214 protein-coding genes, 1 tRNA gene and 1 riboswitch (2 of these 216 only partly in view) are annotated in these 221,315 nt (G+C 69.8%); of the genes, 102 read left to right on the top strand and 113 right to left on the bottom strand.

Annotation, left to right across the window (positions count from 1 at the left end; translation table 11 throughout):
• From ACQ66R_RS08115 to ACQ66R_RS08130, 4 genes are all read left to right on the top strand, one after another.
• Positions 1-325, top strand: partial view of a YqaA family protein gene (locus tag ACQ66R_RS08115; protein WP_430420861.1) — the 3' portion only. It extends 254 nt beyond the left edge of the window; the window shows 325 of its 579 coding nt (coding positions 255-579); its start codon lies off the left edge, out of view; the stop codon is at positions 323-325.
• A 41-nt stretch (positions 326-366) separates the two neighbouring features.
• Positions 367-879 carry a disulfide bond formation protein B gene (locus ACQ66R_RS08120; RefSeq protein ID WP_430420863.1) on the top strand — a complete coding sequence of 171 codons (513 nt, stop codon included), beginning with the start codon at positions 367-369 and terminating at the stop codon, positions 877-879.
• Between the two features lie 53 nt (positions 880-932).
• The gene (locus ACQ66R_RS08125) at positions 933-1,442 is read left to right on the top strand and encodes a demethoxyubiquinone hydroxylase family protein (RefSeq protein ID WP_430420865.1); all 510 of its coding nucleotides are present in this window, start codon (positions 933-935) and stop codon (positions 1,440-1,442) included.
• A 133-nt stretch (positions 1,443-1,575) separates the two neighbouring features.
• On the top strand, positions 1,576-1,863 hold the full coding sequence (locus tag ACQ66R_RS08130) for a hypothetical protein (protein WP_293363483.1): 288 nt from the start codon (positions 1,576-1,578) through the stop codon (positions 1,861-1,863).
• Between the two features lie 90 nt (positions 1,864-1,953).
• Here the strand turns inward: ACQ66R_RS08130 and ACQ66R_RS08135 are convergent, their stop codons facing one another.
• The gene (locus ACQ66R_RS08135) at positions 1,954-2,772 is read right to left on the bottom strand and encodes a PEPxxWA-CTERM sorting domain-containing protein (RefSeq protein ID WP_430420867.1); all 819 of its coding nucleotides are present in this window, start codon (positions 2,770-2,772) and stop codon (positions 1,954-1,956) included.
• Between the two features lie 611 nt (positions 2,773-3,383).
• On the opposite strand from ACQ66R_RS08135, the gene ACQ66R_RS08140 reads away from it, so the two are divergent.
• The 5 genes from ACQ66R_RS08140 (at position 3,384) to ACQ66R_RS08160 (ending at position 8,451) form a co-directional block, all read left to right on the top strand.
• Entirely contained in the window at positions 3,384-3,950 is a 567-nt protein-coding gene (locus tag ACQ66R_RS08140) for a Spy/CpxP family protein refolding chaperone (protein WP_430420869.1), read from the top strand.
• A 69-nt stretch (positions 3,951-4,019) separates the two neighbouring features.
• On the top strand, positions 4,020-4,751 hold the full coding sequence (locus ACQ66R_RS08145; protein WP_430420871.1) for a response regulator: 732 nt from the start codon (positions 4,020-4,022) through the stop codon (positions 4,749-4,751).
• A gap of 13 nt (positions 4,752-4,764) precedes the next feature.
• Positions 4,765-6,240: a sensor histidine kinase gene (locus tag ACQ66R_RS08150; RefSeq protein ID WP_430420872.1), complete on the top strand. Its 1,476-nt coding sequence runs from the start codon at positions 4,765-4,767 to the stop codon at positions 6,238-6,240.
• A 106-nt stretch (positions 6,241-6,346) separates the two neighbouring features.
• Positions 6,347-8,026 (top strand): sulfatase-like hydrolase/transferase, encoded by a 1,680-nt coding sequence (locus tag ACQ66R_RS08155; protein ID WP_430420873.1) that lies wholly within the window; start codon positions 6,347-6,349, stop codon positions 8,024-8,026.
• A gap of 2 nt (positions 8,027-8,028) precedes the next feature.
• Positions 8,029-8,451 carry a hypothetical protein gene (locus tag ACQ66R_RS08160; protein WP_430420875.1) on the top strand — a complete coding sequence of 141 codons (423 nt, stop codon included), beginning with the start codon at positions 8,029-8,031 and terminating at the stop codon, positions 8,449-8,451.
• 1 nt (position 8,452) lies between these two features.
• Here the strand turns inward: ACQ66R_RS08160 and ACQ66R_RS08165 are convergent, their stop codons facing one another.
• Both ACQ66R_RS08165 and ACQ66R_RS08170 read right to left on the bottom strand, forming a co-directional pair.
• Positions 8,453-8,869 carry a DUF1330 domain-containing protein gene (locus tag ACQ66R_RS08165; RefSeq protein ID WP_430420877.1) on the bottom strand — a complete coding sequence of 139 codons (417 nt, stop codon included), beginning with the start codon at positions 8,867-8,869 and terminating at the stop codon, positions 8,453-8,455.
• Positions 8,859-9,785: a haloalkane dehalogenase gene (locus ACQ66R_RS08170; RefSeq protein WP_430420879.1), complete on the bottom strand. Its 927-nt coding sequence runs from the start codon at positions 9,783-9,785 to the stop codon at positions 8,859-8,861. Before ACQ66R_RS08170 ends, ACQ66R_RS08165 begins: the two co-directional genes overlap by 11 nt.
• Before the next feature lie 101 nt (positions 9,786-9,886).
• Here ACQ66R_RS08170 and ACQ66R_RS08175 point away from each other — a divergent pair, with 101 nt between their 5' ends.
• The 6 genes from ACQ66R_RS08175 to ACQ66R_RS08200 all read left to right on the top strand — a co-directional run bounded on the left by ACQ66R_RS08175 (position 9,887) and on the right by ACQ66R_RS08200 (position 17,166).
• Entirely contained in the window at positions 9,887-10,498 is a 612-nt protein-coding gene (locus ACQ66R_RS08175; protein WP_430420881.1) for a TetR/AcrR family transcriptional regulator, read from the top strand.
• 73 nt (positions 10,499-10,571) lie between these two features.
• A riboswitch (cobalamin riboswitch) is annotated at positions 10,572-10,783 on the top strand.
• Between the two features lie 192 nt (positions 10,784-10,975).
• Complete coding sequence (locus ACQ66R_RS08180) at positions 10,976-12,979, top strand: TonB-dependent receptor plug domain-containing protein (protein WP_430420883.1); 2,004 nt, start codon at positions 10,976-10,978, stop codon at positions 12,977-12,979.
• Between the two features lie 128 nt (positions 12,980-13,107).
• Entirely contained in the window at positions 13,108-13,935 is an 828-nt protein-coding gene (locus ACQ66R_RS08185; protein ID WP_430420884.1) for an ABC transporter substrate-binding protein, read from the top strand.
• Entirely contained in the window at positions 13,932-14,921 is a 990-nt protein-coding gene (locus ACQ66R_RS08190) for a FecCD family ABC transporter permease (protein ID WP_430420886.1), read from the top strand. The genes ACQ66R_RS08185 and ACQ66R_RS08190 overlap by 4 nt, the downstream gene beginning before the upstream one ends.
• On the top strand, positions 14,918-15,694 hold the full coding sequence (locus ACQ66R_RS08195; RefSeq protein WP_430420888.1) for an ABC transporter ATP-binding protein: 777 nt from the start codon (positions 14,918-14,920) through the stop codon (positions 15,692-15,694). Before ACQ66R_RS08190 ends, ACQ66R_RS08195 begins: the two co-directional genes overlap by 4 nt.
• Positions 15,694-17,166 carry a cobyric acid synthase gene (locus ACQ66R_RS08200; RefSeq protein ID WP_430420890.1) on the top strand — a complete coding sequence of 491 codons (1,473 nt, stop codon included), beginning with the start codon at positions 15,694-15,696 and terminating at the stop codon, positions 17,164-17,166. Before ACQ66R_RS08195 ends, ACQ66R_RS08200 begins: the two co-directional genes overlap by 1 nt.
• On the opposite strand, the gene ACQ66R_RS08205 is transcribed toward ACQ66R_RS08200, so the two are convergent.
• The 3 genes from ACQ66R_RS08205 to ACQ66R_RS08215 form a co-directional block, all read right to left on the bottom strand.
• Positions 17,163-17,723: an HNH endonuclease gene (locus ACQ66R_RS08205; RefSeq protein WP_430420892.1), complete on the bottom strand. Its 561-nt coding sequence runs from the start codon at positions 17,721-17,723 to the stop codon at positions 17,163-17,165. The two genes, ACQ66R_RS08200 and ACQ66R_RS08205, sit on opposite strands and share 4 nt — an antisense overlap.
• 802 nt (positions 17,724-18,525) lie before the next feature.
• On the bottom strand, positions 18,526-18,915 hold the full coding sequence (locus ACQ66R_RS08210; protein WP_430420894.1) for a YMGG-like glycine zipper-containing protein: 390 nt from the start codon (positions 18,913-18,915) through the stop codon (positions 18,526-18,528).
• Positions 18,916-19,433: 518 nt separating this feature from the next.
• Positions 19,434-19,787, bottom strand: a complete 354-nt coding sequence (locus tag ACQ66R_RS08215) for a hypothetical protein (protein WP_430420895.1) — start codon at positions 19,785-19,787, stop codon at positions 19,434-19,436.
• Between the two features lie 197 nt (positions 19,788-19,984).
• Here ACQ66R_RS08215 and ACQ66R_RS08220 point away from each other — a divergent pair, with 197 nt between their 5' ends.
• Positions 19,985-20,932 carry a tetratricopeptide repeat protein gene (locus ACQ66R_RS08220; protein ID WP_430420897.1) on the top strand — a complete coding sequence of 316 codons (948 nt, stop codon included), beginning with the start codon at positions 19,985-19,987 and terminating at the stop codon, positions 20,930-20,932.
• Positions 20,933-21,010: 78 nt separating this feature from the next.
• On the top strand, positions 21,011-21,178 hold the full coding sequence (locus tag ACQ66R_RS08225; protein ID WP_430420899.1) for a hypothetical protein: 168 nt from the start codon (positions 21,011-21,013) through the stop codon (positions 21,176-21,178).
• Positions 21,179-21,191: 13 nt separating this feature from the next.
• On the opposite strand, the gene ACQ66R_RS08230 is transcribed toward ACQ66R_RS08225, so the two are convergent.
• Both ACQ66R_RS08230 and ACQ66R_RS08235 read right to left on the bottom strand, forming a co-directional pair.
• Positions 21,192-21,943, bottom strand: a protein-coding gene (locus ACQ66R_RS08230; RefSeq protein WP_430420901.1) for an IS5 family transposase whose coding sequence is annotated in 2 segments (ribosomal slippage) — positions 21,192-21,613 and positions 21,613-21,943 — 753 coding nt in all. Because the reading frame shifts where the segments join, the coding sequence is not laid out codon by codon here.
• A 58-nt stretch (positions 21,944-22,001) separates the two neighbouring features.
• Positions 22,002-22,529 carry a DUF1993 domain-containing protein gene (locus ACQ66R_RS08235; protein WP_430420903.1) on the bottom strand — a complete coding sequence of 176 codons (528 nt, stop codon included), beginning with the start codon at positions 22,527-22,529 and terminating at the stop codon, positions 22,002-22,004.
• A gap of 154 nt (positions 22,530-22,683) precedes the next feature.
• Here ACQ66R_RS08235 and ACQ66R_RS08240 point away from each other — a divergent pair, with 154 nt between their 5' ends.
• Positions 22,684-23,598, top strand: a complete 915-nt coding sequence (locus tag ACQ66R_RS08240; RefSeq protein WP_430420905.1) for a mechanosensitive ion channel family protein — start codon at positions 22,684-22,686, stop codon at positions 23,596-23,598.
• Positions 23,599-23,613: 15 nt separating this feature from the next.
• On the opposite strand, the gene ACQ66R_RS08245 is transcribed toward ACQ66R_RS08240, so the two are convergent.
• Positions 23,614-24,168, bottom strand: coding sequence for a DUF882 domain-containing protein (locus ACQ66R_RS08245; RefSeq protein WP_430420907.1), 555 nt, complete (start codon positions 24,166-24,168; stop codon positions 23,614-23,616).
• A gap of 274 nt (positions 24,169-24,442) precedes the next feature.
• Between ACQ66R_RS08245 and ACQ66R_RS08250 the strand changes: the two genes are divergently transcribed.
• On the top strand, positions 24,443-25,756 hold the full coding sequence (locus ACQ66R_RS08250) for an MFS transporter (protein ID WP_430420909.1): 1,314 nt from the start codon (positions 24,443-24,445) through the stop codon (positions 25,754-25,756).
• Between the two features lie 8 nt (positions 25,757-25,764).
• On the opposite strand, the gene ACQ66R_RS08255 is transcribed toward ACQ66R_RS08250, so the two are convergent.
• Together ACQ66R_RS08255 and ACQ66R_RS08260 are read right to left on the bottom strand one after the other, a co-directional pair.
• Positions 25,765-25,947 (bottom strand): CsbD family protein, encoded by a 183-nt coding sequence (locus ACQ66R_RS08255; protein ID WP_430420911.1) that lies wholly within the window; start codon positions 25,945-25,947, stop codon positions 25,765-25,767.
• Between the two features lie 56 nt (positions 25,948-26,003).
• The gene (locus ACQ66R_RS08260) at positions 26,004-26,606 is read right to left on the bottom strand and encodes a TetR/AcrR family transcriptional regulator (RefSeq protein ID WP_430420913.1); all 603 of its coding nucleotides are present in this window, start codon (positions 26,604-26,606) and stop codon (positions 26,004-26,006) included.
• A gap of 86 nt (positions 26,607-26,692) precedes the next feature.
• Here ACQ66R_RS08260 and ACQ66R_RS08265 point away from each other — a divergent pair, with 86 nt between their 5' ends.
• A complete protein-coding gene (locus ACQ66R_RS08265) occupies positions 26,693-27,040 on the top strand; it encodes a CC_3452 family protein (RefSeq protein WP_430420915.1) in 348 nt (115 codons plus the stop codon).
• A 100-nt stretch (positions 27,041-27,140) separates the two neighbouring features.
• On the opposite strand, the gene ACQ66R_RS08270 is transcribed toward ACQ66R_RS08265, so the two are convergent.
• A complete protein-coding gene (locus tag ACQ66R_RS08270; protein ID WP_430420916.1) occupies positions 27,141-29,537 on the bottom strand; it encodes a PAS domain S-box protein in 2,397 nt (798 codons plus the stop codon).
• Between the two features lie 135 nt (positions 29,538-29,672).
• Between ACQ66R_RS08270 and ettA the strand changes: the two genes are divergently transcribed.
• The 3 genes from ettA (at position 29,673) to ACQ66R_RS08285 (ending at position 34,266) form a co-directional block, all read left to right on the top strand.
• A complete protein-coding gene (gene ettA / locus ACQ66R_RS08275; RefSeq protein WP_430420918.1) occupies positions 29,673-31,337 on the top strand; it encodes an energy-dependent translational throttle protein EttA in 1,665 nt (554 codons plus the stop codon).
• A gap of 204 nt (positions 31,338-31,541) precedes the next feature.
• The gene (locus ACQ66R_RS08280) at positions 31,542-33,002 is read left to right on the top strand and encodes a calcium-binding protein (RefSeq protein ID WP_430420920.1); all 1,461 of its coding nucleotides are present in this window, start codon (positions 31,542-31,544) and stop codon (positions 33,000-33,002) included.
• Between the two features lie 76 nt (positions 33,003-33,078).
• A complete protein-coding gene (locus tag ACQ66R_RS08285) occupies positions 33,079-34,266 on the top strand; it encodes a calcium-binding protein (RefSeq protein ID WP_430420922.1) in 1,188 nt (395 codons plus the stop codon).
• A 10-nt stretch (positions 34,267-34,276) separates the two neighbouring features.
• Here ACQ66R_RS08285 and ACQ66R_RS08290 read toward each other — a convergent pair whose 3' ends face one another.
• Together ACQ66R_RS08290 and ACQ66R_RS08295 are read right to left on the bottom strand one after the other, a co-directional pair.
• Positions 34,277-35,515 (bottom strand): MFS transporter, encoded by a 1,239-nt coding sequence (locus ACQ66R_RS08290; RefSeq protein ID WP_430420924.1) that lies wholly within the window; start codon positions 35,513-35,515, stop codon positions 34,277-34,279.
• Positions 35,516-35,642: 127 nt separating this feature from the next.
• Positions 35,643-36,146, bottom strand: a complete 504-nt coding sequence (locus ACQ66R_RS08295; protein ID WP_430420926.1) for a hypothetical protein — start codon at positions 36,144-36,146, stop codon at positions 35,643-35,645.
• A 91-nt stretch (positions 36,147-36,237) separates the two neighbouring features.
• On the opposite strand from ACQ66R_RS08295, the gene ACQ66R_RS08300 reads away from it, so the two are divergent.
• The 5 genes from ACQ66R_RS08300 to metH are packed head-to-tail and all read left to right on the top strand — an operon-like array spanning position 36,238 to position 42,312.
• Positions 36,238-37,209, top strand: a complete 972-nt coding sequence (locus ACQ66R_RS08300) for an ArsR/SmtB family transcription factor (RefSeq protein ID WP_430420928.1) — start codon at positions 36,238-36,240, stop codon at positions 37,207-37,209.
• Positions 37,206-38,141 carry a methylenetetrahydrofolate reductase [NAD(P)H] gene (metF, locus tag ACQ66R_RS08305; protein WP_430420930.1) on the top strand — a complete coding sequence of 312 codons (936 nt, stop codon included), beginning with the start codon at positions 37,206-37,208 and terminating at the stop codon, positions 38,139-38,141. The genes ACQ66R_RS08300 and metF overlap by 4 nt, the downstream gene beginning before the upstream one ends.
• Positions 38,138-39,199, top strand: a complete 1,062-nt coding sequence (locus tag ACQ66R_RS08310; protein ID WP_430420932.1) for a homocysteine S-methyltransferase family protein — start codon at positions 38,138-38,140, stop codon at positions 39,197-39,199. The genes metF and ACQ66R_RS08310 overlap by 4 nt, the downstream gene beginning before the upstream one ends.
• Positions 39,199-39,663 (top strand): DUF6882 domain-containing protein, encoded by a 465-nt coding sequence (locus tag ACQ66R_RS08315; protein WP_430420934.1) that lies wholly within the window; start codon positions 39,199-39,201, stop codon positions 39,661-39,663. The genes ACQ66R_RS08310 and ACQ66R_RS08315 overlap by 1 nt, the downstream gene beginning before the upstream one ends.
• The gene (metH, locus tag ACQ66R_RS08320) at positions 39,664-42,312 is read left to right on the top strand and encodes a methionine synthase (RefSeq protein ID WP_430420936.1); all 2,649 of its coding nucleotides are present in this window, start codon (positions 39,664-39,666) and stop codon (positions 42,310-42,312) included.
• A gap of 123 nt (positions 42,313-42,435) precedes the next feature.
• Here the strand turns inward: metH and ACQ66R_RS08325 are convergent, their stop codons facing one another.
• Positions 42,436-42,789, bottom strand: coding sequence for a hypothetical protein (locus tag ACQ66R_RS08325; protein ID WP_430420938.1), 354 nt, complete (start codon positions 42,787-42,789; stop codon positions 42,436-42,438).
• A 320-nt stretch (positions 42,790-43,109) separates the two neighbouring features.
• On the opposite strand from ACQ66R_RS08325, the gene ACQ66R_RS08330 reads away from it, so the two are divergent.
• From ACQ66R_RS08330 to ACQ66R_RS08360, 7 genes are all read left to right on the top strand, one after another.
• The gene (locus ACQ66R_RS08330; protein WP_430420940.1) at positions 43,110-43,439 is read left to right on the top strand and encodes a hypothetical protein; all 330 of its coding nucleotides are present in this window, start codon (positions 43,110-43,112) and stop codon (positions 43,437-43,439) included.
• Positions 43,440-43,719: 280 nt separating this feature from the next.
• Positions 43,720-44,664, top strand: coding sequence for a hypothetical protein (locus ACQ66R_RS08335; RefSeq protein ID WP_430420942.1), 945 nt, complete (start codon positions 43,720-43,722; stop codon positions 44,662-44,664).
• A 398-nt stretch (positions 44,665-45,062) separates the two neighbouring features.
• Positions 45,063-47,588, top strand: coding sequence for a TonB-dependent receptor domain-containing protein (locus ACQ66R_RS08340; RefSeq protein ID WP_430420944.1), 2,526 nt, complete (start codon positions 45,063-45,065; stop codon positions 47,586-47,588).
• Between the two features lie 151 nt (positions 47,589-47,739).
• Positions 47,740-48,798: an HlyD family secretion protein gene (locus ACQ66R_RS08345; protein WP_430420945.1), complete on the top strand. Its 1,059-nt coding sequence runs from the start codon at positions 47,740-47,742 to the stop codon at positions 48,796-48,798.
• A gap of 5 nt (positions 48,799-48,803) precedes the next feature.
• On the top strand, positions 48,804-50,312 hold the full coding sequence (locus ACQ66R_RS08350; RefSeq protein ID WP_430420947.1) for an efflux transporter outer membrane subunit: 1,509 nt from the start codon (positions 48,804-48,806) through the stop codon (positions 50,310-50,312).
• Complete coding sequence (locus tag ACQ66R_RS08355) at positions 50,290-51,816, top strand: DHA2 family efflux MFS transporter permease subunit (RefSeq protein WP_430420949.1); 1,527 nt, start codon at positions 50,290-50,292, stop codon at positions 51,814-51,816. The genes ACQ66R_RS08350 and ACQ66R_RS08355 overlap by 23 nt, the downstream gene beginning before the upstream one ends.
• Positions 51,817-51,887: 71 nt before the next feature.
• Positions 51,888-52,811: a phytanoyl-CoA dioxygenase family protein gene (locus ACQ66R_RS08360; RefSeq protein WP_430420951.1), complete on the top strand. Its 924-nt coding sequence runs from the start codon at positions 51,888-51,890 to the stop codon at positions 52,809-52,811.
• Positions 52,812-52,851: 40 nt separating this feature from the next.
• Here the strand turns inward: ACQ66R_RS08360 and ACQ66R_RS08365 are convergent, their stop codons facing one another.
• From ACQ66R_RS08365 to epmA, 11 genes are all read right to left on the bottom strand, one after another.
• Positions 52,852-53,625: an SDR family oxidoreductase gene (locus ACQ66R_RS08365; RefSeq protein ID WP_430420953.1), complete on the bottom strand. Its 774-nt coding sequence runs from the start codon at positions 53,623-53,625 to the stop codon at positions 52,852-52,854.
• A gap of 26 nt (positions 53,626-53,651) precedes the next feature.
• The gene (locus tag ACQ66R_RS08370; protein ID WP_430420955.1) at positions 53,652-54,521 is read right to left on the bottom strand and encodes a VOC family protein; all 870 of its coding nucleotides are present in this window, start codon (positions 54,519-54,521) and stop codon (positions 53,652-53,654) included.
• Positions 54,518-55,501, bottom strand: coding sequence for a helix-turn-helix domain-containing protein (locus tag ACQ66R_RS08375; RefSeq protein ID WP_430420957.1), 984 nt, complete (start codon positions 55,499-55,501; stop codon positions 54,518-54,520). The genes ACQ66R_RS08370 and ACQ66R_RS08375 overlap by 4 nt, the downstream gene beginning before the upstream one ends.
• Positions 55,498-56,319 (bottom strand): 3-(cis-5,6-dihydroxycyclohexa-1,3-dien-1-yl)propanoate dehydrogenase, encoded by an 822-nt coding sequence (hcaB, locus tag ACQ66R_RS08380; protein ID WP_430420958.1) that lies wholly within the window; start codon positions 56,317-56,319, stop codon positions 55,498-55,500. Before hcaB ends, ACQ66R_RS08375 begins: the two co-directional genes overlap by 4 nt.
• A complete protein-coding gene (locus tag ACQ66R_RS08385; protein ID WP_430420960.1) occupies positions 56,320-56,889 on the bottom strand; it encodes an aromatic-ring-hydroxylating dioxygenase subunit beta in 570 nt (189 codons plus the stop codon). It abuts the gene before it with no gap.
• A complete protein-coding gene (locus ACQ66R_RS08390; RefSeq protein WP_430420962.1) occupies positions 56,889-58,253 on the bottom strand; it encodes an aromatic ring-hydroxylating oxygenase subunit alpha in 1,365 nt (454 codons plus the stop codon). Before ACQ66R_RS08390 ends, ACQ66R_RS08385 begins: the two co-directional genes overlap by 1 nt.
• A gap of 117 nt (positions 58,254-58,370) precedes the next feature.
• Positions 58,371-58,784 (bottom strand): YciI family protein, encoded by a 414-nt coding sequence (locus ACQ66R_RS08395; RefSeq protein WP_430420964.1) that lies wholly within the window; start codon positions 58,782-58,784, stop codon positions 58,371-58,373.
• An 8-nt stretch (positions 58,785-58,792) separates the two neighbouring features.
• Positions 58,793-59,074 (bottom strand): hypothetical protein, encoded by a 282-nt coding sequence (locus ACQ66R_RS08400; protein ID WP_430420966.1) that lies wholly within the window; start codon positions 59,072-59,074, stop codon positions 58,793-58,795.
• A 26-nt stretch (positions 59,075-59,100) separates the two neighbouring features.
• Positions 59,101-60,606: a L,D-transpeptidase family protein gene (locus tag ACQ66R_RS08405; protein ID WP_430420968.1), complete on the bottom strand. Its 1,506-nt coding sequence runs from the start codon at positions 60,604-60,606 to the stop codon at positions 59,101-59,103.
• Between the two features lie 200 nt (positions 60,607-60,806).
• On the bottom strand, positions 60,807-61,829 hold the full coding sequence (locus tag ACQ66R_RS08410; RefSeq protein ID WP_430420970.1) for a lysine-2,3-aminomutase-like protein: 1,023 nt from the start codon (positions 61,827-61,829) through the stop codon (positions 60,807-60,809).
• A 250-nt stretch (positions 61,830-62,079) separates the two neighbouring features.
• The gene (epmA, locus tag ACQ66R_RS08415; protein WP_430420972.1) at positions 62,080-63,111 is read right to left on the bottom strand and encodes an EF-P lysine aminoacylase EpmA; all 1,032 of its coding nucleotides are present in this window, start codon (positions 63,109-63,111) and stop codon (positions 62,080-62,082) included.
• 123 nt (positions 63,112-63,234) lie between these two features.
• Here epmA and efp point away from each other — a divergent pair, with 123 nt between their 5' ends.
• From efp to ACQ66R_RS08455, 8 genes are all read left to right on the top strand, one after another.
• Positions 63,235-63,801 (top strand): elongation factor P, encoded by a 567-nt coding sequence (efp, locus tag ACQ66R_RS08420; protein ID WP_430420974.1) that lies wholly within the window; start codon positions 63,235-63,237, stop codon positions 63,799-63,801.
• Between the two features lie 113 nt (positions 63,802-63,914).
• Positions 63,915-64,682, top strand: a complete 768-nt coding sequence (locus ACQ66R_RS08425) for a sulfite exporter TauE/SafE family protein (protein ID WP_430420976.1) — start codon at positions 63,915-63,917, stop codon at positions 64,680-64,682.
• Between the two features lie 85 nt (positions 64,683-64,767).
• Positions 64,768-68,043, top strand: a complete 3,276-nt coding sequence (locus ACQ66R_RS08430; protein WP_430420978.1) for a S41 family peptidase — start codon at positions 64,768-64,770, stop codon at positions 68,041-68,043.
• 2 nt (positions 68,044-68,045) lie between these two features.
• Entirely contained in the window at positions 68,046-69,005 is a 960-nt protein-coding gene (locus ACQ66R_RS08435; RefSeq protein ID WP_430420980.1) for a hypothetical protein, read from the top strand.
• Positions 69,006-69,167: 162 nt separating this feature from the next.
• On the top strand, positions 69,168-69,533 hold the full coding sequence (locus tag ACQ66R_RS08440) for a response regulator (RefSeq protein WP_430420981.1): 366 nt from the start codon (positions 69,168-69,170) through the stop codon (positions 69,531-69,533).
• A gap of 221 nt (positions 69,534-69,754) precedes the next feature.
• On the top strand, positions 69,755-71,347 hold the full coding sequence (locus ACQ66R_RS08445; protein WP_430420983.1) for an amidase: 1,593 nt from the start codon (positions 69,755-69,757) through the stop codon (positions 71,345-71,347).
• Positions 71,348-71,677: 330 nt separating this feature from the next.
• The gene (locus tag ACQ66R_RS08450) at positions 71,678-72,889 is read left to right on the top strand and encodes a glycosyltransferase (protein ID WP_430420985.1); all 1,212 of its coding nucleotides are present in this window, start codon (positions 71,678-71,680) and stop codon (positions 72,887-72,889) included.
• A 152-nt stretch (positions 72,890-73,041) separates the two neighbouring features.
• On the top strand, positions 73,042-73,809 hold the full coding sequence (locus ACQ66R_RS08455; protein ID WP_430420987.1) for a polysaccharide deacetylase family protein: 768 nt from the start codon (positions 73,042-73,044) through the stop codon (positions 73,807-73,809).
• Here ACQ66R_RS08455 and ACQ66R_RS08460 read toward each other — a convergent pair.
• Positions 73,763-74,611 carry an SDR family NAD(P)-dependent oxidoreductase gene (locus ACQ66R_RS08460; protein ID WP_430420989.1) on the bottom strand — a complete coding sequence of 283 codons (849 nt, stop codon included), beginning with the start codon at positions 74,609-74,611 and terminating at the stop codon, positions 73,763-73,765. The genes ACQ66R_RS08455 and ACQ66R_RS08460 overlap by 47 nt on opposite strands.
• A 58-nt stretch (positions 74,612-74,669) precedes the next feature.
• A complete protein-coding gene (locus tag ACQ66R_RS08465; protein ID WP_430420991.1) occupies positions 74,670-75,680 on the bottom strand; it encodes a serine hydrolase domain-containing protein in 1,011 nt (336 codons plus the stop codon).
• Between the two features lie 86 nt (positions 75,681-75,766).
• Here ACQ66R_RS08465 and ACQ66R_RS08470 point away from each other — a divergent pair, with 86 nt between their 5' ends.
• Positions 75,767-76,420, top strand: coding sequence for a TetR/AcrR family transcriptional regulator (locus ACQ66R_RS08470; RefSeq protein WP_430420992.1), 654 nt, complete (start codon positions 75,767-75,769; stop codon positions 76,418-76,420).
• Between the two features lie 74 nt (positions 76,421-76,494).
• On the opposite strand, the gene ACQ66R_RS08475 is transcribed toward ACQ66R_RS08470, so the two are convergent.
• The 4 genes from ACQ66R_RS08475 to ACQ66R_RS08490 form a co-directional block, all read right to left on the bottom strand.
• Positions 76,495-77,730 (bottom strand): acyl-CoA dehydrogenase family protein, encoded by a 1,236-nt coding sequence (locus ACQ66R_RS08475; protein WP_430420993.1) that lies wholly within the window; start codon positions 77,728-77,730, stop codon positions 76,495-76,497.
• Between the two features lie 93 nt (positions 77,731-77,823).
• The gene (locus tag ACQ66R_RS08480) at positions 77,824-78,936 is read right to left on the bottom strand and encodes an acyl-CoA dehydrogenase family protein (RefSeq protein ID WP_430420995.1); all 1,113 of its coding nucleotides are present in this window, start codon (positions 78,934-78,936) and stop codon (positions 77,824-77,826) included.
• Between the two features lie 100 nt (positions 78,937-79,036).
• Positions 79,037-80,860: a flavin-containing monooxygenase gene (locus ACQ66R_RS08485; RefSeq protein WP_430426241.1), complete on the bottom strand. Its 1,824-nt coding sequence runs from the start codon at positions 80,858-80,860 to the stop codon at positions 79,037-79,039.
• 215 nt (positions 80,861-81,075) lie between these two features.
• Positions 81,076-81,285 carry a dodecin gene (locus ACQ66R_RS08490; RefSeq protein ID WP_430420997.1) on the bottom strand — a complete coding sequence of 70 codons (210 nt, stop codon included), beginning with the start codon at positions 81,283-81,285 and terminating at the stop codon, positions 81,076-81,078.
• Positions 81,286-81,972: 687 nt separating this feature from the next.
• Here ACQ66R_RS08490 and ACQ66R_RS08495 point away from each other — a divergent pair.
• From ACQ66R_RS08495 to ACQ66R_RS08515, 5 genes are all read left to right on the top strand, one after another.
• A complete protein-coding gene (locus tag ACQ66R_RS08495; RefSeq protein WP_430420998.1) occupies positions 81,973-82,788 on the top strand; it encodes a hypothetical protein in 816 nt (271 codons plus the stop codon).
• 27 nt (positions 82,789-82,815) lie between these two features.
• Complete coding sequence (locus tag ACQ66R_RS08500) at positions 82,816-85,116, top strand: S8 family serine peptidase (RefSeq protein WP_430421000.1); 2,301 nt, start codon at positions 82,816-82,818, stop codon at positions 85,114-85,116.
• A 145-nt stretch (positions 85,117-85,261) separates the two neighbouring features.
• On the top strand, positions 85,262-85,843 hold the full coding sequence (locus tag ACQ66R_RS08505) for a hypothetical protein (protein WP_430421002.1): 582 nt from the start codon (positions 85,262-85,264) through the stop codon (positions 85,841-85,843).
• Between the two features lie 193 nt (positions 85,844-86,036).
• Positions 86,037-88,652, top strand: a complete 2,616-nt coding sequence (pepN, locus tag ACQ66R_RS08510; protein WP_430421003.1) for an aminopeptidase N — start codon at positions 86,037-86,039, stop codon at positions 88,650-88,652.
• 99 nt (positions 88,653-88,751) lie between these two features.
• Positions 88,752-90,611 (top strand): PAS domain-containing sensor histidine kinase, encoded by a 1,860-nt coding sequence (locus ACQ66R_RS08515; RefSeq protein ID WP_430421005.1) that lies wholly within the window; start codon positions 88,752-88,754, stop codon positions 90,609-90,611.
• Here ACQ66R_RS08515 and ACQ66R_RS08520 read toward each other — a convergent pair.
• The 5 genes from ACQ66R_RS08520 to ACQ66R_RS08540 form a co-directional block, all read right to left on the bottom strand.
• Entirely contained in the window at positions 90,608-91,084 is a 477-nt protein-coding gene (locus tag ACQ66R_RS08520; protein ID WP_430421007.1) for a periplasmic heavy metal sensor, read from the bottom strand. The two genes, ACQ66R_RS08515 and ACQ66R_RS08520, sit on opposite strands and share 4 nt — an antisense overlap.
• Complete coding sequence (locus ACQ66R_RS08525; RefSeq protein ID WP_430421009.1) at positions 91,081-91,518, bottom strand: hypothetical protein; 438 nt, start codon at positions 91,516-91,518, stop codon at positions 91,081-91,083. The genes ACQ66R_RS08520 and ACQ66R_RS08525 overlap by 4 nt, the downstream gene beginning before the upstream one ends.
• A 7-nt stretch (positions 91,519-91,525) precedes the next feature.
• A complete protein-coding gene (locus tag ACQ66R_RS08530) occupies positions 91,526-92,068 on the bottom strand; it encodes an RNA polymerase sigma factor (protein ID WP_430421011.1) in 543 nt (180 codons plus the stop codon).
• A 26-nt stretch (positions 92,069-92,094) separates the two neighbouring features.
• Positions 92,095-92,538 carry an EF-hand domain-containing protein gene (locus ACQ66R_RS08535; protein ID WP_430421013.1) on the bottom strand — a complete coding sequence of 148 codons (444 nt, stop codon included), beginning with the start codon at positions 92,536-92,538 and terminating at the stop codon, positions 92,095-92,097.
• 95 nt (positions 92,539-92,633) lie between these two features.
• Positions 92,634-95,543, bottom strand: coding sequence for a bifunctional [glutamine synthetase] adenylyltransferase/[glutamine synthetase]-adenylyl-L-tyrosine phosphorylase (locus ACQ66R_RS08540; RefSeq protein ID WP_430421015.1), 2,910 nt, complete (start codon positions 95,541-95,543; stop codon positions 92,634-92,636).
• Between the two features lie 36 nt (positions 95,544-95,579).
• Here ACQ66R_RS08540 and ACQ66R_RS08545 point away from each other — a divergent pair, with 36 nt between their 5' ends.
• Positions 95,580-95,999 (top strand): DoxX family protein, encoded by a 420-nt coding sequence (locus ACQ66R_RS08545; protein WP_430421017.1) that lies wholly within the window; start codon positions 95,580-95,582, stop codon positions 95,997-95,999.
• Between the two features lie 24 nt (positions 96,000-96,023).
• Here ACQ66R_RS08545 and ACQ66R_RS08550 read toward each other — a convergent pair whose 3' ends face one another.
• From ACQ66R_RS08550 to ccmI, 7 genes are all read right to left on the bottom strand, one after another.
• Positions 96,024-97,424, bottom strand: coding sequence for a sensor histidine kinase (locus ACQ66R_RS08550; protein WP_430421019.1), 1,401 nt, complete (start codon positions 97,422-97,424; stop codon positions 96,024-96,026).
• A 162-nt stretch (positions 97,425-97,586) separates the two neighbouring features.
• Positions 97,587-98,258 carry a response regulator transcription factor gene (locus ACQ66R_RS08555; protein ID WP_421937549.1) on the bottom strand — a complete coding sequence of 224 codons (672 nt, stop codon included), beginning with the start codon at positions 98,256-98,258 and terminating at the stop codon, positions 97,587-97,589.
• Positions 98,259-98,288: 30 nt separating this feature from the next.
• Complete coding sequence (locus tag ACQ66R_RS08560; RefSeq protein ID WP_430421021.1) at positions 98,289-99,866, bottom strand: Do family serine endopeptidase; 1,578 nt, start codon at positions 99,864-99,866, stop codon at positions 98,289-98,291.
• 149 nt (positions 99,867-100,015) lie between these two features.
• Positions 100,016-100,468, bottom strand: coding sequence for a cytochrome c-type biogenesis protein (locus tag ACQ66R_RS08565; RefSeq protein WP_430421023.1), 453 nt, complete (start codon positions 100,466-100,468; stop codon positions 100,016-100,018).
• Positions 100,465-102,429 carry a heme lyase CcmF/NrfE family subunit gene (locus ACQ66R_RS08570; RefSeq protein WP_430421025.1) on the bottom strand — a complete coding sequence of 655 codons (1,965 nt, stop codon included), beginning with the start codon at positions 102,427-102,429 and terminating at the stop codon, positions 100,465-100,467. The genes ACQ66R_RS08565 and ACQ66R_RS08570 overlap by 4 nt, the downstream gene beginning before the upstream one ends.
• Positions 102,426-102,923: a cytochrome c maturation protein CcmE gene (ccmE, locus tag ACQ66R_RS08575; RefSeq protein WP_430421026.1), complete on the bottom strand. Its 498-nt coding sequence runs from the start codon at positions 102,921-102,923 to the stop codon at positions 102,426-102,428. The genes ACQ66R_RS08570 and ccmE overlap by 4 nt, the downstream gene beginning before the upstream one ends.
• Positions 102,920-103,996 (bottom strand): c-type cytochrome biogenesis protein CcmI, encoded by a 1,077-nt coding sequence (ccmI, locus tag ACQ66R_RS08580; RefSeq protein ID WP_430421028.1) that lies wholly within the window; start codon positions 103,994-103,996, stop codon positions 102,920-102,922. The genes ccmE and ccmI overlap by 4 nt, the downstream gene beginning before the upstream one ends.
• Positions 103,997-104,149: 153 nt before the next feature.
• Between ccmI and ACQ66R_RS08585 the strand changes: the two genes are divergently transcribed.
• Positions 104,150-104,701 (top strand): RcnB family protein, encoded by a 552-nt coding sequence (locus tag ACQ66R_RS08585; RefSeq protein WP_430421030.1) that lies wholly within the window; start codon positions 104,150-104,152, stop codon positions 104,699-104,701.
• A gap of 2 nt (positions 104,702-104,703) precedes the next feature.
• On the opposite strand, the gene ACQ66R_RS08590 is transcribed toward ACQ66R_RS08585, so the two are convergent.
• The gene (locus tag ACQ66R_RS08590) at positions 104,704-105,711 is read right to left on the bottom strand and encodes a DUF4118 domain-containing protein (protein WP_430421032.1); all 1,008 of its coding nucleotides are present in this window, start codon (positions 105,709-105,711) and stop codon (positions 104,704-104,706) included.
• Between the two features lie 60 nt (positions 105,712-105,771).
• Between ACQ66R_RS08590 and ACQ66R_RS08595 the strand changes: the two genes are divergently transcribed.
• The 5 genes from ACQ66R_RS08595 (at position 105,772) to ACQ66R_RS08615 (ending at position 111,704) form a co-directional block, all read left to right on the top strand.
• The gene (locus ACQ66R_RS08595) at positions 105,772-105,945 is read left to right on the top strand and encodes a hypothetical protein (RefSeq protein ID WP_430421034.1); all 174 of its coding nucleotides are present in this window, start codon (positions 105,772-105,774) and stop codon (positions 105,943-105,945) included.
• A 59-nt stretch (positions 105,946-106,004) separates the two neighbouring features.
• The gene (locus tag ACQ66R_RS08600; protein ID WP_430421036.1) at positions 106,005-107,642 is read left to right on the top strand and encodes an amidohydrolase; all 1,638 of its coding nucleotides are present in this window, start codon (positions 106,005-106,007) and stop codon (positions 107,640-107,642) included.
• A gap of 88 nt (positions 107,643-107,730) precedes the next feature.
• Positions 107,731-108,225: a pyridoxamine 5'-phosphate oxidase family protein gene (locus tag ACQ66R_RS08605; protein ID WP_430421038.1), complete on the top strand. Its 495-nt coding sequence runs from the start codon at positions 107,731-107,733 to the stop codon at positions 108,223-108,225.
• A gap of 288 nt (positions 108,226-108,513) precedes the next feature.
• Positions 108,514-109,278, top strand: coding sequence for a Crp/Fnr family transcriptional regulator (locus tag ACQ66R_RS08610; RefSeq protein WP_430421040.1), 765 nt, complete (start codon positions 108,514-108,516; stop codon positions 109,276-109,278).
• Between the two features lie 275 nt (positions 109,279-109,553).
• Positions 109,554-111,704, top strand: coding sequence for a M13 family metallopeptidase (locus ACQ66R_RS08615; protein WP_430421042.1), 2,151 nt, complete (start codon positions 109,554-109,556; stop codon positions 111,702-111,704).
• Between the two features lie 150 nt (positions 111,705-111,854).
• Here the strand turns inward: ACQ66R_RS08615 and ACQ66R_RS08620 are convergent, their stop codons facing one another.
• A complete protein-coding gene (locus ACQ66R_RS08620; protein WP_430421043.1) occupies positions 111,855-113,066 on the bottom strand; it encodes a putative sulfate exporter family transporter in 1,212 nt (403 codons plus the stop codon).
• A gap of 326 nt (positions 113,067-113,392) precedes the next feature.
• Here ACQ66R_RS08620 and ACQ66R_RS08625 point away from each other — a divergent pair, with 326 nt between their 5' ends.
• Both ACQ66R_RS08625 and ACQ66R_RS08630 read left to right on the top strand, forming a co-directional pair.
• Entirely contained in the window at positions 113,393-113,620 is a 228-nt protein-coding gene (locus ACQ66R_RS08625) for a hypothetical protein (protein ID WP_430421045.1), read from the top strand.
• Between the two features lie 188 nt (positions 113,621-113,808).
• A complete protein-coding gene (locus ACQ66R_RS08630; RefSeq protein WP_430421047.1) occupies positions 113,809-114,303 on the top strand; it encodes a YkgJ family cysteine cluster protein in 495 nt (164 codons plus the stop codon).
• Here the strand turns inward: ACQ66R_RS08630 and ACQ66R_RS08635 are convergent.
• Positions 114,300-114,689, bottom strand: a complete 390-nt coding sequence (locus ACQ66R_RS08635; protein WP_430421048.1) for an ArsR/SmtB family transcription factor — start codon at positions 114,687-114,689, stop codon at positions 114,300-114,302. The two genes, ACQ66R_RS08630 and ACQ66R_RS08635, sit on opposite strands and share 4 nt — an antisense overlap.
• A 439-nt stretch (positions 114,690-115,128) precedes the next feature.
• On the opposite strand from ACQ66R_RS08635, the gene ACQ66R_RS08640 reads away from it, so the two are divergent.
• On the top strand, positions 115,129-115,824 hold the full coding sequence (locus ACQ66R_RS08640) for a PEPxxWA-CTERM sorting domain-containing protein (protein ID WP_430421050.1): 696 nt from the start codon (positions 115,129-115,131) through the stop codon (positions 115,822-115,824).
• Positions 115,825-115,908: 84 nt separating this feature from the next.
• Positions 115,909-116,094, top strand: a complete 186-nt coding sequence (locus tag ACQ66R_RS08645) for a hypothetical protein (protein ID WP_430421052.1) — start codon at positions 115,909-115,911, stop codon at positions 116,092-116,094.
• Here the strand turns inward: ACQ66R_RS08645 and ACQ66R_RS08650 are convergent.
• The 11 genes from ACQ66R_RS08650 to ACQ66R_RS08700 form a co-directional block, all read right to left on the bottom strand.
• The gene (locus ACQ66R_RS08650; RefSeq protein WP_430421054.1) at positions 116,091-117,458 is read right to left on the bottom strand and encodes an amidohydrolase family protein; all 1,368 of its coding nucleotides are present in this window, start codon (positions 117,456-117,458) and stop codon (positions 116,091-116,093) included. The genes ACQ66R_RS08645 and ACQ66R_RS08650 overlap by 4 nt on opposite strands.
• Positions 117,455-118,474 carry a CoA transferase gene (locus ACQ66R_RS08655; protein WP_430421056.1) on the bottom strand — a complete coding sequence of 340 codons (1,020 nt, stop codon included), beginning with the start codon at positions 118,472-118,474 and terminating at the stop codon, positions 117,455-117,457. The genes ACQ66R_RS08650 and ACQ66R_RS08655 overlap by 4 nt, the downstream gene beginning before the upstream one ends.
• The gene (locus ACQ66R_RS08660) at positions 118,471-119,451 is read right to left on the bottom strand and encodes an enoyl-CoA hydratase/isomerase family protein (RefSeq protein WP_430421057.1); all 981 of its coding nucleotides are present in this window, start codon (positions 119,449-119,451) and stop codon (positions 118,471-118,473) included. The genes ACQ66R_RS08655 and ACQ66R_RS08660 overlap by 4 nt, the downstream gene beginning before the upstream one ends.
• Before the next feature lie 193 nt (positions 119,452-119,644).
• A complete protein-coding gene (locus tag ACQ66R_RS08665) occupies positions 119,645-120,112 on the bottom strand; it encodes a class I adenylate-forming enzyme family protein (protein WP_430421059.1) in 468 nt (155 codons plus the stop codon).
• Positions 120,034-121,134, bottom strand: coding sequence for an AMP-binding protein (locus tag ACQ66R_RS08670; RefSeq protein ID WP_430421061.1), 1,101 nt, complete (start codon positions 121,132-121,134; stop codon positions 120,034-120,036). Before ACQ66R_RS08670 ends, ACQ66R_RS08665 begins: the two co-directional genes overlap by 79 nt.
• A 239-nt stretch (positions 121,135-121,373) precedes the next feature.
• Positions 121,374-121,682: a hypothetical protein gene (locus ACQ66R_RS08675; protein WP_430421063.1), complete on the bottom strand. Its 309-nt coding sequence runs from the start codon at positions 121,680-121,682 to the stop codon at positions 121,374-121,376.
• Between the two features lie 66 nt (positions 121,683-121,748).
• Positions 121,749-123,200 (bottom strand): alpha/beta hydrolase domain-containing protein, encoded by a 1,452-nt coding sequence (locus ACQ66R_RS08680; RefSeq protein WP_430421065.1) that lies wholly within the window; start codon positions 123,198-123,200, stop codon positions 121,749-121,751.
• 32 nt (positions 123,201-123,232) lie between these two features.
• Positions 123,233-124,006 carry an SDR family NAD(P)-dependent oxidoreductase gene (locus ACQ66R_RS08685; RefSeq protein WP_430421067.1) on the bottom strand — a complete coding sequence of 258 codons (774 nt, stop codon included), beginning with the start codon at positions 124,004-124,006 and terminating at the stop codon, positions 123,233-123,235.
• Complete coding sequence (locus ACQ66R_RS08690) at positions 124,003-125,262, bottom strand: acyl-CoA dehydrogenase (protein WP_430421069.1); 1,260 nt, start codon at positions 125,260-125,262, stop codon at positions 124,003-124,005. The genes ACQ66R_RS08685 and ACQ66R_RS08690 overlap by 4 nt, the downstream gene beginning before the upstream one ends.
• A 12-nt stretch (positions 125,263-125,274) precedes the next feature.
• The gene (locus ACQ66R_RS08695) at positions 125,275-126,408 is read right to left on the bottom strand and encodes an acyl-CoA dehydrogenase family protein (protein ID WP_430421071.1); all 1,134 of its coding nucleotides are present in this window, start codon (positions 126,406-126,408) and stop codon (positions 125,275-125,277) included.
• Between the two features lie 78 nt (positions 126,409-126,486).
• Positions 126,487-127,491: a hypothetical protein gene (locus ACQ66R_RS08700; protein WP_430421073.1), complete on the bottom strand. Its 1,005-nt coding sequence runs from the start codon at positions 127,489-127,491 to the stop codon at positions 126,487-126,489.
• Positions 127,492-127,660: 169 nt separating this feature from the next.
• Between ACQ66R_RS08700 and ACQ66R_RS08705 the strand changes: the two genes are divergently transcribed.
• The 3 genes from ACQ66R_RS08705 to ACQ66R_RS08715 all read left to right on the top strand — a co-directional run bounded on the left by ACQ66R_RS08705 (position 127,661) and on the right by ACQ66R_RS08715 (position 130,617).
• On the top strand, positions 127,661-128,455 hold the full coding sequence (locus ACQ66R_RS08705) for an SDR family NAD(P)-dependent oxidoreductase (protein ID WP_430421074.1): 795 nt from the start codon (positions 127,661-127,663) through the stop codon (positions 128,453-128,455).
• A 9-nt stretch (positions 128,456-128,464) separates the two neighbouring features.
• Complete coding sequence (locus ACQ66R_RS08710) at positions 128,465-129,322, top strand: SDR family NAD(P)-dependent oxidoreductase (RefSeq protein WP_430421076.1); 858 nt, start codon at positions 128,465-128,467, stop codon at positions 129,320-129,322.
• 62 nt (positions 129,323-129,384) lie between these two features.
• Positions 129,385-130,617, top strand: coding sequence for an acyl-CoA dehydrogenase family protein (locus ACQ66R_RS08715; protein ID WP_430421078.1), 1,233 nt, complete (start codon positions 129,385-129,387; stop codon positions 130,615-130,617).
• Here the strand turns inward: ACQ66R_RS08715 and ACQ66R_RS08720 are convergent.
• On the bottom strand, positions 130,614-133,058 hold the full coding sequence (locus ACQ66R_RS08720) for a Plug domain-containing protein (RefSeq protein WP_430421080.1): 2,445 nt from the start codon (positions 133,056-133,058) through the stop codon (positions 130,614-130,616). The two genes, ACQ66R_RS08715 and ACQ66R_RS08720, sit on opposite strands and share 4 nt — an antisense overlap.
• Positions 133,059-133,253: 195 nt before the next feature.
• Between ACQ66R_RS08720 and ACQ66R_RS08725 the strand changes: the two genes are divergently transcribed.
• Complete coding sequence (locus ACQ66R_RS08725) at positions 133,254-133,661, top strand: hypothetical protein (RefSeq protein WP_430421082.1); 408 nt, start codon at positions 133,254-133,256, stop codon at positions 133,659-133,661.
• Positions 133,662-133,666: 5 nt separating this feature from the next.
• On the opposite strand, the gene ACQ66R_RS08730 is transcribed toward ACQ66R_RS08725, so the two are convergent.
• The gene (locus ACQ66R_RS08730; protein ID WP_430421084.1) at positions 133,667-135,073 is read right to left on the bottom strand and encodes a M20/M25/M40 family metallo-hydrolase; all 1,407 of its coding nucleotides are present in this window, start codon (positions 135,071-135,073) and stop codon (positions 133,667-133,669) included.
• A gap of 228 nt (positions 135,074-135,301) precedes the next feature.
• The gene (locus ACQ66R_RS08735; RefSeq protein ID WP_430421086.1) at positions 135,302-136,363 is read right to left on the bottom strand and encodes a phosphotransferase family protein; all 1,062 of its coding nucleotides are present in this window, start codon (positions 136,361-136,363) and stop codon (positions 135,302-135,304) included.
• A gap of 113 nt (positions 136,364-136,476) precedes the next feature.
• Between ACQ66R_RS08735 and ACQ66R_RS08740 the strand changes: the two genes are divergently transcribed.
• The 3 genes from ACQ66R_RS08740 to ACQ66R_RS08750 all read left to right on the top strand — a co-directional run bounded on the left by ACQ66R_RS08740 (position 136,477) and on the right by ACQ66R_RS08750 (position 138,873).
• Positions 136,477-137,634 carry an amidohydrolase family protein gene (locus ACQ66R_RS08740; protein WP_430421088.1) on the top strand — a complete coding sequence of 386 codons (1,158 nt, stop codon included), beginning with the start codon at positions 136,477-136,479 and terminating at the stop codon, positions 137,632-137,634.
• On the top strand, positions 137,631-138,446 hold the full coding sequence (locus ACQ66R_RS08745; RefSeq protein WP_430421090.1) for a phytanoyl-CoA dioxygenase family protein: 816 nt from the start codon (positions 137,631-137,633) through the stop codon (positions 138,444-138,446). The genes ACQ66R_RS08740 and ACQ66R_RS08745 overlap by 4 nt, the downstream gene beginning before the upstream one ends.
• Before the next feature lie 64 nt (positions 138,447-138,510).
• Positions 138,511-138,873, top strand: coding sequence for a c-type cytochrome (locus tag ACQ66R_RS08750; protein ID WP_430421092.1), 363 nt, complete (start codon positions 138,511-138,513; stop codon positions 138,871-138,873).
• 7 nt (positions 138,874-138,880) lie between these two features.
• Here ACQ66R_RS08750 and ACQ66R_RS08755 read toward each other — a convergent pair whose 3' ends face one another.
• The 5 genes from ACQ66R_RS08755 to ACQ66R_RS08775 all read right to left on the bottom strand — a co-directional run bounded on the left by ACQ66R_RS08755 (position 138,881) and on the right by ACQ66R_RS08775 (position 143,066).
• A complete protein-coding gene (locus tag ACQ66R_RS08755) occupies positions 138,881-140,161 on the bottom strand; it encodes a SulP family inorganic anion transporter (protein ID WP_430421094.1) in 1,281 nt (426 codons plus the stop codon).
• A gap of 209 nt (positions 140,162-140,370) precedes the next feature.
• Positions 140,371-140,637 carry a hypothetical protein gene (locus ACQ66R_RS08760; RefSeq protein WP_430421096.1) on the bottom strand — a complete coding sequence of 89 codons (267 nt, stop codon included), beginning with the start codon at positions 140,635-140,637 and terminating at the stop codon, positions 140,371-140,373.
• A gap of 24 nt (positions 140,638-140,661) precedes the next feature.
• On the bottom strand, positions 140,662-140,970 hold the full coding sequence (locus ACQ66R_RS08765) for a hypothetical protein (RefSeq protein WP_430421098.1): 309 nt from the start codon (positions 140,968-140,970) through the stop codon (positions 140,662-140,664).
• Between the two features lie 60 nt (positions 140,971-141,030).
• Positions 141,031-142,653: an MBL fold metallo-hydrolase RNA specificity domain-containing protein gene (locus ACQ66R_RS08770; RefSeq protein WP_430421100.1), complete on the bottom strand. Its 1,623-nt coding sequence runs from the start codon at positions 142,651-142,653 to the stop codon at positions 141,031-141,033.
• Positions 142,650-143,066: a host attachment protein gene (locus ACQ66R_RS08775; protein ID WP_430421102.1), complete on the bottom strand. Its 417-nt coding sequence runs from the start codon at positions 143,064-143,066 to the stop codon at positions 142,650-142,652. Before ACQ66R_RS08775 ends, ACQ66R_RS08770 begins: the two co-directional genes overlap by 4 nt.
• A 175-nt stretch (positions 143,067-143,241) precedes the next feature.
• Here ACQ66R_RS08775 and ACQ66R_RS08780 point away from each other — a divergent pair, with 175 nt between their 5' ends.
• From ACQ66R_RS08780 to ACQ66R_RS08825, 10 genes are all read left to right on the top strand, one after another.
• On the top strand, positions 143,242-143,895 hold the full coding sequence (locus ACQ66R_RS08780) for a helix-turn-helix domain-containing protein (protein ID WP_430421104.1): 654 nt from the start codon (positions 143,242-143,244) through the stop codon (positions 143,893-143,895).
• A gap of 67 nt (positions 143,896-143,962) precedes the next feature.
• A complete protein-coding gene (locus tag ACQ66R_RS08785; protein WP_430421106.1) occupies positions 143,963-144,835 on the top strand; it encodes a universal stress protein in 873 nt (290 codons plus the stop codon).
• A 60-nt stretch (positions 144,836-144,895) separates the two neighbouring features.
• Positions 144,896-145,186: a hypothetical protein gene (locus tag ACQ66R_RS08790; RefSeq protein WP_430421108.1), complete on the top strand. Its 291-nt coding sequence runs from the start codon at positions 144,896-144,898 to the stop codon at positions 145,184-145,186.
• Positions 145,187-145,194: 8 nt separating this feature from the next.
• Positions 145,195-145,581, top strand: a complete 387-nt coding sequence (locus ACQ66R_RS08795) for a c-type cytochrome (protein WP_430421110.1) — start codon at positions 145,195-145,197, stop codon at positions 145,579-145,581.
• Between the two features lie 17 nt (positions 145,582-145,598).
• Entirely contained in the window at positions 145,599-146,447 is an 849-nt protein-coding gene (locus ACQ66R_RS08800) for a universal stress protein (protein ID WP_430421113.1), read from the top strand.
• On the top strand, positions 146,423-147,517 hold the full coding sequence (locus ACQ66R_RS08805; RefSeq protein ID WP_430421115.1) for an AI-2E family transporter: 1,095 nt from the start codon (positions 146,423-146,425) through the stop codon (positions 147,515-147,517). Before ACQ66R_RS08800 ends, ACQ66R_RS08805 begins: the two co-directional genes overlap by 25 nt.
• Positions 147,514-148,092, top strand: coding sequence for a DUF308 domain-containing protein (locus ACQ66R_RS08810; protein WP_430421117.1), 579 nt, complete (start codon positions 147,514-147,516; stop codon positions 148,090-148,092). Before ACQ66R_RS08805 ends, ACQ66R_RS08810 begins: the two co-directional genes overlap by 4 nt.
• Positions 148,093-148,139: 47 nt before the next feature.
• Positions 148,140-149,645, top strand: a complete 1,506-nt coding sequence (locus tag ACQ66R_RS08815; RefSeq protein WP_430421119.1) for a sensor histidine kinase — start codon at positions 148,140-148,142, stop codon at positions 149,643-149,645.
• Positions 149,638-150,246: a response regulator FixJ gene (gene fixJ / locus ACQ66R_RS08820; protein WP_430421121.1), complete on the top strand. Its 609-nt coding sequence runs from the start codon at positions 149,638-149,640 to the stop codon at positions 150,244-150,246. Before ACQ66R_RS08815 ends, fixJ begins: the two co-directional genes overlap by 8 nt.
• 44 nt (positions 150,247-150,290) lie before the next feature.
• A complete protein-coding gene (locus tag ACQ66R_RS08825; RefSeq protein WP_430421124.1) occupies positions 150,291-150,683 on the top strand; it encodes a response regulator transcription factor in 393 nt (130 codons plus the stop codon).
• A 12-nt stretch (positions 150,684-150,695) separates the two neighbouring features.
• Here ACQ66R_RS08825 and ACQ66R_RS08830 read toward each other — a convergent pair.
• The 11 genes from ACQ66R_RS08830 to ccoN all read right to left on the bottom strand — a co-directional run bounded on the left by ACQ66R_RS08830 (position 150,696) and on the right by ccoN (position 161,335).
• A protein-coding gene (locus ACQ66R_RS08830; RefSeq protein ID WP_430419033.1) for an IS630 family transposase occupies positions 150,696-151,638 on the bottom strand; the annotation gives its coding sequence in 2 pieces (ribosomal slippage) (positions 150,696-151,301 and positions 151,303-151,638; 942 coding nt in all).
• 222 nt (positions 151,639-151,860) lie between these two features.
• Positions 151,861-152,223, bottom strand: coding sequence for an STAS/SEC14 domain-containing protein (locus tag ACQ66R_RS08835; protein ID WP_430421126.1), 363 nt, complete (start codon positions 152,221-152,223; stop codon positions 151,861-151,863).
• Positions 152,224-152,240: 17 nt separating this feature from the next.
• Positions 152,241-153,626: an oxygen-independent coproporphyrinogen III oxidase gene (hemN, locus tag ACQ66R_RS08840; RefSeq protein WP_430421128.1), complete on the bottom strand. Its 1,386-nt coding sequence runs from the start codon at positions 153,624-153,626 to the stop codon at positions 152,241-152,243.
• A 55-nt stretch (positions 153,627-153,681) separates the two neighbouring features.
• Positions 153,682-153,840: a cbb3-type cytochrome oxidase assembly protein CcoS gene (ccoS, locus tag ACQ66R_RS08845; protein ID WP_430421130.1), complete on the bottom strand. Its 159-nt coding sequence runs from the start codon at positions 153,838-153,840 to the stop codon at positions 153,682-153,684.
• The gene (locus ACQ66R_RS08850) at positions 153,828-155,960 is read right to left on the bottom strand and encodes a heavy metal translocating P-type ATPase (RefSeq protein WP_430426243.1); all 2,133 of its coding nucleotides are present in this window, start codon (positions 155,958-155,960) and stop codon (positions 153,828-153,830) included. Before ACQ66R_RS08850 ends, ccoS begins: the two co-directional genes overlap by 13 nt.
• A 35-nt stretch (positions 155,961-155,995) precedes the next feature.
• Positions 155,996-156,487: a FixH family protein gene (locus ACQ66R_RS08855; protein ID WP_430421132.1), complete on the bottom strand. Its 492-nt coding sequence runs from the start codon at positions 156,485-156,487 to the stop codon at positions 155,996-155,998.
• Positions 156,484-157,977 (bottom strand): cytochrome c oxidase accessory protein CcoG, encoded by a 1,494-nt coding sequence (gene ccoG / locus ACQ66R_RS08860; RefSeq protein WP_430421134.1) that lies wholly within the window; start codon positions 157,975-157,977, stop codon positions 156,484-156,486. The genes ACQ66R_RS08855 and ccoG overlap by 4 nt, the downstream gene beginning before the upstream one ends.
• The gene (gene ccoP, locus ACQ66R_RS08865; RefSeq protein ID WP_430421136.1) at positions 157,977-158,918 is read right to left on the bottom strand and encodes a cytochrome-c oxidase, cbb3-type subunit III; all 942 of its coding nucleotides are present in this window, start codon (positions 158,916-158,918) and stop codon (positions 157,977-157,979) included. Before ccoP ends, ccoG begins: the two co-directional genes overlap by 1 nt.
• Positions 158,911-159,099: a cbb3-type cytochrome c oxidase subunit 3 gene (locus ACQ66R_RS08870; protein WP_430421139.1), complete on the bottom strand. Its 189-nt coding sequence runs from the start codon at positions 159,097-159,099 to the stop codon at positions 158,911-158,913. The genes ccoP and ACQ66R_RS08870 overlap by 8 nt, the downstream gene beginning before the upstream one ends.
• Entirely contained in the window at positions 159,096-159,833 is a 738-nt protein-coding gene (ccoO, locus tag ACQ66R_RS08875; RefSeq protein WP_430421141.1) for a cytochrome-c oxidase, cbb3-type subunit II, read from the bottom strand. Before ccoO ends, ACQ66R_RS08870 begins: the two co-directional genes overlap by 4 nt.
• An 11-nt stretch (positions 159,834-159,844) precedes the next feature.
• Positions 159,845-161,335 carry a cytochrome-c oxidase, cbb3-type subunit I gene (gene ccoN, locus ACQ66R_RS08880; protein ID WP_430426245.1) on the bottom strand — a complete coding sequence of 497 codons (1,491 nt, stop codon included), beginning with the start codon at positions 161,333-161,335 and terminating at the stop codon, positions 159,845-159,847.
• Between the two features lie 297 nt (positions 161,336-161,632).
• Here ccoN and ACQ66R_RS08885 point away from each other — a divergent pair, with 297 nt between their 5' ends.
• From ACQ66R_RS08885 to ACQ66R_RS08915, 7 genes are all read left to right on the top strand, one after another.
• The gene (locus ACQ66R_RS08885) at positions 161,633-161,887 is read left to right on the top strand and encodes a hypothetical protein (protein WP_430421143.1); all 255 of its coding nucleotides are present in this window, start codon (positions 161,633-161,635) and stop codon (positions 161,885-161,887) included.
• Between the two features lie 210 nt (positions 161,888-162,097).
• Positions 162,098-162,745 carry an OmpW/AlkL family protein gene (locus ACQ66R_RS08890; RefSeq protein WP_430421145.1) on the top strand — a complete coding sequence of 216 codons (648 nt, stop codon included), beginning with the start codon at positions 162,098-162,100 and terminating at the stop codon, positions 162,743-162,745.
• A 79-nt stretch (positions 162,746-162,824) separates the two neighbouring features.
• Positions 162,825-163,592: an SDR family NAD(P)-dependent oxidoreductase gene (locus tag ACQ66R_RS08895; protein WP_430421147.1), complete on the top strand. Its 768-nt coding sequence runs from the start codon at positions 162,825-162,827 to the stop codon at positions 163,590-163,592.
• A 12-nt stretch (positions 163,593-163,604) separates the two neighbouring features.
• A complete protein-coding gene (locus ACQ66R_RS08900; protein WP_430421149.1) occupies positions 163,605-164,030 on the top strand; it encodes a hypothetical protein in 426 nt (141 codons plus the stop codon).
• Complete coding sequence (locus tag ACQ66R_RS08905; RefSeq protein ID WP_430421150.1) at positions 164,027-164,527, top strand: NAD(P)H-dependent oxidoreductase; 501 nt, start codon at positions 164,027-164,029, stop codon at positions 164,525-164,527. The genes ACQ66R_RS08900 and ACQ66R_RS08905 overlap by 4 nt, the downstream gene beginning before the upstream one ends.
• Positions 164,528-164,582: 55 nt before the next feature.
• On the top strand, positions 164,583-166,706 hold the full coding sequence (locus ACQ66R_RS08910; protein WP_430421152.1) for an acetate--CoA ligase family protein: 2,124 nt from the start codon (positions 164,583-164,585) through the stop codon (positions 166,704-166,706).
• A 147-nt stretch (positions 166,707-166,853) separates the two neighbouring features.
• Positions 166,854-167,120: a hypothetical protein gene (locus ACQ66R_RS08915; RefSeq protein WP_430421154.1), complete on the top strand. Its 267-nt coding sequence runs from the start codon at positions 166,854-166,856 to the stop codon at positions 167,118-167,120.
• A gap of 16 nt (positions 167,121-167,136) precedes the next feature.
• Here the strand turns inward: ACQ66R_RS08915 and ACQ66R_RS08920 are convergent, their stop codons facing one another.
• The 13 genes from ACQ66R_RS08920 to ACQ66R_RS08980 all read right to left on the bottom strand — a co-directional run bounded on the left by ACQ66R_RS08920 (position 167,137) and on the right by ACQ66R_RS08980 (position 181,279).
• Positions 167,137-167,502, bottom strand: a complete 366-nt coding sequence (locus tag ACQ66R_RS08920) for a c-type cytochrome (RefSeq protein ID WP_430421156.1) — start codon at positions 167,500-167,502, stop codon at positions 167,137-167,139.
• 83 nt (positions 167,503-167,585) lie between these two features.
• Positions 167,586-168,908 carry a sensor histidine kinase gene (locus ACQ66R_RS08925; RefSeq protein WP_430421158.1) on the bottom strand — a complete coding sequence of 441 codons (1,323 nt, stop codon included), beginning with the start codon at positions 168,906-168,908 and terminating at the stop codon, positions 167,586-167,588.
• A gap of 293 nt (positions 168,909-169,201) precedes the next feature.
• Positions 169,202-169,654 (bottom strand): potassium channel family protein, encoded by a 453-nt coding sequence (locus tag ACQ66R_RS08930; protein WP_430421160.1) that lies wholly within the window; start codon positions 169,652-169,654, stop codon positions 169,202-169,204.
• On the bottom strand, positions 169,651-170,085 hold the full coding sequence (locus ACQ66R_RS08935; RefSeq protein ID WP_430421162.1) for a sensor histidine kinase: 435 nt from the start codon (positions 170,083-170,085) through the stop codon (positions 169,651-169,653). Before ACQ66R_RS08935 ends, ACQ66R_RS08930 begins: the two co-directional genes overlap by 4 nt.
• A 67-nt stretch (positions 170,086-170,152) precedes the next feature.
• Complete coding sequence (qhpE, locus tag ACQ66R_RS08940) at positions 170,153-170,923, bottom strand: subtilisin-like serine protease QhpE (protein WP_430421164.1); 771 nt, start codon at positions 170,921-170,923, stop codon at positions 170,153-170,155.
• Positions 170,916-172,655, bottom strand: a complete 1,740-nt coding sequence (locus ACQ66R_RS08945) for an ABC transporter ATP-binding protein (RefSeq protein ID WP_430421166.1) — start codon at positions 172,653-172,655, stop codon at positions 170,916-170,918. The genes qhpE and ACQ66R_RS08945 overlap by 8 nt, the downstream gene beginning before the upstream one ends.
• Entirely contained in the window at positions 172,652-173,707 is a 1,056-nt protein-coding gene (locus ACQ66R_RS08950) for a hypothetical protein (RefSeq protein WP_430421168.1), read from the bottom strand. Before ACQ66R_RS08950 ends, ACQ66R_RS08945 begins: the two co-directional genes overlap by 4 nt.
• Positions 173,704-174,795, bottom strand: coding sequence for a hypothetical protein (locus ACQ66R_RS08955; protein ID WP_430421170.1), 1,092 nt, complete (start codon positions 174,793-174,795; stop codon positions 173,704-173,706). The genes ACQ66R_RS08950 and ACQ66R_RS08955 overlap by 4 nt, the downstream gene beginning before the upstream one ends.
• A 50-nt stretch (positions 174,796-174,845) precedes the next feature.
• Positions 174,846-175,184 (bottom strand): quinohemoprotein amine dehydrogenase subunit gamma, encoded by a 339-nt coding sequence (qhpC, locus tag ACQ66R_RS08960; RefSeq protein WP_430421172.1) that lies wholly within the window; start codon positions 175,182-175,184, stop codon positions 174,846-174,848.
• Positions 175,181-176,647, bottom strand: coding sequence for a quinohemoprotein amine dehydrogenase maturation protein (gene peaB / locus ACQ66R_RS08965; protein ID WP_430421174.1), 1,467 nt, complete (start codon positions 176,645-176,647; stop codon positions 175,181-175,183). The genes qhpC and peaB overlap by 4 nt, the downstream gene beginning before the upstream one ends.
• A complete protein-coding gene (gene peaA, locus ACQ66R_RS08970) occupies positions 176,644-178,467 on the bottom strand; it encodes a quinohemoprotein amine dehydrogenase subunit alpha (protein ID WP_430421176.1) in 1,824 nt (607 codons plus the stop codon). The genes peaB and peaA overlap by 4 nt, the downstream gene beginning before the upstream one ends.
• Positions 178,468-178,675: 208 nt before the next feature.
• Entirely contained in the window at positions 178,676-180,730 is a 2,055-nt protein-coding gene (locus ACQ66R_RS08975) for a tetratricopeptide repeat-containing sulfotransferase family protein (RefSeq protein WP_430421178.1), read from the bottom strand.
• 297 nt (positions 180,731-181,027) lie between these two features.
• A complete protein-coding gene (locus tag ACQ66R_RS08980) occupies positions 181,028-181,279 on the bottom strand; it encodes a hypothetical protein (protein WP_430421179.1) in 252 nt (83 codons plus the stop codon).
• Between the two features lie 2 nt (positions 181,280-181,281).
• Between ACQ66R_RS08980 and ACQ66R_RS08985 the strand changes: the two genes are divergently transcribed.
• The 3 genes from ACQ66R_RS08985 to ACQ66R_RS08995 all read left to right on the top strand — a co-directional run bounded on the left by ACQ66R_RS08985 (position 181,282) and on the right by ACQ66R_RS08995 (position 185,240).
• A complete protein-coding gene (locus tag ACQ66R_RS08985; RefSeq protein ID WP_430421181.1) occupies positions 181,282-183,927 on the top strand; it encodes a TonB-dependent receptor in 2,646 nt (881 codons plus the stop codon).
• A gap of 157 nt (positions 183,928-184,084) precedes the next feature.
• Entirely contained in the window at positions 184,085-184,546 is a 462-nt protein-coding gene (locus ACQ66R_RS08990) for an RrF2 family transcriptional regulator (RefSeq protein WP_430421183.1), read from the top strand.
• Complete coding sequence (locus tag ACQ66R_RS08995) at positions 184,539-185,240, top strand: methyltransferase domain-containing protein (protein WP_430421185.1); 702 nt, start codon at positions 184,539-184,541, stop codon at positions 185,238-185,240. The genes ACQ66R_RS08990 and ACQ66R_RS08995 overlap by 8 nt, the downstream gene beginning before the upstream one ends.
• Positions 185,241-185,376: 136 nt before the next feature.
• On the opposite strand, the gene ACQ66R_RS09000 is transcribed toward ACQ66R_RS08995, so the two are convergent.
• The 3 genes from ACQ66R_RS09000 to ACQ66R_RS09010 form a co-directional block, all read right to left on the bottom strand.
• Positions 185,377-185,453 (bottom strand) — tRNA-Arg (locus ACQ66R_RS09000).
• An 80-nt stretch (positions 185,454-185,533) separates the two neighbouring features.
• Positions 185,534-186,820, bottom strand: a complete 1,287-nt coding sequence (locus tag ACQ66R_RS09005; protein WP_430421186.1) for a hypothetical protein — start codon at positions 186,818-186,820, stop codon at positions 185,534-185,536.
• 103 nt (positions 186,821-186,923) lie between these two features.
• Positions 186,924-187,940: a P1 family peptidase gene (locus ACQ66R_RS09010; protein ID WP_430421188.1), complete on the bottom strand. Its 1,017-nt coding sequence runs from the start codon at positions 187,938-187,940 to the stop codon at positions 186,924-186,926.
• Between the two features lie 166 nt (positions 187,941-188,106).
• On the opposite strand from ACQ66R_RS09010, the gene ACQ66R_RS09015 reads away from it, so the two are divergent.
• A complete protein-coding gene (locus tag ACQ66R_RS09015) occupies positions 188,107-189,798 on the top strand; it encodes a gamma-glutamyltransferase family protein (protein WP_430421190.1) in 1,692 nt (563 codons plus the stop codon).
• A 163-nt stretch (positions 189,799-189,961) separates the two neighbouring features.
• On the opposite strand, the gene ACQ66R_RS09020 is transcribed toward ACQ66R_RS09015, so the two are convergent.
• From ACQ66R_RS09020 to ACQ66R_RS09035, 4 genes are read right to left on the bottom strand one after another with little or no spacing between them, the layout of a single operon-like run.
• A complete protein-coding gene (locus tag ACQ66R_RS09020) occupies positions 189,962-191,431 on the bottom strand; it encodes a sensor histidine kinase (protein ID WP_430421192.1) in 1,470 nt (489 codons plus the stop codon).
• A 60-nt stretch (positions 191,432-191,491) separates the two neighbouring features.
• The gene (locus ACQ66R_RS09025; RefSeq protein ID WP_430421194.1) at positions 191,492-192,538 is read right to left on the bottom strand and encodes a quinone-dependent dihydroorotate dehydrogenase; all 1,047 of its coding nucleotides are present in this window, start codon (positions 192,536-192,538) and stop codon (positions 191,492-191,494) included.
• On the bottom strand, positions 192,535-192,870 hold the full coding sequence (locus ACQ66R_RS09030; RefSeq protein WP_430421196.1) for a DUF952 domain-containing protein: 336 nt from the start codon (positions 192,868-192,870) through the stop codon (positions 192,535-192,537). The genes ACQ66R_RS09025 and ACQ66R_RS09030 overlap by 4 nt, the downstream gene beginning before the upstream one ends.
• Positions 192,871-192,873: 3 nt before the next feature.
• The gene (locus ACQ66R_RS09035) at positions 192,874-193,365 is read right to left on the bottom strand and encodes a SixA phosphatase family protein (protein ID WP_430421198.1); all 492 of its coding nucleotides are present in this window, start codon (positions 193,363-193,365) and stop codon (positions 192,874-192,876) included.
• 168 nt (positions 193,366-193,533) lie between these two features.
• On the opposite strand from ACQ66R_RS09035, the gene metX reads away from it, so the two are divergent.
• Both metX and metW read left to right on the top strand, forming a co-directional pair.
• A complete protein-coding gene (metX, locus tag ACQ66R_RS09040) occupies positions 193,534-194,703 on the top strand; it encodes a homoserine O-acetyltransferase MetX (protein ID WP_430421200.1) in 1,170 nt (389 codons plus the stop codon).
• Positions 194,700-195,410, top strand: a complete 711-nt coding sequence (metW, locus tag ACQ66R_RS09045; RefSeq protein WP_430421202.1) for a methionine biosynthesis protein MetW — start codon at positions 194,700-194,702, stop codon at positions 195,408-195,410. The genes metX and metW overlap by 4 nt, the downstream gene beginning before the upstream one ends.
• 7 nt (positions 195,411-195,417) lie before the next feature.
• Here metW and ACQ66R_RS09050 read toward each other — a convergent pair whose 3' ends face one another.
• From ACQ66R_RS09050 to ACQ66R_RS09060, 3 genes are read right to left on the bottom strand one after another with little or no spacing between them, the layout of a single operon-like run.
• A complete protein-coding gene (locus ACQ66R_RS09050) occupies positions 195,418-196,158 on the bottom strand; it encodes a hypothetical protein (protein WP_430421204.1) in 741 nt (246 codons plus the stop codon).
• A 59-nt stretch (positions 196,159-196,217) separates the two neighbouring features.
• Positions 196,218-196,562, bottom strand: a complete 345-nt coding sequence (locus ACQ66R_RS09055; RefSeq protein ID WP_293360761.1) for a P-II family nitrogen regulator — start codon at positions 196,560-196,562, stop codon at positions 196,218-196,220.
• Between the two features lie 46 nt (positions 196,563-196,608).
• Complete coding sequence (locus tag ACQ66R_RS09060) at positions 196,609-197,412, bottom strand: class I SAM-dependent methyltransferase (RefSeq protein ID WP_430421206.1); 804 nt, start codon at positions 197,410-197,412, stop codon at positions 196,609-196,611.
• Positions 197,413-197,481: 69 nt separating this feature from the next.
• On the opposite strand from ACQ66R_RS09060, the gene gloB reads away from it, so the two are divergent.
• Complete coding sequence (gene gloB, locus ACQ66R_RS09065; RefSeq protein ID WP_430421208.1) at positions 197,482-198,243, top strand: hydroxyacylglutathione hydrolase; 762 nt, start codon at positions 197,482-197,484, stop codon at positions 198,241-198,243.
• Positions 198,244-198,264: 21 nt separating this feature from the next.
• On the opposite strand, the gene ACQ66R_RS09070 is transcribed toward gloB, so the two are convergent.
• From ACQ66R_RS09070 to ACQ66R_RS09085, 4 genes are all read right to left on the bottom strand, one after another.
• Positions 198,265-198,531 carry a DUF4908 domain-containing protein gene (locus tag ACQ66R_RS09070; RefSeq protein ID WP_430421210.1) on the bottom strand — a complete coding sequence of 89 codons (267 nt, stop codon included), beginning with the start codon at positions 198,529-198,531 and terminating at the stop codon, positions 198,265-198,267.
• Positions 198,489-199,016, bottom strand: a complete 528-nt coding sequence (locus ACQ66R_RS09075) for a DUF4908 domain-containing protein (RefSeq protein WP_430421212.1) — start codon at positions 199,014-199,016, stop codon at positions 198,489-198,491. The genes ACQ66R_RS09070 and ACQ66R_RS09075 overlap by 43 nt, the downstream gene beginning before the upstream one ends.
• Before the next feature lie 129 nt (positions 199,017-199,145).
• A complete protein-coding gene (phbB, locus tag ACQ66R_RS09080) occupies positions 199,146-199,871 on the bottom strand; it encodes an acetoacetyl-CoA reductase (protein WP_430421214.1) in 726 nt (241 codons plus the stop codon).
• A gap of 50 nt (positions 199,872-199,921) precedes the next feature.
• Entirely contained in the window at positions 199,922-201,097 is a 1,176-nt protein-coding gene (locus tag ACQ66R_RS09085) for an acetyl-CoA C-acetyltransferase (RefSeq protein WP_430421216.1), read from the bottom strand.
• 176 nt (positions 201,098-201,273) lie between these two features.
• Between ACQ66R_RS09085 and phaR the strand changes: the two genes are divergently transcribed.
• Positions 201,274-201,912 (top strand): polyhydroxyalkanoate synthesis repressor PhaR, encoded by a 639-nt coding sequence (gene phaR / locus ACQ66R_RS09090; protein ID WP_430421218.1) that lies wholly within the window; start codon positions 201,274-201,276, stop codon positions 201,910-201,912.
• A 40-nt stretch (positions 201,913-201,952) separates the two neighbouring features.
• Complete coding sequence (locus ACQ66R_RS09095) at positions 201,953-202,285, top strand: hypothetical protein (RefSeq protein ID WP_430421220.1); 333 nt, start codon at positions 201,953-201,955, stop codon at positions 202,283-202,285.
• Positions 202,286-202,337: 52 nt separating this feature from the next.
• On the opposite strand, the gene ACQ66R_RS09100 is transcribed toward ACQ66R_RS09095, so the two are convergent.
• Positions 202,338-202,652, bottom strand: coding sequence for a helix-turn-helix domain-containing protein (locus ACQ66R_RS09100; protein WP_430421222.1), 315 nt, complete (start codon positions 202,650-202,652; stop codon positions 202,338-202,340).
• Positions 202,653-202,957: 305 nt separating this feature from the next.
• On the opposite strand from ACQ66R_RS09100, the gene ACQ66R_RS09105 reads away from it, so the two are divergent.
• Entirely contained in the window at positions 202,958-203,341 is a 384-nt protein-coding gene (locus ACQ66R_RS09105) for a response regulator (protein WP_430421224.1), read from the top strand.
• Positions 203,342-203,368: 27 nt separating this feature from the next.
• Here the strand turns inward: ACQ66R_RS09105 and ACQ66R_RS09110 are convergent, their stop codons facing one another.
• Positions 203,369-204,166: an SDR family NAD(P)-dependent oxidoreductase gene (locus tag ACQ66R_RS09110; protein ID WP_430421226.1), complete on the bottom strand. Its 798-nt coding sequence runs from the start codon at positions 204,164-204,166 to the stop codon at positions 203,369-203,371.
• Between the two features lie 214 nt (positions 204,167-204,380).
• Here ACQ66R_RS09110 and ACQ66R_RS09115 point away from each other — a divergent pair, with 214 nt between their 5' ends.
• Positions 204,381-205,169 carry a calcium-binding protein gene (locus ACQ66R_RS09115; protein ID WP_430421228.1) on the top strand — a complete coding sequence of 263 codons (789 nt, stop codon included), beginning with the start codon at positions 204,381-204,383 and terminating at the stop codon, positions 205,167-205,169.
• A 30-nt stretch (positions 205,170-205,199) separates the two neighbouring features.
• Here the strand turns inward: ACQ66R_RS09115 and ACQ66R_RS09120 are convergent, their stop codons facing one another.
• On the bottom strand, positions 205,200-205,919 hold the full coding sequence (locus ACQ66R_RS09120; RefSeq protein ID WP_430421230.1) for an alpha/beta hydrolase family protein: 720 nt from the start codon (positions 205,917-205,919) through the stop codon (positions 205,200-205,202).
• Between ACQ66R_RS09120 and ligD the strand changes: the two genes are divergently transcribed.
• From ligD to ACQ66R_RS09145, 5 genes are all read left to right on the top strand, one after another.
• Positions 205,918-208,389 (top strand): DNA ligase D, encoded by a 2,472-nt coding sequence (gene ligD, locus ACQ66R_RS09125; RefSeq protein WP_430421232.1) that lies wholly within the window; start codon positions 205,918-205,920, stop codon positions 208,387-208,389. The two genes, ACQ66R_RS09120 and ligD, sit on opposite strands and share 2 nt — an antisense overlap.
• An 11-nt stretch (positions 208,390-208,400) precedes the next feature.
• The gene (locus ACQ66R_RS09130; protein WP_430421233.1) at positions 208,401-209,303 is read left to right on the top strand and encodes a Ku protein; all 903 of its coding nucleotides are present in this window, start codon (positions 208,401-208,403) and stop codon (positions 209,301-209,303) included.
• 185 nt (positions 209,304-209,488) lie between these two features.
• Positions 209,489-210,553: a tetratricopeptide repeat protein gene (locus ACQ66R_RS09135; RefSeq protein WP_430421235.1), complete on the top strand. Its 1,065-nt coding sequence runs from the start codon at positions 209,489-209,491 to the stop codon at positions 210,551-210,553.
• A gap of 50 nt (positions 210,554-210,603) precedes the next feature.
• Positions 210,604-211,362 carry a helix-turn-helix domain-containing protein gene (locus ACQ66R_RS09140; RefSeq protein WP_430421237.1) on the top strand — a complete coding sequence of 253 codons (759 nt, stop codon included), beginning with the start codon at positions 210,604-210,606 and terminating at the stop codon, positions 211,360-211,362.
• A complete protein-coding gene (locus ACQ66R_RS09145; RefSeq protein WP_430421239.1) occupies positions 211,362-211,751 on the top strand; it encodes a VOC family protein in 390 nt (129 codons plus the stop codon). The genes ACQ66R_RS09140 and ACQ66R_RS09145 overlap by 1 nt, the downstream gene beginning before the upstream one ends.
• A 16-nt stretch (positions 211,752-211,767) precedes the next feature.
• On the opposite strand, the gene ACQ66R_RS09150 is transcribed toward ACQ66R_RS09145, so the two are convergent.
• Positions 211,768-212,988: an NAD(P)/FAD-dependent oxidoreductase gene (locus ACQ66R_RS09150; RefSeq protein ID WP_430421241.1), complete on the bottom strand. Its 1,221-nt coding sequence runs from the start codon at positions 212,986-212,988 to the stop codon at positions 211,768-211,770.
• Positions 212,989-213,081: 93 nt separating this feature from the next.
• On the opposite strand from ACQ66R_RS09150, the gene ACQ66R_RS09155 reads away from it, so the two are divergent.
• The gene (locus ACQ66R_RS09155; protein ID WP_430421242.1) at positions 213,082-214,314 is read left to right on the top strand and encodes a DUF6880 family protein; all 1,233 of its coding nucleotides are present in this window, start codon (positions 213,082-213,084) and stop codon (positions 214,312-214,314) included.
• 75 nt (positions 214,315-214,389) lie between these two features.
• Positions 214,390-215,025, top strand: coding sequence for a TetR/AcrR family transcriptional regulator (locus tag ACQ66R_RS09160; RefSeq protein ID WP_430421244.1), 636 nt, complete (start codon positions 214,390-214,392; stop codon positions 215,023-215,025).
• 85 nt (positions 215,026-215,110) lie between these two features.
• Here ACQ66R_RS09160 and ACQ66R_RS09165 read toward each other — a convergent pair whose 3' ends face one another.
• From ACQ66R_RS09165 to ACQ66R_RS09185, 5 genes are all read right to left on the bottom strand, one after another.
• Positions 215,111-215,602, bottom strand: a complete 492-nt coding sequence (locus tag ACQ66R_RS09165) for a fasciclin domain-containing protein (RefSeq protein ID WP_430421245.1) — start codon at positions 215,600-215,602, stop codon at positions 215,111-215,113.
• A 106-nt stretch (positions 215,603-215,708) separates the two neighbouring features.
• Complete coding sequence (locus ACQ66R_RS09170; protein WP_430421247.1) at positions 215,709-216,851, bottom strand: hybrid sensor histidine kinase/response regulator; 1,143 nt, start codon at positions 216,849-216,851, stop codon at positions 215,709-215,711.
• The gene (locus tag ACQ66R_RS09175; protein WP_430421248.1) at positions 216,848-217,441 is read right to left on the bottom strand and encodes a chemotaxis protein CheB; all 594 of its coding nucleotides are present in this window, start codon (positions 217,439-217,441) and stop codon (positions 216,848-216,850) included. The genes ACQ66R_RS09170 and ACQ66R_RS09175 overlap by 4 nt, the downstream gene beginning before the upstream one ends.
• The gene (locus ACQ66R_RS09180; RefSeq protein WP_430421250.1) at positions 217,438-218,274 is read right to left on the bottom strand and encodes a CheR family methyltransferase; all 837 of its coding nucleotides are present in this window, start codon (positions 218,272-218,274) and stop codon (positions 217,438-217,440) included. The genes ACQ66R_RS09175 and ACQ66R_RS09180 overlap by 4 nt, the downstream gene beginning before the upstream one ends.
• A protein-coding gene (locus ACQ66R_RS09185) for a response regulator (RefSeq protein ID WP_430421252.1) crosses the window boundary here: on the bottom strand, positions 218,271-221,315 show its 3' portion. Its footprint extends 378 nt past the window's final position; the window shows 3,045 of its 3,423 coding nt (coding positions 379-3,423); its start codon lies off the right edge, out of view; its stop codon occupies positions 218,271-218,273. Before ACQ66R_RS09185 ends, ACQ66R_RS09180 begins: the two co-directional genes overlap by 4 nt.

Genomic DNA, 221,315 nt, shown 5'->3' on the forward strand with positions numbered 1-221,315 from the left:
GAAGATCTTCGGCCATCCCGAAGGCGAGGCCGAGTTCAAGCGCTGGTTCGACCAGTACGGACTGGCGGTGATCCTGATCAAGGGCGCCACGCCGATCCCCTACAAGCTGGTGACCATCACCGCAGGCCTGGCCCGGTTCGACCTTTTCACGTTCGTATGGGCGTCGATCCTGACCCGTGGGTTCCGCTTCTTCGCGGTGGCGGCGATCCTGAAATACTTCGGCGAGGCCATGCTGAAGGAGTTCGAGCGGCGGCTGAACCTCTACAGCGTCATCCTGCTCGTGCTGCTGGTCGGCGGCATTGTCGCCCTCAAGTTCATTTTCTGACGTTTCCCTAAAGGCTCGGGTTGGGCCATAAGGGCGGGCCGATGACGAATGTGCTTCGACCTTTCCTGGACCGCTGGCGCCTTGTCGCCGTCCTGGTCGCCGCCGCGATGCTGGCCACGGCCCACGCGTTCGAGACGTTCGGCGGCTATGCGCCGTGCACGCTTTGCCTGCGCCAGCGCGAGGTCTACTGGACCATCCTTGGCCTGGGCGCGGCGTTCATGATCCTCGTCCGCCTGCCCGGCGGCCCGCGGTGGCGCGAGGCCACCTGCTGGGTTCTGGGACTGGTGTTCCTCGCGGGGTGCGGCCTGGCGGTCTATCACGCCGGCGCCGAGTGGAAATTCTGGCCCGGGCCGCAGGCCTGCGCCTCAGCCAGCGGCGGCCTCGACCTTTCGAACCTGTCTGCGGCGCTGGACGAAAAGATCCGGCCGCCGGCCTGCGATGAGGCGCCCTGGGTGTTCGCCGGACTTTCCATGGCCGGGTGGAACGCGGTCATATCCCTGGGCCTCGCGGGCCTGAGCGCCCTGGCGGCGATCCGTGAGCGAGGCAAGCGATGAGCCACGGCAAGCCCATTCCTCCGCGCCCGGGCCGTGGCGCACAGGCGGCGCGCATGGCCGAGATCCTGCGCGTGGATCACGCGGGCGAGCTGGCCGCGGTGCAGATCTATCGCGGACAGCGCGCTGTCATGGGGGCCTCGTCCGGCCAGACGAAGCTGGCGGGACACTTCGCCGAACTGGAGGCCCAGGAGGCCGAACACCTGGCCCGCTTCGACAAGCTGCTGACCGAGCGTTGCGTGCGGCCGACGGTGCTGACGCCGGTCTGGCGGTTGGCCGGTTTCGCCCTGGGCGCTGGAACCGCGCTGATGGGCGAGAAGGCGGCGCACGCCTGCACCGAGGCTGTCGAGACCGTGATCGAGGGCCACTACGCCGAGCAGATCGCCGAGCTGGCGCAACGCGATCCCGACCTCGCCGCAGAACTATCCCAGTTCCGCGACGAGGAGCTGGCCCACCGCGACCGGGCGGTGGAGGAAGGCGCGCGCGAGGCGCCCGGCTATCGCCTGCTGTCGGCCGTCATCGGCGCCGGCTGCCGCGCGGCGATCAAGATCAGCGAGAAGGTCTAGCCGCCCCAAGGGGCGTGGCCGGCCACAATTCCGGGGACAACTCGGACGGGTTGAGGCGACTCAAAAAAACATCCGCTATGGAGTGGTCACGGCCCAAAAGTTCTGCTTTTGTTCATGTCAAGGAGTCATCAAGATGGCGGACGGAAGCAGACAACAACTGACCCGTGACTGGACGTACGGGGAGGCCCGGCTGGGTTGGGCCACGGCGGCCAGATCCAGCCTCTGGGCGCGCTGCGGCTGCGGACGCGAGGCGGCGGTCGATCCCCGCCCCTGGCTGGCCCAGGGTCTCAGCCGCCAGACGCTGCACGACCTGGAACACCGCCTGCGCTGCGTCTGCGGCGCCCGGCAGGCCAGCCTCGAGATTCGCGGCCTGGCCGAGGCTCCGGGCGGCGGCTCGGGCGGCATCCACGTCTTCCGCTGAGCGCGGCCCCGACACGAGAGCATAAGCCCCCAAACGAAACAGCCCCGGACCAGGGGTCCGGGGCTGCGTCGGCGTTCGTCCGTCAGCCGATCAGTTGTTGATCTTCACGACCACAAATTGCTGTCGGCGGCGGCGCAGCATGGCGCCGGCGAGGCCGAAGCCGCCGATCATCATCACCCACGTGCCGGGCTCCGGCACCGCCTCGCCGATGGCGAACGACTGGGTCAGGTCCTTGTGCGGGTACTGCTTCGGATACTTGCCGTCCTTGAACGGCGTCAGCAGCTTGATGTTCGAGTAGACCGGCCCCTCGGCGTAGGTGAACGCGCTGGTGTAGGTGTTGGCGTTCGACAGCGCCGCGATGCGGCTGGTCAGGATGTTGTTGATGCTGGTGGTGTTGCCCGTCGCCGTCACCGTCAGGCCGCTGACAACCTTCCAGATCGCGCCCTGCACGCTGGCCAGTTCGTTGGTCTTCGCGGTGGTGCTGATGTTGTGGTTGTACCAGACCTCGGTGCCGTAGTTCACCAGCTTGCCGATCTGCACGATCTCGTCGTCCGAGAGATAGTCGCGCTTGTTCGGGTCCCAGTGGGAGTTGTGCTCAAGCTCGATGTCGTCGGTATAGGTCAGGTCGGGCTTGTAGTCCGCCAGCGAGATCGAGTGGTAGACGTCCACACAGAAGGCCACGAGGTTCTCGAACGGCTCGTTCGGCGTGCCCTTGATATAGCCGTCGAACAGAACCGGAGCCGCCTTGACGGTGACCGTCGTGAAGCCGGAGCCCGACAGCCTGAGCGTCCGATAGCTGTACATCTCGCCGTCGTCGAAGACGTAGGTCGCAGCGTGAGCCGCCGGAGCCATCGTCATCGCACCGAAGGCAAGAGCCACCGCCGGAACCACAGCCTTCAGCGTGGCCACGATGGCGCCGCTTCGGACAGAATTTGTAAGCGCTTGAAACACGTTCATATCCCCACACGGACCAGCTTCGCTCACACGTGCAAGACGCATGCCGCGAACCTGTGCCTTTCGGAACCTACTGTTAAGCCATTTGCAGTGCAGCGCAACGCAACTCGCCCGAGCGGCGAGTCATCGGCGAGACATGCCCGTGAAGCTCGCACAGCGGGGGTTAACGTGCCTCCTAGAGCCTGTCTGGCCGTCGTCCGCAAGTCCGCCGCGCAGGCGCCAGGCGTCCCTTGGGGCAGAACGACGATCCTCGTCAGATCGCGCGTCCCGGCGGAAGGGCGGCTCCCCCGCTTGGGGGATAGGGGGAGCCGCGTTCCGAACGCCCTTTGCGGGCGCCGGGGGCAGGAGGCGGACTGGGGGAGGGGATGCCCGCGTCGCTGCAACGACCCCAATCTGGAGGTCCGGTGTGGCGGGGATAGGGCCTCGGCGTGGCCGAAAGGAATCCGGATGCGGTTTTGTGCAGGCGGCTGTTTCGCGAACGTTTCAACGGCGCCGCGCGCGCGGCCATCAGGGGCTTGAACGGCCGTGGCAGAGTGGCGGACATCAAGGAAGAGGAGTTCCGCCCGATGAAGCGACGCATGATCCTGGCGCTGGCGCCCGCGTTGTTCGCGACCGCCGCCGTGGCTCAGCCCCCGGGGCCGCCCGCCCCGCCCCGCGGCCCGCACGGCGCGCCCACCGCCGAGATGAAGGCGCACCACGAGGCGATGGCGAAGCAGCACATGGAAGACCTGAAGATCGTCCTGCGGCTGCGCCCCGATCAGGAGCCGGCTCTGGCCGCCTTCCTGGCCGCGCATGACCCGAAGACGTTCACGCGCCGCCTGCCCGACCCGGCCTCGCAGACCACGCCGCAGCGGCTGGAGGAGATGGCCAGGGTCGAAGCCGACATGGCCGCCCACCAGAAAGCTTCGCGCGACGCCTTGGCCAAGTTCTACGCGGCCCTGTCGCCTGATCAGCAGAAGGTGTTCGACGCCCTGCATCGCCTGAAGGGCCATGGCCCCGGAGGTCCGGGCGGTCGGCGCATGATGATTCACGGCGGTCCCGGCGCCCACGCGATGGGCGGTCCGGGCGGTCCTGGCGTCATGATCATGCGGCGGCATGGCCCGGGCGGTCCGGACGACGATGGCCCGCGCTGAACGGTCGGCCTGCGCGAATGTGGCGAAGTCGCTATGACGGCGCCACAGTTCGCGGCGAGAGGACCCGCCATGACACTTGCGCCTTCGGTTCTGCCCGCGCGCCACATCCTGGTGGTCGACGACGACACCGAGCTGCGGGCGCAGATCGTGACCTACCTCACCGAGCACGGGTTCCAGGTGCACGCCGCCGCCGACGCCAAGGCGATGGACATGGCGCTCAGCGCCGCGCCCATCGACCTGGTGGTGCTGGACGTGATGCTGCCCGGGGAGGACGGCCTGTCGATTTGTCGTCGGCTGTCTGCGGATGGCGGACCGGCGATCATCATGGTCAGCGCCATGGGCGAAGAGATCGATCGGGTGCTGGGGCTGGAGCTCGGCGCCGACGACTATCTGGCCAAGCCCTGCAGTCCGCGCGAACTGCTCGCCCGCGTGCGCGCTGTGTTCCGGAGGCTGGAGGAAGCCCGCGGCGGCGCGCCCAAGCGCGGCAAGGGCTACCAGTTCCAGGGCTTCGTGGTAGATGTCCTGCGCCGTCAGCTGCGGGCGCCCAACGGCACCACGATCCTGCTGACCTCGGGCGAGTTCTCGCTGCTGTCGGCGTTCCTCGACCATCCGCAGCGAATCCTGTCGCGCGACCAGCTGCTGGACATCGCCCGCGGCAACGAGAGCGATGTCTTCGACCGTGCCGTCGACGTGCAGATCAGCCGCCTGCGCCGCAAGCTGCACGCCTGCTCGCAGGGCGAGATCATCAAGACAGTCCGCGGCGCCGGCTACATGTTCGACGTGGCGGTCACCCGCCCATGACCCACTCTCACAGATGAGCCGAGGAACCGGCGGGCCCAGGCTGTCGATCGGCCTGCAGCTCGTCCTGCTCATCCTGGCCTGCCTGGCGGCGACGCACATCGTGGTGTTCGTCGCGATCGCGCTCCTGCCGCCGCCCCAGCCGCCGATCTATCGGCTGAGCGAGATCGCAACCGCGCTGCAAGGCGGCTCGCTGGACAGCCGCTTCGGCCGGCCCATGCAGCGTACGGTGTCCGCCACGCCGCCCGCGCCTCGCGCACCTGAGGGCGGCCCGCCGGGTCGCCGCCGCTCCGGCCGTACGGTCGAGGCGCTGGCGATCACCCTTGGAAAAGCGCGCGAGGACGTCCGCTTCGCCCCGGTGCCGCCCTCGGGGATCGAGCGCCTGTTCCGCCCGGAACGCGGCGTGCGCCAGTTCGTGATCACCCACCGCGAACGGCTCGACCAGCGTCCACCCCAGCCGCCGCCGCCGCCTCCAGGCCCCGACCGGTTCCAGGTTCCGCCACCGCCTGGCCCGCACGCCTTCCGCGATCTGGATCACGCCATCGGCCCGCGGGAGATGGTGCTGGGCGACTTCACCGCCGCGCTGCGCCGGCCAGACGGTCGATGGACGGTGGTGCGCTCGAGCCCCGAGCCGTTTCCCACCGAGTGGCAGAAGCGCGCCTCGCTGATCCTGCTGGCCGGTTTCGTCGTGGTGGCGCCCGCCGGCCTGCTGTTCGCCCGCCGGATCACAGCGCCGCTGAAACGCTTCTCAGAAGCCGCCGAGCGCCTGGGCCGCGATCCGCACGCCCCGCCGGTGGCGCTCACCGGGCCCGCCGAGATCGGGGCCGCGGCCGACGCCTTCAACAACATGCAGGCCCGCCTGCGCCGTTACATCGACGACCGCACCGCGACTCTGGGGGCCATCAGCCACGACCTGCGCACGCCGCTCTCTCGCATCCGCTTCAAGTTGGAGGCGGCCGAGCCCAAGGTGCGCGACAGCGTGCTCTCCGACGTCGCCCAGATGGAACAGATGATCCAGGGCGTGCTGACCTTCATACGGGACGAGTCGACGCCGCGCACACGCGAGAAGCTGGACCTCCTGTCGCTGGTGGAATGCGTGGTGGACGATGCGGCCATGGTCGGCGGCGACGTCGAGATCCTGACCGGCCAGCCGGTCACCGTCGAGGGCGACCCCATCGCGTTGCAGCGGCTGTTCGTGAACCTCGTCGACAATGCCGTGAAGCACGCTGGCCGGGCGCGCCTGCGGGTCAGCGAGAGCGATGGTCATGCCGTGGTCGACGTCATCGACAATGGTCCCGGCCTCTCGGACGAGGAACGTGAGAAGGTCTTCCTGCCGTTCTACCGCGTGGACACCGCGCGCAATCTCGACGACGGCGGCATGGGCCTGGGCTTGCCCATCGCCCGCTCCACCGCCCGCGCCCACGGCGGCGATGTCGTGCTGATCCCCGCGACGATGGGCCTTGTCGCCCGCGTTACGCTGCCGGTCGCCTGAGGTCGCGCGCCGCCCACACACGGTGAGTAACGCCAACTATCGACACGCATAGTGTCACTATATATGGTTCGCCGACCAGACGCCCGACGGCGCGGGGAGGAACCACATGAAGCTGCGCACCTGGCTGGCGGCTGGCGCGATCACCCTGGCGGCGGCCGGGGGTCTGGCCTACGCGAACCGCACCACGCTCCTCTCGATGGCGGCCCGCGCCCAGATGCCGGACATCGCGCCCAACCGGCCCGTCACCTGGGCCAGCGGGCCGACGACCCCGCCGACCGGCGAGCGGCCCCCGAACGTGATCCTGATCCTGGCGGACGACCTGGGCTACAACGACATCAGCCTGAACGGCGGCGGCGTCGCTGGCGGGATGGTGAAGACGCCCGCGATCGATTCCATCGGCCACGACGGTGCGATCTTCGACAACGGCTATACGGCGAACGCCACCTGCGCCCCCTCGCGCGCCTCCCTGCTGACGGGCCGAAACGCCACCCGCTTCGGCTTCGAGTTCACCCCCGCCCCGGTCGCCTTCCAGCGCCTCGTCGGCACCGAAGCCGAGCCTGGCTCGACCGTGAAGCCGAAGTTCTTCAAGGAACGGCTGGCCGACATGCCGCCCGGCAGCACCGAGCGCAGCCCGCAGGCGGTCAATGTGCTGAGCGTGCCCGCCACCGAAATCACCCTGGCCGAGGTGCTCAAGACCCGCGGTTACCACACGGTCCACCTGGGCAAGTGGCACCTGGGCGGAAAGAAGGGCTCGCGGCCCGAGGATCAGGGCTTCGATGAGAGCCTCGGCTTCATCGCCGGCGGCGCGATGTTCCTGCCCGAGAAAGACCCCAACGTCGTCAACGCGAAGCAGGACTGGGACCCGATCGATCGCTTCCTGTGGCCCAACCTGCCCTATGCGGTGCAGTTCAACGGCTCGCCGATGTTCGAGCCCAAGGGCTATATGACCGACTATCTGGCCGACGAGGCCGTGAAGGCGATCAAGGCCAACAGGAACCGGCCCTTCTTCCTCTACTTCGCGCCCAACGCCATCCACACGCCGCTGCAGGCCAAGAAGAGCGACTACGACGCCCTGCCCGGCATCAAGGATCACCGCCTGCGCGTCTATGGCGCTATGGCCAAGAACCTCGACGACAACGTCGCCCGCATCCTGAAGACGCTGAAGGACGAGGGCCTCGATCAGAACACGCTCGTGATCTTCACTACCGACAACGGCGGCGCCGCCTACATCGGCCTGCCCGAGGTGAACCGGCCCTACCGCGGCTTCAAGGCGACGTTCTTCGAGGGCGGCATCCACGCGCCGTTCCTGATGCGCTGGCCGCAGAAGATCGCGGCCGGCACCCGCTATGCCCCGCCCGTGGGACACGTGGACATCTTCTCCACAGCCGCCGGGGCCGCGGGCGCCGCGATCCCCACCGACCGCAAGATCGACGGGGTCGACCTGACGCCCTTCGTCACCGGCAAGGCGCAGGGCCGCCCGCACGAGGCCCTCTACTGGCGCTCGGGCCAGTACAAGGCCGTTCGCGCAGGCGACTGGAAGCTGCAGGTCAGCGAAGCCCAGAACAAGGTGTGGCTGCACGACCTCGCCACCGATCCGCTGGAGAAGAAGGACCTCTCGGCCGCACAGCCCGCGGTCGTGGCGCGTCTCAAGGCGATGCTGAAGGCGCAGGACGTCGAGAGCGCCAAGCCGATCTGGCCGTCCCTGCTGCAGGGGCCGGTCTACATCGACGCGCCCGGCGGGCGCACGCACAGGCCCGGCGACGAATACATCCTCTGGGACAACTGACGATGCTGCTGCCGCCCTCGACGAACGCAGACTATCGCGGCGCCCGCTCGGCCGCCTGGTTCCTGGCGCTGGCGGCGGTGCTCACCATCATCCCGGGGCTGATCCACAGCTTCCTGCCCGACGGCGGGGCCGGGGTGATCGCGGGCCTGGACATGGGCGACAAGCGCGACCTGGTCGTCAGCGTCTTCGCCTGGGAGGGCGCGACCCAGCTGGCGCTGGGCTTCGCCATGCTGGCCGTGGCCCTGCGCTATCGTCCCCTGACGCCGCTGTTCCTGGCGCTGCTGATCCTGGAGCGCGGCCTGATGACCCTGCAGGCCTGGGTGCTGAAGCCCGGCCCGCACCACCCTCCCGAACATTACGCGAGCCCGGTGACGGTGGTGCTGGCGGCCGTATTCCTGGCGCTGTCGCTGCGCCGGCGGGCCTAGGCTAGAACCCGACGCCCGGCTTGGTCCGGATGTTGAGCTGGCCGGCCAGGCCCGCCACGCGGTGATGCTCGATGGCGTGCATCGCGGGCGACATGGCCATCTCGCGGAAGGCCGCCAGCGACGGGTATTCGGCCAGCGCCACCACGTCCCACATGTCTTCGACCTCACCCAGCAGCAGTCCGGCCACCCGGCCCTGATAGCGGATTCTGCCGCCCAGCCCCTCGACCAGCTTGCGCACTTCCTCACCGTAGCGGGCATAGGCCTCGGCCCCCGACAGATGGCTGTCCGAGCCGTCCGCGTACTCGGCCTTCTCCTTGAAGCGCAGCAGGTTGACCATCACGAACGGACCGTCTTCCTCCATCCCGAAAAAGCCCATCGCCTGCTCGGGCGACGGCATCACCGCATTCTCAACCTTCATTCTTGTTCCTCCCCTGGCCCCGTCGGCGGATCAGGGCGTCGACGACGTCCACGATCTGCTGCGGGCTGTCTTCCTGCAGAAAATGTCCGCCGCTCAGCGTCACGTGCGGCTGGCCCTTGGCGCCCGGGATCCGCTCCTGCAGCGGCACGTCCATGCCGCGCGTGACCGCATCGCCATCGCTGAAGGCGGTGACGAACGGCTTGTCGAAGCGCTCCAGCACCTCCCACGCCGCCTTGTTCTCCGCCACCGAGGCGTGCTCGGGCGTCACCGGCACCAGGGCCGGAAACTGCCGGGCGCCTTCCTTGTAGCTCTCGTCCGGGAACGGCGCGTCGTAGGCGGCGACCTCGGCGTCGGTCAGGTTACGCCCCGACCCGCCGTTGACGATGAAGCCCACCGGCAGTTCCGGAACCCGCTGGCTGAAGTCGAGCCAGGCCTTGAAGCCGTCCGTCATGCCTGCGCCCACCGGCAGGAAGGTGTTGCCCGCCACGACGCCCGCGAACCGCTCTGGGAACGCCGCGACGAGCCGCAGGCCGATCAACCCGCCCCAGTCCTGGCAGAAGAGCGTGAGGCCCGTGAGATCCAGCCCCGTCAGCCACTGGCTCATCCAGTCGACGTGCCGCTCATAGGTGTAGTCGGTGCGGCTGGCCGGCTTGTCGGAACGGCCGAAGCCGATCAGGTCGGGCGCGAGCACGCGGTGGCCTTTGGCCACCAGGCCCGCGATGATGTGGCGGTAGAGATAGGCCCACGACGGCTCGCCATGCATCACCAGCACTAGGGCCCCGTCGCGCGGCCCCTCGTCGACGTAGTGCATCCGCAGGCGCGTGCCGTCGGCGTCCGTGATCTCATGATAGCGCGGCGCGTAGGGCCAGTCGGGAAGCCCCTCGAACCGGGCGTCGGGGGTGCGGAGAACGTCCATGGCAGGCTCCTGAATATAGTGACAGTATGCGTGCCACTAAATGCCCGCGTCAACCCAGACCCTCGACAGTTGCGTGGCCGGCGCGCGAGAACTCCGCGACAATGACTCGCCCCATCGACTCCGCCCCTGACCTCGAGATCGCTGATGGCCGCCGTCGTCGCGGGCAGGACAACCGCGCCCGGATCGTGGCAGCGATGATGGAGATCGTGCACGGCGGCGAGATCGCCCCAAGCGCCGAGCAGGTAGCCGCGCGCGCCGACGTCGGCCTGCGCACGGTCTTCCGGCATTTCCAGGACATGGACAGCCTGTACCGCGAGATCGCCGCGGTGGTCGGGGTCGAGGTGCGCGCGGTGTTGGAGCGTCCGCTGGAAGGCGACACCTGGCAGGCGCGACTTCTGGAACGCGCGGGCCGGTTCTCGATCGCCTACGAGAAGATGGCCCCATACAAGCGCGCCGCAGACGCCTTCAAGCACCGTTCGAAGTTCCTGGGCGGCGACTATGCGAGGCTGGTCGAGCAGCAGCGCGAGATTTTGGAACAGGGACTGCCCCCGGCCGTCGCCCGCGACCGCGACCGGGTCGAGGCGCTTGCGCTGCTCCTCAGCTTCGAAGCCTGGGCCCGCCTGCGGAACGAACAGGGCCTGTCCCCCAGCCGCGCCCAGGCTGTCATCGAGTCCGCGGTTCGCGCCCTGATCGCGGGTTCCGCAACGGAATAAGCGACCTGCCGCGCCATGGACTTTGGGAGCGGAGCGGCGCATTAGGCCCGCGTGATGCGGCGGGTTTACCCGCCATGTCGCAATGCGCGCCGATGCCTTCGGGCTTAATCGGGAACGCAGTAGGGGTTCGCCCCGATCTGCGGCTGTCCCTGCAACTGTGAGCGGTGAGCGCATGCGTCGGGCGGGGGTTTCTCCGCCAGCCACTGGACCTTCGGGCCTGGGAAGGCAGGGCGCATGTCGTGATGACCCGCGAGCCAGGAAACCGGTCGATGCGTGTCGCTCGAGCTTTGGGGCAGTGGACCTCCAGGGCGCGGATCTCCGTCTGAGCGACGACGAGAAACGGCGAGGGCCGTTTCGATCGATCGGACGGCCCGCGCATGCGTCCACGTCCGCCGATCCGTCGACCTCAGCGCGGGCCCCGCGCTGAAGGAGGCCCTCCGTCATGTCGCAAGGACGCGGACAGAGAGGGCCCTTCGCATGGCCACAAGATACTTCCTGGGCGCCGCCGCAGCGGCGCTGTTGATCTCCCATCCCGCTGTCGCCTCCGAGGCCGATGACGGCGGCGTCGAAGGCGTCATTGTCACGGGCACGCGCTCGCCCGAGGGCGTCGATGCGGCGAAGGTCGGCGCCTCGGTCACCGTCATCACCCCCGAGCAGATGCAGGACCGCCAGGTGCGCCTGGTCTCGGACGTGCTGCGCGACGTGCCCGGTTTCGCCTGGGATCACTACGATCCGATCGGCGGCCTCACCGCCGTGCGCGTGCGCGGCGCCGAGGGCAACCACGTGCTCACCTTGATCGACGGCATCGAGGCCGCCGACCCGTTCCAGGGTGAATACGATTTCGGCCAACTGCTGAGCGACGACGTCGCCCGGATCGAGATCCTGCGCGGGGCGCAAAGCGCGCTCTACGGCTCGGACGCCATTGCCGGCGTCATCAACTACATCACCCCCACCGCCGCCGAGCAGCCGGGCGGACGCATCCGCGTCGAGGCCGGCTCGCACCGCACATTCGGCGGCGCGGCCCGCTATGGCGTGGTGCTGGGCCCACTGGACCTGGTGCTGAACGCCGACGTCCAGACCACGGACGGCTACGTGATGCAGACCCTGCCGAACGGGCGTCGCAAGGTGGGATCGGAACTGGAGAACTTCAGCGCCAAGGCCGCCTACGACGTCACCGATGCGCTCCGCCTGCGCGGCGTCGTGCGCTACACGAACACCCATGCCGAGACCAACAGCTCCAGCTTTGGTCGCGGCCAGATCGACAGCTTCGGCAGCTATTCCGACGCCACCAGCCTGTTCTGGTTCGCCGGCGCCGACCTGAAGCTGCTGGACGGCGCCTGGACCCACAGTCTGTCGATCCAGGGCCTCGACGCCGAACGGAACGGCTACAGCGCCAATCGTCGGAGCAGCGGCAACGACGGTGTGCGCACCAAGGCCTCGTACGCCACGACCTACAGCCTCACCACCGGCGAGCTCGTCCACAGCCTGACCGGCGCGGTCGACTGGGAGAAGGAGACCTACCAGAACACCTCGCCGCCCAGCGCCGGAGCCGACACGACACGCCGCTCCATCGAGAACACCGGCCTCGTGGCACAGTATGACCTCGAGATCGGCGAGCACGTCACGATCGGCGGCGCCATCCGCCACGACGCCAACGACTTCTTCGCTGACGCCACCACGTGGAAGGTCCACGGCCTCTACGCCGTGAACGAGATGATCTACCTGCGCGCCGCCGCCGGCACGGGCATCAAGAACCCGTCGCAGACCGAGCTGTTCGGCTTCAACGCCACAGGCCCCTTCCCCTTCCGCGGGAACCCCAACCTGAAGCCCGAGAAATCCAGAAGCTGGGAGGCCGGCGTCGATCTGCTCTTCCTCGACGGCCGCGTCTCGCTGGGCGCTACCTACTTCGATGCCCGCCTGGACGACGAGATCTTCACCTACATCGGTGGCGCGATCCCGGCCGCCTGCCCGGCCCCGCCCTCCGGGACCAGCACGTCCTGCAACCGCGAGTTCAAGTCCAAGCAGCATGGCGTCGAGCTGTTCGGCCGCTTCGAGATCGTCGAGAGCCTGACGCTGTCAGGCTCCTACACAGACCTCTCGGCCAAGGAGAACGGGCTGGAGGAGATCCGGCGCGCGCCGCACATCGGCAGCGCCAACCTGACCTGGAAGCCGCTGGACGGCCGCGCCACGCTGAACCTCAACGTCCGCTACAACGGCCGCCAGCTGGACCAGAACTTCTCGGGTATCGCCACGCCGTTCCCGGCTTCGCTGCCGAACGTGAAACCGGCGACCGGCGCCAACGCCGGCAAGGTGGTGCTGCCGTCGTTCACGTTGGTGAACATCGCGGCCAGCTACGACATCGACGATCACGTCGAGGTCTATGCGCGGGTCGAGAACCTTCTCTCGGAAGACTACTATGAGGTCTTCGCCTTCCCGACCGACGGGCGGGCGGCCTACGTCGGCGCGAGGGTGAAGTTCTGAGGACAGGGACACGCCTCTCTCCTCCCCCTTGCGGGGAGGCGTCGGGGGTGGGGGTGCGAGCCTGCAAACGCGGCGCTGACACCCCCGCTCCCAACCCTCTCCCCGCAAGGGGGAGAGGGCTTCTGGCGTTGGGCTCGGCCTTTGCGGCTCTCGTCCTCCTGGCCCTCCCCGCCCACGCCGCTTCGGCCAAGCCGGTCCGCATCCTGTCGATGAACCAGTGCACCGACCTGCTGCTTCTGCAGCTGGTTCCGAAGTCCCGGATCGCGGGCGTGACCTATCTCGCCCGGGACGGTTCGGCGGCGCTTTTCCCGGGCGCCGCCGACGGGATCGCCGTCAACTACGGGACCCCGGAAGACATCATCAGGTTCGGGCCCGACCTGATCCTGACCGGCGACTTCTCGCTCGCGGTGACGCGCCGCCTCGCCCACGAGGTCGGGGCGCCGCTGGTCGAGGTGAAGAGCACGCGCACCTTCGACGATGTGAGGGCCAACCTGCGCCAGGTGGGCGCCGCCGTCGGCGAGCCGGCGCGGGCCGAGGCGCTGGTGCGCGAACTGGACGCCCGCCTCGCGCAGCTCGCCGCGCAGGCTCCCAAGCGCCCGAATCGCGTCGTCGTTTGGGACGGCGGCGCGACCGTGCCGGGTTCCGACACCTTCGCCGACCGTATCATCCGCGCCGCCGGCGCCATCAACATCGCCGCCCAGCCGGGCGGACTCTACACGGGCTTCGATGTCGAGCGGCTGCTGCAGGCCCGGCCCGACGCCCTGGTCTTCGCAGGCGGCGCCAAGCCCCTGCTGCAGAACGACGAGGCCCGCCACCGCGTGGTGCGCCGTGTCTTCGAAGGCCGCCGCCTGGCCTACCCAGAGGTGGCCTTCAACTGTGGCCTGCCCCAGTCGGCCAAGGCCGCCGTGGACCTGCGCCGCCAGCTCGACGGGCTCCCGAAGGGCGCCGTCCGATGACCCCGCGTCCGCTGCCCATGAGCGCCCTGGCGGTCTTGCTGCTGATCGTGGCGGCGGCGGCCTCGCTGTTCCTGGGCCGGGTCAACATCGGGCCCCAGGAGATCCTCCACGCCCTGACCTCCTCCGATCTCAGCCTGACCCGCCTCGTTGTCCTGGAACTGCGGTTGCCCCGCACCGTGCTCGCGATCCTGGTCGGCGCGGCCCTGGGCCTATCGGGGGCGGTGCTGCAGGGACTGCTCCGCAATCCGCTGGCCGAGCCCGGGCTGCTGGGCGTCTCCAGCGGCGCGGCCTTGGGCGCTGTGGTCTCGATCTATTTCAGCCTGGCGACGGCGTTCGCCCTAGCGACGCCGATCCTGGGGCTCGCGGGCGCACTAGGGGCCGGCGCCCTCACCTTCGCGCTGGGCCGCGGCGGCACGCTCAGCCTGATCCTGGCCGGCGCGGCCGTCTCCGGTCTGATGGGGGCCTTCCTGGCGATGGCGCTCAACTTCGCACCCAACCCCTACGCCGCGTTCGAGATGAGCATCTGGATGCTGGGCTCGCTCTCGCAGAAGAGCTGGGACCACATCCTGCTGGCCGGGCCGTTCATCCTGGTAGGCCTCGCGATCCTCGCCACCATGGGCCGCGCCATCGACGCGCTCTCGCTCGGCGAAGCTCAGGCCTCGAGCCTGGGCGTCGACCTCGACCGCACCCGCGCGCTGGCGCTGCTGGGTACGGCACTGGCGGTAGGCGCCGCCACCTCGGTGACCGGCTCGGTGGGCTTCATCGGCCTGATCGCGCCGCACCTCGTGCGGCCGTTCGTGGGTTACCAGCCCAGCCGCACGCTGCTGCCGTCGGCCCTGTTCGGCGCCGCGCTGCTGCTGTTGGCCGACATCCTGACCCGTGTCCTGCACACCAGCTCGGAGCTGCGCCTGGGCGTGGTCACCAGCCTGATCGGCACGCCGTTCTTCTTCTGGCTGGTCGTTCGCCTTAGAAGGCTGGCGCCATGAGCGTGCTGGAGGCCCGCAACGTCAGCGTCCAGCGCGGGGGCCGCGCCATCGTCGATGGCGTGTCGGCCCGTCTTGAGGCCGGCATGTTCGTGGCCCTGATCGGTGCGAACGGGGCCGGCAAGTCGACGCTGCTGAACTGCCTAGCCGGCCTCATGAAGCCCGAACGCGGCGATGTCACCCTCGACGGCAAGCCGGTGCTGACCCTCGACCGCCGCGACCTCGCGCGGCGTCGCGCCCACCTGCCCCAGAGCCTGCGCGCCGAGTGGCCGATCTCGGTGGAGCGGGTCGTGGCCCTGGGCCTGACGCCGCAGTTGCCGGCGTTCGGGGGCCTCGCCGGCGGCTTCGAACCGCGGCTGACCGAGGCCATTGAGACCTTCGACCTTATCCCCCAGCGCTTCCAGCCGGCCACCACGCTCTCGGGCGGCGAGCTGGCCCGCGCCATGCTGGCCCGGGCCCTGGTCGGCGACCCGCAGGTGCTGCTGGCCGACGAGCCGATCTCGGGGCTCGATCCGCGCCATCGCCTGGACACCATCACCCGCCTGCGACGACTGGCCGTGGACGAGGGCCGCCTCGTGGTGACAACCCTGCACGACCTGACCCTGGCGCTGCGCCACGCCACGCACGTCATCGCGCTGCGCGAGGGCCGGCTCGTCGCCTTCGGGCCTATGGCTGAGACTCTCACGCCCGAACTGCTGGCCCAGGTGTTCGACGTCCGTGCGTGCATCTCCGGCGTGGGCCCCGAGGCGCTGGTCGACTACCTCGGGCCCGCCTGATGGCCGCGCTGATGCTACAGGGCTGCGGGTCGGACGTCGGCAAGTCGGTGCTGGTCGCGGGCCTCTGCCGGCTGTTCACAAACCGTGGCCTGACGGTTCGCCCGTTCAAGCCGCAGAACATGTCGAACAACGCCGCGGTCACGGCGCCCAATGGCAAACAGGGCGGCGGCGAGATCGGCCGGGCGCAGGCGCTGCAGGCCATCGCCTGCCGCACCCCGCCCACCGTCGACATGAACCCGGTGCTGCTGAAGCCCCAGTCCGACACCGGCGCCCAGCTCATCGTGCGCGGCCGCATGGAAGGCACATGGCAGGCCGCCGCCTACCAGGACCGCAAGGCCTCCCTCCTTCCGATCGTGGTCGAGAGCTTCAGGCGCCTGGAGGCGCAGGCCGATCTGGTCATCGTCGAAGGCGCCGGCAGCCCGGCCGAGACCAACCTGCGGGCCAACGACATCGCAAACATGGGCTTCGCCCACGCCGCCGACATCCCCGTCGTCCTGATCGGCGACATCGACCGCGGCCACGTGATCGCCAGCCTGGTCGGCGCCCATGAGGTGCTGGACGCCGCCGACCGCGGCCGCATCAAGGGCTTCCTGATCAACAAGTTCCGTGGCGACCCGGCCCTGTTTGACGAGGGCCGCGCCGAGATCGTTCGCCGCACGGGCTGGGCCGACCTCGGCATGGCGCCCTGGCTGCCCGCCGCCGCCCGCCTGCCGGCCGAGGACGCGGTCGTGCTGGAGCGGCCGCTGGGCAGCGCGCCCGCGAAACTGACCATCGCCGTCCCGATGCTGTCGCGCATCGCCAACTTCGACGACTTCGACCCCCTGCGCGCCGAGCCCGACGTAGACTTTCGGTTCACGCCCCCCGGCCAGCCGCTGCCGGTCTGCGACCTCGTCATTCTCCCCGGCACGAAGGCCACCCTCGCCGACCTCGCCTTTCTCCGCGCCCAGGGCTGGGACATCGATCTGGCCGCCCACGTCCGCCGCGGAGGCCGCGTGCTGGGCATCTGCGGCGGCTTCCAGATGCTGGGCCGGCGCATCATCGACCCCGACGGGATCGAGGGCCCGCCCGGCGAGGCTATAGGGCTGGGCCTGCTCGACCTCGAGACGGCGCTGACCGGCGACAAGGTGCTGAAGCCCGTCCGCGGCCAGCTCCTCGGCGGCGCCTTCGAAGGCTACGAGATGCACGTCGGCCGCACCACCGGCCCCGCGCTAAGCCGCCCACTCCTCAGCTCCGGCGGAGCCGTCTCGCCCGACGGCCGCATCGCCGGCTGCTACGTCCACGGCCTGTTCGCGAAGGCCCCGGCCCGTGCGGCGTTCCTGGCGCAGTTCGGCGCGACGACGCACGCCGGCGATCATTCGGCTGTGGTGGACGCCGCCCTGGACGAGATCGCTGATGCGCTGTCGCAGTGCTTCGACGTCGAGGCGCTGCTGGGCATCGCTCGCGTCCGTCTTCACGACTTGGAAGCCCGCTAAGCCTCCAGCTCGATGTCCCAGTAGAGGTAGTCGAGCCAGCTCTCATGCAGGTGGTGCGGCGGGAATCTCCGGCCGCGCTCCTGCAGCTCATGGGCGCTGGGCCGTCGCGGCTTCAGCCGCGGGTGCATGTGGGCCTCGTGCGGCGTGCGGCCGCCCTTGGTCAGGTTGCAGCGCGCGCACGCGGTGACGATGTTCTCCCACGTCGTGCGGCCGCCGCGCGAGCGCGGGATCACGTGGTCGAACGTCAGATCATGGTCGGCCGTGCAGTACTGGCAGGTGAAGCTGTCGCGCAGGAACAGGTTGAACCGCGTGAAGGCCGGCGGACGGTCCTGGGTCACGTACTGCTTGAGCGACACCACGCTGGGCAGCTTCATGGCGAAGGACGGCGAGTGGACTTCCTGGTCGTAGGTGGACACCACGTCCACGCGATCGAGGAAGACGGCCTTGATCACTTCCTGCCAGGGCCAGAGCGAGAGGGGATAGTAGGATAGCGGCCGGAAGTCGGCGTTGAGCACCAGACAGGGCCAGCCAGACGGCGGAGCCTTAAGGACCTGCATGGCCGATCCTCCGGGTTCGCTTCGCGGCGCGTATGACGATCAGAGTGGGACTGAAGACAGCACCCCAATGCAAGAGATCGACGTTACTGGGGAAAACTATAGGCCCGATTCGGAGACAACTCTACGACGGCTCGGACCTGGATCTTGAGCTCGTGGACCCCGCCCAGCGCGTTGCGGGGGCGAGGTCTCTAGTCGAGCGTCATGTCAGGCGCCGAGGATGGCGGTGGCGCCGGCGACGGCCAGGGTCAGACCCAGCACCGCGTACGTCACGACCATGTCGAGCACCCGGTTCATCCGGAACGACATAGCAGTCTCCTTGCTTGCTTCGGGGCCGGCCGATCCGGCCCCCGTCCATCTGGACAATGCTTAGATAGCACAATCTAAGCAGTGTTCAATCGTTTGATTCTAGGTTATGCTATTCGCTTTCGTATGACGCACCTGCGAACGCCCAAAAACGAAAAGGGGCCCGAAAGGGCCCCTCCTCGGTGTCGACCGTGAGGATGGGGAGGGGTTAGACGCCCAGGCCCGCCGTCGAGATCGCGGCGAAGACGCCGAGAGCCAGCAGGTACAGGGGGGCGATCCGGTCGAAATTCTTCATAAGAGACATAACACACACCTAGTTTTTCAGTTCTGGGGACCCCAGGGGAGCGGGGCGTCCGTTTGGGACGATCGATGGATACCAGAATCTGAACGCTGCATAGATCAGCGATTTTGCACGGCACCTCTGCAATTTCGCACATGCGAAAAGAAAGGGGCGCTGCTCGCGCAGCGCCCCAGGCGGCGTGTGTCCCGAAATCAAGGCCTAGCGGCGATAGCCGTAGCCGTAGCCGTTGTCGTAGCGGTCGTACGAGCCGCGGCCGTAGTAGCCGTCCCGGCCATAGTCGCCGCGATCGTAGGTGCGGTTGCGGCTGTCGCTGTAGTAAGGGCGGCTCGTACGATAGGCGTAGCCGTTGCGGTAGCGGCGCTTGTCGTTGTCATTGTCGACCGCCGCGCCCACGGCGGCGCCGGCCACGGCGCCCAGGACGACGCCTTCGGTCTTGCCGTTGCCGATCGCCGCGCCGGCGACACCGCCGATCAGGGCGCCCAGCAGCGCGCTTTCCGTCTTCGAGGCCGCGGCCGCCTGGCTCGCGGGCAGCGCCACCGCGCCGGCGACCGTCAGGGCCAGAACGGCCTTGGTCAGGATCTTGGTCATGGCTCAACTCCTTCGTTCGCCGGGCCTGGGAGACGCCGGCATCTCGAGACGGAAGGTAGAGGGGCGCGTCTGAACGCCCCCGGAGCCGGTCGTTCATGTGGGCGACAGGAAGGTCGGACGGCGCAGCGCCCAAAGAAAAAAGCGCACGCTGGGGACGTGCGCTTTGGGCTGCGGGCTGTGGGGAGCGCCGCGCGCGGGGAGAACGCCTAGACGGCGCCGACGACCCCGATGGTCGCGAAACCGATCACCAGGCCCAGCATCGCCGTCAGCAGGGCCGGAGCGGCCGCCACTTGGATCAGGCTGCGCAGGGACGAGAGGATCATAACGAGGGCTTTCTTCGGTCTGGGGAGGCCCGGGTGGGGAGCCGGGCCGTCCGCGCTTCGGACACCCCCCTGATAGCACTGCTTCGGTTACTTATTGGTCAGCGATTTCGCACTGTCGCTATGCGTTTTCTGCACAGAGGCCGTGCATCCCCCCCTGCACATCGCGGCGTGGGAGTCAGATGGCGCCGCCGGAGCCTACCGGAAGGCCAGGCTGAGCTTGGCGCCGACGAATCGGCCCGACGGATCCACCCCGCGCGCGGCGGCCGCCCCACTACGCTCCGCGCCCGGCTGGATTCCGCAAAGGAAGCCCAGCGCCCCGGTCACGTCGTCATCCAGCCGCCGATCGATGGCCGTGCGGGCGATCCCGGCGCGCTTCAGCGCGTGCGCCTCGGCCGACCGCGGATCCAGCGACAGCTTCACAACCGGCGCGCGGGCCAGCTCCGGCCGCACGGCCTGGGCCAGCGCCCGCGACGGGGAGAGCGCCTCGGCCTGCGCCGCACCGGCGAGGCAGGCGGCCGCGAGCGCCCATCCAACGGTCCTGACCAACATCGATCGCTCCATCGCTGCGCGCGCACTCTACCCCGAGCGCCGCCTGACAGCTACGCACCCAAGGGGGCCGCCGGATGCCTTTCACATGGCGTCGGGCCGCCTAGCCCAAGCTTGGCCATATGGACGAACGCCGCGATCCGCCGGTACGTTCCGCGCGAGCGCGAGCATCGCGCGCGTGCAACTGGGGGGAGATTGCGATGGCGCGGAAAACGCCGAACACGGTCCTGTTCGTGTTCCTGGGACTGAGCGTCCTGGTCGCGGGCGGCCTGGGGCTCTGGATGTTCAGCGACGTCTCGCGCGCCAATCAGGAGGCCGCCGCGGCCGCCGCCAATCCGCCCGCCCTCCCGACCGGGCCGCTGCAGTTCGTAGTGTCGAACTCCACCGACGCCACCTACGTGGCGCTGGACACTGTGAAGCGCGGCGCAGACGGGCTGGTGACCGCGACCGTCGTCAAGGTCGGCCGGACGGTCAGCTCGATCAAAGACGCCGGGCCCCTTGTGAGCCAGGTCGCCACCGTCGACTGTGCCGCCAACCGAATCTTCGATGGCCAGTCCGGCGCCTTCACCTTGGATGGCAAGCTGCTCAGTGCTGTCGCCGGCTACTCCGGCAAGCGTGGCCGGGTGGTCGAAGCGGGCGACTATCAGGTCCCGGCGCTGTGCCAGGGTCAGAAGGGCCAAGTGGTCGAGGGCATCAAGGCCGCGCTACGCCAGTCGCAGGCGCTGCCGGTGGATATCGCCGACAGAGCCGAGGCCAATCCGAAGGACCACCACAACTGGGCCTGGCTGTGCGCCGCCGCCGCACGGGGGACCTGGCGCGCGCAGGCGCCGGGTGACTGCGACAAGGCCGTGGCGCTGCGCCCTGACCACGTCGACGGACGTCTGGACCGCGCCTACCTGTTCCTGAAGATCGGCCGCAATGACCAGGCAGCCTCCGACTTCGCCAAGGTGCTGGCCGACGACCCGCAGAACGCGGTGGCGATCTACGGGCGGAGCCTGATGACGGGCATGCGCACCGGCGGCAACCTGGCCGGCGTGACGGCCAGCAAGGCCGACCGCTGCGCGGCGCTGGCGATCGACAAGGAGGTCGCCGGCTGGGTCGCCCGCACCTACCAGATCCAGATGAGCCAGGAATTCCGCGTCTGCTGAAGCGCGGCCCATTTGACCTGGATCAAGGGCGCGCCACGGCGGGGCGGCTATCCGACGGGTGTTTCAAGGGAGAGCCCTATGCCCGTCGCCACTGTCGTCGTCCTGACCGTCGTCTTCGCCATGTTCGGTCTCTTCATGGTCGTTCTGGGGTCCGTCTGGATCTGGACCAACCTTCCCGCACGCGCGCCCCAGAAGGTGGCGAGCGCCGAAAGGGCGCCCGCGATGGAATACCGCAAAGCCGCCTAGGGCCTGTTGAGATTCAGCGCGAGTGAATGACGGCGGCGGTGAGGTGGATCATGGCTGAGAAGCTGCGGTCGGTCTTGTCGCTGCGCATGGCGATGCGTTTGAACTCCTTGAGCTTGCAGAAGAAGTTTTCGATCAGGTGACGCCATTTGTAGACCTCGGTGTCGATGTCGAGGGGGATGGCGCGGCGAGGATGCTGAGAGATCACGGCCTTGGCGCCGCGCTCATCCAACTCGGCGATGATGGCGTTGCTGTCGAATGCCTTGTCGCCGAGCAAAGCGTCGAACTCGAGGCCCTGGATCAACGGCGCGACGCCCACGGTGTCGAAGCGGTGACCGGGCAGCAGGACGAAACGGACCAGGTTTCCGAGCGCGTCGGTGAGCGCCAGTATTTTGGTGGTCATGCCGCCCTTGGAGCGCCCGATGGCCTGGCTCGAAGTCCCCCTTTTGCGCCCTGCCCGTGGCGATGGACCTTCACGATGGTGGCGTCGACCATGGCGTACTCCATGTCCGGCTCGTCCGAGCAGGCGTCGAAAAGCCGTGTGAAAACATCGGCGTCACGCCAGTCGCGGAAACGCGTGTAGACCGTGTTCCACTTGCCGAACGAGGGCGGAAGATCCCTCCATGGGCTTCCGGTCCGGGCGATCCACAGGACGGCTTCGATGAAGAGCCGGTTGTCCGCGCCGCTACGCCCGGGATCGCTCGGCTTCCCCAGGCAGTGCGGCTCCATCTTCGCCCACTGGGCGTCGGTCAAAACGAATCGTTCCATCCGCAGCTTGAATCACACCACGCCGCCTTCGAGAATCTTGAATCTCAACAGGCCCTAGTCAGGCGGCCAGCGCCTCCGGCCGGCCGCCGGCCAGGTAGTCCATCTTGCCCAGCGGCACGCCGGCGGCCCGGAGCAGGCCGTACGCCGTCACCACGTGGAAGTGGAAGTTCGGCAGTGCGATCGTGAACAGGAAGTCCCGGGCCGTGAACGTCAGCGTCCGGCCGGGGACGGGCATCTCGACCGTGCGCTCGGGATCGTCATTGAACTTGGCCGCATCCAGGGACTCCAGGAACGCGATGGTGTTGGCCACGCGCGCCTTGACCTGATCCCAGGTCGTCTCGGTGTCGGGGAAGCTGGGCGGGGTGACGCCCGCCAGACGGGCCGCGCCGCCCTTCGCCGCATCGCTGGCCAACTGGATCTGGGCCGTGAACGTGCCCATGTCGGGCGCGAGACGCTTGTCGAGATAGGTTTGCGGATCGATGCCGGTCGCCTTCGCGTGCGCCTCGGCCTTGGCCAGGAGCGCGGCCAGATTCTTCAGCATCAGCACAAAGCCGGGGATCGAGGCGTCGTAGAGTGACAGGGCCATCGGGCAGAACTCCAGTTTCAGGATCGAGGCGTCACATATGGGCCTTGTCGGCCCGTCGGCGCCGACCAGACGGATCGAATTTTTCTGACAGCGACGCATCGCTGTGGCGCTTCGCGGGTTCTGGCCTTCGGGGGACGTTGACGCGAGATCCCGCTTGGCCCCGAAGACCGAAGACCCTGTCACGCCCTTCTTCGACATGGTCGGGATGGCGCTGTCCGGCGACCCCGTGATGCTGCGCGGCATGGCCGCGACGCTGGGCTCATTCTCCATCCGCCTGCTGGTCGCCCTCCTGATCCTGGGCGTGACGCTGTGGCTGGCCGGCCGGCTGGGCAAGCTGGCCGAGCGGGCGCTGAGCCGCCTGCCCAGCCATCATCAACAGGCCGACAAGACCCTGGCCACCTTCGTCTCGACGCTGGTGAAGTACGTCGTGATCGCCATCGGTCTGGTGGCGGTGCTGCAGCAGCTGGGCGTGCAGGCGACGTCGGTGCTGGCGGTTCTCGGCGCCGCCTCGCTGGCCATAGGCCTGGCGCTGCAGGGCACCCTGGGCAATGTCGCGGCGGGCGTGATGATCCTGCTCTTGCGCCCCTACCGCGCCGGCGACCGCGTCGAACTGAACGGCCGCCAGGGCAAGGTCGTGGGGATGGACCTCTTCAACACCAAGCTTGTCGATTACGACGGGCTGACCCTGTACCTGCCCAACGGCAAGGTGTTCGGCGACATGATCGTCAACATCAGCCAGGCGGGACGGCGTCGCATCGAGCTGGTGTTCGGTGTCGACTACGAGGACGACCTGGACGTGGCCCTGGCCACCCTGATCGAGTTGGCCGAAGCCGATCCGCGCGTGCTGAAGCAGCCTGCGCCTTGGGCCAAGGTCACCGCCGCGGGCGACTCGTCGGTGAGCGTAACCCTGCGCTGCTGGGCCTCGCCGGACGACTGGATGGACACTCGCTTCGATCTGACCAAACAGGCGAAGGAGACGCTGGAGGCCCGGGGCCTCAGCTTCCCCTACCCGCACCAGGTGGTGGTTGAGCGCGCGGACGTCCGACCGAAGGCGCGAGCCGTCAGCTAGGAGGCCGCCGGCGCCTCAGGCCCCGCGCCACTGGCGGACGCGCCCGGTGTCGACGTGGACGAAGTTGGAGACCGGATAGTAGCCCACGCCGCCGGCGCCGAGGTCGAGCGCCGCGTCGCGCAGGTTGGCGAGGTCCACGCCCGGCACGAGGATATCGACCGCCTTGCCCACCGTGTGCTGGCTGTGCTCGGCCACGCCCTTCGACCGCGAGCGCAGCATCGCATTCGTCTTGGGCGAGCGGTAGCCCGAGACCACCTGGAAGGGCTGGTTCGTCTCAAGCTTCTGCTGGATCGCGTGGAGCGCGTCGAACAGGCCAGGGTCGATGAACGTCTGATCGCCGGTGCGCCAGTCGCGCATCACGCGGTTCGCTTCAGCCAGGGCGTCGGGCAGGTAACTGCCGTTGGCGTAGTAGACCTCGTTGAAGGCCTCGCCGGTATGAAGGTTGTGCAGGACCGCGCGCCGCGGCTCCCAGATGTCGAGCCGCTGGGCCCAGGCGGGGGCGGCGATCGCAGCGAGGCCGGCGGCGGCCCCGAAGGTGAGCAGCTCTCTGCGGCGGATGAGGTTTGGCATGGCGCCTCCCAGCCTTCCGCAGGAAGGCTCTCTTCTGTCAGAGGTCCTGCGCGCAGAGCGCGCGGGGCCGTCGAAACGAAGGCGGCAAGATGGCGGGCCAATCGTTAACGTCAACCCTATCGACGACAGGGTGCGACCGACGGTCGCCAATAGCTTAGCCCTTGAGCGACAGTGAGCATTCGCGGACAGTCCCATCGAGCCGACGCATCAGAGACGCCGGCCGGGAGGGTTCCTCGATGCCTACGCGCCTGTCCGCCGCGACCCGCGGCCGCCGATGACCGTCGCCTCCCCGGTCTCCTCGCCCGCCACCCTGCGCAAGGTGGTCGCCGCCAGCATGATCGGCACCACCATCGAGTGGTACGATTTCTTCCTCTACGGCACCGCCGCGGCGCTGGTGTTCAACAAGCTGTTCTTCCCCGCTTCCGAGCCGCTGGTGGGGACCATGCTGGCCTTCGGCACCTACGCGCTGGGCTTCGTGGCCCGGCCGCTGGGCGGGGTGATCTTCGGCCACTACGGCGACCGGATCGGGCGCAAACGCCTCCTGATGCTGAGCCTGATCCTGATGGGCGCGGCGACCGTGCTCATCGGCTGCCTGCCGACCTTCGATCAGGTCGGCATCCTGGCGCCCATCCTGCTGATCGTCCTTCGGCTGGTGCAAGGCTTCGCGGTCGGTGGCGAGTGGGGCGGCGCGGTCCTGATCGTGGCCGAGCATGGCGACGCCGCGCGCCGCGGCTTCTGGACCAGCTTTCCACAGGCGGGCGTAGCGGCCGGCAGCCTGCTGGCCTCGGGCCTGCTGGCGGTGATGGCGGCGGTGCAGACCGAGGCTGACTTCCTGGCCTGGGGCTGGCGCGTGCCGTTCCTGCTGTCGGCGGTGCTGATCGGGGTGGGCTGGTGGATCCGCGCGACGGTCGACGAGAGCCCGACGTTCAAGGCGGTGGCCGCCGAGGTCCAGGCCCTGCCCAAGGCTCCGGCGCTGGAGGCCATCCAAAAGCGGCCCCTCCGTCTGCTGATCGGCGGCGGGCTCAAGTTCGCCGAGAACATCAGCTACTACATCGTCTCGGTGTTCACGATCACCTACGTGACCCAGGCCGTCGGCCTCTCGCGGCAGGTGGCCCTCAACGCGATCCTGATCGCCTCCGCGCTCCATGTGATCCTGATCCCCGCGTTCGGCTGGCTGTCCGACAGGATCGGACGGCGACCGGTCTACGCGTTCGGCGCGTTCGGGATGATGCTGTGGGCGTTTGCGTTCTTCAGCCTGCTGGACACGGCGAACCCGACGATGATCGTCGCGGCGTGCTGCGGAGCGCTGGTGTTCCACGCGGCGATGTATGGCGGACAGGCGGCGTTACTGGCCGAGATGTTCCCGACGCGATACCGCTATTCGGGAGTTTCGCTGGCCTACCAGGCCACGTCGATCTTCGCGGGCTCACTGGCGCCGCTGATCGCCGCCGCGCTCCTGGCGGCGACGGGTTCGGGCTTCCCGATCGCACTCTACGTTGCGGCAGCCTCGCTGGTGACGGGCATCGCCGCCCTCGCCGCACGGGAGACGCGCGGCAAGAGCTTCGACGAGATCGACGCCGAGGCGTAGATCAGAGACTACCTCTTGAGAACGTCCCGGGCCGCGTCCTTCAGGGCGCCCACGCCCTTCTGAACCTTGCCTTCGACGCGGTCGGCGGCGCCTTGCGCCTGCAGGTCGCGATCGCCCGTGGCCTTGCCGGCGGCTTCCTTGATCGAGCCCGTGATGTCCTTCGCGGCGCCCTTGGCTTCGTCCTTGTGCATGGCTTCGTCCTTCCGATTGATCAGGAAGGCCATACGCGGGGCGAGCGGAAGGGTTCCTAGGCTGCAGCTCGCGACGTGCGATCCAGCAGCGCCTCGAAGGCGGCCTGGGCCGAGCGGCGGGCGTCGGCGTCGCCCATCATCCGCCGCGCATCCGAGTGGCCCAGGACGAAGCTCTTCATCTGAAAGTAGGCGGCCTGGGCCTCGCGCTCCGACAGCGGCGGCTCCCGCAACCAGAGGAACTCGCGCGTCACAGTCTTTCGGAAGCCCTGCAGCTGCTTGTGCAGCAGGTCGCGGGGCGGGCCCGGCTGGTCGTCCAGCTCGACCGACAGCTGCATGAGCGGGCAGCCGCTTTCGGCCCAGTCGTCCTCGCACCATTGCATCCAGCGCTCGAACACCTTTTCCAGTCGCGGGCGGCCCGGCGGCAGCTGCGACGCCGGCAGCCAGATCAGCTCGCTGAAGCGGTCGGTGACCATCTGCACCACGGCCAGGTGCATGTCTTCCTTGGACTCGAAGTGCTTGAAGAGTCCGCTCTTGGACAGGCCGACGGCCTCGGCCACGTCGTTGAGACTGACGCCGGTGAGACCGCGCAGCGCCGCCTGGCGCGTGGCCTCATCGAGGATGCGGGCCTTCGTCGCTTCGCCCTTTTTCAATACGGCCAAGCCTCCCTGCTTGACAAAGTGACCGATCGTGCTCTTTTTAAGCCTTAGCGACCGGTCGTGCTCTTTTCTACCAAAAGGAACACGAAATGCAAAACTTCAGGTGTGTGAGCGCGATCGCGGCGATGGCTGTGTTCGCAGCGGGCGGCGCGTTTGCCCAGACGACGGGATACCGGGGCGAAGCACGGCTGGCGACCCCGTCGACGGCCCCGGTCGCGCAGACGATCGGCGGGGTGGCCTGGCGCTGCGACGGCGACGCCTGCCAGGGCGAGGCGGCGCGCAAGGGCAACGTCGACGGCGTGGTGCGCGAGTGCAAGAAGGTGGTGGCCGTGATCGGCCCCGTCGCCAGCTATCGGTCGGGCGCCCGCGAGCTGACGGACAGCCAGGTCCGCGCCTGCAACAAGGCCGCGATCCAGCTGCAGACCGCCCGCAACTAGTTCGATCCTCCCCTCGGTGCGGCGCTTTCGTTCTCGGCCGGCCAAGGGACACTCGCGGGGGAGGCGCAGGCCGCCTCTCCCGCGGCCTTTTCGCTTTCCGCTACGCTTCGGGTTTCTGACCTCGCGCGCGCCGGGCCTCTTCCAGGCGTACGACGCTGACCCGCGGGCGGGCCAGGAGCTTGGCGATGGCCCGGTTGAGGTCGGCCAGCCTGTAGGGCTTGCGCAGGATCGGGAATTCGGCGCCGATCCGGGCGGCGGCTTCGCTGTACCCCGTGGCCAGCAGCACCGGCGTCGCGGGCGACTGCACGCGGATCGTGCGGGCCATTTCCAGCCCGTCCACCTCGCCCGCCATCACGATGTCGCTCAGCACCAGATCGAACGGGCCGTCGGCCTCCAGCCGGCGCAGGCCCGCGAGCCCGCCCGAGGCGGCGACCACCTCGTGGCCCAGCTCCTCCAGCATCCGCGCCGCCACGTCGGCGACGTCGGGATTGTCCTCGACCAGCAGGATGCGGCCATGGCGGCTCAGTTCGGGCGCCTCGGGTTCGTCCTGCGCCTGCGGGGCGCGGTCTGCGCGAGGGAGATAGAGGGTGAAGGCGGCGCCGGCGCCCAGCTGGCTCGCCACGGTGACCTGTCCGCCCGACTGCTGGGCGAAGCCATAGACCTGGCTCAGGCCAAGGCCGGTGCCCTTGTCGACGTCCTTGGTGGTGAAGAAGGGGTCGAAGATGCGCGGCAGGATGTCGGGCGGGATGCCTGCGCCGGTGTCTTCCACGCTGAGCGCCACGAAGTCGCCCTGCAGCCGGTCCGGCGTCTCGGTTCCCTTAAGGGAACGGTTCTGGGCCCGCAGCTGGATGGACCCGCCCTTGGGCATCGCGTCGCGCGCGTTCACGGTCAGGTTCAGGACCGCCAGTTCAAACTCGCCGATGTCGACCGCGATCGGCCAGAGGTCGGGCGGCAGGTCCATCTCCAGCCGGATGCTGCGCGGCAGGCTGGCCGAAAGCAGCTCGCTCAGTCCCGTCGCCCGGTCGGCCAGCGACACCGGCGCCGGCGATAGGCGCTGGCGGCGCGAGAACGACAACAGATGGCGGGTCAGCTCCTCACCCCGGCGCGCGGACGCCTCCACCGCATCGAGGGCGCGCAACGACCGGGCGTCGTCCTTGAGGTGGCGGCGCAGCAACTGGGCCTGTCCGCTGACCACCATGAGCAGGTTGTTGAAGTCGTGGGCCACCCCGCCGGTCAGCTTGCCCAGCGCCTCGAGCTTCTGGCTCTGCGCCAGCTGCTCGTGGGCCCGCTGCAGCTCCAGCTGGGCGCGTCGCTTGTCGGTGATGTCGCGGGTGATCTTGGCGAAGCCGATCAGGCCGCCGTCCTCGTCGCGGATCGCGTCGATGATCACGGACGCCCAGAACAGGCTGCCGTCCTTGCGCACCCGCCAGCCCTCGGCTTCGTAGCGCCCCTGATCGGTGGCGGTCTTCAAGGCGCGCAGCGGCGTGCCCGCCGCGCGGTCGTCGCGGGTGTAGAAGGTCGAGAAGTGCCGCCCCACGATCTCGTCGGCGGCGTAGCCCTTGATGTGCTGGGCGCCGGTGTTCCAGTTGGCGACCACGCCGTTCGGATCGAGCATATAGATCGCGTAGTCTGTCACGCCGGACACCAGCGTGCGGAACTGCCGCTCGCTCTGGATCAGCGCCTCCTGCGCCGCCTTCTTCTCCGAGACGTCGCGGGTGATCTTGGCGAAGCCGATGAAGCGGTCGTCCTCGTCATAGATCGGGTCGATCACCACCGAAGCCCAGAAGCGCCCACCGTCCTTACGCACGCGCCAGCCTTCGGCGTCGAAGCGTCCGTCACGCAGCGCCGTCTCCAGCGCCCGGGCGGGCATGCCGGCCTGCCGGTCCTTGGGCGTGTAGAAGACACTGAAGTGCAGCCCGACGATCTCGGCGTCGGCGTAGCCCTTGATCTGCTGGGCGCCGCGGTTCCAGTTGGTCACCATGCCGTTTGGGTCGAGCATGCAGATCGCGTAGTCGGTCACCCCCTCCACCAGCAGCCGGTAGCGGCGCTCGCTCTGGGCCAGAGCCAGTTGGGTGTTGCGCTCGCGGGTCATGTCGCGCGTGACCTGAGCGTAGCCGATCAGCTCGCCGTCGTGGGCGCGGACGGCGTGCAGCGTGTCCATGGCCCAGAACCGCGTGCCATCCTTGCGCACCCGCCACCCTTCGGCCTCGACCCGACCGTCGGCCGCGGCGGTGGCCAGGAGTCGCTCCGGCGCGCCGGCGGCGCGGTCCTCGGGCGTGAAGAACAGGGAAATATGGCGGCCTGCGACGTCGGCCTGGCCATAGCCCTTCAGCCGCTCGGCGCCCGTGTTCCAGGTGGTCACGCAGCCATCGCCATCCATCATGTAGATGGCGTGATCGGTGACGGCGTCGACAAGGTATTGCAGCGCGCTGTCGTCGGTTTTGTCGGTCCGCGCGCCGGGCGGATGGCCCTGCGGCGGCTTGTCTTTGGCCCGCACCGGCGAGTTCCCCTCACACCCCTCATGAGCCCAACGCGCGGACCGCGACGGGGTTCCGCCGTTGCGCCGGGGCCTCCCCGCCGCTATCTGCTCGCGCGACTTTCCCGACACACCGACCAGCGAGCAGCACGCCCCATGGCGCAGCAGTACATTTTCCAGATGCAGGGCCTGACCAAGGCCTTCCCCGGCAGCGCCAAGAAGCTCTTCGAGAACATCTGGCTGTCGTTCTATCCGGACGCCAAGATCGGCGTCGTTGGGGTCAACGGCTCGGGCAAGTCGACCCTGCTCAAGATCATGTCGGGCATCGACAAGGACTTCACCGGCGAGGCCTTCGCGGCCGACGGCATCAAGCGCGGCTACCTCGAGCAGGAGCCCAAGCTGGACGAGAAGCTGGACGTCTGGGGCAACGTCATCTCGTGGTGCGAGGAAAAGCAGATATTCGACCGCTACAACGCCGTCGCGGCCCAGATGGGCGAGGAATACACCGACGAGCTGATGGAGGAGATGACCCAGCTCCAGGAGAAGCTGGACGCGGGCGACCTCTGGGACATCGACAGCCGTATCGAGATGGCGATGGACGCGCTGCGCTGCCCGCCCAACGACTGGCCGGTCGACAAGCTGTCGGGCGGTGAGCGCCGCCGCGTGGCCCTGGCCCGGCTGCTGCTGGCCAAGCCCGACATGCTGTTGCTGGACGAGCCTACCAACCACCTCGACGCCGAGAGCGTGGCCTGGTTGCAGCACCACCTGGAAGCCTTCCCAGGCTGCGTGATCCTGGTCACCCACGACCGCTACTTCCTGGACCAGGTCACGAAGTGGACGCTCGAGCTCGATCGCGGCAAGGGCATCCCCTACGAGGGCAACTACTCCTCGTGGCTGGAGCAGAAGACCAAGCGCCTGGCGCAGGAGGAGCGCGAGGAAGCCGGCAAGAAGCGCACGATCGAGCGCGAACTTGAGTGGGTGCGCTCGTCGCCCTCGGCCCGCCGCAGCAAGTCCAAGGCCCGCCTCGCGGCCTTCGAGCAGTTGCAGAACGAGGCCGACCGCCAGAAGCAGACCTTCGCTCAGATTCAGATTCCGCCGGGCCCGCGCCTGGGCAACGTCGTGATCGAAGCCGAGGCCCTTGAGAAGGAATACGGCGACAAGCTGCTGTTCAAGGACCTGTCCTTCAAGTTGCCCCCGGGCGGCATCGTGGGCGTCATCGGTCCGAACGGGGCCGGCAAGACCACGCTGTTCAAGATCATCACCGGCCAGGAGACCCCCGACGCCGGCGCCGTGCGCCTGGGCGAGACGGTCAAGCTGGCCTACGTCGATCAGAGCCGCGACAATCTCGACCCGAACAAGAACGTCTGGGAGGAGATCTCGGGCGGCCTCGACGTCATGAAGGTGGGCAGCCGCGAGATCCCGTCGCGGGCCTACGTCGGCAGCTTCAACTTCAAGGGCGGCGACCAGCAGAAGAAGGTGGGCCTGCTGTCGGGCGGTGAGCGCAACCGCGTCCACCTGGCCAAGACCCTGGCCTCGGGCGGCAACGTCCTGATGCTCGACGAACCGACCAACGACCTGGACGTGGAAACCCTGGGCGCCCTGGAATCGGCCCTCGAGGACTTCCCCGGCTGCGCCGTGGTCATCAGCCACGACCGCTTCTTCCTGGACCGCCTGGCCACCCACATCCTGGCCTTCGAGGGCGACTCCAAGGTCGAGTGGTTCGAGGGCAACTTCGAGGCCTATGAGGAAGACAAGAAGCGCCGCCTGGGCGCCGACAGCCTCATCCCCCACAGGATCAAGTTCCAGAAGTTCACGCGGTAGGCGCGCGGTTGAGCTTTGACGCCTGACCGCCGCTAGGCGGTGGTCAGTGCTGCGGCGGCGCGCCCTGCGTGTTTGGGGCCGCCAGCGCCGAGCCCTTCCACGATCACCGCGACACTTGTCGGCGGCGCCGGGTTGTACGCCCCGGACCAACCTCTACTGTTGGACGCATCGCGCGGCGGCGCGTGATGGCGGGGGATGGGGCGAATGGCGTTTCAATACAGTGTCGTCTTGTCTGATCCGACAAGCTCCCTGACCGCCGAAGAAGTCAGGGGCCTGATCGCGAACGCGCGCGCCGCAATGGACATATTCTCGCGTCACATTGACGGGCTCGGCTCGATCGACATCGAGATCCGGATCGATCCAAGCATCTCGGGAGCCAACGCGACCTCTCCGTACGTTGTACGTAAAGGCGTCAACGCTGCTGGAAGAGACGTCGTCCAACTCGGCGCGACGAACGAACTTCTCACCGGCTCCGACGGTAACGGCGCAACGGCCGATACGATCGTCACCATCAGCCCGGCCTACCTGCGCAGCTTCCTATGGATCGATCCCGATCCGACGGTTCGCTCCACTCCGATCCCAGGGCAGCGGTTCGACGCTGTAAGCTTCTTCCTGCACGAAATATCTCATGGATTTTCGTTTGGAGGATACAAGGACTGGGATTCTGGAATGCTATCTTCCGGTAATACCGTAACCGTATACGACGAGCTTGTCGTAACGGCCCCAGGGAAACTCACAACATTCAATGGGCCGAATGCTATTTCGGTCTATGGCGCCCCGGTACCTCTATCGACCGGCGAGGGTGTGCTCGGCCAGATATACCATCATTATGGGCGCACCAAGGACAGCTCTGACCTTCTGAATATGGGGCTGATGACAGGAGGTAACTTTGCGCCCGGAGGCTATCGCCTGTTCTTGGACAGGATAGACCTCGCCATCTTCAGGGATACAGGCATCAACGCGTTGGCAAGTCCAATCGCCGACGTGGGCGGCGCGCGATTGCAGGGGTTCGCCGCAGACGATGTGATGATGGGCGGAGCAGGTCCCGACACGCTGAACGGGGCCTCTGGGAACAACACCATCAGCGGGGGATCGTCCGCCGACATCATCACCGTCAGCAGTGGCTCGAACTACCTGCGAGGCGATGAGGGCGCTGACTCCATTCTGGGCGGGTCCGGCTTCGACGACATCAATGGCAACATGGGCGACGACGTCGCTTCGGGCGGGGCGGGCGACGACTGGGTCGTCGGCGGCAAGGACAACGATCGTCTGTCCGGAGACGGCGGTAACGACCTCGTCTACGGCAATCTCGGGAACGACACCTGCGACGGCGGAGATGGGAACGACATCGTCCGCGGCGGCCAGGGCGACGACGTGGTGACGGCGGGCGCGGGCGCCGACTTCGTCTCGGGCGATCTGGGCAGCGATACGCTGAGCGGCGGCGCGGGCGCCGACATCTTCAACACCTTCGCCGAGACCGGGCTGGATCGGGTGCTGGACTTCAGGATCGCCGAGGGGGACCGCGTGCAGGTCGCGCCCGGCACGACCTACACCCTGGCTCAGGTCGGCGCCGATACGGTGATCTCCATGACCGGCGGCGGCCAGATGATCCTGGTCGGCGTGCAGCTCAGCTCGCTGACGCCGGGCTGGATCTTCGGGGCATAACCTCAGCTTAACGGCCGGCGATTGACCTTGTGGCGCGCCGGGGTCAGCTTCGGCGCACACCTGAGGGGTCCAGCACATGCCTGCGTTCAACGGCGGCGACAGCGCGGACGTTTTCGTCGGCGACGGTTCGCCCGACACGTTCATCGGGGCGGCGGGCGGCGACACGGTCTCGGGCGACGTCGGCTTCGATCTGTTCGTCATCGACAACGGCCACAGCCCCGCGGCGACAGCCATCAGCACGCCGGCGGCGATCGACGTCATCACCGACTGGAGCAGCAGGGACCGGCTTCTTTTCGTCGGGGCGAACCCGGCGGTGTTCGGATCGGTCGGCCAGGGCGCCGCCGACACCTATGAGGAGGCGTACAATCAGGCGGTCTCGGCCTTCGGCGGCCAGGGCCGCGAGTATTTCGCCGTCAGCGTGGGCGCCGATGTCTTCGTCTTCGCGATCCGCACCGGCCAGGCGGTGAAGCTGCTGAACACCAACCTGATCGACGTGCAGCGCTTCAACTTCGTCACCGGCTCGCTTTCGGGCGGCCTGGTGGAAACCGGCTCCGAAGGCGGCGTGCTGCGTCAGCTGAGCGAGGGCCCGGACCAGTTCGTGGGCGGCTCGGGCGCCGACACCGTCACGGGCGGTGATGGCGCCGACACCCTGGGCGGCGGCGCGGGCGACGACCAGGTGTTCGGCGGCATCGGGGCGGACTCGATCACCGGCGGCGACGGCTCCAACTACCTGCGCGGCGAAGAGGGCGATGACATCGTCACCGGCGGCGCGGGCTTCGACGACATCAACGGCAACATGGGCCGCGACACGCTCAGCGGCGGCGCGGGCAACGACTGGGTCGTGGGCGGCAAGGATGAGGACATCCTGTTCGGGGAGTCCGGCAATGACCTTGTGTACGGCAACCTCGGCAACGACACCGTCGGCGGCGGCGGCGGGGATGACATCGTGCGCGGCGGCCAGGGCGACGATCTGGTCCGCGGCGATGAGGGCCGCGACACCCTGTCGGGCGACCTGGGCAACGACACGCTGGACGGCGGCCTGGGCGCGGACCTGTTCCTGTCGTTTGCGACGACCGGCCTCGACAAGATCATCGGCTTCAACGCCGGCGAAGGCGACCGACTGCAGCTGGAGCCCGGGACGACGTTCACCCTCAGCCAGGAGGGCGCCGACGTGCTCGTGAACCTCGGCTTCACCAACCGCATCATCATCGAGGGCGTTCAGCTCTCGCTGCTGCCCGACGGCTGGATCTACGTCGCGGGCTGATCCGCCGACCCTACGGCATCTCGCGGAGTCGCCGTAGCGAGCTGGGGAACGACAGCAGCGGCGCGGCGGCAAGGCCCGCGACGCCGACCCAGATCGCGCCGCGTACGCCCATGACCTCACCCAGCAGCCCGCCCAGCAGCGCGCCGACCACGACCAGCCCGCCGGTCGCCGCCTTGTAGGCCGCGTTCACGCGTCCCAGCACCTGGACAGGCATCACGGTCTGGATCAGCGTCGTCCCCAGGATCATGGTGGTGACGCCCAGCAGATCGCCCAGGATCTGCGACACCACCAGGAAGCTCATTCCCGCAGCCGGATTGCCCGGCGAGAGCGGAATGATGGCGACCGACAGCGCCACCAGGACCTGGGCGCCGACGAAAGTGGATCCGACGCCTAGGCGCCGTGACGCCGGTCCGGCGACCGCCGCGCCGACCAGCGCGCCCACGCCGCCCGCGGCGATGGTCAGGCCGAGCAGCGCGGGCGTCAGGCCCACCACCTCGACGCAGAACAGGATGTAGAGCGCGCTGAAGATCCCGCCGCCCAGCGACTGCATCCACGAACTCAGGAAGACAGGCCGCACCAGCGGATGGCGCAACGCCACGGCGAAGCCCAGCCGAATGTCATCCGTCCAGCGGGCGTGGGGCTCTGGGCGCGGCGCGGACTCCGGCCTGCGGATGCCGGACAGGAACAGCGCCGAGACCAGGTAGGTGGCGGCGTTGACGGCGATGGCGATAGGCGCGGCCAGGAGCTGGAACAGCACCCCGGCCAGCGCCGGACCGCCGATCTCGGCCACGGACTCGGTCGCCGAGAAACTGGCGTTGGCGCGGGCGATCTGATCGCGCGCCACCAGCGACGGCAGGTAAGCGTGGTCGGCGATTTCGAAGAGCACGCTGGCCGCCCCCACCAGGGCCGCGGCGATATACAGCTGGGGCAGGGTCAGCGCGCCCAGCAGCGCCGCGATCGGGATGGTGGCGAGCACAGCGGCGCGCACGAGGTCGGCGGCCATCATGATCCCGCGCCGACGGCTGCGGTCAACGAAACCGCCGGCTGCGAGCCCGACCAGCAAGGCCGGTCCGTGCGAGATCGCGGCCAGCAGGCCGACCTGCCCGGGCGACGCCCCCAGGCTCAGCACGGCGGCGATGGGCAGGCCTTCGCGCGTGATGCGGGCGCCGAAGGCCGAGATGCTCTGGGCCATCCAGAGGCGGGCAAAATCGCGATCGCGCCACAGGGCGTGCGCAGGAGATTGGGACATGGGAACACAGCGATAGACGGCGGCCATGCGGCCGGAGCCACGCGCGCGGCGTGGGACGAGGTGAGCCGATTTCAGGGCCGCCGCGCGGGCTCACCCCGCGGCTTTAAGGCCAGACAGCCCTTAGACGTCAAGCTCGAGCAAGGAAGTCGGCGATCTCGCGGTCGCTCCGCAGCCGCACGATCCGGGCGTGTCCGCCGTGTTCGGCCAGGGCGCGTTCCAGGCGCGGGCGGACCTTGCGATTGTAGGTGAGGATGAAGTGATAGAACTTAAGGTCGATGGTCTCGCCACAGCCTTCGGCCATGTCGGGCCGGGTCCCGTCGCGGTACTGGACCACGCGCCGGATCGCCCGCGCCAGGCAGAGCCAGGGCGGCAGGTCCAGCCAGATGATCGTGTCGGCAGCCGGCATCCGCAGATGCCATGAGCCGCCGAAATTGCCGTCGCTGATCCAGGCCTCGCCGGCCTGATAGTCCAGGATCAGGGCGTTGAACTCGTCGTCGTCCCGCTCGGTCCAGCCCGGCTTCCAGAACAGCACGTCAAGGTGGACGACCGGCAGGTCCAGCTTCGCGCCCAACCGTCGCGCCAGGGTCGACTTGCCCGCGCCCGAGTTCCCGATGATCAGCACCCGGCGCATGGCGGCCTCCATCGGAACCGGGCTATATTCGTCCGTCGGCGCCGCCGCCATTCACTTGACGTTAGCACATATAAAGATATCTTTATGTGCAATGAAACTGTCCGCCAAACAGACCGTCGATGTGCTGCGCGCCGCGGGCGAGCCGACGCGGCTGCGCATCCTGGCGCTGCTTGAGCGCGAGGAACTGGCGGTGCTCGAGCTGTGCCGCGTGCTGGACCAGAGCCAGCCGCGCGTTTCCCGACATCTGAAGCTCCTGGCCGAGGCAGGCCTGGTCGAGCGGTTCCCAGACGGGGCCTGGGTGTTCTACCGGCTGTCCAGCGCCGGGCGGCAGCGCGAGGTGATCGGCCAGGTCCTTTCGCACATCAACGCCGAAGACCCCGTTCTGGCCCGCGATCGGCGCAAGCTGGACGACGTGCAGGCCGAACGCGCCGACGCCGCCCAGGCCTACTTCGCCGAGAACGCCGCGCAGTGGGACCAGATCCGCTCGCTCTACGTCTCGGACGACCACGTCGAGACCGAGGTTCAGGCGGTCGCCGGCCGTGGACGGGTCGGCAAGCTGGTCGACCTGGGCAGCGGCACCGGCCGGATGCTGACCCTTCTGGGCCCTCAGGCCGATCAGGCCCTGGGTCTCGACCTGTCGCAGCAGATGCTGAACATCGCGCGCCGCAACGTGACCGAAGCCGGGCTGACCAACGTCGAGCTGCGGCACGGCGACATCTTCGACACCCGCCTTCCCGAGGCCTCGGCCGACCTGGTGGTCGTCCACCAGGTGCTGCACTATCTGGGCGACCCCGCCGCCGCCGTCCGCGAGGCAGCCCGCGTGGTCGCGCCCGGCGGCAAGCTGATCATCGTCGACTTCGCCCCGCACAAGCACGAGTTCCTGCGCGAGCAGCACCAGCATCGCCGCCTGGGGTTCTCGGACGAAGAGATGGCCCGCTGGCTTGGCGAGGCCGAACTGCCGTCTGTCCAAATGCACGCCCTGCCGCCCACCCGGGCCGACGGGCTGACCGTGAAGATCTGGGCCGCGCAGCGCGCGCCCACCGCCTTGAGGAGCGCCGCGTGAGTCCGGCTGAAACTGCATTAGGTCCCGTGGCGCGCGCCGGCGCCGGCCAGGGTCCGCGTCCCCGCATCTCGTTCGAGTTTTCGCCGCCCAAGGGCCCGAAGAGCGAGGAGAGCCTGTGGGAGGCGATCCGCCGCCTTGAGCCCCTGAACCCCGAGTTCGTGTCGGTGACCTATGGCGCCGGCGGCTCGACGCGCGAGCGCACCCACCGCACGGTCGTGCGGATCCTCAAGGAAACGACGCTGAAGCCGGCCGCGCACCTGACCTGCGTGGAAGCGAGCCGGGCCGAAGTGGACGAGGTGATCCGGGACTACTGGGACGCCGGCATCCGCCACATCGTGGCCCTGCGCGGCGACCCGCCCGGCTCTCTGGGCGGCGCCTATACGCCGCGCGCCGACGGCTATCAGAACGCGACCGAACTGACGGCCGGAATCAGGGCGATCGCGCCGTTCGAAGTGAGCGTGGGCGTCTATCCGCAGATCCACCCCGAGAGCCCGTCGGTCGACCACGACATCGAGGTCCTGAAGGCCAAGGTGGATGCGGGCGCGACGCGGGCCATCTCGAACTTCTTCTTCGATATCGACGGCTACCTCCGGTTCGTGGACCGCATCCGCAAGGCGGGCGTCGAGGTGCCGATCCTGCCGGGCATCATGCCGGTCTCCAGCTTCGAGGGCCTGCGCAACATGTCGGGCCGCATTGGGGTGGCGATCCCGCCCTGGCTGGCCAACCACTTCGAAGGCCTGGACGCCGATCCCGAGACCCGCAAGCTGGTCGCCGCCTCGGTGGCCGCCGAAATGTGCGCCAAGCTGGCCGAGGAAGGCTTCTCCGACTTCCACTTCTACACGCTGAACCGCGCCGACCTGACCTACGCGATCTGTCGGATCCTGGGCGTGCGTGAAACCCCGACTGCCGAACCGAAGGAAGCCGCCGCATGACCCGGCAAGACCGCATCGCGGCGCTGAAGGCCGCCGCCAAGGAGCGCGTGCTCATCCTGGACGGCTCATGGGGCGTCATGTTCCAGAAGCGCGGCCTGTCCGAAGACGACTACCGCGGCGACCGCTTCAAGGACCATCCCGGCCAGATGAAGGGCAACAACGACATCCTGTGCCTGACCCGGCCGGATATCGTCGCCGACCTGCACGACCAGTACTACGCCGCCGGCGCCGACATCAGCGAGACCAACACCTTCTCGGCCACAAGCATCGGCCAGGGCGAGTACGCTCAGGAAGCCGCCGTGCGCGACATCAATCTGCAGGGCGCCCGCATCGCCCGCGAGGTCGCCGACCGCTGGACGGCGAAGGAGCCGCACAAGCCGCGCTTCGTCGCGGGCTCCATCGGCCCGCTGCCGGTGATGCTGTCGATGAGCTCGGACGTGAACGATCCCGGCGCGCGCAAGGTGACCTTCGACCAGGTCTACGAGGCCTATCGCGAGCAGGTGAAGGCGCTGCATGAGGGCGGCGTCGACATGTTCCTGATCGAGACCATCACCGACACCCTGAACTGCAAGGCGGCGATCAAGGCGGTCCTCGATCTGCAGGACGAGGGCTACGAGCCGCTGCCGATCTGGATCTCGGGCACCATCACCGACCGGTCGGGCCGCACGCTGAGCGGCCAGACGGTGGAGGCGTTCTGGAACTCGGTGCGCCACGCCAAGCCGTTCGCCATCGGCCTGAACTGCGCCCTGGGCGCCGACCTGATGCGGCCGCACATCGCCGAACTGGCGCGCGTAGCCGACACCCTGGTCTCCGCCTATCCCAACGCGGGCCTGCCCAACGCCATGGGCGAGTACGACGAGGAGCCGCACCAGACCGGCCACCAGCTGCACGAGTGGGCCGAGCAGGGCCTGGTCAACATCCTGGGCGGCTGCTGCGGCACCACGCCGGACCACATCCGCCACGTGGCCGACGCCGTGCGCGGCCTGAAGCCACGCCAGCCTCCCCAGCGGCCCCGGGCCATGCGCCTGGCGGGGCTCGAGCCGTTCGAACTCGCCTGATGCAGGCGCCCGAATGGTATGACGCCTGGTGCGAGGAAGCGTTCGAGACCTTTCGCACCAAGCAGAACGCGCTGACCGAGACCTACCGTCTCGCGTCGTGGGAGCGCTACGACTACGACACCGCCGCCGGGACCCTGACCTTCTCCGACCAGGGTCGGCCGAAGGTGCTGGCCGACATCCAGGTCATCGGGACCATCGGCGCCGACGACTGGCTCTGGGGCTGGGCCAACGAGAACTGGCCGGCGCTCAGCACCGCCGGCATGCGCGCCGTCCGCGACTTCGGCGCCGAGCATGGCATCGAAGAGCTGACCACCGAGCGCCTCGAGAGCGACGATCTGCCCGGCCTGGGCTGGATGCTGGCGGCGATCTCGGCTCGCGTTCTCGACGCCGAGGGCGCATATCGCGCGCCGTCCGGCGACGGCGCGGTCTACCTGCTGATCCGATCCATCAAGTCTGTGAGCTGAATGCGCCCCATCTTCATCAACGTCGGCGAACGCACCAACGTCACCGGCTCGGCCAAATTCCGGAAGCTGATCGCCGAGGGCAACTATCCCGAGGCGCTGTCGGTCGCGCGCCAGCAGGTCGAGGCCGGGGCACAGGTCATCGACGTCAACATGGACGAAGGACTGCTCGATTCGGTCGCGGCCATGCGGACCTACCTGAACCTGATCGCGGCGGAGCCCGACATCGCGCGGGTGCCGGTGATGATCGACTCGTCCAAGTGGGAGGTGATCGAGGCCGGGCTGAAGTGCGTTCAGGGCAAGGCGATCGTGAATTCGATCTCCATGAAGGAAGGCGAGGCCAAGTTCCTGGAGCAGGCGCGGGCGTGCCTGCGCTATGGCGCCGCCGTTGTCGTCATGGCGTTCGACGAAGTGGGTCAGGCCGACACCGCCGACCGCAAGGTCGAGATCTGCAAGCGCGCCTACGATCTGCTGGTGAACGAGGTGGGATTCCCGCCCGAAGACATTATCTTCGATCCCAACATCTTCGCCGTGGCGACGGGCATCGAGGAGCACGACAACTACGCCGTCGACTTCATCGAGGCGACGCGGCGGATCAAGGAACTCTGCCCGTACGCGCGTGTCTCGGGCGGTGTCTCGAACGTCAGCTTCTCGTTCCGCGGCAACGAGCCGGTGCGGCGCGCGATCCACTCGGTCTTCCTCTACCACGCGATCGCGGCGGGCATGGACATGGGCATCGTCAACGCCGGCGACCTGCCGGTCTACGACGACATCCCCGAGGAGCTGCGCGAGGCGGTCGAGGACGTGATCCTGAACCGGCCGCAGCGGACCGCCGTCTCCAACACCGAGCGCCTGGTCGACCTGGCGCCGAAGTACAAGGGCGGCAAGTCCGAGGCCAAGGGGCCAAACCTGGCCTGGCGCGACCAGCCGGTCGAAGGCCGCCTCAGCCACGCCCTGGTCCACGGCATCACCGACTTCATCGAGGCCGACACCGAGGAGGCCCGCCTGGCCGCCGAGCGGCCGCTGCACGTCATCGAAGGCCCGCTGATGGACGGGATGAACGTGGTCGGCGACCTGTTCGGCGCGGGCAAGATGTTCCTGCCCCAGGTGGTCAAGTCGGCCCGGGTGATGAAGCAGGCCGTCGCCTACCTGATGCCCTTCATGGAGGCCGAGAAGGACGGCGGCGAGCGCCAGAGCGCCGGCAAGATCCTCATGGCCACGGTCAAGGGCGATGTCCACGACATCGGCAAGAACATCGTGGGCGTGGTCCTGCAGTGCAACAACTACGAGGTCGTCGACCTGGGCGTGATGGTCCCCTGCGACCGCATCCTGGACGAGGCGATCGCGCACAACGTCGACATCGTGGGCCTGTCGGGGCTGATCACCCCCAGCCTGGACGAGATGGTCTATGTGGCCTCCGAGATGGAGCGGCGCGGCATGACGATGCCCCTGCTGATCGGCGGCGCCACCACGTCGAAGACCCACACCGCCGTGAAGATCTCGCAGCGCTATCCGTCCGGCTCGACCACCTATGTGCTGGACGCCAGCCGCGCGGTGGGCGTGGTCTCGAACCTGCTGTCGCCGACCGAAAAGTCGAAGTTCCTGGCCGACACCGAGGCCGACTACGAGAAGGTGCGCGCGCAGTTCGCTCGCGGCCAGGGCAACCGCGCCCGCGCCACCCTGCAGGAGGCGCGCGACAACGCCTTCACGCCCGACTGGACTGCGTACGATCCGCCCAAGCCCACGTTCCTGGGCACGCGCACCTTCGCGCCCTACGACCTGCCGGAGCTGCGCCGCCACATCGACTGGACGCCGTTCTTCGCCAGCTGGGAGCTGGTGGGCCGCTTCCCCGCCATCCTTGAGGACGACGTGGTCGGCAAGGCCGCCACCGACCTCTACAACGACGCCCAGCGCATGCTGGACCGCATCCTCCAGGAGGGCCTGCTCGAGGCCCGCGGGGTGGTGGGCTTCTGGCCGGCCAACGCCGACGGCGACGACGTGATCGTCTACGCCGACGAGACCCGCACCACCGAGCTTGCCCGACTGCACACCCTGCGCCAGCAGATGCTGAAGACCGGCGACGGCGCCAACGTGGCCATGTCCGACTTCGTGGCGCCCGTGGGGACCAAGCCCGACTATATCGGCGGCTTCGCGGTGACCGCCGGGCACGGCGAGCTGGCCCAGGCCAAGGCGTTCAAGGACGCCGGCGACGACTATTCCGCGATCCTGTTCACGGCGCTGGCCGATCGCCTCGCCGAGGCCTTCGCCGAAGCCCTGCACCGCAAGGTCCGCACCGAGCTGTGGGGCTATGCCCCCGACGAAGCGTTCGACATCGACACCCTGGTCGCCGAGCAGTACCGCGGCATCCGCCCGGCCCCCGGCTATCCGATGCAGCCCGACCACACCGAGAAGGCCACGCTCTTCCAGCTGCTGAGCGCCACCGAGGCGGCAGGCATCGAGCTCACCGAAAGCTTCGCCATGAACCCGCCGGCCGCGGTCTCGGGCGTCTACTTCGCCCACCCCGAGGCCCACTACTTCGGGGTCGGCCGCATCGAGAAGGACCAGGTCGCGGACTACGCGAAGCGCAAGGGCTGGGACCTGCGTACCGCCGAACGCTGGCTGGCCCCCATCCTCAACTATGAGCCCGCCTGATGACCCCCGAAGCCCGCAACAAGCTGTTCGGCCGCGCGATGATCGTGCTCATGGGGCTGCTGTTCGCCGCCTACATGGCGGCGACGTTCCTGCGGTAGGGGCGACCTGACCGCGCGGCGCGCGTCAGTCCGTCCGGCGGACCGCGTTCCAGTTGAACAGGAAGTTGCGGTGCTCGGCCCAGGTCTGGCCGCGGGCGACGTCGCCGTCCAGGCAGACGGTGGTGTGGTACGGGCCCGCGCCGTCGGTGGTGCGGAAGCTGGCGCAGGTGCGGCCGCGGTCGGTCTTCCAGCGGCCCGCCTGGATCTCGCTGTCGTAGAAGCTGCCGCTGACCGCGCCGTCCGGGGCGAGCGCGAGGTCCATGGCCTTTGTGTACGGCTGGCCGGGCTGGCTGGAGAGGTCCACCGTCCAGCGGCCCGCGAGCGGCGGCGGGGAGCCGCCCACAGCGGCTGCGGCGAGGAGGGCGGCGACGACGAGCATGGGCGCTCCAGGAACAGGGTGACGGCCGGCCAGGATAGGGTGCCGGGGCGGCTCGGTCAGCGGCTTTTGTTGGGGACCCCGTGTGGCCTCGGCGGGGCGATCGGGCAGTGGCGGCCGGTCTGCGCCATTCAATCCATGGACGGAGTTTGCCTTTGGACCGAGCCGTCTCAAGGACGGCCCGGAGGGCCGCCGCGGCGCGGGCGCGCGGCGCGCGCTCCTTGACACGGCTCGGTCCCAAGGCTCGCATCAACCATGGATTTCAGGGCGGATTTTATCCCCGGTGGGGATGCGTGCTCTGAGGGGTTGAGCCGCTTTCGCTGATGACCGATGTCCCGCTGACGCCCCGCCTTGCCGCAAAGCTCGCCACGATGTTCCCGGCTGGGGATTGTGCGTTCGCCGCGCAATGGCTGGTGTCGGAGTGCGGGCCGAGGATTCCCGGCGGCTTCACGGATCCAACCTGGGTCGAGCGGGTCAGGGCCGCGGCTCTGAGATTGAGCGCCGGATCCCTCGACAAGCTGGCGGTGGCGACGGGGCTGGGGCAGCAGGACTGGCGCGACCTGTTGATGGCGGCAGGTTTCGGTCACCCTGACGCCTACGAGGCCTGGCTGGACGAGGGCCCGCGAGACGAGGCGGACGCGGCGAACGTCTGACCAGCGCCCCCGTGGCTACCCACCGCCCGCCCTCTCCACCATCCGCTCTACGGCCCGCGGCCTCGGCGAGCGGTCCTCCTCCCGCGGCGTCTTTGGGGGAGGTAAGGGCCCTCCGGGTCCAAAGGCGGTGGGGTGGTGGGCGCGGCGCCGCCCTCTCCCGGCCTCTCCCTCGGCGCTGCCGCGCCCGGGAGAGGAGCGCGCCTTTGGTTCTTGTTTTGTTCTCGTTTGTGATGTACCCTGCGCGCTTCGGGTGGCGGTGGCTTTTCGAGGAGATGCGGTGGTGGATGACGCGGCGGGTGGGATGGTTCGGCCCGGGGCGGCGGCGCCGGGGCTGAGCGTCTATTCGGAGGAGATGGGGGCCGAGATCTGTCGGGCGGTGGTGTCCGGGCGCAGCCTGATGGCGGCGTGCGCGGAGCCGGGTCGGCCGCATCGGACGACGGTCCGGAACTGGGCGCGGTCGCATCCCGACTTCGGGGAAGCGTTGCGCGAGGCGTATCGCGAGGCGCGGGTGTCGGTGCGGATGCGCGACCGGCAGAAGGCGGCCGAGGACAAGGCCCGGATGGCGGCCGATCCCCCGCGGCGCGGGGGCAAGGCGTGCGGCTATACCCGGGCGCTGGCCGAGGCGATCTGCGCGCGGCTGGAGGAAGGCGAGAGCCTGACCTCGATCGGGCGCGACCCGGCGATGCCCTGCTATGGCACGATCCTGAAATGGGTGAAGACCTATCCGGAGTTCGAGGAGATGTACGTGGCCGCCCGCGAGACGCAGGGCCACTGGCTTTTCGACGAGGCGCGCGACGTGGCGCTGGCGGCGACGCGGGCGACGTGGCCCGTGGCGCGGCTGCAGTTCGACGTGATCCGCTGGCAGGCGGCGCGGCTGGCGCCGAAGAAGTACCTGGAGCGCCTGTTGGCGGCCGAGGCGATGGCCGGGCGCGGGGGCGACGGCGCCGCGGGTGACGGCGCCGATCGCGAGCCACTGCATATCGTCTTCAGCGCCATGCACTTCGAGGTCGGTCCGAACGGCAAGGTGCTGGCCGCGCCGCCCCGCAACGCGGCCGAGGCGCAGGCCTGGATCGACGCGACGGGGCGGCCCTACGAGGCCGGGGTCGGCCCGAACGGCCAAGTGCGCCCGCCGATGGACAGCCCCGACGCCTGGGCGGGACAGGCGGCGCAGCCGCAGGACAGGCTTCGGCGCAAGACGACGTGGCGACCCGCGGGCGGGCGCTAGCGCGCGCCGGACGAACTTGGAAACGGGTTTCGCCCCGATACGCGCTCTGAGCCAGACAGATCGAGCCTGTTCATCCGGTTCAGATGATTCCATCTGAACCGGACAGCTCCAGGCGGGACAACACCTATCTCCGGTAGTGCGGCGGTGCGGCTCCGCCGCGGCGAGGCGTCGCAGCGGCGGCCGTGAGGACGTTCTGAAGACGCACGATCATCGCGGTCGCAAAGCCAATACAGCTAAGCGATAGCGCATGCCGCCTTCGCACGGAGGACACTGGGCACGATCGATACTCAGAGACACCATCTAGTTGAGCGCAGTATTCAATCCATCGATGTTTACCGACACGAAACATTAACCCTCTCAAATCGACCTCAAATCGATGTATTGGGGACGGGCTCATCATGCGTTCTTTGTATGTATCTGCGGCAATTTGTCCGCTACTATTTGCCGCACCCGCGCTCTGCGCGCCTTCTGAGACAGTAGACAAGCCCATCAATACAGCGCGGGCCGCGACCGGCGACAGCGCAGCGGCGGCGGCCACCACCGCGGCCGCACCAGCCAGCCGGGAGGAGGTCTTCTCCACCGGCGTCGCCAAGGGCCGCGACCGGCTGGACAGCGCCACCTCGACCAGCGCCCTGCGCGAAAAGGAGATCGAGGCCCTGGGCGCCCGTTCGTTGGGCGACCTGCTTCGCAACCTGCCGGGCATCCGGACCGAGTCGTCCACCGGGGACGGCAGCTCGGCCTACACCATCCGCGGCCTGCCGCTGGCGTCGGGCGGGTCGAAGTACATGCAGCTCCAGGAAGACGGCCTGCCGGTCCTGGAGTTCGGCGACTTCTTCAACGGGGCGGTCGACATCTATATCCGCGCCGACCTCAACCTGGCGGCGGTGGAGTCCATTCGCGGCGGATCGTCCTCGACCTTCGCGTCGAACTCGCCGGCCGGCGTGATCAACCTGATCTCCAAGACCGGGGACGTGGCCGGCGGCGCGCTGCAGGTGACCACCGGGCTCGACTACGACACCCAGCGCGTGGACTTCGAATACGGCGCGCCGATCAACGACTCGTGGCGCTTTCACGTGGGCGGCTTCTACCGGCAGGGCGAGGGCCCGCGCGACGTGGGCTTCACGGCCTTCAAGGGCGGCCAGCTCAAGGCCAATCTGACCAAGCAGTTCGCCAACGGCTACGTCCGGTTGTCGGGCAAGTATCTGGACGACCGCTCGCCGCACTATCTTCCGGGGCCGGTGCGTATCACGGGCACGAACGAAGACCCGAAGTATGGAAGCTTCCCGGGTTACGACGTCCGGCGCGACTCGATGCTCTCGGGCAACCTGCCCAACCTGGTCGTTCTGGACGCCAACAACACGCCGGTCGAGATTCCGGTCAGCCAGGGCATGAACGCCCTGGTGAAGTCGATCGGCCTGGAGTCGCAGTTCGAGGTCCAGGGCTGGACGATCACCCAGCGCGGCCGATACGCGGAGATCGAGGGCGGCACGCTGCGCAACCTGGTCGCCAACATCTATGCGGGCGGCGCCCTTCCGGCGTCGCTGGGCGGCGGGACGGGAACCTTCACCTACGCCACCGGCCCGCGGGCGGGCCAGGTCATCACCAACCTCGCCGGCATCAACGGCAACGGCCTGGTGGTGGCGACGTCGCTGAACCGGATCGAGTCCCGGTCGCTGGACAACGCCATCAACGACCTGCGCGCCACCCGCGCCTTCCCGGTCGGCAAGGCCGAACTGACCGTGACGGGGGGAATCTACAAGTCGCTGCAGGACTACACCAGCGACTGGCTCTACAGTAACCACCTGCAGGACGTGGCCGACGACGGCATGTCGTCGCTCATCAACTTCACCAACGCCGCCGGCGTCCCGCAGAGCCAGGACGGCTATCTGGGGTACAACCGGTCGGGCAGCACCGCGTTCTTCCGGCGCAGCTACGACGTGCGGTACAACATCACGGCGCCCTACGGCTCGCTGAACTACCGCCTGGGCAAGGTCGCGGTGGGCGGCAGCCTCCGCTACGACTCGGGCCGGGTGCGCGGCAAGCTGTACGGCGCGGACCTGGGCGGCGGCCGCATCGGCATCCGGCCGGTGGACTTCAACGGCAACGGCGTGATCTCGGTCGCGGAGTCGAAGACGGCGTTCACGCCCTACGACAGCCCGGCGCCCGTCGATTACAACTACAACTACATCAGCTATTCGGTGGGCGTGAACTACCGGGTGGCCGAGCCGTTCGCGGTGTTCGCCCGCTACAGCCGCGGCGCGCGGGCCGGCGCCGACAAGCTGCTGTTCTCCAACAAGGTCAGCACGACCGACGGCAGCCTCCTAAACAAGGGCGACGGCTACGACGTCGTCAAGCAGTTCGAGGGCGGGTTCAAGTATCGCGCCGCGGGCATCACCGTGAACGTCACGGGCTTCCACGCCGACACGGAAGACACCAACGTCCAGGCGGGCGCCATCACCACGGACCGGACCTACAAGGCCTATGGCGTCGAGGCCGAGGGCGGATATCGGCACGGGCCGTTCAGCATCCGGGCCGGCGTGACCTACACCCACGCCGAACTGGTCAACGACAAGCTGAACGCCGCCGTGGCCGGCAAGGTCCCGCGCCGGCAGCCGGACTTCATCTTCCAGGTGACGCCGCAGTTCGAGCTGGAGAAGGTGACGGTCGGCGCCAACGTGATCGGCACGACCAACAGCTGGGTTCAGGACAACAACCTGATGAAGATGCCGGGCTACACGCTGGTCAGCGCCTTCGCCCAGTATCGCCCGACCGAGCGCGTGCAGCTGATGCTCCACGTCGACAACCTGTTCGACAAGACAGCCTTCATCGAGATCACCACGCCGTCGGTCCCGGCGAACGGCATCGGCCTGGGTCGCGCCATCAACGGCCGCACGATCTCCATGTCGGCCCGCCTGGACTTCTAGGACCTGCCGCCGCCCGCCCCTCTCCCAGGGGGGCGGGCGAAGGCCCCGCGAAGGCTCTTGCCGAACGTAGCGTCCCCCTGAATAGGTGGTATGCAACAAGGCCTGCCCGGCTCAGAAGAGGCAGGCCGTTCAGTAGGGCGTCGGGGGGAATTTGAGCCAGTCCGAGGAGCAGCCGTCCGCCGCTGTCGGCGAGCCGCGTCGCCGGTTCCGTCGCCGCTGGATCGTCATGGCGGCGGGCCCGATCCTGATCCTTGCGGGGCTGGCCTATCTGATCCTGACCAGCGGTCGGTTCGAGACCACCGACAACGCCTATGTCCAGGTGGCCAAGACGCCGGTGGCGCCGTCCATCTCGGGCCGGGTCGTCGAGATCTACGTCAAGGAGAACCAGCCCGTCCGGCGCGGGCAGGTGCTTTTCCGGCTGGACCAGCGCGACCTGCAGGCCAGCGTCGACCTGGCCCAGGCCCAGCTCAGCAACGCCCAGCTTTCGGTGAGCCAGGCGCGGATCGCCTATCAGCGCGAGATGGCCAACGTCTCCGCGGCGCGCGAGAACCTGGCGTTCGCCACGCGCGAGGTGACCCGTCAGCGCCAGCTCAACAGCGCCGGCGCCGTCTCGGGCCAGGCGGTGGACCAGGCCGTGCACACCGCCAACCTGGCGCGCGACCAGCTCGCCGTCGCCCAGCAACAGGCCGCCCAGGCCCTGGCGGCGCTGGGCGGAGACCCGAACGTCGCCGATCAGGCGCCCGCTGTGTTGCAGGCCCGCGCCCAGCTGCAGCGCGCGCGGCTGAACCAGGATTTCGCCACCGTGGTCGCCCCCGCCGACGGCGTGGTCGCGCGTGTGGATCAGCTGCCGGTGGGCGCCTACCTCAACGCCTCGCAGACGGCGTTCTGGCTGCTGTCGGGCGCCCCCTGGATCGAGGCGAACTTCAAGGAAGACCAGGTCCGCAACATGGAGGTGGGCCAGGCCGTCGAGATCGATATCGACGCCTATCCCGGCGGCCCGCTGCAGGGCCACGTCGCCAGCTTCGCGCCGGGCACCGGCTCGGCCTTCTCGGTGCTGCCGGCCCAGAACGCCACGGGCAACTGGGTGAAGGTGACCCAGCGCCTGCCGGTGCGCATCGCGTTCGACCGCCCGCCCCCGCCGCGGGCGGCGCGCGCCGGCCTGTCGGCCAAGGTGAAGGTCGATGTGCGCAATGCGCTGAAGCGGAACTAGCGCGGATGGCCCGCGCGTCCGCCGCCCGCCTCTGCGCCGTCCTCGGGGGTCTCAGTCTCGCCCTGTCGGCCTGCACGACCGTGGGCCCCGATTTCGCACCGCCGCCGGTGGACGCCCCCGCCGGCTACGCGATGGTCGGGGATGCGCCGGCGCCCGGCGTCGTCCTCAGCCCCGACGTCCGCCTCGCCGGTCCCTGGTGGCAGGCGTTCGGCTCGCCGGCGCTGGACGAGGTGATGAAACTGGCCCTGGCCGACAGCCCCAGCGTGGCGGCGGCGCGGGCCAAGCTGGAGCGCTACCAGGCCGCCGAGCGCGAGGCGGCCGGCGCGCGCAAGCCGTTGGTCGAGGGGACCGCCTCGGCCCAGCGCCAGAAGTTCAACCCGGCCTCGTTCGGCTTCTCGGGCGCCCCCGCGGGCTCGCAGTTCACCGAGTTCGGACGGGCGCGAACGTACGACGTGTTCTCGCTGGGCGGGCACGTCAGCTACGACCTGGACCTGTTCGGCGGCGCGCGCCGTCGCGAGGAGGCGGCCGCCGCCCGCACCGCCCAGGCTGCGCACGAGGCCGACGCCGCCTATCTGACCCTCACCGCCAACGTGGCCTGGCAGGCCGTGCGCATCGCGGGGCTGAAGGGCGAGATCGCGGCGCTGCAGTCGATCATCGCCGACGACCGCACGCTGCTGGACCTGGCCCGCAAGTCGTTCGCCCTGGGCGGCATTCCGCGCATCACGGTCACCCAGGTCGAGGCCGGGCTGGCCGAGGACGAGGCGCTGATCCCGCCCCTGCTGCGGCAGTACGACGCCGCCCGGCGCCAGCTGGCCCTGCTGGTCGGCAAGTCGCCCGGCGCCTGGAGCCCGCCCGACTTCGACCTGGCGGGCCTGACCGCGCCGGCGACCACGCCCGTCAGCCTGCCGTCGGCCCTGGCGCGGCGCCGGCCCGACATCCTGGCCGCCGAGGCCGAGCTGCACGCAGCCACGGCCAACATCGGCGCCGCGCTGGCCGACCGGTATCCCAACATCCGACTTTCGGCGAACGGCGCGCTGTCGGCGATCAACCCCGAGGACGTGATCTCGACCGACGCCACCGGCTGGACCCTGCTGGGCGGGCTGACCGCGCCGATCTTCGACGGCGGCGCGCGCAAGGCCCGCACGCGGCAGGCCGAAGCCCAGGCTCGGGAGGCGCTCGCGCGCTACCGGCTGACCGTGCTTCGCGCCTTCGTGGAAGTGTCGGACGCCATGGCCGCTTTGGAGACCGACCGGCAGCGGACCGAGGCGCTGACGCGCGCGGTGTCGCTCAGCCGCGAGTCGGCCGACGTGACCCTGCGCGCGGCGCAGCTGGGCGCGCGCACGGCCGCCGAGGTGCTGCAGGCCCGCCGCCAGCTGGACCGCGACCGCCGCGACCTGGCGAACGCCCAGGCCCAGCGGCTCTCCGACCTGGTGAGCCTCTACGCGGCGTCGGCCGCCGACTGGGGCGGGCGCGACGTGTCCGGAGGGGCCAATGGCGTCGGCCCAGGACGTTAGGAACCGGATCCCGATCACCGGCTCGCTGATGCTGGCGACGCTGATGTACACGCTGGACTCGACCATCGCGAACGTGGCGCTGCCGCATATGCAGGGCAGCCTGTCGGCCTCGCAGGACGAGATTACCTGGGTGCTGACCTCGTACATCCTCGCGACCGCGGTGGCGACGCCGCTGGCCGGCTGGCTGGCGCAGAAGATCGGCCGCAAGACCATGCTGCTGTGGTCGATCGTGGGCTTCACCATCGCCTCGATGGCCTGCGGCCTGGCCCAGAACGTGCCCGAGATGGTGCTCTTCCGCGTGCTGCAGGGGCTGGCGGGCGCGGGGCTGATGCCGCTGTCGCAGTCGGTGATGCTCGACATCTTCCCGATGACCATGATCCCCCGGGTGATGAGCATCTGGAGCGCCGCGGTGATCCTGGGCCCGATCGCCGGCCCCACCCTGGGCGGCTGGATCACCGAGGAGCTGGACTGGCGCTGGGTGTTCTTCATCAACCTGCCGATCGGCATCCTGGCGATCGTGGGGGTGCTGCGGTTCATGGCTCACGACCCCGGAGGGCGGGCCAGACCCTTCGACTTCGTGGGCTTCGGCGGGCTGATCGCCTTCATCGTCGGCTTGCAGGCCATGCTGGACCGCGGCCCCGGGCGCGACTGGTTCGACTCCAAGGAGATCTGGGTCGAGACCGCCATCGCGCTGGCCGGCCTGTGGGTGTTCATCGTCCAGACGGCGACCGCCAAGAACCCCTTCTTCCACCGCGACCTGGCCAAGGACCGCAACTTCATCGGCACCACCCTGTTCGGGTTCTTCGTCGGCGTGCTGCTGTTCTCGACGACGGCGCTGTTGCCGTCGTTCATGCAGACCCTGATGGGCTATTCCGCGACCCAGGCCGGCATCGCGAGCGTGACGCGGGGCCTGGGCTCGCTGGTCTCGTTCCTGCTGGTCCCGACGGCCATGGCGCGCCTGGGCCCGCGCATGTGCCTGTTCCTGGGCCTCGTGCTGTGCGTCTGCGGCCTATGGATGATGGGGGGCTTCAGCCTCGAGATGACCTCGGGGCCCATCCTGATCAGCGGCTTCGTCCAGGGCTTCGGCGTGGGCCTCCTGTTCTCGCCGCTCAGCACGCTCGCCTATGTGACCCTGGACCCGCGCCATCGGGTGGAGGGCACGATCGTCTCCACCATGGTCCGCAGCCTGGGCTCCAGCGTCGGCATCTCGATCGTCCTGGCCGCGGTCCTGCGCAATTCGGCGGGCGCCCACAGTGAGCTGGCCGGGCGCGTCGATCCCTCCAGTCCGCTGCTGCACAACCTGCTGCCGGCGTTCATGGATCCCCGCACGGTGATGGGCGCCCAGGTGCTGAACGGCGAGATCACCCGGCAGTCCGCGATGATCGGCTACGTCAACATCTTCATGTGGATGGCGCTGGCCACCTGCATCATCGTGCCGGCGGTCATCCTGCTGCGGCCGGCCCGCGCCGCGCCGTCGGACACTGTCGAAATCCACTCGGAATAAGGCGAAGCCGGCCCGTGACTTCCGCGCACGGAAGTCTGGCACAGTACTGCGACCCATCGGGAGGAGCCGCCATGCCGAGCCTCGTCCACCTGCCGGTCGACGCGCCGGCCGAAGAGATCACCGCCGCCCTGGACCGCGACGGGGCGCTGATCCTCGACAACGCCCTGCCCCCGGACGACGTCGACGCGCTGGTCGCAGAGCTTCGACCCTGGGTCGAGGCGACAACGGCCGGGCGCGACAGCTTCTCCGGCGACCGCACCACCCGCACGGGCGCCCTGGTGGCGCGCTCGCCGCGCATCCGGCCCCTGGTGATGGACCCCCGCATCCTGGCGGTGTGCGACGCGGTGCTGAAGCCCAACTGCCACCGCTATCAGCTGCACCTGGCGCAGCTGATCCGGATCATGCCCGGACAGGGCGCGCAGGCCATCCACCGCGACCGCTGGGCCTGGGGCCGCCAGATGCCGGGGATCGAGCCGCAGGTGAACACCATCTGGGCGCTCACCGACTTCACCGCCGCCAACGGCGCCACCCAGGTGATCCCGGGCTCGCAGGTCTGGGACGACGATCGCAAGGCCCTGCCCCACGAGATCGCGCGGGCCGAGATGAGGAAGGGCTCGGTGCTGGTCTACACCGGCACGGTGTTCCACTCGGGCGGGGCGAACGACGCCGATCACGACAGGTGGGGCCTGAACATCACCTATTCGCTGGGGTGGCTGCGCCAGGAGGAGAACATGTACCTCTCCTGCCCGCCCGACGTGGCCCGCACCCTGGACCCCGAGCTGGCCGCCCTGGTCGGCTACGCCATGAGCAACTACGCCCTCGGCTACTACACCCCGCCCCTGCCCCCCGGCGAAGGCCCCGAGACCGTGCCGCCCGAGTGGGCGCTGGGCGGGATGACTCCGGACGCCGCGGGGAGCCTGGGCGGCGCCGAACTGCTGGACGAAGTGATCGCGCGGGCGAAGCGGAAGGCGGAGGGGGTGGAGATACCCACTTAGCTGCAACCGCCGAGGACTGTCCGGGCCCGGGCCGAGGGCGCTACAGCAGTCCTGGGAACTGGCCGCCGTCGAGCAGGATGTTCTGGCCGGTGATGAAGCCGGCGTTGGCGCCGCAGAGGAAGGCGCACATGTCGCCGAACTCCTGGGGCTCGCCGAACCGGCGCGCCGGGATCTGGCTCTTCGCGCGATCGCGATAGGCCTCGACGTCGCCGCCTTGCGCGAAGCGGGCGTGATTGGACTTCAGGCGGTCGGTGTCGAACTGGCCCGGCAGGACGCTGTTGAGCGTCACGTTGTGACGCGCCACCTCTCGCGAGAGACCGCCCACGAAGCCGGTCAGGCCGGCGCGGGCGCCGTTCGACAGACCCAGAACGTTGGCCGGCGCCTTGACCATATGGCTGGTGATGTTGACTACGCGGCCGAACTTCCGCTCGATCATGCCGTCGATCGTGGCCTGGATCAGGAAGATCGCCGACAGCATGTTGCCGTCGATGGCCTTCAGCCAGTCGTCGCGGGTCCAGTTGCGGAAGTCCCCGGGGGGCGGCCCGCCGGCGTTGTTGATCAGGATGTCCGGGGCGGGACAGGCGGCCAGCACCGCGGCGCGGCCGGCCTCGGTGGTGACGTCGGCGGCGACGACACGGACGTCGGCGCCCGTCTGGGCCGCGATCTCGCCGGCGGCCTTGGCGAGCCGCGCCTCGTCGCGGGCGGCGATGACCACGTCGACGCCCTCGCGCGCCAGCGCGACGGCCGTCGCCCGGCCGAGACCGGCGCTGCCGCCACAGACGATCGCCTTACGGCCCTTGATGCCCAGGTCCACGCGTTTCTCCTTGGTCCGGATTCAGTTCAGTGCGACGGGCGATGGTGGCCCCAGCTGGACGGGCGGTCGTGGCGACTGACCCGCCAGTTGGCGACGTCCACCTCGACGGCCCCCTGGCCGAACTCCACCTCGAAGCCGGCCGGCGTCTGCGAATAGAACGAGACCATCTGGTCGTTGGTGTGTCGTCCCAGGCTGGCGGTGATCGGCGCGCCCGCCGCGGTGGCACGTTCCAGCGCAAAGCCGAGCTCGTCCAGTTCGGCGACCTGGACCATGAAGTGATGCAGGCGCTTCGGGAGCGGCAGGGGCATCAGCGCCAGAGTGTGGTGGCGCGGATTGCAGTGGAAGAACTCCATGTCGAAGCCGAACTCGGGGCTCATCTGCATGCGGATGACGTCCGAGAGCCGGAAGCCCAGCAGGTCCTGGTAGAACCGCCGCGAGGCATCCATGTCCTTCGTGGAAAGCACGACATGGCCCAGTCCCTGGTCGCCCGTCACAAAGCCGCCCACCCCGGCGGGAGAGGCAAACGGGGCCTCGGTGCGCAAGGTCGGTCCGTAGAAGATCTCGACCGGCAGGCCGTCGGGATCCTCGCAGGTCACCATCCCCAGCACCTGCCGGGCGGCCAGGCGCTCCGGATCGCCGTTCCCGACCGCCACGCCGGCCGCGGCCAGGCGCGCGCGCAGGGCCTCCATCTCGGCCGGCCCCGCAACCTCGAAGCCCAGAAAGGCCACGTCATCGGCGTCGCCGGCCTCGACGGCGATGCGCCAGGCCATGTCGTCCAGGCGGTAGCAGCCGGCCGTCTCGCCGGGCATGAGGCCCAGTACGCCGGTGGCGTAGGCGTCGAACGCCGCGGGGTCCTTCACCCGCAGTCCGAGGTAACCGAGCGAGCCGATGGTCATGGCGCTTCCCTTCGCGGATGGGCGGTGGCCGGCGGGCGCGCGGGGCGTCGCCGGGCAAGTGGTTCGTCGCGGCTCTCGCGCCCGCGCCGCCAACGGGCCGGCGTCTCGCCGAACTCCCGCTGGAAGGCGCGGACGAAGGCGGCCGCGGAGCTGTAGCCCGCCTCGGCGGCGGCGGCTTCGACGCTGAGCGCCGTCGAGGCCATCCGCCGCGCGACGCCGGTGAGGCGCAGGCGTGAGATGATGCGAGCTGGGGTCTCGCCGGTGACCAGCTTGAACTGTTCGGCGAAGCGGGTGCGCGACATGCCGGACGCCTTGGCCAGGTCGGCCAGATTCCAGGCCTGCTCGGGCGCATTGAGGAACGCGTTTATCGCCTGGATCAGCCGCGGATGCGGCGGCTCGATGGGCGGGACCGACGGTGTGGCGCGATCCGCGAACGCACGGCGGCTGTAGTTGATCGCCATGGTCTCGGCCAGGCGGCGGATCACCAAGTTGCGGTCGATCTGCGCCTCGTCGGCATACTCGTCTTCCACCATCTCGGCGGCGCGCCACAGGCGGCGCGACAGGTCGGGATGCTGGCCGTGGCCGACGAAGATGGGCCCCCAGACCAGCGAGCCCAGGGCCAGGGCCTCGCTGGGGGCCACGCCCAGGAAGAGGTCCACGGCGCGGCCGGGGTCGGGATCGGACACGCCCCGCAGGTCGAACCCGTTCGCCGGCCGGTCGGACGCCGCGTCCGCCGCCCGGAACGTGTGCGGCGCCAGCCCGCTGATCGCCACCGCGTCGCCCGGTCCCAGGTCGTACGTCCGGGTGAGGGGAAAGTCTGTCTCCAGCCGCAGCCGCCCCCGGCGCACCATGACGCAGTAGGAAAAGGCCCCCGGCGCCAGAGCCTTCACCGATCCGGCGTCGGCGGCGGCGCGTACGAAGTAGACGCCGTCCATCTGCACGTCGTTGCGGACGACGTCCGGGGTGAAGGCCAAGCTCATGCGCGGCCGTACTTCGCGGCCAGCCCCCCGCCGGCAGACGTGCGCCCGATGCCGCGGACGGCGATCCCGGCGTCCAGCTTCAACACCCCGCCGGTGGCCGGGCGGCTGTCGCGGCGCGAGGCCAGAAAGACGTAGCCGCCGGCGTAGTCGACCGTCGCCGGTACGAAGCCGATCGGCATGGCGGCGCCGGCGGAGCCCGGCAGGTCGAGGCTGGCGATGGACGTATCGGCCAGGTCCAGGGCGGCGGGGCCGCGCAGATCGGTATGGATGGGTCCGGGCGCCACGCCATTGACGCGGACGGCGGGCGCGAACTCGAAGGCCAGCTGCCGGATCAGGCCCACGACGGCGTGCTTCGAGGCCGTGTAGAGCGGCCCGCCGCCGGCCGGATCGAACCCGGCGTTGGAGGCCGTGAAGATGAACGATCCGGAGGTGCGCACCAGGGCCGGCAGGGCCGCCTTGGCGAGGTTGAGGTAGCCCTTGACGTTGACGTGGAACAGTTCGTCGAACGCCGCATCGATCCGGTCGGCGGGCAGGTCGTCCAGCGAGGTCGAATAGTCCCAGATGCCGGCGTTGCCGATGGCGCAGTCGAGCCGGCCGAAGCGCGCCACGCAGGCATCCACGGCGCGCTGGTTGTCGGCGATGGAGCGGACGTCGCCGCCGACGACCTCGACCTGCCCGGCCACGTCGGCCAGCCGCTCGGGCGCGCGGTCCAGCACCGCCACCTGGGCGCCCTCGTCCAGGAAGCGATCGACGATGGCCCGGCCGAGCCCAGAGGCGCCGCCGGTGATCAGCACGACCTCGCCGTTCAGCGCGCCCATCTAGAAGATCGTGCTCATGTTGGTGGACGGGATCACGGTGTGGTCCAGGAACAGATGACGCTTGACCAGCCGGAAGCTGTCGCCCGTCCGGCGCAGGACGTCCATGCGGCGGCCGATCCAGCTGTCCTGATCGCGCTCCAGGCGGGTGCGGTGGACGTGAAAGCTGGCCTCGAGCGTGATCTCGTCGACCTGGACGTCCAGGATGCGTACGTTGCTGACGAAATGGCGCGAGCGTGAGGGCGGATCCTCGGACCAGGCGGATCCGGCCTCCAGCTTTTTGACCCGCATCTCCAGGTAGGCCCAGTCGTCGTCGAAGTACGCGACCTCGCCGGGTTTGGTGAACTCGCGCTCGATGTCGGCGGCCGTCACCGTGCGGCGCACAGGCATCCAGTATTCGACATCCTCGGCCATCAGGGCCAGCCAGTCGCGGTAGCGGCGTGCGTCGAGCAACGCCGCCTCGGCGTAGAGAAACTGCTCGACCTCGTACTGCAGCAGCGCGCGCTGGGGCAGCGGAGTCTGGGCCCAGGCGCCATCGCGCGTTTGGGGGCGTGCGTGCTCCTGCGTTTCCATCAGACCGTCCCCACGGGCGGCGCCGAGTGATTGGCCTTGAGTTCGGCCCAGTTGCGGGCGCTCATCCATTCGGTCCAGGCGCGGTAGAGCCAGCGCTGGCCATGCTCGCTGATCAGGCCGTCGATGTAGTGCTCGCCGCCGGCGCCCACCTTCACCTCGTCGTGGCCCAGGCCCATCTGCAGGTTCTGTCCGAGGGCGCGGCTGGCGAAGCCGCGGGCCGAGCGCGTGCTCTGGCTCCAGTTCTCGCCGTCGTCCTGCTCCAGCAGGCCGGCGGGTCCGAACACGTGGTTCATGCTGCGGACGATCTGGCGCTTGGCTTCGGGCGGCGCGGCCTTGGGCACCATCGTGTACCACCACAACTCGGTGTGCGAGGGCCCGCGCGGCAGCCGCAGGCACATCTGCGCGCCGCTGATCGTCACCCACAGATTCGGGAAGATGTTGGGGTGGCCCTGGCTGCGGACCCCCTCGGGGCCCATCAGGTCAGCCGCCGCCTTGGGCCGGATCCGCGGCGAGCCCTGGGGCTGGGCCTGCGTCATCTCGGACCGCTGCTCGTCGGTGAGCTGGTCGATCTGGGCCTGCGCCGCGCGCGGGATGCCGGGACCGCCGATGGCGTGCCCGTACTCGCCCAGCATCACCAGCTGGTCCTTCGGGAACTGGATGGCGGCGATGTCCAGGAAACCCGACGTGTTGGCCGAGGCGTGGCTGTAGGGCACGTGGTACCAGTCGAAGAGATTGTCGACGGCGATCTTCCAGTTGCAGTCGATGACGTTCTTCTGGACTCCCTCGACGACCTCGATCTCGCCATTGGCGCAGATCATCCCCAGCCCGGCGCGGCCGGTAACGCCCAGGTAGTCGTGCAGCGAAGGCGCGTCGTCCGCCAGGGTCGCGAAATAGAAGCCGAGGTGGCTTTCGATGCGCGCCGTGGCGAGGCCCAGCCGGCTCTTGTCGAGATCGCCGTGGTAGAACGTGCTCTGGCCCGGCACGCCGATGAGCCGCCCGTCCAGGGCGTAGTTCCAGCCGTGATAGCTGCACACGAACGATTTGGCCCGGCCCTGCTCGGCGCGGCACAGCGCGTTGCCGCGATGGCGGCAGGTGTTAAGAAGCGCGCGAACCTCGTCCTTCTCGTCGCGGACGACGATGATCTGGTCCTCGCCGATGTAGCTGATGAGGTAGTCGCCGGGTTCCTTGAGCTGGCTCTCATGGCACATGAAGTTCCAGCCGCGGGCGAAGATGCGCTCCAGCTCCAGCTGGTAGAGGCCCGCGTCCGACAGCACGCGACGGTCCAACCAGCCCGTGGCCGGGTCGAACAACGCCGTCAGAGAGGCCTTGTCCCACGCCGCTGTGCGCTGCGTTCCGTCCGCCATAGCGACCTCCCGATCCTGGAAATCTTCGCTTCCGAGTTCCAGGAGGCTAACGCAGGCCGAGGCGAGCGATGAGCCCCGATCGTCCGAGAGAATTGATAATTCGTCCCGCGGCCGACCCTAGCCCTGAGGCTTCGGCCGCACCGTCTCCAGCCCCGCGTCGGTCAGCGGGAATTCGTTGCCAGGAATGTACAGCACGATCGGGCGGACTTCGTAGACGGCGCTGGGGTTGGCGGCCTTGAGGTCGCGGGCGGCTTCGACGGCGGCGTCGCGGGTGGGGACGTCGACGACGTAGAGGCCCAGCAGCTGTTCCTTGGTCTCGGCGAAGGGGCCGTCGATGACGACGCCGCGGCCCGGGCCGCGGATGGTGACGGCCAGCTCGGTGGCGCCCAGGCGGGCGGACGGGCCCATCTTGGACTCGTCGATCAGCCGGTCGTGGACGGCCAACAGGCCGGTCATCAGCTCTCCGTCCTCACCCTCGCTGAGCGACTGGATGACGTGTTCCTCGTGGTAGGCCAGGATGGCGTAGAGCATCGGGACCTCTACTGCGGCGCCGGCTCGGCCGGGGCGTCGGGCTCCATCGTCGTCATGCCGGTGGCGGCCGCGTCGTCCTGGATCTGCTGCTCGTCGGGGGTGAGCGGCGGGGGCGCAGTGGTGACCTCGGGCGGCGGCGGGGGCGGCGCTTCCACGGGCGGCGGCGCCTCGACGGCGGGTGCAGGCTCGGGCGCCTGGGCCGGCTTGTCGAAGTCGAGCGAGCGGCTCACCGCCAGCGCCACCAGGACCGCCGCGCACGCCGCCGCGATCCACAGAACCGTCTTCAACATCCCCACGCCCTCTTACGCTTGTCGTTCTAGACCTTGGTCCCGGCCGCCAGCACGCCTGTTCGCTGGAGCAGCTCCCGGTCCCAGTTATACGGGTCGGAGCGGAAGTTCATCTGGCCGTCGCCCGCCGCGAACGCCGTCCAATAGAGGATGAAGACCGGCACCTGGGTGGTCAGGCGGGCGCGCACCGTCTTGTCGCCCTCGAGCTGCTTGTCGATGGCCTCGGTGGTCCAGGTCGCATCACCCTCCAGCAGCGCCTCGGCGAGGGCGCGGGGCTTCTCCAGGCGCACGCAGCCGTGGCTGGCGTTGCGCGCATAGAGGTCGAAGCCGCCCTTAGACGGGGTGTCGTGCAGGTAGACGGCGAAGGGGTTGTCGAAGTCGAACTTGAAGCGGCCCAGCGCGCTCTGGTCGCCCGAGGCCTGCTGCAGCCGCGGCTGGCCGCCCTCGACGGGGATCACGCGATAGCCGTTGCGGGCGAAGTAGCCGGGGCTGGCCTTTTCCTTCGGCCACAGTTCGCGCGCCGCGATGCCCGACGGCACGTTCCAGGGCGGATTGATCACCACGCTGTGGATCATCGACGTCAGCATGGGCGTCTCGTCGCCCTTCTTGCCCGACACCGCCTTCATCGAGAGAACCGGCTTGTCGTCGCGGAACAGGGTGACGATGGCCGCGCCGGTGTTCACCTGCACGCGGGTGGCCGGCATGGTCGCGGGCAGCCAGCGCCAGCGCTCCATGTTCGCGACGATCTGCAGGATCCGCTGACCGACGGGCTGGTTCAGGTAGGCCAGGGTGCCGTTGCCGACCACGCCGTCGGGCTTCAGGCCATAGCGGCGCTGGGCGCGCTGGACGGCCTCCTGAAGGGACTTGTCGAAGGTGGCCGAGCCGGTGGCGGCGACCTGCGGATCCTCCACCGCCAGGCGGGCGCGCAGGGCCGCGACGCGTGGACCGGTGGAGCCCAGCTCCAGCTTGTCGCCCTCGGCCACCGTCTTCCAGCCGCCGGCGGCGGCGATCTCGCGGTAGCGCGCGAGACCCCGCCGCAGGGCATGATAGCCGGAGTATCGGGGCGGCAGGCTGTCGAGCCAGACCTGCAGGCGGCCCTCGGCCAGGGCCTGCACCAAGTCGGGCGCGGGATCCCAGGCGGCGGGGCGCACGCGCCAGAGATCGGGGAACTCCTCAGGGTCCATCCGGCCGATGCGGACGTCGTGGGCGTAGCGGACGAGGCCGTCGGCCAGCGCAGTCTGCTGGGCGGCGGTCAGCACGCCGCTGTCGGCGACGCCTTCGGGGAGATAGGCCTTGGGCTGCAGCCCGTGCAGGTCGGCGGCGCGCAGCACCTTGAGGGCGACCTGGGCCTGGGCCGGCGTCAGCGCGGGAATCTCGACCGGCGGCGCGGGCGGCGGGGGCACGGGCTGGGCCGCGGGCGGGATCGCCAGGACGGGCGGGGCTGTGGCCGGGCGGCCCTGCTGCGGCTGCTGGGCCAGCGCCAGGTCGCCGAGCAGCATCGGCGCGACAGCGGCCAAGGTCAGGCAGCGCCTCATGCGTCCGCCCCGCAACCCATGCCCGCTCATGCCCGTATCCCGTCCTCTGTCGCCCGAGCCCGACTATCCGGCTCACGCCGTTCATCTACGTGAACCGATGTACGGTGGATGAACGCATATCTGGGCCGACCCGTGCCCTGTGTCGACGGCGCCGCATACGGTGACAGCGCCACTGTCACCGGCGGGCCACAGCCCGTGTGCTACGCGGTGGGGTACGGATGCGCGACCCCGCCCGGATCGGTCACCTCGTCGTCGCCGACGTAACAGGGCCCGACCGGCGACTTGCCGTGGCCGCCGGGGATGTCGAGCACATAGGTGGGCTGGCAGAGGCCCGAGACCGCGCCGCGCAGCTGCCGCATCAGACCCTGGCCCTCGGCGAGGGTGGTGCGGAAGTGGCCGGTGCCGGGCGCGAGGTCGGCGTGGTGCAGGTAGTAGGGCTTGATCCGCAGCTCGACGAAGCGGCGCATCAGCGCCTCCAGCGTCGCGGCGTCGTCGTTGACGCCTTTCAGAAGCACCGTCTGGCTGACTACGGGAAGGCCCGCGTCGACCAGGCGGGCGATGGCCGCCCTGGCGGCCGGGGTCAGCTCGTCGGCGTGATTGGCGTGCAGCGCGACCCAGACGGTCTTGCCGCCGGACTTCAGCGCCCGGACCAGCGCCGGGGTGATCCGCGCGGGATCGACCGCGGGCACGCGGGTGTGGAAGCGGACCACCTTCACGTGGTCGATCTTCGCCAGCCGCGCCATCAGGTCGGCCAGGCGGCGCGGCGACAGGATCAGCGGGTCGCCGCCGGTGACGATCACCTCCCAGATTTCCGGACGGCCCGCGATGTAGGCCATGGCGGCGTCCAGCTGGGCCGGCGACAGCGGGCGGATGCCGTCCGGCCCGACCATCTCGCGCCGGAAGCAGAACCGGCAGTAGACGGCGCAGGCGTGGTTGGCCTTCAGCAGCACGCGGTCGGGATAGCGGTGGACGATCCCCTCCACCGGGCTGTGGGCGTCGTCGCCGATGGGGTCGGCCCGCTCCTCCGGCGCATGGACCAGCTCGGCGGGGGTCGGGACGAACTGGGCGGCCATGGCGCCGTTGCCGGGGATCAGCTCGGCCATCGCGGGCGTGATCGCCACCGCATAGCGCGCCGCCACGGCCTCGAGGGGCGGCAGGGCCTCGGGCGCCACAAGGTCGGCCTGGGCCAGGTCTTCGAGGGTGCGGAGGGTGCGCGCGTCCATGGGGCGCGCCGTCTACGCCCTTCAGGGCCTCGGGGCAACGCGGCGGGGCGTCGCCTGTCCTCAAACCTCTGAACGTCATGGCCGGCCTTGTGCCTGCCACCCAGACACGCAGGCGCATCATGGCAGACAGTGGCGTCGCCGCAGCGAACCTGCTGCGGTCAGTGTTTATGGGTGGCCGGCACAAGGCCGGCCATGACGTTCTAATTAAGGTGGAAGGCGCCTCGTGGGCGGCGATGACCGACGTATCCGCTCACGCCACCGGCGTCCACAGCACCTGGTCGACGCGGCTCGCGTCCGTGGCCAGCATCACCAGGCGGTCGAAGCCCAGGGCGCCGCCGCTGGCGGGCGGCATGTGGGCCAGGGCCGCCAGGAAGTCCTCGTCCACGGGATAGCGCTCGCCGTAGACCTGTTCCTTCTCGTCCATCTCGATCTCGAAGCGGCGGCGCTGCTCGACGGCGTCGGTGAGCTCGCCGAAGCAGTTGGCCAGCTCGACCCCGCAGGCATAGAGCTCGAACCGCTCGGCCACCCGCCCGTCGGCCGCCTTGGGCCGGGCCAGGGCGGCCTCGGAGCTGGGGTATTCGTAGAGGATCGTCGCGCGGCCGTGGCCCAGGTTGGGCTCGACCTTCTCGACGATCACCCGGCTGAAGACGTCGGCCCAGCCGTCGTCGTCCGCCACCCGCACGCCCGCGCCGCGCGCCTGCCCGGCCAGCCCCGCGCGGTCATCGAGGACCGCCAGCAGGTCCACCCCGGCGTAGCGCTCGAACGCCTCGGCCACGGTGAGCCGCTCGGGTTCGGCGAAGGGGTCGGCTTCCCGGCCACGATAGCGCAGCCGCTCGGCCCCGGCCGCCTCTGCCGCCGTCGCCAGCAGGGCGGCGCAGTCGGCCATGATGGTCTGGTACGGCTGGTCCGCCCGATACCACTCCAGCATCGTGAATTCGGGGTGGTGCAGCGGTCCGCGCTCGCGGTTGCGCCACACCTTGCCCAGGGTGAAGATCTGGCTCTCGCCGGACGCCAGCAGCTTCTTGCAGGCGAACTCTGGCGAGGTGTGCAGGTACATCGGCCGGGCCTGGCCATCGAGGCTCAGGGCCTGGGTGGCGAAGGCGTGCAGGTGGGCCTCGTTGCCGGGGGAAACCTGAAGGGCGGCGGTCTCGACCTCGGTGAACGCTTGCGCGTCGAACCACCCCCGCGTGGCCCGCGTGATCCTCGTCCGCGCCTGCAGGAACGGTTGCCGGTCCTGCCGCCGGTCCGGCGACCACCAGGGGCTTTCGTGGGAGATCCTCAAGGCGTGCGACCGGGTGGGGGCTGGAGATTTCGGCCCATATCGCTATAGGGGCCCGCACAAGAATTCCATCCGTGGAGTCGTCAGGGCCCAGCCCACGCTTCACCGCATCACCGAGGACCACCCGTGAAAGTCATCGCCAGCTCGCTGCGCAAGGGCTCTGTCGTCGATCTCGAGGGCAAGCTCTACGTCGTGCTCACCGCCGAAAACATCCACCCCGGCAAGGGCACCCCGGTGACCCAGCTGAACATGCGCCGCATCTCGGACGGGGTGAAGGTGTCGGAGCGCTGGCGGACGACCGAGACCGTCGAGCGGGCCATCGTCGACGACCGCCCCTACACCTTCCTCTACCAGGACGGCGAAGGGTTCCACTTCATGAACCCCGAGAACTACGACCAGCTGGTCGTCTCGGAAGACGTGATCGGCGACGCCGCGCCCTACCTCACCGATGGCTGCACCGTTACGCTGTCCACGCACGAGGGCGTGGCCATCGCGATCGAGCTGCCGCGCCTGGCCACCTTCGAGGTCGTCGAGACCGAGCCGTCGGTGAAGGGTCAGACCGCCTCGTCGTCGTACAAGCCGGCGATCCTGTCGAACGGCCTGCGCACCATGATCCCGCCCTACATCGGCCCCGGCACCCGGATCGTCGTGCTGACCGAAGACGGCAGCTACCAGGAACGCGCGAAGGACTGAGATCCAGGCAGGCCGCGGGGCAGCGCCCTGCATCCGCGGCCAAGTCTTCTGGCCGCGCCATTAGGGGAACTGGGCTGGCGCAGGGCCATCCTTGGCCGTAACTGCCCCGCGAGATGAACCCTGATTTCTGGCTCTTCGCCGCCGTCGGTTTCGCGGCGCAACTGGTCGATGGCGCGCTGGGCATGGCCTACGGCGTCATTTCATCGACCGTGCTGCTGAGCCTTGGCGTGAGCCCGGCGAACGCCTCGGCCAGCGTTCATGCCGCCAAGGTGTTCACGGGCGCCGCCTCGGGTCTCTCCCACATCCTGTACCGCAACGTGGACTGGAAGCTGCTGGCGCTGCTCAGCGGCGGCGGCGTCCTGGGCGGGGTGGCGGGAGCCTACATCCTCACGTCCGTGCCGGGCGAGGCGGTGAAGCCCTACGTCGTCGGCTGGCTGTTCCTGATGGGCCTGGTGATCCTCTACCGCGCCTGGCGGCAGGCCCGGCCCAAGGTGTTCTCGTGGCGATCGCCCTTCCCTCTGGGCCTGGTGGGCGGCTTCTTCGACGCCATCGGCGGCGGCGGCTGGGGCCCCGTCGTCACCAGCTCGCTGATGGGCGCGGGGGCCGATCCACGCAAGGCGATCGGCACCACCAACACGGCCGAGATGTTCGTGGCCATGGCCACATCGGCCGCCTTTCTCGGGGCTCTGCTGACGGGTCACTGGGACACGGCGGGACTTGGCGGCCTGCTCTGGTCCCTGGCGGGGCTGATCGCCGGCGGCGTCGTGGCCGCGCCCCTGGCCGGCTGGATGACGAAGGTGCTGCCGGTGCGGCTGCTGACCTGGATCGTCGGCGTGCTGGTTGTGGCCCTGGCGATCTGGCAGGCGATCAGCCTGTTCTGACCGTTCGTCGCGCCGATGGGACACCCGCGTGACGTGTCTCAAACTGGGCTACACAATGGGCGAGATGATTTTCTTGAGCCCGCCCATGAGCCTTGTCCGCGGCTTCGCCCGCCTGTTGTCCGTCGCCGTCGCCGCCGTGGCGCTACAGGCCCACGCCGCGCCACGCCCCGCCCTGGCCGAGCCCGCGCTGTCACCCGACGGGGATGAGATCGCCTTCGTCTCCGGGGGCGACATCTGGACGGTTCCGGCGGCCGGCGGCACGGCGAGCCTGCTGGTCACCGACGCGGCCACCGAGGGACGGCCCCACTACTCGCCGGACGGCCGGGAGCTGGCGTTCACGTCGAACCGGGCGGGATCTGCGAACGTCTATGTGCTGACCCTGGCGACGGGCAAGGTGCGGCGGGTCACCTGGTCCGACGCCAACGAGCAGCTCGACGGCTGGTCGCGCGACGGCAAGTGGCTCTACTTTTCGTCGGGCGCCAACGACATCGCCCGGCTCACCGACGTGTTCCGCGTGGCGGCCTCGGGCGGCACGCCCCTGGAAGTGAGCCGCGAGCGCTACCTCGCCGAATTCCACAGCGCCCCCTCGCCCGACGGGACCGCCATCGCGCTGATGGCCAAGGGCATCTCGGGGAACCAGTGGTGGCGCAACGGCCACTCGCACATCGACCAGGCCGAGCTGTGGCTGAAGCCGGTGGCGGCCAACCAGCCCTATCGCCGGCTGCTGGGGGCCAGCGCCAAGCGGCTGTGGCCGATGTGGGCGCCGGACGGGCGGACGCTATACTTCATGTCGGACGAGGGCGGAGCCGAGAACATCTGGCGGATGCCGGCGGCGGGCGGCGCAGCCCAGCCGGTCACGACGTTCAAGGACGGCCGGGTGCTCTATCCGTCGATCGCCTATGACGGCCGCGCCATCGTCTTCGAGCGCGAGTTCGAGATCTGGCGGCTGGATCCGGCGACCGGGACCGCGGCGCGGATTCCGATCGCTCTGCGCGGCGCGCCCGCCGCAGCGGGTGAGCGCCGACTGGCCGAGACCACGTTCCGCAGCCTTTCGGTCTCGCCCGACGGCAAGAAGCTGGCGGTGATCGCCCACGGCGAGATCTTCGCGGCCCCGACCAAGGACGGCGGTCCCGGCCAGCGGATCACCGACAGCGCCGGCGTCGAGAGCGATCTCGCCTGGTCGCCCGACAGCCGCCGGCTGGCCTATGTCGCCGAGAGCGGGCGCACCAGCCGGGTGATGGAGTACGACTTCGCCACCCAGACGGCCCGCCCGCTGACCGGGCCGGCGGTCAGCCATGCGGTTCCGGCCTATTCGCCCGACGGCAAGATGCTGGCCTACGTCCAGGGGACCCGCCAGCTGCGGGTCATGACCCTGGGCGCCGACGGGCGCCCGACCCGAGACGTGGTGGTCTATGAGGGGCCGCTGGACCGCAACGCCGAGTCCCGCGCGGCCTGGTCGCCCGACAGCCGCTGGCTGGCGTTCGGCGTCACCGACCGGCGCTCGTTCCGCAACGTCTGGGTTCTCCCGGTGTCGGAGGCCGGCGCCGGCGGCGAGGCGCGGCCGGTCAGCTTCCTGGCCAACGGCAACGCCGCCGACACCATCGCCTGGTCGCCCGACGGCAAATACCTGGTGTTCGACTCCGGCCAGCGCAGCGAGCCCGCCAACCTGGTGCGCATCGACCTGTTGCCCAACACGCCCAAGTACCGCGAGGACGCCTTCCGCGAGCTGTTCCGCAGCCCGCCGGGATCGCAGCCGGCCAAGCCCGGCGACAAGCCGCCCGCCGCCAAGCCGGCCGCCTCGGAAGGCGCCGCCAAGACCGCCGAGGACACCAAGGACGACACCGTCCCGGCCAAGGGCAAGATCGCCCCGGTGCGGATCGTGTTCGAAGGCCTCCGCGAGCGGGCCACCTTCATCCCGCTGGGCGGTTCGGTGGACGAGCCGGTGATCAGCCCCGACGGCAAGACGCTGGTCTACCGCGGCCGCAGCGGCGACCAGCAGAACCTCTACAGCTACAGCCTGGACGAACTGGCCCGCGAGCCGGCCTCGCCGCAGCAGCTGACCGGCGGCCGCCGGCCCAAGCGCGACTTTGCCTTCAGCCCCGACTCCAAGTCGATCTACTACCTGGAGGGCGGCCGGGTCAGCACGACCACGATCGAAAGCCCCAAGCCGAAGTTCATCGACGTCACGGGCGAGATGGTCGTCCGCTTCGACGCGGAAAAGCAGGTGGTGTTCGATCAGGCCTGGTCGATGCTGGACCGGGTCTTCTACGACGACACGTTCCACGGAACCGACTGGAAGGCCCAGCGCGAGCGGTTCGAGCCCTTTGTGCAGGGCGCCCAGACGCCGGACGAGATGCGGCGCGTCATCAGCCTGATGATCGGCGAACTGAACGCCTCGCACACCGGCATCAGCCGCCCCGCCGAAGGCTTCGGCTCGGCCCCGGCCGACCGGGTGGGCGACCTGGGCCTGCGCTTCGACCGCGAGGCCTACGAGGCAGGTCGCGGGCTGGTCGTGACCGAGGTGATCCACCTGGGCCCGGCCGACATCGAAGGCTCGATCAAGCCTGGCGACACCCTCGCCGCAATCGACGGCGTGAACGTGCTGCCCGGCGTGAACCTCGACTCGCTGATGCTGGACAAGGCCGGCAAGCGCACCGTGCTGACCGTGATCACCGCCGGCGCGCGCCGCGAGGCCATCGTGCGCCCGGTCGCGCCCGGCGTGGCCCGCGGGCTGTTGTATCGCCACTGGGTCAAGGATCGCCGCGCCTACGTCGAGAAGGCCAGCGGCGGGCGGCTGGGCTACGTCCACATCCTGGACATGAGCTCGGACAGCCTGGACCAGCTCTACATCGACCTCGACGCCCAGAACCAGGCCAAGGACGGCGTCGTCATCGACCTGCGCAACAACAACGGCGGGTTCGTGAACGGCTATGTGCTGGACGTCTTCAGCCGGAAGAACTTCCTGACCATGACGCCGCGCGGCCTGTTCGGCGTGCCCAGCCGGCAGAACCTGGGGCAGCGGGCGCTGGACCTGCCGACCATCCTGGTGACCAACGAGAGCTCGCTGTCGGACGCCGAGGACTTCACCGAGGGCTACCGCCATCTGGGCCTGGGCAAGGTGGTGGGCACGCCCACCGCCGGCTGGATCATCTACACGTCCAATCAGCCGCTGATCGACGGCTCGGTGCTGCGCCTGCCGTTCATCCGTATCGACGGCGCGGACGGCAAGAACATGGAACTCAACCCCCGGCCCGTGGACATTCGGGTCGAGCGGGCGCTGGGTGAAGGCGCGGCGGGCCGGGACAGCCAGCTCGACACCGCGGTTTCCGAGTTGCTGAAGGGGCTGGGACCCAAGCGTTAGTCATGGCCGAGCCGACTCACTCCGAACCGCCGGCAGATCCGGAGCGGCTGGCTCTGGCATGGCGGATCGCGCCGGCGTCGCTGGCCTTCATGCTCGACATCCGCGCGATCAGCCGGCGCGACCGCGACCTCATCGACAGCCTACTGTTCGCGACGATCGCCTCGAGCAACGTGGCGCCGCTGATCCGCGATCCCGGCCTGCAGCTGACCTACGCCGGTCTCGATTCCCCCGTGCCCGACGAGGCGCGCCGGCCCATCAGCATCAACGCGGTCGCCCAATCGACCCGCGTCCCGTTCGAAACGGCCCGTCGGCGCATCCGCGCGATGGCCAGGGACGGCCTGGTCGAGCTGACCGAACGCGGCGTGATCATCCCCCAGTCGATCCTGGCGCGTCAGGATTTCATCGATGGCATGATTTTGCGCCATGTCCGCGTGGGTCGCTTCTACCGGGAGCTTCTCGAGCTTCGGGCCCTTGGCCCCCCGGGGGACGCGATGCCGGCCGTGAACGAGGCGCCGGTGCTGGTCACCAACCGCCAGGCCTGGGCCTACATCCTGCGCATGGTCGACGAGATGATCGCGCTCACCGGCGACCCGATGGGCGGCCTCATCCTGATGGAGATGCTGCAGCTCAACATCCAAGGCATGGATCCGGCCGAGTTGGCCGCCTGGGCGGAGACCCCGCATACCCTGGGCCGACCGGCCCGCACGGCCGCGTTCGCCGCGGCGCTGGGCCTCTCGCCCGAGACCACGCGGCGCTACGTGATGAGCCTGGGCGACGCCGGGTTCTGCGTCCGCTCGAAGGCCGGCGCGCGCGCGATCCTGCCCCCCGACAAGCGGCCCGAGCTGGAGCGCATGGCCCTCGACAACCTGGCCAATGTGCAGCGCATGTTCGCCCGCCTCGGCCAGCTCGGCGTGCTGGCCGCCTTTGACGGCGAAGCGCCGGCGGCGGCGGCCACCGCCTAGGCGCCCCGACGATCGCTATCCCGCGAACACGTCGCGGGGCGCTCAAGACGTAGACCCTTGCGTGGCGCTCAAGCGGCAGCCCGTCCCGTCGACGTTGGCCCTGCACAGCTTGCGTGGTCGCCCGACACCCGCCACCATAGGTGCAGTAAACGCAATCAGTAGGTGAGTAGAGTGCAGGCGGCAGGGGGACACGTCCTGATCATCGAGGACGAACCGGTCATCGCCCTGGAGCTGGAGCTGCTGCTCACCGACCTCGGATTCGGGTCGTTCGACATCGCCGACACGCCGGAGGATGCGCTCGCCCGGGCCCGTGAACGGCGTCCTGACCTGATCACCGCCGACTACCGCATCACCGGCGGGACGGGGGTCGCCGCCATCGAGATGATCACCACTGCTATCGGCGAGCCGCGGGTGATCTACGTCACCGGCAACGCCGGCCAGTTCGACCCGGGCGCCCACGCCGTGGTCGACAAACCCATCCTGGCCAGCGCCCTGGCCCGCGCCTGCGCCCTAACCTTTCGGAACTAGGATCGTCGCCGGTCGCCCTGCGCGCCGCCGGCGCTGTCCTGTTTGTCCACGAACCACACGAACGGGGCTGCTGTCTGCACGGTCTGGGTCGCCCAACGCGTTCGTGTGGTTCGTGTGGTTCGTGGACATTTCATCGGCGCTGACGCGCCATCGCGGCCGGAAGGCTGGCGCGGCCGAGCCGACCGGCTAAGGTCCGGCGTCGCTTTCAGAGGCCATCACGCATGTTCCGCTCTACCGTCCTGGCGCTCGCCCTGGCCGCCGCCGCCAGCCCGGCCCTCGCCCAGCCCCTGAGCCCCTACGCGTCGGCCGGCGAGCAGCAGGCGGCGATGAGCGACGGGCGGGTGACGTCCGAGCAGATCGTCCGGGCCTATCTCGAACGCATCGAGCGGATCGACCGCGCCGGCCCCAAGCTGAACAGCGTGCTGGCGCTGAACCCCCAGGCGATGGCCGACGCGCGCCGCCTCGACGCCGAGCGCAAGGCGGGCCGGGTGCGCGGGCCGCTGCACGGCGTGCCGGTGCTGATCAAGGACAACATCGAGATGGCCGGCTCCCTGCCGACCACCGCCGGGTCGCTGGCGCTCAGCGCCAATGTCACGGGCCGCGACGCGCCCCTGGTCAAGCGGCTCACCGACGCCGGGGCGATCATCCTGGGCAAGACCAACCTGTCGGAGTGGGCCAACTTCCGCTCCACCCGCTCGATCAGCGGCTGGAGCGCGGTGGGCGGGCTGGTGCGCAACCCCTACTCGCTGGACCGCACGGCCTGCGGCTCGTCCTCGGGCTCGGGCGCCGCCATAGCCGCGGCCTTAAGCGCCGTCGCCATCGGCACCGAGACCGACGGCTCGGTCACCTGCCCCGCCGCCATGAACGGCATCGTGGGCCTGAAGCCGACCGTGGGCCTGGTCTCGCGCACCCACGTCGTGCCGATCTCGGCCGAACAGGACACCGCCGGTCCCATGACCCGCACGGTCGCCGACGCCGCCGCCCTGCTCGCGGCCATCGCCGGCTCCGACCCCGCCGACCCGGCCACCAAGGAGGCCGATGCGAAGAAGGCCGACTACCTCAAGGCCCTGGACCGCAACGCCCTGAAGGGCGCCCGCATCGGCGTCTGGCACGGCTTCCGCGGCCGCTCGGTCCACACCGACGCGGTGTTCGACCAGGCGCTCAAGGTGCTGGAGGCGCAAGGCGCGATCCTGGTCCCGCTCACCGGCCCCGACGACGCCACCCTGGGCAAGATCGGCGAACTGGAAGGCGACACCCTGCGCACCGAGTTCAAGGCCGACCTCAACACCTACCTCGCCACCACGCCCGCCGCCGTGAAATCGCGCACCCTGGCGGACCTGATCGCCTTCAACGCCGCGGAGCCGCGCGAGACGCCGCTGTTCGGCCAGGAGATCTTCGAGGCCGCCCAGGCCAAGCCGCCGATCACCGATCCCGCCTATGTGGAAAAGCGCGCCACCGCCCGTCGGATGGCCCGCGAGGCGCTGGACAACATGCTGGTGAAGAACAATCTCGTGGCCGTCGTCGCGCCGTCGAACGGACCGCCCTCCATCGTCGATCCGGTGAACGGCAGCCGCTTCTTCGGCTCGCCCTCATCGCTGCCGGCGGTGTCGGGCTATCCCCACCTGACGGTGCCCGCAGGCTATGCGACCGGCCTGCCGATCGGCATCTCGTTCATTGGCGTGGCCTGGTCCGAGCCCAAGCTGCTGGCCGCGGGCTACGCCTACGAACAGGCGTCGAAGGCCCGCCGCGAACCCGAGTTCCTGCCCGACCTCGGCGCCCGCCCCGAAATCGCCCGCGCCTACGATCCCAGATAAGCCTTCCTTTCCCACGCAGTGGGAGAGGAAGACGGCCCGTGGGAAAGGCAACTTCCCCGCCCGCGGCGGGTTATCGGCACAGCCGGTTCGCGTTGGAGGGCGCCCAGATGACCTTGATTGCGGGCGCGTTGCGCCGGGGCCTTGAAAGCGCCGCTGTGGATGCAGAACTGTCGTGTGGCGCCGCTATGACGGTTCGGTTGCAGACGATGAGCGCGACGTTTGGCCAGGTCCCCGTACACACGTCCGTCACGGCGAATGCTCTCTGACACCCCGAGCGCCCGGGCCGCAGCCGGCGCCCCGATGACCAGCAGCGAACGGAGAACGGGCCGCGTGTTCGACGCCACCGCCCCCAGATACGCCAACCTGATCCGCCTCGCTCCGGGCGCGGCGCAAGCCGTGACGGGCCCGCAGGGCGGCGGTTTCCACCTGATCGACACCACGATGATGTACGCGCCCCAGTCGGGCGGCGTGAAACGCTACCTCACGGCCAAGCGCGCCTGGCTGGCCAAGCGCCGCCCGGACGTTCGTCACACCCTGGTCACCCCCGGCGCCCGCACCCGCGCCGAGGCCGACGGCCACGTCACCGTCGCGGCCACCCGGCTGCCGTTCGGCAACGGCTATCGCATGCCCGCCAATCGCACGAAGTGGGAGACGGTGCTGCGCCTGCTGGAGCCCGACGTGATCGAGGCCGGCGACGTCTTCGTGCCCGGCCACGCGGCGCTCGACGCCGGCCAGACCCTGGGCGTGCCGGTGGTCGGCTTCTGCCACACCGACGCTGCGGCGCTGGCGGCCCTGCACTTCGGCGAATGGGCCGAGGCGCCGACGTTCAGCTTCTGGGCCCAGGCCTACCAGCGCTTCGACCACGTCGTGGCGCCCAGCCGCCACATGGCCGCGCGCCTGGCCGACGCCGGCGTCCACCGCATGTCGATCCAGCAGCTGGGTGTCGACACTGACCTGTTTCATCCCGCGCGCGGCGACCGGGCGCGGCTGCTGAAGCGGCTGAACCTGCCCTCCGATACGCGCCTGCTGGTCTTCGCCGGCCGCCCGGCGCGGGAGAAGAACATCGACTCGATGGTGGCCGCGGTGGAGCGCCTGGGCGCGCCCTACAGGCTGCTGCTGGTCGGCGCCGGCAAGGACGTGTCGTGGTCGCCCCGGGTGGTCAGCCTCGACTTCGAGCGCGATCCGGTGAAGCTGGCCGCCCTGCTCGCCTCCTGCGACGCGGCCCTGCACGCCAATGAGAACGAGATCTTCGGCCTGTTCGTGCTGGAGGCCATGGCCGCCGGCCTGCCCGTGATCGGCTCGCGGCACGGCGGCGTCGGCGAACTCATCGACGCCCAGGTGGGCCAGCCGGCCCAGAACGTCGAACCCGGCGGCCTGGCCGAGGCCATCGAGGCCCTGTTCGCCCGCGACGTGGCCGCCATCGGCGCCGCCGCGCGCCGCCGCGCCGAGACCCGCCACGGCTGGGACGCCACCTTCGAGGCCCTGACCCGCCTCTACGGCACGCTCATCGCCGGCCGGACGCCGCTGGCCCTGACCGCCTGAAAGCTCCTCTCCCGGGCGCGGCAGCGCCGAGGGAGAGACGGGGGAGAGGGCGGCTCCGCGTCGGCCCGACCTCACCTTTGGATCCGGTCGCACCTTGTCCCCCTCCACCATGCTGCGCATGGTCCCCCTGCCCCTACGGGTGAAGAGGTCTCTTGAAGCGCCTGGTCCTGATCAGCGTTGTCACCCTCGCGGTCGTGGCCGCCGCAACCGTCGTCGGCCTTTGGCAGGTCAGCCGCGCCCGGTGCTTCGCGCTGGGCGGCGATATCGTCTGCCGCTTCGAGACCCAGGCCCCGCTGGTGGCGCTGACCTTCGACGACGGACCGACGCCACTCGGCGTGGACGCGGTGCTGCCGGTGCTGGAGCGGCATGGCGCGACGGCGACCTTCTTCCTCGTCGGCGCGGCCGTCGAGCGGCGCCCGGACCTCGCCCGGCGCATCCGGGCCGCGGGCCATGAGCTGGGCAATCACAGCTACACCCACCAGCGGATGATGCTGCGCCCGGCGGACTGGTACGACAGCGAGATCGCCCGCACCGAGGCGGCGCTGGCGCGCGCGGGCGGCGGCGGCTCGGGACTGTTCCGCCCGCCCTACGGCAAGAAGCTGTGGGGCCTGCCCCAGGCGACCCGACGCGCCGGCCTCACCATGGTGATGATGGACATCGAGGAGCCGACCACGACCGAGCCGGCGCAATACGCCCGCGAGGTGGTGGCCGCGGCCCGGCCCGGCTCGATCCTGCTGCTGCACGCCATGTTCCGCGGCAACCAGACCGCGCGCGACGCCCTGCCCCTGATCCTCGACGGGCTTAAGGCGAAGGGGCTGCGGCCCGTCAGCGTCGGCGAACTGATGGCCAGCGCCGAAGGCGCGCGCGGAACGGTCAGCGCGCCGGCGTCCGGTCCCGGATCCGGTCGAAGCCCGCCTTGATGTTGGCGAACCGCGCCTCGATGAACGGTTCGAACTCGGTGTCGGTGAAGATGTAGGGCCAGTCGTTCTCGATGCCCTCGCGGACCAGTTCGCCCACGTAGAGCGGGTCGATGCCGGCCGCCAGGCGCGCGCGCACGTTGGCGATCATGTCGGCCAGCAGGCCTTCGCTGGGGACCGGCCCGATCGCCTCGGCGAACCGCTCGGGCACCACCCGGGCCGAGTCCGCGATCTGGGTGTTGATGAAGCCGGGGCAGAGCACCGAGACGCCGATGCCGCGCGGCGCCAGCTCCTGGCGCACGCCTTCCGACAGCGCCACGACCCCGTACTTGGTCACGTTGTACAGGCTGCCGCTGCCCGAGATCAGGCCCGCGATCGAGGCGGTGGAGACGATGTGTCCGCCCTCGCCGTGGCTCTCGATCAGCGGGCCGAAGATGGCCATGCCGTCGATCACCGACAGCAGGTTCACGCCCACCACCCACGACGTCATCGCGTCGGGCCAGTTGGCGTAGCCGCCGCCCCCGCCGACTCCGGCGTTGTTCACCAGGATGTGGACCTTGCCGTACTTGGCGATCGTGGCGTCCGCCGCCGCCTGCAGCTGGTCCTTCAGCGAGACGTCGGCCAGCACGCCATCGACGTCGGCGTTGGTCGCCTTCAGCTTGGCGACCGCCGCGTCCAGGGCGCCCTTCTCAATGTCGCACAGCATCACCTTCACGCCGGCCTGCGCCAGCGCCGTGGCGATGCCCAGGCCGATGCCCGACGCCGCCCCGGTAACGAACGCGACCTTGCCTGCCAGATCCTTCATGCGCCTCTCCCTTGTCCCAGCTCCAAAGTCTCCGGCAGCCGGAGGCTTCTGCGAAATCTCATCCCAACGCCGGCGCCAGCCGCAGCCAGAGCTGCTGGTCGAAGTCGCGGTCGGGGGCGGCCTGGCCCATCCGCACCACAACCAGCCGGCGGCTCGGAACCACGTAGAGCTTGCGGTCCATCGCGCCCAGCGCGGCCACTGTGTCGGCCGGGGCCGCCGGGATCAGCGGGCCGTCGCGGCGGGCCGCCTGCGCCCGGATCGCCCAGGCGCCGCCGTTCAGCCACCACAGCCGGCCATAGGCCGGATTGGCCGCCGAGCGGGCGAACATCGCCCTCACGCCCGCCTCGGACACGACGCGCCGGCCGTCGACGCCCCGGCCGCCGTCCAGCACCAGCTGGCCCATGCGGGCGGTGTCGCGCGGGCTGGTGACGAGGCCGGTGGGATTGCCCACGCCGGCGAACGCGCCGGGCCGTTGGCGCCAGGCCGTGTGCGCCATCCCGGCGGGTTTCGTCAGCCACTCGGCGGTCAGGGTCTCGAGCGGCGTCTTGGCCGCCGCCGCCAGCACGCGCTTCAGCGCCGCATAGACGGGGGTGTTGTAGAGGAAGGTCGAGCCCGCCGGCCCCGCGTAGCCGAACGCCGTGTCGAGTCCCGAGCTCATGGTCAGGAGGTGGATCACCCGGATCGCCTGCTCCTGCTCGGCCGAGGCCTTCGACCAGCCGACGCCCAGGTAGTCCGAGACCGGCTTTGCGACGTCCAACAGGCCCTTGTCCTCGCCGATCGCGCACAGCACGGCCACGAAGCTCTTCTGCTGAGAGGCCACGTCCTCCAGCAGCGCCCCCTCGGGCGTGGTCTCGTAGGAATAGCTGGTCCGGAACTCGCCGGCCTCGGCGGGCAGCGGCCAGTTCTTCTCCACCACCGTCCGTCCATCGCGGATCACCAGGAAACCGGTGGTCCGCTGCGCCTGCACATAGGCCAGCAGGTCGTCCATCGCCGAGGCTCGCGCCGGCGAGGCGGCGGCAAAGGCGGCGGCGGCGGTCAGAAGCGCCCGACGGCTCACAATCGCGTTCATGCCGCCATCTCCTCGCATGCGCCCATCGCCGGCAAAAGGTGCGCGAGGCCGATGGCTTGGGCTAGGTTGGCGCAGGGGAGAGTCGATTGCGCAAACGCGGACGGCGGACGAACGAGGAACGCCGGGGGGAATCGCAGGAGCGGCTCCTCGACGCGGCCGAGTCGCTGTTCGCCCGCAACGGCTTCAACGGCGTCAGCACCAAGGACATCGGCCAGGCCGCCGACGTCGATCCCAGCCTGCTGCACTACTATTTCACCTCGAAGGCCGGCCTCTACGTGGCGGTGATCGGCCGCCGCGCCGGTTACGTGAACGCCGCCCGCCGTGAGGCGCTGGAGGCCTATGCCCGTGAGGCCGGCGACGCCCTGACCGTAGCCGGGGTCGTGCGGGCCTATGTGGAGTCCACCTTCGAGCTCGCCCGCAAGGGCGACGAGGGCTACCTCAACTACCTGACCGTCATCGCCCAGATGAACTCGACGCCCGCCGGCGGCGTCCTGGGGCTTGAGACCACGCCGTTCGACGAGGTGGTGCAGCTGTTCGTGGACCTGCTGCGCCGCGCCAGCCCGGGCGCGACCGACCCCGACCTCTACTGGTTCTACCACATGCTCTCGGGCGCCATCACGTTGTCCTGGGCGCGGACCGGCCGCATCGACGAGCTGTCGAGCGGCCAGTGCCGCTCGACCGACTTCGACGCCATCGCCGACCACATGGTGAGCGTGTTCTCGCACGGGCTGGACCGCTAGCGCTCGGGCTCTCCTCACCCGTAGGGGGAGGAGGGTGCGCACCATTCCGGACGCGGGTGAAAGGTCGATCGCCTTCACCGGCCCGTCGGCAGGTCCTTGAACGCCACGTCCTTGTCGACGCGGATGTCGCCCGGAAGACCCAGCACGCGCTCGGCGATGATGTTCTTCAGGATCTCGTCCGTGCCGCCGGCGATGCGCAGGCCGGGCGCGCTCATCAGCGAGGCGTGGAAGCCGCCGCCCAGCGGGGCCAGGGCCGGGTCGTTGATGATCCCGTACTGGTCCAGCATCTCGACCGCGCTGTTGGCCAGGTCCTGCATCTGGGTCGCCGCCACCACCTTGCCGATCGAGCTTTCCGGCCCCGGCGTCTGGCCGCGGCTGAGCGCGGTCATGGTGCGGTTGCGGGTGTGCTTCAGCCCCTCGGCCTGGACGTACCAGTCGGCGATCTTCTCGCGCAGGGCCTGATCCTTCAGCGCCGGGCCGCCGTCGAGGCCGGTGATGTTGCGCGCCGCGTCCATGAACTCCTTCCAGCCCGCGCCGGACGACCCGCCCACCGCCAGCCGCTCGTTCATCAGCGTCACGAGGCTGACCTTCCAGCCGTCGCCCACACCCCCCAGCCGCTGGCTGTCCGGCACGCGCACGCCGGTGAAGAACACCTCGTTGAAACCGCTACCGCCCGACATCTGGTGGATCGGCCGCACCTCGATGCCCGGATCGCTCATGTCGACCCAGAACATCGTCATGCCCTTGTGCTTGGGTTGGTCGGGGTCGGTCCGGCAGATGACGATGCCGAAGCTCGAGAACTGGGCCCCCGTCGTCCACACCTTCTGGCCGTCAATGATCCAGTCGCCCGAGCCGTCGGACGCCTTCACGGCGCGGGTCCGCGCCGCCGCCACGTCCGAGCCGCCCGAGGGCTCGGAGAACAGCTGGCACCAGATCTCCTCGCCCTTCAGGGCCGGGCCCACGAACCGCTTCTTGGTGGCCTCGTCGGCGAAGGCCATCACCGTCGGCACGCACATGCCCAGCCCGATCGCGAACGGGTTCGGCGGCACCGGATACTTGGCTTCCTCGGTGTTGAAGATCACCTGCTGGATCGGCGTCCCGCCGGGGCCGCCCCATTCCTTGGGCCAGGTGATCTGGGCGTAGCCGGCCGCGGCCTTCTTGGCCTGCCAGGCCTTGGAGGCGGCCATGGTGTCCTGGGTCCCGCCTTCCAGGTCGTCGCCGCCCACCGCCGCCTTCGGCGCGTTGGCCTCCAGCCACGCACGCACCTGCGCACGATAGGCCGCTTCGTCGGGAGAGTCGTTGAAGTCCATTCCGTATCCTCCGTCATCCCGGCCAGTCCTCGCGAAAGCGGGGAAGCGCCGCAGGCGCGTAGGCCGAGCCGGGACCCATGTTCATCCGCTGCGTTAGGCGGCGTTCCTGCGTTCGAGGTGAGAGACCAGTCGTTCCTTCCAGACGCGCGGCGCCCCGGCCACGAGGCTGAGCTGGCGCGAGCGGCGGTAGTAGAGGTGGGCGTCCACCTCCCAGGTGAAGCCGATGCCGCCGTGGGTCTGGATGTTTTCCTTGGCCGCGAACCAGAAGGCCTCGCTGGCCGCGATCCGCGCCGCGCTGGCCGCCAGCGGCAGCTCGGGCGCGTTCGTGTTGAGCGCCCAGGCGCCGTAGTAGGCATTCGAGCGGGCCAGCTCGTTCTTCACATAGATGTCGGCCAGCTTGTGCTTGATCGCCTGGTAGCTGGCGATCACGCGGCCGAAGGCGTAGCGCTCCAGCGCATAGGCCTTGGCCATCTCCAGCGCCTTGTCGGCCCCGCCGGTCTGTTCGAAGGCCAGCAGGATCGCCGCCCGGTCGGTGACCTGCTCCAGCAGCGCGAAGCCCTCGCCCGCCGCGCCCAGCCGCTCGGCCGCCGCGCCGTTGAACGTCAGCTTGGCCGCGTCGCGGGTCGGATCCAGCGTCTTCAGCGCCTCGCGCGTCACGCCCGCCGAGAGGTCCACCAGGAACAGCCCCGGCTGGCCGTTCTCCTTGGCCAGCACCAGCGCGTGGGTGGCGATGTCGCCGTCGGTCACCGGCAGCTTGGTCCCGCTGAGCTTGCCGCCCGACACGCTGGCCTGCAGCGCCGACGGCGCCAGCACGCCGGGCCCCTCCGACGTCGCGACGCAGCCGATCACTTCGCCGGCCGCGATCTTCGGCAGCAGCGCCGCCTTCTGCGCGTCGGACCCGGCCAGCATCACCGCCTCGGCCAGGAAGTAGACCGTGGACGCGAACGGAATCGGCGCCACGGCGCGGCCCAGCTCCTCGGCGATGGCGCACAGCTCGATGTGCCCCAGCCCCAGGCCGCCGTGCTCCTCGGGGATCGCCGCGCCCAGCCAGCCCTGCGCCGCCACGCCCTTCCAGAGCGCCTCGTCGTAAGCCTTGCCGTCGTCGTTCAGCACCTTGCGCACCTGCGCGGTCGAACAGTTCCCCTCGAGGAACTTCCGTGCCTCGTTCTTCAGGAACTTCTGGTCGTCGGTGTAGTCGAAATTCATCTGGCCCCATCCTGCCGGTTGTCCCCGGCGTGGCGTTTCCTCTGGACGCACTCTGGCGCGCGGACGTCGCGGAAGGAAAGCGGGAGTTGGCGCCCCGCCGTCACACCGTCCGCAGCTCCAGCCCCGCGAGGTCGCCCTTCTCCCGCCACTCGGCCAGCAGCGCGTTGAACTTGTTGATGCCCGGCGTGTAGGTCTGGCCGTTCAGGCCGCCCGAGCGCTCGCCGCCCTCGTTGTTGTAGTAGCCGGGCGTGCAGGCGTTCTGGAAATCGCGGTTGGCGATCGCCACCGAGCGGATCACCTCCACCCAGGCCTCTTCCGCCTCGGCCGTCGGCTCCACCGTCACCGCCCCGCGCGCCTTCGCCTCCTTGATGATGTAGGCGATGTGCCGGGCCTGATCGTCGAACATGGCGGTCATGTTCACGCTCAGCCCGTTCTGCCCGACCCCGATGTAGAACCAGTTCGGGAAACCCCGGCTGGAATGGCCGTGCAGGGTGCGGAAGCCGTCCTTGTAGTAGTCGTACAGCGACAGCCCGCCCCGGCCGTTGATGTCGAACCCGATCCGCCGCCGGAACGCCGTCGAGATCTCGAACCCCGACGCGTAGATGATGCAGTCGACGGGATACTCCACCCCGTTGGCGACCACGCCGGTCTTGGTGATCCGCTCCACGCCCTTGGTCTCGCTCACGTCCACCAGCGTCACGTTGGGCCGGTTGAAGGTGGGCAGGAACTCGTCGTTGAAGGTGGGCCGCTTGCAGAACTGGCGGTACCAGGGCTTCAGCGCCTCGGCCGCGGCCGGGTTCTTCACCACCTCGTCCACTCGCGCGCGGATCTTGTTCATCTTGGCGAAGTCGGCCAGCTCGGCCTTCTTCGCGGCCTCCTGCGGCGTCAGCTTCTCGCCGCGCGCCATGGCCGCGGCGATGCCCGAGGCCAGGTTGCGGAAGATGTCGGTCCAGCTGTCGTTGACCAGGTCCTCCTTGAACGGCCGCCCCTCGACGATGTCGGCGAAGTTGTGCCGCCGCGCCCGCTGCCAGCCCGGCTGCAGGCTCTGCGCCCAGGCCGGGTCGGTGGGCTTGTTGCCCCGCAGGTCCACCGAGCTCGGCGTACGCTGGAAGACGTAGAGATGCTGGGCGTACTTGCCCACGAACGGCACGCACTGGATCGCCGTGGCCCCGGTGCCGATCACCGCCACCCGCTTGTCGCTGAGGCCCGTCAGCCCGCCCGTCGTGTCGCCGCCGGTATAGCCATAGTCCCAGCGGCTGGTGTGGAAGCTGTGCCCCTCGAACCTCTCGATCCCGGGGATGCCCGGCAGCTTGGCGCGGCTGGCGGTGCCCAGCGCCATGATCACGAACCGGGCCTTCATGTCGTCGCCGCGGTTGGTCCGGATGCGCCAGCGCTTCAGGCCCTCGTCCCACGAGAGCTGGTTCACCCGCGTCTGGAAGCAGGCGACGTCATAGAGGCCATAGGCCCGGCCGATCCGCTGGGAGTGCTCGAAGATCTCGCCGACGTACGAGTACTTCTCCTTCGGGATGTAACCCAGCTCCTCCAGCAGGGGCAGGTAGCAGTAGCTCTCGATGTCGCACTGGGCGCCCGGATAGCGGTTCCAGTACCAGGTGCCGCCGAAGTCGCCGCCGGCCTCGATGATCCGGAAGTCGTCGACCCCCGCCTCGCGCAGCCGCGCCGCCGCCAGCAGCCCCGAGAACCCACCCCCGATGATCGCCACCTCGACCTCGTCGGCGAGCGGCGCCCGCGTGAAGCTGGGATCCGCGTAGGGGTCCTCCTCGGCATAGCGCGCGAAGTCGCCCGCCAGCTCGATGTACTGCGCCTCCCCGTCCGCCCGCAGCCGCTTGTCGCGCTCCTGCCGATACCGCTCGCGCAGCGCGTCGGGATCGAAGTCGAGCACCGGGTCCGAACCGCCGTCGCCCATGGTCACGTCTCTCCCCGCTGCCTGACGCGGCCAGCAAACGGGAGCGGACCCGGCGTCAGGCAAGTGGGGGAGAAAGGCCGGGACTCCGCGCTCACCTCCCCCGCGAAGCGGCGGGAGGGGGACCACTCGCCGAGGCCGCAGGCCGTAGAGCGGGTGGTGGAGGGGGCGAGCGGCCGGCAGAGCGCCGCAACCGCGCCGCCCAGCCCCGGCCAGCGTCAGTCCTCGAGCGTGTAGCCGAGCTTCAGCGTCACCTGAAAGTGGGCCACCTGCTGATCTTCCACGTGACCCCGCATCTGGGTCACCTCGAACCAGCGGATATGGCGGCGGTTCTCGGCGGCCTTGGCGATGCCTTTGCGGATGGCGTCGTCGACCGAGGTCTTCGAGGTCCCGACGATTTCGCTGATACCGTAGGTCTCTTCGCTCATGTGAACTCCATGCATGGGGAAGCTATGGAGTGCTCACGGCGGCGATCCGTTCCCGCCGAATTGCTCAGCCTGGCAGCGCCACCTTACCTCCCCCGCCAAGCGGCGGGAGGGGACCACCGGCCGAGGCCGCAGAGCGGGTGGAGGAGGGGGCGAGCGGTCGACAGAGCGCGGCAACCGCCCGGACAGGGCGGCGGGCGCCCTGTCACCGAATTCCGCAGGCGCTGGGCCCGCTCCCCGCTGGGGCTGGCATCCCCACCGGGGATAAATCCCGCCCTGAAATCCACGGTTGATGCGAGCCTTGGGGTCCGGCGATGTCAAGGACGACGCCCGCCGGGCGTCGCCGCCCCGCGGCGGCCTCCGGCCGTCCTTGAGGTGAGGCACGGTCGGGCGCCAGCCCGAGCGATCAGTCCGGGGGACTGATCGCAGCAACGAATGCCCGCAGAGTAAGCGGAGGGCCGAGGCGAAGCGCCGCCGCACCCCAAACTCCGTCGATGGATTGAATCGCTCAGAGCGGCGGTTTTGCGGCAGATGAGGACGTTGGCACACGGCCGGAAAGCGGATCGTTAGCATCGGCTGCTGGGTGGCGGGGCGTCGCAAAACGTTTATCACCCCGACGCGAAACTATGGGTTGTTGTCTGCCGAACATTGGTCTTAGTCTTCCGTTTCGACTCATTCTCGGGGGTTATCGTGGCGATTCTGAAGTGCAACGCAGCGCGTGACTATCTGAAGCCCTATGGCTACGGGACGCTCGCCCTGCCAAAGGCCGGCGTGCCGCCGCTCACGCTGCTCGGCAAGCGCGGCGACCGCCTAACGCCGCTTGGCCCCCTGGCGACCACGTTCCGGCCTGGCATGGCGCCGCTGCCGGAATCTACGCGCAATCGCACCGCCAACCTCAGCGGCTCGACCACCAGCGACCTGAAAGTGAGCATCGGCGTCGACATCCTGGGCACGGTGATCGGTGCGCTCAGCGGTTCCACGCTGGGCATCAAGGCGGCCTACAACCGGGCGAAGAAGGTGGACTTCGAATTCGGCGACGTCATGGAGACAAAGGTGAACATCGCCGACCTCGACGCCTATCTCTCCGCCGCAACCCTGGCACCCGGGGTCGGAAACTACATGAAGGAGAACCTTATTGACGATCAGGTCTACTGCATCGTCGCCGGGGTGGATGCGCGCCAGATCTCGGTGAAGGCCTCGGGTGAGGGCGGAGCCAGCCTGGGCCTGGAAATCCCGGTCCTGCAGCAGCTTGTCGGCGGCAAGGTAGCCGTCAGCTCTGGCGACACCACCAACTCGGTCGTCACCTACACGTCGACCGACACCGCGCTGACATTCGGCGTGCAGGTCGTGCGGCTCATCTACGACGACAGCGGCATCTACCAGACAATGAAGCTGGTGAAGGCCAGCGACGTACGTGTGGCCGCAGCGGGCCAGCATGTGGCCAACGAGGGCGGCTCCGACGGGGACGTGGCCATCATTGTCCCGCAGGAAGAAATAGAACTCTAGCTGCGGGGCCGCGAGGAGGTCGCTACCATGGCCGATCGCAGGCGCGTCCTGATTCATGTGATGAGGGAAACTGACGGTGGGCGGGCCGCCGATCTGCTGGGCGTGCGTCCCCAGTATGACGGCGGGCCGATCGTGCAAGGCGAGGGCGACGAGGAACTGATCGCGCGGCTGCGCGGCGAGAATTTCGTCGTCGAAGAACTTCCGGATCCGCCCGCGGACATCTCGCTCGCCGATCCTGGAATCTATCGCTCGACCGCCCGCTACCGCTGGTCCGCAGGTCAGCCGCCACACATGCCTGGCGGCGCCATTCCTTCCACGCCGACCGAGCGGCCGATGTCAGCCTTCACCGTGTCAATGCGCGAGGGCGCGGCGAGCATTGGCGACATCCTGGGCGCTGGCGGACGTCTGACCCGAGCGCTGCCAGGCGGCCTGTTCGTCGCCGATCTTTCCGCCGCCGCCAGCGCCGTGCTGGCTGGCGATCCGCGGGTGGACATCGCGCCGTTCAACGTCAGCCCGGCCTTTGCCCCGGCACAACCCCTCAGTTCTGACGCGGCGGCGGCGGTGGCGCCAGAGACAGGCCAGGTTCGCGAGTTCGACATTGTCGCCCATTCGCCGGACCGGGTCACCGAGATCGAGGCCTGGGTCGCTGCGAAGGGCGGCGCGCTGGAGCGGGTCGGGGCCGGCGAGCGCAAGGTGCGTATTCGCGTCGCGGATGACTCTCCCCTAGTGGACGAGGCCAACCAGCTTGACGGCGTGTTCGATGTCGCTGTTGTACCCGAAGCCCGGTTCTGCCTCGACCTCGTCCCTTCGCTCGTCGGCCTGCCGGCCGCCGGCGTGACAGCGGGCCTGCCGGCCTTGGACGGCGCGGGCCAGGTGCTGGGGATGACCGATGGCGCCGTCGACACTACCCACGCCGACTTCGGCGCGCGCGTCTCGGCAGCGCCAGGCGGTGCCCAGCCCAGCGCCCACGGCACCCACGTCGCCGGCATCATGGTGGGCGACGGCGCGCAATCACAGGGCAACTTCCGTGGCATTGCGCCTGCGGCCCAGCTCGTCGCCGAGGCGCTGACCGTCCAGCCGAACGGTGTGCTGCTGCTGCCCCTAGACCTGGGGCTCAGCCTGCGCAACAGCTACGCTGCTGGCGTTCGGATCCACAACCTGAGCTTCGCCGAGGATAACGGCCGCTCGCTCTACAGCGTGCGCGCCAACGAGTTGGACGCCTTCGCCGTCGACCATCCCGACATGCTGGTCGTCGTGGCCGCGGGCAACGCCGGCCGATCTGAAACGGCCGTCTGGCGCGGCAACGGCTGGATCGACCTGCAGAGCGTGGCCTCGCCGGGCGTGGCCAAGAACGTGCTGACCGTGGGCGCATGCTGCAGCAGTCGCACCGGCGGTGGCCACGCGGCCGCCGACTGGGCGGCGTTCGATCCCCAGACCTTCGTCAGTATGCCCACCGCGCTCGAGCCGTTGTCCGGGATCGGCGACGCGATCGCTGCATTCAGCGGCCGCGGCTGGGGCCACGGCACGGATCGCATCAAGCCCGACCTCGTGGCGCCGGGCACCAACATCGTGGCGGCGCGCGCCAACGGCCCCGACACGCTCTGGGGTGTGCACTCTGCAGACTACCTATACAGCGGCGGCACCAGCATGGCCGCGCCGGTTGCGGCCGGCTGCGCCGCCCTCATTCGCCAGCGCTACGTCCAACTCGGTCACCTCGCCCCGACGTCGGCCCTGCTAAAGGCCACTCTGGCCGCCGGAGCCGACTGGCTGAGTCAACCGAGCGCCGCGGGCTCGCCGCCGTCCTCGCCACCGGCGACGCCGTGCGCGAACGTCGACCAAGGCTTCGGCCGGATCAACGTGGCCCGATCCCTGGCGCTCGACGGCTTGGGCCGTTCGCTCCTGTACGTCGACCTAACCAAGTCCGGGCAGGTCGCCGGCGTCGTCGCCAACGGCAGCTTCCCCACGCCTTTCCGCAAGGACGGCGACCGTGCCCGGTTCTGGTTCAACGCGACGGGGGGCTCACAGCCGATCGACATCGCGCTGTGCTTTACCGATCCGGTTCCCGGCCCGGCCGGCGTCGCCCTGAACCTCATGGTCCAGCCGCGCAACGGCGCGGTGCGAACCGGCAACGACCGAGCGGTCAAGAGCATGTACCCGAACGGCCCGACGCCTGATCGCGCCAACAACCTCCAGGTCGTGCGGCTGGATCCCATGACCGGCCGCATCGACATCCAGGTCAGCGCGCTGGCCCTGCAGGGCTACAATGTGGGTTTCGCGCTGGTCGTCTTGGCCGAGACCGGAGGCGGCCAGCTATACCGGATGATATAGTGGAGCAGCGCTGCCGCGTCGCGAGGAGCTTGCTCGCCATGGGCGCCTGGGCAGCGGACCTTCCGACATCTGCTGCGAATGACGTCCCGTCTCCCCCCACCCCCTACGTCCGAATCTGACGCACCCCCATGTTCCCCTGCCTCCCATGTCCGAGGCCCCGTCCCTCAACGATCGCATCGCCGCGCGGCTGGAGCGGCTGGCCGAGATGGATTTCGCGGCGGCTGAGAAGGTGCATGCGCAGCTGATGGCGGCGGAGACGCCCGAGGAGACGGCGGCGCTGTCGCGGTCGTATCAGCGGGTGTCGCGCTCGGCGCGGCAGTGCCTGATGCTGCAGATGCGGTATGAGCGCGACCGCGGCGCCCAGGGGGCGATGGCGAAGATCGTGAACCGGCGCGACGAGGCGATCCGCGAGGCCAAGGTCGAGTCGCGCACCTCGGCGCTGCAGGCGGCGGTCGAGCGGATGGCGGCGGCCGCCCTCCCCGACGCGGCCGAGCGCGAGGACCGCCTCGACCACTTCGACATGGAACTCGACGAGTGGATCGAAGAGCCCGACTTCCTCACCGCCGACCTCGACGCCCAGGTGCTGCGCGCCTGCCGCACGATGGGGCTGCCCGAGGACCTGGCGAAGGCCTGGCGGCGCCTCCCGGCCCCCGTCTACCCCGACGCCGACGACGAACCCGCGCGGACGGACGCCGCGACGTCCCCGCCCCTCGCCGACACCGGCTGACGGCGCGCAGCGCCCTCAATTCAAACCACGAAATACACGAAATACACGAAAGCGAACCGGCTCCCGCCGCCCGGGGGTCGCCCCATGCCCTTTCGTGTATTTCGTGTATTTCGTGGTTCGACTGACAGCGCCTGCGGCGCGCGCGGCGCGGCCCGCCTTGGCGCCGCCCCACTCGCCCGCCTAGATGTCAGGCATGCGCACCGAAACGCCCCAGCCCATCAAGCTCGCCGAATATCGTCCGCCCGCGTACCTGGTCGACGAGGTCCATCTCACCTTCCGGCTCGAGCCCAACACCACCCGGGTGCAGGCCCGCCTCAGCGTGCGGCGCAACGGCGAGCACGCCGAGCCGCTGGTGTTCAACGGCGAGCGGCTGAAACCGGTGTCGGTGGCGGTCGACGGCCGCGTTCTGGCCGCGGGCGAGCACACGATCGACGCCGAATTCCTGACCATCCCGAACCTGCCGGCCGCCTTCACCCTGGAGACCGAGGTCGAGATCGACCCCGAGAACAACAAGGCCCTCGAAGGCCTCTACATGTCGGGCGGCCGCTTCTGCACCCAGTGCGAGGCCGAGGGCTTCCGCAAGATCACCTTCTGGCCCGACCGGCCCGACGTGCTGTCGAAGTTCACCGTCCGCATCGAGGCCGACCGCAAGTTCCGCCACCTGCTGGCCAACGGCAACCTGATCGAGCGGGGCGAGCTGCCGGGCGGGCGGCACTTCGCCGTCTGGAACGACCCGTTCCTCAAGCCCTGCTACCTCTTCGCGCTGGTGGCCGGCGAGCTGGACGTGCTGGAGGACAAGCTCACCACCATGAGCGGCCGCACGGTCGACCTGCGGATCTTCGTCGACCCGGGCATGGCCGGCCGCGCGACCTACGCCATGGACGCGCTGAAGCGCTCGATGCTCTGGGACGAGCAGGCCTATGGTCGGGAATACGATCTCGATCTCTTCATGATCGTCGCGGTCCGCGACTTCAATTTCGGGGCGATGGAGAACAAGGGGCTGAACGTCTTCAATTCCTCGCTCCTGCTGGCCGACCCGGCCACCGCCACCGACCTGGACTACGAGCGCATCGAGGCGGTCGTGGCGCACGAGTACTTTCACAACTGGACCGGCAACCGCATCACCTGCCGCGACTGGTTCCAGCTGTGCCTGAAGGAGGGCCTGACGGTCTTCCGGGAGCAGGGGTTCTGCGCCGACATGCGCGGGCATGCCGTGGGCCGGATCAAGGCCGTGAAGGCGCTGCGCATGCGCCAGTTCGCCGAGGACCAGGGCCCGCTGGCCCACCCGGTGCGGCCGAACAGCTACATGAAGATCGACAACTTCTACACGGCGACGATCTACGAGAAGGGGTCCGAGGTCATCGGGATGCTGAAGACCCTGGTGGGGCCCGACGCGTTCCGGAAAGGCATGGACCTCTACTTCGACCGCTGGGACGGCCACGCCACCACGGTCGAGGCCTTCATCGAATGCTTCGCCGAGACGTCCGGCCAGGACCTGTCGGACTTCTTCGTCTGGTACGAACAGGCGGGCACCCCGCGGATCACCGTGGGCGGCCGCTATGACGAGACGACCAGGACGCTGGAGCTGACCCTCACCCAGACCAATCCGCCCACCAACGGCCAGGAGACCAAGCGGCCCGTGCCGATCCCGGTCACCGTGGGCCTCCTGGACCTGGAGGGCCGCACGCTGGCCTTCGAACGCGACGGCCAGGCGGTGGACGAGACGGTGATCGTGCTGGACCAGCCCGAGATGAAGGTCACCCTGACCGGCGTCGACGCCATGCCGGTCATCTCGGCCCTGCGCGGCTTCTCGGCCCCCGTGGTGATGACCACCGACGCCGAGCCCAAGGAGCGCTATGTCCAGCTGGCCTCGGACCCCGACCTCTTCAACCGCTGGGAGGCGGGCCAGGACCTGGCCGCCGACCTGATCCTCAGCCGCGCGGCCGGCAAGCCCAACGAGGTGGGCGAGGAGCGCTATGCCGAGGCCGTCGGCCGCGCGCTCAACGACCAGGCCTCGGACGAGGCGTTCAAAGCGTTGCTGCTGAGCCTGCCGGCCGAGACCGACCTGGCCCTGCTGCGCAGCCCGGTCGATCCCGCCGCGATCCACGACGCCCGCGAGGCCCTGCGCCGCCGGATCGCGCTGCACCTGCACGACGAGCTGCGCCGGCTGCACACCGGCCTGCAGGACCTGGGCGAGTTCTCGCCCGACGCCGCCGGCGCGGGGCGCCGGGCGCTGCGCAACGCCGCCCTCGACCTGCTGTCGGCCACGGGCCGTCAGGAGGTGGCCGATATCGCCTCGGGCCACTATCACGCGGCGCTGAACATGACCGACGCCATCGGCGGCCTGAACGCCCTGATGAACATCGGCGGCCCGGCCTTCGAGGAGGCGCTGGCCCACTTCTTCGAGAAGTTCCAGGACGAGCCGCTGGTCATCGACAAGTGGTTCGCCCTGCAGGGCCGCGACCCCAGCGAGCTGGCCATCGGCCGCATCCTGGGCCTGACCGCCCACCCGGCCTTCGACTCCCGCAACCCCAACCGCCTGCGCGCGCTGGTCTCGTCGTTCGCCAACTTCAACCCGGCGCGGTTCCACGATCCCAGCGGGGCCGGCTACCGGTTCCTGGCCGACCAGATCATCGCGGTCGACCGCTTCAACCCGATGACCGCGGCGCGCCTCGTCGACCCGCTGGGCGGCTGGAAGCGGCTGAAACCCGAATTGGGTAGGTTGATGAAGGCTGAGCTTGAGCGGATCGTCGCGATCGAAGGACTCTCGAAGAACGTTTACGAATTGGCCACTCGCGCGCTCAACTGATGTGGCATTCGCCCACACTGACGGTGGGCCACGGATCAGCATAAGCTTCCGCCCCGGTTTCGGAGCCGGTCGGTTGGGGGCAGTTCAGGAGCGGCGGCTTTGGCCGGACGCGGGGGGCATACGGTGGCAGGCGTGACGCCCGAACGGCGGGCGCGTCCTCGTACGCCCCTGTCCCGGCGCTATTCCCGCTCGGCCCTGATCTCGGTCGTGGCCCTGCTGGCCGTCTTCGCCGGCGTGGCCGCCGTCCGGATCTTCACCGCGCAGCCCGGCCCGTTCGAGCTGATCGCCTGGCTGCTGATCCCCGTCGCCGCCGCCGTGTCGCTGGGCGCCCTGCTCTATGTCGAGATGCAGCGCGTCGAGCGCGCCCAGGCCGCCCGCAGCGATTCCGAACAGCGCTTCCGCATGGCCGTGGAGGCCGCGCGCTGCGGCATCTGGGAGTGGGACCTGGCGGCCGACCAGATCTTCATGTCCGAGGTCACCGCCTCGCTGTTCGGCTGGCGCTCGGGCCTCGTGGATGGCCAGCAGGTGCTGGAACGCGTGGCGCCGGGCCACCGCGACGACATGCGCGAGGCGCTCTCCACCGCCGCCATCTACGGCGACTTCGACGTCAGCTTCCGCGTGCCCCCGCTGGCCGGCGCCCGGCCCGTCTGGATCGACTTCCGCGGCCGCGGCTTCGGCGAGGCGCCCGAGGGCGGCTTCGCCCGGATCATCGGCGTCGCTCTCGACGTCACCGAGGAACGGCTCGCCCAGGCCCGCGCGCAATCCGCCGAAAGCCGCCTGCGCGACGCCATCGAGAGCACCTCCGAGGCCTTCGTCCTGTGGGACCGCAATGGCCGGCTGGTGATGTGCAACAAGAACTTCCGAAGCTACTTCCAGCTCGATCCCGAGATCCTGAAAGCCGGCGTCGGCCGCGAGCAGGTGGAGCGCGCCGCGCGCCTCTCGATCCGCCAGGAGTACCCGGCGCCGGGCGGCCGCCGCGGCGTGCGCGAGGCCGAGCTGTCGGACGGCCGCTGGGTGCAGATCTCGGAACGCCCCACGGCCGAAGGCGGCCTGGTGGTCACCGCCGCCGACATCACCGTGCTGAAGACCCAGGAGGAGGCCCGCCGGATCAAGGAGGAGGAGCTCCGCCGCGCGGTGATCAACCTGGAGCAGAGCCAGGAGCAGCTCTCGGAGCTGGCCCGCAAGTACGAAGCCGAGAAGATCCGCGCCGAGGCGGCCAGCCAGGCCAAGAGCGACTTCCTGGCCAACATGAGCCACGAGCTGCGCACGCCGCTGAACGCCATCAACGGGTTCTCCGAGATCATGGCCGCCGAGATGTACGGCCCGGTCGGCGACGCCCGCTACAAGGACTACGCCCGCGATATCCTGAACTCGGGCCAGCACCTGCTGGCGCTGATCAACGACATCCTCGACATGGCCAAGATCGAGGCCGGCAAGCTGACGCTCCGCTTCGAGCCGGTGTGCCTGGAGGAGATCGCCGAGGACGCGATCCGGCTGGTGCGCAACCGCGCCGAGGCCTCGGGCCTGTCGCTGGTCCTCGACTTCGTCGACCTGCCCGACGTCGAGGCCGACCACCGGGCCGTGAAGCAGGTGCTGCTGAACCTCCTGTCCAACGCCATCAAGTTCACGCCGCGCGGCGGCAAGATCACCGTGCGGGCCGAGCTGCGCGACGACCCCCTGGGCCAGCGGGTCCGCGTGGGCGTGCAGGACACCGGCATCGGCATCTCGCCGAGCGATCTGGAGCGCCTCGCCCGCCCCTTCGAGCAGGTCGAGAACCAGCACTCCAAGACCACCCAGGGCTCGGGCCTGGGCCTCGCGCTGACCAAGTCGCTGGTCGAGATGCACGGCGGCCTGCTCGACCTGAAGAGCGCCCCCGGCCAGGGCACCCTGGCCAGCTTCGCCCTGCCGCTGCGCCAGTCGCAGCCGACGGCGTCCAGCGGCGCCGCGGCGGCGGCTTAGTCTCTCTGACGCTCCGGCCGCATCACGGGTTGGGCCAGAGCATCGCCGAACGCCGCGCGCTGTTCCTGCGGCAGCGTCGCCGCGAACGCCACGATCCTCCGATCCATGGCCAGGCGGTTCTCGTATTCGGCCTTGCGGGCCGCTTCGAGGGCCGCCAGCGTCGCCGCCTGATCGAAGGGCTCGGCGCCGAACCCGCGCATGGCCTCGCGGGCCAGCCCTCGCGCCTGTCGCGTGCGCGGCCCCTGGGTCACGGCGAAGTCGCGGGCGCCCTCGCGCCAGGCCTTGCGAGCCTCGGGCGGCAGCGTGCGGAGCGCCATCATCAAGGGATTGCGCGGCCGCTCGTCCAGGCGCGCGGCGACCGGGGATGTCGGCGCCTTGTTCTTCGCGAGGTGCGCGCCGACGAACGCGCCGCCGATGAAGACGTTCAGCGCGAGCGAGGCGAACAGCGCGCCCAGCAGCAAGGGCCGGCTCATCCGATATCCTCGTCGAGGTCAAAGCTGAAGTCGTCGTCGGCCGTGGCCACGACCGGGTCGAGTCCGGGAGGACCGGCGGCGTCGCTCGACGACAGGCTCAGCACAGCGCCCATCACCACTCCGGCCGCACAGGCTGCGGCCAGGCCGGCGCCCATCCCGATCGGCAGGAGCCAGCCCATCCAACGGGGTCGAGGCTGCGGAGTCGGGACCAGCGGCGCCGCGGCCGCGATCCGATCCGTCAGGCCCGCCGGCGCCTGTGGCGACGAATACGTCGCCAGAGCCGCATCAAGCTCGCCGGCGCGGGACAGGATGATTTCCGCCCACGCTGGCTCTGCCGCCATCACGTCGGCGGCGGCCTCGCGGTCGGCTTCCGGCCAGCGGGCGACATCGCCGCCAAAGGCCTCCGCGAGGGTCTCGAAGCGCTTCGGAGTCATGCCGTCCTCATGCGTCCTTCAGATCGATAAGCGCCGCCCGAAGCGCACGCCGCCCCCGGCCCAGCAGGCTCTCCAGCGCCTCGACGCTGACTCCCATGATGGCGGCGGCCTCGATATTGCCCAGGTCCTGATAGTGGCAGAGCACGATCGCCTCGCGCTGCCGGTCGGGCAGCGCCTGCATCGCCCGCGACACCCGCCGCCCCGTGTCCGACGCCTGGAGGCCGCGATCGGGCGCCGGGCCCTCGTCGGCCTGCTCGGGCGGCTCGGCGTAGCTGGTCTCCCGCCGGCGGCGCAGCCGGTCGTAGCAGAGGTTCAGGGTCACCCGATGCAGCCAGGTGTCGAACCGCGCCGCCCCCGGACGCCATTTCGGCGCCTGCTTCCATATCCGCAGGAACGCCTCCTGGGCGACGTCCTCGGCCTCGGCCCCGTCGCCCAGCATCCGGCCCGCCAGCGACAGCAACCGCGGCAGCTTGCGGGCGATCAGGGCGCGCGAGGCGGCGGGGTCGCCCCCGGCCACCCGCGACAGCAGTTCGTCGTCGGGATCGCCCAACCCTGACCTCGCCGCTCGGGCTGAATCTACGCGCCGCCCGGTCCACGCATCCGCTGCCGCATCATGAGCAGCTCGCCCTTGGAGAGCCAGCCATCCTTGTTGGTGTCGGCCATGTCGAACCGGCGCTGGGTCATGGCGCCCATCTCGGCCTTGGTGACCGCGCCGTCCTTGTTGGCGTCCAGGCGCATCAGCATGCCGCCGCCCGGCCCCCCGGGACCGCCACGGCCGGCAGCCTCGGCGCGCTTCGAAGCGGCGTCCATCTCGGCCTGGGTGATCTTGCCGTCGCCGTTGGCGTCCATGCGGGCGAACATCCGGCTCTGGCGCTCGCCTTGCGAGGCCTTGAACTCGGCCAGGGTGACCTTGCCGTCGTGGTCGGTGTCGGGGTTCGGCGGCTCCCGGCCCGAGCCTGGCTGGGCCTGCGCAAAGGTGGCGATCGCAGCGAACGCGGCGGCGAGAAGGATGCGGTTCATGTGTCCTCGGACGTCAGAGTCTAGCCCACCCGGAGAGTTGTACGCGGATGGCGCGGGAGTCCGTCGCGCTTCCAGCGCCCCAACTGGGACGGAACTCAGGTCACGACCTCGAGGTAGGCTTTACGCGCCGCCGCGCGGGCCTCGGCCAGGCGTCTTTCCAGCGCCTTGAACGTCTTCACGCCGCCCGCGCGGGACAGCAGCGCCTGGAAGGCCTTAGGCTCCGAGGCGGGATCGGGATCGCTGCCGAGGGCGACCTTCAGGAGCTGGGTGAGATCCTGCTGCAGGCGCCACGCGTCGGACAGCGCCGCCACCGCCTCGGCGGGGGCGAGTTCGGCCGCCCCCAGCGCCGCCAGCGCCGCCGCCGTGTTCGCCTGCAACGGCCCGCCGTCGGCCGCATGGGCCAGTTGCAGGAACTGGGCGGCGAACTCGATGTCGACCAGCCCACCCGGGGACAGCTTCAGGTCCCACGGCCCCTTCGGCGGCCGCTCGTCCTCCAGGAGCTGGCGCATCTCGCGCACGTCGGCGGCGGTCTTGCGGCGGTCGCGCCGCCGGCGAAGCGCCGCCTCGATCGCGCCCTGCGCGGCGGCGGTGAACGCCGTAGAGGTCGACCAGACCACCCGCGCCCGGGTCAGCGCCAGCAGCTCCCAGGTCTCGGCCTCGCCCTCGTAGTAGTGGCCGAACGCCGCGAAGCTCACCGCCACCGGCCCCTTGGTGCCCGACGGCCGCAGCTGCATGTCCACCTCGTACAGCTGGCCCTCGGCGGTGGGCGACGACAGCGCCGCGATCAGCCGTTGGGTGAACCGGCCGTAGTAGGTCGAGGCGTCCCAGCCCTTCAGCTCCGAGACGGCCGTGGGGTCGGCGGCGCGGTAGAGGGTCATCAGGTCCAGGTCCGAACCGGCGCTCATCTCGCGCGAGCCGCACTTGCCCAGCGCCACCACCGCCACGTCGCCGGGGAACGCGCCGCCCATCCGCTCGGCCTCGGCCAGGGCGGCGGGCGCCAAAGCCTCGATGCAGAGATCGGCCAGGTCGGCGAAGTCGCGCCCCGCCATCTCGGCGGTGGCCGAGCCGCTCATCACCTGCACGCCCACCCGGAACGCCTGCTCGCGGTGGATACGGCGCACCTCGTCCATGGCGCCTTCGAACCCCTCGGCGCGGGCGACCCGTCGGGCGATGTCGGCGCGCTCGGCCGCAACGTCGATCTCCTCGAAGAAGTCAGGGTCCACCATGGCGTCGATCGCGGCCGGGCGACGGCCCAGCGTCGCCGCCAGGCGCGGCGCGAAGGCCAGCACCTGGACCACCAGTTCGAACAGCTTGGGCTGCGACAGGAACAACGACTGCAGCTGCACCCCGGTGGAGAGGCCGCCGAAGAAGTCGCAGAACCGGTTGAAGGCGGGGTCCGGGGCGCCGGTCCTCTGCGCGGCCTCCAGCAGCCGCGGCGCCAGGCGGGTGAACAGCTCCCGGCCCCGCTCGGTGCGGGTCGCCGCCACGTGTCCATGGTGCCAGCTGCGGATGGTCTGCGAGACCTGCTGCGGGTTCGAGAAACCCATCCGCTTCAGGGTCGCCAGGGTCTCGGGGTCGTCGTCGACGCCGGTGAACACCAGGCTGCCGAACCGCGACGACAACTGCTCCTCCTCGGCGAAGAGCTCGCCGTAGCGGGCGTTGACGGTCTTGAGCGTGCGGGTGATCTCGGCGTCGAAGCTGCGCAGCGGCGCATCGCCCGACAGAGCCGCGACCCGCCGCCGGTCGGCGTCCGACTCCGGGAGTTTGTGGGTCTGCTCGTCGTCCAGCATCTGGATGCGATGCTCGACGGCGCGCAGACGGTCGTAGGCGGCCGTCAGGTCGTCCCGCGCGCCGACGCTCACATGTCCGGCCGCGCTGAGGGCGGCCAGCGCATCCAGGGTCCGTGGGCTGCGGAGGTCGGGATGTCGGCCGCCCAGAATCAGCTGCTGGGTCTGCACGTAGAACTCGATCTCGCGGATGCCGCCGCGGCCCAGCTTCAGGTCGACGCCCTTGGCCGAGACCCGCTCGTCCACCTTGTGGGCGTGGATCTGGCGCTTGATCGAATGGATGTCGGCGATGGCCGCGAAGTCGAGGTTCTTGCGCCAGATGTAGGGGACCAGCTCGCCCAGGAACGCCGCCGCGGCCGTCCGGTCTCCGGCGCAGGCGCGGGCCTTGATGAACGCGGCGCGCTCCCAGTTCTGGCCGACGGTCTCGTAGTACTCGAGCGCCGCGGGCACCGGGACCGCGGGCGGGGTCGAAGACGGGTCCGGACGCAGCCGCAGGTCCATGCGGAAGACGTAGCCGTCAGGCGTCTTGGCCTGCATGAGCTCGGACACGCGGTGGGTCAGGCGCACGGCGAAGGCCTGGATCTCGACGCCCTCGGCCAGCACCGTCGCCATCCGGTCGGGATCGAAGAAGACCGAGACGTCGATGTCGCTGGAGTAGTTGAGTTCGAACGCCCCTTGCTTGCCCATGGCGATGCAGAACCAGCCCGGGACCGGGCCCTCGTCGCCGTCGCCCAGGCGCGTGAGCCGCTCCGCATCCAGCTCGCCGCGTGCGGCCGATTCCAGCGACGCGGCGACGGCGGCGTCGGCGAAATGAGTCAGTGCGCCGGTCACCTGATCCAGGTCCCACACCCCACCCAGGTCGCAGAGCGCGGTCAGCAGGTGCAGCTCCTGCTTCAGCAGGCGCAGCGGCGCGGCGGCCGCATCGGGCGTCAGCGCCGCCACCTCGGCGGTGCGCGCGAGGATTGACGCCAGTCGCGCATCGGGATCGTCGGCCAGCAGCAAGGCCAGCCGCGGCGGGTCGCGCCGCGCGAGGCTGGCCAGATAGGGCGAGGCGCCGAACACCGGGGCTAGCGCCGGCCAGGCGGTTTCCAGCTCGGCCGTCCAGACCGCCCCCTCGACGATCTCGCGTGCGCGTTCGGCGGCCTTGGCGTCGAGCACGGGGCCGCAGGGCCTCAGGCGGCCGGCCAGGCGTTGCGTTCGGGAACCTTCGGGACTCATGCCACGCATCTATCCAGACGTCGGAGGGTCGCCGCAATGAACCGCCTTATCACGCTCCCGCAACTGACCGCCGGAAGCGACCTGGCGTTTCTCGCCATGCGGATTGCGGTGGGCTCGTTCCTGGTCTGGGGCGTCTGGGACAACATCACCTCGGCCGAACACATGGCGACCTTCGTCACGTTCCTGCGCCAGTTCGGCTTCCCGGCCCCCGAACTGCTGGCGCCCTTCGACGTCTGGGTGCAGTTCGGCATCGGCGTGTCGTTCGTGCTGGGGCTCGCGACCCGATGGGCGGGACTGCTGTGCGCCGTGAACTTCGTGATCGCCATCGTGATGGTGGACCATCTGCAGGGGTGGCGGGGATCGTTCGGGTCGATGTGCCTCGTGGTGATCGGCCTCGTCCTCGCGACCCACGGCCCGGGCCGATACGCGCTTGATGCGCGGCTGGCGGGTCGCTGAGCCCCTCTCCCCGAGTTGAACTCGCTAAGGTCGAGGCAGGATAAACGCCACGCGCAGGCCGGGGCCCATGTCGCCGACCTTGCCGGGGCCTTCGGACAATTCCAGGCGGCCGCCGTGCGCCTCGGCGATGGCGGCGACCAGCGACAGGCCGAGGCCGGCGCCGGGCTGGCTGCGGTCCTTCTCCAGGCGCACAAAGCGCTGGATCACGCGCTCGCGATCCTCCTCGGGCACGCCGGGGCCGGTGTCGGTGATCGAGTACTCCACCTCGCCCGACGAACGGCGGCGGCAGCGCAGCATGATGGCGCCGCCGGGGGGCGTGTACTTGATGGCGTTGTCCAGCAGGTTGGCCAGCGCCTGGGCCAGGAACTCACGGTTGCCTCGGATGGTGAGGTCCCGGGCCAGTTCGGCCGAGAACTCGATGTCCTTCTCTTCGCAGAACGCTTCGTACAGCTCGGCGATGTCAGCCCCCAGGTCGGCGGGATCGAAGATCACCGGGTCGGGCGCGGCGCCGGCAGCCTGCAGCCGGGCGATCGAGAGCACCGCGCCGAAGGTCTTGAGCACCCCGTCGGTGTCTTCCAGGGCCTGCGCCAGGGCCTCGGTCGCGTCGCCCTTGCCCGCCTCGACGTCGATGTAGGCGGTCTCCAGCCGGGCCCGCAGGCGCGTGAGCGGCGAGCGCAGGTCGTGGGCGATGGCGTCGCCCGCGTGCTTGTGGCCCTGCATAGACCGCTCAAGCCGGTCCAGCATGTCGTTGACGCCCTGAGCCAGCTCGTCGAACTCGTCGCGGGCCCCGCGGACCCGGGCGCGCACGCCCTGCTCGCCATTGCGCACCCGCTCGACCACGTCGATCAGGTTGACCATCGTGCGCGAGACGTTGCGACTGACCAGCACCCCGCCGGCCAGGCCCAGCAGGACGACCAGCGCCGCCGAGGCCCAGAGCGCGCGCACCACCCGGGCCACATAGGCCTCATCGTCGCCGGCGTCGGCGCCGACGAAGAGGATCTCGCCGTGCTGCAGCTGCTGTTGCAGGCCGCGGGCCGGGTGCTTCACCGCGCGGCCCTCGCGGTCGACATCGGTCACCTGGAAGGTGGCCCAGGCCGGCCGGCCGGTGAAGTCCTCGACCGGGCTCTCCTCGATCGAACCCGAGATGCGCCGGTTGTCCTTGGTGAGCAGCAGATAGAGGAACGGCTTCTCGCTGGCCGCCCGTTCGATCAGCGACTGGTTGACGGCGTCGACCCCAGCCCGGTCGTAGATATCGACCAGTGAGCGCATCTCGCGCCGGATCTCCTGGTCGGTGCGCCGCGTCGCCTCGCCGGCGGTGGCCACATAGATGTAGGCCAGGAACGCCGAGGCCGCGCTCGCGAACAGAGCCAGGAACAGCAGCGTCAGCCGGAACGGAGTCGTCCGGAAGATGCGCGGAAGCTTCACGGCCATCTCAGCCGCGGTGGCGCGTCAGCGCCGTAAGATTCGAACCACGGAAAACACAGAAAGCACGGAAGGACGCCGCGGGAGCACTGAGGCCGGCGTCAGGTCGCTTTCCGTGGTTTCTGTGTTTTCCGTGGTTCAATTTCTTGCGCCTTCGGCGCGTGGTCAGGCGTCGAGCCGGTAGCCCGCGCCGCGGACGGTCTGCAGCATGGGCCGGTCGAAGCCCTTGTCGATCTTGGAGCGCAGGCGGCTGATGTGCACGTCGATGACGTTGGTCTGGGGGTCGAAGTGGTAGTGCCAGACCTTTTCCAGCAGCATCGTGCGCGTCACCGATTGGCCGGCGTGGCGCATCATGAATTCCAGCAGCTGGAACTCGCGGGGCTGCAGGTCAATCTCCTTGCCCTGGCGGTGAACGGTGCGGGCGATGAGGTCCATCTCCAGCTCGCCCACCTTGAGCAGGGTCTGCACCGAGCCGGTCTCGCGCCGGCGCGCCAGGGCCTCGATCCGGGCGATCAGTTCCGGGAAGGCGTAGGGCTTGACCAGATAGTCGTCGCCGCCGGCCTGCAGGCCGTCGACGCGGTCCGAGACCTCGCCCAGGGCCGACAGGAACAGCACCGGCGTACGGTCGCCCTCGCGGCGGAGGGTCTCCACCAGCTGGACGCCGTTCATCTTGGGCATCATGCGGTCGACGACCATGACGTCGAACTCGCCCCCGCGGGCGGCGGCCAGGCCTTCCTCTCCGTCGGCCCCGCGGGTGATGTCATGACCGGCTTCGGTCAGACCCCGCGCCATCGCCTCGGCCGCTTCCAGGTCGTCTTCGACGATCAGGATCCGCATGTGATTCCCCAGCCAGTCAGGACAGGGAATCTAGCCTGAAACCTTGATCGGCAGGAAGGCGGTGCGGCCGTTGCGGTAGACGCCCACCAACACGCTGGTGCGGCCGGCCTTCTTGGCCGCATCGACGATGGCGGCGAAGTCGGTCGGCGCCGCCACCGCGCGGCCGTTGGCCAGCGTGATCACGTCGCCGCGGCGCAGGCCCTTGGTCCCGGCGTCCGACGCCTGGTCGACGCTTTCCACGAGAGCGCCGCGCACCTCGGCCGGCAGGTTCAGGCGGTTGCGGGCGGGCTCATCCAGCGGACCCAGCGACATGCCGAGGACGGGCGCCCGTGCGCTGGGCCCCGCTCCGGGAACCGCTCCGCCGCGACCCGGGCCGGTATTGTCGTTCGAGGCCAGCTCGCGTTCCGACGGCCGCACGCCCGAGCGCACCTCGACCATGCGGCGCTTGCCGTCGCGGATCACGTCCAGCTTCAGCACGTCGCCGGCCCGCACGCGCGCCACCTGGCGGGTGAGATCGGACGAGCTCTTCACCGCGACGCCGTTGACTGCGATCACCACGTCGCCCACCAGCACGCCGGCTCGCGACGACGGACCGCCCGGCGAGATGTCGGCGACGATGGCGCCCTTCTGGTCGCCCAGGCCTTGGGCCTCGGCCATCTCGGCCGAGAAGTTCTGGATGGTGGCGCCGATGTATCCGCGCTCGATCTTGCCGCCGCTGATCAGTTGCCGGGTCACGCCCTCAGCCACTTCCGAGGGGATGGCGAAGCCGATGCCCACCGAGCCGCCCGACGGCGAGAAGATCGCCGTGTTCACGCCGATCACCCGGCCGTAGACGTCGAACGTCGGGCCGCCCGAGTTGCCCCGGTTGATGGGCGCGTCGATCTGGATGTAGTCGACGAAGGTTTCGCCGATGTCGCGGCCGTAGGCCGAGACGATGCCGGCGGTGGCGGTGCCGCCCAGGCCGAAGGGGTTGCCGACGGTGATGACCCAGTCGCCCACGCGGGGCTTGCCGGCGTTCTCGAAGTTCACGAACGGGAACGGACCCTTGCGGCCCTTCACCCGGATGACCGCCAGGTCGGTGGCCTCGTCGCGGCCCACGATCTCGGCGTCGAGTTCGGTCTCGTCCTTGAGCACGACCTTGATGGTCTCGGCGTTCTCGACGACGTGGTTGTTGGTGACGATGTAGCCGTCGGCCGAGATGAAGAAGCCCGAGCCCGACGACTGCTGCGAGGGCAGGCGCGGCTGGCCGCGTTCGGTCCGGTTGTCGCCGTCGTCGTCACCGCCGTCGCCGTCCTGGCCCCCCTGGGGGTTCCGCGGGATCAGGAACGGCAGTCCGGGGATGCGCTGCAGCGCGCTGGGATCGGCGCGGCTGGTCACGTTGATCGACACCACGGCCGGCGAGACACGGTCGAAGATGTCGGCGAAGGACATGGGCGCGCCCGGGGGCGGCGCGAAGATGGGGGTGGTGGAGGCCTTGATGAGGCCAACCTGCTGGCCTTGTTCGGCATGCGCGGACGGGAGGCGCATCCCTGCGCCCGCCACGGCCGCCGCCATGACGCCGGCGCCGGCGACGGCGCCCAGAATGTAACCGGTCTTCTTGGTCGTCATCAGTCTTCGTTTCCCTGCACGCGTCTCGGGGGACCTGTCCGCGCGCGCTCACTCACAACCTAGGTCGGATGCACCGAAGTGCAACGCCCCTCAAGTTACGTTTAGGTCACCGTGGCCATGCTTCGCGTCCAATATGGGGCGGGATCGTGTCAGGAGGCGTCGTCGTCCATCAAAGCGGCGATCCGCCTTTCCTCCACCGCGTCCAGCTCGGCGTCGGGCGCCCGCCTCCGCAGCCGCGCGAACAGCAACGCGATCCCGGCGGCGGCGACCAGGAACGGTCCCAGCCACAGCGCCATGTTGCCGGCCGAGAAGCTGGGGCGCAGCAGCACGAACTCGCCATAGCGGTCGGTCAGGAAGCTCTTGATCTCGGACTCGGATTTCCCTGCCTTGACCTGATCGCGGACGATGCGCCGCAGGTCCTGCGCCAGCTCGGCTTCGCTGTCGTCGATCGACTCGTTCTGGCAGACGAGGCAGCGGACATCGCGGAAGATCTCGCGGGCCGCGGCCTCCTGCTTGGGGTCGGGCAGACGTTCGGCCGGATCCGAGGCCGCGGCGATGCACGCCGCGCCCGCCAGCGCGATCAGAAGCGCGCGAAGCTTCACGCGGCCTGCTCCCGCCGTCGGCCGACGCCCAGGCGCAACCGGCGGTCCGAGAGCGAGACCAGCCCGCCCAGGCCCATCAGCACGGGTCCCACGAAGATCAGGCTGGCCCACGGGTTCCAGTAGGCGCGCACCAGATAGGTCCCACCCTCGCGCCGCTCGCCCAGCACCACATAGATGTGGCTGAGACCCTGGTAGCAGAGTCCCACTTCCGAGGTGGTCTGGCCGCCGGCGATGTAGAGCCGCCGTTCAGGCTGCACCCGGCAGATGGTCTGGCCCGCACGGTTGACGGTCAGGGCGCCGCGGTCGGCGTCGTAGTTCGGGCCCTCGACGGGTCGCACGTCGTCCAAGCGCACCGAATAGGCGCCCACGTTGACGCCGCCGCCGATCGGCACAGCCTCGGCCGCCTCGACCTTCCAGGTCACCTCGAACACCGCGCCCAGGACGAAGACGCCCAGGCCCAGGTGCGCGAGCGTCATGCCCCAGGCGCCGCGCGGCAGGCCGGCCAGGCGACGCAGGCTTTCGCCCGCGGGGGCGCGGAAGGCCCGCGTGCGCTCGACCAGTTCGGCCAGGGCGCCGGCGATCAGCCAGGCGCCGAGCGCTACGCCCGCCGCGCCGAACGCCTTCTTCGGGCTGACCAGCGCGATGGTAAGCAGGCCTGCCCCGGCCGCGATCAGCAGGGCGACCCACAGCCGCTGGATCAGGCCCCCCGCGTCGCCCCGCTTCCACGCCAGCAGCGGCCCGGCCGGGACCAGAACCAGCAGCGCCACCATCAGCGGGGTGAAGGTCAGGTTGAAGTAGGGCGGCCCCACCGAGATCGCCTCGCCGGTCATCGCCTCGCGGATCAGCGGGTACAGCGTGCCCAGCAGCACCGTGGCCGTCGCGGCGGCCAAGAGGATGTTGTTCATCACCAGCGCGCTCTCGCGGCTGATGGGCGCGAACATGCCGCCCTGGCTGAGCGTGGGCGCCCGCCAGGCGAAGAGGGTGAAGCCTACACCCGCGGTGAACCCCAGGATAATCAGGAGCAGCACGCCGCGCGTCGGGTCGACCGCGAAGGCGTGGACCGACGTCAGCACGCCCGAGCGCACCAGGAACGCGCCCAGCATCGAGAACGAAAAGGCGGCCAGCGCCAGGAACACGGTCCAGCCGGCCATAGCCCCGCGCTTCTCGGTGACGATGGACGAGTGCAGCAGCGCCGTGGCGATCAGCCAGGGCATGAAGCTGGCGTTCTCCACCGGGTCCCAGAACCACCAGCCGCCCCAGCCCAGCTCGTAGTAGGCCCAGAAGGACCCCAGGGTGATGCCGACGGTCAGCATGCTCCACGCCGCCAGCGTCCAGGGCCGGACCCAGCGCGACCAGGCGGCGTCCACGCGGCCTTCGATCAGGGCGGCGACCGCCAGCGAGAACACCACCGACAGACCGACATAGCCCGCATAGAGGAAGGGCGGATGGACGGCGAGCGCGGGGTCCTGGAGCAGCGGGTTCAGCGAGCGGCCCTCGGCCGGCGCCTGCGCGAGCCGCGCCAGGGGGTTCGAGGCGAAGACGGTGTAGGCCAGGAACACGACGCCCAGCGTCCCCTGGGTCGCCACGGTCAGCGCCCGCAGGCCGCGCGGCAGGTCGCGGCCCAGGCCGGCCACCGCGGCGCCGAAACCGGTCAGCGCCAGGCACCACAGCAGCATCGAGCCCTCGTGGCTCCCCCACGTGCCGGCGACCCGGTACAGCAGCGGCTTGGCCGAATGCGAGTTGGCGGCGACGTTCGCCACCGAAAAGTCCGACACGACGAAGGCGTGCATCAGGGCCGCGAACGCCACAGCCACGGCGGCGAACGCGCCCAGCGCCGCGCCCTCGCCCGCCCCGGCCAGCGCCGCCGAACGGCGGACGCGGGCGGCGGCCGAGAGCCCCACCTGTGCGACCGAAAGCGCCAGCGCCAGGATGAGCGCGAAGGCGCCGATCTCCGAGATCATATGCCGCTCTTGCCGGGCGTTCCGTACGCAGGCGGCGGCGCGCCGTCACCGCGCCATTCGCCCTGTTCCTTCAGGGCGTCGGCGACTTCCTTGGGCATGTAGGTCTCATCGTGCTTGGCCAGCACGCGCTTGGCCTCGAAGATCCCGTCGTGACGGTAAGCGCCCTCGGCTATGATCCCCTGACCCTCACGGAACAGGTCGGGCAGGTCGCCCTGGAAGACCACGCGGTCAGCGGCGATCTGGTCCTGGACGGTGAATTCGACGCGGCCGTCCGCGTGCTTGAGCACCGACCCCGCCTTGACCAGCCCGCCCAGCTGGATCGCCCGGCCCGGTGCGGGCTTGGCCTCGGCCGCCTGCGAGGGCGTGTAGAACAGCGAGATCGAGTCTCGCATCCCCCACAGGGTCAGGCCCACGGCGACGGCGACCACCGGGGCGATCACCGACAGGAGCAGAAGGCGGGTCCGCGCCTTGCGGGATTTCGGCAGGAAACTCATTGCATCTGTTCCGCGCGAGCGGCCTCATCCAACTGTTGCACCACCTGCGGCTGACCTGCGTAGCGCGCCCGTGCGCTGGCGTAGGCTTCGTCGCGTTTCGCAGTATCGCCCAGGACGGCGTAAGCGCGAACCAGCCGCACCCAGCCTTCCGGATTTTCAGGGTTCGTCTTTAGCTTGGCGGCGAGGCCCGCGACCATGCCCTGGATCATCGCCTGCTGGGCCGGATCGCGCACCGGCTCGGACTCGCCTCGGATCCGCGCGATGGAGGCCTCGACAGCGCCGCGGCGCTCGTCCGCGGCGGGCATGTCGGCCAGCAGCGCCTGGAGCTCGGACACCGCCTGGTCCTTGCGGCCTGCGTCGGCCTTGGCCTGCGCCAGGAAGAAGCGGGCGCTGGGATTGCCGGGCTGCAGCGCCGCGAGGCGTCCGAAGGCGACGGCGGCATTGGCGTCGACCTTGCCGCCGGCCGCCACGATCTCGGCCTCGCCCAGCATCTGCCAGATTTCGGGCCGCTGCGGCGCCAGTTCGCTGGCCTTGCGAAGCGCGCGCACGGCGCCCAGCGGATTCTGAGCCGCGCCTTCCACCATGCCCAGCAGGCGGAAGCCCTCGGCGTCGCGCGGCCGTTCGCTGGTCACCTGCCGCAGGACCGCCGCCGCCTGCGGCGGGGTCAGCTGCATCAGGTCGCCGGCCCGCCAGGCCGCAAGCCGCTGAGCGTAGGGCTGATCGGGGACGCCCGGCGAGCCCAGGTTCAGGTAGAGGCCCAGGGCGGCGGCCGGCGCCGCGGCGACGGCCAGCAGCACCGCGCCACGCGCCTTCGTGTCCGGGGTCCAGGGCTGGACCGGCGCGTCGGCGGCCGACAGCAGCCGCCGGGCCGCCTCGGCGTGCGCGCTCTTGCGCTCGGGTTCGCCCATCAGGCCGCGTTCGGCCAGTTCGTCGATCTCGCCCAGTTGGCGGCGATAGAGCGCCTGCGCCGGATCGGCGTCGGCCGCGCCGGTCGCCGCGCCCGCGGCGCGCATCAGGATCAACGCCGCCGCCGCCGCGGCGAGGACGCCGGCCAAAGCCCAGAAGAGGAACATGAGTAGCGCGTTTATCGGAAAGCGGTGGCGTAAGCGAGGCGCCGTGCAGCCGCGGCGCAGATGAACCGAACCTGACCGCGGGAGTTCAGAGCGGGTTCAGTCCGCAAGGCGCTCCTTAGCCGCCGTTGGGGGCATGAGTATCGAGGAGTCGTCATGAAGCACTTTCTGTACGCCGCCGTCGCCCTGGCCACCGTGGCCGCGCCCGTGGCCGCCGCGGCCCAGCCCCACGGCAATGCCTATGGCCAGGAGCGCCGCGAAGACCGCCGGGAACTGCGGGAAGATCGTCGTGAGCTGCGCGAAGATCGCCGCGACGCGGCGCGCGACGGTCGCATCACCCCCCGCGAAGCCCGGGAACTGGAGCGCGACCGCCGCGAGGTGCGCCAGAGCCAGCGCGAGGTCCGCTACAACCGCGCCCGCGCCGACACCTGGCGCGGCCGGGCGGAATGGCGTGACTACCGCGGCGCGCGTCGCGGGCAGTGGTACGCGCCCGGCTACGGCTACCGGCCCTACTATTCGCAGGGCTACAGCTACCGCCCGGGCCGCTACGTGCCCGTGGCCTACCGCGGCTACTATGTGCAGGACCCCTACTACTACGGCCTGCGCGCGCCGCCCCGCGGTCACCGATGGGTCTACGCCGACGGCAATTTCGTCCTGATGGCTGTGGCCACCGGCCTGATCGCCAGCGTGGTCGCCAACGGCTACTAGCCTTAGTGCAGCGTCGCGGCCGACCTGATGTCGGCCGCGGCCCCGCGCGGGATCGAAAGCACCAGCGCCGATCCCGTCGCGTCGGTTCGAAGCGCCACCGCCGCGCCCAGCTGCTCGGTCATCGCGCGGAGCAGATAGCCGTTCGTCACCGAGACCAGCGCGCCCTCGGCGTTATCGACACCCTGGGAGATCGCCACCTCAGTTTGCCGTCCCCGGGCGTCCAGGCGCAGTCTGAGCGTCCCGCCCACGCCCGCGTCGAACAGCGCCGAGAGACATTCGGCCAGGGCCACGCCCAGCGACGTCGCCTCCTCCACATCCAAACACAGACCCGAGGGGTCGACCAGCACCCGATCGGTCGGCTCGTTGCGCGCCGCGCACACCGCGCGCGCCAGGGCCGCGGCGAAGTCGTCGAAGGCGACCGCATCATCGCCCCGCCCGCCCAGTTCGCGATGGACGCGGCTGATCAGCAGCGATCGCTCCATGGCCCGCTTGAGGCTGTCGGCCACCTGTGGCTCAGGCTCGCCCTTGGCCTGCAGGGCCAGCACGCCGGCCACCAGCCGCATGTGATGGCTCATCCGATCGTTGAGCTCGCGAAACAGGCCGGCATGGCTGTCGGCCACGGCCTGCGCCCGGCCCAGTTCGCGCGACACCGCCCGCAGGGCCCCGGTCAGCCCGGTGATCAGGCCGATGATCACCGTGCAGGTGACGGCGAAGAACACGAAGCCGGCGATGACGTTCGGCGCGTCCTTCCAGTCGAAGGCCGGTTCCACGAAGAACCAGTACGCCAGCGCTGCAGATCCCGTCGCCGCCGCGATCGCCGGCCAGCGACCGAACGCATAGGCGGACAGAATGACGGCGGGATAGAACGCGGAATAGGCAAGGCTGCCGCCCAGGGCGCCCTGCATGGGAAGGCGAATGAGGAAGGCGCACGCCACAAGACCGGCCGTCGCCACCCACGGGAGCGCCGCCCGGCCACGCCGACCCAGACGCTCGGAAACCCAGGAGATCATGCGTCTGGGTCTAGCACAGGCCGCCGGGCCGTGCTTCACGATCCAGCAACAAGGTGCGGAATGAACGATCGCGACGTCTACCTGAAGCTGGCGGCGGTGGCCGAGGAGCTGATGAGGCTTGCCGATGAGGCCGAGACCTTTGTCGGTGAGACCGCCCTCAAGCACGCCGCGACCACCGTCGCGGGCACCGCGCAGGCGATCTATGAGCATGCGTTAGGCGGCGAGAGCCACTGATCGGAGCCTGTTGGCGCGGTCGCTGGCGCTGGTGGAAATCGGCCGCTAGCTTCGCCGCCATGAAGCTCAACCCCGCCGTCCTGCTCGCGTCCGTCCTCGTCGCGTCCCCCGCGCTCGCCCAGCCGGCCGACCTCGTAGTCTGGGGCGGCCCCGTCTACACCAACGCCACGCCGGCCACCGCCGAGGCCGTGGCGGTCAAGGACGGCAAGATCGTCTTCGTGGGCTCGCGCGCGGCGGCCCAGTCCCACCTGGGCAAGGCCACGACGGTCGTCGACCTGAAGGGCGCGGCGCTCTTTCCCGGCTTCACCGACAGCCATGCCCACCTGCGCGGCATCGGTGAGCGCGAGCTGCAGCTGAACCTGGAGGGCTCGAAGTCCGCCGCCGAGGTCGTGGCGCGGCTGAAGGCCTATCTGGAAGCGCGCAGGCCGACGGGCGTGGTGTTCGGCCGCGGCTGGATCGAGACGGGCTGGCCCGAGGGCCGCTTCCTCGAGCGCGGCGACCTCGACGCCGTGGCGCCCGACCAGCCGGTGCTGCTGGGCCGCGCCGACGGCCATGCGATCGTCGCCAATTCGGCGGCGCTGAAGGCCGCCGGGATCGACGAAAACACCCCGGCGCCGGCCGGCGGCGAGATCCTCAAGGACAAGGCCGGCAAGCCCACGGGCATGCTGGTCGACAACGCCATGGCGCTGGTCCGCAAGCTGCAGACCGCCCCCACCGAAGCCGACCGTCGCGCCGCGTTCGACGCCGCCTTCAAGGTCGAGGCCGCCTATGGCTGGACCGGCGTCCATTCGATGAGCGTGGCCTGGGACGACGTGCGGCTGCTGGAGGCCCTGAACGCCGAGGGCAGGACGCCGCTGCGGGTCTACAACGCCGTCGACGTGGGCCAGGCGGGCCCGCTGTTCGCCGAAGGGCCGCGCAAGACCCGCGACGGCCTGATCGTGACCCGGGCCATCAAGATGTACACCGACGGGGCCCTGGGCTCACGCGGGGCCGCGCTGTTCGAACCCTACTCCGACGCCCCCGGCACGACGGGTCTGATCCTGACCCCGCCGGAGGGAATGCGCGAGGCGATGGCCAAGGCCAAGGCGGCGGGGATTCAGGTGGCCGCCCACGCTATCGGCGACCGCGGCAACGCCAGCGTCCTCGACCTGATGGCCGAACAGAAGCCTGACGGCCTGCGCTGGCGGATCGAGCATGCCCAGGTGGTGCGACCCGCAGACCTGCCCCGCTTCCGCACGCTCGGGGTCGTCGCGTCGATGCAGCCCAGCCACGCGATCGGCGACCTGCACTTCGCCCCCGCTCGCCTGGGCGACAAGCGCCTAGACGGCGCCTATGCCTGGGAGACGCTGATCAAGTCGGGCGCGGTGGTCGCCGGCGGCTCGGATGCGCCGGTGGAGCGCGGCGATCCGCTGATCGAGTTCTACGCCGCCGTGGCCCGCAAGGACCTCTCCGGCTTCTCGGCCCCGAACTGGCGCCCGCAAGAGGCGCTGAGCCGGGCCGAGGCGCTGAAGCTCTTCACCTCGAACGCGGCCTACGCCCGCTTCTCCGAGGGCGAGCTCGGCACGATCCAGGTGGGTCGGATCGCCGACCTGTCGGGATTCTCGGTCGACCTGATGACGGCGCCGGAAGCGGCGATCCCCAAGGGCCACGCCGTGCTCACGGTCGTGGGCGGCAAGGTGGTCTACCGCAAGCCGTAGCGCGTCTCTCCACACGGCGGCGGGCGACCAGGGAACGCGGGACGCGTCCGCGGGTTTGGGCTCCACCCCCGAACCGCGGAGACATCGCATGACCGATCACCTGACGAACGACGAAGTCCAGGAGCGCCTTTGGAAGGCCGTGGACGATCACCACACGGGCATGCTGGGCCTGACGCATGACAGCCATCACTTCCAGCCGATGACCGCCTTCGTCGAGAAGGACACGAACACGCTATGGTTCTTCACCAAGAGCGACACCGACCTGGCCCAGGCGATCGCCTCAGGCGCCAACGATGCGGCGTTCATCTTCCTGGATCGCAAGCTGCAGGCCTGCATCGACGGCCGCATCAGCCTGGCGCACGACAAGGCGCGGATCGACAAGTACTGGAACGTCCACGTCGCCGCCTGGTACCCCGAAGGCAAGGACGATCCCTCGCTCACCCTGCTTCGCCTGGACGTCAGCGAAGCCGCCGTATGGGTCTCGGAGGGCGGGCTTCTGAAGTACGCCTTTGAAGTGGCCAAGGCGAACGCCACCAAGAGCATCCCCGACATCGGCGAGCGGCGCGACGTCAGCTTCCAGTAACGACCGGTACACAACGCCGTCGCGACGCCAGTAAAGACTCGGCGGCGCGGCGCGTTTGCAGAAATTGATGACACCCTGCTCGGATCAGAATCGGGTCAGGCCATGAGTTGCGTCGGCTATCCGACACGCAGCCAAGCTATCCGAGCAGGTCAGCGCTTATCGGCCGCCCCAGGGTGGCCGTGTCTTTTCCACCGCGACTTGCAACGAGTGTCGAGTTCTCGACAGTTTTTGTGACGACGCATCGATAACTTGAAACCTGAGCCGTCCAACGGCGTTTCATCTCCCCTGATGCAGAGGCCCGTCACCGCGTTGCAGAACAGCCTGCTGGAAGCGCTCCCGGCTGAGGATTTCGCCCGGATCGCGCACCACCTCGCCTCGGTGGAGCTCGAGCGCGGGCGCCTGCTCTACGAGCCCGGCGACGACATCGACGTCATCTACTTCCCCCACGACGGCGTCATCTCGCTGATGACGCTGATGGAGAATGGGGCCGCGATCGAAAGCACCACCATCGGGCCCGAGGGAGCTCTGGGGTTGATGGCCGCCGTGGCGCCGCGTCAGTCGCTATCCCGGGCGATCGTCCAGACGCCGCTGCGCGCTTCGCGCATCGCCGCCGACCGCCTGCACGAGGCGTGGGAGAAGAGCCCGACGCTGCGCAGGCTGATCGATCGGCACACCGAGGCGCTGTACGGACACGCGATCCAGTCGGTCGCCTGCAACGCGCTCCATTCGGTGGAGGCGCGGTTCTGTCGCTGGCTGCTCACCTGCCACGACCGCATCTCGAGCGACACGGTCGCTCTGACCCAGGAGTTCCTGGCCGACATGCTGGGCGTGCAGCGCACCACCGTGACCGCCGTCGCCCGCTCGCTGCAGGACAAGGGCCTCATCCGCTACCGCCGCGGCGTGGTGGACATCATCGACCGTCCGGGCCTGCTGACGCTGACCTGCGAGTGCTACGGCGTCATCCGGGGCAACTATCAGCGCCTGATGGGCGTCCCGGCGGGCAAGAACGGCCTTCGGGCGAATCACCGCGAACCGTTCGGCTCGGCGAACTAGCCGCCCGCGCGCCGCAGGCGCTGTCGTTTGGACGTACGGAGAACACGGAACACTGAACACGGATGCCGGCTTAAGGCGCGGAGCCTTTTCCGTGTCATTCCGTGTTTTCCGTGGTTCCAATCTACGGCGCTGGCGCGCCATCGCGGTTGAAGGGCTGATGGCCAGCGACGCACGTCCGTCGCGGCGCCATTGCATGGGATCGAAATTCCTCGTTTCTTGCGCGACCTGAACGGTTCCGCCCGAAACCGCCGCTCGCTTCCACAGAGAAAAGACCGATGATCTCCCAGACGCGCAAAATCCTGCTGTCGGCAGCCGGCGCCGCCGCGCTGGTGCTGGCCGCCCAGCCCGCCCTCGCCGAAGATCGCGCGTGCCTGGATGACGGGTGCACGATGCAGGCGCTGTTCGAGGCCGCGGACGCGCCGTCAGGCGCCGCAAGTTCCCTGGCCTCCCCCAGCTACGGGACCTGGGGCTTCGATCTCTCAGGCATGGACCGCTCGGTGAAGCCCGGCGACGACTTCTTCAAGTTCGCCAACGGCGCCTGGTACGACCGCACCGAGATCCCGGCGGACCAGACCAATGTGGGCGCCTTCAACGCCCTGCGCGTGCTGTCCGAGGCCCGCGTGCACGCGATTCTCGAAGACGCGGCGGCCGGAAAGCTGACCGACCCGGATGCGACCCGCATCGCCGCCGGCTATGCGGCCTACATGAACGAGGCGCTGGCCGAGAAGCTGGACGCCAAACCGATCGCCGCCGAGCTCAGCGAGATCCGCAAGGTCAAGACGAAGGCCGAATTCACGAAGCTGATGGGCAAGACCATGCCCGGCGCCGGCCGCGGCAACGACGGCGTGGGCTACTCGACGATCCTGGGCGTTTCGGTGAACGCCGACGCGAAGAACCCGACCCGCTATGCTGTCTATGCGGGCACGAGCGGCCTGGGGCTGCCCGACCGCGACTACTACCTGCAGCCCGCCTTCGCGGAGAAGAAGGCGAAGTACGAGGCCTATGTCGTCCAACTGCTGACCATGATCGGCTGGGACAAGCCCGCCGAGAACGCCAAGGCCGTCGTCGCCTTCGAGACCGCCCTGGCGCAGGCCAGCTGGAGCCGCATCCAGCGCCGCGACCGCGACAAGACCTATCAGCCCAAGACCCTGGCCGAGCTGGCCGAACTGACGCCGGGCTTCGACTGGAAGGTCTTCATGGCCTCGGCCGGCCTGCCCGCGACGGTCGACCGGGTGATCGTCACCTCCGACACGGCGTTCCCGAAGTACGCCCAGGTCTACGCCGACACCCCGCTGGAGACGCTGAAGGCCTGGCAGGCGTTCCAGCTCACCAACGACGCCGCGCCCTATCTCTCGAAGCGCTTCGTGGAGGCCAGCTACGCGTTCAACGACAGGGAGCTGCAGGGCCAGCCCGAGCTGAAGGCGCGCTGGAAGCGGGCGTCGACTTTCATGGACAACACCTTGGGCGAGGCCGTGGGCCGCATCTATGTCGCCCGCTGGTTCCCGGCCGAGTCCAAGGCCAAGATGGACCTGCTGGTCGCCGACATCCGCACGGCGCTGAAGGCCCGCATCGAGAAGCTGAACTGGATGGGTCCCGAGACCCGCGCACGGGCCGACGAGAAGCTCTCCAAGTTCACCGTCAAGATCGGCTACCCCACCGCCTGGCGCGACTATTCCAAGCTGACCTTCAAGGCGGACGATCTCTACGGCAACGCGGCGCGGGCCGACGCCTTCGAATGGCAGCGCCGCATCGCCCGCCTGAACGGTCCGGTCGACAAGTCCGAGTGGGGCATGACGCCATCGACGGTGAACGCCTACTACAACTCCACCAACAACGAGATCGTGTTCCCTGCGGCGATCCTGCAGGCGCCGTTCTTCCATCCGGATGCGGATCCGGCCGTGAACTACGGCGGCATCGGCGGGGTGATCGGCCACGAGATCAGCCACGGCTTCGACGACCAGGGCCGCAAGTCGGACGGCGACGGCGTGCTCCGCGACTGGTGGACCGCCGAAGACGCCGCCAAGTTCCAGGCTCAGGCCATGCGGCTGGGCGCCCAGTACTCGGCCTTCGAGCCCCTGCCCGGCCACAAGGTGCAGGGCGCGCTGACCATGGGCGAGAACATCGGCGACATGGGCGGCCTGTCGTTGGCGCTGGACGCCTACCGAGCCTCGCTGAAGGGCCAGCCGGCCCCGGTCCTGGACGGGATGACGGGCGACCAGCGGGTGTTCCTGGGCTGGGCGCAAGTCTGGCGGGCCAAGATGCGCGACGACGCGCTGAAGCAGCGCCTGGTCTCCGACCCGCACTCGCCTTCGTACTACCGGGTCAACGGCACCATCCGGAACATCCCCGGCTGGTACTCGGCCTGGAACGTCCAGCCGGGTGACAAGCTGTATGTCGCGCCGTCCGAGCGGGTCGATATCTGGTAGGGCTTTCCCTCCCCCTTGTGGGGAGGGACAGACCGCGCAGCGGTCAGGGTGGGGGAGTCAGGATCAAGCTCCGACGCCGCGCCTCGGCCCACACTTCCCCACCCTGCTCGCCTTCGGCGAGCTGTCCCTCCCCATTAAGGGAGGGAAGGATCAGGAAACGAACTGCGCCGCGCCGAACGCCAGGCCGCAGAGCAGCGCGGTCTGGCAGGCGAGAGCCGCCAGCGGACGCCAGCCCATGCTCTTCAGGCCCGAGATTGAGGTCTTGGCGCCCACGGCCACCACGCCGGCGCCGATCAGCATGTTCGAGGCGAAGGTCGCGGCCGGCAGGATGGCCTCCGGAACCAGCCCCGCCGTGCGCGCGCCGGCCAGGGCGAAGAAGGCGATGACGAAGCCCGGCAGCAGCGCCGCCCGGCCCACGCCCTTGGCCGCGGCGTCACGCGCGGCGCTGGCGAACGACCAGGCCACCGTCGCCACCACCAGGGCCAACAGCGACACGCGGACCAGCTTCACGGTGACGGCCAGATCGCCCACCTGCGGCGAGACCGAGTAGCCGGCGCCGGCCACCTGGGCCACGTCATGGATCGAGGCGCCCAGGAACACGGCCACAGCCTGCGGCGGCAGCCCCGCCCAGTGCGCCAGCGCCGGGTAGGCCAGCATCGCCAGGGTCGAGAGCGTCGCGACGACCGCGATCACATAGCCGGTCTGCTTCTCGGCCTCGGGACCCTTGGGCAGCACCGTGGCGACCGCCATCGCCGCCGAGGCGCCGCAGATGGCCGTGGCGCTGGCCGACAGGACCGCGAACCCGCGCGGCAGGCCGAACAACCGGCCCACGCCCGAACCCAGCGCCAGGGTCAGGGCCACGCAGCCCAGCACCAGCATCAGCGTCTGCAGCCCCAGCCCGGCGATGTCGCCAAGCGCGATACGAAGGCCCAGCAAGGCCACGCCAGCCCGCAGCAACGGCCGCTCGGCGATCTTCATGCCGGGCGTCAGGTCGATCCGGCCCGCCAGCGGCGCGCCGATCAGGAAGCCCGCGATCAACGCCAGCGGCGCGACGGGTATGTGGAAGATCTGCCCGATCCAGGTCGCCGCGCCCGTCAGCAGGGCCGCCATCGCCAGGCCCGGGACCCAGGTCGGCATCGGCTTGCGCGCGGGCCGGGCGACCGTGCGGTGCGTGACCATCCGCTCGTGCAGCGCGCGGATGCGGCGGCTGCCCGTGGTCTGGAACGCGAAGGGGAACAGGCCGTGCAGGAAACAGCAGATCGCGCCCAGGGCCATGGAGCCGGCGAAGCTGGACGCTTGGCCCAGGTGCTGGAAGTAGGTCTCGCCGACCGACTCCGGATGCTTCGTGAACGCCTTGAGCATGGCCCCACTCCCGCCCGCAAGAAACGAGGTTCAAGGGTGACGGACCGGGCGGGAATATCATTGCCGATGTTCCGGCCGCCGCGGCCGGATCGGAGAAACCTGTTCTCCACATGCCCCCGCAGCCGGAACGGCTGCCTCCCCGCGCGTTCAGAAGGCCTGCTGAAGTCCTAACGCGGCCTGAGTCGCCTCACGAGCGTCGCCTCGACCCTGGGGGTCTCGCAAAGGTCGGGCGGGCGGCTGAAGTTAATCATTCCTGAAAACACTCCGGAAAGCGCGGCGGCGGACAGTTGCCGAGGTCTTAACCCTTGCAAGCTGGTCACCACGTCATGCAGTTCGTCGCCCTCCCCGTGGCCGGTTCCGGTGGCCGGGAAGTCCTGATCAATCCCGAGCAGGTCGTCTGCATCATGGATGCGGGCGAGAAGCGGACGCAGATCGTCACGACCGGCCTGTCGACCGAGTCCTCCATCAGTATTGTGGTCGCCCTGAGTGTGCGCGAGGCCGGTCTGCGGCTTTGCGGCGCCATCGTCCACGACGCCACGGGGCTGGCGAGCTAGAGCGGCCCGTTCCGCAACTCTCGCCAACGCTCCGGGGATCCCCCGAAACTCGGAGCGGCCTCGCGGGGGAGGAGCAGGCCGTCCCCGGTTCCTCCCCCGACCAGTCTCGCGCAAAGAGTCTCTCTTTGCCCTTCGCCGCAGTCTCCGCTACCCGGTGGGGCATGGAACGCTCCTGCGGACCCTGCAGCATGTGCTGCAAGCTTCTCTACGTGCGCGAGCTTGCGAAGCCGGCTTGCGTGTGGTGCGAGCACGCGATCCCCGGCAAGGGCTGCGGGGTCTACGAGACCCGCTGGGACGTCTGCCGCGAGTTCAAATGCAGCTGGCTTCGCGACGCGAGGTTCCCCGATGCATGGCGGCCCGACAAGTCGGGCATGATCGTCCGCGAGATGGATGGCCGCACGGTCCGGATCGACGTCGAGCCGGCCAGACCCGACGCTTGGAAGCGCAAGCCGTTCTACGACCATATCAAGCAGTGGGCGGTCCAGGCGCTGGCCAATCGCGGCGCGGTGGTGGTCACCATCGGCGACAAGACGACCATCGTGTTTCCTGAGGCCGACGTGCCGATCGGGCTATCCGAAGACGTCGATGCCTTCGTCGGCGGGTATGAACTCCGGAACGGCCAGCGCCGACCTTACGTCCGCGTGACCCGGCCCGACGGCAGCACCGCTCACATCCCCGGCTAGCAGCAATCCTCGCGCTTTGAGTGGACCTGTCGCTCCTCGTAGGAGCCGCCCTCACTGCTCGCCTTCAGCAACCTCGCCAAGAAGGGTGAACCGAGGTCGGCCCGACCATCGCGGCAGCCCTGGAGCAGATACTCGAGCAACTCTCCGAAATGTCCGTACGACACGGCATAAATGATCGAGCGGCCGTCGCGGCGCGGGACAATCAGCCCACAGCTCGCCAAGATGCTGAGATTGCTCGACGAGGTGTTCTGGAGCATCCCGGTCCGCCGCGCGATCTCGCCCGCCGGAATCCCCTCAGGCCCGGCCTCGATCAGCAGACGAAACGCCGCCAGCCGGCCCTCGTGGCCCAGCGCGGCAAGCGATTTGGCGGCGACCCCGTTGTCCATGAATATTCCCGCGCCGCCCGCCTCTTTAGATGCGACTGGATCTCAAGATTTGAATAGCGCGCCTCGGGGATCGCGTCGACCGGCGTCTCTGCGTTGTCCCATGCACGCGCCCGCTTGGGCGATTCCCGTCCAGAGCGCCTGACTCACGCGCTGTTTTCCCCAATTCGAGTAGCTGGCGCAGAGCCTTCCCGGGACAGCAGGCAGAGAACTATCTTATTGTAATATCATCATAATATTTTCTACCGCTACCGTGGGTCGCACCCTACTCGGCCACATTCAATTCTAGGTCAGCGCGGTGGCCTCGAGGGATTCCCCTTGGGAGGCGAACGTCCCTCTGCACTCCATCACTTCATGATACGTTGATATTTCGATAAATGCCTGTGGTGCTCCAATGAACATGAAGAAGAGTCTGCTCAACTGTGCGGCAGTTGCTGGAGCGGTGGCTGCCCTTGCCGCAGCCGGGCCCGCCCTTGCCCTGACGTGGGAGTCCGAACTCGACTTCCGCGACGGCGATACGAACGACGCGGACGCGCCTTACGGCAAGGTCGTGCTTGAGGAACTGGACGCCAACAACGTGAAGGTCACGGTCACCCTGACCAACGCGGCGTCGAAGTTCATCAACACCGGCGGCCCGCACGATCCGTTCCTGTTCAACCTGAACAACACCACGTCGACCGGCGTGATCAACGCACCTGTCGATACGTTCGTTTGGGGCGGCCAAGCCGGCGGCCCGTTCACCGCGACCCCGTTCGGTGACTTCACGAACGTCATCAAGTGCTGCAACGCCAAGAACGGCGAAAAGAACGGCGACGCGCCGCCGCTGGTCTTCACCGTTACAAACCTGGGCGGTCTGACCTTCGCGGGCGTCGGCGCCACGTTCAACTCGAGCGGTCTCCTGACCGGCGAGGGCACTGGCAACCGCTTCGCATCGAACGCGGGCGGCTGGTGGTTCTCCGCCGACATCTATGACGGCGCCAGCGGCCTGACCTATAATGTCGTGGCTCGGGACGCCATCTGTCGAGGCGATGGGTGTACGACAACCGTCGTGCCCGAGCCAAACACATGGGCGCTCATGATCCTCGGGTTCGGCGCGGCTGGAGCCATGATCCGACGCCGGAAGACCGCCTTCGCCTAGACAGCGACGACTGGACGAGACTGAAAAGCCCCAGCCTCAAACGCCGGGGCTTTTTGCTGCAGTTTCCTGAGCGGGAGATCAGGAATGTGGTTCACCCTGAGCGCCCTGGGCAGCGACCTCGAAAGCCCGGGTGAAGCGGCCGTGCAGGGCGCGCTGGCCGACGCCCTGCGCGAGGCGGAGGCGATGCTTGAGCGCGAGCCGATGTTTGAAGCCGTGGAGATCTTCGGCGCGGGGCGCTTCCTTGGCGACCTCAAGCGCCGGCTGAACTAGCCCCCGTAGGCCAGCGCGCCCGAGACCAGCGTCGTACGCACACGCTCGGCCGCGGGTTGCGCCAAAGCCTCGCTGAGAGGCGCATCCAGCAGCACGAGGTCAGCCGCCGCGCCCACGGCCACGCGCCGCGCGGCGCCGCCCGGGTCAGCCGCCTCGCCCAGGTAGAGCGACAGCGCCGTCGCCGCTTCCACCGCCTCGCCGGCGCCCAGCACCCGGCCGCCGATGCTGGTCCGGTCGATCGCCGCACGGATCCCGACCCAGGGGTCGGCGCTGGCGTAGGGCGCGTCCGAGCTGGCCGCGACCGGCACGCCGGCGGCCAGAAGGCTGGCGCAGCGGTACAGGTCGGGCTGCTCGGCGGGGTCGACCTGGGCGGCGTAGCGGTCGCCGCGCTCCCGGATGAAGGCGGGCTGGGTCACGACGGTCAGCCCCAGGCCCTTGAGTTCGCCCACCGCCGCGGCGCCGATGACGCCCCCGTGCTCCACGCGATCGCCCGGTCGCGCGCCCGCCGTCCCAAACGCCGCCAGGGTCAGCGCCAGCTCGGCCGCCGTCACGCAATGCACCGCCACGGGCCGCCCCCAGGCCCGCGCGCTGGCAATGCGCGACAGGAAGTCGTCCAGGTCGGGCAGCGCGTGGTCGTCCAGCAGCACCTTCACCGGCCCCACCGCAAACGCATGGTCGGCGGGGGCCTCAAGCGCACCGCCGCTCATCAACGTCAGCCGTTGGGGCAGCGCGCCGCTGCGGTGGGCGGCCGCCAGTCGTTCTGCCGCCTCGGCGTCGGTGGTGACGCTGGCGTCCGTGAGAGCGGTGATCCCATAGCTGGCCAACTGCCGCCCGATCGGGGCCAGCGGCGGCGGCTGGGCGTCCATCCGCGCCCGCAGCCAGGCGTCGCCGCGCCACAGCCGTCCGGTCTCTCGCTCCAGCCCGGCGGGATCGTCGCCGGGCGGCAGGCCGTCGAGGGCCAGACTGTTCAGCACCCACAGCGCGCCGGTCTGATGCTGCACCCTCAGCCGATGATGGGGCGCCAGGCGGTCGAGTTCGGCGCGGGTCAGTTCGCCGGCGAGGGTCTCGTGGTAGCCCAGCGCACGGATCCAGGCGCCCGGCGGGCGCGCCGCCGCCGCCGCCGCAATGCGGGCCGCCACCTCGCCGGCCGAAGCGGCGTCGTCCAGGACGACGGAGTCGGCTCGCGCCGCCAACCCGAACAGGTGGATGTGGTGGTCGCAGAGGCCGGGGATCAGCGCCCCGCCCCCGCCTTCGATCTCGTCCCCGCGCGCCGCCAGCCTTGGCCCGATCTCGGCGATCCGGCCACCCTCCAGTCGAACGTCCAGGCCCGGGCGGCCCTCGACCTCGACGTCGCGGAGGATCATGCCCTGAGGCCCAGCCGCCAGGCCGCGCCGGCCGCCATCTTCGCCAAGGCTACGTCCACGAGGCAGCCGCCGCCAGCCTCCAGCGCCTTTAGCGCGCCCACGGCGGCGGCCAGGCCGGTGACCGGATCCGCCAGAGCGTCGCCGAGGAACCGCGGCTCGCCGCCGACCCACGACACCAGTCCCCCGGCCGCCGCCGCGTCGTCGCCGAACGCCACGCGCGCGGCGCCTTCGCCGGTCCAGCCATAGCCGGTGATCGCCACCCACACGAGGCCGGGATTGCCGGCGAAGACGTCCTCGGGTCTGAGATCCAGACCTGCGAAGGCGCGGGGCCGCGAGCCCGTGATCAGGACGTCGGCGCGCTGCACCTGACGGCGCAGCCGCGCCCGGCCGTCAGGCGCGCGAAGGTCGTAGGTCAGGTGCATCTTGCGACCGTTCAGGCGCCGGCTGAACTCGGGCATCACCTCGCGCGTCGGATCGGGCCGTTCGGGGCTTTCCACCTTCGAGACCGTTGCGCCCAGCGACGACAGGATCGCGCCGCAGAGCGGCCCCGCCCACAGCGCCGACAGGTCGACCACCCGCAGGTCGCGGCCGTCGCGCGCCACCGGCGAGCCCATTCGCAGCACGGGGGCTTCGAGGGTCTCCGACGCCACCTCGCCGACCCAGGCGACCGGCAGACCGACCAGAGCGGCGCGCTCGACCAGCTCGGCGCATTGCCGGCCGGCGACCTGTGCTTCCACCGAGGCCCAGAGGTCGGCGCCAACGTCGGCGGCGAGCCAGGCCGGGACCAGCTCGTGGTCCTCGGGACGCGCGAGGTTCAGCGCCAGCCAGCCGTCGGCCGCCTGCAGCAGGCGGCAAGAGCGGTTGCAGGAGATCCGCGCGCCGGGCGGATCCAGCGCAAACTGGCCCTCACGATCGGTGACCTGCATGTCGACCACCTCGACGCGGTGGCCGCGCCGCTCGGTCAGGTCGCCGATCTCCCGCGACAGTTGATCCAGGACGGGCCGGATCGAGCTCATACCGCCACCTCGTCCACCAGGCCCCAGCCCAGCGCGGTGGCCAGGTCGATGTCGACGCCCGAAATGGCCATGTAGGCGGCGCGCCGCCGCCCGATCCGCCGCGGGATCGTGACCGTGCCGCCGGCGCCCGGGATCAGCCCCATCGACACTTCCGGCAGCCGGAACATCGCGCCCGGCCGCGCCGCGATCCGGCCCGCCGCCGCCGGCAGCTCGACGCCCGCGCCCACGCAGGCGCCGTGGACCTGCACGGTCAGCCGGTCACCCAGCTGGTGCGCCAGCCGGGCCGGGGCGCGCAAGGTTCGGATCAGGTGCGCCTGGCCCGGATCGGCGGCGCGGCCGAACTCGTCCAGATCTCCGCCGGCGCTGAAGGCGGGGCCTTCGCCGCTCAAGGTCACGGGCAGGGCGTCCGGGTGGTCCACGGCGAACGACAGGGCCTCGAACAGCTCGTCGCGCATGCGCGCGTCGAAGGCGTTGCGCGCCGCGGGCCGGTTCAGGCGGATGGCGATGGCGCGACCGACCTCGACCGTCACGCGGGGACCGGCGTCGTCGGCGCGGTGGCGCGGGGGATTGTCGGTGCGCCACGACCGAAAACCCTCAGACGCGAGCAGCATGGAATAGGCTAGAGACTCGGCCGCCAACGCTTGGTCGAAGGGCAAGTCCAGGCTCATCCGCAGCACCTGGGCGCAGGCCGCCGCCGCCACCGGCTGGCGCGCCGCGGCGGCCTTCAGTTCGGCGATCACCGCGTCCAGCCTGGAAGGGTGCACGCCGACCCAGGGCCCCGGCGCGGCCGGATCGGCGGACAACAGGATATCGAAGGGCTCCAACGCCCCGCCCGGGACCGGTCCGCCCCGATGCACGCCCAGCTGCACCGCGCCCACGGTCGCGGCCAGAGGCGGCGGATCGAGCCCAAGCTCGGTCACCACCAGCCCGGCCCCGCCCAGCTCGGTCAGATCGGCGATCAGGGCCCGACTACCCACGCCGTCACTCCAGATTCCACCCGACCTGCGTAGGACGCTGGGGCGCTAACGTCCAGCGCGGCTCCAACGCCCCTTCCGCCGCTTCGCGGTCCCCCTCCCCCATTGGCATGGGGGAGGAACTTGTCGCTCCCGTTCCTCACCCGCTTGCGGGGGAGGGGGACCGCGAAGCGGTGGAGGGGGCGCTGCCGCGGCCTCAGCTCTTCGTCATCTCGGCCTTGAGCTGCCGGCGCAGGAGCTTGCCGGTGTCGTTGTAGGGCAGCGCGTCGCGGAAGGCCCAGACCTCGGGGGTCTTGGACGAGCGCAGCCGGGCCTTCACCCAGGCGGCCAGCTCGTCGGCGGATGGGGCGGTCTCGCCGGCCACGACCACGGCGGCGACCTTCTCGCCCCATTCGTTGTCGGGCAGGCCCAGCACAGCCACATCGGCCACGCCCGGATGCTCGCGCAGGACGTCCTCGATCTCGCCGGGGCTCATGTTTTCGCCGCCGCGCACGATCACATCGTCAAGGCGGCCCTCGACGAACAGGAACCCCTCCTCGTCCAGGAAGCCGCCGTCGTTGGTGGCGAACCATCCGTCGTCCTGGATCACCTTCTTGGAGGTGTACTCGCCCGAGACCTGCTCGCCGCGGACGTAGATCTCGCCCGACTGGTTCGGCCCCAGCACCTCGCCGTCCGGCCCGCGAATCTCGAGCTCCAGCCCCGGTCAGATGCGCACCACCGAGCCCAGGCGGCGCTGTTCGCCTCGTCGTCGGCATAGATCGCCATGCGGTGGTCGTCGGGCCCCAGGATCGAGATCGTCGAGCTGGTCTCGGTCAGGCCATAGGCGTTGGCGAAGTCCACGTGCGGCAGCATGTTCAGCGCGCGCTCGATCACCGGCAGCGGCATGCGCCCGCCGCCATAGCTCAGCGCCCGCAGCGACGGCAGGGTCTCGCCGGTCTTTTCCAGCACATCCAGGATACGGCCCAGCATGGTGGGCACCACCATCGCGTGGGTGATCGCCTCGGCCGCGGCGGCCTCGACCCACGCCTCGGGCGTGAAGGCCTCCAGGTGCACGATGCGGCGCCCGCCGTACGTCCCGGTCAGCACCGCAGAGATCCCGGCGATGTGGTACGGCGGCACGCTGACCAGCGCGGCCTCGTCCTCTTCGGCGCCCAGGAACTCGACCGTCGAGATCACGTACGAGGTCAGGTTGCGGTGGCGCAGAATGGCGGCCTTGGGATCGCCGGTCGTGCCGCTGGTGAACAGCAGCACGGCGATGTCGTGATCCGCATCGAGGAACTGGGCTTCGCAGTCGCCGTGAACCCTGCAGGCCGCGTCGAAGGCGCTGCGGCTCACCACGGTGACGCCGGCATGCGCCGCCAGTCGCGGGACCATGTCGTCATCGACGATCGCCACCGACGGGGCGGTGCGGGCCAGCAGCTTGTTCAGGTCGGCGTCCGGCAGGCGGTAGTTCAGCGGCGCGAAGGGCCGGGCCAGCATGCCGGCCGCGAAGATCGCCACCGGCAGGCTGGGGCCGTTCAGGCCGACGAAGGCCACGTTGGTCCCGCCCAGCTGCTCCAGCCAGGCGGCCCCGTGGTGCGCGTGGCGACGGGCCTCGGCGAACGTCAGCCCATCCGCCCGCCGTCCCAGCGCCAGCCGGTCCGGCGCCGCATCGGCCACCATGTCGAGGAGCAGGGCTGTGTGCATCTCAGCGTGTTCCGTTCCAGGATCGTCACCAACCGAACCACGATCCTTCCTTTCCCACGAAGTGGGAGAGGGGGGACCACACGCCGAGCGCAGCGAAGAGCGGGTGGTGGAGAGGGAGAGCCACATTCGCCGCGCAGACGAGTGGCGAAACCGCTGAGCCTGAGGCTCGCCCTCTCCACCATCCGCTCTCCGGCGGATGGTCCCCCTCTCCCACTTCGTGGGAAAGGAAGGCGTTGTAATCAGTCCGACGCGGGAAGCTTCTTGGCTTCCTTGGCGCCGATCGGGCGGCCGCCGATGGTGAGGGTGCCCTTTCCGGCCTTGGTGCACAGCACCTCCAGCCCGGTCTCCTCGTCGGCGTAGCGCTTGCCCGCCGCGCTGCCCTCGGCGAAGTCCTCGGCGATGGCCTTGCCCTCGGGCTTGCCCTCGGCGTGCGGGATCACCTGATAGCCGCCACATTCCAGCGTGGCCTCGGTCTTAGGCGGCTTCACCACCACGACCTCGACGTCGCAAACCGCGCTCTTCCAGCGCGACCCTGGCTTCAGGTCCATTCCGGCGACTCCCTACGTACCGCTTGTTCTGATTGCCTCAACACTTAGCGGCCGCCTCGCCCGCCGTCACCCCTGCGGATAGAGGGCGGCGGCCAGAGCGCGGATCTCGGCGCGGTCGGCCTCCAGGATGAAGCCCGCCTTGATGGTCCGCGACAGGGCGGCGTCGAACGCCTTGAGGTATTCGCCTTTCCCGCCCGGATAGAGCCGCTTCAGGGTGTCGGCGTCATAGGGCTCGGTCGACCCCAGAAGCCCGGCGAAAGGACCGCCCGAGTTCCCGAAGCCCGAAAGCTTGGCGGTGGGCACGTCCTGCCAGGGCGTCCGGATGCCGCCCGTCGCATTGCCGTTCGCGTCCAGTGTCAAGGTGGCCGCGCCGCCAGCCTTTCCTGGCGTGAGGTCGATGCGCGGCGCCTTGGGCGGCGCCTTGCCGGTGCGGACCCAGGTTTCCAGGGCCGCCAGGGCCGCCTGCGCCACGTAGTGGTGCTGAGGCGCGGCGTTGATCGGCTTGGCCATCACGCCCGAGATCGTGATCTTGGTCGGCTTCCAGAGCGGGGCCAGCTTCTCGATCGGGGCCAGGCCGGAATCCGCCGCCGAGACCTGCAGCATGTAGGTGTCGGCATGCGCCGCGCCGGGGATCTGCCACACGCGCAACTTGGCATTGTCGGGCTGGTCGGCCAGCCACCAGCCGCCCGGGCTGGCCACGTCGGTTTCGGCCAGCACGGTCATGATCGGCACGCGCGCGTCGGTGCGGAAGCGGACACCGGTCTGGGACTGCTGCGGCGGGGTCCGAGAGGAGTCGACGCCCGGCGCGCCCCCGAACCGCGAGTGCACGTAGAAGCCGTCGTACACCTTGGCCATCGGATCGATGGCGTTGATGTAGGTCGTCATGAAGATCGCCGATTGCGACTCGCCCAGGGCCAGCAGGCGCCGGGGCTTCAGGCCGCGCAGGACGTCGCCCTGACGAACCACCCGGCCGGCCTGGCTGAATATGTCGAAGGCGTACGCGTCGCCCGGATGGCTCAGCGCGCCATAGCGGGCCGGGTTCGCCTTCTTCAGCGCGCCCACGCTCGGGCCGCCCATGCTGTTACCGCCCTCGACGCCCACCTTCTGGACCGAGACGGCGACGTAAGCATAGCCCGCCCGCATCATCTCGCGGTGCGTGTAGGCCCAGTCCGGTCCCAGATCGAGGCCGCTGGTGACGTTCAGCCACTCGACCGCGACGGTCCCGTTGAACTTCGCGGGGTCGGCGGGACGTACGACGACGATGCGGGTGGCGTAGGCCGCGGTGTCGGCCGGCTCGGCCTGCCATTTGCCGTCCGGCCCCGCCTCGCCGACCTTGCGATAGCTCTGGGCCGTCCCCTTGAGGAAATGCTCCTCGACGACGTAGCCGACGGTCTTGAGATCGTAGGCCGCCAAGCCAAGGGTCGGCGCGCCCGGGACGGCCGTGACCTCCGGCGGCGCGGCGACGGCGCTTGCGGCAAGTCCGAACGCCATGACGGCGCCGATGATCAAGGCCTTCATCCTACCCTCCCAGAACCCTATTGCAGGCGGCTCTAGCGGCCGCCCTGTCCGTCGTCCACGCGGATCACCGTGCCAGTCACCGCATCCGACGCCGGCCCCACCAGATACAGGAGCGTCGAGTCCAGCTGGGCGGGGTCGCCGATGCGCTGGCGCGGGAAGCGCTGGGTGATGTCGCCCATCCGCGAGAGCATGCCGTCCATCATCTCGGATGCAAAGGCGCCCGGGGCGATGGCGTTGACGTTGATGTTGTAGCGCGACCACTCCACGCCCAGCACTTCGGCCGAACGCGCCACCGCGGCCTTGCTGACCGAATACAGGGCAGCCCCGCCGCCCGTGTACGAGAAGGCCGCCACGGAGGCGATGTTGACGATCCGCCCGGGCTTGTCCGCCGCGATCAGCCGGCGCGCCACTTCGCAGGCCAGGATGAAGGGCGCGCGGACATTGATGTCCAGCACCTGGTCGATCAGCTCGATCGACATCTTGTGGGCGCGCTGGGCGTCGGGGATGCCGGCGTTGTTGATGAGGATCGTGACAGTCCCCAGCTCGGCCTCGGCCTTCGCCACCGCGGCGATCAGTTGATCAGCGTCGGTGGCGTCCATGGCGACGGGAAGCGCCACGCCGCCGGCCGCCCGGATCTCCTCGGCCAGCGCCTCCAGCTTGTCGACGCGCCGCGCGGCGATGGCGACCTTGGCGCCCTGGGCCGCCAGCACCTTGGCGAAGCGATAGCCCAGGCCCGACGAGGCGCCGGTGACCAGCGCCACCTGTCCGCTCAGGTCGATGGACGCATTGGGAAGGGGAAAGCTCATGCCTGGCTCCGGCCGCTGGTGGGGATGTCCTTGAACGCGACGTTCTTGTCGACGCGGATGTCGCCGGGCAGGCCCAGCACGCGTTCGCCGATGATGTTGCGCAGGATCTCGTCCGAGCCGCCCTCGATCCGGGTGGCGGGCGAGCGCATCAGCATGGCCTGGAACCGCGCGTTCATGGGGCTGCTCTCGTCCCACACCACGCCGGCCTGGCCCTGCAGGTCCAGCGCAAACATCGCCAGGTCCTGCATGGTGGCGCCCGCCACCAGCTTGCCGATCGAATTCTCCGGCCCCGGCGTCTGGCCCTTGGACAGGGCCGTGATCGCCCGCATGCCGGTGTACTTGAGGCCCGTCTGCCGGACCGCGTACTGCGCCAGCCGCGAGCGCACCGCGGCGTCGTCGACCGCCGGCCGGCCATCGATCTCGGCGTCCATGCAGAACTGGAACAGTTCGGGGAAGCCGGTCGACATGCCCGAGCCGATCGACAGCCGCTCGTTCATCAGGGTGGTCAGCGAGACCTCCCAGCCCTGCCCCACCGCGCCCAGGCGCTGGCTGTCGGGAATGCGGACGTCCTCGAAGAACACTTCGTTGAAGCCCGACTGGCCATTCGCCTGTTTGATCGGCCGAACATCGACGCCCGGCGAATCCATCCGCAGGAAGAACATCGTCAGGCCCTTGTGCTTGGGCACATCGGGGTCGGTGCGGGTGATCAGGAGGCCCCACTGCGAATGCTGGGCGCCACTCGTCCACACCTTCGAGCCGGAGATGATCCAGTCGCCCGACCCGTCGTCGGCCGGCACGGCCTTGGTGCGGAGGCCCGCAAGGTCCGAGCCGCCGGCGGGCTCCGAGAACAGCTGGCACCAGATCTCTTCGCCGCTGGCCAGCGGCGGCAGCAGGCGGCGCTTATGCTCTTCGCTCGCCCAGGCCATGACGGTGGGGCCGCACATGCCGTGGCCGATGATGAAGGGGCCCGAGAGCGCGCCGTAGACGCCCTCCTCCTGGCCGAAAATCACCCGCTCGATCGGCGTGGCGGCGCGGCCGCCGTACTCCTTCGGCCAGTGCAGGCAGGCCCAGCCGGCGTCGGCCTTCTTCTTCTGCCAGGCCTTGGAAGCGGCCATCGGATCCTCGCTCTCGATGCCCGACGAGGCGAAGCCGGCGCGCTTGAGCTGGTCTTCCAGATGCTTGGGCGCGTTGGCGGCGATCCAGCTGCGGACCTCGGCGCGGAACGCGGCTTCCTGGGGTGTGTCGTCGAAATCCATGATCCGTCTCCTTTACGCGGCCGCGACGTTCGAGCCGCGCATGCGCTCGATCAGCAGGTCTTCCCAGGTCGACAGCGAGCCCAATGACAGGGCCAGCGCGTTCGAGCGCCGGTAGTAGAGGTGGCAGTCGAAGGCCCAGGTGAAGCCCATGCCGCCGTGCGTCTGGATGTTGTTCTTGGCGCAGTGCTGGAAGGCCTGCGTCGCCGAGACCCGGGCGGTGGCCGCCGCGATGGGCAGCTCGGCCGCGCTCGAGGCCAGGGCCCAGGCGCCGTAGTAGCAGTTGGACCGCGCCAGAGTGGCCGAGACGTACATGTCGGCCAGCAGGTGCTTGATGGCCTGGAACGAGCCGATGGGCCGGCCGAACGCCATGCGATCCAGCGCGTAGTCGCGGGCCATCTCCAGCGCCCGGTCGGCGCCGCCCACCTGTTCGAAGGCCATCAGGATCGCGGCCTTGTCCTGGACCTGCTCGGCGATCCGCCAGCCGTCGCCCTCGCCGCCCAGCAGTTCGGCGGGCGCGCCGTCGAAAGTGATCTTGGCGTAGCTGCGCGACGGGTCGATGGTCTCCAGCGCCTCACGCGTCACGCCCGACCCAGAGAGGTCGACGACGAACAGCGAGATCGCGTTCTCGCCGCGGCCCGCGCCCGTGCGCGCCGCCACGATGGCGACGTCGGCGCTGTCGCCGTCGGCCACGGGCGCCTTCACGCCCGAGAGCTTCCCGTCCTTCACCGTCGCGTGGATCTTGTCGGCGCTCATCCGGCCCTGGCCCTCGACGAAGGCGAACGTCCCGACCGCCTCGCCGCTGGCCAGCTTCGGCAGCCAAGCCTGCTTCTGGGCCTCGGTCCCCGCCTGGAGCAGGAACTCGGCGCAGAGGTAGATCGACGACGACACCGGCACGGGCGCGATCGCCCGGCCCAGCTCCTCGGCCACCAGGCAGAGCTCCAGATGGCTGAGCCCCATGCCGCCGTAGGCCTCTGGGATCGCCACGCCCAGCGCCCCCATCTCGGCCAGGCCCTTGTAAAGCGCCCGGTCGAACGGCTCAGGCCCCTCCAGGATCGCGCGGACGGCGGTGGTCGGGCACTTCTCGGTCAGGTAGCGGCGGACCTGGTCCTGCAGCTCCTTCTGGTCGTCTGAAAAGTCGAGGTTCATGGGCGGCTCCCGGCGCGCGATTTCGCGCTCTTGGCCGCACCTGACACCCCCTTACGTGACGCCAGTCGAGGGTGTTCTTCAGGGCGGTTTTGCGGGCGCCGTCGGCTCGGCTGGCGGCGGGCTCTTCTCCTCGTAGCGCGCGCCCGACAGGGCGTTGGGCAGGCTGTAGTTCCCCTCGTGGCAGGCGTACTCGTAGATCGGGCCCTTGGCCGCGCGCAGCGCCATCTCAGCTTTCCAGGGCTTGGTGAACATCACGGGATCCTCAGCGGCGAACTCATAGAGGATGTCGTTCGGCCCGGTGCGGGTGAACCGCTCGACCAGCCGGCCCTTGGGCGACCACATGAACCCGCCGGTGAGCGAGCCCACATAGGTCTTCGGGTGGAAGTTCACGGTCTCGACGACCAGCGTGTCGCCCTCCCACCAGCCGATGCTGTCGCCCATCCATGGCAGGACGCCGGCGGGCGGGCGGGCCTTGTCGGTCAGTCGGATGATCCGCACGTCGTGGTTCATTTCGATGGAGATCGCCACATGGTCCTTCGTCTGGACGATCTGGTAGTGGCCGTTGAAGCCGGTGTTCATCATCGGCGGGCCTTCCGACGAGCCGATGGCGATCAGGCAGCGCTCCTCCAGGGGCCGACCTTCGGGCCCGTCGTAGTTGTCGCCGGACTGACGGGCGGCCTTCTTTCCGGCATCCGTGAAGGGCAGCCTGCCGTCGGCCGGTTCGATGATCCATGACGACCGCGGCTGGCCGCCGATGCGCGCCAGCTTCAGGTCCATCTCCAGGATGTCGGCCTGCGGCGCGTCCTTCACCACCGGCGGCGCCGGCAGGTTCGGGTCGACGTGGGTGTCGAGCAGGCCGGCCGCCATCTGCTTGAAGCCGGCCATCATCAACTTCTCCTCGGCCTCGGTCGCAACGAGGCCTTTGAAGATCGGAGCACGCTGCAGCCAGGTCAGGGAGGTGTTGGTCCAGATGCCCTGCAGGTCAGGTTGGCCCGCGGCGTTGCGCGGCGCCTTGTAGTCGGCCCCCTCCGCGGCGCCGGCGAACAGGACGCAGGCCAGGATCAGCCAGAGATGACGGGGCATCGGATTTCTCGCACGCTTCGAACGGTGGCCTGAAGCTTCACGCCCCGACGGCGCGCGGGCCATGACGGGCGCGCTCACAAATATGACCCGTGGTCTCACCCCAACGAGCCTCGCCCTGCGTCAGCCTTCGGCCGTGCTAAGCGTCGGCCAACGAACGTTGGAGACCCTCATGAAACTCGACAGCTCCGTGGCCGCGGTGGTGACCGGCGGCGCGTCCGGCCTCGGCAAGGCCACCGTCCAGGCCCTGCGCAATCTCGGCGTCAAGGTCGCGATCTTCGACTTCAACGCCGAGACCGGCGAGGCGGCCGCCAAGGAAACGGGCGCGATCTTCTGCCAGGTCAACGTCATGGACGAAGACTCGGTCGACGCCGGCTTCGCCAAGGCGCGTGCGGCTCATGGCCAGGAGCGCATCCTCATCAACTGCGCCGGCGGCGGCCGGGGCGGCAAGACCGTCGGCAAGAACAAGGAGACCGGCGAGGTCGTCCCGTTCAAGGTCTCGGACTTCTCGTACGTGCTGGAGCTCAACACCGTGGGCACCTTCCGCTGCATCGTGAAGAGCGCGGCGGGCATGATCGCCAACCTGGAGCCTGACGAGACCGGCGACCGCGGCGCCATCGTCAACACGGGCTCGGTTGCGGCGGAAGAAGGCCAGATCGGCCAGGTCGCCTACTCGGCGGCCAAGGCGGCCATCAAGGGCATGACCCTGGTGATCGCCCGCGACCTGTCGGGCGACGGCATCCGCATCAACACCATCCTGCCGGGCATCATGGACACCCCGATGCTGGGCGGCCTGAAGACCCGCGCGCCGCAGGTGTACGCCGGCCTCGCCGCCTCGGTGACCTTCCCCAAGCGCCTGGGCCACGCCGAAGAGTACGCCGACCTGGCCGTCACCATGTGCCGCAACGGCTACCTCAACGGCGAAACCGTCCGCCTGGACGGCGCAATCCGGATGGCGCCGCGCTAAACTGCGCGGATGACCGACATCGACCTCAAGCGACTACCGCCCCTCGCCGATGGCGGGGCGGCGGTCATCACCGGCGGGGCCAGCGGCATCGGCCTCGCCGCGGCCCATCGCCTTGCCGCCCTGGGCCTGCCCGTGGCCATCGCCGACCTTCCCGGCGAGACGTTGGACGCGGCCCTGACGGGCCTCAAGGCGGGTGGCGCACGCGCCATCGCCGTCCCCGTCGACGTCTCGATCCCCGGCGATCTCGAACGGCTGCGCGACGCGGCGCTGGAGGCCTTCGGCCATGTGGGCGTGCTCATGCTGAACGCCGGCATGGGCCTCAATCCCGGGTCCTGCTGGCGGAACCCCGACGCGTGGCGCCGGCTCCTCGACGTGAACCTCTGGGGCGTCATCAACGGCGTGCAGGCCTTCCTGCCCGGGATGGTCGCGGCCGGCCGGCACGGCTACGTCATCGCCACCGGGTCCAAGCAGGGCATCACCACCCCGCCGAGCAACGCCGCCTACAATGTCTCGAAGGCCGCCCTGAAGTCGTTCGCCGAGGCGCTGCAGCACGAGCTGCGCAGCACCGAAGGCTGCCGGATCAGCGCCCACCTCCTCGTTCCCGGCTACACCTTCACCGGCATGACCGCCCGCTCGGCCGAGAAGCCGCCCGCAGCCTGGAGCCCCGATCAGGTGGTCGGGTTCATGCTGGAGCGACTGGCCGACGGCGACTTCTACATTCTCTGCCCAGACAACGACGTCAGCCGCGACATGGACGAGAAGCGGATGGCCTGGGCCATGGGCGACATCATCGAGAACCGCCCGGCGCTCTCGCGATGGCATCCCGACTGGAAGGACCGCTTCGAGGCCTTCATGAGCCGCCGTTAGCGGCTATGCCGACGCCACGGCAGGCCCCCTAGGCTGGTCGCCTCAATCGGGAGGCCTTGCGAATGGACCTGAGCTGGAGCGACGCGGACCGCCGGTTCCGCGATGAGGTGCAGGCGTTCCTGGATGCCGAACTCACGCCTGAGCTGCGGCACGTGGGCAAGACGCTGACCAGCGTCTACGCCGAGCGCGACGTGGCCCTGGCCTGGCAGAAAATCCTCTATGAGAAGGGCTGGCTGGTCCCGGCCTGGCCCAAGGCCTACGGCGGCTGCGACTGGTCGGTCACCCAGCGCTACATCTTCGGGAGCGAGCTGGCCAAGGCCCACGCGCCGCCCCTGTCGCCGATGGGCCTGGGCATGTGCGGCCCGGTGCTGATCGGTCACGGCAGCCCCGAGCAGAAGGCCCATTACCTGCCCCGTATGCTGAGGGGCGAGGACTTCTGGTGCCAGGGCTACTCCGAGCCCCAGTCGGGGTCTGACCTCGCCTCGCTGCAGATGAGCGCAGTCGAGGACGGGGACGACTTCATCTGCTCGGGCCACAAGCTTTGGACGACCCATGCCGCGGTCGCCAACTGGATCTTCTGCCTCGTCCGCACCGCCAAGGAGGCGATCCCCCAGCGGGGCATCACCTTCCTGCTGATCGACATGCGCACGCCAGGCGTCGAGGTGCAGCCGATCCTGTCGCTGTCGGGCGAGCACATCCAGAACCACGTCTTCTTCACCGACGTCCGCGTGCCCAAGGCCAATGTCGTGGGCCGGATCGGCGAGGGGTGGACCGTCGCCAAGTACCTCATGCAGTTCGAGCGCGGCGGCAGCGTTCAGACGCCGAGCCTGCACACCCGACTGCGCAAGATCGCAGCCATGATCGAGGCCGAGAGCGCCGGCCGACCCGAACTGGCCGACGAGGCCAATGCGCTGCGCCGGCAGGCGGCGGACGCGGCGATCCAGATCGAGGCGCTGGAGGCGCTGGAACTGCGCCTGCTGTCGCGGCTGTCGGCCGGCGACGCGCCCGGAGCGGAGTCGTCGCTGCAGAAGACGGTCGGCACCGAGCTCAGCCAGCGCCTCACCGAGATCGCGCTGGCCGCCGCGGGCCTGTTCGCCGCGGTCTACCAGCCGCACATGGTCTCGCCGGGCGGTCCGTCGCCGGGCCACGTCGTCCCGAACGACCCCACCGGCGTTGGCCCGGACTACGCCTGGACCGTGGCGGCCAAGTACCTGAACGACCGCGCCGGCTCGATCTACGCCGGCTCGAACGAGATCCAGCGCAACATCATGGCCAAGGCGATCCTGGGTCTCTAGGTCCGGGGTTCGCGGCGCGCGCCGGGCGGCGGGACCGCCCGCGGCGGCAGGAAGATCTTGCGGAAACTGATGCGCAGCGTGCGGCCCAGCGGGTCCAGCAGGTCGGGCTGATAGCTGATCGGGATTGCGCCGGCCGAGTCGCGCACGTCGACCTGCTCGTCGAAGAGGTTGTCCACCGACAGGCTCACCCGCGCGCCGCGCATCCACGGGTTCTCGCGCGCCATCGGCTGCATGCCCAGATCGGCGAACAGCCGAAGGTTCAATGTCGACAGGTCCGAGAACTTCAGGCCCGAGCCGCCGAATCCGCTTTCGAGACGCCCGCCCTCCTGCCAGCGCGCCGTCATCCTGGCGCCGAGCCCGTTGCGCGAGACGCCGGCCTGGACATCGACCTGGTTCTTGGGCGTCACCGAGCCGCCGCCCAGGGTCTGGCCGTCCAGCAGATCCAGCACCGGCACGCCCGGCCGGATCAGCACGTCGTCCTTGAGGCGCCAGGTGTGGAAGACGGCGAACTGCAGGTTGCCGCCCGCGCCGCCACGGTTGCCGAACCCGCCGCCCCGGCCGCTGAAGCCTCCGCCGGGTCCGCGGCCGCCTTCGTCGGCGGCTGGCGCGCCGGCGGGCCGTTGCGGCGCAAACGGCGGCGGGCGGGTGTTCTTCAGGGGGCGGCTGTAGTTGAACCCCCAGCGCAGCTCGTCACGATTGTGCTCGGCGAAGTTCACCGGCCGCACGTCGACCTGCACCAGCCGCCCCGACGCGTCGCGCACAAAGCGCCCCGGGAAGGCGGCCTCGATCTCGGGCGTCGCCGCCGGGAAGCTCGCGACCTCGTCCTCGAGCCGCGTGCGTGTGTAGTCTGCGCGAACCACGAAGTCGGTCTCGTCGAACGGCTTCAGCGTCACACCCAGCTTCAGGACGCGCCGACTGTCGGCAGTCAGGTTGGGGTTGCCGCCCTCGATGCGCGTCACCTCCACGGTCTCGCCGCGGGTGAAGTCGAAGACCCGCACCGACGGCGTGGCGATCTCGGGATTGCCCAGCTGCTGCACCGTGGGCGCGCCGTCCTCGTCCGTGATCGAGGCCACCAGGCGGATGGCCTCAATGGGCGACCAGGTCACGCCGCCGCCGAGGGTCGTCAGGGTCCCGAAGTCGGAGAGCTCCTCGACCTCGGCGTTGAAGTTCAGCGACAGCGACCCCAGGACGCCAGACCCTCCCCGCGTGCGGCTGAACAGGGGCGCATCGACGTTGATCTGAGCCCGGCCCGACTGCCGGTCGAGGTCGGTGTCGCGGAAGACGCCGCGGCGGAACGACTCCCCCTTCAGGTCCAGCGTGTCGGCGCCGACGGTCATCGCCAGGTTCACCGGCCCGGCCGGCAACTGGAACAGGGAGCCGTTCACCAGCGCCTCGATGTCGGCCGAGGTGGTGGTCGAGCGAGAGACGTTCGACGCCTGGAAGGCCTGGAGGATCGGGTCGTAGGCCGTCTCCGTGATCGTGCGGCTCTTGTCGCGGTCGGCATTGGCCGTGACCGACCAGCGCCAACCCGAGATCGCGCCGTTCAGGCCGCCGCCCAGGTGCGCCGCGCTGCCGTCGTTGAGCCGCCGCAGCGGATCCAGCGCGCCTGCGGCGAGCAGGGGATCGCCCGACGGTCCGAGCCGGCCTTCCGACCCGGTGACCTCGAAGCGCCCGTTCACACTGCCCGACAGGATTTCGCCGAACGGCCGCGCCAGCACCCCGTTCACCGCCAGGCTCTCGCCCTGAGGCAGGAGCGAGCGCAGCGCCCCGTTCTGGCCGTCCGTGCGGCGCACGTCGCGTTCGCTCTCGAGCAGCGCGCCGGAGTAGCTGCCCTTGACGTCCAGCTGCGTGCGGGTGTCGCCGCGCAGGCGCAGGACGTTTGCGCTGGCGTTGGCCGCAGCGCGGCCGCCGGCCGTGGGCAAGGTCACGCCGCTCTCCACCGTCAGCGCCTGGAAGCGCCGCCGCAGGACGAAGTTCACGACCCGCTGGTCAGCGCGGTAGCCGTAGCGCAGCGACACCTCCTCGGGCAGCACCTCCATGCGGGCGATCGCCTCGGGCGGCAGGTCCCGGATCTCGGCGTAGCTGGAAATCCGCATGCCGTTCACCAGGGTCACCGGGCGCCCGCCGCCGCGCCCGCGGCCGCTGGCCAGCTGCGGCTCCAGCGCCGCCAGCAGTTCGTCGACCGAGCTGACGCCCAGCGCCCTGATCTCACGCGGATCCAACGTGAGCTCGGGCGAGGCTTCGCCGACCACCGACCCGCGCAAGGTCGTACGCCCTCCGACGACCACCACTTCCTCGACCTCGAACTCGTCCTCCGGCGCAGCGCCCGCTGCCGGCGCGGTGTCGTTGGAGGGCTGGCGCGGCGCCTGCGCCCGGGCGCCGTGGGTCAGGCTCAAAGCCACGGCCGAGGCCGTGAGGAGCACGCTTGTCAGACGCTTCATACGCAATTTCACCTTGTCTTCTGCGCGCCCCTGATCCGGCGCAAATGCGCGTATCGGATTTCAGCCGGGCGACGGATGTTGCAGGACCGGAATTCCGGGCGATCGCACACCCGCCCGCGGGCCGCGTCACGGAACCCTTGCCGCCCCCACCCGGTTCCTAACCCCGCCGGGGTGCGGCGAAGCGGAGTAGATGACATGATGCGTATCCTTCAGACCGGCGCGGCCCTGAGCCTCGTGGCGGGGCTCGCCCAGGCGCAACCGGCCGCCCCGCCGGCGTCGACCCAGGTGAACCCGCCGGTCTCGGCCACGGGCCCCAATCCGCCGGCCCCGCCCAGCGCCACGACGCCGCCCGCGACCGACACGACCGCGATGGCCGGGTCGCCCTACAGGACCGGCGCGATCGTCAAGGACGCCCAGGGCCAGATGATCGGCACGATCGCGCGCGTGATCAAGACGCCCGACGGGGCCACCACCGTCTCGGTGAGCGTCGACGGCCGCAACGTGAACCTGCCGGCCTCAAACCTGACGCCCGGCGCGGATGGGGGCGCGGTCAGCGCGATGTCGAAGGCCCAGATCACGGCCTCGACGAAGCCGCCGGCATAAGCCGGCTATTTCTGGTCGGCGTACGCCTTGATCAGCCGGTAGAGGAACTCGCGCCCTTCCATGACCGACTGCACGGAGACGTGCTCGTTCAGGCCGTGGATGTTGCCGGCGTCATCGCCGCGGAACAGGGCCGAGAAGCCGAACGTGGGAATGCCCACAGCGATCAGGCGGGTGGAGTCGGTGCCGAACGTCTCCTGCATCGGGGTCACCGGCACGCCCGGATAGACCTTTGCCGCCACGGCGCGGATCGGGTCCATGATCTGCGGCGTCAGCGGGGATATCTCCGGCCGCGGAATCGTGGGCGGAGGCGGCGCGCTGAACTTCACCCGCGGGTCCGCGACCGCCTTCTCCATGGCCGACTGCACCGCGGTCACCGACTGGCCCGGCAGCAGGCGACAGTTCACGGTGGCGCGCACCCGCTGCGGTTGGGCGTTCGAGGCGTGTCCGCCTTCGATCAGGGTCGGAATGCAGGTGGTGCGCACCATGGCGCGGCGGCTCATCGAGCGGTTGACGATGGCCGTCGCGGCCGCGTCGGTCGGATCGACCAGCACCTTGCGCATGGCGGCGCCGGTCTCGGCATCCACCTGCGGCGCCACGGCCTCGAAATAGGCGCGGCTGAAGGCGTTGAATTCCGTGGGGAACGGCAGGGCGCCCAGCTTCACCAGCGCCTCGCTGAGGATCGTGATCGGGTTCTCGGGCCGCGGCTTCGACGAGTGGCCGCCCGGTCCTGTGACCTCAAGGGTGAAGTTGGTGGTGGCCTTCTCGGCGGCCATCACGGTCACGGCCAGCTTCTTGCCCTGGTCATCCAGGTCGCCCCCGCCGCCTTCGGTCACCGCGATCCCGGCGTCGATCAGCTCACGCGGGTGCTGGGCCAGCCAGGCCGCGCCATTGACGAACGGGCTGGGCTCCTCGCCGCAGGTCAGGGCCATCTTGATCGTACGCCGCGGCTTCAGCCCCTCGGCGTGATAGCGCACCATGTTGTCGGCATAGATGGCGTCCTGCGCCTTCATGTCCGAGACGCCGCGGCCGTAGAACTCGCCATTCTCCTCGACCAACACGTAGGGGTCGCGGGTCCAGTCCTGGCGGAACGCGTTGACCACGTCGATGTGGCCCAGCATGAGCACCGCCTTGGCCTTGGGGTCCTTGCCCGGCAGCACGGCGACCAGGTTGCCGGCCCTGGGCGCGCCCTCGGGCACGAAGATGTGCAGGTTCTCGGCCGGGAAGCCGGCGGCCTTCATGCGCGCCGCGGTCTTGTTGACCAGCACCGTGCAGTCGCCGCTAGCGTAGCTGGAGTCGGTCTCGACCATCTCCTGGAACATGGCGCGGAACGCGGGCCAGCCCGGGGGTTCGGCCGCATGGGCGGGAGTGGCGAGCGCCATGGCCGCGATGGAAGCCGCGGCGAGTGATTTCATCGACTGCAAGAGATGTCCCCTGGTTCGCGGCGACAGTCTCAGGCGCCGACGGGCGCATCAACCCCCGCCTTGGGAAGCTCCTCTCCCAGGCGCGGCAGCGCCGAGGGAACAACCATGTTTGGGTCGGAGGGCTGGCGGTCCAACGCCTGGGAAGCCCTTCGATCGGCGCCGCCCGCTCCCGACTTCTCCCTCGGCGCCGCCGCGCCTGGGAGAGGGGCTAGAAGGGATCTAGTCGATCCACCTCAGCGCGCGACGGAACAGGCCCAGCGTCTGGTTGTGCAGCGCGTCGCCCGTCGCCTTCTCCGCCTTGCCGGCGGCGGCGCGGGCGTTGGTGCCTTCAAGGATGATGCCCAGCTTGTAGCAGGCGAGGACGCCGTACCAGCGCATGTGGGTCATGTCCCGCTCAGTCTGCTCGGCGTAACGCGCGATCAGTTCGTCGATGGTCGGGAAGCCGTCCCAGGGCTTGACCGAGACGTTGCCGGCCTCGCCCTCCACGGTTTCGGGCCACGTCGCCATAAGCCAGCCCAGGTCCAGCAAGGGATCGCCGATGGTCGTGAGCTCCCAGTCCACGATGGCGGCCAGTTGCGGCCCGTCAGGGCGGAACAGCACGTTGGCCAAGTGATAGTCGCCATGGATGATGCCGGGCTTGAAGGCCGTGGGAGTCCGCGCCGCCAGCCAGGCCCCCACCTCGTCGATCCCTGCGATCTCGCTCGGCCCGGCCCAGCCCTCGTACTCGTTGTAGCTGTCGAGCTGCTTCTTCCAGCGGCCCACCTGACGCTCGAGGAACCCCTCGGCGCGGCCCAGGTCCGAGAGCCCGGCGGCCACGTGGTCCACCCGCCCCAGCGCAGCGATCCCGTCCACCAGCGACAACCCCATCTCGCGGCGCACCTGCGGCGATCCCGCATGCAGGGGCGGAAGGCCCACCGTCGCGTTGAAGCCGTTGATCGGCTCCATCAGGTAGAAGGCTGCGCCCAGCACATCCTCATCCGGACAGCCAGCGATCAGGCCGGGGTGCGGCACGTCCGAACCCGCCAACGCGCCCAGCACGCGCGCCTCGCGCCGCATGGTCTCGCTGCCGTTCATGCGGGGCGACATCGGCGGTCGCCGCAGCATGAACCATCGGTCCCCGCGCCGGAACCGTATCAGGATGTTCTGGGTGCCCCCCGGCGGCCGCTCGGCCTCCTCGATGGACTTGCCCGCCTCGAGGCCCCGCTCGTCCATCCACGCGGCCAACCGGTCCAGGTCGACAAGGTTGCGCCACGCGCTCAGCGACGGGTCGGCGACACTCATGAGATCGTCCTCCATTGGCGCCCCGCCGCCTGGTTGACGTGGGGACACGATTGCCGTCGCTTTTTCCGCGACTTAGCCTCTTGCCAAGTGCAGCGCCTTTCCAGGAGGCCGCCATGGCCGAAGGCTTCATCCTCGAGATCGAAGAGCAGGTTGGCCAGCCGGTCGCTGCGGAACGCAAGCCACAAGCGAAGACCCACGACTGGCCCGCGGGAACGCGCATCGTGTCGGCCGACAGCCACATGCTGGAAGGCGACTTCTGGGTCGACCGCTTTCCGCCCGAGCTTCGGGACCAGGCGCCGCGCATGGTGTTCCGGGACGGCGGCTGGGATCTGTCGATCGGCGGCAAGTCGATGACGCCCGCGCCGGTCGCCCAGCACCTCTGCAGCGCCCTGGAGTGCTACCCTGGCCTCACCGACGTGCCAGCCCGGCTGATGGACCTCGACATCGAGGGCGTCGAGAAGGAGCTGATCTTCCCGCAACGGCTGTTCGGCCTGGTGATGTTCGGCGAGATCGCGAACAAGCCGCACGTCTTCGGCGCCTACAACGAGGCCATCGCCGAGATCTGCGCCCAGTCGCCGGATCGGCTCTATTCGGTGATGGTGCCCAGCTACTGGGACCCCGACGCGGCCGACGAGAGCGTGGCCCGTTGCGCCGAACTGGGCGCGCGCTGCCTGATGATCCCGATCAAGCCCGGCAAGTTCGATGACGGGCGGACCATCCAGTACAACCACCCCCGCATGGACCCGCTCTGGGCGGCCATGGAGAAGAGCGGCCTGCCGCTGGCCTTCCACATCGGCGAGGCGATCCCCACGGCCGAGCCGGGCGCGGTCGGCGTCTCGGTGCTGACCCAGATGCAGGGCTTCCGCCAGAACTGGGCCCAGCTGACGTTCGGCGGCGTCTTCGATCGCTTCCCAGGCCTGAAGGTGGTGTTCGTGGAAGCGGGCCTCAGCTGGGTGCCCGGCATGCTTCACGACGCCGACATGGTCTACAATAGCTTCCCCACCTCGGTGTCGCCCAAGCTGGCGCATCCGCCGTCCTGGTACTGGCGCGCCCACTGCTATGCGACCTTCATGACCGACCCGGTCGGGCTGGAGATGCTGCACAGGATCGGGGCCGAGACCGCGCTGTGGTCCTCGGACTATCCGCACCAGGAGAGCACCTTCGGCTACACCCGCGGCGCCATCGACGCGGTGTTCCGCGCCTGCAGCGTCGAGGACGCCCAGATGATCCTGGGCAAGACCGCGCTCAAGCTGTTCCGGATGGAGTCGTGAGCGTCGCCCCAAAGCGCCCGGGGGAATCTCTGGCCGAGACCTACGCCCGCGACGGCGTGGTCCACCTTCCCGGCGCCCTCGACGGCCGGGCGTTGGCCGACGCCCTGGCCGCCTGGGAGTGGAGCGTCGCCCATCCCGGCCCGCTGGCCTCCAACATCCGCCAGGCCACCGACGCCACCTTCTACCAGGACCTCTACAATCCCGACTGCCTGACCGGGTACCGGGCCATGCTTCACGCCTCGCCGGTCCCCAAGATCTGCGCCGAGCTGTGGGGCGATCCGGCCATCTGGTTCATGTACGAACAGGTCTTCCTCAAGGAAGGCGGCGAGGCTCGCCGCACGCCCTGGCACCAGGACAGCTCGTACCTCGCCGTCGACGGCAGCCACCTGGCGGTCGCCTGGATCACCTTCGACGCCTGCTCCAAGGCGGACTCGCTGGAGTTCGTGAAGGGATCGCACAAGGGGCGCCTCTACAACGGCTCGCGCTTCGACCTCGACGACGACACCGCCCCCACGCATCCGACTTCGTCCCTGCCCCGCCTGCCCGACATCGAGGCGACGCGCGAGCAGTGGGACATCGCCGCCTGGGCGGTCGAACCCGGCGACCTGATCGTCTTCCACCCCAAGCTTTTGCATGGCGGCGCGCCCACGCATCCCGGCGGCCGGCGCCGCACGCTGACGCTCCGGTTCTTCGGCGAAGACGCCGTCTACGACCCCCGCGAGGGCGGCGCGGGGCCCCGTGTGAAGGACTTCCACGATCGCATGCAGGCTGGCGACCCGTTCCGCCATCCGAGCTTCTTGAAGCTGGGTTGACCAGGATCAAGGCGGGTTGAGCGGGACGGGCGAAGCCTGCCTCCCATCGACAGGAGATCCCGCCATGCCAAGTCCGAGAACCCGGCTGCTCAGCGCCGTCGTCCTGGCGGTGGCCCTGGCCGCGCCGGGCGTCATCGCCGGGCCGCGCACCCTTTCCGAACCGGAGTCGATCGCGCTGGGGCGCAGCCTCGCGGCGCGCAACTGCGGCATGTGCCATGCCCTGGACAGGACAGGCCCCAGTCCCAACCGCCAGGCGCCGCCGTTCCGCTCGCTGAACGATCGCTTCGATGTCGAACAGCTGGGCGAGGGCCTGGCCACCGGCATCCTCACCAAGCACCCTGCCATGCCCGAGTTCCGGTTCGAGCCCCATGAGGTGGTGGCGATCGTGCGTTACCTGCGCAGCGTCCAGGACAAGCAGCGGACCTGAGCCGCGCTCAGTCGCCTTCCTGTGGCAACGGTCGGCCGCACCAGGCCAGGAACACGGCGAGCGCGCATCCCGCGGCGATCCCGGTCGAGAGTTCGTGAGCGATCGTGACGACGAAGGTGGTGAGCACGACGGCGGCGGAGGGGCCGTGCCTCAGCAGCCGCAGGAACTCCACCCGCTCGGCCATGTTCCACGCGACCACCAGCAGCAGCCCGGCCAGGGCGGCCAGCGGGATGTAGCCCGCAAGCGGGGCCGCGAGCAGCATGAAGGCGAGCAGGAAGGCCGCGTGCAGGATGCCCGCGATCGGGCTGCGCGCGCCGGCGCGGACGTTGGTGGCGGTCCGGGCGATCGTGCCGGTGACGCAGATGCCGCCGAACAGCGCGGACGCCACATTGGCCACGCCCTGGGCGACCAGCTCCATGTTCGAGCGGTGACGCCGGCCGATCATGCGGTCCGCCACCTTGGCCGACAGCAGGCTCTCGACGGCGCCCAGGAGCGTGAACGAGGCCGCCGCGGGCGCCACCGCCAGCAGCGTGGCCGGGTCGAGCCGCGGCAGACTGGGCGTCGGCAGGCCGCCGGGGATCGCGCCGAAGTGCGTGCCGATGGTCTCGACGGGAAGATGGAGGCCGGCGGCCAGGGCCGACGCGCCCGCCACCGCCAGCAGCATCCCGGGCCATGTCGGGCGCAGGCGCCGCACGATGAGGATCGCGGCCCCGACACCCACCCCGACGGCAAGCGCGGCCATGTTGAGGGTCGCCGCCGCGGCCGCCAGCGCCTGCAGCTTGGCCAGCAGGGGGCCGGGTTCGCGACCGGCGAGTTGTAGGCCCGCCAGGTCCTTCAGCTGGCTGGCGGCGATCGTCACGGCGATGGCGCAGGTGAAGCTGACCGTGACCGCGTGCGGGATGTGCCGCACCAGCGACCCCAGCCGCAGCGCTCCGGCCAGGAACAGCATGACGCCCGACAGCAGCACCGCTGTCAGCAGCCCGTCGATCCCGAACCGCGCCGCCGTGGTGGAAACCAGCACGATGAAGGCGCCCGCGGGTCCGCCGATCTGCGCCCGGCTGCCGCCGAGGAGGGACACGATCGCACCGCCGATGATAGCCGCGTATAGCCCGCGTTCCGGCCCGACACCCGACGCCACGGCAATCGCCATGGAAAGCGGCAGGGCGACCACCGCAACGGTCACACCGGCGCCGACGTCGGCGCGGAAGTCCGGCAAGCCGTACCCCTCGCGAAGCACCGCGATCAGTTTCGGTTCGTAGAGGTGGGCGGTGGAGCGACCGTCCGGCATGGTGTTCTCCAGACGCGAGATCGGCGAAGCCGCCCGGCCCGCCGGTTGCGAGGTATCAACGCCCCCGGCGCGAGGGCGGTCAACAGGCTCAGCGGTGACTCACGGAAGGCTCCGCTCAATCGGGCAGGGCCAGGCGCGCTCAAGGGCGACGCGCACGAAGTCGGCGGCGCCGACGCCGGCGGCCGCGATGGCCTGGCGGGACTGGCGCCTTACCGCAGAGACGGCGGCCATGGGCGTCGCGTCGGCCGGCGGGCAAAAGGTCGTCCGCCGCCCCCGGCGCGTGGGATCAGGAGGCTGTCGGCGACGCCGGTGACGTAGCCCAGGCAAAGCGCATGACCGGCGGCGGCGTCCACGCCCTCGGCGGCGCAGAGCGCCTGCAGGCGCGGCGCATCCAGGAACCCTGGATGGGTCGGCTCGGGCGGCGGGAGCGCCGGGGCTGGAATCGCCAGGGCGGCGATCAGGACCAGCCGGTGCATCCCGCCTTCCCTGGCCTGTTCCCTCTAGGACGCCTTGCGACGACCGAGACCCAGCAACGTGATCAGCGCGGCGGCGGCCGACAGGGCCGCGGCGGCCGTGGCGATGGGGTGGGCCTTGGCTTCGGCGACGGCCTTCTCGGCCAGATACCTGGCTTCGGGGGGCGCCTTGGCCGCCACGCGCTCGGCGGCGTCGCGAAGCGCCTGCGAGGCCTGGGCCAGCGCAGTCTCGGCGTCCTCGCTCAGGCTTTCGGCAGCCTTGCGCAAGGCCTTGGCGACGTCTTCGAGGGTGTCCTCGAGATCATGCTGGATCTGCTTGGTCAGGGACTTCGTCATCGTTCTTCTCCAGGGGGGGTGGATGGCGACCGCGACATCCGCGGCCACGAGACTTGAGCCTCAGACTGGGGCCATCGGCCGCCCGGCGCTTTGACCGGCGTCAACGTGAGCCAAGGCGCGGGCCAGACTCTCGAGCAGCGCCTCGCGCGCCGCGTCGCTGGGCAGGGCGTCAAGGCGCGCGTTGAGGTCGAGCATCAGGCGGGCGCGGGCGTTATGCCAGTCGGGCCGCGAGGCGGCGGTCGGCAGGATGCGCGCCGGTCCGGGCGATGGCGCAGCGCCGGCCTTCGACAGGATGAAGCGTTCGTCCAGGTCCGGAATCACCAGGCGGCCCGGATCGAACCCGGCCTTCGCCAACCCATCCCTCAGTCCCTCCAGACCCTCGGGCTCGCCGTGGGCCAGGAACACCTGCCCTCGGACCGGGCCGCGCGCCGAGGCCCAGCGAACCAGGCCGTCGTGGTCGGCGTGGCCGGAGTAGATGTCGAGCGATCGCACGCGGGCCCGCACCGAGATCGGCTCGCCCTCGATGCTGACGGTCTGCGCGCCCTCGGCGAGGATCCGGCCCAGCGTGCCCTGAGCCTGGAAGCCGGGCAGCAGCACCGTGGCGTCGCGGCGCCAGAGCAGCCGCTTCAGATGCTTGCGCACCCGGCCGGCGTCGCACATGCCGCTGGCCGCCAGGATCACGTGCCAGCCGCGCAGCCGCTCCAGCTGGTCGCTCTCCTGCGGCTCCTTCAGGAACTTGAGCCGGCCGCTGGAGCGCAGGTCCGCGAAGGGATTCGCCTCCATCACGGGGCTCCAGCCGCGCCGCTGGAACACCTCGGTGGCCTCGATGGCGAGGGGCGAGTCCAGGAAGATGTCGGCCTCGGGAATTTCACCGTCCCGCGTCAGGATCTGCAGATCGGCCAGCAGCTCCTGTGAGCGCTCGACCGCGAAGGCGGGGATCAACAGTGGGCCCCCAGCCCGTTGCGCGTCACGCAGTTCCTGGGCCAGCAGCCGGCGCCTGGCAGCCGGATCGAGCATCGGGCGTGAGCGCCCGCCGTAGGTGGACTCGACGATCAGGTGGTCGACGCCGCTGGGCCCTTCTGGATCGGGGAGGAAGTCGCGGCCGCCAGGACCCAGGTCGCCCGAGAACAGCAAGGTGACGGGCCCCTCCTCGGTCTCGACGGTCACCTCGATCGAGGCCGAGCCCAGGATATGGCCGGCTTCCCAGTAGCGCGCAGTGATCCCGGGCGCGACGTCGACCGTGTGGCCCAGCTTGACGACGCGGAACAGCTCCAAGGTCCGCTGGGCGTCACGCGCGGTGTAGATCGGCTCGACCTCGGCGCGGCCCCGCTGCTGGTTGCGGCGGTTGAGGCGGCGGACCTCGCTCTCCTGGATGTCGCCGGCGTCGGGCAGCATGACCTCGCAGAGGTCGCGCGTCCCGGCGGTGGCCAGGATCGGCCCCCGGAAGCCGGCCCGCATGAGCTTGGGCAGCAGTCCCGAGTGGTCGATGTGCGAGTGGGTGAGCAGGACCGCGTCGATCGCGTCGACCTCGAACGGAAACTGATCGTAGTTCAACGCCTTCAGGGTCTTGGGCCCCTGGAACATGCCGCAGTCGATCAGCACGCTGGCGCGCGCGGTGGTGAGCCGGGCGCAGAACCCCGTGACGCAGCCCGCCGCGCCGTGGAAGCTGAGCTCCAGGCTCACGACCAGCTCTTGGCGCGCGCCTGCCGCAGATGCTGACGCAAGGCGTCGGGATCGTCGTGGTGCCGGGCGTGCGGATCGGTGACGTCGATGCGGGCCACGATCTCGGGCGGCAGCGCCATCTTCAGGAACCCCAGCGTCCGTGGCGGCCCCATGAGGACCAGCCGTTCGAACTCACCCTTGCGGGCCTCGAGCGCGACGCGGTTGGCGACTCGGCGCAGAAAGCGGCGCTCGGGCTCGTGCTGCGGCGCGCGCTGGTCACCGCGGTGATGCGCGCCTCCCGTGCGCTCCTGGTCGGACGCCGTCATGTGGAGTCCGTCCAGTTCGCGGAGCGGCCCGGTGCGGGCCCGCTCGCAGAAGACGCGGGCTTCCTGTCCGTCCGCGGTCACGATCCAGGTGATGCTGCCTTGGTCCATCGCTCGGCTCCGTCGTATCGGGAGACCTGAGCTTCGAGCGGATGCGAAGCGCCCTCCGTGACACAGATCAAACCTGCGGGGCGACAGACCTCCGTACTGGTACTTAGTGGGCGTCCACGAATGTCGCCTCGCACGGGCGAAGCGTAGCTCTTGGTCATCGAACTGGAGCACGCCGATGACCCTGGCCTACCCCCTCGACGACCCCCGCACCGCCCGCCCCGCGTCGGCGCTGACCGACGCCTTCGAGCGCCACGGTGTTCGGATGGCCTATGAGCGCAACGCCGAGATCTACGCTCAAGACGATGCGGTCGAGCTGCTCTACCGGGTCGTCAGCGGCGTGGTCCGCACCAGCCGGGTCACCGCCGACGGCCGCCGCCAGGTCGGCGACTTCTACTACCCGGGCGACCTGTTCGGACTGGAGCCCGGTCCCGACCATCGCTTCGGCGCCGAGGCGCTGGATGATTGCGAAATCCTGGTGGTCCGCCGCAGCGCCGTGCGCGCCGCCGCCGGCGACGCCGAACTCGACCGGGCGATCCTGGAAGCTCAACGCGTCGAAATGGAGCGGCTGCAGGATCACGTGGTCATGCTGGGCCGCAAGAGCGCCCGCGAGCGGGTCGCGAGCTTCCTGATGTCGATCGCCGAACGCGGCGACAACGATCACGCCGATCTCGCCATGGGACGACAGGACATGGCTGACTATCTGGGCCTGACCATCGAGACCGTGTCGCGCATGCTCACCCAACTGCAGGGCGAAGCCATCGTCGAGTTCCCGTCCTCGCGCCATTTCCAGATCCGCAAGCGGACCGCGCTGGAAGCCCTCGCCGCCTGAGACATCCCCACTAGCCTGTGCGGCCGCAGGCGCCCCGTCGGCCGCGATCTAGGCCAAGGAGCCGACGATGACGAAGACGATGGAACGCCCCGCGACCCAGGTGGTCGTGCGCCCCGACACCTACGCCACGATCCTGGTTCACGCCGAACCGGGCCAGGCCTCCTCCCACCGCGTCGAGATCGCCGCCCGACTGTCGCGCGACCTCGAAGCCCGCCTGATCGGGCTGGGCGCCGAGACCTTCGACCCCGCGCCCTACACCAGCGGCGCCTTCATGGGCGTCGGCGGACCTGAGCTGGTCGGCTTGGTGCAGGAGCAGATCGGCAAGAACATCGCCGCCGCGGAGACGGCCTTTCGCCGCGACGCCGCCGGCGCCGACGTGGAATGGCGCGCCATTCAGGACTACCCGCACCGCGCGCTCACCCGCACGGCCCACGCCGCCGACCTGATCGTCGTCAGTCCGAAGGGCCCCCGCGGCGACCTCATCGCCGCCGATCCCTCGGATGTGGTCATGGCCGCCGGCCGGCCCGTGCTGGTCGTACCCGAAGGTCGCAGCCACCTGGTCGGCATGAACGTGGTGGTCGCCTGGAAGAACACCCGGGAGTGCCGTCGCGCCCTGACCGACGCCCTGCCGTTCCTGCAGCGCGCCGACGAGGTGGTCGTCCTCGCGGTGGTCAAGCCCGGGATGGTCGAGACGGCCACCCTCGAGACCAACGATGTGGTCGCCAACCTGAAACGCCATGGGGTCGAGGCCCGGGCGCTGGTCACCACCCTCGACAACGACGCGGTGGAGATCGAGATCGAGCGGATCGCGGCGCTCAATGGCGCCGACCTGATTGTCGCCGGCGCCTATGGCCACAGCCGTCTGCGCGAATGGGCGCTGGGCGGGGTCAGCGACAGCTTCCTGCACCAGCCGAGCTGCTTCGTCCTGCTCAGCCACTGACCCTCAATCCTCCCGCGCGCGGGGCCGGCGACGGGCCCGCGCGCCAGCAGGAGCCGATCCATGCCACGCATCGACGCCCTCACCGCCGGCGTGACGCTGGCCCTCCTCATCGGCGGCTCGCACCTCGCGTGGGCCCTCCTGGTGGCGTCGGGGGCCGCGCCCTGGCTTCTCGAGGTGATATTCCGCCTGCACTTCATCCGCCCACCGTTCGAGGTCGACAGCTTCGACGTGGGCCTTGCAGCCATCCTCGTGAGCCTGACCACCCTCTCCGGCTTCGCCTTTGGCTGGGCTTTCGCAGCAATCTGGAACGGCGTCGCCAAGCTGCGCGGCCTCGGGCCCCTCCAGCCGTAGGACGCGCCATGATCCATCACAGCCTTTCCGTTCGCGCCGGCCTGATCGTCGCTGCGTGCCTGGCCCTCGCCGCCTGCGCCACCCCCGGAGCTTCGTCGCCGGACCCGAGCTCGTCGAACGCAGCGGCGCTGCCGAAACTCGACGCCCAGCAGCAGCGCGGCCGCGACTTCGCTGTCCGCCGGTGCGCCGGCTGTCACACCGTCGGTCTCGACGACGGCGGCGCCCAGGAGGGGCCCGCCTTCTACCGCCTTGCCCGTCGGTACAACTCGCTTTCGCTGGAACGGCGCTTCGCAGAGGTCTCGGCCCATGGCTTCGACCGCATGCCCTCGATTCCGTTCACCGCCAGCGAGGCCGCGGACCTGATCGCCTACTTCGACACACTGCAGGGCAACTGACTCGGAAGGAGCCCGCCATGGTCTACCGCGATCTGCTGCTCACCGCCCTCACCTATCCGGATGCGACCCCGGATCGCGCGATCCGCAGCGGCGTGGCGCTGGCGCGCCGGATCGGCGGAAAGCTGACCTTCCTGACCGTTCGCGTAGATCTGCCGCAGCTGCACAACCGGCTGGCCAACGCCTTGATGGACCTGGACCAGCTCAGCGACATGGAGGAGGCGCGCAGCAACGCCACCGCTGACCTGGAGGCGGTCTGCGCCCGCATCGCCGCCGAGATTTTCAAGGCTCCGATCGAAATCGCGACGGTCACAGCCAAGCTGTACGAGGAATCCGAGGTCGTCGTTCGCGTCGCACGCACCCGCGACCTCATCCTGACCCCGATCGGTCCCGCCGTCCTCGCGGACCGCGACCTCGCCGAGACGATCCTCTTCGAAGCGGGGCGGCCTGTGCTGGTTTATCCCGAAGCCGCGCAGGTGACGGCCGGAGATGGCTTTGACCGCGTCGCGGTGGCCTGGGACGGCAGCCGCGCCGCGGCCCGCGCCGTGGCCGACGCCCTGCCGATCCTCGCGACAGCCGGCGAGGTGCGGATCTTCACCGCTGTGGGCGATAAGCCCCAGACCGACAGCGGAAGCGCGGCGGATTTTTTACGCCACCTGAGGGCCCATGGGATCCAGGCGAAGGTCGACGAACGCCTCGGCGGTGAACGCCGGATCGGCGCCCTGCTGAAAGACTACGTCGGCGAGGTGAAGCCCGACCTGCTGGTCATGGGCGCCTATGGCCACGCCCGCCTGCGCGAGTTCATCCTGGGCGGCGCGACCGAGGCGGTCCTGGGGGATCCGCCGTGCCCCGTCCTGATGTCCCATTGAAGCCCGCCCCGCCCTCGCCGACCCCGGCGCGCGGGCAGGCGCACGGCGCGAACAGAGTCCTGCAAGCCGCCGCGATCGTGATCGTCGCGCTGCTGGTCTGGCGGCTCGCCGACGTCCTGCTGTTGGCCTTCGGCGCCGTGCTCATCGGGGTGCTGCTCCACGCTCTGGCCACGCCCCTCACCCGGAGCTTGCGCCTGCCGCGATCGCTGGCCCTCAGCCTCGCGGTCGGCGGCCTGACCGCGGTGGTCGGCGGGGCGGTCTGGCTGTTCGGCCAGCAGGCGGCGGTGCAGGCGGTCACCCTGGGCGAGCTGGTGCCGCGGGCCTGGCAGGCCCTGGAGACGCAGTTGGCGACCTCGCCGTTCGGCGCCTACATCCTCGACGACCTGCAGCGGTTGCGACATGCCGATGGACTGGTTGTCCAGACCGCGTCCCGCCTCGTCCAGGGCTCGCTCAGCGCCGCCGCCGCGACCGTCATCATGTCCTTCTGCGGCCTCTACCTCGCCTTCCACCCTGCCACCTACCTCCGAGGCGTCCTCCATCTCGTCCCGCCGCGGGGACGCGAGCGCGCCGCCCAGGTGCTGTCGGCCTGTGGCGAGGCCTTGAACCGCTGGCTCCTGGGCGCGCTCGCCTCGATGCTGCTGGTGGGCGTCACGGTGGGTCTGGGCTTGTGGTGGGCGGGCGTCCCTTCGCCGCTCGCGCTCGCCGTGCTGGCCGGTCTGGCCCAGTTCGTACCGGTGGTGGGACCGTGGGCCGCCACCATTCCCGGCCTGATCGTCGCCGCTGCGCAAGGCCCCCAGACGTTCGCCTGGACCGCCGCGATCTACCTGGGGGCCTCGCAGTTCGAGGCCAATGTCGCCACCCCGCTGCTGCTGCGCCAGATGGTGGAGTTGCCCATGGGGCTGACGCTCTTCGCCGTGCTGGCCATGGGCGTGCTGCTGGGCCCGCTCGGTGTCGTGTTCGCGACGCCTCTGGCCGTGGTCGCCTATGTGCTCGTGCGCCATCTCTACGTCGAAGACCTGCTGGGCGACCCCCTGACGCCGCCTGCCGCACAGGCCGGAGACGCGGCATGACCACGGGGGATGGCCTGCACCTTCACGCCCTGGCGCACCTTCACCCGGACCGTCGAAGGCCGGCCCTCGCGGCCGGGGCCGGCATGCTGATCCTGGCGGTCGCGGCGATGCTCTTCCCGGCCGCGGCCATCCGCGTCATCGGCGCGGCGAGCGGCTGGCTGCTGTGGTTCGCCGGCGCGCTGATGCTGGGCGTCGGGCTGTTGACGTTTTCCGGCGCTCTGCGGGGTCTCGCGATCGGCGCAGCCCTGGCCGCAGTGGGGCTCGGCGCCTTCCTGACATTCAACCCGACCGTGGGCGCGCTCGCGGCAGCGCTGGTCCTTGCCGCAGCGCTGGTGGCCGACGGAAGCTTCCAGTTGGCGGCCGCCCTGCACCTTCGCCCCTTGGCGGCCTGGCGATGGCTTCTCGCATCGGCGGCCACCAGCCTCGTGGCCGCCCTGCTGCTGGCCGCCGGTCTGCCCATGCGGACACCACAAGCCGTGGCGATGCTGCTGGCCGCGGCGTTCGCCAGCACGGGCCTGGCCCTGATCGCCACGGGCCTGGTGCGGACCGCGCCGCGACGCGACGCCGCGCCCTGAGGCGACGCGCCTTGTCACAATCGAGCTTCGGACCTACCGCTTCGCCCATGCCGCAGACACCGACGCCGCGGGAGATTCGACGCACCCGCCTCAATCAGGCGGCGGCCTACGGCGTGGCCATTGGCGCGGCGGGGATCTGCTTGGCGTTCCGGCTGCTGCTGGACGGGCAGTTCCGTGGCGACGTCGTCCTGCTGCTGTTCGTCCCCGCCTTGCTCGCCGCCGCCGCCGTCGGCGGACTGGGCCCCACGCTGCTGGCCGGCGCGATTTCCTTGCTCTTGAGCTTCGGGGTGTTCGGGTTCCAGACGCTCGGCGAACCCGGGGTCGCCGTGACCGTCGCGGTGTTCATCGCGCTCACCGTCGCGATCGGACTGGTCGGCTCGCGCCTGCTGCACAGCAGCCGAACCATTCGCGAGTTCGTGGCGGACGCCCAGACCCGCGAAGCGCACCTGCAGTCGATCCTGGACACCGTGCCCGACGCCATGATCGTCATCGACGAGCGCGGCCTGATCCAGTCGTTCTCGAGCGCTGCGGAACGCCAGTTCGGATGGGTCGCTGCCGAGGTGATCGGCAAGAACGTCAGCGTTCTGATGCCGGCCCCCTATCGCACGGCGCACGACGGCTACCTCGGTCGCTACATCACCACCGGCGAGCGGCGGATCATCGGCATCGGCCGCGTGGTGGTGGGCGAGCGCAAGGACGGCACGACCTTTCCGATGGAGCTGTCGGTCGGCGAGATGATCTCGGGCCAGGCCCGCTATTTCACCGGCTTCGTCCGCGACCTCACCGAGCGCCAGGCGGCCGAGCGGCGCCTGCAGGATCTGCAGGGCGAACTCGTCCATGTCTCGCGGCTCACCGCCCTGGGCGAAATGGCCTCGGCCATGGCCCACGAGCTGAACCAGCCGCTGACCGCCGCGGCCAGCTTCATGAAGGGCTGTCTTGTCCTGCTCAAGCGCAAGCCGCTGGATGAAGACCGGCTCGCCGACATGATCGGACAGGGCGCGGATCAGGCTCTGCGTGCGGGTCAGATCATCCGGCGTTTGCGGGATTTCGTCTCGAAGGGGGAAGCCGAGCGGGGGATCGAGAACCTGCCGCAGCTTCTCGAGGAAGCCGGGGCGCTGGCCATGATCGGCGCGCGCGACCGCAATGTCCGGCTACGCTACGACATCGACCCGCAGGTGAAGCTGGTGCTGGCCGACAAGGTTCAGATCCAGCAGGTGGCGCTCAACCTGATACGCAACGGCATGGAGGCGATGGACGAGAGCCCGCGGAAGGACATTCTCGTCGGCGCGCGGCCCCTCGCCGAGGATATGGTAGAGGTCTACGTCGCCGACACCGGCCACGGGATCGGACCGGAAGCCGCCCGCCAGCTTTTTCAACCTTTCATGACAACCAAGGCCAACGGCATGGGCATTGGCTTGTCGATCTCGCGTACGATCATCGAGGCGCACGGCGGCCGCATCTGGGTCGATCCGAACCCCGGGGGCGGGACGATCTTTCGCTTCACCCTGCCCGGCGTGCGTGACGAGGAGTTGATGGATAGCCAGCATGACTGAGCCGATCGTCCACCTGATCGATGATGACGAGGCGATCCGCACCGCACTGAGCTTCGTCCTCGAGATGAACGATCTGCCGGCGCGGACGTACGCCTCGGCGCTTGAGTTCCTGGAGGTCGCGGAGACGCTGCGCGGCGGCTGCATCGTCACCGACGTCCGAATGCCCGAGATGAGCGGCTTGGAGCTGGTTCGGCGCCTGAAGGAGCGGGGCGTCACGCTCCCCGTCGTGGTGATCACCGGTCATGGGGACGTGCCCTTGGCCGTTGAAGCGATGCGCGCCGGCGTCATCGATTTCCTGGAAAAGCCTTTCGACGACGAGGTGCTGCTTCGTTCGATCCGCATGGCGCTGGACGCCAAGGCGGAGAGTGACATCCACGCGCAGGAGCGCGCGCGGTTCGAGGCCGTGCTGGCCACGCTGTCGGGCCGCGAGACCGAGGTGCTGCGCGGAGTCGTGGCCGGCAAGATGAACAAGGTCATCGCCTACGAGCTGGGGATCAGTCAGCGCACGGTGGAGGTATACCGGGCCAACGTCATGAGCAAGACCCACGCGAACGGCCTCTCCGAGCTGGTCAGAATCGCACTCCTGGCGGGATTCGCTTGAGCGAGATCAACGAAGACTAGGATTCAGCACGCGATGCTGCGCGCATGGATCAGCGCGTCAGCAGCCTTGCCCCTCCGACGATCTATGTCGTCGATGACGACGATGGCGTGCGGCGCGCCCTGGCCTTCGCCCTGGATCTCGATGGGTTTGAGGTCGAGACGTTCGAATCCGGCGAGGCGCTCCTGCTGCGCGATGGGCTCGACGCGGCCGGATGCCTGGTGCTCGACGAGCGTCTGCCCGGGATCAGCGGGCTGGACACCCTGCGCCAGCTGCGCGCGCGCCAGGTGGCCCTGCCCGCGATCTTCGTCACCAGTCACCCCAAGCCGCTGATGCGCGACGCCGCCGCCCGCGCCGGAGCGCCGATCGTCGAGAAGCCGCTTGAGGCCGAGACCCTGATCGCGGCGATCCACGATCTCCTACGAGGTCCGACCCGCTAGAGCGTGACCGCTTCAGCATGGAGCGTATCCGGAGTTGACGAGGTAGTTGGCGCACTCGGCGGCTGAGAAGTGGTCGAGGAGGAGGCCGATGCGTCGCCAGGTGGCTTCGACGGTGCGCTCGGCGGCTTTGCGCAGGAGGGTCTTCAGCTTGGCGAAGACCTGTTCGATGGGGTTCAGGTCGGGGCTGTAGGGCGGCAGGAAAATCAGGTGCGCGCCGGCGCGCCGGATGGCCTGGCGGACGGCCTTGCCCTTGTGGCTGCCGAGGTTGTCCATGATCACCACATCGCCGGGGGCGAGCGTCGGGACGAGGACCTGTTCGACGTAGGCCCGGAACCACTCGCCGTTGATCGGCCCATCCAGGACGAAGGGCGCGTCGATCCGATCGCATCGCAGTGCGGCCAGGAAGGTCAGGGTCTTCCAGTGGCCGTGAGGAACCTTGCCGACCAGCCGCTGGCCACGCGCGCAGCGGCCGTGGGTGCGGGTCATGTTGGTCTTCGCCCAAGTCTCGTCGATGAAGACCAGGCGGCGCGGATCAAGCCGGCCCTGATGGCGTCGCCAGCGGTCCCGCTTCCTGGCCACGTCCGGTCGGTCCTGCTCGATGGCGTGCAGGCTTTTTTTTGAAGGTCACGCCCTGGCGCAGGTAGAAACGCCACACCGCGTCGTAGCTCACAACCACGCCGCGGTCGGCGAGCTCGGCCTGGATCGCCCGGAGCGTCAGGTCCGGCTGCTCCGCGATCCGCGCCAGCAGCCAGTCCCGCTCGCCCGCCAGCACCAGCGGCCGATGACCGCCCATCCGCCGCGCTGCGGCGCTGCCTTCGCTCCGCAGACGCTGCGACCAGCGCACCGCCGTCGCCACCCCGACCCCGAACCGCTCCGCCGCCTCACGGCACGTCCCGCCCGCCACCACGAAGCGCGCCACTCGATCCCGCAGATCAAGCGAGTAGGGTCGACCCATGCGAGCTGGCCTCCCATCCAGCCCACATCTTGAATCATGATCCGCCCAAACCCGGAATCCCGATTCAGCTAAGCGCGGTCACGCTCTAGAGCGCATCCCGCCGAGGATGAGGCGCCGCAGGCGATAGGGATGCGCTCCAGCAGGAAGACGACGAGCCCGTTTCTCCCGGTTGGCTTGATTCAAGCCAACCGGGACGGGCTCTAGGTTCGGCCGTCGCGCAGGTCAGAACCCTGCAGCCCACTCCAGCGCGTCATCGCGGGCCGCAAACACGCGGACCTCCACGTGCGGCAGGATCGGAGCGGCGATCTGGGCCGCGATCTGCATCCACCGCTTGTCGCTGACGATCGCCTCGCGAGGGAAGCGCTTGAGTTCGAAAAGCTTCGACAGATCGTAGCGGAGATCCTTCCAGGCGGCTTCGGTGGTCAGGTGATGAAACTGGGTCAGGTCCAGCACAATGCCAATCCGGTCGTGTCGGACCAGCTTGGCCTCGACCTCCGCGATGATCCGGTCGTAGTCTTCCCCCGTGAGCGTTCCGGAAATCGCGAAGGCCGCGACGCGGTCCGGCGATTGCAGAACGTCGATCATATCGCCCGCCCGTCCGCCTACAGCGCCTTGGAGTGCCGCGTGACATCGGCGGCGAAGTAGACGTCGAAGCAGGCGCAGATCGAGCGGACCACCAGCCGACCGTCACCCACCACGGACAGTCGGGCGCCTTCCAGGGTGGCCAGGCCGTCGGCGATGAAGGGCGCGAGCCGGGCGATGGCGGTTGCAAGGTCCGAGACCCGCGCGCCGTGCCGCCCGCAGACGGCCTCGAGGTCCACCTCCAGGTCGCACATCAGCCGCTCGATGATCTCACCCCGCAGGCGGTCGTCGTCGGTAAGCGCCACCCCGCGGGCGACCGGCAACTGCTCGGTCTGGACAGCGACGCGCCAGCCCAGCTCCTGGGCCACGTTCTGCACATAGCCCTGCGGCAGCCGCCCGATCGCCGAGGCGCCCAGGCCGAGCAGCGTCGAGGCTTCGTCCGTGGTGTAGCCCTGGAAGTTGCGATGCAGCCGGCCCTCGCTCATGGCGCGGACCATCTCGTCGTCCTCGCGCGCGAAGTGGTCCAGGCCGATGCGCACATAGCCCGACCGGGCCAGCCGTTCGGCCGCGGCTTCGGCCTGGTCGAGGCGCGCGGCGGGACCCGGCAGCGCCGCCTCGTCGATCAGTTGCTGATGGGCCTTCATCCACGGCACGTGGGCATAGCCGAACAGCGCGATACGTTCGGGCCGCAGCGTCACCGCCGCGTCGATGGTCTCGAGCGTATTAGCGGTGGTCTGGTGCGGCAGACCGTACATCAGGTCGAAATTGATCGAGCGGACCCCCGCGTCGCGCAGCCAGCCGGTCGCGGCGGCGATCTCCTCGAAGGTCTCGCGACGATTGACCGCGGCCTGCACTGTGGGATCGAGGTTCTGGACCCCGAGACTGGCGCGGTTCAAGCTGTGACGGGCCGCCGCGCGGACCCAGTCGCGACTGAGGGTGGCCGGATCCAGCTCGGCGGCGACCTCGAGGTCGGGCGCCAGGTCGAACACCTGCGACAGGCCGTCGAAGATGGCGGTCATGTCCCGCGCCGACAGCATGTTGGGCGTGCCGCCGCCCAGGTGGATCGATCGCGCGGGCAGCCGGCGTCCGATCGCCTGGCCCAGGCGCTCCATTTCCATCAGCAGCAGGCGGACATACTCGCCGATGGGCTGGTGACGGTTCACCGCGCGCGTGTTGCAGCCGCAGTACCAGCAGAGCCGGGCGCAGAACGGCACGTGGACGTAGAGCGACACCGGATCGTCCGCCGGCAGCGCCGCCAGCCAAGCCCGGTAGACGGCCTCGTCCACGGCCGGCGTGAACTGCAGCGCCGTGGGATAGCTGGTGTAACGCGGCGCGCGCCCGTCATAGCGGGCGACGAGGTCGGCGAGGCGGTGGCCATGGGCGGTCGCGACGCTGGCAAGGGGCATGGAACGGGTCATGCGCCCAGTTTCACGAGCCCGGATCGACGCGCCCTGATCCAGATCAAGACACGGGTCGGTCGTCCGGTTCGTCGATCAGGATCCGCGCGGCGTCGCCTGCGGGATCCTGGTACTGGCCCGCGCGCAGGGTCCACCAGAACGCGCCCAGCGCGATCAGGCCCAGGCCCAGGGAGAACGGAGCCAGGAACATCACGATGTCCATCGGGCAGCTCCGGTGCGCAGGGCGTTGAGAGTGACGACCAGCGAAGACGCCGACATGGCGATCGCGGCCACAAAGGGATTCACAAAGCCGAGGATGGCGGCCGGCGCGGCGATCGCATTGTACAGCGCCGCCAGCCCGAAGTTCTCGAACGCGCGCCGGTGCGCGCTGCGGGCCACATCGACGGCGGTCACGACGGCCCCCAAGCGGTCGCCCGAGAACACCAGGTCGGCCGCGTTCTGGCTGGCCTCGAGTGCTGTCCCCGGCGCCATCGCGGCGTGCGCCTTGGCCAGCGCGCCCGCGTCGTTGAGGCCGTCGCCCACCATCAGCACCTTGTGCCCGGCGGCGGCCAGCGCCTCGACGGCGGCGACCTTGTCCTGTGGCGTGCACCCCGCCCGCCAGGCCGTAGCGCCCGCCGCCTCGGCCATGCGGGCCACCGGCCCGGGCAGGTCGCCGGACAGGACCTCGATGGTCAGGCCGCGCGCGCGCAGCGCCGAGATGGTCTCGGCCGCGTCGGGGCGCAGGGTGTCCTCGAAGCGGAAGCGGATCTTGGTGTCGCCCTCGAAGCCGAACCACAGCTCGGTGGCGTCGCCGCGACTGGGAACGCCCAGAAACGCGGCCCGGCCCAGGCGGGCGCGGCGTCCGTCGATGGTCCCCTCCACGCCTTGGCCGGCGTGCTCGACGACGGCGGTCGCGACGGGACCGTCGCAGGCGGCTTCGGTCAGCGCGCGGGCCAGCGGATGGCGCGACGCCCGCGCCAGGGGGGCGGCCATGGCGACCGCGGCCGGGACCGGGTCGATCAGGCGCGGATGGCCCAAGGTCAGCACGCCGGTCTTGTCGAACACTACGTGGTCCACCTCGGCCAGCCGCTCCAGCGCCGCGCCGGACTTCACCAGCACGCCCTTGCGGAACAGGCGCGCCGAGGCGGTGATCTGGACCGCCGGGACCGCCAGGCCCAAGGCGCAGGGGCAGGTGACAATGAGCACCGCGACCGCGCGGATCAGCGCCTCGCGCGGACCCAGCCCCAGGGCCCAGCCGCCCGCGAACGTGAGCAACGCAACCGTGTGGACCACCGGCACGTAGACCGCTGCCGCCTTGTCAGCGAGCCGGACGTAGCGCGAGCGGGCCTGGGCGCCCAGCTCCACCAGACGCGCGATGGCCGCGAGCGCCGAGTCGGCCGAGGCCGCCGTCGCGCGCAGGCGCAGGACCCCGGAGAGATTGAGCGCGCCGGCGCGGACGGCCTGACCGGCGGCGACGACCACGGGGGCCGTCTCGCCCGTGAGCAGGCTGTTGTCGAGGTCCGAGACGCCTTCGACGATCTCGCCGTCCACGGGCATCCGGTCGCCCGGCCGCACCAGCAGGAGGTCGCCGGGCGCGACGTTGTTGAGCGGAATGGCGGTCAGGACGCCGTCGGGGCCGATTCGGGTCGCGCTCGTGGCCTGCAGGGCCAGCAGGTCGGCGGCGGCGCTGGACGCCCTGGCCCGCAGCCGATGTTCCAGCCAACGGCCGATCAGCAGCAGGAAGAGCAAAGAGACGGCGGCGTCGAAATAGACGTCGCGGCCCCGCAGGATCGTCTCGGAGAAGCTGATCGCCAGGGTCAGTAGGACGCCGATGGAGATCGGCACATCCATGTTGGCGCGGCGGGCCCGGAGCGAACGCCAGGCTGAGCGGAAGAAGGGGAGGCCCGCGTAGAGCGCGCACGGCGCGCCCACGATCCCCGAGAACCACATCATCAGGGTGCGCGTCGCCGGCCCCAGTTCCTGACCGAACAGCCCTGCCCAGATCGGCACCGAGAACATCATGGTGTTCATGACGCCGAAGCCGGCCACCGCCATGGCCAGGATCAGCTCGCGGCCTTCGCGGTCGCGAGCCTGCCCCGCCGACTGGGGATCGTAGGGCGTCGAGGGATAGCCCAGCGCATCGAGGGCGGCGACCACGCCGACGGGATCGCCGCCGCCGGCGCGGAACTCAACGAGAAGGCGTTTCTGGCTCAGGTTGACGCGCGCGGCGACGACGCCGGGCACGGCTGTCACGGTGCGCTCCACCTTGGCCATGCAGCCCGCGCAGCGCACATCCGGCACCAGCAGTTCCAGGGTGGCGCCGCCCGCGTCGGTGCGGCGCATGAAGAGCCCCAGGTCGGCTCGCGGGGCGGCATAGGTCAGGGCCACGTCAGCCTCCGTTCCGCGAGAAACGCGCCGCCCGACGGGCCACGGGCCTCGGCGGTCAGGTCCCAGGCGCCCGAGAGCCGGCCGCCGGGCGCGGCGTAGGCGCCGGGCGCCGTCTCGACGAAGCGCAGCGTCACCCGCCCCGTCTCGGTCGCCGGCCGTTCCAGCTTGCCCGTGACCGTCAGGCCGGTGAGCGGACGACCCGCCCGATCCTGGAACGCCATCACCACCTCGCCCGGCGCCGCCGAGGCCGAGGCCCGCCAGCCCAGGCGCTCCTGGGCTTCGATCTGCGCGATCCGGCGATTGTAGAGCAGGCCGTCCTCGTAGGGCGTCACCGACACCTGGCCGGGGAAGGTCCGGATCGCCATCACCATGAACGAGGCGTCTACGGCGATCACCACGGCAAAGAAGGCCGTGACGCCGGCCAGGACGTGCCAGCCGCGGATCGTGAAGCCCGGACGGGCGGAGGTTTCGGCGGCGCTCATGGGCGAGCCTCGGTTCCGGTGATGAAGGTGGTCTTGGTCTCGAACACGCCGCCGGCGCCGCGGATCGCGAAGACCGCCGGCAGGCTCTCGGCAGCGCCTGCGGCCGGGTCGGCGGTGACGAACACGCGCACCGCGCGCACTTCGTTGGCCGGAATGGTCGCGCTCAGCGTTTCCCCCGCCCGTTCACCCGGCGCCCGAAGCCGAGCGCCCGCCACGCCGCGGAAACTCACGTCCACGGTCTGGGGCACGAACGTGCGGTTGGCGATCTTGAGTGTGTAGCCGTTGCGGATCGTCCCATCGTGCAGGCGCACGAAGGTGGGGTTGCGGTCACGCAACGCATGCAGGTCCATGGGCTGGCGGTTCAGAAGGCCCCATCCCACCAGTCCGGAGACCAGCACCAACGCCACCGCGTAGTAGATCGTGCGCGAGCGGATCGGCTTGTAGACCGGAGTCTCCTTCCGCGCCCGGGCGGCGACCGCAGCGTCGGTGTCGTAGGCGATCAGAGCGCGCGGACGCTCCACCCGGTCCATGATCTCGTCGCAGGCGTCGATGCAGAGTCCGCAGTTGATGCACTCGAGCTGCGGCCCGTTGCGGATGTCGATGCCCATCGGGCAGGCCACGACGCAGGCGTTGCAGTCGATGCAGTCGCCGCGGCCCTCCCAGCTCTGGCCCTTCTTGTGTGGACCGCGGGTCTCGCCGCGATCGTACCGGTAGGTGACCTGCAGCGAGTGATCGTCGAGCATCGCGCCCTGGATGCGCGGCCAGGGGCACATGTAGGTGCACACCTGCTCGCGCATGTGGCCGGCGAAGACGTAGGTGGTCGCCGTGAGGATCGCGCACGACAGATAGGACTGGATCGGGGCCTTGCCGGCCCAGAACTCCACGAGCAGCGTCGGCGCGTCGCGGAAGTAGAAGATCCAGGCGCCGCCGGTGCCGAAGGCCACCCCCAGCCAGACCAGATGCTTGCCGCCCTTGCGCCACAGCTTGTCGAGCGACATCGGCGCGGCCGCCAGCCGCATGCGCGCGTTGCGGTCGCCCTCGAAGGCGCGCTCGATATAGATGAAGAGGTCGGTCCAGACCGTCTGCGGACAGGCGTACCCGCACCACAGGCGACCGAACAGCGCCGTCACCAGGAACAGCGCGAGCGCCGCGATGACCAGCAGGCCGGTGATGAAGTGCACCTCCTGCGGCCAGAGCTGGATGCCGAAGAAGTAGAAGCGGCGGCCGAAGAAATCGACCAGCACCGCCTGGTCCGGCAGGGCGCCCGGCCGTTCCCAGCGGATCCAGGGCGTCACGTAGTAGATCGTGAGCGTCAGGATCAGCAGCGCCCACTTGATGCGCCGCCACTGGCCATGGACCAGCTTGGGGTAGATCGGGACGCGAGGCTTGTAGAGACTGCCCTTGTCCTTCGCCTTCTCGCGCACCTTGCCGGCGGCGGACTGCGGGCCCTCCGCCGGCTTGCGCGAGACGTTGTCGATGACGGTGGGCATCAGCGGCTCGCGCCGACGGCGCTCCCCTGCGGCGCGGTCGCCACGGCCGGCGCGGCGGGTGCGGCCGGCTCGGCGTCGCCGCCCGCATTGGCATGGATGTAGACGGCCAGAGCCTTGATCGTCTCGGGCGAGAACCGCGCCTCCCAGGTGGGCATGACGCCGTTGCGGCCGTTCCACAGCTGGTCACGGATCGCAGCCCGGTCCGATCCGTACAGCCACTCGGCGTCGGTCAGGTTCGGGATCCCCTGCGCAGGGTCGCCCGTCCCGGCCGGTCCGTGGCAGGCGGAGCACTGGTCGGCGAAGGTCTGCCGTGCGCGCGCCACCGCGGTCGCGCTGGCCTTGCGGCCCGAGAGCGCCACCACATACTCGGTGAGGTCGTTGATCTGCGCGTCGGTCAGCAGCTGGTCGCGGCCGAAGGCGGGCATGAGCTTTTCGCCACGCGCTTGCGGATGACCCGAGCGGACGCCCACCTGGATCGTGTGGCGGATTTCGTCCAGCGTGCCGCCCCAGAGCCAGACGTCGTCGCGCAGGTTGGGATAGCCCTTGAGCCCCGCCCCGCCCGCCCCGTGGCACGTGGCGCAGTTGTCGCCGAATACCGACTGGCCCACCTGCATGGCGTAGGCCTGCAGTTCCGGGTCGGCTTCGATCTGCTGCAGCGAGGCGTTTTGCAGGCGCGCTTCACCGGCCTGCCGATGTTTGGCCAGGTCACCCAGTTCCTGGACGACCTCGGCGCGGTCCGAGGCGCCGAGGACGCCCTTGGTGTAGCCGGTGATCCCCGGCCAGGCCGGCATCAGAATCCAGTACACGACCGCAAAGAGGATCGTGCCGTACCAGACCCACAGCCACCAGCGCGGCAGCGGGGTGTCGAGCTCCTTGATGCCATCCCACTCGTGACCCGTGGTCTCGGTGCCGGTGTGTTCGTCGCGTTCGCGCTCAGACATGGGGCGCCCCGTCGCTTTCTAGGGTGTCGTCTTCAAGTGGGAGTTGGGCGAGGCGGTCGAACGCCTGCTTGTGGCGCGGCCAGAGCGCGTAGATCAGGCCGCCCGCGAAAATCAGGCCGAAGTAGAGCGTCCCGCCCTGCTGGGCGAAGGTCGCCACGGCCTCGTAGGAAAGGCCGCTCATCGCAGGTTCTCCGGGTCTTCCGCCTTGTAGGTGCGGAAATCGACCATGGTGCCCAGCACCTGAAGGTACGCGATCAGAGCGTCCAGCTCGGTGATCTTCGAAGGGTCGCCGTCGAAGTCGCGCTGCTGCACCTTGGCGCCGTAGCGCTTCTTCAGGTCCGAGGTCTCGCCCGCAAAGGGATCGACCTGCTGCTCGAGATCGGCGCGGGCATTGGCGAGCTGATCCTTGGTGTAGGGCACGCCCACCCGCGTCAGGGTGGCCAGGTGCTTGTCGATCGCGCGGTAGTCCAGCTCACGCTTCGCCAGGAAGGCGTAGGGCGGCATGTTGGACTCCGGCACCACCGAGCGCGGATCGCGCAGGTGATCGACGTGCCAGCTGTCGGAGTACTTGCCGCCGACGCGGGCCAGATCCGGACCCGTGCGCTTCGACCCCCACTGGAACGGGTGGTCGTACATGCTCTCGGCGGCCAGGCTGTAGTGGCCGTACCGCTCGACCTCGTCCCGCAGGGGACGGATCATCTGCGAGTGGCAGAGGTAGCAGCCTTCGCGGACGTAGATGTCGCGTCCGGCCTGCTCCAGCGGAGTGTACGGGCGGACCCCGTCGACCTCCTCGACCGTGCTCTCCAGGTAGAAGAGCGGGCTGATCTCCACGAGGCCGCCGATCGAGACGACCACGATGATCCCGAGCACCAGCCACAGCGAATGGCGCTCGAAGCGTGCGTGTTGCTTCCACATATGCGGGGCCCTTACTCAGCCGCCGCGAGGGCGGGCGTGGGCGTCGCGATCGGGGTCGCCAGGGCCGCCGGAGCGGCGCTGGGCGAGCGGATCGTGCGCCACAGGTTGTAGGTCATGATGGCCGCGCCTCCGAGGTACATGAGACCTCCGATGGTGCGGATGACGTTCTCGATGTGCTTGGCCGCGACGGTCTCGACGAAGGCGTTCGCGAGGTAGCCCTGCGGCGTGTACTCGCGCCACATCAGGCCCTCCATGATGCCGGAGACCCACATCGCGGCGATGTAGAGAACTATGCCGGTGGTCGCGAGCCAGAAGTGCCACTCGACCAGCTGGTCAGAGTAGAGCTTCTCCTTCTTCCACAGCCACGGGACGAGGCAGTAGATCGCGCCGAAGCTGATGAAGCCGACCCAGCCCAGCGCGCCCGAGTGGACGTGGCCGATGCCCCAGTCGGTGTAGTGGCTGAGCGAGTTGACCGCGCGGATCGACATCAACGGGCCCTCGAAGGTGGCCATACCGTAGAAGGCGATGGCGACCACCATCATCCGGACCACCGGGTCGGTGCGCAGCTTGTCCCAGGCGCCCGAGAGGGTCATGAGGCCGTTGATCATGCCGCCCCACGAGGGCATCCAGAGCATGATCGAGAAGGTCATCCCCAGCGTCTGGGCCCACTGCGGCAGGGCCGTGTAGTGGAGGTGGTGGGGACCGGCCCAGATGTAGATGAAGATCAGCGACCAGAAGTGGACGATCGACAGGCGGTACGAGTAGACCGGCCGCCCCACCCGCTTGGGCACGAAGTAGTACATCATCGCCAGGAAGCCGGCGGTGAGGAAGAAGCCGACGGCGTTGTGGCCGTACCACCACTGCACCAGGGCGTCCTGGACCCCGGCATAGGCCGAGTAGCTCTTGGCTTCCAGCAGGCCCACGGGCAGCGCCGCGTTGTTGACCAGGTGCAGGATGGCGATCGTGACGATGAAGGCCAGGTAGAACCAGTTGGCCACGTAGATGTGCGGTTCCTTGCGCTTCCAGATCGTGCCCAGGAAGACGAGGAGGTAGGCGACCCAGACGATGGTCAGCCACAGGTCCACGTACCATTCCGGCTCGGCGTATTCCTTCGACTGGGTGATGCCGGCCAGGTACCCGGTGGCCGCCAGCACGATGAACAGCTGGTAGCCCCAGAACACGAACCACGGCCAGACGCCGCCGGCGAGCCGCGCCTTGCAGGTGCGCTGGACCACATAGAAGGACGTGCAGATCAGCGCGTTGCCGCCGAAGGCGAAGATCACCGCCGAGGTGTGCAGCGGTCGCAACCGACCGAAGTTCAGCCACTCGACATCCGGGAAGTAGAAGATCGTGGGCCAGCTGAGCTGGGCGGCGACAACCACCCCCGCGGCCAGCCCGGCGATCGCCCAGAACATCGTGGCGATGACCCCGGCCCGCACGACGCCGTCCGCATAGCGGGTCGGGTCTGAGCGGAGCTTGCCGTCCGCCATCGGGAGCGACATCGCGAGGAAGGCCAGGAGGAAGGCCGCCAGCATGATCCAGCTGTGGAACCGGAAGCTGGGGTCCGGGCTGAACGCGGTCGCCAGCAAGGCGCCGAACGCGGCCAGGCCGGTGACTATGTAGAGCGCGACGACATCGAACGGCGTGTCGTCGCGGAGAATCTGGGCCTGCGTCATGGAACTCGTCGGCTTCGGTGAGAGACGGCGAGCTTCTGCCGCAGCGTCGCCGGCGCAGCTTTGATCTCCGTCAACGATCGCGGCGCGAGCCCCTGCGACAAGGCGGCGTTCCGGAGGTCCGCAATGCGCCGTCATCCCCATCCAATCGAAGACCGTGTGTTCCGGATCACCGCCGGGACGGTCGGTGGCGTCCTGCTCGCCAGTGCAGGTCTCGCCGCCGACCTCGCCCGCGAACACATGGCCCTCCTGGGGACCATCTGCGGCGCGGGCTCGGCGCCGCACTGCGCCTGGTGCTACGCCGCGGCGGCCCTGGCGCTGGCCGGGATCGCGGCGATCGCCGTGGCTGTCGCCCCGCGCGCTGTCCCGCAGGACGCCTGAGCCGCAGCGGCCCGCGGCGCATCCCACAATATCTGAATCGCCGGACCACCACCGACCCGCGGATCTGCGGGCGGGTCCATGTGCCGCGGTCGCTCCCCACGCCGGGTCAGTTCGAATTCCCGGTTTGCTCCAGATCAAAGCCGCCCCGGAAACGACGCGGCAAAGCGACCCGCAAGCGGCGCCTTACGCCGCCACTAAGGGGATAGAGTCATGAAGACGATGTACGTAGTCACTGCAGCGCTCGCCGGTCTCGCCATGGCGACCCAGGTCCAGGCGCAGACGTTCCAGCCCAAGGCCAAGGGCGACGTGGTCCTCAACGTCCGGATCACCGACGTGAGCCCCACGGGAACCGACCCGATCACGACGCTGGCGGGCGGCGCCACCGGTCTGCGGGCTGACGTCGGCTACGACCTGATGCCGACGATCGGCGTCACCTACTTCCTGAGCGACCACGTGGCGGTCGAGGCGATCGCCGGCACGACCCAGCACACGGTCCGCGCCAAGGGCCCCGCCACGGACGTCAAGGTGAAGGACACCTGGGTCCTGCCGCCGATCGTGTCGCTGCAGTACCACTTCGCGCCCGCGAGCCAGGTGAGCCCCTATGTCGGCGCCGGCGTGAACTACATGCTGTTCTACGGCGGCGACAACAAGAACGGCTTCAACCTCAAGATCGACGACGGCTTCGGGGCCGCTCTGCAGGCCGGCGTCGACGTCGCGCTTCGCGACAGCTGGTCGATCAATCTCGACGCCAAGAAGGTGTTCTTCGAGACCGATGCGGTGGACCGGGCCCGGGGCATCAAGACGAAGGTGACACTGAATCCCTGGGTGCTCTCGGCGGGGGTGGGGCGCCGCTTCTAAACGTCGCGCGTTGATCCTGCGCAAGGCGGCGGCCGCACGGCCTGTCTAGGCTTACCTCCAGAAAATCTGGGAGGTCGGCATGAACCGGTTGAAAGGCAAGGTCGCCGTGATCACCGGTGGCGCGCTCGGGCTCGGACGCGCCACCGCCCTGCGTATGGCCGAGGAAGGCGCCGCCGTCGCGGTCTGCGACCTGCTCATCGACCCGGCCAACGCCCTGGTGGACGAACTCGTCGGCCGCGGCTTCGAGGCCTGCTGCTGGCAGCTCGACGTGTCCCAGGAAGCGGCCGTCGAGCGGGTGATGGGCGAGGTCGCCCGGCGCTTCGGACGGATCGACACCCTGGTCAACAACGCCGGCGTCGCGGGCGCCAACAAGCCCACCGACCAGCTCACGGAAGCCGAGTGGGACTTCGTCCAGGGCGTCAACGTGAAGGGCGTCTTCTTCTGCACCAAGCACGCGATCCCGCACCTTCGACGGGCGGGCGGCGGCAGCATCATCAATCTCAGCTCGATCTACGGCCTGGTCAGCGCGCCCGACGTGCCGCCGTATCATGCCTCCAAGGGCGCCGTGCGGCTGATGACGAAGACGGACGCCCTGATCTACGCCAGCGAGAAGATCCGCGTGAATTCCGTCCACCCCGGCTTCATCTGGACACCGATGGTCGAGGGCTACCTCGAGAGCCAGGGCGGCGTCGAGGCGGGCCGGCCGATCGTCGACGCCCTGCACCCTCTGGGGCACATGGGCGAGCCCGACGACATCGCCTGGGGCTGCGTCTACCTCGCGTCCGACGAGGCCAAATTCGTCACTGGGGCGGAGCTGGTGATCGACGGCGGCTACACGGCCCACTGAGGACCACGCGCCATGCCCTCCGCCATCCCCGCCCTGCTGCGCGCCATCCTGGTCTGGGCGCTGATCATGCTGTGCGAAAGCGCGCACGGCGCGCTGCGCCGCCTGCTGTTCGACGCGGACGTGCTCTTTGCCCTGCGCCAGGTCTCGGTCGGCGTCGGCGTCCTGATCGTCTTTGCGCTGACCTGGGTATGCCTGCCCTGGCTGCGACTGCGCTCGGCTGGAGGGGCGCTGGCGGTCGGCGGCGTCTGGGTGGTGCTGACCCTGGCGTTCGAGTTCGCGCTGGGTCGCGTCGTCGGCCTCTCCTGGTCGCAAATCCTCGCCGAATACGACCTCGCCCAAGGGGGCGTGATGGTGCTGGGTCTGCTGGCCATGGGCCTGACCCCCTGGCTGGTTCTGCGTCTGCGGTCGGCGCCCGGCAGCGTCGGGAAGGCGCCATGAAGCACGCCGTCGTCGTCGCCCACCCTTCCCACTCCAGCCTGAACGCGGCGATCGCGCAGACCTACCGCCAGACGGTGGAGGCGCTGGGCCATGACGTGCTGGTGCGCGACCTTTACCGCCTGCGCTTCGACCCTCGGCTCAGGGCGTCCGAGATCCCCGGACCCCATCCCCCGCGCTTCCGCCCCGATGTCCTGCGCGAGCGGGCGATGCTGGCCGATGTCGATGTGTTCGCCTTCGTCTATCCGCTCTGGTTCAACGCGGCCCCGGCGATCCTCAAGGGCTATGTGGACCGCGTGTTCGGCATGGGGTTCGGCTTCACCCCGATCTTCGGCGGCATGAGCCCGGCGCTCACCGGACGCAAGCTGGTCAGCTACACGACGTCTGGGGCGCCCGACTTCTGGATGCGCGATACCGGCGCTCTGCTCGACGAGGTGCTGGCCAAGGTTCGCACCACGGCCAAGGCGCATTTCCGGGCTCACCCCCCGCAGGTCGCTTGATCCGCCGCCGGCATCGGATCAAGCGCGCGCCCAGCCGATCGGATAGAGTCCCCGCATGAGTACGCGCAACCTGGACGGCCTCTTCGCCCCATCGGTCATCGCGCTGATCGGAGCCAGTGCTCGACCGGGCTCAGTGGGCAATGTCCTGGCGGCCAACCTCCTGGAGGGCGGCTTTGGGGGCGAGTTGCTGTTCGCGAACATCGACGGCGCGCCGGTGTTGGGCCACGCGTGCAGTCCGTCGGTTGCGGCGCTTCCGAGCGTCCCCGACCTGGCGATCGTCGCCACGCCCGCCCCCACCGTCCCCGGCGTCATCGCCGAGCTCGGCGCCCGCGGCTGTCGGGCGGCGGTGGTCATCAGCGCCGGGTTCGAGGGGGACGACCCGGCCAGCGTGGGGCGCCGACAGGCGCTTCTGAACGCCGCCCGGCCCCATCTCCTGCGGATCGTCGGTCCCAACTGCCTGGGCATTCTCTCGCCGGCCACGGGGGTCAACGCCAGCTTCGCCAGCGCCATGCCCCCGCCCGGCGGAATCGCGCTGGTCGCGCAGTCCGGGGCCGTGGCGGCCGCCGCACTGGACTGGGCGCCCGCCCACGGCCTGGGCTTCTCCCGCGTGGTCACCTTGGGCGACTCGCTGGACGTCGACATGGGCGACCTTCTCGACTTCCTGGCGCAGGATCCGGCCACCGAGGCGATCCTGCTCTACATCGAAGGGATCGCCGACGCGGCCAAGTTCATGCGCGCCGGTCGCCTGGCCGCCGCCGCCAAGCCGGTGCTGGTCCTGAAGGGCGGTCGTGGCGCGGCCGGGGCGAAGGCCGCGTTCTCCCACACCCGGGCCCTGGCCGGCGCCGACGCGGTCTACGCCGCCGCGTTCCGGCGCGCCGGCCTCCTACAGGTGGAGGGCCTCGACGACCTGCTCGACAGCGCGCTCGCCCTGTCCCGGGCCCCGCGGGCGGCTCCGAAGTCGCTGACGCTCCTGACCAATGGCGGCGGTGCCGGCGTGCTGGCGGCCGACGCCCTGGAGCGGGCCGGAGGCCGCCTGAGCGTCCTGTCGCCGGAAACCCAGGCCACCCTGCGCGGCCAGCTCGCCGCCAGCGCCGCAGTCGGCAACCCCGTCGATATCCTGGGCGACGCGACCCCGGCGCTCTACGCCGCCAGCCTGTCGACCCTGCTGGGCGCGCCCGAGGTCGACGCCGTGCTTGTCCTCAACTGCCCGACGGCGGTGACCGACAGCGGGGCCGCCGCCGACGCGGTCATCGCCGCCGTCGAGACGATGCCCGGCTCGCGCAAGCCCCTGCTGGCCGGCTGGCTGGGCGAGACTAGCGTGGCCGAGGGTCGCCGCAAGCTCAACGCGGCGGCCATTCCCGCCTTTGCGTCCCCAGAGGCCGCCGTGCGCGCCTTCACGCGCCTCGCCTCTGCGCACGAGCTGCGCGCGCGGTTGCGCGAAACGCCCGACGCGTCGGGCGAGGTCGACGACTCCATCTCAGCCCGGTCGGTCATCGCCGCGGCGCTGGCCGACGGCCGCAGCGCACTGGAGCCGCTGGAGGTCCAGGCGGTGCTCAAGGCCTACGGCGTGCCTGTGCTGGAGACCCAGGTCGCCGACACCCCCGCGGCGTCCGGCGCGATCGCCGCCGGTTTTGGCGGCCGCGTGGCGCTTAAAGTCGTCTCGCGGGACATCAGCCACAAGTCCGACGTGGGCGGCGTTCGCCTGGGCCTGGAGGGTCACGAGGCCGTCGAGCAGGCCGCCCAGGCCATGCACGAGCGGTTGCGCGTGTCGCATCCCAAGGCGCGCCTCGAGGGATTTCTGGTCCAGCCCATGATCGCGCGGCCGCGAGCCCAGGAGGTGCTGGCCGGGCTGGTGCGCGATCCGACCTTCGGGCCAGTGGTCGTGGTCGGCGAAGGTGGGGTCGCCGTCGAGGTGCGCGCCGACCGGGCGCTGGCGCTGGCGCCGCTCGACCTCACGCAAGCCCGCGACCTGATCGGCCGCACGCGGATCTCGCGGCTGCTCGCCGGCTATCGCGACCGGCCGCCGGCGGACCTGGACGCCGTCGCTCGCGTGCTGAGAGCGCTGGGGCGCCTGGCCATCGACGTTCCCCAGGTCGCGGAACTCGACCTCAATCCGCTGCTCTGCGACGATTCCGGCGTGCTGGCGCTCGACGCGCGCATCTCGGTGGAGCCCCGCTAAGTTCGAGCAAGCAGCCGGCCCACCGCGCCCGCCGCCGGGGCCAGGCTCTGGACCCCCAAATACCGATCATGCGCCGAGGCCGCTTGATGCAGGTCAAGGCGTCACACGGCCGGTGCGCCCAACTCTCCCTCAACCGGAGCCCTCGCCATGACCACGCCCGTAGCCCCCGATCGTCTGACCCCCGCCCTTGAGACCGCGGCCGCATGGACCGCGCTGGCCAGCGAGGGGATGGGCGCCTGGACCTGCGCCTGGGACGCGTGGGCCGCCTATCTCGGACGCCTCGCCGTGGCGACGGGCCCGATGGACGTGCTCGACGCCGGCGCGCAGCTGTCGCTTGAGAGCCTGGAGATCTGCAGTCGCGCGGCCGCCACCCGGCTGGGCGGCCTGCGCACGCCCCTGCTCAGCGACGCCTGACGCCCCACCGGCGCACCTATCGCCGCGGCGGCGTCTGGATGCTGCGGAGATAGCCCAGAATTGCATCGACCTCGTCCGGCCTGAAGCGGAATTCCGGCATCTCGGGATGGCCGGTCATGAGGCCTTCCGCCAGCGCCTCGCCCAGCGAGTCGACGTCGTAGCGTCGGGAGAGGTCTCGGAACGCAGGCGCGCCGGCCCGCGGGCTCTCGCCCCGGCGCTCCACCGCGTGACAACCCCCGCAGTCGCGCCGCAGCAGCGTCTGGCCCTGTCGCAGCATCGCGGCGTCGTCCACCGCCTGCCCTGGTTCCGCCCAGACCGACGCCGCGACCACCATCACGCCTGCGGCAAGCGAGGACGCGCGTCGGAGGGAATGCGCTCGCATGATTTGGCTCCTGATCGTGAGCGACAGCCTGGCAGGGCCGTTGTCGAGCGCCATGATGCGGGTCAATCCGACCGTATGGCGCATCAACCCTCACCGTCGACCAGCGGAAACTGCAGAACCGCGATCAGCCCTTCCTTCGCATAGGTCAACTCCGCCGATCCATGCAGGCCGGCCGCCAGGCTGCGCTTCACCAGCCGGGTTCCGAACCCCTCGTGGGCGGGCTCGGCCGTCGGCGGGCCACCCGCTTCCGACCAGACGAGGCGCAATGCGGGCCCGGCGGGTCCCTGCGGCACGGACCACGCCACGGCGACCGACCCGCCTGCGGACAGGGCGCCGAACTTGGCGGCGTTCGTGGCCAGCTCGCCCACCGCCATGCCCAGGGTCACCGCGCGGTTGGGGCGCAGCAGGACCGGTGGCCCGTCCAGCGAGAACGGCGCGCCGTCACGGTCGTACGGTTTGAGCTGCTCGGCCACGATATCGGCCACCGTGGCGCCCGCCCAATCGTTGCGGGTGAGCACGTCGTGGCTCTTCGACAGGGCCATGATCCGCGTATGCACCGCCGCGCTGAACGCCTCGGGCGTGGGGGCGGACCGAAGCGTCTGGGTCACGATCGACTGCACGCTGGCCAGGGTGTTCTTCACCCGGTGGTTCAGCTCGCGGATCAATAGCGCCTCGCGTTCCTGAATCTCGCGTCTCTGGGTCAGGTCGCGGATCACGCTGGTCACCAGTCCCTCGCCATGGTCGGAGAGGAGGCTGAGGTTGGTCTCGATCGGAAACTCACTGCCGTCGCGGCGAAGGCCGAACATGTTGGCGCCGTCGCCCATCCGTCGCGTGGTCGGCCGCGCCAGGTAGGCGCGCACGTGCTCAGCATGGCGACCCCGAAACCGCTCCGGCATCAGGACGTCCAGAGGGCCGCCGACCACGGCTTCGCGCGGGTAGCCGAACAGCTTTTCGGCCTCGGCGTTCATCAGCACGATACGGCCCTCGGCGTCGGAGATGACGATGGCGTCCGGCGCCCCCTCCAGCAGGCCGCGGAACCGCGCCTCGCTCGCCTGCAGCGCGGCCGCGCGGTCGGCGGCTTCCTCGGCGAGCTGCCGGGCGTCGGCCAGGCGGCGCAGAACCATGCCGATGCCGAAGATCCCCGCCAGGGCGGCCAGCCCCAACGCGGCGACATCCACCCAGGACCAGCCCAGGGCGAATCGCGCCGCCGCCAGGCCGGCCAGCGCCGAGACGCTGCCGCCCACACGACCCAGCAGGCTGGTAGTCACCGCAACGACCGCGATCCCGCCCGCCGCGGCCGTCGCGGTTCCGCCGGCCGCCGCGACCACGGCGCCGCCCAGGGCGCCTGCGGCGCCGAGCGCCGCGAGTCGCCAGCGACGGGTGAGACCCGGAGGGAGATGCAGCATGCGCGATCCGAAATGACGCTCCGGCCGCGAGGCGACCGGAGCGTCGAGGAGACCCGCTCGGCAGGGGGACTGCCCGAGCGGGATGACAGGCATCGATGGTGCAGACGCGGCGACGCCGCGACCGTCACAGTTTGCCCAACCCCGCAGCGCACGCCTTGCGCGAGATCAATGTCGCCTGCGTCGAGAGTCACTCACGCTCAGATTGAATCACCTGAACCGGGTCGACAGGCTCGATCTTCTTGATTTGGAGCGCGCTTCGGGGCGACACCGGCGTCCACTTCGCCCCACGCGCTCTAGGCCCGGTTCCACTCGCCATCCGGGCCTTCCAGCTCGGCAAGCCGCCGGACGATCGACACGAAGAAGGCGGTCGACCAGCCCAGCAGGATGATGCCGTTGACGCCCTCGATCGCGCCGACGATGCGCCAGGCGCGGGACAGGACGAGGTCGCCGTACCCGATGGTCGCGTAGGTCGAGGTCGAGAAGTAGAGCGCATCCTCGAAATCGCGGAATTCACCGGCGACGGCGTAGACGGCGGCGTAGAGCCAGATCTCGACGCCATGCAGCAGGAACAGCGTGAAGACGGCGATCAGCACCAGGAGAGCCTGGTCCAGCCGGACGTGGACGGTCCGCACCCGTCCCCCGTGCCGCTGCAGCAGGGCGATCAGCGCCGCGAGACCGGCGAGGTGCAGCAGCGCGGTCAGCGCCACCAACACCGTCGATGCGAACAGCTGTGAGACCAGGCTCACGCCGGCAAGGTGACCGACACGAGTGCGCCGCCGAAGGGCGCTGCGCCCATCCGCGCATGCGCGTTGATGGCGCTCGCCGCCTGGGCGATGCGCGCGCGTCCGCCAGACTCGTAGTCGGCGAAATCGGGCATGCCGATGCCGTCGTCGCGCACGGTCAGCGTGAGCCGGCCGCGTTCGTAGAACAGGCGGATCCAGACATGACCGTCGATATGGTTGGGGAAGGCATGGCGCAGCGCGTTGTCCACCGCCTCGTGCGCGACCAGCTGCAGGTTCTCGACGACATCCTCGGGCAGGCGCAGGTCGGGATCGCAATCCACGCGCACCTGGTGAGCGCCCGGCCTCGCGCTCGCGGCCACCGCGTCCAGCGCCGGACGCGCCAGGACGCCTCGATCGTGCATGGCCGTGGGATTCAGTTGGGCTGTATCGATCATGCGAAGCCTCCATGTGCTCCGCTCACTTTGGCCGTGCGGGCCTGCCGCGGCCTTGATCCAGATCACGTCAGTCGTGGTCTGGAAGCTGCTCGCACATGAGCTCCCGCACGCGATCGGGGCGTTCGCTCCCGCGCCCGCCTCCGCCTACGTCGGCCAGCGCCTCGCAGGCGCGGGCGGTGAACCCGCTCACCTGCGCGACCGCAAAGCTTGAACCGTACAAGTTGCGCCGCGGCGGAACGCCGGGGATCGGCCGAGGGTAGCCGGACGCATGGAAGATCGTCGCATCGCCCTGGCGTCGCACGTGGCAGGCGCTGCGCGGACAGTCCCAATCGACATCGACGCCGACGACGCCCGGGAGCGAACCGGGATAGCACGGCTCGCCGTTGGCCTCGTAGGCGGCCACGACGACGATCCCGGCGGCTGCGGCCTCGTCCACGACCGCGGCGAAGGCGTCGCGGTGCGCCGTGTTGAGCGAGCCCAGGCTGAGGTTGATGAGATCCGCCTCCTGGGCGATCGACCACCGGATCGCGGCGATCAGGGCCGCGGCGCTCGTCTTCAGGCCCTCTCGAAACACCCGCACGGGTATGCACCGCGCCTCCGGCGCCTTTTCCTGGATGGCGGCCGTCACCGCAGTGCCGTGGCCGAGCTGGTCGAGCCAGACGCCCTCTCCCTCGACGACTGCGCCGTCGGACAGGACCATGACGCCCGGGTCGAGCTGGCCGGCGTTGATGTGGTCATGCCCGGGATGGACGCCGCTATCGATGACCGCGACCGAGACGCCCCGCCCCGTCAGCCCGGGAAAGAGCTCTAACGCTGTCGCAAGCATCGGCTCACGCACAGGCGGCCTCCGGCGTTCGCGTCATCGTCGCGCGACCGCCGTCCAGCGTGATGACGGCGTCCGCCATCTCGGCCAGGACAGGTCGGTGGGTGATGACCACGATCGTCGCGCCCGGCAGGGCCTCACGCAGCCCCTTGGCCACCAGTTGCTCGGTCTCGCCGTCCAGCGCCGAGGTGGGCTCGTCCAGGATGAGCACGCTGGGTTTGCGCAGCAGGGCGCGGGCCAGGGCCACGCGCTGACGCTCCCCCGCCGACAGCGCCAGGCCTCGCTCGCCGGTGCGGGTCGCCAGGCCCTCGGGCAGGCGGGCCAGCAGGTCGGCGAGACCGGCCATGCGCGCGGCCGCCTCCACATCCTGGGCGCTGGCGCCCGGCAGGGCGAAGGCGATGTTGGCCGCGATGGTGTCGTTGAACAGGTACGGCGCCTGGTCGACCAGGATCAATTCGCGGCGGAGGTCGTCGAGGCGGACGTCGCGGATGTCGAGCCCATCGACCAGGATGCGGCCGGCCTGCGGGTCCTGATAGCGGACCATGAGGTCGGCCAGGGTGGACTTGCCGACGCCGCTGGGGCCGAGGACCGCGCAGAAGCTGCCCTGAGGGATCTCGAGGTCCACGTCCACCAGCACGGGGTGACGGTCGTAGCGCATCGACACGCCCTCGAAGCGGACGCCCTGGCGGACCTGGTCCAGCCCGGTCGCGCCCGGCCTCTCCGTCACCTCGGCCGGCGTGTCGAACAACTCGAAGATGCGCGCGAGTGAGACGCGCGTCGACGCCACGCCCGCAGTGAGGCCCATCAGCGTCTGGATCGGGCCGAACAGGCGGCCCTGATAGGTCATGAACGCGACGAGGGTCCCGATCGTCATGCGCCCGTCGATGATCATCGCGCCGCCGTAGAGGATCACGGCCGAGGTCGACGCCGTCAGCAGCGCGCCGGGGATCGCGCCCGCCATGAACGACGTAACCTGCATCTTCAGCATGGCCCGGACGAACGCGTTGTTGTTCTGCTCGAACCGCCGCACCTCGTGCTCGCCCGCGCCCAGCGAGGCCACCACCCGCATGCCCATCACCGTATCGACCAGCAGGCTGCCCAGGTCGGCGCCGCGCTCGCGCATCTCGCGGGTGATGAGGGTGAGTTTCTGTTGATAGTGCAGGAAGGTGAGCACGCAGACGGGGATGAGCACGACGCCCACCAGGAACATCCGCCAGTCCAGCCACAGCATCAGCCCGACGCTGCCCACCAGCATCAGCACATTGCTGAGCACCGAGAGCAGCGTATCGGCGGCGACGCGCTGGACGTCGCTCACGTCGCTGTTGATGCGAGACATCAGGTCGCCCAGCCGGAAGCCGCCGAAGAAGCGCGGCGACAGCGTCTGCAGGTGGCGTAGCAGCGCGACGCGGATGTCGAACAGCATCGCCGCCGACGACGACACGTAACGATAGCTGGCGAAGATGTTGAGCGCGTAGCCCACCACGCCGCACGCCACCATCAGGAGCGCGATCTGGATCAGCGCATCCATGTCGCGGCGCAGCAGCGCGTGGTCGATCAGCAACTTGGACAGATAGGGCTGCGCCAGGTTGAGCGCGGTCGAAGCCAGGCTGACCACCAGCACCAGCAGCAGCGGCCGCACGTAGGGCCGGAGGAACGGCGCCAGCCGGCCATAGCTGCGCCAGCTCGCCACGGGCGGCGCGACAGGCGCGGACGGTTGCGGCGGCGTCGCGGCGGGCGTTTCGGTCAAGCGGCCTCCCCTCGCGCCACAAGACGGAAGTCATGCAGCTCGTAGCGGGGCTCCGGCATCTTCGCCAGTCTGGCCGTGCACCAGTCGAACCCCTCGGCGAGGTCGGCGAGCTGGGCGCGCCACCATTCGCTGTCGCCGCCGCTGGCGTAGAACTGGGCGCTCAGACGCAGATGCCGGCGCATCGCGGCCACGATCATCGACTCGAAGTGGATGCGCAGCGCGGCCGGGTCGCCGCCGTCGCGGATGGCCCCGATGACGGCGCAGGCGAGGATGGCCTCGCGCACCGCCTGGGCCGTCCCGTCGCCGCAGATCGGATCGAAGGCGACCGCCGCCGATCCGCAGGCCAGCCAGTCGGGCCCGGCCAGCGACGTCAGCATCCGCGGGCTGGTTTCGAACGCCGCCGAGGTCCGGCCCACGCCGTCAATGCGCGGGGCGATGTGGCGGCTCTGGCCCAGCAACGTCTGCGCCGACGCGCCGACGCAAAGCATCCAGGCCGACCCGTCGCCGGCGGGGATCAGAAACAGCCAGCCGGCTTCCACCGCCTCGATCCCACAGACGGATCGCTCGGCCTCATGGCGAAGGCTGACCTGGGCGGCGGACGTGGTGCGCGCGCCGAAGCGGCGAACCTCGCCCCCCGGGAAGGGCGCGGCCGTGTGGATCGACATCTGGGGACCCGGCGCGACCAAGGCGGCGGATGGCGGGGTCAGCGCGGCGTCGAGGTCGCCCTCCGAAAGCACGATGGCGCCGTGCGGCAGACTCACCGGTTCGGCGGCGCCCCAGGCGACGACGCGGTGGGTGATGCGGGGCCGGTCAGCGAACAGGTCCGGGCGCTCGAAGACGCTGCGCAGCAGCGCCATTGCCGTGTCGCTGAGCAGGATAGCGGGAACCGGGGTCCGCTCTCCCGTCGTCCGGGCCGTGGCGACGCCGGCGCGGGCCAACAGATGCGCGCAGCAGTTCGCAGCGATCCCCGCGCCGTGGATGGCGACGCTCAGGTCCGGCCGGTCGGCGACGGGCGCGCTGGCGCCCGCCTGCCCCGGCGCAGGTGCGCTCACCGCGTGATGACCATGCCCGACATGGTGATGTCGTGGGTCAGTTCCCATGCGCCCTCGGGCTTGAGGGTCTTGGCGTCGTAGACCGCGACGTCGAAGCCCGCACCGTAGATGTACAGCTTCTGCCCGTTGCCCGACATGCCGAAGTAGAAGCGGCGGCGGCATTGGAACTCGGACTTGTCGAGCGCCTTGTTGCTGCCGAGGTCGAAGCGCCAGAACTCGCAGCGCTGGCTGCCCAGTTCGCCGGTGACAGCAACGGTGTAGCCGTACTTTCCGTCGGGCGAGACCTCGAGCCCGGACAGCGCCTTCGGCGAGGGCCCGATCGGCGTGAAGGTGAACTTGCGCGTGTCGAGATCCAGCCGGGCGACGCCGAACGTCTTGTTGTGGATATAGGGATCCTCGGTCTCGAACAGCGACACGAACTGGCCCGGCGTCTGGAGCCGCCCGACGCCGCCGCCGAAGCTGACGTCCTGCATGCCCGGGTACTCGGGCTTGGACAGGTCGAAGTGATCGACCGTCTTCAGGTCGGCGGTGTTCACGACCAGAATCTTGTCGCGGAAGGCGTACAGCGTCTTGCCGTCCGGCGAGAGCATCAGGCCGCCGCGGGCGCCGAACTTCTGGTCGTCGGGTTCCAGTTCGGCGGTCTTCACGACCTGCTTGGTCTGAAGGTCGACCACCATGAACTGCGGCTTGCTGATCCGGAAGGCGTCGATGCCTTTGTCGATCCGCGTGCCCAGGATGTAGAAGTAACGCCCGGTCGGATCAGGCACGCCGCCGCTGAAGCGGTACCGGACCGCGGGCGTGTTGAGGCTGAAGCTGTTGACGATCTTGCGGGTCGCGACGTCCAGCACCTCGATGCCGCTGGTCGTGATCGTCGTGGCGTAGAGCAGCTTGCCGTCGTCGGACAGCCGCATGCTCACCGGCAGGCCGGTCTTGAGATCGACCTCCTGGGTGATCGACCCCTTCGCCTCGTCGATCACCATGAGCTGACTGGGATAGCCGCCCAGGATCATGGTGCCTGCCTGCGCCGGGCTCAGGGCGGCGGCGGCGGCCGCACTCAGGGCGATGAGACCAAGCCGGAGCGTCTTCATGCGACGGACTCTTCCTCGAATGGATGGGCGGGAACGACGGGGTGTCGCGGCTACGGGAAAATCAGGTCCAGCTTGCGCCAGTCCTTCGTGGCCACGGCGCAGTTGCTGGCCCAGTCGGGCGAGTAGTTGACGTGGTCGGCGACCTGCACCGGCCAGAAGCACGTGACGTAGCAGTCGTAGATGTCGCGCTCGACCGGCTGGCAGAGCCCCGCCGTGCCGCCGCCCGCATCGACTTCCCAGCCGGGGAAGAAGGCCAGGCTGCAGCCCATGGGGACGTGCGGTGTCTTGGGGGCGGGCTGCTGCTGCAGGGCCACGACGTCCTCCTCGGTCATCGAGGCCGCCTGGTCGATCCGCTCCGCCTTCCGGTTGATCGGCCGAAGATGCTTCATTGCGGAGCCTTTCGTTGCGCGAGGTGTTCCAGGAACTGCGGATTCTGCGCGCTCACCGCGCCGTAGATGCGCAGGCAAGTGTCCGTCCACTGACGGATCCAGTCGCAGTAGTGGAGGTTGGCGTGGCCGGTGTCGCCGTAGCGCACGAAGGCCTCGTGATGGCACCCGCCGGCGCAGAGCGGCCGGGCCCAGCATGTCTGGCATTCGTACTTGGCGCCGACGTGGCCGCGGGCGAGGAAATCTTCCCGCTTGGCGAGGTCGACCCCGGTGGAGACGTGCCCGAGGGTGTGCGTGTCGGCGTCGGTGAACCGGTGGCAGGGCGACAGGTCGCCTGACGCGCTGACGCCCAGCAGGCCGATGGCCGCGCCGCAGGGATGCGACTTGTTCGCGCCCTGGATCAGCTCGCCGATGGTCTCGCTGACGTTGGAGAAGCCGTGCCGCTGGCCGCGCAGGGCGTATTCCAGCCATTCGTCCGCCAGCGTGTGGAAGTCGGCGACGACGCCTTCCATGCCGCGATCATCCAGGGCGAAGTCCTGGTCGCCGCTGTTGGTGACGGGCGCGAAGCCGACCTCGTCGAAGCCAAGGTCATCCTTCAGGTGGCGGTAGATGCGCAGAACGTCGGTGACGCCCTCGGTCAGGGTCACCCGGGCGGTGATCGCGCGCGTGTTGTGCCGGGCGATCAGCTTGCGCAGCTTGGGCTCGATGATCCGATAGGTGCCGCGCCCGCGCTTGTCGACGCGGCGCATGTCCTGCAGGTCGGGCGGGCCGTCCATGCTGACCGTGACGCCGACCTCGTTCTCGGCCAGGAAATCGATGATCTCGTCGGTCAGCAGCGTGGCGTTGGTGGTGAGGCTGAAGCCGATGCCACGGCCCTGCGCCGACGCCTGCTCCCGCGCATACTCCACCACCTGGCGCAGCAGTTTGAAGTTCATCAGCGTCTCGCCGCCGAAGAACGTGATGTGCACCGCCTGGCGGCCGGTCGACTGCGCCAGCAGGAAGTCGACCGACGTCTTGGCCGTCTCCAGGGTCATGTACTTCGCCTTGCCCTCGGGCGTGGCGATCTTGTTCGGGCCGAACTCGTAGCAGTAGGTGCAGGCCAGGTTGCACTGGTTGGTGATGTTCAGCACCAGCGCCTGCAGCGGGAAGTCGGCCGGCGGGCTGGTCGGCCCGGCGGGCTGCACCGGCGTCACCGTGTCGGCGACGATGCCGCGGACGTAGCGCAGTTCGGCGATCAGCTCCTCGGCGTCGCCGCGGGGGTGGCCTTGACCGACCAGCGCGTCCACCAGCTCGGCGTGCGACATCTCCCGCTCGCCCAGCCGCCGCAGCACATCGCTGGCGCCGTCGTCGAGCGCGAAGATCGCGCCCGCCGTGACCAGGTAGATGAACTCCTGGCCCGCCGCCTGGAACTCGTGCAGCTCACCGCGGCGATACTTGACCGCCGCCATCGACGTCATGGTGGTCATTTGGACAGCTCCGCATGGTCCCACCGCCGGTAGGTCGGCACGGTGACGACGAGATAGGCCTTCCCGACCAGCGGCCGGCCGAACTTGTCCTTGGCGTCCTTGGCGGTCGCGACCACCCAGACCTCGCCATAGTTGTTGCGGCTGAACCGGCGCTTCGGATTGGGGCCTTCGGTCGAGGGCGTGAACAGGGCGTTCGCGCTCAGGTCGCCCACATAGCTGGTGTCGTCGTCGTAGGTGACGGTGTGGAATTCCTCGAGGCCCCAGGTCACGGGAACCGGGCCGATCGGCAGGTCATCCGCGGTCTTGGGCTTGCCGTCGGGGCCGTTGGCGTAGCCCACCACCTCGAACTGCTCGTAGCCCTTCTCGAACTTGATCCCGCCCAGGTGGGCCATGCCCGTCTCGGGCGTCACCTTGAGGTAGTCGATCTTGTCGTAGACCGGCAGCGCCTTCACCAGCACGGCCCCCTTCACGCCGACGTCGCGATGCCCGGGCAGGGCCTTGTCGGCGACATCGACGCTGACCACCAGTTCGCCGGGGCTCGCCGAGACGATCTTGGTCACCGTCACGCCGGCGCCCATGTCGACATCCGCGGGTGAGAGCTTCTGCGGCAGCGCATCTCCGTAGATGTGCACCGCGACACCTTTGGCGCCGGTCTTCAGGGCATAGGGGGTGACCGCTGCGATCGTCGGGTCGGCCGACGCCCGGGTCATCGTCACATTGAACCCGAACTCGTTGTAGGCGCCCCAGTACCACCGACCCTGCGCCATCTTCAGGTCCGGCGCGAACCACATGACCTCGCGACCGGCCTTCTTCGGATCGTCGGGCTGGCCGCCGGCGCCAACGTCGGAGCCGCCGCGCCAGCTGTAGCCGCCGTAGACGGCGCCCTGGCCCTTGCGGGTGATCTCGGCGCCGGACTGGAGCGAACGCAGCTTGGTGACCGTCACAAACCGGTCCGCGGCCTTGCCCGGCGCGATCGTCATCTCGCCCAGGTACAGGCCCTTGCCAGGCAGCGTGGCCGAGATCAGCCACTTGCCCTCGAGGCGCGGCGAGCGGATCCGCGGCGCCCAGGCGGCCCATTCCGGCGTATGCAGCGGCGCCTTCTCGGCCAGGAAGTTCAGCGCCACCTGAGCCGGGGTCATCGGCTTGCCGTCAGGACCCAGCGGCGCGCTGGGCGACTGGCGGAAGTACTGCATCTCAGCCTGGGAGTAGAGCCCGACGTGCATGTTCTGCAGCAGCGCCCACTCGCGCTTGCTGCGTCGCGAGGACAGCGGCTGCGCGAAGGCATGGCACGAGGCGCAGGCGTTACGGACCGTATCGTTCGGGATGTTGGTCTCGTCGATGATGCGCTGCTCGGCGAAGTACATCACCGGCTTGGCTTCTTCGGGCGCCAGGCCGTGGTGGGTCGCCAGGTACTGCACGATCTGGCGCGCTTCCTCGGGCTCCATCACCGCGCCGTTCAGCTTGACCATCCGCTTGATCGTCTGGGCCCAGCCTTCCGGCGTCGACCGCACCCACGAGATGCGCGACAGGTTGCCCTTCGCATCGGCGGCGTGACAGGCCGAGCACTTCTCCTTGGTGAGCGCGTCGGTGACCGGGATGCCCTGGTCGGTCTCCTCCCAGTCGACGGGGTCGGAGCCCGGCGTCTTGCTGCCCTGCGCCACGACGACCGAGGCCGAGAAGACGCCGACCAGCATCAGCGACAACATCCCGAACCTGCGAAGGGCGCCCGCGCCGCCGCCGATCCTCAGCCGTCGCTTTACGGTTTCCGCACCGGCCTGGCCGCCATCGGACGCGCCGACATCGCTTTGCGGGACGTTCATCTCGACACCACCCCCTCGCCGATCCGGAAAGATGTCTCACGGATCGTCCAGGCGCCAGTGGGATCGCCAGCGGCCTAGCTTGGTCAAGCGGGGGTCTGCAGGAATTGCGCGCCGACGGCGGACTGCAGCGCAATTTGGCAAAGAAGCGGCAGAAGCTGCAGCAGCGGCGCCTATTTCTTCGACGCGCGCCTGTGCTCCCGGGCCGCCGCTAGGCCGGAATCGCCAGCCATGCCCGCCAGTCGGAGGGAGGCTCGGGGTAGGAGCTGACGACGGGACCCAACGCGTCCCGCAGCGGGTCGAGCCATGCCTCATAGTTCTTCCATTGCTCGAGTCCGTCCTTGAAGATCGGCCGGCGGACCTGTTCGGAGCTGGCGGTGCGGACGGCCCGGTCGTTGTTGTAGAACTCCAGGCAGCCCGGCTCGAACGGCAGATCCAGGTCGGCCAGCAGCCGCCGGACCTCGCCCTCGGTGTCCGCCACCATCTGTTCGTAGATCACCCGGCGCACGGCCCCTGGCGCGGCTTCGTCATAGGCGGCCATCAGCGCGACGTAGTCACGGTAGTAGCGGCCGATCTCGGCCAGGTCATAGGTGAAGACCTGCCCGCGCGCGAAGTGCTGCTTCCACCCCGAGACGCAGCAGCCCAGCGGGTGGCGTCGCGCATCGATGATCTTGGCGTTCGGCAGGATCAGCCGGATCAGGCCCACGTGCTGCCAATTGTTGGGCATCTTGTCGATGAACAGCGGCCTGTCCGTCTGGCGGTGCACGCGCGTGCGCTCGATATACTCTTCGCCCAACCGCAGGCGGTCGGCGGGGGTCAGCGACGCGACCATCGCCCGGAAGTCCGTGAACTCGCCCTGGTCCACCCGCGACTGCAGGCGGCTGGCGATCACCATCATCTCGGACAGTTCCATCGTGCCTTCCACCTGGCTGTGGCTGGCGAGGATCTGCTCCACCAGGGTCGAGCCCGAGCGGGGGAGCCCGACGACGAAAATGGGGTCGGCCGCCGGACAGCCGCCGGGCCCCATCTGCGCCAGGAACGCGCCGGTGAACGCCTGAGCCGCGGCCGCCACCTCCGCCGAGAACGCCGAAGCGTCGTACGGCGCCAGCGTGCGGCGCAGGCGGTTGCCCAGATCGTAGTGTCCGAAGGACGCGGCGTAGTCGCCCGCGTCCTCCAGCGCCTTGCCCAGCGAGAAGTGCAGGTGGAACACATCCTCCCGCGCCGCCTCCCGCGCCTGATCCAGCGCCTTGAGCGCCGCCTGCATCGCGGCCACGTCTTCGGGCCCCAGTTTCACCGTCTTGAGGTTGGCCAGGCTCCACCAGGCCTCGCCCATGGTCGGGCGGCGCGTCACAGCCTCGCGGTAGGCCCGCACGGCGTCGGCCTGCTTTCCCAGGGTCTTCAGCACGTGGCCGAGGTTCTGCCAGACCTGCGGCTGGTCGGCGTCGTCGGCCAACAGCCGCTCGTAGATCGCCCCGGCCTGCGCCTGATCGCCCAGACGCACCAGCACCGAGGCCCTGAGCAGGTCGTGGCTGGGGCTCCGGATCGGGGAGTCGGCCAGGACCTCGGCATGCTCCAGCGCCTCGGGCAGACGATTGGTCTGCATCAACAGGCGGACCAGGAAGTCGCGCGCCAGGTCGAAGCCCGGCGCGACCGTCACGGCGCGTTGCACCAGCTCCAGCGCTTCGGTCATGTCGCCGCGCCGCCAGCTGATCTCTCCCAGAAGCCGGATGGCCGGTGGGTCGTCGGGCGCTCGATCCAGACGTGCGGTCAGGATCGAGACGGCTTCGTCGAACCGATCGTCCTTCATCGCGACCGCCGCCCTCAGCAGCTCGGGGTCGTGGGACGACGCGTGCACGCCAGACAGGTCGGCGCGCCAGGCGTCCGCGCCGCGACCGGCCTTCCGCAACTCCTTCGCCAGAAGAAACCATCCGCCTGAGACCCGGGGCTGCAGACCGGTGAGGCGAATCAGGGCGTCGATCGCCTGGCCCCCGTCACCGGTCTCGCTCGCTGCCTGCGCCAGCTCCCAGAGCACGGCCGGCACGCGCGGGTAAGCGCGCGAGAGACGGTTGAGACGGCTCAGCGCGGTCTTGCTCCGGCCGAGTCGCCTCAGGGCCTGACACGCCACGAGTTCGGCCGCCGGCAGCCCCGGGGACTGCTTCAGGATCGCTTCGGCGTGGGCCAGCGCCGCGGCGGGCTGAGTCTCCAGCAGGGCTGCGATGTCGGCCGGGGACGGCGCAGCGGGCGCCCGGGTGTCGGGGCCGATCATGAGGCCCGGTCCACGACGACAGATGCGGGCGCCCCGGCATGCGGCAAGATCGGCACGGCGACGTCCTTATTCCTGTCCGGGTCCCGTCAGCGCGACCCCCATCGCATCGGGCCTTGCGCGCGTCGCGCGGGCAACAGAGGGGTCCGCCGGGGCGCCAACAGCCTTCGCCATGGCAAGCTCCTTGGGCGCCCGCGCACAAAATTGCGACATCTGATCAGGTCACAGGGCCGTCACCCCTACCCGACATCAGGTTTCATGGCGCAACGCGCTTGACACGTCTGAACCGCGTTCAACCAATCAGAATTCAAGCACTTTCGCGGAGTGCTGAATTTGCAAAACACCCGACTGATGCAGAAAGTTTTCTGCACGGTTGGCAAAAACAAAGACGTTTCCGGGGATCTTGTCTTCGGAGATCAGCACTTGTGCCCAGCTTGGACCCGACTTCGGGCCTGACGACGTCACGGGCGGCGTCCCAGCAAGCATGACACAAGCAACGATAAGGCCGGAGTGGAAGGAGACATTTAGCATCAGGACTTGGGGGATAATCAAACATGACTGCTCGAAAGACTTCCCGTAGGACGCACATCCTCGGCTTGCTGGCGGCGACGACGTTTCTGACCCCGCTGGGGGTCGCGGGGACCGCCTTCGCCCAAACCTCAGACGCCGGCGGCGAGGACGCCGCGGAACCGCTCCTCGGCGAAGTCATCGTGACCGCCACCCGCCGCGCCGAAAGCATCCAGAAGGTGCCGATCTCGGTCCAGGCGCTGAGCACCGAGAAGCTGGCCGAGCGGCAGGTCAAAGGCCTCTCCGACCTCGTGACCCTCCTGCCCTCAGTCTCGTTCGCCGGCCTCGGGCCGGGACGGCAGACCACGTACTTCCGCGGCATCGTGCCGGCGGGCGGCACCTACGCTTCGGTCGGCTACTACCTCGACGACATCCCGATCACCGGCGTCGGCGTGCCCGACATTCACGTCTACGACCTGGAACGTGTCGAGGCCCTCTCGGGTCCGCAAGGGACGCTGTACGGAGCCGGCTCGCTGGCGGGCACCATCCGCTTCATCAGCAACAAGCCCAAGCTCGACCTCTTCGAATGGGGCTACGATCTCGAGGGCAACAAGTACGGGCCGGGCTCCATCGGCGGCCAGCTCGAGTCCTTCGTCAACGTGCCGGTCAGCGAGACCATGGCCGTCCGCGGCATGGCCTATGTCCGTCGCGACGGCGGCTACGTCGACAACACGCCCAACAACGGCAAGCTGAACGACGGCCGTTCGTCGGTCCTGACGCTGGGCGACAACAACCCGGCGACCTCATTCACGCTGGACAACTCGGCCATCGCCGAAGACGACTACAACACGGTCCGCGAGTTCGGCCTGCGCGTCGTGGGTCTTTGGGAGCCCGCGCCCGGCTGGCAAGTCACGCCGCAGGTCACGGCGCAGTACCAGACCGCCAAGGGCTATTTCGGCTTTGACCCGCGCGTCGGCGACCTCGAGGTCCACGACTACGACGAGACCAAGAACGACGACCGCTGGTACCAGGCCCAGCTGTCGGTCCACGGCCACATCGGCGACTGGGACGTGGTGTCCGCGACCGGCTACCACCAGCGCCGCACGAAGCTGCTGAACGACTACACCTACTACACCGTGACCTATGACGGCTTCGGGCCCGGGTACGAGAACTACCTGCAGTTCTTCGACAAATCCGGATGCTCAGGAACCGGCGCGACCCTGCGCTGCACGAAGTTCCTGAACCCGACCCAGTACTTCCACGGCCTGACGTACCGGGACAAGTTCACCCAGGAGTTCCGGGTCACGACGCCCGATACGTGGCCGTTCGACATCACGGCGGGCGCCTTCTACCACTGGCAGAAGCAGGAAAATAACACCTACTACGCCATCCGCGGGCTGGATCAGATCGTGGGCTACACCCGCGCGGGCGGGGGCGACAGCAACCCCGCGGGCCTGGGCATCCCCGTCGCGAACGGCGGCACCATGATCCTGGGCACGCCGGCGGTGAAGGAGGACGGCTTCTACATCGTCGAGAGCGACCAGATCTATCACGACAAGGCGCTGTTCGCCGAAGGCCACTACAACATTACGCCCACCCTGAAGCTCACGGCCGGGATCCGCTATTTCAAGACGGACTACACGATCAAGGGCTTCGCGGGCGTGATGGCGTCGGCGCTCAACACCACGACCTCGCTCAACGTGCCGACCAACACGAAAGGCTGCGTGCTGCCGCTGCCCAAGCAGCGGCTGCAGTGCCTCAACACGAACTTCGCCGCAGCCGACCAGGTGGGGCGCTACGACGAGAGCGGCGAGACCCACAAGATCGCGCTCGACTGGCAGATCACGCCCACCAAGATGGTCTACGCCAACTACTCGACCGGCTTCCGACCGGGCGGCTTCAACCGCCCCCTGCGCATCCGCAACGTCGGCGTCGCCACGGTGGACCCGTTCAAGTCCGAAGAGCTGACCAACTATGAGATCGGCATCAAGACCCTGTGGGGCGGCAACTTCCGCTTCAATGCGGCCGTCTACTTCGAGGAGTGGGACAACATTCAGTACTCCGTGGTGGTCTCCGGCGCGCAGGGCGCCGGGATCACCGGCAACGCCGGCAAGGCGCGGGTCTACGGCATCGAGTACGACGCCGACCTGAAGCTGGGCGAGTTCACGATCTCCTCGTCCGGCGCCTACAACGACGCCGCGCTGGACGGCAACTTCTGCAACTTCGCCTTCGACGCCACGTCGCGCGCGATCACCCAGCTGGCGTCGTGTACCCTGGGCGCGACGGTGCCCGGATCCAGCCCGCCGACCCCACAGGTCGCCGCGGCGGACGGCACCCGCCTGCCGCGCCAGCCCAAGTTCAAGGGCACCACCTCGGTCCGCTACGACACCGAGTGGGGCGACTACACCGCCTTCGTCCAGGGCGCGGCGCTGTATCAGACCGGCGCGACCCAGGACCTGAACGTCTTCAACAACGACCTGCTGGGCAACACCTCGGGCTTCGTCACCTTCGACTTCTCGGGCGGCGTGAAGAAGGACAACTGGACCTTCAACGTCTTCATGCAGAACGCCTTCGACCGGCGCGGCCAGCTGACCCGCAACACCTTCTGCTCGATCGCCTTCTGCTCGGGCTCCTCGCGGGCCTTCCCGATCAAGCCGCAGTTCTTCGGCGCCCGCTTCGGCCAGAGGTTCTGACGAGCTAACCGGACGTGAAGAGGCCGGCTGGGCCCCGGGGACACTCCCGGGGCCCACGCCGGCCTTCGCGCATTTCGTGTCGCGACTCTGATCCGACAGACGCCGCTGAGGAACGTCCGGACTCGCCGGCGCCACATCATGTAGCTATTAGAGATACATGAATCACGACAGCCGCCTCTCCGGTGTTCTCCACGTCCTCCTGCACATGGCCGAGCACCAAGGCCCTGTGACCTCGGAAACACTGGCGCGCGCGATGCAGACCAACGCCGCTGTAGTGCGCCGGACATTGTCTGGTCTGCGCGAACGCGGCTTCGTGCGTTCGGAGAAGGGCCACGGCGGCGGCTGGCGGCTGGGACGCGACCTCGCCGAGATCACGGTCGCCGACGTCTACGAGAGCCTCGGGCGGCCTTCGCTCTTCGCCATCGGGCACCGCGACGCCGATCCGTCTTGTCTGGTCGAGCAGGCGGTCAACGTCCACCTCGACGGCGTGCTGCGCGAGGCCGAGACGCTGATCCTCACCCGCATGCGAGCCGTCACCCTGGCCGACCTCAGCGCCGAATTCCATGCGCGCTTCTCCGCGCTCACCGACGCGCGCTCCCTGGAGTCCTCCCATGCCTGACCAAGCTGACACGAATCCGCTGCTCAAGCCCTTCGCCGATCCGGAGGCGGTCGCGCGCTACGCGGAGGGTCCGCCCCGGTTCGTGCCCGGGTTCGCGGACCTTCACCGGATGACCGCGATCCTGCTCGCCGAACGCGCCCCGCCCGCCGCCCGCGTCCTGGTGGTGGGTGCGGGCGGCGGGCTCGAGCTTCGGGCCCTCGCGACCGCCCAGCCCGGCTGGACTTTCGTAGGCGTCGATCCCGCCGCGGAGATGCTGAAGCTCGCGCGCACAACCCTGGGACCGATCGCCGGGCGGGCCGAATTGATCGAAGGCTATGTGGACGACGCGCCAGACGGGCCCTTCGACGCCGCGACCTGCCTCCTGACCCTCCATTTCCTGGACGCCGCCGAACGGCGACGCACGGCCGCGGAGATCCATCGTCGCCTTCGGCCCGGCGCGCCGTTCGTCGTCGCCCACTCGAGTTTCCCGCAGAACCCCGAGGTCAGGTCGCAGTGGCTCGCACGCTACGCCGCCTTCGGCGTGTCGCACGGTGTTGAGCCTGCGCAGGCCGAAATCATCCGCGCGACGGTGGACGCGAGCCTCGCCTTGCTGTCACCCGAGGAGGACGAGGCGGTGCTGCGCGAGGCGGGCTTTAGGGAGGTGACGCCATTCTACGCCGCCTTCACCTGGCGCGGATGGGTCGCATACGCATGATCCGTCAGGCCCCGTTGTCGGCCCGTGTTTCGCCGGCGAACCTGTGAGGCGAGCGAGAGCGTAGACAGGCTCACGCCTTGCCGGACGACCGTTCCGGTCTGCGAGGCGACTGTGTCCTCATCGATGGGAGAAGAAATGGCGCGCCCGGAACGATTCGAACGTCCGACCCTCAGATTCGTAGTCTGATGCTCTATCCAGCTGAGCTACGGGCGCGTCTGGCCTTGCGGCGAGGGCGCGGAACCTAGTCGGGGGCGGGAGGGAGCGCAAGACCCCCTCCCACCAATATTTTCGACCTAGCGCCGCGGGAACGGCAGGGCCCCGCCCAGGATGCCCTGGCGCAGGATGTCGGCGGCGCTGGGCGGCTTGGGCGGCTGCTGGGGCTGGCCCGGCTGCGGCTGGGGCGCGCCGGGGGCTCCGGCGCGGCGGCCGCCGCCGCCCATCATGGCGTTCATGTCCTGGCCCAGGATGCCGCCGGTGGACGAGCGATAGCGGACCTTCACGGCCCACTGCTGGTTCCAGGTCACCTTCGGATCGGTCGGGCGCGGCGGATAGACGAAGTTCGCCTCGCCGCCATAGGCCATCAGCTGGACCATCGCCGAGGGTGCGGCGTCGACGAACTCCTTAGGCACCGCGCAGGTCTTGGTGGCAGGGCCCATCAGCGTCTTGTTCGCGACCAGGCGGGTGATGTCGCCGGTGCTGAGGAAGTCGGGGTTCGAGAAGGCAGAGGCCTGGATCTCGGACGACGACCACATGACCACCGTCTCGCCGTCGCCGCCGCCGATGGCCGAAGCGTAGTAGGCCTGGGCGTTGCCGACCAGGTTCCAGCCCAGGTTGACGCCACCCGCGGGGCTGCGCGCGTTGGTGGTCAGGTTGAGGGCGCCCAGGAAGTCCTGGTCCTCCTCGAGCATGAAGCTGATCTCGGGCGTGTAGTTGCCCTGGATGGTGTGGGGCCCCACCAGCGAGCCGTTGGAGGGCACCGAGGTGCGGGTGTCCTTGTTGGGCCATTCGCCGTAGGTGCGGTTGCGCGACGGCGACGGCGGCTGCATCGGGCGATAGTCGATGCCGCGGAAGAGGCCGGCCGCGCTCTGCGGATTGGCGGCCAGCTTGGCGAAGTCGATGACATAGGGCTGGCCGGGACGGGCGCGCTCGCCGCAGCCCCAGAACACCAGCATCCGGCCGCGGGGCTTCTGGTACTCCTCGGGGATCTGATCCGGCCGCTCCTCGCGCGTGACCGGCGTCACCTTGGGCGTCAGCAGGGGCAGGCTGGCGCCGACCTGAAGGTTGCGCGGCGGCAGATGCTCGGCCTGGGGGGCCGTCGTCGTCTGCGACGAGCCCAGCTGCAGCATCAGCGTCTTCGACGGCCCGCCGCCGCCCATCATGGCCCGCATGATGGCCGAGGTGTCGGGCTGGCCGCCGCCGGGGCCCATCGCGGGCATGCCGAAGCCGGTCTGGGTCTGGGCGCTCATCCAATACGTGGCCACCGGACCGGTGACCTTCTGTTGCGCGCCGGCCGACATCGGGACGGTCGTGACGATGGCGGCGGCGCCCGCGGCCAACGCGAGCTTGGGGCCGAGACCCATGGGAACTCTCCTGAACAATCCTGGTCTTTCGAAACTAAGCCCTGGCCGCGCCGAGCGGTATCCACTTTTGCGCCGGACCGGGCTGCGGTTCTGCGGACGGCGCCTAGCTCTGCAGGTCCCGCCAGCAGGGGACATACGCACCCGGCCACGGCTTGGCTTCAAAGACGCCGCGGGCGATGGCGCGGGCCAGGGTGTCGGCGGCCAGGGCGCCCAGGCGGGCGAGCCCATAGTTGTCGGCCACCGGCTTGCGCCCGGTGGAGATCGCGAAGACCACGTCCCCGTCGAACGGCGCGTGCACCGGGCGGATGGCGCGGGCGAAGCCGTCCTGGGCCATCACGGCCACCCGCTTGGCCTGGGCCGGCGTCAGGATGGCGTCGGTGGCCACGCAGGCGATGGTGGTGTTGCGGGCTTCGGACGGGCGCTTGGCCGAGCCCCACTCGTCGGGGCCGGCGCGCAGGCCGGCGGGGCCCAGGCCGCCGAACTCGCCCTCCAGTTCGAACGGCGCGGCCCAGAACGTGCGGCCGCCCGGCGCGATCACCGAGCCCCAGCTGTTCACCGCCACGATGGCGCCCACCGTGTAGCCGTCGGCTGTGACCGCCGAGGCGGACCCCGTGCCGCCCTTCAACCCGCCCGCCATGGCGCCATAGCCCGCGCCCGCCGTGCCCAGCGCGAAGTCCAGGCCGGCGGCGGCGACGGCGCGCTTGCCCAGTTCGCGATGCGGCGGGTCCTCGCCCCACAGCTTGTCGCCGCCGTTGGCCATGTCGAACAGGATCGCGCCCGGCACGACCGGCGACTTCGGGATGCCGTCCACCATGCCGTAGCCGCGGCCTCTTGCGCCCAGCCAGGCCACCACGCCGTCGGCGGCGCCCAGGCCGTAGACCGAGCCGCCCGACAGCACGACGGCGTCCACCGCGTCGACCAGGTTCTCAGGCGCCAGCGCATCGGTCTCGCGCGTGCCCGGCGCCCCGCCACGGACGTCACAGGCGGCCACGGCGCGGTCGTCGGGCAGGATCACGGTGACGCCGGTGCGGGCGACCGCGTCCTCCGCCTGCCCGACTTTGAGGCCGGGGACGTCGGTGATCAGGTTGCGCGGGCCTGGACCGGGGCGGAATGCGACCATAGGTGGGACCTCGCACACCGCAGCGTTTGTTGTCCAATGACGGCCCGCTATGGTGATGCCGCCTGGCTGTTTCCTTTGGAAACAGCGTCGGTCTAAGGAAGCGGCGCGTCCCTGTCGCAAACCCGCGACCGTCTTTGCGCGACGCGCCCGTTGGAGCCATCCGCCTGTGAATAAGTCGATTGCCCTCGCCATCGCCGCCGTGCTCGCCGCATGCGCCTCGCCCGCGACGTCGCAGTCTCCGGCCAGGTCGGCTCAGGGCCAGGCCATGGTGGCCGCCGCCAATCCCATGGCGGTCGAGGCCGGGCTGAAGGTGCTGCGGGCCGGCGGGACGGCGGTGGATGCGGCCGTGGCGGTCCAGGCCACCTTGGGCCTGGTCGAACCGCAGAGCTCGGGGCTGGGCGGCGGGGCGTTCCTCACCTTTTACGACGCCAAGACCAAGCAGGTGACTGCCTACAACGGCCGCGAAACCGCGCCGGCCGGCGCGACGCCCCAGCTGTTCTACGGCGACGACGGCAAGCTGATGAACCGGGGCGCAGCGATCCAGTCGGGCCGCTCCACCGGCGTCCCGGGCGCGGTCGCGATGCTACATCTTGCCCAGCAGGCGCACGGCAAGCTGGCCTGGAAGGATCTGTTCGGCGAGGCCGAGCGGCTGGCCCGTGACGGCTTCCCGGCGCCCACCCGCATGGCCAACGCCGCGAACGGTCGCAGCGGCGGCACGCCCGACGCCGTGGCCTACTTCACCAAGCCGGACGGTACGAAGATCAAGGCCGGCGACACCGTGAAGAATCCCGCCTACGCCGCCACCGTCCGCAAGATCGCCGCCGAGGGCCCGAAGGCCATCCTGGAGGGGCCGATCGCCGAGGCCATCGTCGCCAAGGTGCGCGAGGGCGCCAATCCCGGCACGCTGAGCCTGGCCGACCTCAAGGGCTATAAGCCGCAGGCCAGCGCCGCGCTGTGCCGGCCCTACCGCGTCTACATCGTCTGCACCCCGCCCGCGCCGTCGGGCGGTCCGGCCGTCCTGGAAGGCCTGGGCCTGCTGGAGCGGACCGACATCGCCAAGCACCCGAACTCGGTCGAGGGCTGGTACCTGTTCAGCCAGGCCAGCCGGCTGATGTACGCCGACCGCGACCGCTACATGGGCGACCCCGACTTCGTGAAGGTGCCCACCGACGGCCTGCTGGACCGCGCCTATCTGGACGAGCGCGCCAAGCTGATCGGCCCCACGGCCGCGGCCACGGTCACCGCCGGCTATCCCAAGGGCGCGCCGGCGCTGGCGCGGGACAAAACCCAGGAAGTGTCGGGCACCACCCACCTCGTCATCGTCGACAAGTGGGGCAACGTCGTCTCGATGACCACGACGGTCGAGAGCACCTTCGGCTCGGGCCGGATGGTCCACGGCTTCTTCCTGAACAACCAGCTGACCGACTTCTCGTTCGCGCCGGTCAACGGCGACGGCACGCCGGCCGCCAACGCGGTGGGCCCCGGCAAGCGGCCGCGCTCGTCGATGGCGCCGGCCATCGTGCTGGACAAGGACCGCAATTTCGTCGCCGCCGTCGGCTCGCCCGGCGGGCCGTCGATCCTGGCCTACAACCTGAAGGCCCTGGTGGGTCTGCTGGACTGGAAGCTGCCGGTGCAGGAGGCCATCAACCTGCCCAACCTGATCGCCGGCGGCAGCTTCTACGCCGCCGAGGTCGACAAGTTCTCGCCCGAGCTGCGGGCGGGGCTGGAGGCCAAGGGCGTGAAGATGAGCTCGGGCTTCGGCGCCGAGGGCTCAGGCCTGCACGGCATCGAGGTCACCCCGCAGGGCCTGCGCGGCGGCGCCGACCCCCGTCGGGAGGGCGTGGCGAAGGCGCCGTAAGCGCCGACCCCGGCGCGCTGCGCGCCGCAGGCGCTGTCATTTGGAACCACGAAATACACGGAAAACACGAACGCGCCTGAGGGCCCACTTAGCTCCGGACTCGCTCCGGCCCCTTCATGCTTTTCGTGTATTTCGTGGTTCGATTCTAAAGGCGCTGGCGCGCCTAAGCGGTAGCCTTCCCGCGCCGCGGCCGGGCCTTGGGCGCGTCGGGCAGGCGCAGTTCGAAGACCGTGCCCTGGTCGCCGGTCACCGAAAGCGTCAGGTCGCCGCCGTGGCCCTGGGCCAGCTCGCGGGCGATAGCCAGGCCCAGGCCGGTGGAATCCGGCCGGCCCGATCCGGCGAACGGCTGGAACAGGCGCTCGCGGATGCGCTCGGGCACGCCGGGCCCGTCGTCCGAGATGCGGATCAGGCTGGAGCCGCCCACCGTCTCCAGCGACACCTCGATGCGGCCCGGCCCACTGCGCGCGGCCTCGTGCTCGATCGCCTGACGGGCATTGCGCAGCAGGTTGACCAGGATGCGGTGCAGTTGGTCCGGGTCCGCGGTGACCTGGTCGGCCGCGGCCACCTTGCTTGCCAGCTTGACGCCGGAGTCCGGGATGCGCGCCTCGGCCGACGCTTCCGCCAGCGCGTCGGCCAGCTTGACCACCTGGGGCTCGGGCGCGGCCTCCTGGGTCTTGCCGTAGACCAGCACGTCGGCGGCCAGCTTCACCGCACGATCCAGAGCGCGCTCCAGGCGGGGCAGCGCCTGGCTGACCTTGGGATCCTTCGACGCCGCCAGCCGCTCGGACGCCAGCTGGGCGCTGGTCAGCATGTTCTTCAGGTCGTGGTTGATCTTGGCCACCGCCTCGCCCAGCGCCGCCAGGCGGGCCCGCGAATTCAGCGCCGTGCGCAGGTCGGCCTGCATCAGGTCCAGTTCGATCTCGGCGCGCCCGATCTCGTCCCGGCGGCCCGAGAGCTGGATCTTGGCGGCCGGATCGTCGGGATCGGCCCGGAACCGCTCCATCGCGAACGTGATCCGCTGCATGGGCCGCACCAGGAAGAGGTTCAGCGCCAGGTAGACGATCAGGCCGGCCAGGGCCGAGACCCCCGCCACGATGGCCACCAGGCGCCAGAGGTAGGCGGCCAACGCCCGCTTGAGCTCGGTGTCGGTGGCGACGAACTCGATGAAGTCGGCGGGGCGGAAGCGCGGCTCGGCCACCACGCGCATTCGCTCGCCCGAGCCCATCAGGGTCTGGAACGGGGCGAACAGGCCCAGGCCCGCCGCCCGCGGCCGCAGATCGACCAGATAGGGCGGCTTCGACGGGCGGGAATTGGCGAACACCAGCCGGCGCACCCCGTCGTTCGACACGGCCACGATCTCGACCCCGGCGCCGGCCAGGAGCTGCGACTTCAGCTGTTCCGAGACCACGCGGTCGGGCGCCACGTCGGCGGCCAGCGAGGCCAGCTCGGCGGCCCGCACCCGGTCCAGCAGCCACTGCTTCTCGTAGGCCGCCATGGCGGGCGGGATCGCCACGGCCCCGCCGAGGGCCGCGAACACGACCGTCAGCACCAGGAGTCGCGCAGAAAGGCCGCCGGGCCAGAAGAGGCGGCGGCGCCGGTTCCGCTCCGGGGCTTCGGTCGGTGGGTCCGCCATCGTCCTAACGAATTAGTGCAGCCCGGGCCCCCCGGCAACGAGAGGGCTGACCCGCCTAGACTATTCGGCCCCGACCGCTTCCGCCACGGACCGGAAGCCGTCGGCCTGCAATCGCTGCGAAAGATCGCGTTTTATGTGCACAACCAGGCCCGGACCCTCATAGGCCAGCGCCGAATAGAGCTGAACCGCCGAGGCTCCCGCCCGGATCTTGGCGTAGGCGTCGGCGCCCGAGGCGATCCCGCCCGCCCCGATCAGCAGGAACCGGCCGTCCGCCGCCTTGCGGAAGCGGCGCAGCACCTCGGTGGAGGGTCCGAGCAGGGGCGCGCCCGAGAGGCCGCCGGCCTCACCGGCATGCCGCGATTTGAGGAGCGGCCGGGCCACCGTGGTGTTCGAGACGATCACCCCATCCAACCTATTGGCCGCGACGGTGTCGGCGATCGCCTCGATCTCGTCATCGTCCAGGTCGGGCGCCACCTTGAGGAACATCGGAACCGCGACGCCCTGCGGCAGGGAATCGGCCGTGTCCATCAGCCGGCCCAGCAGGTCTTCCAGCGCCGCCTTGGTCTGCAGCGCCCGCAGCCCGGGCGTATTGGGCGAGGAGATGTTGATCGTGAAGTACGAAGCCATGCCCCAAAGCCGGCGCAGGCCGGCCGTGTAGTCCGCCAGCCGGTCGACGGAGTCCTTGTTGGCGCCCAGGTTGGCGCCCACTACGCCGCGGCGATGATGCGCCAGCCGGGCGGCGAACGCCTCCAGGCCCTGGTTGTTGAAGCCCATGCGGTTGATCACCGCCCGGTCCTGCCACAGCCGGAACAGCCGGGGCTTGGGATTGCCGACCTGGGGCAGCGGCGTGACCGTGCCGCATTCTACGAACCCGAAGCCCGCCGTCAGCATCGGCCCGAACACCTCGGCGTCCTTGTCGAACCCGGGCGCCAGACCGATCGGATTGGGCAGCTTCAGCCCGGCGAGCTCGGTGGCCAGCAGGGGCGGGTCGGCCGGGGCGCGGGGTCCCAAGCCCATCTTAAGGCCCTTGATCGCAAGGCCGTGGGCGTACTCGGGGTCCAGCCCGCGCATCGCCAGGGTCGCCAGTCCGTGCAGGTCGGCCGTCATGGCGTGGGCATCCTCGGAACCCCGTCCGCGCCCAGCGGCGCCTCATGCACGGCCCGCACGGCGCCGACCGCCAGCGGACCATAGAGGTGCGGGAACAGGTCGCCGCCGCGCGAGGGCTCCCATTTCAGGTCCGCGCCCAGGTCGTCGCCTTCGACCTCCAGCACCACGAGGTCGGTCAGGCCCGCGAAATATCGCCGCGCCGTCTCGCCCGCCTGGAGGGCCGTGGAGAAGTGGATGTAGCCGTCGTCGAGGTCGACGGCAGACCCTGCGAACAACCCGGCGGCGACCGCGGCCGTCCACTCGGCGCGGGGCAGGATCTTGTAGATCTTCATCGTTCAGCGGTCCGGGTAGAACAGGCCGTCAAACTGCGGTCGCCCGTTGGCGTCGAACAGGAACACCGCCGCCGCCGCGGTCGGGAAGTTGCGCTGCGCCTTCGCGATCAGGCTGGATGGCGCGGCGCCTTCCTGCAGCAGCCGGATGGTCAGTTCCTGCATGCCGGGATTGTGGCCCACCATCATCACGGTCGCGACGCTGGCCCCCGCCGCTTCGGCGGCGCGGCGGATCGTCTCGGAATCGGCGTGGTACAGATGGTCCAGGAACCGGGTCTCGGCGTTGGGGAAAGCCGCCTGCGCGGACTCCCAGGTGGCCTTCGCCCGGGCCGCCGGCGAGACCAGCGCCACCTGCGGCAGGAACCCCATGTCGGCCAGCCGCGCGCCCATCTCGGCCGACTCCTGCACCCCACGGGGCGCCAGTCGCCGGTCGAAATCCTCGCCGCTCTCGGAATCCGGTTCGGCCTTGCCGTGCCTCAGGAGGATCAGCCGATCCATGGACGCTCCCCAACGCGCCGCTGGCGGCGCGTCGACTTAAGAACCAGACGCAGTCGGACGCAAAACCGAAGCCATGTTTGCTGACCGCGCCCCGCGTATCCTCCATAGCCTAGGTGCGGCCTGCTGCAAGCCATTGACACTCTCCGGGCAAGGCGGTCCAACGCGGCCATGACGGCGCAGGCTCCCATCTCCGCGGGCATTGAAGGCGCTATGCCCATCGGCGGCGGGACCTGGCGGTTCCCGGCGAACCGTCCGCTGCGCCTTGATTCGGGCGCCACGCTGGCCCCGCTCGAGATCGCCTACAAGACCTATGGCGCCCTGAACGAGGCCAAGACCAACGCGGTCCTGGTCTGCCATGCGCTGACCGGCGACCAGCATCTGGCCTCGACTCACCCGGTCACCGGCAAGCCCGGCTGGTGGGACCGCTTCGTGGGCCCCGGAAGGCCGCTGGACCCCCAGCGCCATTTCATCATCTGCACCAACGTGGTCGGCGGCTGCATGGGCACCACCGGCCCGGCCTCGACCGACCCCGCCACCGGCGCGCCCTATGGCCTGAAGTTCCCGGTCATCACCATTGCCGACATGGTCCGCGCCCAGGCGATGCTGATCGAGGACCTCGGGATCGAGACCCTGTTCGCCGCGGTCGGCGGATCGATGGGCGGCATGCAGGTGCTGCAGTGGGCCGCCGACTATCCGGAAAAGCTGTTCAGCGCGGTGGTGATCGCCGCGGCCGCGCGCCATTCGGCCCAGAACATCGCGTTCCATGAGGTGGGTCGCCAGGCGATCATGGCCGACCCGAACTGGATGAGCGGCGCCTATCTGTCGGCCGGCGTGCGGCCCGAGAAGGGCCTGGCCGTCGCGCGCATGGCCGCCCACATCACCTACCTGTCGGAACAGGCGTTGCAGCGGAAGTTCGGCCGCGAGCTCCAGCGCGACGGCCTGTCGTGGGGCTTCGACGCCGACTTCCAGGTGGAAAGCTACCTGCGCCACCAGGGGACCAGCTTCGTCGACCGCTTCGACGCCAACAGCTACCTCTACATCACCCGCGCGCTCGACTACTTCGACCTGGCCGGCAAGTACGGCGGCGTGCTGGCCGAGGCGTTTGTGAAAGCGCGGCACGTGAAGTTCTGCGTGCTCAGCTTCTCGTCCGACTGGCTGTACCCCACGCCCGAGAGCCGCGACGTGGTGCGCGCCCTGAACGGCGCCGGCTGCCGCGCCTCGTTCGCCGAGATCCAGACCGACAAGGGCCACGACGCCTTCTTCCTGGACGAGCCGCTGCTCGACCAGACCTTGAAGGGCTTCCTGCACGCCCAGGCCCAGGCCCGAGGTCTCGCTTGACCGCGATCGGACCCAGCGGCGTTCGGGAAGACTTCGCCGAGATCCTCAAGCTGGTGCGCCCCAACGCCCGCGTGCTCGACATCGGCTGCGAGGACGGCGCGCTGCTCGAACTCCTGACCCGCGAGAAGAACGTCGACGGCCAGGGCCTGGAGATCAGCCCCGAGGGTGTCGCCGCGTGCCTCTCCCGAGGTCTGGCGGTGGTGCAGGGCGACGGCGACCGCGACCTCGACCATTTTCCGACGCGCGCCTTCGACTACGCGATCCTGTCCAAGACCCTGCAGCAGATGCGCGAGCCCCGGCACGTGCTGTCCGAACTGCTGCGGGTGGCCGACCAGGCCGTGGTGTCGGTGCCGAACTTCGGCCACTGGAAGGTCCGCTGGGCCCTGCTCAGCCGCGGCCGCATGCCCGAGACCGGCGCCCTGCCCGAGCCCTGGTACTCGACCCCCAACATCCACCTCTGCACCCTGCGCGACTTCGTCAGCCTGTGCGATGCGCTGGAACTGCGGATCGACGCCTGCGCCTCGCTGGCCGAGGGCAAGCCGGCCCGGCCTATCGACCCGCGCCAGCCCATCGAGAACTGGCGCGCCGAGACCGCGCTCTTCCTGCTGAGCCGCAAGGCCGAGCCCCTGCCCGCAGCGGCGCCGCAGCAGAACCTCTTCGGCGAGGTGGAACTGCCCAAGACCGAGGCGAAGCCGCGAAAGCGCTAGCCCAGCGCTAACGCACCGAGATCGTCTCGGTCTGGCCGTACCTCAGCGTCAGCCGCTTCAGCAGAATCGCCGCAGGCCCCCGGGGCACCGGCGCCACCACATACTGCCTGGCCGCGCCGCCGGTGTAGCTGCTCCGGTCGCCCACCATCAGGCCGATGCGCAGCACTTCGCCGGTGTCCTGACGGACCGCGAACGTCTCGGGATAGTCGGTGTTGAAGTTGGCCACCGTCATCCGCACGCGGCCCCCCGCCGGCCGCCGGCCCCAGGTGCGAACCGCATTGGTCAGCGATGACGTCACGACGGCGCGCATTTCGGCCTTCACAGGCCCGTCGGGGTCGAACTTGGGGTCGCAGTTGGTCGGCAGGTCCACCGGGATCCGCTGGGTCGCGCCGGCGTAGACGCGCTTGCGGTCCCGCTCCATGGCTGCCTCGCCCCGCAACAGTTCGACGTTGTAGCCCGACCGCTGAGTGACCACCGCCCCGGCCGACCGCAGCACCACCACGTACGAATCCGCCCAGCGCCGCACCCGCGGCACGGCTCGCATGTCTTCGCTCCAGAGGTAGGCCGTGCGCCCGTCCACGCGGGCGTCGACATGCGCGCTCTGCCCCAGGCGCACATAGGGGTCGCCCCACCACACCTTCGAGAAGCAGACGTGCCGACGCATCGCTTCGACGGCCTGCGCCGCGGTGAGGTCGGCGGCCGAGGCCGGCGCGCTCGTCACGACGACAGACAGGACGGCCAGAAGCACCCTCCTGCCCCATCGGGGAGGAGGTCGGCAGGCGTGGCTCAGGAGCATGCGGGTGGCGATCAGCCCGCGATCGCCGCGGCGTCCTGCTCGCCCGTGCGGATCCGCAGGGCGCTCTCGAGGTCGAGGACGAAGATCTTGCCGTCGCCGATCTTGTTGGTGTTGGCCGTCGCCTGGATCGCCTCGATCACCGCCTGGGCGATGTCGGACGGCACGGCGATCTCCAGCTTCACCTTCGGCAGCAGCTTCACCTCGTACTCGGCGCCCCGGTACACCTCGGTCTTGCCGCGCTGGCGGCCGTAGCCGCGCACCTCGGTGACAGTCAGCCCCGACGCCCCGGCCTCGGTGACCGCGTCCAGGACAGCGTCCAGCCGGCTGGGCTTGATGATCGCGATGATCAGTTTCATGCGCCCCCAGGGCCTCCGCTCGTAACGCGACTTCCGTTGCCGATAGCTAAGACCTTCGCCGCGGCGGCGCCAAGCGCTGTCGCAGTCCAGGTTGTTCCGACGCCTCTGGAATGGGCGCCCGCGACACCGGCGCCGCACCGGGCACAGGCGCCAGCACGGGCCGACCGGACCGGACCCGCTGTCGGTGCCCGTGCGGCTTCACCGCATAGGTCTGCTTGACGGTCTCCATCAGCAGCAGGCCCGCGAACCCCGGCCACAGCCGAGAGCCCACCTGCTCGAACCCTTCGGCCCAGCGCGCCATCCAGCCCACCGGCGGCACATACAGCGCCCGCGTCCAGCCCGATGGCTCCAGCCCAGCTTCGCGGACCAGCTCGGCCAGCTGGCTGCGGGTGTAGGGTCGGCCGTGGCCGAACGGCGTCTTCTCGGTGTTGGCCCACAGTCCGTTGCGCGACGCCACCGTGATGATCGCCCGGCCCGAAGGCGCCAGCACGCGCCAGACCTCGCGCAGGAATCCTACGGGATCGCTGCTCTCCTCCAGCCCGTGCACGACCAGCACCCGGTCGAACAGGGCGTTGGTAAAGGGCAGGCCGTCCTCGGGCGTCAGGGCGGCCAGGTTGCGGCCGTGCGCCGGCCACACCTCGACCCCCTGCTGCGCCGGCATCGCGGCCACGACCCGCCGGGCCGAGACCGTCAGCGCGCCCATGAAGGGCGTGGCGTAGCCCACCGCCAGCACGTCCTGCTGGGCCGCGTCGCCCCAGGCCTCGGCCAGCTTGCGCTCGACCATCGCACGCGCCGCCCGCCCCAGGTCGGAGGCGTAGAACTGGCGTAGCTCGAGCACGTCGCGGCGCATGGGTTGTGGCTATCCTCGACGGACGCGCCTCGCCACCCTAAATCGTGGGACGCATCCCGGAGGTTCGACATGCCGCTCACCGTCCACCAGTTCGCCTGCCTGTCGGACAACTACGGCTTCCTGATCCGCGATGAGGCCACGGGCCGGACCGCCTGCATCGACACGCCCGACGCCGCCGCGGTCCTGCGCGAGCTGGACGACCTGGGCTGGGAGCTGGATTTCATCCTCAACACCCACTGGCATCCCGACCACGCCGGCGGCAACGCCGACATCAAGGCGATCACCGGCTGCACGATCATGGGGCCAGCCGAGGTGACGCGCATCGCCCCGCTGGACCACGAAGTGGGCGGCGGCGACACAGTTCAGCTGGGCGAAACGACGTTCCAGGTGATCGAGAGCGGCGGCCACACCCTGGGCCATATCGCTTACTTCGATCCCGCCGACCGGGTGGCCTTCGTGGGCGACACGCTCTTCGCCCTGGGCTGTGGCCGCCTGTTCGAAGGCACGCCCGAGCAGATGTGGGACAGCCTCCAGCGGCTCGCCGCCCTGCCCGACGACACCCGCGTCTACTGCGCCCACGAGTACACGGCCTCGAACGCTCGCTTCGCGCTCAGCGTCGACGATGGCGCCGCGCTGAAAGCCCGGGCCGACGAGATCTTCGCCGCCCGCGAGCGCGGCGAATGGACGGTTCCCACCACCATCGCCCTGGAGAAGGCCACCAACCCCTTCCTCCGCGCCCCGGTCCTCGCCGCAAAGGTGGGCGCCGCCGGTCAGCCCGACGCCCAGGCCTTCGCCGCCGTGCGCGCCGCCAAGGACAACTTCAGGGGTTAGGCCTCCCGTCCGGAAGGGGGCCTACTTGCCCGTCCGCAACACCTTCTCGACACGTTCGGACGAGGGGCGGCCGGCGAGGCCCTGGCTGGGGGAGACGATGATGCGCAGGACGCCGCCCGAGAAGCTGGCCTGCGCCTTCTTGCCCTCGGAAAACTGCACCTTGCCCACCTTGGCCAGCATCGGGCGGCCGCCGTCCGACGCGATGCGCAGATAGGCCAGGGTGACCACAAGGGCCGCATCGGCGATCAGGGCGGCCGAGTTCGGCGTCGCCTCGGCCTCGAACAGCACCGGGCGCCGCGCCGCGCGGCCGAGCGGACCGAGGCCTGCAGCATCCGCTCGCCCAGCGCCTGCGGGCTGATGAACAGCAGGCGCAACGGCCCGCAGCCGGCGGCCCGCGACACCGCCTCGCCGCTGGGCCGCTTGTCGGTGAACAGGGTGAAGCCGCCCAGGCGCGTCGCGCGCAGCATCGGCTGACCCAGGTCGTTCTTGTAGATGACATCGCCGCGCGGCGCGGGACTGGGCAACAGCGCCCACACCTCGGGACTGTCCTCGAACTTCAGCAGCGGCCAGGGCTGGGTGCGGTCCAGCGTGAAAACCCGACCGTCTTCCGAGACGAAGCAGCCGACCGGCGCGCCCGGAACCTCTCCCGGGCGGTTCTTGAACAGACTGTCGCGCAGCTTGTCGGCAGGACCCGCCGCGGCCGCGGACGCAGACGTCAGCATCGCGACGCCGACCAGCGCCGCGCAAATCGCCCTTCCCGCCGCCGTCTGCATGCCACTCATCTCGGTGCAGCAGATGCCGTGGGATCGGGGCGCTTTTTGGACGTGACGGGGGCCCGAACGCTTCGCCAGCGCCCCCATTCCGCAATCGTCACGCTTTTTCCGTCCGCCGTGGTTGGGATGTCACCCGACCAGGTACTGGCCGCCATTCAGTGAAAGAGTGGTTCCCGTCACATAGGCGGCCCGCTCGCCGGCCAGGAACGAGACCGTATCGGCGATCTCCTCGCCGCTGCCGAGGCGGCCGGCGGGGATCTGGGCGATGATGCCTTCCAGCACCTTCGGCGGCACCGCCTGAACCATCTCGGTGTCGATGTAGCCGGGCGCGACGCAGTTCACGGTGACGCCCTTCTTGGCGTTCTCCAGAGCCAGCGCCTTGGTGAAGCCGATCACGCCGGCCTTGGCCGCCGAGTAGTTGGTCTGGCCCACCTGGCCCTTCTGGCCGTTGATCGAGCTGATGTTGATGATCCGGCCCCACTCGCGCTCGCGCATGCCCTCGATGACCTGGCGGGTCATGTTGAACAGCGAGTCCATGTTGACCCGGATCACCTCGCTCCACTGTTCCGAGGTCATGCGGTGGAAGACGCCGTCGCGGGTGATGCCGGCGTTGTTCACCAACACGTCGATGGGACCCAGCTGAGCCTCGACCTTCTCGACCGCGTGCTTGCAGTCCATGAAGTTGCCGACGTTGCCCTTCACGACCATCACGCCGAGCTCCTTGGCGCAGGCCGCCGCGGCCTCGTCGTTGCCGGAGTACCCCGCCGCCACCTGCAGGCCGTCGGCCTTCAGCCGCTCGACGATCGCCCGCCCGATGCCCCGGGTCCCCCCCGTGACAAACGCAACCCTAGCCATTCAAGCGCTCCCTAAGCAGCCGTCGCCCGTTGATCGGACGTCCGTATAAATCAGACCTTTTCCACACACATTGCGACACCCATGCCGCCGCCGACGCACAGCGTCGCGAGGCCCTTCTTGGCGTCGGTGCGGCTCATTTCGTGCAGCAGGGTGGTCAGGATGCGGGCGCCCGACGCGCCGATCGGGTGACCGATGGCGATGGCGCCGCCGTTGACGTTCACCTTCTCGGGATCCAGCCCCAGCTCGCGCACCACGCACAGCGACTGGGCCGCGAAGGCCTCGTTCGATTCGATCAGGTCCAGGTCGCTGACCTTCCAGCCCGCCCGCTCCAGCGCCTTGCGGCTGGCGGGGATGGGGCCCGTGCCCATGATCTCGGGATCGACGCCGGCGTTGGCCCACGACGCGATGCGGGCCATCGGCTTCAGGCCGCGCTTCTTGGCCTCGTCGGCGCTCATCAGCACCAGGGCGGCCGCGCCGTCGTTGAGGCCGGAGGCGTTCGCCGCGGTGACCGAGCCTTCCTTGTTGAACGCCGGCCGCAGGCCCGCCATGGCCTCGAGAGTCGCGCCGTGGCGGATGTACTCGTCCTGGTCGACGATGGTGTCGCCCTTGCGGCCCTTGATCGTCACAGGCGCGATCTCGCTCGCGAACTTCCCGGCCTTCTGGGCGGCCTCGGCGCGGTTCTGCGAGACGACCGCGAACTTGTCCTGGTCCTCACGGGTGATCTGCCAGCGGGCGGCGATGTTCTCGGCGGTCTGGCCCATGTGGTAGCCGTGGAAGGCGTCCCACAGGCCGTCCTTGATCATGGTGTCGACCAGCGCCAGGTCGCCCATCTTCTGGCCGCCGCGCAGCTGCTGGGCGTGGGGCGACTGGCTCATGCTTTCCTGGCCGCCGGCGATGACGATGTCGGCCGACCCGTCGGTGATCTGCTGCGCCGCCAGCGCCACGGCCCGCAGGCCCGAGCCGCACAGCTGGTTGAGGCTCCACGCCGGGCTTTCATTCGGGATGCCGGCGTTCACCGCCGCCTGACGCGCGGGCCCCTGCCCGGCGCCGGCCTGCAGCACCTGGCCCAGCACAACCTCGTCCACGTCCGAGGCCTTGATGCCGGCCCGCTCGATGGCCGCCTGGATGGCGATCTTGCCCAGCTCGTGGGCAGGCAGGCTCGACAGCGCGCCATTGAAGGAGCCCACCGGCGTACGGGCTGCGGAGACGATCACGATGTCGGTCATTGGCTTGTCCCTGTTGGGTTTCAGACGGCCCAGGTGACCATCTATTGACCTCCCTCAAGGGGAGGGCAAGGCCCGGCTCCCCAATTGGTTGATGCCATTTGCTTATGTCCTCGCATCCGCGATACTGCGCTGCAGAATGGCGGACGAGTCTTCGTGCGCCCCGCGAAGGATTAGGGATGGCCGACACGCAAGGGACCGGCGCCGAGGCTGCGGGAAGTTCCGCGGGCGGCGAAAAGGTTGTCATCAAGAAGTACGCCAACCGGCGTCTCTACAACACCGCCTCGTCCAGCTACGTCACGCTCGAGCACCTCAGCGAGATGGTGAAGCAAGGCGTCGATTTCGTCGTCTATGACGCCAAGACCAACGAGGACATCACCCGGACCGTCCTCACCCAGATCATCTTCGAGGAAGAGAGCCAGGAGGGTCAGAGCCTCCTGCCGATCCAGTTCCTGCGCCAGCTGATCAGCTTCTACGGCAACTCGATGCAGGCCTTCGTGCCCAGCTATCTCGAGATGTCGCTGGCCAGCTTCACCCAGCAGCAGGAGCGCCTGCGCAACCAGTTCGCGACGTTCGGCCAGGGCGCCGGTATCGGCGCCTACGAGGAACAGATCCGCCAGAACCTCCAGCTGTTCGACCGCGCGATGAAGATGTTCTCGCCCTTCGCCTACGCCCCTCCCGCCCGCGGCGACGAGCCTGCCACCCCCGCCGTGGCGCCTGCGACAAAAGCGGACTCTCAGCCCGATGAGGCGTTAACGCTCTTGCGCAAACAGATGGCCGAGATGCAGGCTCAGCTGGACAAGCTCGCGAAAGGCTGACTCGTGGTTGTGGCGCGGCTGTTGCAGGTTGTGGAGCAAGATGTCTCGCATTGACCGCATTCGCCATGCGGCCCTCGTGCGCAGGGCCAACAGAGCCGAGGCCGGCCGGGCCGAGGACGCCCATGGCGCGAGCGATGCGAACCTGCCCGTCGCCGTGGCTCCCGCCGCCGCGACCCGCACCTTCAAGGACGATTCACGCCAAGGTTATTCCGAGGTGGCGGCCCAACTGATGGGCCAGCACGGCGAACGCCGCGGCCTGCGCGCCGGCCCCGGCCTCTTCGGCGCGGCGAGCAACGCCTACAACAGCGTCGAGTGGTCCGGCCGCTACGACCGCCGCGCCCGCAAGGGCGGCCAGGCCCGCACCGAGATCTAGGTTCACCCCCCTAAAGTTCGACGTCGTGGCCGGCTTGTCCGGGGGATGACGATCAGGTGTGGGATTTGAGCCGCGCCACTTCCGCCTCCAACGCCGCGACCCGCCGCTCCAGAGCCGCGATGCGCGCGCCCGCGTCCTGCCGGGGCGTCGGTGTGGAGATGCCGGCCCGGTTGGCGACCTCGGCCGCTGAGACTCCCAGCAGCTCGGCAAAGGCCGCCACCTGCCCGGCGGAAACTTCCCTCTGATCCTTGAAGACCAGCGCCAGCTCGTCCTGCGAGAGCCCGGCGACGGCCGCCATCACGGCGCGCGAAAGGCCCCTCTCCTCGAGTTTCTCGTCAAACCAGGGGGCGTCGAAGAAGAGGGCCATCCATCCAGCCTCGTGTGGCGCGGAACTTGCTTAACGGTTCGGAGGACCACCCGCCACGGGGCCACCGATGCTGCTCTTCCTTTACCGCGCGTTCGAAGTCGCGGTGGTCACGCTGATCCTGTCGGCCTTCACCTGAATATGACCTCCGGATCCCCCCGACGCCGTGCGGCGGCCCGGCGCAACGCGTCGCGGATCGCACACCCGCCGAGGGCGCAAACGCCCGCACACTCACCCAGGCATTGTGGACATTGCGCCGCAGGGCGCCGCCCCCGCCGCTACGTCATAGTGAATCCGGGGGAACCGAAATGACGGGCAAGGCCGGTAAGCGGCGCCAGCGTCGGGTGCTGGTGGTCGACGACCACGACATGCTGCGGAGCGGGTTGAGCCTGGCGCTCAGCGCCGCGGGCTACAGCGTCGACAGCGCCGCCGATGGCATGGCCGCCCTGGCCGCCGTCTCGCAGTCGCGTCCCGATGTGGTGGTGCTCGATCTGCGCATGCCCGTGCTGGACGGCCACGCCACCCTGGCGCGTCTGCGCGCCGATCCGGCCACCGCCGACATCCCCGTCGTGATCGCGACCGCCGCCGAGGATCAGCGCAGCCGCATCCTCGCCGACGGCGCCGCCGCCTTCGTCACCAAGCCGATCGACGCCTACCAGCTGCTGCGGGAGGTCTCGCTGGCCCTGGGCTGACCCGGGCCAGCGCGCGGACCTCGCGCTCTACAGCGCGAACGAGAACCCGCCGTTCACCGGATAGACCTGGCCCGTGATCCAGGGCGAGGCGTCCGAGGCCAGGAACTGGACCATGTTGGCGATGTCGTCCGGCCGGCCGGGGCGACGGATGATGTACTTCTCCAGGGTCCGCTTCAGCCGCTCGGGATCGCCGTTCAGCGTGCGTTCGACCGCCGGCGTCGCGGTCAGGGCGATCGCCACCGAGTTGGCGGTGATGCCGTAGCGGCCCAGCGAGCGAGCCACCGAGCGCATGAAACCCGCCGCGCCCGCCTTGGCGCCCGCATAGATCTCGAGGCCCGCGTCGCCCCACCGGCTCGCGTCCGAGATGACCGTGATGATTCTGCCCGGCGCCTGGCGCTGCAGCATGCCGGGGATGACCGCGGCGGTGCAGTTCATCACGCCGTACAGGTTCACGCCGATGAAGCTGTTCCACACCTCGGGGCTGGTCTCCCAGAAGGGCTTGCCCAGTTCGGCGGACGGATTGGCGCCCGCGTTGCCGGCGTTGTTCACCAGGATGCCCACCACGCCCAGGTCGGCCGCGGCCTTGGCCACCATCTCCCTGACCGCCGCGTGGTCCGAGACGTCGCATTGCAGCGCGATCGCCTTGCCCCCTGCCGCCTTGATCTCCTCGGCCACCGCCTCGGCGCGCTCGAGCACGTAGTCGTTCACCACCACGCCGCCGCTGCCCTGCGCGTCGGCCAGCTGCAGCGCGATCTGCCGCCCCACGCCCTGGCCGCCGCCGGTCACCAGCGCGACACGCCCGCCCAGGTCCAGAATGTCCGTCATCGTCTCGCTCCCATTCCATCTCGTTGGCGGGAAGCTTTGCGCGGGGTCGCGGCGGCGGCAATCGTGACGCCAAGGAAGGCTCACGCTCCGTCGGCGCCGATTCCGCGCAGTCAACACCCCCAATCGGGGGACGCAGCGCCCCAGCCTCGCCTGTACCCAGGGACAACGACGCCTTCCGCGGTCGCGCGAGGCGTCCAGTAACGAGGGGGCGCCTATGGCCAGACTGTCCTACAATCCGAGCACCGGAACCGTGACGTTCGCCGACGTTTCGGTGATCGCCGTGGCGAACGCCACGCTGGTGACCGCGAACTCGACCACGCTGCACGTCCGCGTCTCGGTCACGGGCACGATCACCGGAACTGTCGACGCCATCTACAGCGGCAATTTCACCACCATCGCGGGGGTGCCGACCGGCGGCGAGCTCACCGGTCTTCGCGTCGATTTCAACGGCCAGACCTTGCTGCAGATCAGCGACTTCTCGCTGCCGTTCTCGGCCACCCAGGCCCCCAGCTTCGACAATTTCATCGCGCAGGTGATGACCGGCAACGACGTCGTGACGGGCGGCGCGATCGCCGAGATCCTGCAGGGCTTCGCCGGGGCCGACAGCATCGACGGCGGCCTCGGCTTCGACTTTGTTCAGGGCAACGCCGGCAACGACACCCTGGCCGGCGGCGACGGGAACGACGTGGTCCGTGGCGGCCGCGACGACGACGTCCTCACGGGGGGCGCGGGCAACGATTTCCTGTCGGGCGATCGCGGCGCCGACACCGTCACGGGCGGCGCGGGGGCCGACATCTTCCACACCTTCAGCGGCGCCGGCATCGACCGGATCACCGATTTCAACCGCGGCGAGGGCGACCGCGTCGCCGTGCTCTCGGGGACCAGCTACACGGTCAGCCAGTCGGGCGCGGACGTAGTCATCGACCTGGGCGGCGGCAGTCAGATGATCCTGGTGGGCGTCCAGCAGTCCAGCCTGACCGACGGCTGGATCTTCAACATCTAGGGTCCGTTCGCGCGCCGTCGCGGGTGCACTTCAGACGGCGCGCATCCACGTCCCCGCCCGCGCCAGGAGCTCGGCCAGGACCTCCGGGTCTTTTCGGCCGGTGCGGGCGGGGACATGGAACGCGTGGTCGGCCTCGTCGGCCAGGACCAGGATCGCCCGCGCCCCCAGCCCCGCCACGACCGGCTTCAGCAGGTCCAGTTCCGCCAGCGTGTCCTTTGTCCCCTGCAGAAACAGCATCGGGACAGACACGTCATGCAGGTGGTCGGCCCGGTCGACGCCCGGCTTGCCCGCCGGGTGCAGCGGGAACGCGAAGAACACCAGGCCGCGCACGCCCGGCAGCGCCGCCTTGGCCTGCGCCTGCGACGTCATCCGCGCGCCGAACGAGCGGCCGCCCGCGAACAGGGGCAGGTCGCCCGCACGCTTCAGTCCCTCGGCCGCCGCCGCGCGCACCGCCGCATGCGCCACCGCCGGCGTATCGGGTCGCTTGCCGCCCTTCTCCATGTAAGGGAACTGGTAGCGCAGCGTCGCCACGCCGCGTTCCTCAAGGCCATCCGCGGTCGCCGCCATGTGCCGATGCGTCATGCCCGCGCCGGCCCCGTGGGCCAGCACCAGCACGGCGGCCGGATCGGCGGGCGACTGCCAGAGCCCTGAGACGGTCTCGCCGTTGGGCAGGGAAAGGGTGAGCGCTTGCGTCGGCATGGCGCGAGCATAGACGTTTCCGCGCCGCCTCGGCATGGTCGTCTCAGCCATGCCCTCCGGCCTCGATCAGTACCGCGCCAAGCGCCGCTTCAGCGAGACGCCCGAGCCCGTCGGCGGCGCGGTCGCCGCCTCCGACACGCCCCGGTTCGTCATCCAGAAGCACAAGGCCAGCCACCTGCACTACGACCTGCGGCTCGAGATGGGCGGGGTGCTGAAGAGCTGGGCCGTGCCGCAGGGCCCGTGCCTCGACACCAAGGTCCGCCGCTTCGCCAAGCTGACCGAGGACCACCCGATCGAATACGGGTCGTTCGAGGGCCGCATCCCCGCCGGCAACTATGGCGCGGGCACGGTGATCATCTGGGACCACGGAACGTACGTCTCGCTCAAGGACCCCGAACAGGGCCTGGCCGACGGCGAGATCAAGTTTCGGCTCGCGGGCACGAAGCTCACGGGCGGCTGGACGCTGGTCCGGCTCAAGGGGGATGGAACCGACTGGCTGCTGATCAAGGAGCGCGACCCCTCGGCGCGACCCCTGGCCGACTACGACGTGCTGGTCGAAGAGCCCGACAGCGCCGTCACCGGCCGTCCGGTCGAGGACCCCATCGACGCGCCGGCGGCCGCGCCCCGCAAGGCCGCTCGCCGCAAGGCGCCGGGCAAGATCGCGGGCGCCGTGGCCGCGCCCTTCCCCGCAAAGTGGAAGCCCCAGCTGGCGTCCCCCGCCGAGCAGGCCCCAAGGGGCAAGGGCTGGATTCACGAGATCAAGTACGACGGCTATCGCACCCTGGTGTTCTTCAATGAGGGCCAGGTCCGGCTGATCACCCGCAACGGCCACGACTGGACCCATCGGTATTCGGCGCTGGCCAAGGCCTTCGAGAAGCTGCCCTGCAAGACCGCGATCCTGGATGGCGAGGTGGTGGTGCAGGACGCCCGCGGGGTCTCGACCCTCGACCTTCTGGAACAGGCGTTGAGCGAGGGCGCCTCGCACGCCATGACCTACTTCGCCTTCGACCTCGTCTACCTCGACGGCCACGACCTGTCGGCCGCCCGCCTGCTCGACCGCAAGCAGGCGCTGGAAGGGCTGATCGCCCCCCTGATCGCGTCGAACTCGCACATCCAGTTCAGCGACCACACCGACGCCGACGGCGACGCCCTGTTCGCCCAGGCCTGCCGCATGGGCCTGGAAGGCATCGTCTCCAAGAAGGCCGACGCCCGCTACGTCCAGGCCCGCTCGCAATCGTGGGTGAAGGTGAAGCGGCTGGAGATGGGAACGTTCGTGGTGGTGGGCTTCCTGTCCAACATGCCCCGCAACGCCTCGTCGCTGCTGATCGCCGAGGAGCGGGGCGGCGAGCTGGTCTACGCCTCCCGGGTCGGCTCGGGGATCAGCGAGGACAAGGCCCGCGAGCTCTACGCCGCACTCTCGAAGCACGTCCGCGACAAGCCCGTGGTGGCCGCGCCCAAGACCCCCGGCGCGGTCTGGGTCGAGCCCGTCTACGAGATCGAACTGGGCTATCGCAGCCGCTCGGTGAACGATGCGCCCCGTGCGCCCGTTTTCTTCGGCATGAGCCCCCGCAAGGTGAAGTCGTCCGCCCGCGCCGTGAAGCCCCGACTGGTCAGCGACCGGGATCTGGCGTCGATCCACCTGACCAATCCCCAGCGCGAGTTCGCCCTGGCCGGCGTCGGCACGGGAGTCACCAAGCTGGATGTGGCGATCCACTACGCCCGGGTCGGCGACTGGATGCTGCCCGAGCTGCTGCGCCGGCCGGTGACCGTGATCCGCTGTCCCACCGGCGACCTGAAGGACCTGTTCTACCAGCGCCATGCCTTCGCCGGCCTGCCGCCGGGGGTCGAGACCATCGAGCTGGCCGACGAGGACGAGCGCGCTGCCTTCATCGCCGTCACCGAGGCCAAGGGCTACCTCGGCCTCGCCCAGTTCGGGGCGCTGGAATACCACCTCTGGGGCTGCCACATCGACGACCCGGAACACCCCGACCGCATCGTCATGGACCTCGACCCGGACGAAGGCCTGCCCTGGGCGCGGGTGTGTGACGGCGCCGAACTCCTGCGCGAGCGGATGGAGAGCCTGGGGCTGCGCGCGTTCCTGCGCACTACCGGCGGCAAGGGCCTGCACCTGGTGACCGCGCTGGCCCCCGGCCACGACTGGCCCACCGTGAAGGGCTTCGCCGAGGCCCTGTCGCGCACCATGGCCGCCGAGCACCCGACCCTCTTCACCGCGGTCTCCTCGAAGGCGCGGCGCAAGGGGCGCATCTACCTCGACTACCTGCGCAACGCCCGGGGCGCGAGCGCCGTGGCGTCGTACTCGCTCAGGGCCCGGCCCAACTTCCCGGTGGCCACGCCGATCGAATGGGAAGAGCTGCGGAAACTGTCGGGCGGCGACGCGTTCAATCGTCTTAACATCGTGAAGCGGCTGGACAGCCTGGCCGCGGACCCCTGGGATGAGCTATTATCGAGTAGTTCAAAGATTACGCCCAAGATGCGGCGTGACGCGGGGATGAAAAGTTGAGGGGATAGGCCATGGCGGGCCGCGCGAGTTGGAAGGGTTACCTGAAGCTGTCGCTGGTCTCTTGCCCGGTGAAGCTGTTCCCGGCGACGTCCGCGTCGGCCGGGAAGATCTCCTTCAACCTTCTGCACAAGGACACGCTGAACCGCGTCCAGCAGAAGTATCATGACCCCGAACTCGGCGAGATCGACCGCGCCGATCTGGTGAAGGGCTACCAGTTCGAGAAGGACAAGTACGTCGTCGTCACGGCCGAGGAGCTGGACGAGATCGAGGTCGAGTCCTCCAAGACCATCGACATCGACGGCTTCGTCGATCGCGCCGACATCGACAGCATCTACCAGGACAACACCTACTACCTGGCCCCCGACGGCCCGATCGCCGAGGAGACCTTTGCGGTGATCCTGGATGCGATGCGCGAGGCCGGAAAAGTGGCGATCGCCCGCATCGTGCTCTCGGGCCGCGAGCGGCTGGTCACCATCGACCCCATCGAGGACGGCTTCCGCCTGACCACCCTGCGCTCGGCCAAGGAAATCCGCGACGCCTCCGGCGCCCTCGACAAGCTGAACGCCAAGTATGCGCCCGATATGCTGGCCATGGCCAAGCAGATCATCGCCAGCAAGGAGATGGAATTCCATCCCGAGGCCTTCGAGGACCGCTACGAGGAGGCCCTCCTGACCCTGGTGAAGTCCAAGATTGCGGGCGGCCAGCCGGTCATCACCAAGGCCCCCGAGCGCGGCAACGTCGTCAACCTGATGGATGCGCTGCGTCGCTCCATCGAGGAAGAGCGTCGCCCGCCCGCCCCCAGCCTGGGCAAGCCCGCCAAGAAGGGCGAGGCCAAGCCGGCCCCCGCCGCCAAGGCGGCCGCGCCCAAGGCGGCGCCCAAAGCCACAGCCAAGAAGAATGCGGCCGCCTCCTAGGTCCTGTAGGGCTCCGACCAATACCGGATCGGTATTTCTTCGATCCGCTCATCCCGGCGAATGCCGGGACCCAGATGGAGTGACTCAGACGTGCCCGCTAAGAGCGCAGAGTTCGTCCAATCAGGCCTTCGCGCCTTGATATCTGGGTCCCGGCATTCGCCGGGATGAGCGGTGTTGAGTGATTCATGGATGTGCGTGACCGTGCGATCGCGCTCTACGGCCGGTTCTCCGCAGGCGAACGCGAGCGGCTGGACGAGGCGATCCGGCAGGCCGGCGGCCTCGTCGCCCGCGACCTGACGCGGCGGTCCGACGTGCTGGTGGTGGGCGCCCTCGCCACCGCGCTGATCGATACCGGCGCCCTGGCTGACCGTATCGCCTCCGCCCGCGAGCGGACCGTCCCCGTCCTCGGCGAGCGGACCTTCGCCACCGCCCTGGCCGGCGAGGCCATGGCCCAGCCGGCCACCCTCCCGATCGCCGCCGCCCTGGCCGACACCGGGCTCACCCCGGCCGACGCCCTGGTGCTGGCCGCCTTCGACCTGGTGACCGTCGAGGGCGAGAACGTCCGCTTCGCCGACGCGCAGACCCTGCGCACCGCCGCCGACCTGGTGGCGCACGGCCGCACCCTGGGCCACGTCGTGCGCATCCTGGCCCGCGCCCGGGACCTCTCGCCCCGCGGCCGCTACCGCATCGTGCTCACCCCCGCCGGCGACGCGGCGCTGAAGTGGGCCGACGGCCTGACCACGCTTGAGGGCCAGGGCCAGCTGGCCTTCGACGAGGCGCACGCCACCCTCGACGACCTGTTCGAAGCCGCCGCCATGGCCGAGGCCGAAGGCGATCTCGAGGCCGCCGCCCACCTCTACGACCTCTGCGCCCGGGCCGACCGCAAGGACGCCATCGCCCCCTACAACCACGGCAACATCCGACTCGCCCAGGGCGCCTTCGACCAGGCCCGCCTCGCCTACCAGCGCGCCCTGGCCCGCGACCCGCGCTTCGTCGAGGCCCGCTACAATCTGGCCCAGGCCCTGGACGCCGAGGGCCGCGAGGGCGAGGCGGCCGGCGAGCTGGTCCGCGTCCTCGACACCGACCCGCGCCACTCCGACGCCGTCTTCAACCTGGCCCAGCTGCGCATGAAGTCCGGCGCCCTGAGCGAGGCCAAGAGCCTCTACGAACGCTATCTGGCCCTCGACCCTCCGGAAGACTGGGCCCGCACCGCGCGCCGCGCCCTGCAGGTCTGCGCCAGCCTCTCGTAATTCCATCAATCCGCATTGACTCATCAATTCGGATTGATTGATATCGCGACATGACTCCCCACGTTGCGCCCCCCGAATTCCTGCAGCTGGCCGGGCATCCCGTGCGCTGGCGCCTGCTGGGCGAACTGGGCCGCAGCGACCGCACAGTCGGCGAGCTGACCGGCCTGATCAGCGAGCCGCAGAACCTGGTCTCGTACCATCTGGGCAAGCTGCGCGAGGGCCGGCTGGTGTCGTCGCGGCGCAGCTCGGCCGACCGGCGCGACACCTACTACGGCATCGACCTGCCCCGGATCGGCGACCTGTTGTCAGCCGCTGGCCAAGCCCTGCACCCCGGGCTTCGTCTCGCGCCTCCCCCGCGGGACGTCGCCCTGGCCGGCGCTCCTCGCATCCTGTTCCTGTGCACCGGCAACAGTGCGCGGTCGCAGATGGCCGAGGCGCTGGCCAGGGCCCTTTCCGGCGACGCGGTCCAGGCCTTCAGCGCCGGCAGCCAGCCGCGCCCACTGCATCCCAACGCGGTGCGCGCCCTGCGCGAGGCCTACGCTCTCGACATCTCGGGCCAGGCTCCGAAGTCGTTCGACGTCTACGCAGGCCAACGCTTCGACCGGGTGATCAGTCTCTGCGACCGCGTCCGCGAGGTCTGCCCAGAGTTCCCGGGCGTCGCGGAGGCGGTCCACTGGAGCTTGCCCAACCCCGCCACGGGCGAGCCCGACGACGTCACCTATCCGCTGTTCCAGCAGGCCGCGGCCGAGCTCGCCACCCGCATCGGCTTCCTGCTCACCGCCCTCGCCCACCCTCCCGGAGGAGACTGATGGCCAACCCGAACGAGATGGTCTGCGTCCGCTACATCGTCGACGACGTCGCCGCGGCGATCCAGTTCTACACCACCCACCTGGGCTTCGAGGTGCTGACGAGCTACCCGCCCGCGTTCGCCGACGTCGCGCGCGGCAATCTGCGCCTGCTGCTCAGCGGTCCGGCCAGTTCGGCCGGCCGCCCGATGCCCGACGGTGAGACGCCCGGGCCCGGCGGCTGGAACCGCATCCACCTGCTGGTGGACGACATCCACGCCGAGGTCACTCGCCTCAAGGCCGCCGGCGTCCCGTTCCGCAACGAAATCCTGTCCGGCCCCGGCGGCCAGCAGGTCCTGCTGCTCGACCCGGCCGGCAACGTGGTCGAACTCTTCCAGCCGGCCGGCCGCTGAACGCCACGGCGACCGCCTAGCCGAAGCGGTAGGGCGAGAAGCACGCCGCGTCCGGGTCGGGTTCGCCGGAGAGTCCGGCCGCGATCAGGCCGGCGGCGAGGCTCGCGAAGGTGACCCCGTTGCCGCCAAACCCGGCCGCCAGCCACAGCTGCTCGAAGCCGCGCACGGCGCCTATGGCCGGCAGGCCGTCGGGCGAGGTCCCGAACGTCGCCGCCCACGCGCAGTCGGACTCCAGAACGTCGCAGCCCAGCATCTCGGCGCCGCGGCGCTCCAGGTCGCGGCGCTTGTCGGGCAGCAACGCGTCCCGCCGCGCCGCATCGGCGAAGTCCTCGTCCGCCCCGCCGACGACGATGCGCCCGTCTGCAGTGGTCCGCGCGTAGAGGTACGGGTCGGCCGCTTCCCAGATCATCGCCCCGTCGCGCCAGAGCGGCGCGACCCCTGGCGCCGTCGCGATCGCAAAGCTCGAGCCCAGTTTGAAGGCCGGCGGCAGGTAGTCGCGAGCGGCCTCGTAGCCGGTGGCCAGGACGGCCTGGCCGGCGTCGAGCGTCGCGCCGCCGGCTGTGGTGAGCCGCACGCCGTCGCCTATAGCCGCGATGGAGACCACGTCTGCCGGCCAGGTCAGGGTCGCCCCACGGCGGCGGGCCTGAGCCAGCAGCTCAAGGGTCAGCGCCATGGGGTCCACCGAGAAGGCGTCCTGCGATAACAGCGCCGCGCGCGGGGGCAGCCCGAAGGTCGCCGCGACCTCCGAAGGGGTGAGGTAGCGGGAGGGCAGTCCGGCGGCGGCGCGCGCCTCCGCTTCCCGACGCAGGCCGAATTCGTCCAGCCGGTCGCCGGCCAGGTAGAGCTCGGGGCGCGGCATCCAGTCGGCCCTCAGCCCCAGAGCGGCGACGCGGCCGGCCAGGTCCAGCACCGCGCTGTGCACGCGGCGCCAACGCCGCGCCGCCTCGGCCTCGCCCCAGGTCTGCGCGAGGGTGACGAGGGGGATGTCCGCCGGCCACATGACCAGCGCCGTCGAGGCGGCCGTCGCGCCCCGCGCGGGCGGGCGGCGGTCGATCAGGGCCACGCGACGACCCTCCGCGGTCAGCCGTTCGGCCAGCATCGCGCCCATCACGCCGGCGCCGACGATCGCCACGTCCACCGGGCCGGCGGGCCAGGGATCGCCGCGCGGCACAGCGTCGTCATCTTCGGGCCAGCAGACGCGGCCGGTTCTGAGATTCAGGGGTTCGGTGAGGGACATGGCGCTCCGATCGGGCGCCGGAAACGCTCCAGCTGCGGAAAGGCTTCACAGCCAGGCCTTGCGCCGTCCGAGAAACGGTCCAGATGGAGCCCAATGAAGTCGCCCACCGTCGCCAGCCTCAAGAAGGTCAGCCCAGAGAACCTCGCGCGCCTGGGCGCCGAACGCCTCGCGGCGATCCTGGTCGAGGTGGCCGAGGCCCGCCCCGACGTGAAGCGGCGCTTGCGCATGGAGCTGGCCGCCGAGCAGGGCGCCGAGCACCTGACCCTCGAACTCGACAAGCGCCTGGCCAGCCTCGAGACCAGCCGCTCGAAGGTGCCGTGGCGCCGGCGGCCTGGCTTCGTGGCCGATCTCGAAGGCCTGCGCGCCCTGATCGCCGAGCGCCTGGCTGAGCTGGACGCCCCCGCCGCGCTGTCACGGATGCTGGCGTTCATGGATGTCGCCCGGCGCATCGGCGCGCGCGTCCGCGACAAGGACGGCAGCTTGGCCGCTGTGTTCGAACGCGCCGCCGACGACGTGGGTCGGCTGCTGGGCGCGCGCAGCGACCTGCGGGCCATCGACGGCCTGGTCGAGGCCATCGCCCGCAACCCGGCCGCCTGGGGCGCCTGGCTGCCCGCCGCCCTGTCCCGGGCCTCGCCGCCGATCCTGCAGGCCCTGCTCGCGCGGCTGCGCGACCGCGGCGAAAGCAGCCCCGGGTGGTCGCTGATCCTGCGCCAGGTCGCGGACGCCGCCGGCGACGTCGACGCCTTCCTGTCTACCCTGACGGCCCCGGCTGCGCGGACGCCGGCGATCGCCGCCGAAGCGGCGCGTCGACTGCTCGCGGCGGGTCGGGTCGGCGAGGCCGGCCGGCTGCTGGAGGGCGCGCGCCAGGGCGGCGAGCCTGACTTCGGCTGGGAGAGCGCCGTCATCGCCTACCTGGACGCCGCCGGACAGGCCGAGGCCGCACAAAAGGCCCGTTGGGACTCGTTCGAGCGCACGCTGTCGGTAGAGCGCCTGCGCGACTATGCGCGCCGCCTGCCCGACTTTGAGGACGTCGAGGCCGAGAACCGCGCCTTCGAGCACGCCTCGGCCCACGCCGACGCCGCGCGCGGCCTGCAGTTCCTGATGGACTGGCCCGCCCTGCCCGAGGCGGCGGTGATGATCGAGGCCCGCGCGGACGAACTGCGCATCGGCGCCGAACAGGCCGAGATCTGGGCCGCCCGGCTGAGGGCGCGCCAGCCCAAAGCCGCGCACCGGCTCCTGCGCGCGACGGCGGCCGCGGCGTTCCGCCGCCGCGACTTCGCCACGTGCGAGCGTCTCACCCAGGAAGCCGACACCATCACACTGTGAGACGGCGCGCCGGACGGGCCGAAGTAGACCTGCCGACCGCGAGCCGATAAGCCAGCCCTCGGAAGGGGCGCAGAGTTGTCGAGACCAAAGGGCGCGCGCGACGCGGACTACGACGCCAAGCGCACCGGGCTGCTGAGGCGCATCACCGCCCGCCTCATGCGTCGCGAAACCGCGCGCCCCAGCTTCCGCCAGCTGGCCGAAGCCGGCGATGTCTCGGTCCCGACCCTGCGCCACTACTTCGGCGATCGGCCCGCGCTGATCGGCGCCATTCTGGAGAGCTATCTGGAGACGGGCCGACGCGGCCTCGACGCGGTCGCCGAACCGACCGGCAGCCTCGAGACCTCGATCCGCGACTATTGCGCGGCCCTGCTGGCGGCCATGCGCGCGCCGCGCGAGGTGCGGCTGGGCGACGTCTTCGCGGTGAGCATCGCCGAGGGCCTGCTGGACGCCGAGATCGGGCCCGCGACGCTGCGGCACATCATCGACCCGTCGGTGGAGGTGCTGCGCAAACGGCTGGACGCGCATGTGGCGCGGGGTGAGATGATCGAGACCGACACGCGCGCGGCGGCGCTGTTCCTGATCTCACCGCTTTTGCTGGCGATCCTGCATCAGGATCATCTGGGCGGTCATGAGACCAACCCGGTCGACCTGCCGGCGGCGTTCGACAGCATCTGCGCGGCGTTTCTGAGGGCGTACGCCGCGCCGGACTGAATCCGGCGCGGCGTCCCCTGTGGCGGCCCGGACCTCCGGGACTTGGGAGGCTTCGAAAGGTCCGCGGGCTTGGCCGCCGTGGGCTCTATTTCGGGAGGAGGACGGTATCCACAACGTGGATGACGCCGTTGGTGGCCGCCACGTCCGCCGCCACGACCTTGGCGCCGTTGACCGTCACGCCGCCGCCGGTGGCGTCGATCTTGACCGTCCGGCCCTCGACCGTCTTGGCGTCGGTGACCTTGCCGGCCAGGGCCGAACTCGGGACCTTCCCGGGCACCACGTGATAGGTCAGCACGGCGACCAGCTGCGCCTTGTTCTCGGGCTTCAGCAGCGTGTCGACGGTCCCCGCCGGCAGCTTGGCGAACGCCGCGTCGGTCGGCGCGAACACCGTGAACGGGCCCGGCCCCTTGAGCGTGCCGACCAGGCCGGCGGCGTTCAGCGCGGCGGCCAGGGTCTTGAACTGACCCGCCGCGACGGCGGTGTCGACGATGTCGGCCTTCGGCTGGGCGAATGCGGGCGAGGCTGAGATGGCGAACGCACAGGCGGCGGCGAGGCCGAGGAAGCGTCTGGTCGGCATGCTGGGTCCTTTTGAATTTCTATACCATACGAGATATAGAATTCCGAAAGGGCGGTTCAAGGGCGCCTATCGCAATCCGAGGTGGCGGCGCCGGAGCTCGCCGGACTCAGGCCTCCAGCACCGGAAGACGCACCCGGAACGTGCTGCCGGCCCCCGGACGGCTGGACGCCAGCGAAATGGTTCCGCCGTGCAGTTCCATCAGTTGCTTGCCCAGGGCCAACCCGATGCCCAGGCCCTCCTGCGCCCGCTCGGTCGGGCTCTTCACCTGGGCGAACAGGTCGAAGATCTTCGCCTGCATGTCGGGCGGGATGCCGATGCCGGTGTCCGAGACGTCGATCTCCGCGAACCGATCCACCACGCGGGCCTGCAGCGCGATCCGGCCGCCGGCGGGCGTGTATCGCGCGGCGTTGTTCAGCAGGTTGCTCACCACCTGGGCGAGGCGCGTGGCGTCGGCGTGCAGGCAGACCGGCTCGGCCGGGATGTCCGCGGCGAAGAGGTGGCCGGCGGCGTCGATCTGCGCCCGGCTGGCTTCGACGGCGAACTCCAGTACGGTTTGCAACGAGACGCGCTCCTTGCTGAGCGCGATCTTGCCCTGGTCGATGCGCGAGATGTCGAGCATGTCGTCGACGAGCCGCGTCAGGTGGGCGACCTGGCGCTCCATCTGGGCGTGGATCTCGTCCGTCTTCTGCGGGTCCTTGCGGCGGCGCAGGAAGTGCAGGCCCGCGTTCAGCGCCATAACCGGATTGCGGATCTCGTGGCCCAGGACCGCCAGGAACTCGTTCTTGTGTCGGTCGACGGTCTTCAGGGCCTCGGCCAGGGCCTCCAGCTCGTCGCGCTGCGCCATGATCTGGCGGCGTTGGCGGTGCAGGTCGAAGAAGACATTGGCCTTGCTGCGCAGGATGTCGCCTTCCACCGGCTTCTGCAGGAAGTCGACGGCCCCAGCCTCATAGCCCCGGAAGCGCCGCTGGCGATCCGCCGTCCCTGCGGTCAGGAAGATGATGGGCACGTGGCGCGAGACCTCGGCGCCGCGCATGAACTCGGCCAGCTGGAAGCCGTCCATGCCGGGCATCTGCACGTCCAGCAGCGCCAGCGCGACGTCATGCGACAGCAGCAGTTCCAGCGCCTCGTCGCCGCTGCGGGCCTTGAGGCAGACAAGCCCCTCGCGCTGGAGCAGCGCCTCCAGCGCCAGCAGGTTCTCCGGCAGGTCATCGACCAGCAGGAAGTGGATCGGGTCGTCGACGCGGGTCATGTCGTCCCCAGGCGCGAAAGGTAGGACGCGATGGCGTCCAGGTCCATGGACGTGGCGGCCGGGCAGGCCTTCAGCGCGGCGTCCGGCATGGCCGAGGCGTAGGCGCCCGTGGGGTCCTCGACCACCGCAACCCCGCCCGCGGCGGCAACCGCCTTCACCCCCTGGGCGCCGTCGCTGTTGGCGCCGGTCAGCACGACAGCGGTGAGCGCCGGGCCAAACGCGTCGGCGGCGCTCTCGAACAGCACGTCGATGGCGGGTCGGGACATGTTCACCGGTTCGTCGGAGGAGAGGGAAAGCGTGCGGTCGGTCTCGGCCAGCAGGTGGTAGTCGGACGGGGCGAAGTAGATGACGCCGGGCTTCGCCGGCTCCTTGTCCTCGGCCTCCTTCACCGCCATGCGGCACCGGCCCTGCAGCAGCGGGACCAGGGCGTTGTCGCGATCGGCCGGGATATGCACCACCACCAGCACCGGAGCCGGATAGTCGGCGGGCAACGCCGGCAGGATGCGCAGCAGCGCCTGTACGGCGCCGGCCGATCCGCCGATGACGACCGCCGGGGCAGACTCGGGTCCCGTGTCAGCCGCGCCGGTCATGCGTCCCGCCTCTGGTAGATCTTCTCCTCGCGGACGAACTCCGCGAAGGCGCCGGCATGACGGGAGAAGCGCAGGCTCTCCTTCGACCCCAGGCCCAGGAACCCCTTGCGGGCCAGGGACTCTCGGAACAGCCCGATGGCCCGGTCCTGCAGCGGGCGGTCGAAATAGATCAGCACGTTGCGACACGAGATCAGGTGCATCTCGCCGAACACCGCATCGGTGACCAGGCTGTGGTCCGAGAACACCACCCGGCTGCGCAGCGACTTGTCGAAGATCGCCCGGCCATAATCGGCCGTGTAGTAGTCCGAGAGCGACGACTTGCCCCCCGCCTTCTGGTGGTTGGCGGTGAACTTCCGGAGCTGGTCCAGCGGATAGACGCCGGCCTCGGCGGCCCGCAGGGCAGCCGGGTTGATGTCGGTGGCGTAGAAGATCGTGCGGTCCTCCAGCCCCTCCTCGCGGAACAGGATGGCGAGCGAGTACAGCTCCTCGCCGTGGCTGCAGCCGGCCACCCAGACCTTGAGCGACGGATAGGTCCGCAAGTGGGGCAGCACCTTCTCGCGCAACGCCCGGAAGTAGGACGGGTCGCGGAACATCTCGCTCACCTGCACCGTCAGGTAGCCCAGCAGACGGCCCAGGGTGGCCGGGTCGTGGAGCAGGCTGTCCTGCATCGCCGAGATGCTGGCGAAGCCGAGCTGGTCGCGCGCCTGCGTCAGGCGACGCTTGATCGAGGCGCGCGCATAGCTGCGGAAATCGTAGTGGTAGCGTTGGAACAACGCCTCCAGCAGCAGTCCGATCTCCAGATCCTCGGTACTGTCACGCACGCTCTTGGTCACCGGGGCATCCACACCCGCACCAGCGACAGCAGCTTGTCGACGTCGATCGGCTTGGCCATGTAGTCGCTGGCCCCCGCCTCGAGGCAGCGCTCCTGGTCGTCGGGCATCGCCTTGGCCGTCAGCATGACGATGGGCAGGTCGTTCCACCGGCCGTCGCCACGGATCCGGCGGGTCGCCTCAAGCCCGTCCATCACCGGCATCATCACATCCATCAGCACCAGATCGATCACCGGCTCGCCGCCGTTGGCTGCGCGGGCCAGGGCCTCCAAGGCCTCCTCGCCGTTGCGCGCGATCTGCACCGCAGCCCCGCGCGGCTCCAGAACACTTGTCAGCGAGTAGACGTTCCGCACGTCGTCCTCGACGATCAGGATCCGACGGCCCTCCAGCACCGAGTCGCGGTTGCGCGCCTTGCGGATCATCTTCTGCTGCTCGGGCGGCAGGTCGGCCACCACCTGGTGCAGGAACAGCGAGACCTCGTCCAGCAGACGCTCGGGCGACTTCGCGCCCTTGATGATGATCGAATGCGAGTAACGGCGCAGGCGCTGCTCGTCGTCGGCCGACAGGTCGTGGCCCGTGTAGACGATGACCGGCGGGAACGAATGATCGCCCTGGCTCAGGGTCTCCAGCAACGAGAAACCCGAGGCGTCGGGCAGCGACAGGTCCAGCACCATGCAGTCGAAGGTCTCGGTCTTCAGCTTTTCCAGGCACTCGGCGGCGGTGCCAACGCCCACCGTCTCGACATCGCCCGCAGCCAGCAGGCGGCCCACCGCGTCCCGCTGGACGGCGTCATCCTCGACGATCAGCACGCGACGCATGCTGCGCGTCAGCTGCGACTCCAGGCTCTGCAGCACCTCCGAGAGCTTCTCGCGCTCCACCGGTTTCAGCAGGTAGCCAACCGCGCCCAGCGACAGGGCCGTCTGGCTGTGGTCGGCGCCCGAGATCACGTGGATCGGGATGTGCCGGGTGGCGTCGTCGCGCTTCAGCCGGTCGAGAACGGTCAGGCCCGACTGGTCCGGCAGGCCCACGTCCAGCACGATCGCATGCGGCCGGAACTGCGCCGCCAGGGCCAGCGCCTCCTCGGCGGTCGGCGCTACCAGGCACTGGAAGCCCAGCTCGTGCGAAAGGTCGCAGACAATGCCGGCGAACGCCGGGTCGTCCTCGATCACCAGCAGCAGCCGCCGCGTATCCGACAGGGCGTCGCGATCGTCGGCCACCCTCGCCCGCGCCGTCTTCCGCCGGATCTTGGGCGCGGGCTCGGGTCGGGCTTCGACGGGCGCCGGCCGCGGCTCGTGCGGCGCGACATCGGCGGCCTCGTACGCCAGCGGAATCGTCAGGGTGAAGGTGCTGCCCTGCCCCGGGCGGCTCTCCAGCGTGATGGCGCCGCCCAGCAGCCGCGCCAGCTCGCGCGAGATCGACAGGCCCAGCCCCGTGCCGCCATATCGCCGGCTGATGGCGCCGTCGGCCTGACGGAAGGCTTCGAAGATGCCCTGCTGCTGGTCGGGCGAGATCCCGATCCCGGTGTCCTTCACCGCCAGCGACAGGCGATCGCCCGCCGCCTTGGCCAGCGTGAGCTGCACCCCGCCCGTCTCGGTGAACTTGAAGGCGTTCGACAGCAGGTTCTTCAGGATCTGCTCCAGCCGCAGCCGGTCGGTTTCGATCGTGCTCGGCAGGTCAGGGGCGACCTCGATCTCGAAGCTCAGGCCGCGCTCCGCGGCGACAGGCTCGAACAGCGATCGGATGTCGTTCGCCATGCGCTGCAGCGGCACGCTCTCGGGCTGGATCTGCAGCTGGCCGGCCTCGATCTTGGAGAGGTCCAGGATGTCGTTGATCAGGGTCAGCAGATCGTTGCCCGACGACTGGATGGTCCGCGCGTACTTGACCTGCTCGTCCGTCAGCGTGCCTTCGGGATTGTCGCCCAGCAGCTTCGACAGGATCAGCAGCGAGTTTAGCGGCGTTCGTAGCTCGTGGGACATGTTGGCCAGGAAGTCCGACTTGTACTGGCTGGCCTGCTCCAGTTCCCGCGCCTTCAGCTCGACGGCCGCGCTGGTGCGTTCCAGGTCGTCGCGCTGGGCCTCCAGCGTCTGGGCCTGCTCTTCGAGCTGACTGTTGGTCTGCTCCAGCTCCACCTGCTGCTGCTCCAGTCGGACCTGCTGTTCCTTCAGCGCTCGGCCCTGCTCCTCGAGTTCTTCATTCGAGACGCGCAGCTCTTCGCTCTGGACCTGCAGTTCCTCGGACTGGCGCTGTGTCTCCTCCAGCGCGTCCTGCAGCTGGGCCCGATAGCGGGCCGAGCGCAGGGCGATCCCGATCGCGGCCGCGCTCTGGTCCAGCAGGTCCAGCACCTGACTGTCGAACGGCTTGAGGAAGCCCAGCTCGATGACCCCGTTGACCGACCCGTCGGCCGTCGCCGGCACGATCAGCAGATGGCGCGGCTTGTCGCGACCGAAGGCCGAGCCGACCGAAAGATATCCCTCCGGGACGTCGGTGATGGCCACAGGACGCCCGTCGACCGCCACCTGTCCCAGCAGCCCTTCCCTGAGCGTGAACCGCTGCGGAATGCCCGCGTCCGCCGGAACGCCCAGGCTGGCAACGAGCCGGAACTGCTCGCCTTCGCCCTTGAACAGCACCGCGGCGTGAGCGCCGGCGTAACGCGCCAGGAAGGCCAGAATGCTGTCGGCGAGCTGTTCGACCGACTTCTCGCCCATCATCGCCGTGGCCAGCTCCACCTGGCCGGATTGCAGCCACGATTGCCGGGCCCGGGCGCGCGCATTGCCGCGAACCATCACGAAAACGGTGACGGTCAGGACCGCGCCCAGCAGCCCGGACAGCGCGCTGCTCAGCACCGCCGTCCTCTGTGCGGCCTGCATGGCCGTGACCCGGGTCGCGCGCAGGCGTTGCTCCTCCTGCCGCATGGCCTCCATGCGGGCGCGGATGGCGTCCATATCGGCCTTGCCGCGGTCGGTCCGCACGATCGCCAGCGCCGCGCCGGCGCCGCCCGCGCGGCGCAGATCGACGGTCTCCTTCAACTCACCGAGCTTGGCGGC

The sequence above is a fragment of the Phenylobacterium sp. genome, assembly GCF_965284355.1.
In the GTDB taxonomy this organism is placed as follows: Bacteria; Pseudomonadota; Alphaproteobacteria; order Caulobacterales; family Caulobacteraceae; genus Phenylobacterium.

What these genes read in the sequence shown, in the direction of transcription:
- ACQ66R_RS08120 (WP_430420863.1), top strand. Translation starts at nt 367, where the DNA reads ATGACGAATGTGCTTCGACCTTTCCTGGACCGCTGGCGCCTTGTCGCC.
- ACQ66R_RS08125 (WP_430420865.1), top strand. Translation starts at nt 933, where the DNA reads ATGGCCGAGATCCTGCGCGTGGATCACGCGGGCGAGCTGGCCGCGGTG.
- ACQ66R_RS08130 (WP_293363483.1), top strand. Translation starts at nt 1,576, where the DNA reads ATGGCGGACGGAAGCAGACAACAACTGACCCGTGACTGGACGTACGGG.
- ACQ66R_RS08140 (WP_430420869.1), top strand. Translation starts at nt 3,384, where the DNA reads ATGAAGCGACGCATGATCCTGGCGCTGGCGCCCGCGTTGTTCGCGACC.
- ACQ66R_RS08145 (WP_430420871.1), top strand. Translation starts at nt 4,020, where the DNA reads ATGACACTTGCGCCTTCGGTTCTGCCCGCGCGCCACATCCTGGTGGTC.
- ACQ66R_RS08150 (WP_430420872.1), top strand. Translation starts at nt 4,765, where the DNA reads ATGAGCCGAGGAACCGGCGGGCCCAGGCTGTCGATCGGCCTGCAGCTC.
- ACQ66R_RS08155 (WP_430420873.1), top strand. Translation starts at nt 6,347, where the DNA reads ATGAAGCTGCGCACCTGGCTGGCGGCTGGCGCGATCACCCTGGCGGCG.
- ACQ66R_RS08160 (WP_430420875.1), top strand. Translation starts at nt 8,029, where the DNA reads ATGCTGCTGCCGCCCTCGACGAACGCAGACTATCGCGGCGCCCGCTCG.
- ACQ66R_RS08165 (WP_430420877.1), bottom strand. Translation starts at nt 8,869, where the DNA reads ATGAAGGTTGAGAATGCGGTGATGCCGTCGCCCGAGCAGGCGATGGGC.
- ACQ66R_RS08170 (WP_430420879.1), bottom strand. Translation starts at nt 9,785, where the DNA reads ATGGACGTTCTCCGCACCCCCGACGCCCGGTTCGAGGGGCTTCCCGAC.
- ACQ66R_RS08175 (WP_430420881.1), top strand. Translation starts at nt 9,887, where the DNA reads ATGACTCGCCCCATCGACTCCGCCCCTGACCTCGAGATCGCTGATGGC.
- ACQ66R_RS08180 (WP_430420883.1), top strand. Translation starts at nt 10,976, where the DNA reads ATGGCCACAAGATACTTCCTGGGCGCCGCCGCAGCGGCGCTGTTGATC.
- ACQ66R_RS08190 (WP_430420886.1), top strand. Translation starts at nt 13,932, where the DNA reads ATGACCCCGCGTCCGCTGCCCATGAGCGCCCTGGCGGTCTTGCTGCTG.
- ACQ66R_RS08195 (WP_430420888.1), top strand. Translation starts at nt 14,918, where the DNA reads ATGAGCGTGCTGGAGGCCCGCAACGTCAGCGTCCAGCGCGGGGGCCGC.
- ACQ66R_RS08200 (WP_430420890.1), top strand. Translation starts at nt 15,694, where the DNA reads ATGGCCGCGCTGATGCTACAGGGCTGCGGGTCGGACGTCGGCAAGTCG.
- ACQ66R_RS08205 (WP_430420892.1), bottom strand. Translation starts at nt 17,723, where the DNA reads ATGCAGGTCCTTAAGGCTCCGCCGTCTGGCTGGCCCTGTCTGGTGCTC.
- ACQ66R_RS08210 (WP_430420894.1), bottom strand. Translation starts at nt 18,915, where the DNA reads ATGACCAAGATCCTGACCAAGGCCGTTCTGGCCCTGACGGTCGCCGGC.
- ACQ66R_RS08215 (WP_430420895.1), bottom strand. Translation starts at nt 19,787, where the DNA reads ATGTTGGTCAGGACCGTTGGATGGGCGCTCGCGGCCGCCTGCCTCGCC.
- ACQ66R_RS08220 (WP_430420897.1), top strand. Translation starts at nt 19,985, where the DNA reads ATGGCGCGGAAAACGCCGAACACGGTCCTGTTCGTGTTCCTGGGACTG.
- ACQ66R_RS08225 (WP_430420899.1), top strand. Translation starts at nt 21,011, where the DNA reads ATGCCCGTCGCCACTGTCGTCGTCCTGACCGTCGTCTTCGCCATGTTC.
- ACQ66R_RS08235 (WP_430420903.1), bottom strand. Translation starts at nt 22,529, where the DNA reads ATGGCCCTGTCACTCTACGACGCCTCGATCCCCGGCTTTGTGCTGATG.
- ACQ66R_RS08245 (WP_430420907.1), bottom strand. Translation starts at nt 24,168, where the DNA reads ATGCCAAACCTCATCCGCCGCAGAGAGCTGCTCACCTTCGGGGCCGCC.
- ACQ66R_RS08250 (WP_430420909.1), top strand. Translation starts at nt 24,443, where the DNA reads ATGACCGTCGCCTCCCCGGTCTCCTCGCCCGCCACCCTGCGCAAGGTG.
- ACQ66R_RS08255 (WP_430420911.1), bottom strand. Translation starts at nt 25,947, where the DNA reads ATGCACAAGGACGAAGCCAAGGGCGCCGCGAAGGACATCACGGGCTCG.
- ACQ66R_RS08265 (WP_430420915.1), top strand. Translation starts at nt 26,693, where the DNA reads ATGCAAAACTTCAGGTGTGTGAGCGCGATCGCGGCGATGGCTGTGTTC.
- ettA (WP_430420918.1), top strand. Translation starts at nt 29,673, where the DNA reads ATGGCGCAGCAGTACATTTTCCAGATGCAGGGCCTGACCAAGGCCTTC.
- ACQ66R_RS08280 (WP_430420920.1), top strand. Translation starts at nt 31,542, where the DNA reads ATGGCGTTTCAATACAGTGTCGTCTTGTCTGATCCGACAAGCTCCCTG.
- ACQ66R_RS08285 (WP_430420922.1), top strand. Translation starts at nt 33,079, where the DNA reads ATGCCTGCGTTCAACGGCGGCGACAGCGCGGACGTTTTCGTCGGCGAC.
- ACQ66R_RS08290 (WP_430420924.1), bottom strand. Translation starts at nt 35,515, where the DNA reads ATGTCCCAATCTCCTGCGCACGCCCTGTGGCGCGATCGCGATTTTGCC.
- ACQ66R_RS08295 (WP_430420926.1), bottom strand. Translation starts at nt 36,146, where the DNA reads ATGCGCCGGGTGCTGATCATCGGGAACTCGGGCGCGGGCAAGTCGACC.
- ACQ66R_RS08300 (WP_430420928.1), top strand. Translation starts at nt 36,238, where the DNA reads ATGAAACTGTCCGCCAAACAGACCGTCGATGTGCTGCGCGCCGCGGGC.
- ACQ66R_RS08310 (WP_430420932.1), top strand. Translation starts at nt 38,138, where the DNA reads ATGACCCGGCAAGACCGCATCGCGGCGCTGAAGGCCGCCGCCAAGGAG.
- ACQ66R_RS08315 (WP_430420934.1), top strand. Translation starts at nt 39,199, where the DNA reads ATGCAGGCGCCCGAATGGTATGACGCCTGGTGCGAGGAAGCGTTCGAG.
- metH (WP_430420936.1), top strand. Translation starts at nt 39,664, where the DNA reads ATGCGCCCCATCTTCATCAACGTCGGCGAACGCACCAACGTCACCGGC.
- ACQ66R_RS08325 (WP_430420938.1), bottom strand. Translation starts at nt 42,789, where the DNA reads ATGCTCGTCGTCGCCGCCCTCCTCGCCGCAGCCGCTGTGGGCGGCTCC.
- ACQ66R_RS08330 (WP_430420940.1), top strand. Translation starts at nt 43,110, where the DNA reads ATGACCGATGTCCCGCTGACGCCCCGCCTTGCCGCAAAGCTCGCCACG.
- ACQ66R_RS08340 (WP_430420944.1), top strand. Translation starts at nt 45,063, where the DNA reads ATGCGTTCTTTGTATGTATCTGCGGCAATTTGTCCGCTACTATTTGCC.
- ACQ66R_RS08350 (WP_430420947.1), top strand. Translation starts at nt 48,804, where the DNA reads ATGGCCCGCGCGTCCGCCGCCCGCCTCTGCGCCGTCCTCGGGGGTCTC.
- ACQ66R_RS08355 (WP_430420949.1), top strand. Translation starts at nt 50,290, where the DNA reads ATGGCGTCGGCCCAGGACGTTAGGAACCGGATCCCGATCACCGGCTCG.
- ACQ66R_RS08360 (WP_430420951.1), top strand. Translation starts at nt 51,888, where the DNA reads ATGCCGAGCCTCGTCCACCTGCCGGTCGACGCGCCGGCCGAAGAGATC.
- ACQ66R_RS08370 (WP_430420955.1), bottom strand. Translation starts at nt 54,521, where the DNA reads ATGACCATCGGCTCGCTCGGTTACCTCGGACTGCGGGTGAAGGACCCC.
- ACQ66R_RS08375 (WP_430420957.1), bottom strand. Translation starts at nt 55,501, where the DNA reads ATGAGCTTGGCCTTCACCCCGGACGTCGTCCGCAACGACGTGCAGATG.
- hcaB (WP_430420958.1), bottom strand. Translation starts at nt 56,319, where the DNA reads ATGGGCGCGCTGAACGGCGAGGTCGTGCTGATCACCGGCGGCGCCTCT.
- ACQ66R_RS08385 (WP_430420960.1), bottom strand. Translation starts at nt 56,889, where the DNA reads ATGGAAACGCAGGAGCACGCACGCCCCCAAACGCGCGATGGCGCCTGG.
- ACQ66R_RS08390 (WP_430420962.1), bottom strand. Translation starts at nt 58,253, where the DNA reads ATGGCGGACGGAACGCAGCGCACAGCGGCGTGGGACAAGGCCTCTCTG.
- ACQ66R_RS08395 (WP_430420964.1), bottom strand. Translation starts at nt 58,784, where the DNA reads ATGCTCTACGCCATCCTGGCCTACCACGAGGAACACGTCATCCAGTCG.
- ACQ66R_RS08400 (WP_430420966.1), bottom strand. Translation starts at nt 59,074, where the DNA reads ATGTTGAAGACGGTTCTGTGGATCGCGGCGGCGTGCGCGGCGGTCCTG.
- ACQ66R_RS08405 (WP_430420968.1), bottom strand. Translation starts at nt 60,606, where the DNA reads ATGAGGCGCTGCCTGACCTTGGCCGCTGTCGCGCCGATGCTGCTCGGC.
- ACQ66R_RS08410 (WP_430420970.1), bottom strand. Translation starts at nt 61,829, where the DNA reads ATGGACGCGCGCACCCTCCGCACCCTCGAAGACCTGGCCCAGGCCGAC.
- ACQ66R_RS08425 (WP_430420976.1), top strand. Translation starts at nt 63,915, where the DNA reads ATGAACCCTGATTTCTGGCTCTTCGCCGCCGTCGGTTTCGCGGCGCAA.
- ACQ66R_RS08430 (WP_430420978.1), top strand. Translation starts at nt 64,768, where the DNA reads ATGAGCCTTGTCCGCGGCTTCGCCCGCCTGTTGTCCGTCGCCGTCGCC.
- ACQ66R_RS08435 (WP_430420980.1), top strand. Translation starts at nt 68,046, where the DNA reads ATGGCCGAGCCGACTCACTCCGAACCGCCGGCAGATCCGGAGCGGCTG.
- ACQ66R_RS08445 (WP_430420983.1), top strand. Translation starts at nt 69,755, where the DNA reads ATGTTCCGCTCTACCGTCCTGGCGCTCGCCCTGGCCGCCGCCGCCAGC.
- ACQ66R_RS08460 (WP_430420989.1), bottom strand. Translation starts at nt 74,611, where the DNA reads ATGAAGGATCTGGCAGGCAAGGTCGCGTTCGTTACCGGGGCGGCGTCG.
- ACQ66R_RS08465 (WP_430420991.1), bottom strand. Translation starts at nt 75,680, where the DNA reads ATGAACGCGATTGTGAGCCGTCGGGCGCTTCTGACCGCCGCCGCCGCC.
- ACQ66R_RS08475 (WP_430420993.1), bottom strand. Translation starts at nt 77,730, where the DNA reads ATGGACTTCAACGACTCTCCCGACGAAGCGGCCTATCGTGCGCAGGTG.
- ACQ66R_RS08480 (WP_430420995.1), bottom strand. Translation starts at nt 78,936, where the DNA reads ATGAATTTCGACTACACCGACGACCAGAAGTTCCTGAAGAACGAGGCA.
- ACQ66R_RS08485 (WP_430426241.1), bottom strand. Translation starts at nt 80,860, where the DNA reads ATGGGCGACGGCGGTTCGGACCCGGTGCTCGACTTCGATCCCGACGCG.
- ACQ66R_RS08490 (WP_430420997.1), bottom strand. Translation starts at nt 81,285, where the DNA reads ATGAGCGAAGAGACCTACGGTATCAGCGAAATCGTCGGGACCTCGAAG.
- ACQ66R_RS08500 (WP_430421000.1), top strand. Translation starts at nt 82,816, where the DNA reads ATGGCCGATCGCAGGCGCGTCCTGATTCATGTGATGAGGGAAACTGAC.
- ACQ66R_RS08505 (WP_430421002.1), top strand. Translation starts at nt 85,262, where the DNA reads ATGTCCGAGGCCCCGTCCCTCAACGATCGCATCGCCGCGCGGCTGGAG.
- pepN (WP_430421003.1), top strand. Translation starts at nt 86,037, where the DNA reads ATGCGCACCGAAACGCCCCAGCCCATCAAGCTCGCCGAATATCGTCCG.
- ACQ66R_RS08520 (WP_430421007.1), bottom strand. Translation starts at nt 91,084, where the DNA reads ATGAGCCGGCCCTTGCTGCTGGGCGCGCTGTTCGCCTCGCTCGCGCTG.
- ACQ66R_RS08525 (WP_430421009.1), bottom strand. Translation starts at nt 91,518, where the DNA reads ATGACTCCGAAGCGCTTCGAGACCCTCGCGGAGGCCTTTGGCGGCGAT.
- ACQ66R_RS08535 (WP_430421013.1), bottom strand. Translation starts at nt 92,538, where the DNA reads ATGAACCGCATCCTTCTCGCCGCCGCGTTCGCTGCGATCGCCACCTTT.
- ACQ66R_RS08540 (WP_430421015.1), bottom strand. Translation starts at nt 95,543, where the DNA reads ATGAGTCCCGAAGGTTCCCGAACGCAACGCCTGGCCGGCCGCCTGAGG.
- ACQ66R_RS08545 (WP_430421017.1), top strand. Translation starts at nt 95,580, where the DNA reads ATGAACCGCCTTATCACGCTCCCGCAACTGACCGCCGGAAGCGACCTG.
- ACQ66R_RS08555 (WP_421937549.1), bottom strand. Translation starts at nt 98,258, where the DNA reads ATGCGGATCCTGATCGTCGAAGACGACCTGGAAGCGGCCGAGGCGATG.
- ACQ66R_RS08560 (WP_430421021.1), bottom strand. Translation starts at nt 99,866, where the DNA reads ATGACGACCAAGAAGACCGGTTACATTCTGGGCGCCGTCGCCGGCGCC.
- ACQ66R_RS08570 (WP_430421025.1), bottom strand. Translation starts at nt 102,429, where the DNA reads ATGATCTCGGAGATCGGCGCCTTCGCGCTCATCCTGGCGCTGGCGCTT.
- ccmE (WP_430421026.1), bottom strand. Translation starts at nt 102,923, where the DNA reads ATGAGTTTCCTGCCGAAATCCCGCAAGGCGCGGACCCGCCTTCTGCTC.
- ccmI (WP_430421028.1), bottom strand. Translation starts at nt 103,996, where the DNA reads ATGTTCCTCTTCTGGGCTTTGGCCGGCGTCCTCGCCGCGGCGGCGGCG.
- ACQ66R_RS08585 (WP_430421030.1), top strand. Translation starts at nt 104,150, where the DNA reads ATGAAGCACTTTCTGTACGCCGCCGTCGCCCTGGCCACCGTGGCCGCG.
- ACQ66R_RS08590 (WP_430421032.1), bottom strand. Translation starts at nt 105,711, where the DNA reads ATGATCTCCTGGGTTTCCGAGCGTCTGGGTCGGCGTGGCCGGGCGGCG.
- ACQ66R_RS08595 (WP_430421034.1), top strand. Translation starts at nt 105,772, where the DNA reads ATGAACGATCGCGACGTCTACCTGAAGCTGGCGGCGGTGGCCGAGGAG.
- ACQ66R_RS08600 (WP_430421036.1), top strand. Translation starts at nt 106,005, where the DNA reads ATGAAGCTCAACCCCGCCGTCCTGCTCGCGTCCGTCCTCGTCGCGTCC.
- ACQ66R_RS08605 (WP_430421038.1), top strand. Translation starts at nt 107,731, where the DNA reads ATGACCGATCACCTGACGAACGACGAAGTCCAGGAGCGCCTTTGGAAG.
- ACQ66R_RS08610 (WP_430421040.1), top strand. Translation starts at nt 108,514, where the DNA reads ATGCAGAGGCCCGTCACCGCGTTGCAGAACAGCCTGCTGGAAGCGCTC.
- ACQ66R_RS08615 (WP_430421042.1), top strand. Translation starts at nt 109,554, where the DNA reads ATGATCTCCCAGACGCGCAAAATCCTGCTGTCGGCAGCCGGCGCCGCC.
- ACQ66R_RS08620 (WP_430421043.1), bottom strand. Translation starts at nt 113,066, where the DNA reads ATGCTCAAGGCGTTCACGAAGCATCCGGAGTCGGTCGGCGAGACCTAC.
- ACQ66R_RS08625 (WP_430421045.1), top strand. Translation starts at nt 113,393, where the DNA reads ATGCAGTTCGTCGCCCTCCCCGTGGCCGGTTCCGGTGGCCGGGAAGTC.
- ACQ66R_RS08630 (WP_430421047.1), top strand. Translation starts at nt 113,809, where the DNA reads ATGTGCTGCAAGCTTCTCTACGTGCGCGAGCTTGCGAAGCCGGCTTGC.
- ACQ66R_RS08635 (WP_430421048.1), bottom strand. Translation starts at nt 114,689, where the DNA reads ATGGACAACGGGGTCGCCGCCAAATCGCTTGCCGCGCTGGGCCACGAG.
- ACQ66R_RS08645 (WP_430421052.1), top strand. Translation starts at nt 115,909, where the DNA reads ATGTGGTTCACCCTGAGCGCCCTGGGCAGCGACCTCGAAAGCCCGGGT.
- ACQ66R_RS08650 (WP_430421054.1), bottom strand. Translation starts at nt 117,458, where the DNA reads ATGATCCTCCGCGACGTCGAGGTCGAGGGCCGCCCGGGCCTGGACGTT.
- ACQ66R_RS08655 (WP_430421056.1), bottom strand. Translation starts at nt 118,474, where the DNA reads ATGAGCTCGATCCGGCCCGTCCTGGATCAACTGTCGCGGGAGATCGGC.
- ACQ66R_RS08670 (WP_430421061.1), bottom strand. Translation starts at nt 121,134, where the DNA reads ATGCACACAGCCCTGCTCCTCGACATGGTGGCCGATGCGGCGCCGGAC.
- ACQ66R_RS08675 (WP_430421063.1), bottom strand. Translation starts at nt 121,682, where the DNA reads ATGGACCTGAAGCCAGGGTCGCGCTGGAAGAGCGCGGTTTGCGACGTC.
- ACQ66R_RS08680 (WP_430421065.1), bottom strand. Translation starts at nt 123,200, where the DNA reads ATGAAGGCCTTGATCATCGGCGCCGTCATGGCGTTCGGACTTGCCGCA.
- ACQ66R_RS08685 (WP_430421067.1), bottom strand. Translation starts at nt 124,006, where the DNA reads ATGAGCTTTCCCCTTCCCAATGCGTCCATCGACCTGAGCGGACAGGTG.
- ACQ66R_RS08690 (WP_430421069.1), bottom strand. Translation starts at nt 125,262, where the DNA reads ATGGATTTCGACGACACACCCCAGGAAGCCGCGTTCCGCGCCGAGGTC.
- ACQ66R_RS08695 (WP_430421071.1), bottom strand. Translation starts at nt 126,408, where the DNA reads ATGAACCTCGACTTTTCAGACGACCAGAAGGAGCTGCAGGACCAGGTC.
- ACQ66R_RS08700 (WP_430421073.1), bottom strand. Translation starts at nt 127,491, where the DNA reads ATGCCCCGTCATCTCTGGCTGATCCTGGCCTGCGTCCTGTTCGCCGGC.
- ACQ66R_RS08705 (WP_430421074.1), top strand. Translation starts at nt 127,661, where the DNA reads ATGAAACTCGACAGCTCCGTGGCCGCGGTGGTGACCGGCGGCGCGTCC.
- ACQ66R_RS08710 (WP_430421076.1), top strand. Translation starts at nt 128,465, where the DNA reads ATGACCGACATCGACCTCAAGCGACTACCGCCCCTCGCCGATGGCGGG.
- ACQ66R_RS08715 (WP_430421078.1), top strand. Translation starts at nt 129,385, where the DNA reads ATGGACCTGAGCTGGAGCGACGCGGACCGCCGGTTCCGCGATGAGGTG.
- ACQ66R_RS08720 (WP_430421080.1), bottom strand. Translation starts at nt 133,058, where the DNA reads ATGAAGCGTCTGACAAGCGTGCTCCTCACGGCCTCGGCCGTGGCTTTG.
- ACQ66R_RS08725 (WP_430421082.1), top strand. Translation starts at nt 133,254, where the DNA reads ATGATGCGTATCCTTCAGACCGGCGCGGCCCTGAGCCTCGTGGCGGGG.
- ACQ66R_RS08730 (WP_430421084.1), bottom strand. Translation starts at nt 135,073, where the DNA reads ATGAAATCACTCGCCGCGGCTTCCATCGCGGCCATGGCGCTCGCCACT.
- ACQ66R_RS08735 (WP_430421086.1), bottom strand. Translation starts at nt 136,363, where the DNA reads ATGAGTGTCGCCGACCCGTCGCTGAGCGCGTGGCGCAACCTTGTCGAC.
- ACQ66R_RS08740 (WP_430421088.1), top strand. Translation starts at nt 136,477, where the DNA reads ATGGCCGAAGGCTTCATCCTCGAGATCGAAGAGCAGGTTGGCCAGCCG.
- ACQ66R_RS08750 (WP_430421092.1), top strand. Translation starts at nt 138,511, where the DNA reads ATGCCAAGTCCGAGAACCCGGCTGCTCAGCGCCGTCGTCCTGGCGGTG.
- ACQ66R_RS08755 (WP_430421094.1), bottom strand. Translation starts at nt 140,161, where the DNA reads ATGCCGGACGGTCGCTCCACCGCCCACCTCTACGAACCGAAACTGATC.
- ACQ66R_RS08760 (WP_430421096.1), bottom strand. Translation starts at nt 140,637, where the DNA reads ATGCACCGGCTGGTCCTGATCGCCGCCCTGGCGATTCCAGCCCCGGCG.
- ACQ66R_RS08765 (WP_430421098.1), bottom strand. Translation starts at nt 140,970, where the DNA reads ATGACGAAGTCCCTGACCAAGCAGATCCAGCATGATCTCGAGGACACC.
- ACQ66R_RS08775 (WP_430421102.1), bottom strand. Translation starts at nt 143,066, where the DNA reads ATGGACCAAGGCAGCATCACCTGGATCGTGACCGCGGACGGACAGGAA.
- ACQ66R_RS08780 (WP_430421104.1), top strand. Translation starts at nt 143,242, where the DNA reads ATGACCCTGGCCTACCCCCTCGACGACCCCCGCACCGCCCGCCCCGCG.
- ACQ66R_RS08785 (WP_430421106.1), top strand. Translation starts at nt 143,963, where the DNA reads ATGACGAAGACGATGGAACGCCCCGCGACCCAGGTGGTCGTGCGCCCC.
- ACQ66R_RS08790 (WP_430421108.1), top strand. Translation starts at nt 144,896, where the DNA reads ATGCCACGCATCGACGCCCTCACCGCCGGCGTGACGCTGGCCCTCCTC.
- ACQ66R_RS08795 (WP_430421110.1), top strand. Translation starts at nt 145,195, where the DNA reads ATGATCCATCACAGCCTTTCCGTTCGCGCCGGCCTGATCGTCGCTGCG.
- ACQ66R_RS08800 (WP_430421113.1), top strand. Translation starts at nt 145,599, where the DNA reads ATGGTCTACCGCGATCTGCTGCTCACCGCCCTCACCTATCCGGATGCG.
- ACQ66R_RS08810 (WP_430421117.1), top strand. Translation starts at nt 147,514, where the DNA reads ATGACCACGGGGGATGGCCTGCACCTTCACGCCCTGGCGCACCTTCAC.
- ACQ66R_RS08815 (WP_430421119.1), top strand. Translation starts at nt 148,140, where the DNA reads ATGCCGCAGACACCGACGCCGCGGGAGATTCGACGCACCCGCCTCAAT.
- fixJ (WP_430421121.1), top strand. Translation starts at nt 149,638, where the DNA reads ATGACTGAGCCGATCGTCCACCTGATCGATGATGACGAGGCGATCCGC.
- ACQ66R_RS08825 (WP_430421124.1), top strand. Translation starts at nt 150,291, where the DNA reads ATGGATCAGCGCGTCAGCAGCCTTGCCCCTCCGACGATCTATGTCGTC.
- ACQ66R_RS08835 (WP_430421126.1), bottom strand. Translation starts at nt 152,223, where the DNA reads ATGATCGACGTTCTGCAATCGCCGGACCGCGTCGCGGCCTTCGCGATT.
- hemN (WP_430421128.1), bottom strand. Translation starts at nt 153,626, where the DNA reads ATGCCCCTTGCCAGCGTCGCGACCGCCCATGGCCACCGCCTCGCCGAC.
- ccoS (WP_430421130.1), bottom strand. Translation starts at nt 153,840, where the DNA reads ATGGACATCGTGATGTTCCTGGCTCCGTTCTCCCTGGGCCTGGGCCTG.
- ACQ66R_RS08850 (WP_430426243.1), bottom strand. Translation starts at nt 155,960, where the DNA reads ATGCGCCGCACCGACGCGGGCGGCGCCACCCTGGAACTGCTGGTGCCG.
- ACQ66R_RS08855 (WP_430421132.1), bottom strand. Translation starts at nt 156,487, where the DNA reads ATGAGCGCCGCCGAAACCTCCGCCCGTCCGGGCTTCACGATCCGCGGC.
- ccoG (WP_430421134.1), bottom strand. Translation starts at nt 157,977, where the DNA reads ATGCCCACCGTCATCGACAACGTCTCGCGCAAGCCGGCGGAGGGCCCG.
- ccoP (WP_430421136.1), bottom strand. Translation starts at nt 158,918, where the DNA reads ATGTCTGAGCGCGAACGCGACGAACACACCGGCACCGAGACCACGGGT.
- ACQ66R_RS08870 (WP_430421139.1), bottom strand. Translation starts at nt 159,099, where the DNA reads ATGAGCGGCCTTTCCTACGAGGCCGTGGCGACCTTCGCCCAGCAGGGC.
- ccoO (WP_430421141.1), bottom strand. Translation starts at nt 159,833, where the DNA reads ATGTGGAAGCAACACGCACGCTTCGAGCGCCATTCGCTGTGGCTGGTG.
- ccoN (WP_430426245.1), bottom strand. Translation starts at nt 161,335, where the DNA reads ATGTCGCTCCCGATGGCGGACGGCAAGCTCCGCTCAGACCCGACCCGC.
- ACQ66R_RS08885 (WP_430421143.1), top strand. Translation starts at nt 161,633, where the DNA reads ATGCGCCGTCATCCCCATCCAATCGAAGACCGTGTGTTCCGGATCACC.
- ACQ66R_RS08890 (WP_430421145.1), top strand. Translation starts at nt 162,098, where the DNA reads ATGAAGACGATGTACGTAGTCACTGCAGCGCTCGCCGGTCTCGCCATG.
- ACQ66R_RS08895 (WP_430421147.1), top strand. Translation starts at nt 162,825, where the DNA reads ATGAACCGGTTGAAAGGCAAGGTCGCCGTGATCACCGGTGGCGCGCTC.
- ACQ66R_RS08900 (WP_430421149.1), top strand. Translation starts at nt 163,605, where the DNA reads ATGCCCTCCGCCATCCCCGCCCTGCTGCGCGCCATCCTGGTCTGGGCG.
- ACQ66R_RS08905 (WP_430421150.1), top strand. Translation starts at nt 164,027, where the DNA reads ATGAAGCACGCCGTCGTCGTCGCCCACCCTTCCCACTCCAGCCTGAAC.
- ACQ66R_RS08910 (WP_430421152.1), top strand. Translation starts at nt 164,583, where the DNA reads ATGAGTACGCGCAACCTGGACGGCCTCTTCGCCCCATCGGTCATCGCG.
- ACQ66R_RS08915 (WP_430421154.1), top strand. Translation starts at nt 166,854, where the DNA reads ATGACCACGCCCGTAGCCCCCGATCGTCTGACCCCCGCCCTTGAGACC.
- ACQ66R_RS08920 (WP_430421156.1), bottom strand. Translation starts at nt 167,502, where the DNA reads ATGCGAGCGCATTCCCTCCGACGCGCGTCCTCGCTTGCCGCAGGCGTG.
- ACQ66R_RS08925 (WP_430421158.1), bottom strand. Translation starts at nt 168,908, where the DNA reads ATGCTGCATCTCCCTCCGGGTCTCACCCGTCGCTGGCGACTCGCGGCG.
- ACQ66R_RS08935 (WP_430421162.1), bottom strand. Translation starts at nt 170,085, where the DNA reads ATGATCGATACAGCCCAACTGAATCCCACGGCCATGCACGATCGAGGC.
- ACQ66R_RS08955 (WP_430421170.1), bottom strand. Translation starts at nt 174,795, where the DNA reads ATGAAGACGCTCCGGCTTGGTCTCATCGCCCTGAGTGCGGCCGCCGCC.
- qhpC (WP_430421172.1), bottom strand. Translation starts at nt 175,184, where the DNA reads ATGAAGCATCTTCGGCCGATCAACCGGAAGGCGGAGCGGATCGACCAG.
- peaB (WP_430421174.1), bottom strand. Translation starts at nt 176,647, where the DNA reads ATGACCACCATGACGTCGATGGCGGCGGTCAAGTATCGCCGCGGTGAG.
- peaA (WP_430421176.1), bottom strand. Translation starts at nt 178,467, where the DNA reads ATGAACGTCCCGCAAAGCGATGTCGGCGCGTCCGATGGCGGCCAGGCC.
- ACQ66R_RS08975 (WP_430421178.1), bottom strand. Translation starts at nt 180,730, where the DNA reads ATGATCGGCCCCGACACCCGGGCGCCCGCTGCGCCGTCCCCGGCCGAC.
- ACQ66R_RS08985 (WP_430421181.1), top strand. Translation starts at nt 181,282, where the DNA reads ATGACTGCTCGAAAGACTTCCCGTAGGACGCACATCCTCGGCTTGCTG.
- ACQ66R_RS08990 (WP_430421183.1), top strand. Translation starts at nt 184,085, where the DNA reads ATGAATCACGACAGCCGCCTCTCCGGTGTTCTCCACGTCCTCCTGCAC.
- ACQ66R_RS08995 (WP_430421185.1), top strand. Translation starts at nt 184,539, where the DNA reads ATGCCTGACCAAGCTGACACGAATCCGCTGCTCAAGCCCTTCGCCGAT.
- ACQ66R_RS09005 (WP_430421186.1), bottom strand. Translation starts at nt 186,820, where the DNA reads ATGGGTCTCGGCCCCAAGCTCGCGTTGGCCGCGGGCGCCGCCGCCATC.
- ACQ66R_RS09010 (WP_430421188.1), bottom strand. Translation starts at nt 187,940, where the DNA reads ATGGTCGCATTCCGCCCCGGTCCAGGCCCGCGCAACCTGATCACCGAC.
- ACQ66R_RS09020 (WP_430421192.1), bottom strand. Translation starts at nt 191,431, where the DNA reads ATGGCGGACCCACCGACCGAAGCCCCGGAGCGGAACCGGCGCCGCCGC.
- ACQ66R_RS09025 (WP_430421194.1), bottom strand. Translation starts at nt 192,538, where the DNA reads ATGACGGCCGACCTGCACGGACTGGCGACCCTGGCGATGCGCGGGCTG.
- ACQ66R_RS09030 (WP_430421196.1), bottom strand. Translation starts at nt 192,870, where the DNA reads ATGAAGATCTACAAGATCCTGCCCCGCGCCGAGTGGACGGCCGCGGTC.
- ACQ66R_RS09035 (WP_430421198.1), bottom strand. Translation starts at nt 193,365, where the DNA reads ATGGATCGGCTGATCCTCCTGAGGCACGGCAAGGCCGAACCGGATTCC.
- metX (WP_430421200.1), top strand. Translation starts at nt 193,534, where the DNA reads ATGACGGCGCAGGCTCCCATCTCCGCGGGCATTGAAGGCGCTATGCCC.
- ACQ66R_RS09055 (WP_293360761.1), bottom strand. Translation starts at nt 196,562, where the DNA reads ATGAAACTGATCATCGCGATCATCAAGCCCAGCCGGCTGGACGCTGTC.
- ACQ66R_RS09060 (WP_430421206.1), bottom strand. Translation starts at nt 197,412, where the DNA reads ATGCGCCGCGACGTGCTCGAGCTACGCCAGTTCTACGCCTCCGACCTG.
- gloB (WP_430421208.1), top strand. Translation starts at nt 197,482, where the DNA reads ATGCCGCTCACCGTCCACCAGTTCGCCTGCCTGTCGGACAACTACGGC.
- ACQ66R_RS09075 (WP_430421212.1), bottom strand. Translation starts at nt 199,016, where the DNA reads ATGCAGACGGCGGCGGGAAGGGCGATTTGCGCGGCGCTGGTCGGCGTC.
- phbB (WP_430421214.1), bottom strand. Translation starts at nt 199,871, where the DNA reads ATGGCTAGGGTTGCGTTTGTCACGGGGGGGACCCGGGGCATCGGGCGG.
- ACQ66R_RS09085 (WP_430421216.1), bottom strand. Translation starts at nt 201,097, where the DNA reads ATGACCGACATCGTGATCGTCTCCGCAGCCCGTACGCCGGTGGGCTCC.
- phaR (WP_430421218.1), top strand. Translation starts at nt 201,274, where the DNA reads ATGGCCGACACGCAAGGGACCGGCGCCGAGGCTGCGGGAAGTTCCGCG.
- ACQ66R_RS09095 (WP_430421220.1), top strand. Translation starts at nt 201,953, where the DNA reads ATGTCTCGCATTGACCGCATTCGCCATGCGGCCCTCGTGCGCAGGGCC.
- ACQ66R_RS09100 (WP_430421222.1), bottom strand. Translation starts at nt 202,652, where the DNA reads ATGGCCCTCTTCTTCGACGCCCCCTGGTTTGACGAGAAACTCGAGGAG.
- ACQ66R_RS09105 (WP_430421224.1), top strand. Translation starts at nt 202,958, where the DNA reads ATGACGGGCAAGGCCGGTAAGCGGCGCCAGCGTCGGGTGCTGGTGGTC.
- ACQ66R_RS09110 (WP_430421226.1), bottom strand. Translation starts at nt 204,166, where the DNA reads ATGACGGACATTCTGGACCTGGGCGGGCGTGTCGCGCTGGTGACCGGC.
- ACQ66R_RS09115 (WP_430421228.1), top strand. Translation starts at nt 204,381, where the DNA reads ATGGCCAGACTGTCCTACAATCCGAGCACCGGAACCGTGACGTTCGCC.
- ligD (WP_430421232.1), top strand. Translation starts at nt 205,918, where the DNA reads ATGCCCTCCGGCCTCGATCAGTACCGCGCCAAGCGCCGCTTCAGCGAG.
- ACQ66R_RS09120 (WP_430421230.1), bottom strand. Translation starts at nt 205,919, where the DNA reads ATGGCTGAGACGACCATGCCGAGGCGGCGCGGAAACGTCTATGCTCGC.
- ACQ66R_RS09130 (WP_430421233.1), top strand. Translation starts at nt 208,401, where the DNA reads ATGGCGGGCCGCGCGAGTTGGAAGGGTTACCTGAAGCTGTCGCTGGTC.
- ACQ66R_RS09135 (WP_430421235.1), top strand. Translation starts at nt 209,489, where the DNA reads ATGGATGTGCGTGACCGTGCGATCGCGCTCTACGGCCGGTTCTCCGCA.
- ACQ66R_RS09140 (WP_430421237.1), top strand. Translation starts at nt 210,604, where the DNA reads ATGACTCCCCACGTTGCGCCCCCCGAATTCCTGCAGCTGGCCGGGCAT.
- ACQ66R_RS09145 (WP_430421239.1), top strand. Translation starts at nt 211,362, where the DNA reads ATGGCCAACCCGAACGAGATGGTCTGCGTCCGCTACATCGTCGACGAC.
- ACQ66R_RS09150 (WP_430421241.1), bottom strand. Translation starts at nt 212,988, where the DNA reads ATGTCCCTCACCGAACCCCTGAATCTCAGAACCGGCCGCGTCTGCTGG.
- ACQ66R_RS09155 (WP_430421242.1), top strand. Translation starts at nt 213,082, where the DNA reads ATGAAGTCGCCCACCGTCGCCAGCCTCAAGAAGGTCAGCCCAGAGAAC.
- ACQ66R_RS09165 (WP_430421245.1), bottom strand. Translation starts at nt 215,602, where the DNA reads ATGCCGACCAGACGCTTCCTCGGCCTCGCCGCCGCCTGTGCGTTCGCC.
- ACQ66R_RS09170 (WP_430421247.1), bottom strand. Translation starts at nt 216,851, where the DNA reads ATGACCCGCGTCGACGACCCGATCCACTTCCTGCTGGTCGATGACCTG.
- ACQ66R_RS09175 (WP_430421248.1), bottom strand. Translation starts at nt 217,441, where the DNA reads ATGACCGGCGCGGCTGACACGGGACCCGAGTCTGCCCCGGCGGTCGTC.